Source organism: Citrobacter sp. S-77 (assembly GCF_963864895.1).
In the GTDB taxonomy this organism is placed as follows: domain Bacteria; phylum Pseudomonadota; class Gammaproteobacteria; order Enterobacterales; family Enterobacteriaceae; genus Citrobacter; species Citrobacter murliniae.
Window position 1 is genome coordinate 3,710,740 of sequence record NZ_CAWLWU010000002.1, and the last position, 230,686, is coordinate 3,941,425.

General features: G+C 51.0%; 197 protein-coding genes, 8 tRNA genes and 2 pseudogenes. 77 read left to right on the forward strand and 130 right to left on the reverse strand.

Annotated features, from left to right (window positions below; translation table 11 throughout):
* Positions 1–172: 172 nt before the first annotated feature.
* From AACS05_RS18255 to mltB, 10 genes are all read right to left on the reverse strand, one after another.
* Positions 173–249: transfer RNA gene (locus tag AACS05_RS18255), tRNA-Arg, on the reverse strand.
* A 194-nt stretch (positions 250–443) separates the two neighbouring features.
* A tRNA-Arg gene (locus tag AACS05_RS18260) sits at positions 444–520 on the reverse strand.
* Positions 521–712: 192 nt separating this feature from the next.
* Positions 713–789: transfer RNA gene (locus tag AACS05_RS18265), tRNA-Arg, on the reverse strand.
* A 3-nt stretch (positions 790–792) separates the two neighbouring features.
* A tRNA-Ser gene (locus tag AACS05_RS18270) sits at positions 793–885 on the reverse strand.
* Between the two features lie 337 nt (positions 886–1,222).
* Positions 1,223–1,408, reverse strand: coding sequence for a carbon storage regulator CsrA (gene csrA / locus AACS05_RS18275; RefSeq protein WP_000906486.1), 186 nt, complete (start codon positions 1,406–1,408; stop codon positions 1,223–1,225).
* A gap of 237 nt (positions 1,409–1,645) precedes the next feature.
* The gene (gene alaS, locus AACS05_RS18280) at positions 1,646–4,273 is read right to left on the reverse strand and encodes an alanine--tRNA ligase (protein WP_045446613.1); all 2,628 of its coding nucleotides are present in this window, start codon (positions 4,271–4,273) and stop codon (positions 1,646–1,648) included.
* A gap of 128 nt (positions 4,274–4,401) precedes the next feature.
* The gene (gene recX, locus AACS05_RS18285; RefSeq protein WP_045446616.1) at positions 4,402–4,902 is read right to left on the reverse strand and encodes a recombination regulator RecX; all 501 of its coding nucleotides are present in this window, start codon (positions 4,900–4,902) and stop codon (positions 4,402–4,404) included.
* 69 nt (positions 4,903–4,971) lie between these two features.
* A complete protein-coding gene (gene recA / locus AACS05_RS18290; RefSeq protein ID WP_016154166.1) occupies positions 4,972–6,036 on the reverse strand; it encodes a recombinase RecA in 1,065 nt (354 codons plus the stop codon).
* A 92-nt stretch (positions 6,037–6,128) separates the two neighbouring features.
* Positions 6,129–6,626: a nicotinamide-nucleotide amidase gene (gene pncC, locus AACS05_RS18295; RefSeq protein WP_045446621.1), complete on the reverse strand. Its 498-nt coding sequence runs from the start codon at positions 6,624–6,626 to the stop codon at positions 6,129–6,131.
* Positions 6,627–6,788: 162 nt separating this feature from the next.
* Positions 6,789–7,868 (reverse strand): lytic murein transglycosylase B, encoded by a 1,080-nt coding sequence (mltB, locus tag AACS05_RS18300; RefSeq protein ID WP_045446624.1) that lies wholly within the window; start codon positions 7,866–7,868, stop codon positions 6,789–6,791.
* Positions 7,869–8,110: 242 nt separating this feature from the next.
* Between mltB and srlA the strand changes: the two genes are divergently transcribed.
* The 7 genes from srlA (at position 8,111) to gutQ (ending at position 13,073) form a co-directional block, all read left to right on the forward strand.
* Positions 8,111–8,674 carry a PTS glucitol/sorbitol transporter subunit IIC gene (gene srlA / locus AACS05_RS18305; protein ID WP_045446627.1) on the forward strand — a complete coding sequence of 188 codons (564 nt, stop codon included), beginning with the start codon at positions 8,111–8,113 and terminating at the stop codon, positions 8,672–8,674.
* Positions 8,671–9,642, forward strand: a complete 972-nt coding sequence (srlE, locus tag AACS05_RS18310; protein WP_045446629.1) for a PTS glucitol/sorbitol transporter subunit IIB — start codon at positions 8,671–8,673, stop codon at positions 9,640–9,642. Before srlA ends, srlE begins: the two co-directional genes overlap by 4 nt.
* 12 nt (positions 9,643–9,654) lie before the next feature.
* Complete coding sequence (srlB, locus tag AACS05_RS18315) at positions 9,655–10,017, forward strand: PTS glucitol/sorbitol transporter subunit IIA (protein WP_045446632.1); 363 nt, start codon at positions 9,655–9,657, stop codon at positions 10,015–10,017.
* A gap of 17 nt (positions 10,018–10,034) precedes the next feature.
* Positions 10,035–10,814, forward strand: coding sequence for a sorbitol-6-phosphate dehydrogenase (gene srlD / locus AACS05_RS18320; RefSeq protein ID WP_045446635.1), 780 nt, complete (start codon positions 10,035–10,037; stop codon positions 10,812–10,814).
* Positions 10,815–10,915: 101 nt separating this feature from the next.
* On the forward strand, positions 10,916–11,275 hold the full coding sequence (gutM, locus tag AACS05_RS18325; protein WP_045446638.1) for a transcriptional regulator GutM: 360 nt from the start codon (positions 10,916–10,918) through the stop codon (positions 11,273–11,275).
* A gap of 66 nt (positions 11,276–11,341) precedes the next feature.
* Positions 11,342–12,115 carry a glucitol operon DNA-binding transcriptional repressor SrlR gene (gene srlR / locus AACS05_RS18330; RefSeq protein ID WP_045449764.1) on the forward strand — a complete coding sequence of 258 codons (774 nt, stop codon included), beginning with the start codon at positions 11,342–11,344 and terminating at the stop codon, positions 12,113–12,115.
* A complete protein-coding gene (gene gutQ / locus AACS05_RS18335) occupies positions 12,108–13,073 on the forward strand; it encodes an arabinose-5-phosphate isomerase GutQ (protein ID WP_045446641.1) in 966 nt (321 codons plus the stop codon). The genes srlR and gutQ overlap by 8 nt, the downstream gene beginning before the upstream one ends.
* Here the strand turns inward: gutQ and norR are convergent.
* On the reverse strand, positions 13,070–14,587 hold the full coding sequence (norR, locus tag AACS05_RS18340) for a nitric oxide reductase transcriptional regulator NorR (protein WP_045446644.1): 1,518 nt from the start codon (positions 14,585–14,587) through the stop codon (positions 13,070–13,072). The two genes, gutQ and norR, sit on opposite strands and share 4 nt — an antisense overlap.
* Positions 14,588–14,773: 186 nt before the next feature.
* Between norR and norV the strand changes: the two genes are divergently transcribed.
* Both norV and norW read left to right on the forward strand, forming a co-directional pair.
* Positions 14,774–16,222, forward strand: a complete 1,449-nt coding sequence (gene norV, locus AACS05_RS18345) for an anaerobic nitric oxide reductase flavorubredoxin (protein WP_045449765.1) — start codon at positions 14,774–14,776, stop codon at positions 16,220–16,222.
* Positions 16,219–17,352 carry an NADH:flavorubredoxin reductase NorW gene (norW, locus tag AACS05_RS18350; protein WP_045446645.1) on the forward strand — a complete coding sequence of 378 codons (1,134 nt, stop codon included), beginning with the start codon at positions 16,219–16,221 and terminating at the stop codon, positions 17,350–17,352. Before norV ends, norW begins: the two co-directional genes overlap by 4 nt.
* 111 nt (positions 17,353–17,463) lie before the next feature.
* Here norW and hypF read toward each other — a convergent pair whose 3' ends face one another.
* The 3 genes from hypF to AACS05_RS18365 form a co-directional block, all read right to left on the reverse strand.
* Positions 17,464–19,704 carry a carbamoyltransferase HypF gene (gene hypF / locus AACS05_RS18355; RefSeq protein ID WP_045446648.1) on the reverse strand — a complete coding sequence of 747 codons (2,241 nt, stop codon included), beginning with the start codon at positions 19,702–19,704 and terminating at the stop codon, positions 17,464–17,466.
* A gap of 102 nt (positions 19,705–19,806) precedes the next feature.
* Positions 19,807–20,352, reverse strand: a complete 546-nt coding sequence (hydN, locus tag AACS05_RS18360) for an electron transport protein HydN (RefSeq protein WP_003037366.1) — start codon at positions 20,350–20,352, stop codon at positions 19,807–19,809.
* A 145-nt stretch (positions 20,353–20,497) separates the two neighbouring features.
* Positions 20,498–21,511, reverse strand: coding sequence for a LacI family DNA-binding transcriptional regulator (locus AACS05_RS18365; protein WP_045446651.1), 1,014 nt, complete (start codon positions 21,509–21,511; stop codon positions 20,498–20,500).
* Positions 21,512–21,774: 263 nt separating this feature from the next.
* Here AACS05_RS18365 and ascF point away from each other — a divergent pair, with 263 nt between their 5' ends.
* The 3 genes from ascF (at position 21,775) to AACS05_RS18380 (ending at position 25,088) form a co-directional block, all read left to right on the forward strand.
* Complete coding sequence (gene ascF / locus AACS05_RS18370) at positions 21,775–23,229, forward strand: PTS cellobiose/arbutin/salicin transporter subunit IIBC (protein ID WP_045446653.1); 1,455 nt, start codon at positions 21,775–21,777, stop codon at positions 23,227–23,229.
* Between the two features lie 22 nt (positions 23,230–23,251).
* Positions 23,252–24,676, forward strand: coding sequence for a 6-phospho-beta-glucosidase (locus tag AACS05_RS18375; protein WP_045446656.1), 1,425 nt, complete (start codon positions 23,252–23,254; stop codon positions 24,674–24,676).
* A 172-nt stretch (positions 24,677–24,848) separates the two neighbouring features.
* The gene (locus AACS05_RS18380) at positions 24,849–25,088 is read left to right on the forward strand and encodes a SymE family type I addiction module toxin (protein ID WP_045446659.1); all 240 of its coding nucleotides are present in this window, start codon (positions 24,849–24,851) and stop codon (positions 25,086–25,088) included.
* A 59-nt stretch (positions 25,089–25,147) separates the two neighbouring features.
* Here the strand turns inward: AACS05_RS18380 and hycI are convergent, their stop codons facing one another.
* The 9 genes from hycI to hycA form a co-directional block, all read right to left on the reverse strand.
* Positions 25,148–25,618 carry a hydrogenase maturation peptidase HycI gene (gene hycI / locus AACS05_RS18385; protein WP_045446662.1) on the reverse strand — a complete coding sequence of 157 codons (471 nt, stop codon included), beginning with the start codon at positions 25,616–25,618 and terminating at the stop codon, positions 25,148–25,150.
* Positions 25,611–26,021, reverse strand: a complete 411-nt coding sequence (locus AACS05_RS18390) for a formate hydrogenlyase maturation HycH family protein (RefSeq protein ID WP_003037385.1) — start codon at positions 26,019–26,021, stop codon at positions 25,611–25,613. Before AACS05_RS18390 ends, hycI begins: the two co-directional genes overlap by 8 nt.
* Positions 26,018–26,785: a formate hydrogenlyase subunit HycG gene (gene hycG, locus AACS05_RS18395; RefSeq protein WP_045446665.1), complete on the reverse strand. Its 768-nt coding sequence runs from the start codon at positions 26,783–26,785 to the stop codon at positions 26,018–26,020. The genes AACS05_RS18390 and hycG overlap by 4 nt, the downstream gene beginning before the upstream one ends.
* Positions 26,785–27,327, reverse strand: a complete 543-nt coding sequence (gene hycF / locus AACS05_RS18400) for a formate hydrogenlyase subunit HycF (protein WP_045446668.1) — start codon at positions 27,325–27,327, stop codon at positions 26,785–26,787. Before hycF ends, hycG begins: the two co-directional genes overlap by 1 nt.
* Before the next feature lie 9 nt (positions 27,328–27,336).
* Positions 27,337–29,046: a formate hydrogenlyase subunit HycE gene (gene hycE / locus AACS05_RS18405; protein ID WP_045446672.1), complete on the reverse strand. Its 1,710-nt coding sequence runs from the start codon at positions 29,044–29,046 to the stop codon at positions 27,337–27,339.
* A gap of 17 nt (positions 29,047–29,063) precedes the next feature.
* A complete protein-coding gene (locus AACS05_RS18410; protein ID WP_045446675.1) occupies positions 29,064–29,987 on the reverse strand; it encodes a respiratory chain complex I subunit 1 family protein in 924 nt (307 codons plus the stop codon).
* A 2-nt stretch (positions 29,988–29,989) separates the two neighbouring features.
* Positions 29,990–31,816 carry a formate hydrogenlyase subunit 3 gene (gene hycC / locus AACS05_RS18415; protein WP_045446678.1) on the reverse strand — a complete coding sequence of 609 codons (1,827 nt, stop codon included), beginning with the start codon at positions 31,814–31,816 and terminating at the stop codon, positions 29,990–29,992.
* Positions 31,813–32,424 carry a formate hydrogenlyase subunit HycB gene (hycB, locus tag AACS05_RS18420; protein ID WP_045446680.1) on the reverse strand — a complete coding sequence of 204 codons (612 nt, stop codon included), beginning with the start codon at positions 32,422–32,424 and terminating at the stop codon, positions 31,813–31,815. Before hycB ends, hycC begins: the two co-directional genes overlap by 4 nt.
* 145 nt (positions 32,425–32,569) lie before the next feature.
* Positions 32,570–33,028 (reverse strand): formate hydrogenlyase regulator HycA, encoded by a 459-nt coding sequence (gene hycA / locus AACS05_RS18425; RefSeq protein ID WP_045446683.1) that lies wholly within the window; start codon positions 33,026–33,028, stop codon positions 32,570–32,572.
* 198 nt (positions 33,029–33,226) lie between these two features.
* Between hycA and hypA the strand changes: the two genes are divergently transcribed.
* From hypA to AACS05_RS18460, 7 genes are all read left to right on the forward strand, one after another.
* Complete coding sequence (gene hypA / locus AACS05_RS18430) at positions 33,227–33,598, forward strand: hydrogenase maturation nickel metallochaperone HypA (protein ID WP_045446686.1); 372 nt, start codon at positions 33,227–33,229, stop codon at positions 33,596–33,598.
* 102 nt (positions 33,599–33,700) lie between these two features.
* The gene (gene hypB / locus AACS05_RS18435) at positions 33,701–34,573 is read left to right on the forward strand and encodes a hydrogenase nickel incorporation protein HypB (RefSeq protein ID WP_045446689.1); all 873 of its coding nucleotides are present in this window, start codon (positions 33,701–33,703) and stop codon (positions 34,571–34,573) included.
* The gene (gene hypC, locus AACS05_RS18440; RefSeq protein WP_045446692.1) at positions 34,564–34,836 is read left to right on the forward strand and encodes a hydrogenase 3 maturation protein HypC; all 273 of its coding nucleotides are present in this window, start codon (positions 34,564–34,566) and stop codon (positions 34,834–34,836) included. The genes hypB and hypC overlap by 10 nt, the downstream gene beginning before the upstream one ends.
* Positions 34,836–35,957 (forward strand): hydrogenase formation protein HypD, encoded by a 1,122-nt coding sequence (gene hypD, locus AACS05_RS18445; RefSeq protein ID WP_045446696.1) that lies wholly within the window; start codon positions 34,836–34,838, stop codon positions 35,955–35,957. The genes hypC and hypD overlap by 1 nt, the downstream gene beginning before the upstream one ends.
* Positions 35,954–36,964, forward strand: coding sequence for a hydrogenase maturation carbamoyl dehydratase HypE (gene hypE / locus AACS05_RS18450; protein WP_045446699.1), 1,011 nt, complete (start codon positions 35,954–35,956; stop codon positions 36,962–36,964). Before hypD ends, hypE begins: the two co-directional genes overlap by 4 nt.
* A 157-nt stretch (positions 36,965–37,121) precedes the next feature.
* Positions 37,122–39,200: a formate hydrogenlyase transcriptional activator FlhA gene (gene flhA / locus AACS05_RS18455; protein ID WP_045446702.1), complete on the forward strand. Its 2,079-nt coding sequence runs from the start codon at positions 37,122–37,124 to the stop codon at positions 39,198–39,200.
* Between the two features lie 44 nt (positions 39,201–39,244).
* Positions 39,245–39,673 (forward strand): TOBE domain-containing protein, encoded by a 429-nt coding sequence (locus AACS05_RS18460; protein ID WP_003037421.1) that lies wholly within the window; start codon positions 39,245–39,247, stop codon positions 39,671–39,673.
* Between the two features lie 62 nt (positions 39,674–39,735).
* Here AACS05_RS18460 and AACS05_RS18465 read toward each other — a convergent pair whose 3' ends face one another.
* Positions 39,736–40,080 carry a nitrous oxide-stimulated promoter family protein gene (locus AACS05_RS18465; protein ID WP_045446705.1) on the reverse strand — a complete coding sequence of 115 codons (345 nt, stop codon included), beginning with the start codon at positions 40,078–40,080 and terminating at the stop codon, positions 39,736–39,738.
* Between the two features lie 187 nt (positions 40,081–40,267).
* Between AACS05_RS18465 and sitA the strand changes: the two genes are divergently transcribed.
* The 4 genes from sitA to sitD are packed head-to-tail and all read left to right on the forward strand — an operon-like array spanning position 40,268 to position 43,705.
* Positions 40,268–41,185, forward strand: coding sequence for an iron/manganese ABC transporter substrate-binding protein SitA (sitA, locus tag AACS05_RS18470; protein WP_045446707.1), 918 nt, complete (start codon positions 40,268–40,270; stop codon positions 41,183–41,185).
* Positions 41,182–41,997 (forward strand): iron/manganese ABC transporter ATP-binding protein SitB, encoded by an 816-nt coding sequence (gene sitB, locus AACS05_RS18475; RefSeq protein WP_045446710.1) that lies wholly within the window; start codon positions 41,182–41,184, stop codon positions 41,995–41,997. Before sitA ends, sitB begins: the two co-directional genes overlap by 4 nt.
* A 2-nt stretch (positions 41,998–41,999) precedes the next feature.
* Complete coding sequence (gene sitC / locus AACS05_RS18480) at positions 42,000–42,863, forward strand: iron/manganese ABC transporter permease subunit SitC (RefSeq protein WP_045446713.1); 864 nt, start codon at positions 42,000–42,002, stop codon at positions 42,861–42,863.
* Positions 42,854–43,705 carry an iron/manganese ABC transporter permease subunit SitD gene (gene sitD / locus AACS05_RS18485; RefSeq protein ID WP_045446715.1) on the forward strand — a complete coding sequence of 284 codons (852 nt, stop codon included), beginning with the start codon at positions 42,854–42,856 and terminating at the stop codon, positions 43,703–43,705. The genes sitC and sitD overlap by 10 nt, the downstream gene beginning before the upstream one ends.
* A 49-nt stretch (positions 43,706–43,754) precedes the next feature.
* On the opposite strand, the gene AACS05_RS18490 is transcribed toward sitD, so the two are convergent.
* The 12 genes from AACS05_RS18490 to AACS05_RS18545 form a co-directional block, all read right to left on the reverse strand.
* Entirely contained in the window at positions 43,755–44,867 is a 1,113-nt protein-coding gene (locus AACS05_RS18490) for a M20 family metallopeptidase (RefSeq protein WP_045446719.1), read from the reverse strand.
* Between the two features lie 12 nt (positions 44,868–44,879).
* Positions 44,880–45,344, reverse strand: a complete 465-nt coding sequence (locus tag AACS05_RS18495; protein WP_045446722.1) for a YjiG family protein — start codon at positions 45,342–45,344, stop codon at positions 44,880–44,882.
* The gene (locus tag AACS05_RS18500; RefSeq protein WP_045446725.1) at positions 45,341–46,060 is read right to left on the reverse strand and encodes a nucleoside recognition domain-containing protein; all 720 of its coding nucleotides are present in this window, start codon (positions 46,058–46,060) and stop codon (positions 45,341–45,343) included. Before AACS05_RS18500 ends, AACS05_RS18495 begins: the two co-directional genes overlap by 4 nt.
* A 291-nt stretch (positions 46,061–46,351) precedes the next feature.
* The gene (locus tag AACS05_RS18505; protein WP_045446728.1) at positions 46,352–46,711 is read right to left on the reverse strand and encodes a hypothetical protein; all 360 of its coding nucleotides are present in this window, start codon (positions 46,709–46,711) and stop codon (positions 46,352–46,354) included.
* Complete coding sequence (locus AACS05_RS18510; protein WP_045446731.1) at positions 46,695–47,219, reverse strand: chemotaxis protein CheW; 525 nt, start codon at positions 47,217–47,219, stop codon at positions 46,695–46,697. Before AACS05_RS18510 ends, AACS05_RS18505 begins: the two co-directional genes overlap by 17 nt.
* Positions 47,216–48,907 carry a diguanylate cyclase gene (locus AACS05_RS18515; protein WP_045446734.1) on the reverse strand — a complete coding sequence of 564 codons (1,692 nt, stop codon included), beginning with the start codon at positions 48,905–48,907 and terminating at the stop codon, positions 47,216–47,218. The genes AACS05_RS18510 and AACS05_RS18515 overlap by 4 nt, the downstream gene beginning before the upstream one ends.
* Before the next feature lie 14 nt (positions 48,908–48,921).
* A complete protein-coding gene (locus AACS05_RS18520) occupies positions 48,922–49,284 on the reverse strand; it encodes a response regulator (RefSeq protein WP_045446737.1) in 363 nt (120 codons plus the stop codon).
* A gap of 22 nt (positions 49,285–49,306) precedes the next feature.
* Positions 49,307–51,433 (reverse strand): hybrid sensor histidine kinase/response regulator, encoded by a 2,127-nt coding sequence (locus AACS05_RS18525; protein ID WP_045446740.1) that lies wholly within the window; start codon positions 51,431–51,433, stop codon positions 49,307–49,309.
* A gap of 11 nt (positions 51,434–51,444) precedes the next feature.
* Positions 51,445–52,857, reverse strand: coding sequence for a CheR family methyltransferase (locus AACS05_RS18530; protein WP_045446743.1), 1,413 nt, complete (start codon positions 52,855–52,857; stop codon positions 51,445–51,447).
* Positions 52,854–53,921, reverse strand: a complete 1,068-nt coding sequence (locus tag AACS05_RS18535; RefSeq protein ID WP_045446745.1) for a chemotaxis protein CheB — start codon at positions 53,919–53,921, stop codon at positions 52,854–52,856. Before AACS05_RS18535 ends, AACS05_RS18530 begins: the two co-directional genes overlap by 4 nt.
* Positions 53,918–56,008 carry a methyl-accepting chemotaxis protein gene (locus tag AACS05_RS18540; RefSeq protein ID WP_045446748.1) on the reverse strand — a complete coding sequence of 697 codons (2,091 nt, stop codon included), beginning with the start codon at positions 56,006–56,008 and terminating at the stop codon, positions 53,918–53,920. Before AACS05_RS18540 ends, AACS05_RS18535 begins: the two co-directional genes overlap by 4 nt.
* A 64-nt stretch (positions 56,009–56,072) precedes the next feature.
* Positions 56,073–58,040: a sensor domain-containing phosphodiesterase gene (locus AACS05_RS18545; protein WP_339374226.1), complete on the reverse strand. Its 1,968-nt coding sequence runs from the start codon at positions 58,038–58,040 to the stop codon at positions 56,073–56,075.
* A gap of 1,027 nt (positions 58,041–59,067) precedes the next feature.
* On the opposite strand from AACS05_RS18545, the gene AACS05_RS18550 reads away from it, so the two are divergent.
* Genes AACS05_RS18550 through lapD form a run of 5 tightly spaced genes read left to right on the forward strand, consistent with a single transcriptional unit; the run spans position 59,068 to position 65,701 of the window.
* Positions 59,068–61,260 carry a putative bifunctional diguanylate cyclase/phosphodiesterase gene (locus tag AACS05_RS18550; protein ID WP_045446754.1) on the forward strand — a complete coding sequence of 731 codons (2,193 nt, stop codon included), beginning with the start codon at positions 59,068–59,070 and terminating at the stop codon, positions 61,258–61,260.
* Entirely contained in the window at positions 61,226–62,185 is a 960-nt protein-coding gene (locus AACS05_RS18555; RefSeq protein WP_223307007.1) for a transporter substrate-binding domain-containing protein, read from the forward strand. Before AACS05_RS18550 ends, AACS05_RS18555 begins: the two co-directional genes overlap by 35 nt.
* A complete protein-coding gene (locus tag AACS05_RS18560) occupies positions 62,169–63,062 on the forward strand; it encodes a transporter substrate-binding domain-containing protein (RefSeq protein ID WP_045446760.1) in 894 nt (297 codons plus the stop codon). The genes AACS05_RS18555 and AACS05_RS18560 overlap by 17 nt, the downstream gene beginning before the upstream one ends.
* A gap of 32 nt (positions 63,063–63,094) precedes the next feature.
* Positions 63,095–63,757 (forward strand): cysteine protease LapG, encoded by a 663-nt coding sequence (gene lapG, locus AACS05_RS18565; protein WP_339374227.1) that lies wholly within the window; start codon positions 63,095–63,097, stop codon positions 63,755–63,757.
* Between the two features lie 9 nt (positions 63,758–63,766).
* On the forward strand, positions 63,767–65,701 hold the full coding sequence (lapD, locus tag AACS05_RS18570) for a cyclic di-GMP receptor LapD (protein ID WP_045446762.1): 1,935 nt from the start codon (positions 63,767–63,769) through the stop codon (positions 65,699–65,701).
* A gap of 38 nt (positions 65,702–65,739) precedes the next feature.
* Here lapD and AACS05_RS18575 read toward each other — a convergent pair whose 3' ends face one another.
* On the reverse strand, positions 65,740–66,021 hold the full coding sequence (locus tag AACS05_RS18575; RefSeq protein ID WP_045446764.1) for a hypothetical protein: 282 nt from the start codon (positions 66,019–66,021) through the stop codon (positions 65,740–65,742).
* Between the two features lie 478 nt (positions 66,022–66,499).
* Between AACS05_RS18575 and AACS05_RS18580 the strand changes: the two genes are divergently transcribed.
* The 3 genes from AACS05_RS18580 to AACS05_RS18590 all read left to right on the forward strand — a co-directional run bounded on the left by AACS05_RS18580 (position 66,500) and on the right by AACS05_RS18590 (position 71,482).
* The gene (locus AACS05_RS18580; RefSeq protein WP_045446766.1) at positions 66,500–67,843 is read left to right on the forward strand and encodes a TolC family outer membrane protein; all 1,344 of its coding nucleotides are present in this window, start codon (positions 66,500–66,502) and stop codon (positions 67,841–67,843) included.
* A gap of 86 nt (positions 67,844–67,929) precedes the next feature.
* Positions 67,930–70,122 (forward strand): type I secretion system permease/ATPase, encoded by a 2,193-nt coding sequence (locus AACS05_RS18585; protein ID WP_223307008.1) that lies wholly within the window; start codon positions 67,930–67,932, stop codon positions 70,120–70,122.
* The gene (locus tag AACS05_RS18590; protein WP_045446770.1) at positions 70,109–71,482 is read left to right on the forward strand and encodes an HlyD family type I secretion periplasmic adaptor subunit; all 1,374 of its coding nucleotides are present in this window, start codon (positions 70,109–70,111) and stop codon (positions 71,480–71,482) included. Before AACS05_RS18585 ends, AACS05_RS18590 begins: the two co-directional genes overlap by 14 nt.
* A gap of 42 nt (positions 71,483–71,524) precedes the next feature.
* Here AACS05_RS18590 and AACS05_RS18595 read toward each other — a convergent pair whose 3' ends face one another.
* Positions 71,525–72,130 (reverse strand): helix-turn-helix domain-containing protein, encoded by a 606-nt coding sequence (locus AACS05_RS18595; protein WP_045449769.1) that lies wholly within the window; start codon positions 72,128–72,130, stop codon positions 71,525–71,527.
* 502 nt (positions 72,131–72,632) lie between these two features.
* Here AACS05_RS18595 and AACS05_RS18600 point away from each other — a divergent pair.
* The 3 genes from AACS05_RS18600 to mutS all read left to right on the forward strand — a co-directional run bounded on the left by AACS05_RS18600 (position 72,633) and on the right by mutS (position 76,777).
* Entirely contained in the window at positions 72,633–73,418 is a 786-nt protein-coding gene (locus tag AACS05_RS18600; RefSeq protein ID WP_045446772.1) for a winged helix-turn-helix domain-containing protein, read from the forward strand.
* Positions 73,418–73,936, forward strand: a complete 519-nt coding sequence (locus tag AACS05_RS18605) for a hypothetical protein (RefSeq protein ID WP_045446774.1) — start codon at positions 73,418–73,420, stop codon at positions 73,934–73,936. The genes AACS05_RS18600 and AACS05_RS18605 overlap by 1 nt, the downstream gene beginning before the upstream one ends.
* A 273-nt stretch (positions 73,937–74,209) precedes the next feature.
* The gene (gene mutS / locus AACS05_RS18610; protein WP_045446776.1) at positions 74,210–76,777 is read left to right on the forward strand and encodes a DNA mismatch repair protein MutS; all 2,568 of its coding nucleotides are present in this window, start codon (positions 74,210–74,212) and stop codon (positions 76,775–76,777) included.
* A gap of 125 nt (positions 76,778–76,902) precedes the next feature.
* On the opposite strand, the pseudogene rpoS reads toward mutS, so the two are convergent.
* From rpoS to cysD, 12 genes and pseudogenes are all read right to left on the reverse strand, one after another.
* Positions 76,903–77,894 (reverse strand): annotated as a pseudogene (gene rpoS, locus AACS05_RS18615) (RNA polymerase sigma factor RpoS).
* Positions 77,895–77,955: 61 nt separating this feature from the next.
* Positions 77,956–79,038 (reverse strand): murein hydrolase activator NlpD, encoded by a 1,083-nt coding sequence (nlpD, locus tag AACS05_RS18620; protein WP_223307009.1) that lies wholly within the window; start codon positions 79,036–79,038, stop codon positions 77,956–77,958.
* A gap of 185 nt (positions 79,039–79,223) precedes the next feature.
* Complete coding sequence (pcm, locus tag AACS05_RS18625; protein WP_045446783.1) at positions 79,224–79,850, reverse strand: protein-L-isoaspartate O-methyltransferase; 627 nt, start codon at positions 79,848–79,850, stop codon at positions 79,224–79,226.
* A complete protein-coding gene (gene surE / locus AACS05_RS18630; protein WP_045446786.1) occupies positions 79,844–80,605 on the reverse strand; it encodes a 5'/3'-nucleotidase SurE in 762 nt (253 codons plus the stop codon). The genes pcm and surE overlap by 7 nt, the downstream gene beginning before the upstream one ends.
* A complete protein-coding gene (gene truD, locus AACS05_RS18635; protein WP_045446790.1) occupies positions 80,586–81,635 on the reverse strand; it encodes a tRNA pseudouridine(13) synthase TruD in 1,050 nt (349 codons plus the stop codon). The genes surE and truD overlap by 20 nt, the downstream gene beginning before the upstream one ends.
* Positions 81,632–82,111 carry a 2-C-methyl-D-erythritol 2,4-cyclodiphosphate synthase gene (gene ispF, locus AACS05_RS18640; protein ID WP_003034167.1) on the reverse strand — a complete coding sequence of 160 codons (480 nt, stop codon included), beginning with the start codon at positions 82,109–82,111 and terminating at the stop codon, positions 81,632–81,634. Before ispF ends, truD begins: the two co-directional genes overlap by 4 nt.
* Entirely contained in the window at positions 82,111–82,821 is a 711-nt protein-coding gene (gene ispD, locus AACS05_RS18645; protein WP_045446793.1) for a 2-C-methyl-D-erythritol 4-phosphate cytidylyltransferase, read from the reverse strand. The genes ispF and ispD overlap by 1 nt, the downstream gene beginning before the upstream one ends.
* Positions 82,822–82,839: 18 nt before the next feature.
* Positions 82,840–83,151 (reverse strand): cell division protein FtsB, encoded by a 312-nt coding sequence (gene ftsB, locus AACS05_RS18650; protein WP_003034163.1) that lies wholly within the window; start codon positions 83,149–83,151, stop codon positions 82,840–82,842.
* Positions 83,152–83,369: 218 nt separating this feature from the next.
* The gene (locus AACS05_RS18655) at positions 83,370–83,693 is read right to left on the reverse strand and encodes a DUF3561 family protein (RefSeq protein WP_045446796.1); all 324 of its coding nucleotides are present in this window, start codon (positions 83,691–83,693) and stop codon (positions 83,370–83,372) included.
* Positions 83,694–83,742: 49 nt separating this feature from the next.
* On the reverse strand, positions 83,743–84,348 hold the full coding sequence (gene cysC / locus AACS05_RS18660; RefSeq protein WP_045446799.1) for an adenylyl-sulfate kinase: 606 nt from the start codon (positions 84,346–84,348) through the stop codon (positions 83,743–83,745).
* Positions 84,348–85,775, reverse strand: a complete 1,428-nt coding sequence (gene cysN / locus AACS05_RS18665) for a sulfate adenylyltransferase subunit CysN (RefSeq protein ID WP_045446802.1) — start codon at positions 85,773–85,775, stop codon at positions 84,348–84,350. Before cysN ends, cysC begins: the two co-directional genes overlap by 1 nt.
* 9 nt (positions 85,776–85,784) lie before the next feature.
* Positions 85,785–86,693: a sulfate adenylyltransferase subunit CysD gene (gene cysD, locus AACS05_RS18670; RefSeq protein WP_003034152.1), complete on the reverse strand. Its 909-nt coding sequence runs from the start codon at positions 86,691–86,693 to the stop codon at positions 85,785–85,787.
* A gap of 254 nt (positions 86,694–86,947) precedes the next feature.
* On the opposite strand from cysD, the gene AACS05_RS18675 reads away from it, so the two are divergent.
* On the forward strand, positions 86,948–87,985 hold the full coding sequence (locus AACS05_RS18675; RefSeq protein ID WP_045446805.1) for an aminopeptidase: 1,038 nt from the start codon (positions 86,948–86,950) through the stop codon (positions 87,983–87,985).
* Between the two features lie 53 nt (positions 87,986–88,038).
* Here the strand turns inward: AACS05_RS18675 and cysH are convergent, their stop codons facing one another.
* The 3 genes from cysH to cysJ all read right to left on the reverse strand — a co-directional run bounded on the left by cysH (position 88,039) and on the right by cysJ (position 92,384).
* A complete protein-coding gene (gene cysH / locus AACS05_RS18680; RefSeq protein WP_045446808.1) occupies positions 88,039–88,773 on the reverse strand; it encodes a phosphoadenosine phosphosulfate reductase in 735 nt (244 codons plus the stop codon).
* Between the two features lie 99 nt (positions 88,774–88,872).
* A complete protein-coding gene (cysI, locus tag AACS05_RS18685) occupies positions 88,873–90,585 on the reverse strand; it encodes an assimilatory sulfite reductase (NADPH) hemoprotein subunit (protein WP_045446812.1) in 1,713 nt (570 codons plus the stop codon).
* Positions 90,585–92,384, reverse strand: a complete 1,800-nt coding sequence (gene cysJ / locus AACS05_RS18690) for an NADPH-dependent assimilatory sulfite reductase flavoprotein subunit (protein WP_045446815.1) — start codon at positions 92,382–92,384, stop codon at positions 90,585–90,587. The genes cysI and cysJ overlap by 1 nt, the downstream gene beginning before the upstream one ends.
* A 305-nt stretch (positions 92,385–92,689) precedes the next feature.
* Between cysJ and queD the strand changes: the two genes are divergently transcribed.
* The 4 genes from queD to AACS05_RS18710 all read left to right on the forward strand — a co-directional run bounded on the left by queD (position 92,690) and on the right by AACS05_RS18710 (position 95,248).
* The gene (gene queD, locus AACS05_RS18695; RefSeq protein ID WP_045446818.1) at positions 92,690–93,052 is read left to right on the forward strand and encodes a 6-carboxytetrahydropterin synthase QueD; all 363 of its coding nucleotides are present in this window, start codon (positions 92,690–92,692) and stop codon (positions 93,050–93,052) included.
* An 81-nt stretch (positions 93,053–93,133) separates the two neighbouring features.
* Complete coding sequence (locus AACS05_RS18700) at positions 93,134–94,405, forward strand: FAD-dependent oxidoreductase (RefSeq protein ID WP_045446820.1); 1,272 nt, start codon at positions 93,134–93,136, stop codon at positions 94,403–94,405.
* Entirely contained in the window at positions 94,396–94,656 is a 261-nt protein-coding gene (locus AACS05_RS18705; protein ID WP_045446823.1) for a ferredoxin, read from the forward strand. The genes AACS05_RS18700 and AACS05_RS18705 overlap by 10 nt, the downstream gene beginning before the upstream one ends.
* 16 nt (positions 94,657–94,672) lie before the next feature.
* A complete protein-coding gene (locus tag AACS05_RS18710) occupies positions 94,673–95,248 on the forward strand; it encodes a glycerol-3-phosphate responsive antiterminator (RefSeq protein ID WP_045446827.1) in 576 nt (191 codons plus the stop codon).
* Here the strand turns inward: AACS05_RS18710 and AACS05_RS18715 are convergent.
* The 5 genes and pseudogenes from AACS05_RS18715 to AACS05_RS18735 form a co-directional block, all read right to left on the reverse strand.
* Complete coding sequence (locus AACS05_RS18715; RefSeq protein WP_045446830.1) at positions 95,245–96,099, reverse strand: electron transfer flavoprotein subunit alpha/FixB family protein; 855 nt, start codon at positions 96,097–96,099, stop codon at positions 95,245–95,247. The genes AACS05_RS18710 and AACS05_RS18715 overlap by 4 nt on opposite strands.
* On the reverse strand, positions 96,096–96,878 hold the full coding sequence (locus tag AACS05_RS18720; RefSeq protein WP_045446833.1) for an electron transfer flavoprotein subunit beta/FixA family protein: 783 nt from the start codon (positions 96,876–96,878) through the stop codon (positions 96,096–96,098). The genes AACS05_RS18715 and AACS05_RS18720 overlap by 4 nt, the downstream gene beginning before the upstream one ends.
* Positions 96,856–98,255 (reverse strand): annotated as a pseudogene (locus AACS05_RS18725) (MFS transporter); the annotation flags it as partial. The pseudogene AACS05_RS18725 and the gene AACS05_RS18720, both read right to left, overlap by 23 nt.
* Positions 98,256–98,264: 9 nt before the next feature.
* Positions 98,265–99,719, reverse strand: a complete 1,455-nt coding sequence (locus tag AACS05_RS18730) for an FAD-binding oxidoreductase (protein ID WP_045446839.1) — start codon at positions 99,717–99,719, stop codon at positions 98,265–98,267.
* A 63-nt stretch (positions 99,720–99,782) separates the two neighbouring features.
* A complete protein-coding gene (locus AACS05_RS18735) occupies positions 99,783–100,568 on the reverse strand; it encodes an SDR family oxidoreductase (RefSeq protein WP_016154226.1) in 786 nt (261 codons plus the stop codon).
* A gap of 318 nt (positions 100,569–100,886) precedes the next feature.
* Here AACS05_RS18735 and AACS05_RS18740 point away from each other — a divergent pair, with 318 nt between their 5' ends.
* Positions 100,887–102,185: an MFS transporter gene (locus tag AACS05_RS18740; protein ID WP_045446842.1), complete on the forward strand. Its 1,299-nt coding sequence runs from the start codon at positions 100,887–100,889 to the stop codon at positions 102,183–102,185.
* Between the two features lie 26 nt (positions 102,186–102,211).
* Positions 102,212–103,690 carry an FGGY-family carbohydrate kinase gene (locus AACS05_RS18745; RefSeq protein ID WP_045446846.1) on the forward strand — a complete coding sequence of 493 codons (1,479 nt, stop codon included), beginning with the start codon at positions 102,212–102,214 and terminating at the stop codon, positions 103,688–103,690.
* Positions 103,691–103,777: 87 nt separating this feature from the next.
* Here AACS05_RS18745 and queE read toward each other — a convergent pair whose 3' ends face one another.
* The 3 genes from queE to AACS05_RS18760 form a co-directional block, all read right to left on the reverse strand.
* A complete protein-coding gene (queE, locus tag AACS05_RS18750; protein WP_045446849.1) occupies positions 103,778–104,449 on the reverse strand; it encodes a 7-carboxy-7-deazaguanine synthase QueE in 672 nt (223 codons plus the stop codon).
* A gap of 71 nt (positions 104,450–104,520) precedes the next feature.
* A complete protein-coding gene (locus AACS05_RS18755; protein ID WP_045446852.1) occupies positions 104,521–105,210 on the reverse strand; it encodes an N-acetylmannosamine-6-phosphate 2-epimerase in 690 nt (229 codons plus the stop codon).
* Complete coding sequence (locus tag AACS05_RS18760; RefSeq protein ID WP_045446856.1) at positions 105,210–106,766, reverse strand: PTS transporter subunit EIIC; 1,557 nt, start codon at positions 106,764–106,766, stop codon at positions 105,210–105,212. The genes AACS05_RS18755 and AACS05_RS18760 overlap by 1 nt, the downstream gene beginning before the upstream one ends.
* Positions 106,767–106,930: 164 nt before the next feature.
* On the opposite strand from AACS05_RS18760, the gene AACS05_RS18765 reads away from it, so the two are divergent.
* Positions 106,931–107,755 carry a MurR/RpiR family transcriptional regulator gene (locus tag AACS05_RS18765; protein ID WP_045446859.1) on the forward strand — a complete coding sequence of 275 codons (825 nt, stop codon included), beginning with the start codon at positions 106,931–106,933 and terminating at the stop codon, positions 107,753–107,755.
* Between the two features lie 54 nt (positions 107,756–107,809).
* Here AACS05_RS18765 and eno read toward each other — a convergent pair whose 3' ends face one another.
* From eno to rlmD, 5 genes are all read right to left on the reverse strand, one after another.
* A complete protein-coding gene (eno, locus tag AACS05_RS18770; protein ID WP_045446862.1) occupies positions 107,810–109,108 on the reverse strand; it encodes a phosphopyruvate hydratase in 1,299 nt (432 codons plus the stop codon).
* 87 nt (positions 109,109–109,195) lie between these two features.
* Positions 109,196–110,833: a glutamine hydrolyzing CTP synthase gene (gene pyrG, locus AACS05_RS18775; RefSeq protein WP_045446865.1), complete on the reverse strand. Its 1,638-nt coding sequence runs from the start codon at positions 110,831–110,833 to the stop codon at positions 109,196–109,198.
* Positions 110,834–111,057: 224 nt separating this feature from the next.
* A complete protein-coding gene (gene mazG / locus AACS05_RS18780) occupies positions 111,058–111,849 on the reverse strand; it encodes a nucleoside triphosphate pyrophosphohydrolase (protein WP_045446868.1) in 792 nt (263 codons plus the stop codon).
* Between the two features lie 117 nt (positions 111,850–111,966).
* The gene (gene relA / locus AACS05_RS18785) at positions 111,967–114,201 is read right to left on the reverse strand and encodes a GTP diphosphokinase (protein WP_045446871.1); all 2,235 of its coding nucleotides are present in this window, start codon (positions 114,199–114,201) and stop codon (positions 111,967–111,969) included.
* Between the two features lie 125 nt (positions 114,202–114,326).
* Positions 114,327–115,625, reverse strand: coding sequence for a 23S rRNA (uracil(1939)-C(5))-methyltransferase RlmD (gene rlmD / locus AACS05_RS18790; protein WP_045446874.1), 1,299 nt, complete (start codon positions 115,623–115,625; stop codon positions 114,327–114,329).
* A gap of 57 nt (positions 115,626–115,682) precedes the next feature.
* Here rlmD and barA point away from each other — a divergent pair, with 57 nt between their 5' ends.
* Complete coding sequence (gene barA / locus AACS05_RS18795) at positions 115,683–118,439, forward strand: two-component sensor histidine kinase BarA (RefSeq protein ID WP_045446877.1); 2,757 nt, start codon at positions 115,683–115,685, stop codon at positions 118,437–118,439.
* Between the two features lie 80 nt (positions 118,440–118,519).
* Here barA and AACS05_RS18800 read toward each other — a convergent pair whose 3' ends face one another.
* The 8 genes from AACS05_RS18800 to syd all read right to left on the reverse strand — a co-directional run bounded on the left by AACS05_RS18800 (position 118,520) and on the right by syd (position 127,035).
* Entirely contained in the window at positions 118,520–119,662 is a 1,143-nt protein-coding gene (locus AACS05_RS18800) for a glycerate kinase (protein ID WP_045446880.1), read from the reverse strand.
* A gap of 78 nt (positions 119,663–119,740) precedes the next feature.
* A complete protein-coding gene (gene gudD, locus AACS05_RS18805) occupies positions 119,741–121,081 on the reverse strand; it encodes a glucarate dehydratase (RefSeq protein WP_045446883.1) in 1,341 nt (446 codons plus the stop codon).
* Positions 121,082–121,101: 20 nt separating this feature from the next.
* A complete protein-coding gene (locus AACS05_RS18810; protein ID WP_045446886.1) occupies positions 121,102–122,442 on the reverse strand; it encodes an enolase C-terminal domain-like protein in 1,341 nt (446 codons plus the stop codon).
* A gap of 2 nt (positions 122,443–122,444) precedes the next feature.
* Positions 122,445–123,797, reverse strand: coding sequence for a galactarate/glucarate/glycerate transporter GudP (gene gudP, locus AACS05_RS18815; protein WP_045446889.1), 1,353 nt, complete (start codon positions 123,795–123,797; stop codon positions 122,445–122,447).
* A 480-nt stretch (positions 123,798–124,277) separates the two neighbouring features.
* Positions 124,278–124,727, reverse strand: a complete 450-nt coding sequence (locus tag AACS05_RS18820) for a flavodoxin (protein WP_045446892.1) — start codon at positions 124,725–124,727, stop codon at positions 124,278–124,280.
* A gap of 18 nt (positions 124,728–124,745) precedes the next feature.
* The gene (truC, locus tag AACS05_RS18825) at positions 124,746–125,528 is read right to left on the reverse strand and encodes a tRNA pseudouridine(65) synthase TruC (protein WP_045446895.1); all 783 of its coding nucleotides are present in this window, start codon (positions 125,526–125,528) and stop codon (positions 124,746–124,748) included.
* A complete protein-coding gene (locus tag AACS05_RS18830; protein WP_045446898.1) occupies positions 125,528–125,857 on the reverse strand; it encodes a YqcC family protein in 330 nt (109 codons plus the stop codon). The genes truC and AACS05_RS18830 overlap by 1 nt, the downstream gene beginning before the upstream one ends.
* Before the next feature lie 632 nt (positions 125,858–126,489).
* Complete coding sequence (gene syd / locus AACS05_RS18835; RefSeq protein ID WP_045446901.1) at positions 126,490–127,035, reverse strand: SecY-interacting protein; 546 nt, start codon at positions 127,033–127,035, stop codon at positions 126,490–126,492.
* A 68-nt stretch (positions 127,036–127,103) separates the two neighbouring features.
* Between syd and queF the strand changes: the two genes are divergently transcribed.
* The 5 genes from queF (at position 127,104) to xni (ending at position 133,573) form a co-directional block, all read left to right on the forward strand.
* Entirely contained in the window at positions 127,104–127,952 is an 849-nt protein-coding gene (queF, locus tag AACS05_RS18840) for an NADPH-dependent 7-cyano-7-deazaguanine reductase QueF (RefSeq protein WP_045446904.1), read from the forward strand.
* Between the two features lie 113 nt (positions 127,953–128,065).
* Positions 128,066–129,430: a nucleotide 5'-monophosphate nucleosidase PpnN gene (gene ppnN, locus AACS05_RS18845; RefSeq protein ID WP_045446906.1), complete on the forward strand. Its 1,365-nt coding sequence runs from the start codon at positions 128,066–128,068 to the stop codon at positions 129,428–129,430.
* 562 nt (positions 129,431–129,992) lie between these two features.
* Positions 129,993–131,282 (forward strand): HAAAP family serine/threonine permease, encoded by a 1,290-nt coding sequence (locus AACS05_RS18850; protein WP_045446909.1) that lies wholly within the window; start codon positions 129,993–129,995, stop codon positions 131,280–131,282.
* 50 nt (positions 131,283–131,332) lie between these two features.
* Positions 131,333–132,700, forward strand: coding sequence for an L-serine ammonia-lyase (locus AACS05_RS18855; RefSeq protein ID WP_045446912.1), 1,368 nt, complete (start codon positions 131,333–131,335; stop codon positions 132,698–132,700).
* A 117-nt stretch (positions 132,701–132,817) separates the two neighbouring features.
* Positions 132,818–133,573, forward strand: a complete 756-nt coding sequence (gene xni / locus AACS05_RS18860; protein ID WP_045446915.1) for a flap endonuclease Xni — start codon at positions 132,818–132,820, stop codon at positions 133,571–133,573.
* 76 nt (positions 133,574–133,649) lie between these two features.
* Here the strand turns inward: xni and fucO are convergent, their stop codons facing one another.
* The 7 genes from fucO to AACS05_RS18895 all read right to left on the reverse strand — a co-directional run bounded on the left by fucO (position 133,650) and on the right by AACS05_RS18895 (position 141,913).
* Positions 133,650–134,798: a lactaldehyde reductase gene (gene fucO / locus AACS05_RS18865; protein WP_045446918.1), complete on the reverse strand. Its 1,149-nt coding sequence runs from the start codon at positions 134,796–134,798 to the stop codon at positions 133,650–133,652.
* A 26-nt stretch (positions 134,799–134,824) separates the two neighbouring features.
* Positions 134,825–135,472 carry an L-fuculose-phosphate aldolase gene (fucA, locus tag AACS05_RS18870; RefSeq protein WP_045446921.1) on the reverse strand — a complete coding sequence of 216 codons (648 nt, stop codon included), beginning with the start codon at positions 135,470–135,472 and terminating at the stop codon, positions 134,825–134,827.
* A 232-nt stretch (positions 135,473–135,704) separates the two neighbouring features.
* Positions 135,705–136,703, reverse strand: a complete 999-nt coding sequence (locus tag AACS05_RS18875) for a LacI family DNA-binding transcriptional regulator (protein WP_045446924.1) — start codon at positions 136,701–136,703, stop codon at positions 135,705–135,707.
* Between the two features lie 65 nt (positions 136,704–136,768).
* On the reverse strand, positions 136,769–138,349 hold the full coding sequence (locus tag AACS05_RS18880; RefSeq protein WP_045446927.1) for an FGGY-family carbohydrate kinase: 1,581 nt from the start codon (positions 138,347–138,349) through the stop codon (positions 136,769–136,771).
* A gap of 53 nt (positions 138,350–138,402) precedes the next feature.
* Entirely contained in the window at positions 138,403–139,353 is a 951-nt protein-coding gene (locus tag AACS05_RS18885) for an ABC transporter substrate-binding protein (protein WP_045446930.1), read from the reverse strand.
* Between the two features lie 73 nt (positions 139,354–139,426).
* Positions 139,427–140,410: an ABC transporter permease gene (locus AACS05_RS18890; protein WP_045446933.1), complete on the reverse strand. Its 984-nt coding sequence runs from the start codon at positions 140,408–140,410 to the stop codon at positions 139,427–139,429.
* 3 nt (positions 140,411–140,413) lie between these two features.
* A complete protein-coding gene (locus AACS05_RS18895; RefSeq protein WP_045446936.1) occupies positions 140,414–141,913 on the reverse strand; it encodes a sugar ABC transporter ATP-binding protein in 1,500 nt (499 codons plus the stop codon).
* Between the two features lie 464 nt (positions 141,914–142,377).
* On the opposite strand from AACS05_RS18895, the gene fucI reads away from it, so the two are divergent.
* From fucI to fucR, 4 genes are all read left to right on the forward strand, one after another.
* Positions 142,378–144,153, forward strand: a complete 1,776-nt coding sequence (gene fucI / locus AACS05_RS18900) for an L-fucose isomerase (RefSeq protein ID WP_045446939.1) — start codon at positions 142,378–142,380, stop codon at positions 144,151–144,153.
* Positions 144,154–144,271: 118 nt separating this feature from the next.
* Complete coding sequence (fucK, locus tag AACS05_RS18905; protein WP_045446941.1) at positions 144,272–145,690, forward strand: L-fuculokinase; 1,419 nt, start codon at positions 144,272–144,274, stop codon at positions 145,688–145,690.
* A 1-nt stretch (position 145,691) separates the two neighbouring features.
* Entirely contained in the window at positions 145,692–146,114 is a 423-nt protein-coding gene (gene fucU / locus AACS05_RS18910; RefSeq protein ID WP_045446943.1) for an L-fucose mutarotase, read from the forward strand.
* Between the two features lie 58 nt (positions 146,115–146,172).
* Positions 146,173–146,904: an L-fucose operon activator gene (gene fucR, locus AACS05_RS18915; protein WP_045446944.1), complete on the forward strand. Its 732-nt coding sequence runs from the start codon at positions 146,173–146,175 to the stop codon at positions 146,902–146,904.
* Positions 146,905–146,939: 35 nt separating this feature from the next.
* Here the strand turns inward: fucR and rlmM are convergent, their stop codons facing one another.
* The 4 genes from rlmM to AACS05_RS18935 form a co-directional block, all read right to left on the reverse strand.
* Positions 146,940–148,040, reverse strand: coding sequence for a 23S rRNA (cytidine(2498)-2'-O)-methyltransferase RlmM (gene rlmM, locus AACS05_RS18920; protein ID WP_045446948.1), 1,101 nt, complete (start codon positions 148,038–148,040; stop codon positions 146,940–146,942).
* Positions 148,033–148,428, reverse strand: a complete 396-nt coding sequence (locus tag AACS05_RS18925; protein WP_045446951.1) for a DUF423 domain-containing protein — start codon at positions 148,426–148,428, stop codon at positions 148,033–148,035. Before AACS05_RS18925 ends, rlmM begins: the two co-directional genes overlap by 8 nt.
* A gap of 18 nt (positions 148,429–148,446) precedes the next feature.
* Positions 148,447–149,364 carry a glycine cleavage system transcriptional regulator GcvA gene (gene gcvA / locus AACS05_RS18930; RefSeq protein WP_005130970.1) on the reverse strand — a complete coding sequence of 306 codons (918 nt, stop codon included), beginning with the start codon at positions 149,362–149,364 and terminating at the stop codon, positions 148,447–148,449.
* A gap of 363 nt (positions 149,365–149,727) precedes the next feature.
* Positions 149,728–149,955, reverse strand: coding sequence for a YgdI/YgdR family lipoprotein (locus AACS05_RS18935; protein WP_045446955.1), 228 nt, complete (start codon positions 149,953–149,955; stop codon positions 149,728–149,730).
* Between the two features lie 191 nt (positions 149,956–150,146).
* Here AACS05_RS18935 and csdA point away from each other — a divergent pair, with 191 nt between their 5' ends.
* Both csdA and csdE read left to right on the forward strand, forming a co-directional pair.
* The gene (csdA, locus tag AACS05_RS18940; RefSeq protein WP_045446958.1) at positions 150,147–151,352 is read left to right on the forward strand and encodes a cysteine desulfurase CsdA; all 1,206 of its coding nucleotides are present in this window, start codon (positions 150,147–150,149) and stop codon (positions 151,350–151,352) included.
* Positions 151,352–151,798 (forward strand): cysteine desulfurase sulfur acceptor subunit CsdE, encoded by a 447-nt coding sequence (csdE, locus tag AACS05_RS18945; RefSeq protein ID WP_045446961.1) that lies wholly within the window; start codon positions 151,352–151,354, stop codon positions 151,796–151,798. Before csdA ends, csdE begins: the two co-directional genes overlap by 1 nt.
* A gap of 45 nt (positions 151,799–151,843) precedes the next feature.
* Here csdE and tcdA read toward each other — a convergent pair whose 3' ends face one another.
* Both tcdA and mltA read right to left on the reverse strand, forming a co-directional pair.
* Entirely contained in the window at positions 151,844–152,650 is an 807-nt protein-coding gene (gene tcdA, locus AACS05_RS18950) for a tRNA cyclic N6-threonylcarbamoyladenosine(37) synthase TcdA (protein ID WP_045446964.1), read from the reverse strand.
* A 129-nt stretch (positions 152,651–152,779) separates the two neighbouring features.
* Positions 152,780–153,877: a murein transglycosylase A gene (mltA, locus tag AACS05_RS18955; protein ID WP_045446967.1), complete on the reverse strand. Its 1,098-nt coding sequence runs from the start codon at positions 153,875–153,877 to the stop codon at positions 152,780–152,782.
* A 205-nt stretch (positions 153,878–154,082) separates the two neighbouring features.
* Between mltA and AACS05_RS18960 the strand changes: the two genes are divergently transcribed.
* The 3 genes from AACS05_RS18960 (at position 154,083) to AACS05_RS18970 (ending at position 154,484) form a co-directional block, all read left to right on the forward strand.
* Positions 154,083–154,159, forward strand: a tRNA-Met gene (locus tag AACS05_RS18960).
* Positions 154,160–154,239: 80 nt separating this feature from the next.
* A tRNA-Met gene (locus AACS05_RS18965) sits at positions 154,240–154,316 on the forward strand.
* 91 nt (positions 154,317–154,407) lie between these two features.
* Positions 154,408–154,484 (forward strand) — tRNA-Met (locus tag AACS05_RS18970).
* Positions 154,485–154,558: 74 nt separating this feature from the next.
* Here AACS05_RS18970 and amiC read toward each other — a convergent pair.
* On the reverse strand, positions 154,559–155,812 hold the full coding sequence (gene amiC, locus AACS05_RS18975; RefSeq protein ID WP_045446970.1) for an N-acetylmuramoyl-L-alanine amidase AmiC: 1,254 nt from the start codon (positions 155,810–155,812) through the stop codon (positions 154,559–154,561).
* Between the two features lie 234 nt (positions 155,813–156,046).
* On the opposite strand from amiC, the gene argA reads away from it, so the two are divergent.
* Complete coding sequence (argA, locus tag AACS05_RS18980; RefSeq protein WP_045446973.1) at positions 156,047–157,378, forward strand: amino-acid N-acetyltransferase; 1,332 nt, start codon at positions 156,047–156,049, stop codon at positions 157,376–157,378.
* Positions 157,379–157,422: 44 nt separating this feature from the next.
* Here argA and recD read toward each other — a convergent pair whose 3' ends face one another.
* The 12 genes from recD to rppH all read right to left on the reverse strand — a co-directional run bounded on the left by recD (position 157,423) and on the right by rppH (position 175,925).
* Positions 157,423–159,255 carry an exodeoxyribonuclease V subunit alpha gene (recD, locus tag AACS05_RS18985; protein WP_045446976.1) on the reverse strand — a complete coding sequence of 611 codons (1,833 nt, stop codon included), beginning with the start codon at positions 159,253–159,255 and terminating at the stop codon, positions 157,423–157,425.
* A complete protein-coding gene (gene recB / locus AACS05_RS18990; RefSeq protein ID WP_045446979.1) occupies positions 159,252–162,797 on the reverse strand; it encodes an exodeoxyribonuclease V subunit beta in 3,546 nt (1,181 codons plus the stop codon). Before recB ends, recD begins: the two co-directional genes overlap by 4 nt.
* Positions 162,790–165,678: a pitrilysin gene (ptrA, locus tag AACS05_RS18995; RefSeq protein ID WP_045446982.1), complete on the reverse strand. Its 2,889-nt coding sequence runs from the start codon at positions 165,676–165,678 to the stop codon at positions 162,790–162,792. Before ptrA ends, recB begins: the two co-directional genes overlap by 8 nt.
* Positions 165,679–165,854: 176 nt before the next feature.
* Positions 165,855–169,223 carry an exodeoxyribonuclease V subunit gamma gene (recC, locus tag AACS05_RS19000; protein WP_045446985.1) on the reverse strand — a complete coding sequence of 1,123 codons (3,369 nt, stop codon included), beginning with the start codon at positions 169,221–169,223 and terminating at the stop codon, positions 165,855–165,857.
* Between the two features lie 12 nt (positions 169,224–169,235).
* The gene (locus AACS05_RS19005) at positions 169,236–169,559 is read right to left on the reverse strand and encodes a prepilin-type N-terminal cleavage/methylation domain-containing protein (protein WP_045446988.1); all 324 of its coding nucleotides are present in this window, start codon (positions 169,557–169,559) and stop codon (positions 169,236–169,238) included.
* On the reverse strand, positions 169,544–169,951 hold the full coding sequence (locus AACS05_RS19010) for a DUF2509 family protein (protein ID WP_045446992.1): 408 nt from the start codon (positions 169,949–169,951) through the stop codon (positions 169,544–169,546). The genes AACS05_RS19005 and AACS05_RS19010 overlap by 16 nt, the downstream gene beginning before the upstream one ends.
* Complete coding sequence (locus tag AACS05_RS19015; RefSeq protein WP_045446995.1) at positions 169,948–170,511, reverse strand: prepilin peptidase-dependent protein; 564 nt, start codon at positions 170,509–170,511, stop codon at positions 169,948–169,950. Before AACS05_RS19015 ends, AACS05_RS19010 begins: the two co-directional genes overlap by 4 nt.
* Entirely contained in the window at positions 170,502–170,972 is a 471-nt protein-coding gene (locus AACS05_RS19020) for a prepilin peptidase-dependent protein (RefSeq protein ID WP_045446998.1), read from the reverse strand. Before AACS05_RS19020 ends, AACS05_RS19015 begins: the two co-directional genes overlap by 10 nt.
* 188 nt (positions 170,973–171,160) lie before the next feature.
* Positions 171,161–171,955, reverse strand: coding sequence for a thymidylate synthase (gene thyA, locus AACS05_RS19025; RefSeq protein WP_045447002.1), 795 nt, complete (start codon positions 171,953–171,955; stop codon positions 171,161–171,163).
* Between the two features lie 6 nt (positions 171,956–171,961).
* On the reverse strand, positions 171,962–172,837 hold the full coding sequence (gene lgt, locus AACS05_RS19030) for a prolipoprotein diacylglyceryl transferase (protein WP_045447005.1): 876 nt from the start codon (positions 172,835–172,837) through the stop codon (positions 171,962–171,964).
* Between the two features lie 298 nt (positions 172,838–173,135).
* Positions 173,136–175,382 carry a phosphoenolpyruvate--protein phosphotransferase gene (gene ptsP / locus AACS05_RS19035; protein WP_045447008.1) on the reverse strand — a complete coding sequence of 749 codons (2,247 nt, stop codon included), beginning with the start codon at positions 175,380–175,382 and terminating at the stop codon, positions 173,136–173,138.
* Between the two features lie 12 nt (positions 175,383–175,394).
* On the reverse strand, positions 175,395–175,925 hold the full coding sequence (gene rppH / locus AACS05_RS19040; RefSeq protein ID WP_045447012.1) for an RNA pyrophosphohydrolase: 531 nt from the start codon (positions 175,923–175,925) through the stop codon (positions 175,395–175,397).
* Between the two features lie 684 nt (positions 175,926–176,609).
* On the opposite strand from rppH, the gene mutH reads away from it, so the two are divergent.
* The 4 genes from mutH (at position 176,610) to AACS05_RS19060 (ending at position 179,606) form a co-directional block, all read left to right on the forward strand.
* Positions 176,610–177,302: a DNA mismatch repair endonuclease MutH gene (mutH, locus tag AACS05_RS19045; protein WP_045447015.1), complete on the forward strand. Its 693-nt coding sequence runs from the start codon at positions 176,610–176,612 to the stop codon at positions 177,300–177,302.
* Positions 177,303–177,380: 78 nt separating this feature from the next.
* The gene (locus tag AACS05_RS19050) at positions 177,381–178,094 is read left to right on the forward strand and encodes a TerC family protein (protein WP_045447018.1); all 714 of its coding nucleotides are present in this window, start codon (positions 177,381–177,383) and stop codon (positions 178,092–178,094) included.
* Positions 178,095–178,238: 144 nt separating this feature from the next.
* Positions 178,239–178,457, forward strand: a complete 219-nt coding sequence (gene ygdR / locus AACS05_RS19055) for a lipoprotein YgdR (RefSeq protein WP_000758660.1) — start codon at positions 178,239–178,241, stop codon at positions 178,455–178,457.
* A 108-nt stretch (positions 178,458–178,565) separates the two neighbouring features.
* The gene (locus AACS05_RS19060; RefSeq protein WP_045447022.1) at positions 178,566–179,606 is read left to right on the forward strand and encodes an NADP(H)-dependent aldo-keto reductase; all 1,041 of its coding nucleotides are present in this window, start codon (positions 178,566–178,568) and stop codon (positions 179,604–179,606) included.
* 50 nt (positions 179,607–179,656) lie between these two features.
* Here AACS05_RS19060 and lplT read toward each other — a convergent pair whose 3' ends face one another.
* Entirely contained in the window at positions 179,657–180,850 is a 1,194-nt protein-coding gene (lplT, locus tag AACS05_RS19065; RefSeq protein ID WP_045447032.1) for a lysophospholipid transporter LplT, read from the reverse strand.
* Complete coding sequence (aas, locus tag AACS05_RS19070) at positions 180,843–183,002, reverse strand: bifunctional acyl-ACP--phospholipid O-acyltransferase/long-chain-fatty-acid--ACP ligase (RefSeq protein WP_045447034.1); 2,160 nt, start codon at positions 183,000–183,002, stop codon at positions 180,843–180,845. Before aas ends, lplT begins: the two co-directional genes overlap by 8 nt.
* Positions 183,003–183,394: 392 nt before the next feature.
* Between aas and galR the strand changes: the two genes are divergently transcribed.
* Positions 183,395–184,423 (forward strand): HTH-type transcriptional regulator GalR, encoded by a 1,029-nt coding sequence (gene galR / locus AACS05_RS19075; protein WP_045447037.1) that lies wholly within the window; start codon positions 183,395–183,397, stop codon positions 184,421–184,423.
* Positions 184,424–184,434: 11 nt separating this feature from the next.
* Here the strand turns inward: galR and lysA are convergent, their stop codons facing one another.
* Positions 184,435–185,688: a diaminopimelate decarboxylase gene (gene lysA / locus AACS05_RS19080; RefSeq protein WP_045447040.1), complete on the reverse strand. Its 1,254-nt coding sequence runs from the start codon at positions 185,686–185,688 to the stop codon at positions 184,435–184,437.
* Between the two features lie 118 nt (positions 185,689–185,806).
* On the opposite strand from lysA, the gene AACS05_RS19085 reads away from it, so the two are divergent.
* On the forward strand, positions 185,807–186,742 hold the full coding sequence (locus AACS05_RS19085) for a LysR family transcriptional regulator (protein WP_045447042.1): 936 nt from the start codon (positions 185,807–185,809) through the stop codon (positions 186,740–186,742).
* Here AACS05_RS19085 and AACS05_RS19090 read toward each other — a convergent pair.
* Complete coding sequence (locus tag AACS05_RS19090) at positions 186,729–187,421, reverse strand: aspartate/glutamate racemase (RefSeq protein WP_045447045.1); 693 nt, start codon at positions 187,419–187,421, stop codon at positions 186,729–186,731. The two genes, AACS05_RS19085 and AACS05_RS19090, sit on opposite strands and share 14 nt — an antisense overlap.
* A 142-nt stretch (positions 187,422–187,563) precedes the next feature.
* Between AACS05_RS19090 and AACS05_RS19095 the strand changes: the two genes are divergently transcribed.
* Entirely contained in the window at positions 187,564–187,890 is a 327-nt protein-coding gene (locus tag AACS05_RS19095) for a cupin domain-containing protein (RefSeq protein ID WP_045447048.1), read from the forward strand.
* 114 nt (positions 187,891–188,004) lie between these two features.
* On the opposite strand, the gene kduD is transcribed toward AACS05_RS19095, so the two are convergent.
* The 4 genes from kduD to AACS05_RS19115 all read right to left on the reverse strand — a co-directional run bounded on the left by kduD (position 188,005) and on the right by AACS05_RS19115 (position 192,516).
* Positions 188,005–188,766: a 2-dehydro-3-deoxy-D-gluconate 5-dehydrogenase KduD gene (gene kduD, locus AACS05_RS19100; protein WP_045447052.1), complete on the reverse strand. Its 762-nt coding sequence runs from the start codon at positions 188,764–188,766 to the stop codon at positions 188,005–188,007.
* 57 nt (positions 188,767–188,823) lie between these two features.
* Positions 188,824–189,660, reverse strand: coding sequence for a 5-dehydro-4-deoxy-D-glucuronate isomerase (gene kduI, locus AACS05_RS19105; RefSeq protein ID WP_045447055.1), 837 nt, complete (start codon positions 189,658–189,660; stop codon positions 188,824–188,826).
* 690 nt (positions 189,661–190,350) lie between these two features.
* Positions 190,351–191,529, reverse strand: a complete 1,179-nt coding sequence (locus AACS05_RS19110) for an acetyl-CoA C-acetyltransferase (RefSeq protein ID WP_045447057.1) — start codon at positions 191,527–191,529, stop codon at positions 190,351–190,353.
* Positions 191,530–191,631: 102 nt separating this feature from the next.
* Positions 191,632–192,516, reverse strand: coding sequence for a LysR family transcriptional regulator (locus AACS05_RS19115; protein ID WP_045447059.1), 885 nt, complete (start codon positions 192,514–192,516; stop codon positions 191,632–191,634).
* A gap of 101 nt (positions 192,517–192,617) precedes the next feature.
* Between AACS05_RS19115 and AACS05_RS19120 the strand changes: the two genes are divergently transcribed.
* On the forward strand, positions 192,618–193,073 hold the full coding sequence (locus tag AACS05_RS19120) for a multidrug/biocide efflux PACE transporter (RefSeq protein ID WP_045447061.1): 456 nt from the start codon (positions 192,618–192,620) through the stop codon (positions 193,071–193,073).
* Between the two features lie 142 nt (positions 193,074–193,215).
* Entirely contained in the window at positions 193,216–194,445 is a 1,230-nt protein-coding gene (locus AACS05_RS19125) for an amino acid permease (protein ID WP_045447063.1), read from the forward strand.
* A gap of 52 nt (positions 194,446–194,497) precedes the next feature.
* On the opposite strand, the gene rcnR is transcribed toward AACS05_RS19125, so the two are convergent.
* Complete coding sequence (gene rcnR, locus AACS05_RS19130; protein ID WP_045447065.1) at positions 194,498–194,770, reverse strand: Ni(II)/Co(II)-binding transcriptional repressor RcnR; 273 nt, start codon at positions 194,768–194,770, stop codon at positions 194,498–194,500.
* A gap of 119 nt (positions 194,771–194,889) precedes the next feature.
* Here rcnR and AACS05_RS19135 point away from each other — a divergent pair, with 119 nt between their 5' ends.
* The gene (locus tag AACS05_RS19135) at positions 194,890–195,780 is read left to right on the forward strand and encodes a nickel/cobalt efflux protein RcnA (RefSeq protein WP_045447067.1); all 891 of its coding nucleotides are present in this window, start codon (positions 194,890–194,892) and stop codon (positions 195,778–195,780) included.
* A 55-nt stretch (positions 195,781–195,835) separates the two neighbouring features.
* Here AACS05_RS19135 and AACS05_RS19140 read toward each other — a convergent pair whose 3' ends face one another.
* The 7 genes from AACS05_RS19140 to AACS05_RS19170 form a co-directional block, all read right to left on the reverse strand.
* A complete protein-coding gene (locus AACS05_RS19140; RefSeq protein WP_045447070.1) occupies positions 195,836–197,218 on the reverse strand; it encodes an amidohydrolase family protein in 1,383 nt (460 codons plus the stop codon).
* Between the two features lie 12 nt (positions 197,219–197,230).
* Complete coding sequence (locus tag AACS05_RS19145) at positions 197,231–198,181, reverse strand: carbamate kinase family protein (RefSeq protein ID WP_045447073.1); 951 nt, start codon at positions 198,179–198,181, stop codon at positions 197,231–197,233.
* A gap of 26 nt (positions 198,182–198,207) precedes the next feature.
* Positions 198,208–199,758, reverse strand: a complete 1,551-nt coding sequence (locus tag AACS05_RS19150; protein ID WP_045447075.1) for a hypothetical protein — start codon at positions 199,756–199,758, stop codon at positions 198,208–198,210.
* A gap of 120 nt (positions 199,759–199,878) precedes the next feature.
* Positions 199,879–201,294: a YlbE family protein gene (locus AACS05_RS19155; protein ID WP_045447077.1), complete on the reverse strand. Its 1,416-nt coding sequence runs from the start codon at positions 201,292–201,294 to the stop codon at positions 199,879–199,881.
* Complete coding sequence (gene fdrA, locus AACS05_RS19160) at positions 201,294–202,841, reverse strand: acyl-CoA synthetase FdrA (RefSeq protein WP_045447080.1); 1,548 nt, start codon at positions 202,839–202,841, stop codon at positions 201,294–201,296. Before fdrA ends, AACS05_RS19155 begins: the two co-directional genes overlap by 1 nt.
* Positions 202,819–203,694 (reverse strand): DUF2877 domain-containing protein, encoded by an 876-nt coding sequence (locus AACS05_RS19165; RefSeq protein ID WP_045447083.1) that lies wholly within the window; start codon positions 203,692–203,694, stop codon positions 202,819–202,821. The genes fdrA and AACS05_RS19165 overlap by 23 nt, the downstream gene beginning before the upstream one ends.
* Positions 203,695–203,733: 39 nt before the next feature.
* Positions 203,734–204,339, reverse strand: a complete 606-nt coding sequence (locus tag AACS05_RS19170; RefSeq protein WP_045447086.1) for an ankyrin repeat domain-containing protein — start codon at positions 204,337–204,339, stop codon at positions 203,734–203,736.
* A 385-nt stretch (positions 204,340–204,724) separates the two neighbouring features.
* Here AACS05_RS19170 and AACS05_RS19175 point away from each other — a divergent pair, with 385 nt between their 5' ends.
* Positions 204,725–205,654, forward strand: a complete 930-nt coding sequence (locus AACS05_RS19175; protein ID WP_045447089.1) for a LysR substrate-binding domain-containing protein — start codon at positions 204,725–204,727, stop codon at positions 205,652–205,654.
* A gap of 69 nt (positions 205,655–205,723) precedes the next feature.
* On the opposite strand, the gene AACS05_RS19180 is transcribed toward AACS05_RS19175, so the two are convergent.
* The 6 genes from AACS05_RS19180 to pgaA form a co-directional block, all read right to left on the reverse strand.
* On the reverse strand, positions 205,724–205,996 hold the full coding sequence (locus AACS05_RS19180; RefSeq protein ID WP_045447092.1) for a GNAT family N-acetyltransferase: 273 nt from the start codon (positions 205,994–205,996) through the stop codon (positions 205,724–205,726).
* Between the two features lie 11 nt (positions 205,997–206,007).
* A complete protein-coding gene (yjdI, locus tag AACS05_RS19185) occupies positions 206,008–206,238 on the reverse strand; it encodes a 4Fe-4S mono-cluster protein YjdI (protein WP_045447095.1) in 231 nt (76 codons plus the stop codon).
* 190 nt (positions 206,239–206,428) lie between these two features.
* Positions 206,429–206,935: a poly-beta-1,6-N-acetyl-D-glucosamine biosynthesis protein PgaD gene (gene pgaD, locus AACS05_RS19190; protein ID WP_045447097.1), complete on the reverse strand. Its 507-nt coding sequence runs from the start codon at positions 206,933–206,935 to the stop codon at positions 206,429–206,431.
* Entirely contained in the window at positions 206,932–208,266 is a 1,335-nt protein-coding gene (pgaC, locus tag AACS05_RS19195) for a poly-beta-1,6-N-acetyl-D-glucosamine synthase (RefSeq protein ID WP_045447099.1), read from the reverse strand. The genes pgaD and pgaC overlap by 4 nt, the downstream gene beginning before the upstream one ends.
* Complete coding sequence (gene pgaB, locus AACS05_RS19200) at positions 208,263–210,284, reverse strand: poly-beta-1,6-N-acetyl-D-glucosamine N-deacetylase PgaB (protein ID WP_045447101.1); 2,022 nt, start codon at positions 210,282–210,284, stop codon at positions 208,263–208,265. Before pgaB ends, pgaC begins: the two co-directional genes overlap by 4 nt.
* 9 nt (positions 210,285–210,293) lie before the next feature.
* A complete protein-coding gene (pgaA, locus tag AACS05_RS19205) occupies positions 210,294–212,756 on the reverse strand; it encodes a poly-beta-1,6 N-acetyl-D-glucosamine export porin PgaA (RefSeq protein ID WP_045447104.1) in 2,463 nt (820 codons plus the stop codon).
* 1,126 nt (positions 212,757–213,882) lie between these two features.
* Here pgaA and AACS05_RS19210 point away from each other — a divergent pair.
* The 5 genes from AACS05_RS19210 (at position 213,883) to AACS05_RS19230 (ending at position 218,870) form a co-directional block, all read left to right on the forward strand.
* The gene (locus AACS05_RS19210) at positions 213,883–215,367 is read left to right on the forward strand and encodes an EAL domain-containing protein (RefSeq protein WP_223307010.1); all 1,485 of its coding nucleotides are present in this window, start codon (positions 213,883–213,885) and stop codon (positions 215,365–215,367) included.
* 89 nt (positions 215,368–215,456) lie between these two features.
* A complete protein-coding gene (locus tag AACS05_RS19215) occupies positions 215,457–215,819 on the forward strand; it encodes a helix-turn-helix transcriptional regulator (RefSeq protein WP_045447111.1) in 363 nt (120 codons plus the stop codon).
* A gap of 558 nt (positions 215,820–216,377) precedes the next feature.
* Positions 216,378–216,719, forward strand: coding sequence for a DUF3302 domain-containing protein (locus AACS05_RS19220; RefSeq protein ID WP_045447114.1), 342 nt, complete (start codon positions 216,378–216,380; stop codon positions 216,717–216,719).
* Positions 216,720–216,721: 2 nt separating this feature from the next.
* Entirely contained in the window at positions 216,722–217,858 is a 1,137-nt protein-coding gene (locus AACS05_RS19225; RefSeq protein WP_045447118.1) for an HlyD family secretion protein, read from the forward strand.
* Positions 217,859–217,949: 91 nt separating this feature from the next.
* Complete coding sequence (locus AACS05_RS19230; RefSeq protein WP_045447121.1) at positions 217,950–218,870, forward strand: LysR family transcriptional regulator; 921 nt, start codon at positions 217,950–217,952, stop codon at positions 218,868–218,870.
* 41 nt (positions 218,871–218,911) lie between these two features.
* Here AACS05_RS19230 and AACS05_RS19235 read toward each other — a convergent pair whose 3' ends face one another.
* From AACS05_RS19235 to actS, 7 genes are all read right to left on the reverse strand, one after another.
* Entirely contained in the window at positions 218,912–219,220 is a 309-nt protein-coding gene (locus AACS05_RS19235; RefSeq protein ID WP_045447124.1) for a LysR family transcriptional regulator, read from the reverse strand.
* A gap of 455 nt (positions 219,221–219,675) precedes the next feature.
* Complete coding sequence (locus AACS05_RS19240; RefSeq protein WP_081918222.1) at positions 219,676–220,200, reverse strand: SphA family protein; 525 nt, start codon at positions 220,198–220,200, stop codon at positions 219,676–219,678.
* A gap of 96 nt (positions 220,201–220,296) precedes the next feature.
* Positions 220,297–221,547: a low affinity tryptophan permease TnaB gene (tnaB, locus tag AACS05_RS19245; protein ID WP_045447127.1), complete on the reverse strand. Its 1,251-nt coding sequence runs from the start codon at positions 221,545–221,547 to the stop codon at positions 220,297–220,299.
* A 110-nt stretch (positions 221,548–221,657) separates the two neighbouring features.
* Positions 221,658–223,073, reverse strand: coding sequence for a tryptophanase (tnaA, locus tag AACS05_RS19250; RefSeq protein WP_045447130.1), 1,416 nt, complete (start codon positions 223,071–223,073; stop codon positions 221,658–221,660).
* A gap of 272 nt (positions 223,074–223,345) precedes the next feature.
* Positions 223,346–223,423, reverse strand: a complete 78-nt coding sequence (gene tnaC / locus AACS05_RS25025; protein WP_197086135.1) for a tryptophanase leader peptide — start codon at positions 223,421–223,423, stop codon at positions 223,346–223,348.
* 422 nt (positions 223,424–223,845) lie between these two features.
* Positions 223,846–223,919: transfer RNA gene (locus AACS05_RS19255), tRNA-Gly, on the reverse strand.
* Between the two features lie 79 nt (positions 223,920–223,998).
* The gene (actS, locus tag AACS05_RS19260) at positions 223,999–224,757 is read right to left on the reverse strand and encodes an amidase activator ActS (protein ID WP_045447133.1); all 759 of its coding nucleotides are present in this window, start codon (positions 224,755–224,757) and stop codon (positions 223,999–224,001) included.
* Between the two features lie 382 nt (positions 224,758–225,139).
* Here actS and xdhA point away from each other — a divergent pair, with 382 nt between their 5' ends.
* The 3 genes from xdhA to xdhC are packed head-to-tail and all read left to right on the forward strand — an operon-like array spanning position 225,140 to position 228,802.
* Entirely contained in the window at positions 225,140–227,437 is a 2,298-nt protein-coding gene (gene xdhA / locus AACS05_RS19265; protein ID WP_045447135.1) for a xanthine dehydrogenase molybdenum-binding subunit XdhA, read from the forward strand.
* Between the two features lie 10 nt (positions 227,438–227,447).
* Entirely contained in the window at positions 227,448–228,323 is an 876-nt protein-coding gene (xdhB, locus tag AACS05_RS19270) for a xanthine dehydrogenase FAD-binding subunit XdhB (protein ID WP_045447138.1), read from the forward strand.
* Positions 228,323–228,802: a xanthine dehydrogenase iron sulfur-binding subunit XdhC gene (gene xdhC / locus AACS05_RS19275; RefSeq protein ID WP_045447167.1), complete on the forward strand. Its 480-nt coding sequence runs from the start codon at positions 228,323–228,325 to the stop codon at positions 228,800–228,802. Before xdhB ends, xdhC begins: the two co-directional genes overlap by 1 nt.
* Positions 228,803–228,841: 39 nt before the next feature.
* Here the strand turns inward: xdhC and AACS05_RS19280 are convergent, their stop codons facing one another.
* Positions 228,842–230,620 (reverse strand): sigma-54 interaction domain-containing protein, encoded by a 1,779-nt coding sequence (locus AACS05_RS19280; RefSeq protein ID WP_045447170.1) that lies wholly within the window; start codon positions 230,618–230,620, stop codon positions 228,842–228,844.
* Positions 230,621–230,686 lie beyond the last annotated feature (66 nt).

Consider the following 230,686-nt stretch of genomic DNA (forward strand, 5'->3'; position numbering starts at 1 on the left):
CAGATGATGAAACAACAGAATCGCTGTTATCTCGGAGAAGATGGTGCATCCGGGAGGATGACTCACTGACGTTCGCCCTACGGGCCGTTGCTGAAGCAACGTTATCCTCCCTGGTTCTAGCGACTATCTCGCAGACCATGAAACAACAATCCAGCTGTTATTTTGGAGAAGATGGTGCATCCGGGAGGATTCGAACCTCCGACCGCTCGGTTCGTAGCCGAGTACTCTATCCAGCTGAGCTACGGATGCATCAGGGAACTTATTTTACTGCTGATACTGAAATCGCTATAAAAACGGTTTCAAGTAAGAGATGGTGCATCCGGGAGGATTACTCGGCTGCGCCTTGCCCTACGGGTCGTTGCTGAAGCAACGCTATCCTCCCTGGTGCTCGCGATCATTTCGCAGACCATGAAACAACAGCTTAGCTGTTATCTCGGAGAAGATGGTGCATCCGGGAGGATTCGAACCTCCGACCGCTCGGTTCGTAGCCGAGTACTCTATCCAGCTGAGCTACGGATGCATCAGGGAAACTTACTTTACTGCAGATTTGACATCGCTGCTAAAGCAACATCAGATAATATGGTGCATCCGGGAGGATTACTCGGCTGCGCCTTGCCCTACGGGTCGTTGCTGAAGCAACGCTATCCTCCCTGGCACTCGCGATTAACTCGCTGACCATGAAACAACAGCTTAGCTGTTATCTCGGAGAATATGGTGCATCCGGGAGGATTCGAACCTCCGACCGCTCGGTTCGTAGCCGAGTACTCTATCCAGCTGAGCTACGGATGCAAATGGCGGTGAGGCGGGGATTCGAACCCCGGATGCAGCTTTTGACCGCATACTCCCTTAGCAGGGGAGCGCCTTCAGCCTCTCGGCCACCTCACCAACAACGCCTCTTGCGAGTGCTTCGAAGAACTTGTTTCTGCTCATCGTCGCTGCGTGGCGCACATATTACTTTCTGGGACTTATAAGTCAAACAATTTTTCCAGTGCTTTTATCGTTTGCACATTTCACGCGCAATTAGTCTGCAAAAACGGCAAAAAGAGTGTTTTATCAACAGATAAATTGGCATTTTCTCCAGACGATGAACAAACAGAAAAATCGTAGAGAAAGGGAATAAGAGGATAGAAGTAGAGAAACAGGAGAGAAATGAACAACAGGAGAGAAAAAGAAACCAACTAAATCAGGTTGCGCCTCACCTGAAAGGTGAGACGCGAAAACCTTAGTAACTGGACTGCTGGGATTTTTCAGCCTGGATACGCTGGTAGATCTCTTCACGATGGACAGATACTTCTTTCGGGGCGTTGACGCCAATGCGCACCTGGTTGCCCTTCACCCCTAAAACTGTCACGGTGACCTCATCGCCTATCATGAGGGTCTCACCAACTCGACGAGTCAGAATCAGCATTCTTTGCTCCTTGAAAGATTAAAAGAGTCGGGTCTCTCTGTATCCCGGCATTATCCATCATATAACGCCAAAAAGTAAGCGATGACAAACACCTAAGTGTAAGCAGTCACGGCATCACATTCTGTTAAACCTAAGTTTAGCCGATATACACAACTTCAACCTGACTTTATCATTGTCGATAGCATTGATTCGCATGCCGTAACCCAAGGCTACAGCATGCGCTAATGCTTATAGTTATTACAGTTTCGCGCTGACCCAGCCTTTCACACTGGCTAACGCTGCAGGCAGAGCCGCGGCATCCGTACCACCGGCTTGCGCCATGTCCGGACGACCACCACCCTTGCCGCCTACCTGCTGAGCGACCATCCCAATCAGCTCCCCTGCTTTCACGCGGTCTGTCACATCCTTAGACACGCCCGCAATCAGAGAAACCTTACCTTCTACTACCGTTGCCAGAACGACAACCGTAGATCCCAGTTGATTTTTCAGATCATCAACCATAGTACGCAACATTTTAGGTTCAACGTCCGTCAGCTCACTAACCAGCAGCTTCACGCCGTTGATATCAATCGCTTTACTGGAGAGATTTGCACTTTCCTGCGCCGCGGCCTGTTCCTTCAATTGCTGCAATTCTTTCTCGAGTTGACGTGTACGCTCCAGTACCGAACGCACTTTGTCACCCAGATTCTGGCTATCACCTTTTAGCAGCTGTGCAATATCGCTTAAGCGATCGCTCTCAGCATGCACGGTATTGATAGCGCCTTCACCGGTTACGGCTTCGATACGACGAACGCCCGCAGCAGTGCCGGATTCAGACACAATACGGAACAGACCGATATCACCGGTACGACTGGCGTGAGTACCGCCACACAATTCGGTTGAGAAATCGCCCATGCTCAGAACGCGTACATGGTCATCATACTTCTCACCAAACAGCGCCATTGCTCCTTTGGCTTTTGCCGCCTCAAGATCCATGACATTCGTTTCAATCGGCAGGTTGCGACGAATTTGCGCATTCACCAGATCTTCAACAGCACGAATTTCCGCCGGTTTCATCGCTTCAGTGTGAGAGAAGTCGAAACGCAGAACTTTATCGTTAACCAGTGAGCCTTTCTGTGACACGTGCGTGCCCAGGATCTGGCGTAACGCCGCATGCATCAGGTGTGTTGCGGAGTGGTTCAGACGAATACGCGCACGACGCGCTTCATCCACATCAGCCTGTACCGCATCGCCCACTTTCAGTGAACCCGCTGACAGCTTGCCAATGTGACCAATTGCCTGGCCATACTTTTGCGTGTCGCCCACTGCGAACGTAAAGCCAGCGCCTTTCAGCTCGCCTTTATCGCCAACCTGGCCACCGGATTCCGCATAGAACGGCGTCTGGTCCAGAACAACGACGGCATCCTGACCTGCGTTAATCGCATCTACCGCTTTACCATCCACAAACAGGGCGGTCACTTTGCCGTTCAGTTCCAGATGATCGTAGCCTTTAAATTCAGATGCACCATCAACGCGAATCATCGCGTTGTAATCTGCACCAAAACCGCTGGCTTCACGTGCACGACGGCGCTGCTCTTCCATCGCGGCTTCAAAACCAGCTTCGTCAACTTTGATGTTGCGCTCACGGCAAACGTCCGCCGTCAGGTCAACCGGGAAGCCGTAGGTGTCATACAGGCGGAATGCGGTTTCACCATCCAGCGTATCACCAGACAGTTTAGCCAGTTCTTCATCCAGCAGTGCCAGACCACGCTCCAGCGTACGAGCAAACTGCTCTTCTTCCGTCTTCAGAACCTGCTCAACCAGCGCCTGCTGACGTTTCAGCTCTTCACCCGCAGAGCCCATCACCTCTACCAGCGGACCAACCAGCTTGTAGAAGAAGGTATCTTTCGCACCGAGCATGTTGCCATGGCGTACCGCGCGACGAATGATACGACGCAGCACATAACCACGGTTTTCATTCGACGGAACAACGCCATCGGCGATCAGGAATGCGCAGGAACGGATATGGTCGGCTATTACGCGCAGTGATTTGTTGCTCAGATCGGTTGCACCGGTCACTTTCGCCACGGACTCAATCAGCGAGCGGAACAGGTCAATCTCGTAGTTGGAGTTAACATGTTGCAGCACTGCCGCAATACGCTCCAGACCCATCCCCGTATCCACGGACGGTTTAGGCAGCGGTTCCATAGTACCGTCAGCCTGACGGTTGAACTGCATGAAGACGATGTTCCAGATCTCAATATAGCGATCGCCATCTTCTTCAGCACTTCCCGGAGGGCCACCCCAAATGTGGTCGCCGTGATCGTAGAAAATTTCGGTACACGGACCACACGGACCGGTGTCGCCCATCTGCCAGAAGTTATCGGAAGCATATGCCGCACCTTTGTTATCACCAATACGGATGATACGTTCGCGCGGAATCCCGACTTCTTTTTCCCAGATTTCATAGGCTTCATCGTCAGTTTCATAGACGGTTACCCACAGACGCTCTTTCGGCAGGGCAAACCAGTTTTCACCGGTCAGCAGTTCCCATGCATATTGAATAGCATCGTGTTTAAAGTAGTCGCCGAAGCTGAAGTTACCCAGCATTTCGAAGAAGGTATGGTGACGTGCAGTGTAACCGACGTTTTCCAGGTCATTGTGTTTACCGCCCGCGCGTACGCAACGCTGCGAGGTGGTTGCGCGGGAATAATTACGCTTATCGAGGCCAAGGAATACATCCTTGAACTGGTTCATCCCGGCGTTGGTAAACAACAAAGTAGGGTCATTGTTTGGTACCAGGGAGCTGCTGGCAACTACCTGATGTCCTTTACTATGGAAAAAATCGAGAAACGCCTGACGGATCTCAGCGGTGCTCTTGCTCATAATTATCCTGAAGAAATCAAGCTAACGAAATATCATTACCAGCATCGGCACGCGATCTGCGCCTCTGGCAATCGAAAAGTGGGAATAAGATAAGTTTTCTTTACTGGGAAGTAAAATCCCGTATGCGCTCAATCGTCAAAATTTCGCCATATCGCCTGAATATCTTCCATCAGATAACCACGATAGAGCAAAAAACGCTGAACCTTTACCTTTTCTGAAAAAGCCACAGGCAAAGGCTCACCGTATTTTCTGATTGCCTGTTCTCGCGCAAGCTGCGCCCAGTCAATTTCACATTCACGCATTGCGCGCTCAATGGATTCACGTTGGATCCCTTTTTGCCCCAGCTCCTGGCGCACACGCGCGGGGCCATAGCCTTTGCGGCTGCGGCTGGCGATAAACTGCCGAACGAATCGGTCATCATCCAGGTAGCGACTTTCAATACACCAGGCAATAACCTTGTCGTAATCCTCAGGCGTAGCATCAATTTCTTCCGGTCCATTTTTCCCCATGACCGGAGCAGCCAGTTTTCGTCTTAGCTCCTGCTCACTGTGATCGCGCATGGCAAGAATACGAACAGCGCGGTCAAGTAGTCGGGACCAGGCGGAACGGCGAGGAGTTGAATCTGTCATAGTGAGCCTTCAGAAATGGAAAAGGGCTGCATGATATGCAGCCCTTCTATGTGCGATAACGTCAGATTATCAGAAATCTTCGTTCGTTTCTTTTACATCTTCACCGCTGTCATCAACAGAGAAGTCTGGTTTTGAATCCGGGTTATTGAGCAGTAACTCGCGTACTTTCTTCTCAATTTCCTTCGCAGTTGCCGGGTTTTCCTTCAGCCAGTTAGTGGCATTCGCTTTACCCTGACCAATTTTCTCACCGTTGTAGCTGTACCATGCACCGGCTTTTTCAATCAGCTTCTCTTTAACGCCCAGATCAACCAGTTCGCCGTAGAAGTTGATACCCTCACCGTACAGGATCTGGAATTCAGCTTGTTTAAATGGCGCTGCAATTTTGTTTTTCACGACCTTAACGCGGGTTTCACTACCCACCACGTTATCGCCCTCTTTTACCGCGCCAATACGACGGATATCCAGACGGACAGAGGCGTAGAATTTCAGTGCGTTACCACCGGTGGTAGTTTCCGGGTTACCGAACATGACGCCAATTTTCATACGGATCTGGTTGATAAAAATCAGCAGCGTATTGGACTGTTTCAGGTTACCTGCCAGCTTACGCATTGCCTGGCTCATCATACGCGCCGCGAGGCCCATGTGAGAGTCACCGATCTCGCCTTCGATTTCAGCTTTTGGTGTCAGTGCAGCAACGGAATCGACAACGATAACATCGACTGCACCGGAACGCGCCAGCGCGTCACAGATTTCCAGCGCTTGTTCACCGGTATCCGGCTGAGAACAAAGCAGGTTGTCGATATCAACACCAAGTTTACGAGCATAGACAGGATCAAGCGCGTGCTCTGCATCGATGAACGCACAAGTTTTACCTTCACGCTGTGCGGCAGCAATAACCTGCAGTGTCAGGGTCGTTTTACCGGAGGATTCTGGCCCGTAGATTTCGACGATACGCCCCATCGGCAAACCGCCCGCACCCAATGCGATATCCAGAGAAAGCGAACCGGTGGAGATGGTTTCTACGTCCATAGAACGGTCTTCACCCAGGCGCATGATGGAGCCTTTACCGAATTGCTTTTCGATCTGGCCCAGCGCTGCCGCCAACGCTTTCTGTTTGTTTTCGTCGATAGCCATTAATTACTCCTGTCATGCCGCTTTCGGGTTAAACCGCGAAACGTGAAAGATGATGTTCTGTTGTCGCAATTATACTGTATGCTCATACAGTATCAAGTATTTTGTAGAAATTGTTGCCACAGGGTCTGTAACGCATAGGCGGTCGCCTGCCGACGTACTGCATCGCGGTTACCACTGAAGCATTCCCGACGGGTAACCCCCTCGCCGCTTGCGCTGGCAAAAGCAAACCACACGGTGCCGACGGGCTTATCTTCACTCCCGCCATCTGGCCCTGCAATACCGCTGATCGAGACAGCGAAATGCGCACGAGCAGCTTTCAGCGCACCAATCGCCATTTCGACGACTACCGGTTCACTCACCGCGCCATGCTGTACCAGCGTTTCTTCTCGCACACCGATCATCTGTGATTTAGCTTCATTACTGTAAGTCACAAACCCGCGTTCAAACCAGGCAGAGCTTCCGGCAATATCGGTAATGGCTTTCGCTACCCAACCGCCGGTACAGGATTCTGCGGTAGTCACCGTCGCACCGCGCGCTTTCAACGCCAGCCCAACCCGCTCACTTAACTGCATCAGTTCACTGTCAGTCATTTCAGCCTCTGTCAGTAAAAAAAATATGCCGGACAAGATAGCACTTTCATAACAAAGATGGGGATGAAGAGAGTAATTTACGAGGGGGATTCAGAAAATAGATAAGCTGACTTAAAAATAGAGCCGGATACGATGCCTGCACATCGTATCCGGCAAGAATGATTATTGCACCCGTGCCAGCGCCACCGCCTGACCTAACTGCCAGACAGCCATCGCGTAATGCGTGCTGTGGTTATAGCGGGTAATGGTGTAGAAGTTCGGCAGTCCATACCAGTACTGATAACCGGTGCCGATATCCAGACGCAGCAAGCTGACCTGCTGGTGATTCCCTAACGGCTGCTGCGGCGTCAGACCTGCAGCAGCAAGCTGAGAAATGCTGTACTGGGTTTTAAAACCGTTCGCCAGCCCCGGTGCCTGGCCGTTTGCCGGGACAGCCACCATATCTCCTTTCACCCAGCCGTGGCCTTTGAAGTAATTTGCCACGCTACCGATGGCATCAACCGGATCCCACAGATTGATATGCCCATCGCCATTAAAATCGACAGCATATTCTTTGTAAGAGGACGGCATGAACTGCCCGTACCCCATTGCACCAGCGAAGGAACCTTTCAGATCCAGCGGGTCATCGCTTTCATCCCGTGCCATCAGCAGGAAAGTTTCCAGTTCACCGGAAAAGTATTCTGCCCGGCGCGGATAGTTAAATGACAGGGTCGCCAGCGCATCCAGAATACGCGTTTTACCCATCACGCGGCCCCAGCGAGTTTCCACCCCAATAATACCTACGATAATTTCCGGCGGCACGCCGTAAACCTGCCATGCACGCTTCAGAGCATCTTCATGCTGATTCCAGAATGCCACGCCGTTTTGCACGTTATCCGGGGTAATGAACTGCTTGCGATAGCGCAGCCAGGCTCCGTTAGGTCCGGCTGGCGGCTGGGTAGTCGGTGCCTGACGGTCCATCAGACGCAGAACATAATCCAGACGCTTGGCCTGCGACAGGATCTCCTGCAACTGTTGACGGTCAAAACCGTGCTTGCTCACCATCTTCTCGATGAACTGCTGTGCGTTCGGATTATTGGCAAAGTCACCACCCGACAGCATGACATTGTGTTGCGGCTCAAGCAGGAAGCCGCCGGATGGCGTTCCCGTGGTCGTTTGAGTCTCTGAAGGTTTCGGTTTGCTGCTACAGGCAGCAAGCAACACACAAAGGGGAAGTAATGCTACATAACGACGCTTGAACATGGGACATCCATTAAACAGATTCAGCCTGGGAGAAGTATGGTAAAGCATCCCCCGCCAAACAAGGAAGCAGTCCTCACAGAATAAATACCATTCCCACTCATCTCATCAATCCCCTTCCCACAAACTTTCAAAATAAAATATTTATCTTTCATTTTGCGATCAAAATAACACTTTAAATTCTTTCATTGTGATTAAAATGAATCACCTTTTGGAAAGGTAACTAACCCCTACAGGAGAGAATAATGATCGAAACCATCACCCTGGGCGCAGAGTGGTTCATTGGGCTGTTCCAGAAAGGCGGAGAAGTATTCACCAGTATGGTGACCGGTATTCTTCCGCTCTTGATTAGTCTACTGGTCATCATGAACGCGCTGATTAACTTCATTGGCCAGCAGCGCATTGAGCGATTTGCTCAGCGCTGTGCCGGAAATCCGTTATCCCGCTATCTGCTGCTACCTTGCATCGGTACTTTTGTATTTTGTAACCCTATGACCCTGAGCCTGGGTCGTTTTATGCCTGAAAGATACAAACCCAGCTACTACGCTGCAGCTTCTTATAGCTGCCACTCAATGAACGGATTATTCCCTCATATCAACCCCGGTGAGCTGTTTGTCTATCTGGGCATTGCCAGCGGCCTGACGACGCTTGGTCTCCCCCTCGGCCCGCTCGCGGTGAGCTATTTGCTGGTCGGTCTGGTCACGAACTTTTTCCGCGGCTGGGTAACCGACCTCACCACCTCCATCTTTGAGAAAAAAATGGGCATCCAACTTGAACAGAAAGTCCGTCTGTCTGGAGCGACATCATGATGCGTATTCGTATTGAAAAAGGTACTGGCGGTTGGGGGGGCCCGCTCGAACTGGAGGCGACGCCTGGGAAGAAAATTGTCTATATCACTGCCGGAACACGCCCCGCGATTGTCGACAAATTGGCACAGTTAACCGGCTGGCAGGCGGTAGATGGGTTTAAAGAAGGCGAGCCACCTGAAGAGGAAATTGGTGCCGCGATCATTGACTGCGGCGGCACACTGCGCTGCGGGATCTATCCGAAGCGGCGCATACCAACGCTGAACATTCATGCCACGGGTAAATCCGGTCCGCTGGCCCAGTACATTGTCGAAGATATCTATGTCTCTGGCGTAAAAGAAGAAAACATTACCGTTGTCGGTGAAACATCTGCCGCACCTCAGTCCACAAACACCACTGCGGGCCGCGATTACGACACCAGCAAAAAGATTACCGAGCAGAGCGATGGCCTGCTGGCGAAAGTGGGTATGGGAATGGGATCCGCCGTAGCAGTGCTGTTCCAGTCCGGACGAGACACGATTGATACCGTGTTGAAAACCATTCTGCCCTTTATGGCATTCGTCTCGGCGCTGATCGGCATCATCATGGCTTCCGGTCTGGGCGACTGGATAGCTCACGGCCTCGCACCGCTGGCCAGCCATCCGTTAGGGCTGGTAACACTGGCGCTGATCTGTTCTTTCCCACTGTTGTCCCCTTTCCTCGGCCCTGGCGCCGTAATCGCCCAGGTTATCGGAGTACTGATAGGTGTACAGATTGGTCTGGGTAACATCCCGCCGCATCTGGCACTGCCTGCCTTATTCGCAATTAACGCCCAGGCGGCCTGCGACTTTATCCCGGTGGGTTTATCGCTGGCGGAAGCCCGTCAGGATACCGTGCGCGTTGGCGTGCCATCGGTGCTGGTGAGCCGCTTCCTGACCGGCGCACCAACCGTTCTCATTGCCTGGTTTGTTTCCGGCTTTATTTACCAATAAGAGGTTCCGAAGATGACCGTGATTTATCAGACCACCATCACCCGTATTGGCCAGAGCGCGCCGGATGCACTTTGCGATCAAATGCTGATTACCTTTCGTGAAGGCGCACCTGCGGATATCGAAGAATTTTGCTTCATTCATTGCCATGGAGAGCTGAACGGCTCTCTGCAAGCCGGCGTCCAGTTCGAGCTGGGACAGCATCACTATCCGGTCACGGCCGTTGGCAGCGTTGCGGAACAAAACTTACGTGAGCTGGGGCATATCACCCTGCGTTTTGACGGACTGAGTGAAGCGGAATTCCCCGGCACTGTACACGTTGCGGGACCAGTACCAGACGGTATCGCACCGGGCTGTATTTTGAAGTTTGTTGCTTAAGATTGAAGGAGATAAAAATGAATCAAGTTGCCGTTGTCATTGGTGGAGGCCAGACTCTGGGTGCATTCCTTTGCCGTGGGCTTGCTACAGAAGGATACCGCGTTGCGGTGGTGGATATTCAAAGCGATAAAGCAGCGAATGTGGCACAGGAGATTAATGCGGAGTTTGGTGAGGGTACCGCTTACGGCTTTGGTGCCGACGCCACCAGCGAACAGAGCGTACTGGCGTTATCACGCGGAGTGGATGAAATATTCGGCCGCGCTGATCTGCTGGTTTACAGCGCGGGCATCGCCAAAGCAGCGTTCATCAGTGACTTTGAGCTTGGAGATTTTGATCGCTCTTTACAGGTGAACCTGGTCGGTTACTTCCTTTGTGCACGTGAATTCTCACGTCTGATGATCCGTGACGGCATTCAGGGCCGCATTATCCAGATCAACTCGAAATCAGGCAAAGTAGGCAGTAAACACAACTCCGGTTACAGCGCCGCTAAATTTGGCGGCGTGGGTTTAACCCAGTCGCTGGCGCTGGATCTGGCGGAATATGGTATTACCGTACATTCACTGATGCTTGGTAACTTGTTGAAATCACCGATGTTCCAGTCTTTATTACCGCAATATGCGACCAAACTCGGCCTCAAGCCGGATGAAGTGGAACAGTATTACATTGATAAGGTTCCCCTCAAGCGCGGCTGCGATTATCAGGATGTGCTGAATATGCTGCTGTTTTATGCCAGCCCGAAAGCGTCTTACTGCACCGGGCAGTCCATTAATGTGACCGGTGGCCAGGTGATGTTTTAATGTTGAATTGCCGGATGGCGGTTCCACCTTATCCGGCCTACGCCCTCCCTGTAGGCCGGGTAAGCCCAGCGCCTCCCGGCACATAAGCAAGGAGCAATAACATGGTTTCTGCACTGATAACCGTCGCCGCCATCGCCTGGTGCCTGCAGCTGGCGCTAGGGGGTTGGCAAATATCCCGTTTTAATCGCGCGTTCGATAAGCTCTGTCAGCAGGGACGAGTCGGCGTAGGTCGTTCCGGCGGGCGCTTTAAACCGCGTGTAGTTGTCGCCATTGCGCTGGATGAGCAACAACGGGTAACCGATACTTTATTTATGAAAGGACTTACCGTATTCGCTAAGCCAATAAAAATTGCCACGATAATGGGTAAACATCTTGATGAATTACAGCCTGATGTGATCTTTCCCCATGATCCGCTCTCGCAGAATGCACTATCATTGGCGCTTAAACTGAAACATGGATAATTTCGTTGTGAATGCTAATAGCTTGCGAAATTATCATTTCGCAACCTATACAGGGTGATCATGCCTATGAAACCTCGTCAGCGTCAGGCTGCAATACTGGAGCATCTGCAAAAACAGGGGAAATGCTCGGTTGAAGAACTGGCACAATACTTTGACACTACCGGCACGACCATTCGCAAAGACCTGGTCATTCTGGAAAATGCCGGAACCGTCATTCGTACCTATGGCGGTGTAGTATTAAACAAAGACGAATCCGACCCGCCTATCGATCACAAAACGCTAATCAACACGCATAAGAAAGAGCAAATTGCCGAAGCCGCCGTACGATATATTCACGATGGCGACTCTATCATTCTTGATGCAGGCAGCACCGTTTTACAGATGGTGCCAATGCTCACCCGCTTTAGCAATATCACCGTCATGACCAACAGTCTGCACATTGTTAACGCCCTTTCGGAGCTGGACAATGAGCAAACCATCCTGATGCCAGGCGGTACGTTTCGCAAAAAATCTGCGTCATTTCACGGTCAGTTGGCAGAAAACGCCTTTGAGCAGTTCAGCTTTGATAAACTCTTCATGGGTACCGATGGCATTGACCTTAATGCCGGAGTGACCACCTTTAATGAGGTCTACACCGTCAGTAAAGCGATGTGCAATGCCGCTCGCGAAGTGATTCTGATGGCGGACTCATCAAAATTCGGGCGTAAAAGCCCCAATGTTGTGTGCAGTCTGGAAAGCGTCGACAAGCTGATTACCGATGCAGGCATCGATCCTGTATTTCGTCAGGCGCTGGAAGCAAAAGGGATTGAAGTGATCATAACCGGAGAAACCAATGAGTGATGCACTACTGAACGCGGGCCGTCAGACGTTAATGCTGGAACTACAGGAAGCCAGCCGACTGCCAGAACGTCTGGGCGATGATTTTGTCCGCGCCGCCAATACCATTATCCACTGCGAAGGCAAAGTCATTGTTTCCGGTATTGGCAAGTCTGGTCATATTGGCAAAAAAATCGCGGCGACTCTCGCCAGCACCGGCACCCCGGCCTTTTTTGTGCATCCTGCGGAAGCGCTGCACGGCGACTTAGGGATGATTGAAAGTCGCGATGTGATGCTGTTCATCTCTTACTCCGGTGGTGCAAAAGAGTTGGATCTCATTATTCCGCGCCTGGAGGACAAATCCGTCGCCCTGCTGGCGATGACAGGAAAACCGACCTCACCGTTGGGCCTGGCGGCAAAAGCCGTACTGGATATTTCGGTGGAGCGCGAAGCCTGCCCGATGCGCCTGGCGCCGACATCCAGCACCGTCAACACCCTGATGATGGGCGATGCGCTGGCAATTGCCGTGATGCAGGCGCGTGGTTTTAACGAAGAAGATTTTGCCCGTTCCCATCCGGCCGGTGCGTTGGGTGCACGTTTGTTAAATAAGGTGCACCACCTGATGCGTCGCGACGATGCCGTACCACAGGTCACGCTCACCACCAGCGTCATGGATGCCATGCTGGAACTGAGCCGTACCGGTCTGGGCCTGGTGGCGGTCTGCGACGAACAAGCGTTAGTGAAAGGCGTATTTACCGACGGTGACCTGCGCCGCTGGCTGGTCGGTGGCGGCGCGCTCACTACTCAGGTTAGCGAAGCGATGACCCCCAATGGCATTACGCTGCAGGCGCAAAGCCGCGCAATTGATGCCAAAGAGATCCTGATGAAGCGCAAAATTACCGCCGCACCGGTGGTGGACGAAAACGGCAAACTCACCGGCGCTATCAACCTGCAGGATTTCTACCAGGCAGGAATTATCTAATCCTTCAGTCCCAGACGTTTCGCCAACCGGTGCAGGTTGGCGACGTCGGTTTCCAGCGCTCGCGCGCTTGCCGCCCAGCTGTGGTTATTCTGCGCCAGTGCCCGGCGGATCATCTCCCGCTGAAATGATTCTGTTGCCTCACGCAGGTTATGAGCCTGCGGCATCTCTGCGATGACTTCGGCCTGCGGCGAAGGAACATCTTCCTGTAAAGCAAAATGCTGTGCTTCCAGTACCACTTCATCCCCTGCCCTTGTCGCCCTTGCCAGCACCACTGCACGATGAATAGCATGCTCGAGTTCACGGACGTTTCCGGGCCAGCCGTAGTTCAGCAGATGAGTTCGTGCCCCAGGGCTGAGCACCACACGAGAAAGCCCCAGTCTTAGCCGACACTGTTCGCAAAAATACCCTGCCAGCAACACGACATCGTCACCGCGCTCACGCAGCGGCGGTACGGAAAGCGGGAAGACGCTCAGGCGATGGAACAAATCGGCACGGAAATTTCCGGCCAGTACTTCTTCACGTAAATCACGGTTAGTGGCCGCCAGCACACGGACATCCACACGCAGACTGCGATCGTCCCCGACGCGTTGAATATCCCCATACTGCAACACGCGTAGCAGCTTGGCCTGTAGCGCCAGTGACAGCTCGCCAATCTCATCCAGAAATAGCGTGCCGTTGTCTGCCATTTCAAACTTGCCGCTACGATTGCTGATGGCTCCGGTAAATGCCCCCTTCACGTGACCAAACAGCTCGCTTTCCGCCACACTTTCCGGCAACGCGGCACAGTTCAGATACACCAGCGGATTCACCGCGCGCGGTGAGCCTTCATGGATGGCTTTCGCCACCAGCTCTTTGCCTGTCCCTGTTTCACCGCTGATAAGCACGTTGAGATCAGAGCCTGCCACAATCTCAATTTCTTTTTTCAACTGCATCATATTGGGTGACAGGCCAATCATCTGCGTTTCAGTGACCTGCTCAAAGGCAGTTGACGAACCCGGCAGCATATTCTGGCTTTCCAGTTGTTCAATCAACAATGCATTGCTCAGCGCGCCCGCCGCCAGAGCGGCAATCAGGCGTAGTTCTTCATCGCTGAACACATCGAACTGGTCAGGTTCCATACCATCAAGCGTCAGCGCGCCTATCAGATTTTGTCCGGCAAACAGCGGCAACCCGATGCAGGCATGAACCTTCAGGCTTTCCTGACCCGGAATCAGCCCGTCGTATGGGTCGGGTAAATCGCTGTCGGCAGGAAAGCGCACGACATCGCCTGCACGGGCGATCGCTTCCAGGCGCGGATGGCCCTCCAGCGTAAAACGCCTGCCGAGGACATCCTGTGCCAGCCCGTCAATTGCCAGGGGAATGAACTGTCGGGACTCGTAGCGCAGCAGCGCCGAAGCATCACACTCCAACACCTGGCGCAGGGTGGTAATCAGACGTTGAAAACGATCCTGATGCCCAATACCGCTTTGTAATTCAATGGCGATGCCCGCCAGGACATCAACTGAAAAGCTCATGACTACCTCATTGTCATTTTGACAATTCATATTGTCATATTGACAATAAATTAAATAGTCATTTTGACTACAATTTTTGGGGTATAAAAATTAAAACCTTATAAATCAAATAAATAAAAAACTGGCACGCAATCTGCAATAAGCAAAACATCTTTTTTGAAAAACGCTGAATTAATTGAGGTTGCTATGTCTATTCTGGTTAAAAATAACATTCATTGGGTTGGCCAACGTGACTGGGAAGTTCGTGATTTCCACGGAACCGAATACAAAACGCTGCGCGGCAGCAGCTACAACAGCTATCTCATCCGTGAAGAAAAAAATGTCCTGATCGATACAGTAGACCACAAGTTTAGCCGTGAATTCGTGCAAAATCTGCGCAGTGAAATTGACCTGGCGGATATTGACTACATCATCATTAACCATGCAGAAGAAGATCATGCCGGTGCGCTGACCGAACTGATGTCCTGCATTCCGGATACCCCGATTTACTGCACCAATAACGCCATTGATTCCATTACCGGACATCATCATCACCCGGAATGGAACTTCAACGTGGTTAAAACCGGTGACTCACTGGATATTGGTAACGGTAAACAGTTGATCTTCGTAGAAACCCCGATGCTGCACTGGCCTGACAGCATGATGACCTACATGACCGGCGACGCCGTCCTGTTCAGTAACGACGCCTTCGGTCAGCATTACTGTGACGAACGTCTGTTTAACGACGAAGTGGACCAGACTGAACTGTTCGAACAGTGCCAACGCTACTACGCCAACATCCTGACGCCATTCAGCCGTCTGGTGACACCGAAAATCACCGAGATCCTCGGCTTTAATTTGCCGGTCGATATGATTGCCACCTCTCACGGTGTGGTATGGCGTGACAACCCAACACAGATCGTTGAACTGTATCTGAAATGGGCGGCAGATTATCAGGAAGATCGCATCACGATTTTCTACGACACCATGTCCAACAACACTCGCATGATGGCAGATGCTATTGCGCAAGGGATCAACGAAGTTGACCCGAATGTGGCGGTCAAAATCTTTAACGTCGCCCGTAGCGATAAGAACGAAATCCTGACCAACGTCTTCCGCTCCAAAGGCGTACTGGTCGGTACATCTACCATGAACAACGTGATGATGCCGAAAATCGCGGGTCTGGTTGAAGAGATGACAGGTCTGCGTTTTCGTAACAAACGCGCCAGCGCCTTTGGTTCACACGGCTGGAGCGGCGGCGCAGTAGACCGTCTGTCTACCCGTCTGCAGGACGCTGGTTTCGAAATGTCTCTGAGCCTGAAAGCGAAATGGCGTCCGGACCTGGATGCGCTGGAGCTGTGCCGTCAGCACGGTCGTGAAATTGCACGTCAGTGGGCGCTTGCTCCGCTGCCGGAAACCAATGTGAAAGCAACAACTAGAGAAGAAGAGTGCGCCTGTGCCGCCGCCGCTGCCGCCGATCTCGGACCTTGCATGCAGTGCAGCGTCTGCCAGTGGATCTACGATCCCGCTAAAGGCGAACCTTTACAAGATGTCGCACCGGGTACTCCGTGGAGCGACGTGCCGGATAACTTCCTGTGCCCGGAATGTTCATTAGGTAAAGATGTCTTCGACGTACTGGCAACGGAGGCAAAATGAGCCACGGAATTGTCATCATTGGTTCGGGCTTCGCCGCCCGTCAGTTAGTCAAAAATATCCGTAAACAGGATGCAACAGTCCCGCTGACGCTGATTGCCGCTGACAGCATGGACGAGTACAACAAACCCGATCTCAGCCACGTTATCAGCCAGGCACAGCGTGCCGATGACCTCACCCGCCAGTCGGCGGGGGAGTTCGCCGAACAGTTTACATTACGCTTATTCCCGCACACCTGGGTTACCGATATTGATGCCGACGCCCACGTAGTGAAAAGCCAGGACAAACAGTGGCACTATGACAAACTGGTGCTGGCAACCGGGGCGTCAGCCTTTGTACCTCCGGTTACCGGACGTGAGTTAATGCTTACTCTTAACAGCCAACAGGAGTATCGCGCCTGTGAAACACAACTTCGTGACGCCCGGCGTGTTCTGATTGTCGGCGGTGGCTTAATTGGCAGCGAACTGGCAATGGATTTCTGTCGCGCCGGTAAAGCGGTGACGCTTATCGATAACGCCGCCAGTATTCTGGCTTCGTTAATGCCGCCGGAAGTGAGCAGCCGCTTGCAGCATCGCCTGACCGACATGGGTGTGCATTTGCTGCTGAAATCGCAATTACTGGAGCTGGAAAAAACCAGCACCGGTATTCGCGCCACGCTCGATCGTCACCGTAGCGTAGAAGTTGATGCGGTGATTGCGGCAACAGGTTTACGTCCTGAAACGGCGCTGGCGCGACGTGCTGGATTAACCATCAACCGTGGTGTTTGCGTCGACAGCTACCTGCAAACCAGTCATCCGGATATTTACGCCCTTGGCGACTGTGCGGAAATCAATGGTCAGGTGTTGCCGTTCCTGCAACCCATTCAGCTTAGCGCGATGTATCTGGCGAAAAATCTGCTCGGCGGCAACGCCCCGCTGAAACTGCCAGCCATGCTGGTAAAAATCAAAACGCCGGAGCTGCCATTACATCTGGCAGGGGAAACCCAGCGCCGGGATCTGAACTGGCACATTGCAGCGGAAGCACAAGGTATGGTCGCCAGAGGAACTAACAGCGAAGGCCAGTTATGCGCCTTCGTGGTCAGTGAGGACAGAATGAAGGAGGCTTTCGCTCTGTTGAAAACGCTGCCCGTGTAAACAATGTAGTGCCATCGCTTGATTTATTAACCTCACGCACACGGATGTGCGCTGCCACTTGTCGGTATGCCCCGACCTGTTTTTCTTGCCCCGCCAGTCCCGGGGCTTTTTTTATTTTTGTGTAAGCACCCGCGCCGCAGCAATTACGCCTTGTCCCAGCGATAATCCCCCATCTCCTGCCGGTAAACGCTGCGGAAACAGTAACGTAAAATCGGCCAGATAAAATGCCAGCCGCGACGACAGTAACCGGTTATGCATCACACCACCGCTGAATGCCAGCGTATTAATACCGCGAGAGACCGCCTGCCCGCGCATCAGCGTGGCAAACCCACGCGCCAGTGCATCATGGAAGGCCCAGGCGCGTTCCGGCGCTGTCGCCTGCCAGTTCAGCCACTGCTGCCAAAAAACAGCCAAATCGAGTTGATTAGCACTTACTGGAATCCTCACCGGATGCTCAACGCCCGCGCATTGTGAGGCCAGCGCCTCCAGCGTACAGGCGGCCTCACCTTCATAACTCAGCGATTCCGGCGCGCAATAGAGCGCTGCCGCAACGGCATCAAACAACCGCCCGCATGATGACGCCAGCGGAGCATTAATTCCCCGCTCAATGGCACGTGCCAGCACGCTCCAGTTTTGTTGTTGAAGTAACGCCGTTTCCGGGTAACGTTGCCAGTCAGGAACAAAACGCAGACACTGCGCCAACAGATTACGCCACGGCTGTTTAGCCGCGAGATCGCCACCAACCAGCGCTACGGGAGGCAAACCGCCGAGGTGTTCGCACTCACGATAATTAACCCGCAGACACTCGCCTCCCCACAACGCACCGTTTTCGCCCATACCGATACCATCCAGCGTCAGGGCAATAACATCCCCTCCATCCAGCGGCCAGCCGTGCTCGGCAAGACTTGCAGCGGCGTGAGCATGATGATGCAGTACCGTTTCGGTTGGCAGGTTCATCTCACTGGCCCACTGGCTGGAAACGTAGCCAGGGTGCGCATCGCAGACGATACGCTGTGGCGTGAAATCATAAATGTTCTGGATCAGGTGCAGCGCATCACGCCACTGGTTTTGAATGCCATCGTCGCTGAGATCTCCCAGATGCTGGCTGATAACCGCCTGTTCGCCTCGCACCAGGCAGAAGGTATTTTTCAGATCAGCGCCTAAGCACAGTATGGGTGGCACATCGCGAAAACCTGGCGGTAGCGCCACAGCATCCGGTACGTAACCCCTGGAACGGCGCAGCATTTCCCCGCTATCACGCACGACGGAATCATCCATACGCTGGACGATTTCACGGTTATGCAGCAGAAAACCATCGGCAATCTCGCGCAAATCTTCCAGCGCTTGCGCATTGGTAATCGCAGGTGGTCTGCCGCTGAGGTTGCCGGAGGTCATCACCAGCGGGCCATTCATTTCCTGTAAAAGCAAATGCTGTAGCGGGTTGGCTGGCAGCATAACGCCGACTTCCATCAGCCCTGGCGCAATCCCCTCGCTCAGCGAAACCACATATTGCTTATTCACCAGCACTATTGGCGCTGCGGGGGTGGCCAGTAAACGACGCGCAGACTCTGGTAGTCCATCATCACCAGGCAGCATTACCGCCAGCGGTTTGGCCGGGCGGTGTTTGCGCGTCCTGAGCATCGCCACAGCCTTGTCGTTGCGCGCGTCGCAAACCAGATGGAATCCACCAATCCCTTTGACGGCCACAATGCCACCTGCTTTCAGCAGTGTCACTGCCGACTGCAACGCGTCTTCTTTTTCCGCCCGAACGCCTGCGCTCAACCACTCAAGATGTGGACCGCACGCCGGACAGGCAACCGGCTGTGCATGGAAGCGGCGGTCATAGGGATCGCGGTATTCTTTATCGCACTGGAGACAAAGCGGGAATGACGACATCACGGTAAATGGACGATCATATGGCATTGCACGAATAATCGTAAAACGCGGGCCGCAGTGGGTACAGTTGATAAAGGGGTAGCGATAGCGGCGTTCGCCGGGCGTATTCATTTCAACAAGACAGGCCGGACAAGTTGCGGCATCGGGCACGATTTGCGTATTCATCGTCCCGCCTGCGCTTTGACGTATCGAGAAATCAGCAGGCTGCTGCGGCCAGGCAAACGGCTCGCTCTCAACGCTGTCAATGCGAGCCAGCGGCGGGCAGTGTTGGTGCAGTTGGGCAATAAATACCGCCGGATCTTCCAGCATTCGCACCACCACACCATCACCGTCGTTACAGACGTCGCCATGCAATTCTAGCCGCTGCGCCAGTTGCCAGACAAAGGGACGAAATCCAACGCCCTGTACCTTACCGCGAATACGTAGCTGTACGCCGGAGTGGTGGTTTATTGTCATGATGAATTCCCGCGGTCATGTTTCCCTGAAATGCCCGTTTGCCGGATAAGCGAAACGCTATCCGGCAAAAATATCGCCTTATTTTACGCGGATTTTCGGGGATCAGAACAGCAAAGATGCGGTGGAATCCAGCGCCGCACGACGGCGTTTTTCTGCACTCAGTTGTTCAAGCTTATTGCGATCCACATAAATCAGGGCGTGAGTCGGGCAAACTTCCATACAGGCGGGGCCAGCTTCGCGATGGTGGCACAGGTCGCACTTGTTGGCTTCGGCTTTCTCTGCACGTACGTTCAGACCCGCGCCGCTGTTGCGAACAACGGGACGAACAACGACTTCCATTGCGCCGTAAGGACAGGCCACTACGCAAGTTTTGCAACCAATGCAGCGTTCCTGCATTACGTGGACAAAACCTTTATCGCGGCTGATTGCACCGTTCGGGCAGACGTTAGCGCACGGCGCATCTTCACACTGACGGCACAGCGTCGCAGTGGAGACGTTAACGCCTTTGATCACGTGAATACGCGGTAAAAAGGTTTCAGGGGTCAGCGATGCGCAGTCCTGGTTATCCTGATGGGATACCACGCAGGCCACTTCACAGGTACGGCAACCAATGCATTTATTGGCGTCTGCAATGATGAAACGGTTCATCAATTTCTCCAGCAATGACAGAATATCAGCCGAAGCATTCACAAATCGTGCCAGATTTTAATTCATTGTTATAAAAGGATTTTTATTTCCCAGTACGTGAAGGATATGTGTCATCGTCACTAGTGACGATGACTAACGACAGCGATCAACGCAAAACTGACGGCGCAACAGAGTCGCGAGGAATCAGCTCACCGGTGAAGGTTTTTGGTGGCGCAAAGTCCCCGCCGTCCAGCATAAAGATGAGGCGTCCAATCGTCTCCTGGATCATCTCAGTTACCGGTATTTTGACACTGGAAAGTGCCGGGATCGTGTATGGCGCAAGAGCGATATCATCAAAGCCGATAACCGACACCTGCGCAGGAACGTTAACACCCTGCTCGTGTAGTTGCTTCATGGCACCGATTGCCATGTCATCATTACTGGCCACCAGCGCGGTAAAATTCACGTTGCGTGAAAGCAAAGTATCTACCCCTGCAGCACCGCAAGCTGGAGTCCATTTTCCTTTAACAATCAGATCATTATTTAAGGAAATACCATGATGCGCCAGTGCGTCTTTGTAGCCTGAAAGACGCTCCACGCCAGTGGGAGAATCCATTGAACCAGTAATAAAACCAATTTCCTTATGCCCGGCGGCGATAAGCTGCGTTACGGCATTAAAGCTGGTTTGCTTTTGATCGCACCAGACACAGTGGCTGCTGTTTTTGCGCAGTCGTCGGTTAAGCACCATAATCGGCTGCGAGTGCGCATCAATAATATCGTCAATTTCATCGACGCTGAGAAAACGTGGGTAGATCATAATCGCATCACAACGCAGGTCGAGCAGGTACTGAATCGCCTGACGCTCTTCTTCAGCACTGTGTTTACCATCGGCAAGCAAAAGCTGGCGTCCCCTGTCCTCTGCCATCCGTGCGGTGTGAAACAACAATTCGCTAAAATAAACGCCATGATACAGGGTGTTGGTCACCACCAGCCCCAGCGTCTGAGTACTCTTCGCCGCCAGGTTTCGCGCCAGCAAATTGGGGCGATAACCGCTTTCTTCAATGGCCTGAAACACGCGATCTTTGGTCTCCTGGCTGACGTAGCCGTTCCCTGAAAGCACCCGGGAAACCGTCGCTTTCGACACGCCGGCACGCTTCGCCACCTCCAGCATCGTGGTCATATTACTCATCCCTTATCACTCAATGTGACGCAGTGTACTGCACCGTTTGGCTACTGTCCCCGCTGCTCAACCGCAGCACCCCATATCTGGTGATCGTAATCACATTTATAATAACCGATCAAAATTAAAGCTTGCTCATATTACAAAAAATAAACATGCTTTTATGAAATCGGTTTCCTAACACTGTTTCACCGACACAGAAATGAGACCAGAGTAAACGGCAAGACATAACGTACCCTACTGATAAAACAGGATTAAATTCGATGTCTAAGAATTATGCAGCGCTGGCGCGCTCCGTTGTGACGGCTCTGGGCGGCGTCGGGAATATCACCGCAGTGACGCACTGCATGACCCGATTACGTTTCGTTCTCAAAGATGACTCACTGGTCGACAGCGCCACACTGAAAACACTCCCTGGCGTACTCGGTGTGGTGCGTAACGACAATCAATGTCAGGTGATCATTGGTAACACCGTTTCGCAAGCGTACCGCGAAGTCGTCAACCTGCTGCCTGGTGATATGCAACCTGCCGAGTCGGAAGTAAAACCTAAGCTGAGCCTGAAGCGTATTGGCACAGGGATCCTCGATGCGCTGATCGGTACCATGTCGCCGCTGATCCCGGCGATTATTGGTGGATCGATGCTGAAATTGCTGGCGATGATCCTTGAGATGACCGGCATTCTGGAAAAAGGCTCCTCAACGCTGACCATCCTGACGGTGATAGGTGACGGCGCATTCTTCTTCCTGCCGCTGATGGTCGCTGCCTCGGCAGCCATTAAATTCAAAACCAATATGTCGCTGGCCATCGCCATTGCGGGCGTACTGGTGCATCCAAGCTTTATCGAGCTGATGGCGAAGGCCGCGCAGGGTGAACACGTTGAGTTTGCGCTGATCCCTGTCACTGCGGTGAAATATACGTATACGGTGATCCCGGCGCTGGTCATGACCTGGTGCCTGTCGTATATCGAGCGTTGGGTGGATCGCATCACTCCGGCGGTGACGAAAAACTTCCTTAAACCGATGCTGATCGTTCTGATCGCCGCCCCACTCGCCATCGTACTCATTGGCCCGATCGGGATCTGGATCGGCAGCGCGATTTCGGCTCTGGTTTATACCATTCACGGTTATCTGGGCTGGCTCTCAGTCGCCATTATGGGCGCGCTGTGGCCGTTGCTGGTAATGACCGGCATGCATCGCGTCTTTACACCAACCATCATTCAGACCATCGCCGAGACCGGCAAAGAAGGCATGGTCATGCCATCTGAAATCGGCGCCAACCTGTCGCTTGGCGGCTCATCTTTAGCTGTGGCATGGAAAACCAAAAACCCTGAGCTGCGCCAGACGGCGCTAGCAGCGGCAGCCTCCGCGATTATGGCGGGCATTTCCGAACCCGCACTGTACGGTGTGGCGGTACGCCTGAAACGTCCACTGATTGCGAGTCTTATCAGTGGTTTTATCTGTGGAGCCGTTGCCGGAATGGCCGGGCTGGCAAGCCACTCGATGGCAGCACCAGGGCTATTCACCAGTGTACAGTTTTTCGATCCGGCCAATCCAATGACTATCGTCTGGGTATTTGGCGTAATGGCGCTGGCAGTTGTGCTGTCCTTTGTATTAACGCTACTTCTCGGCTTTGAGGATATTCCCGTCGAAGATGCAGCCGCACAGGCCAGAAAAAACCAGGCTACGCAACCGGGCAATATCAATGGAGCCAGCATCTGACTGGCCATAACTGAGGTTTACTATGTCTGTTTTTCCGCAAGGATTTTTATGGGGCGGCGCACTGGCCGCCAACCAGTCTGAAGGGGCATATCGGGAAGGCGGCAAAGGGCTGACTACCGTGGATATGATCCCACACGGCGCGCACCGGATGCCCGTCAAACTGGGTCAGGAAAAGCGCTTTCAGCTGCGGGATGACGAGTTTTATCCCAGCCATGATGCGATAGATTTCTATCATCGTTATCAGGAAGATATCGCCCTGATGGCGGAAATGGGATTTACGGTTTTTCGCACCTCAATTGCATGGAGCCGCCTCTACCCGAATGGGGACGAACTCACGCCGAATGAAGAAGGTATCGCTTTTTATCGCGCGGTATTCGCTGAATGCAAAAAATACGGTATTGAACCATTAGTCACCCTGTGTCACTTCGATGTACCAATGCACCTGGTGACCGAGTACGGCTCCTGGCGTAACCGCAAAATGGTGGAGTTCTTTACCCGTTACGCCCGTACCTGCTTCGAAGCCTTCGACGGTCTGGTGAAATACTGGCTGACGTTTAATGAAATCAACATCATGTTACACAGCCCTTTCTCTGGCGCGGGACTGGTGTTTGAAGACGGTGAAAATCAGGATCAGGTGAAACACCAGTCCGCGCACCACGAACTGATTGCCAGTGCACTGGCAACCAAAATTGCTCATGAAATCAACCCACACAACCAGGTCGGTTGCATGCTGGCTGGCGGAAATTTTTATCCTTATTCATGCAAACCGGAAGATGTGTGGACCGCGCTGGAAAAAGACCGCGAAAACCTGTTTTTCATTGATGTCCAGGCGCGCGGAGCTTATCCCGCTTATTCGGCCCGGGTGTTTCGTGAAAAAGGCGTAGTGATAGAGAAAGCCCCGGAAGATGACGAGATCCTGAAAAATACCGTCGATTTTGTCTCTTTCAGCTATTACGCATCACGTTGCGCTTCGGCGGAAATGAATGCCGGCAATACCAGCGCCGCCAACGTAGTGAAATCGCTACGCAATCCCTACATTGAGGCCAGCGAATGGGGCTGGGGCATAGACCCGCTGGGCCTGCGTATCACCATGAACATGATGTATGACCGCTACCAGAAACCGCTATTTCTGGTGGAGAACGGGCTTGGGGCAAAAGATGAGATGGATGCCAGTGGCAACATCAATGATGACTATCGCATAAGCTATTTACGCGAACATATTCGCGCCATGTCTGACGCTATTGAAGATGGCGTACCGCTAATGGGTTATACCACCTGGGGGTGTATCGATCTGGTCTCCGCCTCAACCGGCGAGATGAGCAAACGCTACGGTTTTGTCTATGTGGACCGGGATGATGCAGGTAACGGGACGCTCGCACGGACACGTAAGAAGTCATTCTGGTGGTACAAAAAGGTCATAGCCAGCAATGGGGCAGACCTGGAGTAATCTACCTGCCGGAGGGTTCTGCCACCTTCCGGCATTGCTTTACATCTTCATTTCATTCATTGCATTTCAAATGTGGAATCATCCTTCCAGTTTCAGGTTTGCCCCCGCGCTTTTTTACTGTCATTTTATTCAGTAGTTTTTAATCTTAACCCTCCGCCACAAGGAATGGCTCATGTCTGATGAAAATGGCAAAACAGCAGTGGTTATCACCAAACCCGTACGTCGTTTAAAAGTAGGTTATGTCAGAAAGCGGTACGAGGATCGTCACACCGGGTTCACGCTACGTATCAGCAGGCATGCCTCATTAACGCTGAACGGTGACTGGCTTGAACAGGCAGGGTTCCCTACCGGCACAGCGGTGAATGTTTCGGTAATGCAGGGGAAATTAATTATTGAGCAGGCAACGGAGTAACAACCGGCGCAGGCGAGAAAAACAGGCCGGATGCGGCAAACATCCGGCACTGATACGGTTTACTCTTCAGGTGCTTCTAACTCCGAAAATCCACCATGGCCTTCCCACCCGGCTAATCGTTGATAGACGGTTTCAACCGCCTCTTTGATCGGCTGCGTCATCGGGTAATAAAAACCAACGATGTCCGGCTGAATACCGAGGAAAATCACCTCGCCGACATCCTCTTTCAGTTGATCAACCAGGTAGTTCAGCGGCATGTTGTGCGTGGTCATCATGAACATCTCGGCAATATCATCAGGATCGATAATGCGGATTTCACCAGGATTCAGCCCCATATCGGTAGCATCGACAATCAGCAAACGCGCCGGGCGCAGCTCGCGGATTGCCACAATATCATTCTCCGGGGCACTGCCACCGTCGATAACCACCCAGTTACCTTTAGGTTCCGCAGCACACATTTCCGCCAGCAGCGGACCCGCGCCATCATCCCCCATCATGCTATTACCGACACACAATAAAACGTCAGTCACGGTGTCTCCTCACCATCAGATAGATGGCGCTTTCCTGATGAATATCATGGAGCATACTGAGCATGAGCTTGCTCCATTCCTGCTGCTGTGGAGTTTGTACGGCGCGCGCGTCATCAAACGCACGCGCCAGCATCTGTACATGGTTAAAATCGATGACGATCTCGCCGTACTTCGGCACGCCTTCCATTTTGCGGCGGGCTTCGCTTCCTTCGGCAAGCGTCGCAATCCACGCCAGATACTCATCCCACGGACAGGTTAACGCCGCTTCCAGGCAATCGATGATGCCTAAGTGATGGCCAATCGCCAGGCTGTAATAGACAACCTGCTGCGCCTCGGCGGGCGTCGCATCGTTCTCATCAATAAACTTACGGCTCAGTTGACTGAACACCACCGTTTCACTCATCGGATACGCGCCTCTTCAACTACATGGTTAAGATGAGTAACGATCTCGGTCAGACGCGGATCGTTTTCCGCTTCCAGCCAGCGCGCCACCTGATTTTCGCCCTGCCCTAACTGCGTCATATAATCATCGGCAATCTGGCGACCATAGCGATAACCCGCCAGACGACGCGCTTCACGATCCACCTTCACACGCAGAGGCTGTATCATATCCGGGTGCAGAATTTCAGCTGGTTGTTCGTCCAGTTCACCCGGTGCACGCGCGTGAATTTTCTGCTCCAGCAGGCCCAGCGCCATCGCAAAGCCGTACAGCGTCGCCGCAGGCGTCGGCGGACAACCAGGGATGTAAACATCCACTGGTACGATTTTGTCGGTGCCGCCCCATACGCAGTATAAGTCGTGGAAGATGCCACCACTGTTACCGCAGGCTCCGTAGGAGATACAGATTTTCGGATCTGGCGCTGATTGCCAGGCACGCAGCGCCGGAGAGCGCATCGCGCGGGTTACCGCGCCGGTAAACAACAGGATATCCGCATGGCGCGGTGACGGAACAACTTTGATACCGAAACGTTCGGCATCAAACAGCGGGGACAAGGTAGCAAAAATTTCGATTTCGCAACCGTTGCAGCCACCGCAGTCAACACGATAGACGTAAGCAGAACGCTTGATGCTTTTCAGCAGCGACGCTTTCATGCTGGCAATAGATTCATCTACCGTCATCGGTACCGGAATACCGTTGGCATCACGTGGGCCTAATAAATTGCTCATCAGCTGGCCTCTTTCATATGGCGAGTCAGTTCAATACGGTCAGACGGCACCAGGCATTTCTGGCGTTTACAGTCCGGGCAGGTCTCAAAGCTTTCACGGTGATTTTCCGCACGGCTATCACCGTTATGCTTCAGCAGTGCAATGGCGTAATCAATCTCTTTTTGCACCGCAAAAGGACGGTTACATACGCGGCAATTGCACAGCGCAAAGCGAGACTGCTGCAGGAAATCTTCTTTCTTCCACACCGCCAGCTCATATTCCTGAGACAGTTTGATCGCCGCCGTCGGGCAGACTTCTTCACAACGGCCACAGAAGATGCAGCGACCAAGGTTGAATTGCCAGGCCAGTTCATTGGTGACCAGATCGGTTTCAACCGTCAGCGCGTTTGACGGGCACGCATTCACACAGGCTGCGCAGCCAATACACTGCTGCGGATTATGCTCCGGCTTACCACGGAAGTTTTTATCGACCGCGATCGGCTCCAGCGGATACGACGACGTCGGTGCACCGGTTTTGATGACTTTTTTGATAAAGGTAAACATGGCGATTCCTTATTTCAGCGGCGAGTTTTTACGCTCGATGCTGTAGCGCTCAAGTTCTTTGTACGGCACGACTTTGCTTTTCTTCTTACGCACATCAACCACGGTCATACGGTCAGTACAGGAGTAGCAAGGATCGAGGCTACCGATAATCAGCGGGGCATCGGAAACAGTGTTACCACGCAGCATATAACGCAGCGTCGGCCAGTTAGCGTAGGTGGCCGCACGGCAACGCCAGCGGTACAGTTTCTGGTTGTCGCCGGTCATGCTCCAGTGGATATCATCCCCACGCGGCGCTTCCGCAAAGCCCAGCGCGAAACGGTGTGGAATATAGGTAAAACCTTCCACCATTAGCGGCCCGCCAGGCAGGTTATCCAGACCAAAGTCGATCATATTCAGCGCGGTATAGACTTCATTGATGCGGACTTTCAGACGAGAAATGACGTCACAGCCCTGCTCGCTGTGAACTTCCATCGGCAGCAGGCCGTAACCCACAAACGGGTGATCTGCGCGGGTATCACGCGCGTGACCGCTGGCGCGAACCATCGGGCCAACGTTACTGAAGTCACGGGCAATTTCCGGATCCAGACGGCCAATCCCGACAGTACGCTGTTCCATGTTCGGCGTACTAAGCAGCATATCAACCAGTTCCTGCACGTCACGACGCATCTGTTGCGCCAGTTGACGAGTCTGGATCATGTCCTCTTTCAGCAGGTCGCGACGGATCCCTCCGATCAGGTTCAGACCGTAAGTTTTACGCGCACCGGTGAGGATCTCTGCCATTTTCATTGACGTTTCACGTACGCGGAAGAACTGCATAAAGCCGGAGTCGAAACCGGTGAAGTGGCACGCCAGCCCCAGGTTCAGCAGGTGAGAGTGCAGACGCTCAACTTCCAGCAGAATAGCGCGGATCATCTGCGCACGCTCCGGTACTACGATACCCATCGCATTCTCAACGGAGGTGGTGTACGCGGTGCTGTGGGCAAAACCACAGATGCCGCACACGCGATCCGACAGGAAAGTCACTTCGTTATAACCCATGCGGGTTTCTGCCAGTTTTTCCATGCCACGGTGGACATAGAACAAGCGGTAGTCGGCGTCGATAATGTTTTCGCCGTCAACGAACAGACGGAAGTGACCCGGTTCATCGGAGGTCACGTGCAGCGGGCCAATAGGCACTACATTATTTTTCTTGTCGCCCAGTTCGTTGATGAACTCATAGGTTTCAGCATCGGTAGTCGGCGCCGGACGTTGACGGTAATCCATGCTGTCTTTACGCAGCGGATAGAGTTCATCCGGCCAGTCATCCGGTAGCACCAGACGACGTTCGTCCGGCAGCCCCACCGGGATCAAACCGTACATGTCACGCACTTCACGTTCGCCCCAGACGGCAGCCGGTACGCGTGGCGTGACAGACGGGAATTCCAGTTTATTGGCGTCAACTTCTACGCGAACGGTTATCCAGCATTTAGTGCCCTGCTCCATCGACAAGACATAATACACAGCGTAATGGCCGCACAGCTGGCGTTCGTCGTTACCAAACAACACGGACAACCATCCGCCCTGTTTGTAATAAAGGAACTCCACCACTTCCGGCAGGTAGTTTACCTTCACGGTGATGGTCAGCTGATCTTTGGTCTGCCAGGCTTCGTCCAGTACGACGCCAGGGAAAGCCTGGTGCAGTGCAGCAAGGTATTGTTGACCTAATTTTTCTTCAGACATGCTCAAACTCTCTTAAATCACGCCACCAGCAAGGAGACGAACGCTAAAAACGCAAACCCAAAACCGGCCCAGGTCACGCGTGAAGTGGCGCAAAAACGCAGACGCGCCATGCTGTTTTCAAACAGGGCGATGACCAGCACGCCGAGGATCAGCTTGACGACGGCTATCACCAGTGCCAGCAGCAGTCCACCCGCAGTAAAGGTTTCCATCTGTCCCCACGGCAGGAACACGCCGACAAACATTTGCAAAACGACCAGTTGTTTGAGGCTGATACCCCATTTCAGCACCGCAAAACCGCTGCCGCTGTATTCAGTCAGCGGACCTTCCTGTAGCTCCTGCTCGGCTTCTGCCAGGTCGAACGGCAGTTTGCCCATTTCGATAAAGGTGGCGAAAGCACAGGCGCACAGAGCCAGAATCAGCGGGATGCTGCGCGCCGCAGGCCAGTGATAAACGGTGTCAGCGATATTGCTGATATGGGTTGAACCGGCAACCTGCGCTGCGACCCACAAACCCAGCAGCAGAATCGGCTCAACCAGTACGCCGAGCATCGCTTCACGGCTGGCGCCGATCGCGGTGAACGGGCTACCGGTATCCAGCCCCGCAATAGAGAAGAAGAAACGGGCGATGGCGAACAAGTAAATTAACGTGATCAAATCACCCAGTTGCGGCAGCGGAGAACCTACCGTCACTACCGGCAATGCGGTAGCGATAGTCAGCATGACGCCGACCATCACAAATGGTGTCAGGCGAAAGACCCAACTGGAATCCGCAGGCGCAATGCTCTGACGCCCCAGCAGTTTGATAATGTCACGGTACTCCTGCAAAACACCCGGACCACGGCGATTGTGCAAACGTGCACGCGCCACGCGGGTAATGCCGGACAGCAGCGGCGCAACGGCAAACAGCACCAGCGCCTGAATTAACGGATATAAAACACTCATTCTCAGGCTCCTCGTGAAACCACAATCACCACCAGCACCGCCAGCTCAATCAATGCCAGGCGACGGAACAGAACCGGTGCAGCCGCATTCTGCCAGCCCGGAACCAGTGACACCGGGTTAAGCCATTTACGCAGTTTCAGTACCGGAGCAAAGGCTTCTTTAACCGGCATAGCAAAGCCATGCGCGGTGATCACCATTGACTGCTCGTGATCGTAACCACATACCCAGGCGGAACCGCGCGAACGCGACGGCAGACGGTTGCCTTTGAAAATCGCCATGATAATGAACGGCAGCAGCGGACAGGCAATCAGCAACAGGGTGATCATTGGTTGGGAAACGGTCGTGTTCGCGGTTTCCAGCGGCAGTGGCACAGCTGAAGAGATAAGTGGCAGCAACCATGGTGCGGCAACGCCGCCAATCACACAGCAGACTGCCAGCGCAACCACGCTCACCCCCATCAGGATCGGTGCGCAACAGGCGTTTTCAGCTTCCTTCGTACGCGGTGCGCCAAGGAACGTTACGCCATAGACTTTCGCCATACACATCACAGCCAGCGCGCCGGTAATCGCCAGCCCGACCGCCAGCAACGGACCTAACAGACGGCCGATAAACGCTCCGCTGTTACCCAGCTTGAAGAAGGATTGATAGATGACCCATTCACCGGCAAACCCGTTCAGTGGCGGCAGCGCGGCCATCGCCATCAGACCAACCAGCATCGCCAGGGAAATCACCGGCATGCGCTTACCGATACCGCCCAGTTTTTCGATATCACGATGACCAGTACGGAACCAGATGCTGCCAGCCCCCAGGAACAGGACGCTTTTGAACAGACTGTGGTTCACCAGATGATACAAACCGCCGGTCAGACCAAGTGCAATCAGCGCCGGTTGATTAAGGGAAATGCCGGTCACGCCGGCACCCAGCCCCAGCAGAATAATGCCGATGTTTTCCAGCGTGTGGTACGCCAGCAGACGTTGAATGTTGTGCTCCATCAACGCATACAGACCGCCAACAAATGCAGTGATCATCCCCAGTACCAACAGGGTAATGCCCCACCACAGAGGTGCATTACCGCCCAGCAGCGACAGGGACAGAATGCCCAACAGGCCAACCTTCATTACCACGGTAGAGAACAGCGCCGCAGCAGGTGCGCTGGCGTTGGCATGTGCCTGTGGCACCCAACCGTGCAGCGGGATAATCCCGGCCAGCAAACCAAAACCGGCAACGCCCAGCAGCCAGATGTCAGAGCCGAGCGGCAATTCCTGGGTGCGAAGGTCGAGCAGACGCAGTTCGAGCGTGCCGTAGCGTTGCCATACCAGATAGCAAGCGACCGCCAGCAGCAGCGTACCGATACGGCCCAGAGCAAACCACAGCTTGCCCTCTTTGCTGCAACCGGTCAGGAACACCGCACACAACGCCATGATTTCAGCCATCACCACCAGCGTACCGAGGTTGCTGGCAACCACTGCACACACGGCCGCAGCCATCAGCAGATTCACCAACAAACCGTTGGCTTTAACCTGTGGATGACGATGCCAGTCGATGTTGTACAGGCTGACAAACAGGCCGCACAGACCCAGTGTGATAAGCCAGATTGCGTTCAGTGGAGTTATTTGCATGCTGTGACCGATAAACGGTATCACGCTGCTGACCGCCAGCGCATTGGTCAGCACGGTGAAACCCGCTGCCGCCGTACACAGGCTGCCGACTGCTCCACCAACGCCGGCAATCCAGCCGCTTAGCGCTTTATGAAATGAAAACAGAAATGCCAGAACCGCCGCAGCCGTAAACCAGGCCACGCCGCTGTTAATCAGTGAAATTGCGCTCATTTTGCATCCCCACTCTGAGCCTGCTGAAACAAGGTGAGATCGCCGAAATCGGTATTAAAAGTCAGCTCACGCTTACGTTTGCTGGCGCGAGCGATATCTGTATTGCTCACCAGGTGCAGGGCTTTCGTCGGGCACATACGTACACAAGCCGGACCTTGTTCATCAAAGCTACACAGGTCGCATTTCACCGCAATGGCACGAATACCTGGAACCCAGTCCAGCAGCGTGCTGACGCGAGCCGGTGCTGGTGGAGCCGGAGGGGCTTTTGAGGTATTCGCATTCGCCGGGATGTGCAGTGGACGACTGCCGGAAAACTCAATGGCGCCAAACGGACAGGCGATCCCACACAGTTTGCAGCTTACGCACAGGCTTTCATTTAGCTGTACGGCGCCGTCGACACGGTTAATCGCATTGACCGGGCAAACGGTGGCACAAGGTGCATCTTCACAATGGTGGCAAAGCTGCGGTGCAGATTCTTTTTCATTTAGCATCACTTTCAGGCGCGGCATTGACTGCAGGCCATGCTGGCGATGCGTCTCTGAGCAGGCGGCTTCACAGGTGTGGCAGCCAATACAAAGAGTGGAGTCAGCAATTACAAAACGATTCACCAGGCATTCCTCAGGTGATAGTCATTTTTGACGAAAACATGTTTATCAAATGTCATTTTCGACATTTTTCGACATGTCCATTCCCTAAAATGTCGTGATACAGCGTAAAAAACTCATCACGACTCAAGCGAGCATCACCCGAGGCTTATGCCGGGTTATGTCCTTCTACCAGTTGGCTTAAATTTACCGGCATATTGTTTTCAACCGCGGTGTACAGGCTGTCGTAGACTCTGGCGATTTTTTCGAGATAGTGCTCCAGCACCTGCTCGCGATCGCGGTTGCTAATGCGGTCATCAACTTTGCCGTCAATGGTCAACTGTGCCTGTGCAATCAGTTGCTTATCATCACCGTCTTTGGTTTCAACGTAGTACTCGATGGTATGGCTGTTAAAGCCGTCCGCCAGCGTGACGTAGATAGTGAAGTGTTCAAAAAGGACAAAGCACAGATCTTTGTCCGGCGCACAGCTCATTGCATGATGCAAACGCGCTTTCGACAGGGTGATCCCCTGTACCAGCGAGTTGCAGTAAATACGCCACTGGTCCTGTAGGCGACGGTGCCGTTCAGCGATGTAATCGGCTTTTTCGCTTATTTCCCAAATAGTCATGTCAGGTTACCCGTTTAGCAGAGACTAACTGCCTTAAGCATATTTCATGCCAACATTAAAAATCTTTATTTTCATTAAGATACAAAAACAAGCATGCATGACGACATGTCATTTCGTCATCGTCGTCATTGTCACGAGAGGAAAAATTCAACCTGGCATGTTTATTGCTTTTGAAACGACAACAACATGGGAGGCGATATGCACGAAATAACCCTCTGCCAACGGGCACTGGAATTGATTGAACAACAGGCCGCACAGCATGGTGCTCACCGGGTAACTGGGGTCTGGCTCAAAATTGGCGCATTTTCTTGCGTAGAAACCAGCGCTCTCGCCTTTTGTTTTGATCTGGTATGCCGTGGCACCCTTGCAGAAGGTTGTAAACTCCACCTCGAAGAACAAGAAGCCGAATGTTGGTGCGAGTCCTGTCAGCAATACGTCACGTTACTGACACAACGCGTTCGTCGCTGTCCACAATGCAATAGCGACATGCTGAGAATTGTGGCCGATGACGGGTTACAGATTCGGCGAATAGAAATAGACCAGACTCCAGCGCCGGATGGCGACGCTTAAGCCTCTTATCCAGTCTACAGAAAGAGCACGTTTGTAGGTCGGAAAAGGCGAGATGCTGTCCGGCAACAGATTTACCGAAAGTGAAAAGATCAGGAGTGAGCGATGTGTACGACATGTGGTTGCGCGGAAGGCAACCTTTATATAGAGGGTGATGAACATAACCCCCACTCAGCGTTTCGCAGCGCGCCATTTGCTCCGGCGGCTCGTCCGGCGCTAAACATTACCGGTGTGAAGACCTCCAGTTTCACGCCGAGCCAGACCGCAGAAGGCGATTTACATTACGGTCACGGCGAAGCAGGTACCCATGCTCCAGGCATGAGCCAGCGCCGTATGCTGGAAGTGGAAATTGACGTGCTGGACAAAAACAACCGTCTGGCCGAGCGCAATCGCGCCCGCTTCGCTGCCCGCCAGCATCTGGTACTCAATCTCGTATCAAGTCCAGGTTCCGGTAAAACGACGCTGCTGACCGAAACACTGATGAAGCTGAAAGACAGCGTGCCGTGCGCGGTCATTGAAGGCGACCAGCAGACGGTCAACGACGCAGCGCGTATTCGCGCCACCGGAACACCAGCAATCCAGGTTAATACGGGTAAAGGCTGCCACCTTGATGCGCAAATGATTGCCGATGCAGCACCACGCCTGCCTTTAGCCGATAACGGTATTTTGTTTATCGAAAACGTCGGTAACCTGGTTTGCCCGGCAAGCTTCGACCTCGGCGAACGTCATAAAGTGGCGGTGCTTTCCGTCACCGAAGGCGAAGACAAGCCGCTGAAATATCCCCATATGTTTGCTGCTGCATCGCTGATGCTGCTCAACAAAGTGGATCTGCTGCCGTATCTCAATTTTGATGTTGAAAAGTGCATCGCCAGCGCCCGGGAAGTGAACCCGGAAATTGAGATAATCCTGATTTCCGCCACCAGCGGCGAAGGGATGGATCAATGGCTGTCGTGGCTGGAGAATCAGCGATGTGCATAGGTGTTCCGGGTCAAATCCGCACCATTGATGGTAACCAGGCTAAGGTCGATGTTTGCGGTATTCAGCGCGACGTCGACCTGACGCTGGTCGGTAGCTGTGATGAAAATGGTCAACCGCGTCTGGGCCAGTGGGTACTGGTCCACGTAGGTTTTGCCATGAGCATCATTAACGAAGCCGAAGCGCGCGACACACTCGAGGCGCTGCAAAATATGTTTGACGTTGAGCCGGATGTCGGCGCGTTACTGTATGGCGAGGAGAAATAATGCGTTTTGTTGACGAATATCGGGCACCGGAACAGGTGATGCAGTTGATAGACCACCTGTGTGAACGTGCCGCTCACCTCCCCTACACCGCTGAACGCCCACTGCGCATTATGGAAGTTTGTGGAGGCCACACCCACGCGATCTTCAAATTCGGCCTTGACCAGTTGCTGCCCGAAAACGTGGAGTTTATTCACGGTCCAGGCTGCCCGGTTTGCGTTCTGCCGATGGGCAGAATTGACAGTTGTGTGGAAATTGCCAGCCATCCGGAAGTGATTTTTTGTACCTTTGGCGACGCCATGCGCGTGCCAGGTAAACAGGGTTCACTGCTGCAAGCCAAAGCACGCGGCGCGGATATCCGCATTGTCTATTCTCCGATGGATGCGCTGAAGCTGGCGCAGGAAAATCCAACCCGTAAGGTCGTGTTCTTTGGTCTGGGTTTTGAAACCACCATGCCGACGACCGCCATCACTCTCCAGCAGGCAAAACAACGCGATGTGCAGAATTTTTACTTTTTCTGCCAGCACATCACGCTTATCCCAACGCTGCGTAGCCTGTTGGAACAACCGGACAACGGTATCGACGCATTTTTGGCACCAGGCCATGTCAGTATGGTTATAGGCACCGATGCCTATAATTTTATCGCCTCTGATTTTCATCGCCCGCTGGTGGTCGCTGGTTTCGAACCGCTTGATCTACTGCAAGGCGTCGTGATGCTAATCGAGCAGAAAATAGCGGCCCACAGCCAGGTGGAGAACCAGTATCGCCGCGTAGTGCCGGATGCCGGTAACACACTGGCGCAACAGGCGATTGCCGACGTGTTCTGCGTCAATGGCGACAGTGAATGGCGCGGTCTGGGCGTTATCGAATCCTCCGGCGTTCACCTGACGCCTGAGTATCAGCGTTTTGATGCAGAAGCGCATTTCAAACCAGCGCCGCAGCAGGTGTATGACGATCCGCGCGCGCGCTGCGGAGAAGTACTGACCGGCAGATGTAAGCCGCATCAGTGCCCATTGTTTGGTAAAACCTGTAACCCGGAGACCGCATTTGGCGCCTTAATGGTCTCCTCCGAAGGCGCATGTGCCGCCTGGTATCAGTATCGTCAGCAGGAGTGTGAAGCATGAACAGCGTACAACTCGCCCACGGTAGCGGCGGTCAGGCTATGCAGCAGTTGATCAACAGTCTGTTTATGGAAGCTTTTGCTAATCCGTGGCTGGCAGAACAGGAAGATCAGGCCCGACTGGACCTGGCGCAACTGGTCGCCGAAGGCGATCGTCTGGCGTTTTCGACCGACAGCTACGTTATCGATCCGCTGTTTTTCCCCGGCGGTAATATTGGCAAGCTGGCAATCTGCGGCACGGCCAACGACGTTGCGGTCAGTGGCGCTATCCCTCGCTACCTCTCCTGCGGTTTTATCCTCGAAGAGGGCCTGCCGATGGAAACGCTGAAAAGCGTCGTCAACAGCATGGCAGCAACAGCTCGCGAAGCGGGAATTGCTATCGTGACCGGCGACACCAAGGTTGTACAGCGTGGCGCAGCGGACAAACTGTTCATTAACACCGCCGGAATGGGCGCGATCCCCGCCAATATTCACTGGGGCGCACAGACTCTGGGCGTGGGCGATGTGCTGCTGGTTAGCGGTACGCTTGGCGATCACGGTGCAACCATCCTTAACCTGCGTGAGCAACTGGGACTGGACGGTGAACTGATCAGCGACTGCGCAGTGTTAACACCGCTGATCCAGACGCTACGCGACATTCCTGGCGTGAAGGCGCTGCGCGATGCCACCCGTGGCGGCGTGAATGCGGTGACGCATGAGTTCGCCGCGGCATGTGGCTATGGCATTGAGTTATCTGAAGCAGCCCTGCCTGTGAAGCCCGCAGTGCGTGGTGTCTGTGAACTTCTGGGTCTGGATGCGCTCAATTTTGCCAACGAAGGAAAACTGGTCATTGCCGTTGAACGTCAGGCCGCTGAAGCCGTACTCGCCGCACTGCGCGCACATCCGTTAGGGTGCGATGCAGCGCTGATTGGCGAAGTGGTCGAACGTAAAGGCGTTCGCCTTGCCGGACTTTACGGCGTGAAACGAACTCTTGATTTACCACACGCAGAGCCGCTGCCGCGGATATGCTGATATATTGCCCGGTACGCTACGCTTACCGGGCCTACAGTCAATGAATTACCCGTAGACCGGATAAGGTGAAACCGCCATCCGGCAATAATTTACAACTTATACCTATAATTCATTTACCGTTTTTGCACCGCGCTACGGTGCTTCCTGGAAAAGCAATATGTCGTATACACCGATGAGCGACCTCGGACAGCAAGGCCTGTTCGATATCACTCGTACATTATTACAGCAGCCCGATCTTCAGTCTCTCAGTGAGGCGCTTTCGCAGTTGGTCAAGCGTTCGGCGCTGGCCGATTGCGCGGCTATTGTGTTATGGCAGGCGCAGACGCAGCGTGCGCGTTATTTCGCGACACGTGAAAATGGTAAACCCATCGATTATGAAGACGAAACGGTGCTGGCTCACGGACCGGTGCGCCGCATTTTGTCTCGTCCCGATGCGCTGCACTGTAACTACCATGAGTTCACAGAAACCTGGCCGCAGTTAGCATCCGGTGCGCTGTACTCAGAATTTGGACATTACTGCCTGCTGCCGCTGGCGGCTGATGGACGGATCTTTGGCGGTTGTGAATTTATCCGCAACGAAGACCGTCCGTGGAGTGAAAAAGAGTACAACCGCCTGCAGACCTTCACCCAGATAGTCGGCGTCGTCGCCGAGCAAATTCAGAGCCGGGTCAGCAATAATGTCGATTATGACCTCTTGTGTCGCGAGCGTGACAACTTCCGTATCCTTGTCGCCATCACCAATGCGGTGCTCTCCCGTCTGGATATTGATGAGCTGGTCAGCGAAGTCGCCAAAGAAATCCACCATTACTTCAATATCGATGACATCAGCATCGTACTGCGCAGCGATCGCAAAAATAAGCTGAGCATATACTCCACTCACTATCTGGATGAACACCATCCGGCGCACGAACAGAGTGAAGTGGATGAAGCAGGTACGCTCTCTGAACGGGTATTCAAAAGCAAAGAGATGCTGCTGATTAACCTGAACGAACGCGATGCCCTTGCACCTTATGAACGCATGCTGTTCGAGACCTGGGGCAACCAGATACAAACCCTGTGCCTGCTACCACTAATGTCAGGCAATACGATGCTTGGCGTCCTCAAACTGGCGCAGTGTGAAGAGAAAGTCTTCACGACCGCAAACCTCAAACTGTTACGCCAGATTGCCGAGCGCGTGGCGATTGCTGTTGATAACGCTCTCGCCTATCAGGAAATCCACCGCCTGAAAGAACGTCTGGTCGATGAGAACCTGGCACTGACCGAACAGCTCAACAATGTGGACAGCGAGTTTGGTGAAATCATTGGCCGCAGTGAAGCAATGTACAGCGTACTCAAGCAGGTCGAGATGGTGGCGCAAAGCGACAGCACTGTTCTGATTCTGGGTGAGACAGGTACGGGCAAAGAGTTGATCGCCAGAGCGATTCATAATCTGAGTGGACGCAATGCCCGCCGGATGGTGAAGATGAACTGCGCGGCAATGCCTGCCGGGTTGCTGGAAAGCGATCTGTTTGGTCATGAACGCGGTGCGTTTACCGGAGCCAGCACACAGCGCATTGGTCGCTTCGAACTGGCAGACAAAAGCTCGTTATTCCTCGACGAAGTCGGCGACATGCCGCTGGAGCTACAGCCGAAACTGCTGCGCGTCCTCCAGGAGCAGGAGTTTGAACGCCTGGGCAGTAATAAGCTGATCCAGACCGATGTCCGCCTGATCGCCGCCACCAACCGCGATCTAAAAAAAATGGTGGCCGATCGCGAGTTCCGTAACGATCTGTACTATCGACTGAATGTCTTCCCGATCCATCTCCCCCCACTGCGCGAGCGTCCGGAAGATATTCCGCTGCTGGTCAAGGCCTTCACCTTTAAAATTGCCCGTCGGATGGGGCGCAATATTGACAGTATCCCCGCTGAGGCGCTGCGCACTCTGAGCAACATGGAGTGGCCGGGCAACGTGCGTGAGCTGGAAAACGTGGTCGAACGCGCGGTTCTGCTGACCCGGGGCAATGTACTGCAACTGTCCCTGCCAGATGTCACTACGCTGCCCCCTTCCACACCGCCAGTGGCGACAGAAGTTGCGCAGGATGGAGAAGATGAATATCAGCTGATTATGCGCGTACTGAAAGAGACTAACGGCGTCGTAGCCGGTCCTAAGGGAGCTGCGCAACGGCTGGGTCTGAAACGCACCACCTTGCTCTCACGTATGAAGCGTTTAGGCATTGATAAGGATGCGTTGGTTTAGCCATTGTGGCTATACTGGGTGATAACTCAACGAAAGGAGGCAGTATGGCGGTATCAGCACGTAATCAATTAACCGGTACAGTAAGTGCAGTTGCAACTGGCGCCGTGAATGATGAAGTTGAACTGACGCTGGCAGGCGGCGCAAAGCTGGTCGCTATTGTGACTCATAGCAGCCAGCAGGCGCTGGGGCTGGCGAAAGGAAAAGAAGCAATTGCCCTGATCAAAGCCCCGTGGGTCACGCTGGCGACAGAAGACTGCGGCCTGAAATTCTCCGCCCGCAACCAGTTTGCCGGTAGCGTTTCACAGGTAACCGAAGGCGCAGTCAACGCCACGGTACATATCAAAACTGACGCTGGTTTTGACATAGTTGCCGTCGTGACTAACGAAAGTCAGCAAGAGATGAAGCTAAGCCAGGGAAGTCGTGTCATTGCGCTGATCAAGGCCTCAGCAATTCTGATTGCCACCAAAGCGTAATTTATTGCCCGACGGAGCTTTGCCTGTCGGGCCAGTATCGCCGCCGCTATCCGGCAAAAAATCTATTTCTTCCGCTGGTATTTTTCGGGTAATTCCGGGACCGGGCGTTTATCGTCAATCAGGTGGCGCACTGTCAGGATCGGGTGACGCCAGAGCATTCTTGGTCCAGCCCAGCGCATGATTTGCTTCATCTCTTCACACTTTGCGGGTTGATAACAGTGCACCGGACACTGTTTGCAAGCCGGTTTTTCCTCACCAAAGACGCACTTATCCAGCCGCTTTTGCGCATAGGCAAACAGCGCATCGTAATGCCCCTGTTCGTTCGAAGCCTGTGGACACTGGCTCTCGTACAGCGAGATCATTTTCTGGATCGTCATTTTTTCACGTGCAATACGCTTGCCGGACATAATGCCTCCGTATTTAAGGTGCATATATAATATACCTTAACCATACACAGGACTATTACCTGAAGGTGATACATCCTTAGCATCCTACGCAAATAAGAATTATTTTCATTTATCTATGCCATGTGCTATATAACATAGCAAAGGCTATATTCGACGATAAATTAACCACTTTCTTGTGAGGGATACTATGCCGCACCTGCCCCGTCTGAAGTCGTTTCTCCTTGCCAGCGTTCTTACGGCACTTACACTTTCGCCGGCCTGGGCAAAAGAGAAGTTTAAGGTGATTACCACCTTTACAGTTATTGCCGATATGGCGAGCAACGTGGCGGGTGACGCGGCGGAGGTCAGCTCAATAACTAAACCCGGCGCAGAAATTCATGAATACCAGCCCACTCCAGGGGATATTAAACGGGCGCAGGGCGCGCAGCTTATTCTCTCCAACGGCCTTAACCTGGAACTGTGGTTTGCCCGTTTCTACCAAAACTTATCCGGCGTACCTGAAGTAATGGTCTCAGACGGAGTAAAACCGATGGGCATCAGCGAAGGCCCCTATAACGGAAAACCGAATCCACATGCCTGGATGTCGGCAGAGAACGCGCTTATCTACGTAGATAATATTCGCGATGCATTGAGCAAGTACGATCCGGACAATGCCGCCACCTACCAGAAAAACGCCGAGAGCTATAAAACGAAAATTCGTCAGACTCTCGATCCCCTGCGCGCGGCGCTGGCCAAAATCCCTGCCGATAAACGCTGGCTGGTCACCAGTGAAGGCGCCTTCTCCTATCTGGCCCGCGATAACGATCTGAAAGAGCTGTATCTGTGGCCAATCAATGCCGATCAGCAGGGCACGCCGAAACAGGTGCGCAAAGTGATCGACGCGATAAGAGAACATCAGATCCCAACAGTATTCAGTGAAAGCACGGTTTCTGACAAACCTGCGCGACAGGTGGCACGTGAGTCCGGCGCACATTACGGCGGTGTATTGTACGTCGATTCCCTGAGTGCAGCCGACGGGCCGGTACCAACCTACCTGGATCTGCTGCGCGTCACGACCGAAACCATCGTCAGCGGTATCAACGACGGTCTGAGGAGCCAAAAATGAGTCAATCTGCGATTACCGTGAATCAGGTTACGGTGACGTATCGCAACGGTCACACCGCTCTGCGGGATGCCACTTTTCAGATCCCCGGCGGCTCTATTGCCGCCCTGGTGGGGGTGAATGGTTCAGGAAAATCAACGCTCTTTAAAGCACTTATGGGTTTTGTCCGCCTGGCGCAGGGAGACATATCCATCCTGCAACAGCCAGTCAGCAAAGCGCTGAAGCAGAATCTGATTTCTTATGTTCCGCAATCGGAAGAGGTGGACTGGTCATTTCCGGTGCTGGTGGAAGATGTAGTGATGATGGGGCGCTATGGTCATATGGGCTGGCTGCGTCGGCCAAAAGCACGTGACTATGAATGCGTCGATGCGGCGCTGGCGCGGGTCGACATGCTGGAATACCGCCACCGTCAGATCGGCGAACTCTCCGGTGGACAGAAAAAACGTGTCTTTCTGGCAAGGGCTATCGCCCAGGACGGACAGGTCATTTTACTGGATGAACCCTTCACAGGCGTAGACGTAAAAACCGAGGCCCGCATCATCGACCTGCTGCGCGAACTGCGCGATGAGGGGCGAACCATGCTGGTCTCCACTCATAATCTGGGTTCAGTCACCGAGTTTTGTGATTACACCGTGATGATTAAAGGCACCGTACTGGCGAGCGGTCCGACCGAAACGACATTTACCGCGGAGAATCTCGAGCTGGCCTTCAGCGGCGTCTTGCGCCATGTCGCGCTAAGCGGCGGTGAGCAGCATGTTATTACCGACGATGAGCGCCCATTTATTTCGCGACGCACGGTTAACGAGGGGGAATAATCATGAACTGGCTGACAGAACCGTTTGGCTACCAGTACATGCTCAACGCCATGTGGGTCTCCGCGATGGTCGGCGGGCTGTGTGCGTTCCTCTCATGCTATTTGATGCTCAAAGGCTGGTCGTTAATTGGTGATGCGCTGTCGCACTCCATCGTGCCGGGCGTTGCCGGTGCCTGGATGTTAGGGCTTCCTTTCGCGCTCGGCGCATTTCTTTCCGGGGGGCTGGCTGCGGGCAGTATGCTGTTTCTTAACCAGCGTTCGCGCCTGAAAGAAGATGCGATCATTGGACTGATTTTTTCTTCTTTCTTCGGTATCGGGCTGTTTATGGTGTCGCTTAACCCGATGTCAGTAAACATTCAAACCATTATTCTCGGTAACGTACTGGCGATTGCCCCGGAAGATATTCTGCAACTGGCGATTATTGGTGTGATCTCGCTGACCATTTTGCTGCTGAAGTGGAAAGATCTGATGGTGGTGTTTTTCGATGAAAATCACGCGCGCTCGATTGGTCTGAATCCGGGCCGTCTGAAGCTACTGTTCTTCACACTGCTCTCGGTTTCCACAGTTGCAGCGCTACAAACCGTTGGCGCATTTTTGGTTATTTGCCTGGTAGTAACACCTGGCGCTACCGCGTGGTTATTAACCGATCGCTTTCCCCGCCTGCTGACCATCGCCGTAGCCATCGGCAGCCTGACCAGCTTTTTTGGCGCCTGGCTAAGTTACTGGCTGGACGGTGCGACCGGCGGGATTATTGTCGTCCTGCAAACGCTGTTGTTCCTGCTGGCATTTGTCTTCGCTCCTAAGCACGGTCTGTTAGCGAATCGCCGCCGCGCCCGTCAGGTGAACAAGGAGTCCACATGCTCTTAACCACGTTGCTGGAACCCTTTCAGTTCAGCTTTATGGTCAATGCACTGACCATCTCCACTGTTGTCGCCGTACCCTGCGCGTTGCTGTCGGTGTTTTTGGTGCTTAAAGGCTGGGCGCTGATGGGCGACGCCATGAGTCATGCCGTGTTTCCGGGGATAGTACTGGCCTACATTGCGGGCATTCCTCTGGCGATTGGTGCGTTTGTCGCCGGGCTGTTCTGTGCGGTGGCTACCGGGTATCTCGATGATAACAGTCGTATCAAGCGCGACACCCTGATGGGCATTGTCTTCTCTGGGATGTTTGGCGCGGGGCTGGTGTTGTATGTTTCGATCCAGTCTGAAATCCATCTGGATCATATTTTGTTCGGTGACATGCTGGGCGTATCACATGGCGATATCGCGCAGACGGCAGCAATTGCGCTGGGGATCGCGCTTATCATCGGGTTAAAGTGGAAAGATCTTCTGCTGCATGCGTTTGATCCGCATCAGGCAAAAGCCAGCGGGCTGAACACCACGCTATTGCACTACGGTCTGCTATGTATGATCGCCCTGACCATTGTGGCCACGCTAAAATCGGTAGGCATTATTTTGTCGATCTCACTCTTAATTGCCCCCGGCGCTATTACGATATTAATTACGCGAAAGTTTTCCCATGCGTTGTTACTGGCTGTCGTCATGTCACTTGTGACCTCGTTTATGGGAGTGTACCTGTCATTTTTCATCGACAGTGCACCCGCGCCAACGATTGTTGTCTTATTTTCCTTGCTATTTGTTATCACTTTTATTTATTCAACGCTACGCGATCGCCGTTTAGAACGGCGACGTCAGCAATATGATATATAAGAGATACTAAATAATATAGCCTCGCACGCGAGGCTATATTAATTGATGATTACAACATGGTAATGATGCGTTTTAATAAACGAATCCGTGGTTCGATTGAGGCAATATCCAGCCATTCATCCGAACTGTGGAAGCCTGCGCCGATCGGACCCAATCCGTCCAGCGTAGGAATACCTAACGCTGCCGTATGGTTTGCGTCGCTTCCTCCTCCCACAGCCTGCCATGTCACCGTAATCCCCTCTTCCAGACCCGCGCGCTCGACCAGCGCCATCAGCCGTTGAGTCTCTTCGCTCGCCGCCATTGCAGGTTTATGGCTTACACGGGTGAGCGTGGTGGTCACACCATCCAGGAAACCTTGCTGGCAGAGCGACTCCAGCGCGTGATGAACACGTTCATATTCCTCGTTTTCCCAGAACCGTACATCCACTTCCGCGTGCAGCTTTGCCGCTACCACGTTCGCCGCACTTCCGCCCTGCACCACGCCGACATTAAGTGTGGTGCCGCGCGCCACGTCGGTTAACGCGTTAATCGCCAGTACGCTATTGGCAAATGCGGTAATAGCGGACCGCCCTTTTTCCGGCTCATTACCAGCATGTGCAGCAACACCGTCAAACGTCAGCTGATACCCGCCCACGCCTTTTCGCGCTTTTACCAGCGAGCCGTCAGCCCGGGCAGCCTCACATACCAGTACGTAGCGTGATTGCTTCGCCAGTTCCCCAATCCACTGGCTGGAGTGAACACTACCGGTCTCTTCATCCGGGTTCATTGCCACTGCGATAGATAAGCGATCCAGATGCTCCGCTGGCAATGTCCGCATTGCCCAGACAATATTCAGTAAGCCACTTTTCATATCGGAGACACCCGGTCCGTACAGACGACTGGTATCACGGCTCATCGGGCGTTCAGCCACCGTCCCCTGTGGAAATACCGTGTCCAGATGCCCAATCAGCAGCACATCGTAATGTGTCGCTGCAGGTTTATTGGTCGCCAGCAACGCCGGACCTACCGCACTGCCTAAATCGACCTGTTCCGTGTGCCAGCCTTCCTGCTGCCAGAGTTCGCGCATCACCTCAGCCACCCTGGCAACGCCATCTAACGTCTGCGTACCGCAATCCACGTTGACCAGCGTTTGCAGTTCATCAATATACTTTTCCAAATCCATGGTAATTCCTTATCAGAGAATAACGCGCATCAGCAGCATCGCTAAAAAAGCGTTCAGAACGGAGATAACAATCATCAGGGGAATACGTTTCGCACTGGTGCCAATAACCCCTAGAATGCGGCCAAGATACTGCACTTGAGAGCCCATCAGATAAATTGCCGGAGCGAGGATAGCCAGGTGCTCTCCCGTCAGGATGCCTTTGTCGAACAGGCCAATCGCCACGCCGATACCCCCACCCATCGACATCCAGCCGCCAATGAGTACTGCGGCAGCTTCGCCAGGCAAACCAAACAGCCCCATTAGCGGGGCAAATATCATGCCCAGCCCTTTCAGCGCACCGGTAATCTCCAGCGCTTTGATGATGACAAAAGCCATGACCACGTTTGGCAGAGTGCTGGTTGTCGCAATGTTCCAGCCTTTACGGGCACCTTCTACAAAGACATCGGTAATAACTGGATTAGAGGTTGGCGCGCTCATGATGCTTCTCCCGGTACAGTTGATTCGGCTTTTTTATTGGTAAAGGTCAGAATCAGGCGCATCACGTTGGCGCCAACAATTTTCATAATGAACATCACAGCAACGCATGCACCAATGGATGCAGGCACCGCCGGTGTGCCATCAACCGCCATCAGGGTGAACAAGATTGCACCAGAGGAGAAGAAATTGGTGATCATAGCCCCAGCGGAAAACTGGAACATGGCAAAGATATCTTTCTCATTTTCAGTGATTTCGCCCTCATCAGCCAGGTTACGCGTCAGAGATGCGCCGACGTCTGTACTCTGCAAACTGCCGATGAGCGCGAGGCCGGTATTCCCCGGGATCCCCATCAGCGGACGCAGCAAAGGCGTTAACAAACGACGCGCCGCACGCAGGGCACCGTAGTGCTCCAGCACGTTGATCATTCCCAACGCAAACATAACCGCGGGAATCAACCCTAACGCGAAGAGGAAACCATCCATCGCCCCGTGACCACCGGTACCGCGAAACGCGCTGGTCGCCGTTGTCAGCGTATCGCCGTCAAGGCTCGCTTTACTGACTACTTTGCCAAAAGCACCATTCAGGGTGGTGAAATCAAATACGCCGTACCACTCTTTTCCCCCGAGTAATCCGGAGAAAAATACGGCGGCGAATGCCAGGGCAAAATAAGCACCTGGCCCAACCTTATTATCCTGGGAAGGTAAACTCATATCCATTTCCTTGTTAACGTAGAGAGTCACCAAACCATTTTGAGTAAATAAAGAATAAATAAAGTGATTTAAATCATCCCGAAAGCGCTGACCACCCTGAAAAATTTAAAAATGTGACGCACCTGATATTACGACCGAAATAAAGTCATCATGTAGACATTTAAACTAATCATTATTTATGTAATGAACGGTAAATAAGACGCCAGGAAAGTGAGCGACTTTAAAAATAAAAAACAAAATGATTTACAGGTAAAATAAATCATGCACATGAAAACGTTCTTGCAACCATATATAAGATCAGCGCCAGCTTAACAGTGGGCTAAACGTTTCGCTGCCTACCAATGCACGAAGGGCAGGCAGGCGACAACCGCGAGCCAGAAGTGGGGGAACCGCAAATATCGTATCACTGGATAGCATTACGTTTTCCAGTTGCCCCCATAAGTACCACCCGCACTCCACACCACTATCCGGGACAAACAGATGTAAATGGCTTCCCTCTTGCGGTTCATCTGCAATACCAAGCCACTGGCTAAAACGCGGGATCTCCGGCAAAACTTGCTCTACCCGCGCACAGCGCTTTACCTGGTTTGCCGGAATGTAAAAATCCTGCACGCCCAGCGTCACGCGCACCGCATCCAGATTAATGAGAGACTTCATAGCCGCTGGTCTCCTGATAGCGGTCAAAGACCAGATCCAGATCGAGCAGGGTGAACCAGGTTTCTGCCACGTTGACCACCCCTGCCGCGATGGTTTGTAGCACCGGAGGAAGAGAATCACCTGGCTGATGAATCTGACTTTCTGCCACTTCAAGAACATCAATCAGCTTATCGATCAGGATGCCACTTTGCATTTTCTCACCGCAGCCGATCAGGATCGTACGTTTTCCCGCCGGGTTAGCTACGGGTTTATCAATGAGACTATCCAGCCTCATCACCGACTCGACCCGCCCGCGATAGTTGATCACCCCTTCCAGCATTGGCGCACAGCACGGTACCCAGGAGATAGGACGTTCCGCGAGGATCTCTTTGATCTGAGCGCCATAGAACGCAAAATTATTCTCTGCCAGTTGAAATAACACCAGCGTACGCTGCGGCTCATCAACACTTTCGCACTCAGGCTTTTCACCATGATTCAGCGCGAGAATTTGCTCCAGTTGTTGGCTCATACTCTCTCCTTTTCTTCTGCAATACAGTAGGTATTGCGACCCTTTTGCTTCGCGGCATACAGCGCCTGATCGGAACGTTCACGGAGTACTTCAATACGATCGCCAAATTGCCACTGCGCAATACCTGCGCTAAAGGTACTGTGAAAACGGGTGTCATTGACGGAGAAAACAACCTGCTCGTAATCCTTGCGTAATCGCTCCACCACCAGCGCGGCGGTTTCGCTTTTAGTATTAGGCATAATGATGGCGAACTCCTCTCCGCCATAGCGGCCCACAATATCTGTGCTGCGCAGGCGATGGGAAAACAGTTGCGAGATCCCCACAATGACCTGATCGCCGACTACATGACCGTAGGTATCGTTAATGCTTTTAAAGCGATCCAGATCGACCATCACCAGACAGAACGGTTTACCGCTGTAGTTTGCTTCAGCGATAGCGCTTTTAAGAAAATGGGTTGTCGTCGAGTGGTTATATAAACCGCTCAGGCTGTCCTGCGACATGCGGGCGCGCAAGGCGCGCATTCTTTCCGCCCGGATAGATACCGCGTGAATGAGCTCCTGAGGATCTGCCTGCTTGAGAATAAAATCCTCCGCACCGATGCGCATTGCGCCAAGCTGCGCCGTCTTGTTGGTCTCGCTGGAGAGATAGGCAATCGGCAGACCAATATGCTGCGGTATTTGGCGGATCAGCTTAGTCAGTTCCTCACCGCTAAACTCGGGCATATGGTAGTCCATCAGGACAAGGTCGACAGGATGGGAATTCAGAACATGCAGTAAATACTGGGGTTTCTCCAGAACATGCACTTCCATTCCCGCCATACGCAGCATTTCCGCATTGTATTCCGCGACCGCTGGCTCATCATCAATCAGCAACACCTGATAGGGCTTTTTCAGCGACGGCTGGGTCAAACGATGAAGCTCCTGCACTAAGTCAGTAATGGAAGCCGGTTTGACATAATAGCCGTCACAACCTGATTTAATGGCGTTAATCCGCGCCTTAAAGTCGCTATGGCACGAGAGGAACAGTACCGGAAAAGCCGTTCCAACCTTATTCTTCAGATCTGACATGGTCAGCGGACCACCGTAGGCGTTATCCGGAAAACTGACATCCATGATCACCACCGAAGGCGGCTGCGACAGCACGGCCTGAGTAAAATCATCTGTGTTGGCGAAAACATGGCAGGTAAAACCAAAACAGCGCAACTGAGTAGCAAGCAGTTCAACCTGGTCGACATCATCATCACACAGATAGATCGGTTTGCTGGTCCGACGGACGAATCCTTCATTTGTGCGTGATGAGGCGATCGGTAATTTGAAATCCGTATCGCTGATACGATGTTCAAGATTGAGTTGCTCTTGCGTCAGGGTATACAGCCACCTGATTATTCGACGTAGCTCGTCGGAATGCAGTTTGCTTTGCTCCAGCACCGGATCTGCAAGTAAACGCTCACCTTCAGCAGAGGCATTCGCCAGAGGGGTAAAACCAAACGAGCCAGCCGAACCATGGATACTGTGTAGTAGAATGTGCAACTGTTTCCGACAACCTTCACTGGGTTCTTCGACCAGTTGAATCAATAACCTTTCCGCTTGAGCCAGCATGTCGGGGATACGGCGCAAAAACCCCTGCCGCAGACGCGATATCTTTTCCTGTGCAGCCGCCATGGCAATGTGCTTATTATCTTGTTTCATCGTAAGGTTATGGCTTATTCAGTAACAGCAGCAGGCTGCAGTAACGCATTAACCGCAGCGCCCAGATTTTCCGCCAGGTTTTCATCTTTCTTCACCCAACGGTCATACGGTACGTCACTTCCAGTGACTTCATTTGCACTCAGCAAAATGAAGGGTTTAGGCCAATCCTGAGCGCGCAGAAGCGCCAGCAGATCCAGTCCGCTAATTTCAGGCATATGCAGATCGCTAATGACCAGATCGATATTTTTTTCTGAATCAAGACACGCTAAGGCGGAGATTGCACTTTCCACAATCACCACATCGTAGCCGTCCATTTCCAGGAAAACAGACGCCAGTTCAGCCGCAAAGAGATCATCATCAACTAATAAAATTCGCATCTTCTCTCTCGATTTTGCGCCATCAGCACAAAAGCATTTTTAATGTTTTTATCAGGCTGTCCTGCTCAAAATCGCCCTTCGCGATGTAAGCATCCGCCCCCACCTGAATTCCCCGACGACGGTCTTCTTCCTTCGCACGGGAGGTCACGATAATGATCGGTGTGTGTTGGTAGTTCTTCTCCCCACGCAACGATTTCGTGAAGGTAAAACCGTCCATAAACGGCATTTCAACATCGGTAAGCACGGCATCAAACTGGGTCAGCTTTGCTTTTTGCAACCCGGACAACCCATCCTCCGCCAGCGTGACCTGATAACCGTGAGCTTCCAGCACATTTTTCTCTATCTCTCGGGTATTCAGTGAGTCATCGACCACCAGCACATGCCATGCATTTTGTACGGCGTTAACCGGCTGAACGACCGGGCTGGTTTGTCGCGATTGTTGCGCCATCGCCATCAGAGCGGGGACTTGCAGAATGCTGACCAGTTGGTTATCCGGCGTCTGAACCATTCCGGACACCAGCGACTGCTGTTGCATATGTTTTGGTAACGGTTTGATCATCATCTTGCGTTCATCGAGCAGCTTATCTACCCGCAGCGCCATCTTGCTGTACTGGTTCTGCACGATGATTAAACGTTGCCCTGTCGATGGCAAACTCCCCTGGCGCTCCTGAATCCTCAGCAGAGCACCTGCGCAGACCACCGGAATAAACTCGTTATGCAAAATAATGGCCGGGCGTCCGGCAATATCGCTAATACCCTCGGGAGTACACTCCACCACCTCAACCACATACTGAGCCGCCAACCCGAACAGATGGCCTTGCTCTTCAAATTGCAGGATACGCATCATCGTCAGTGAGACCGGTAAACGCAGAGTGAAGCTCGTTCCTACCCCCTGTCGGCTATAAACCTGCAGATCCCCCTGCAGATCGGTGACCACTGTTTTACGCACGACATCAAGACCTACACCGCGACCTGAAAGCTCAGAAACAATCTGGCTGGTAGAAAATCCGGGATGAAAAATAAGCTCGTTACACTCCTGTTCCGAGAGCTGTCCGGCCATGGAGGCAGGCACCAATCCTTTACTCACCGCTTTTGCGCTGATTGCCGGGTAATTCAGACCACGACCATCATCCTCCACGCGCAATAATATTCCGCTGCCATCTTGCTGCGTGGTAATGGTAATCGTGCCGCGCGTGGATTTACCGAGCGCCAGTCGCTCATCGATTTCCCCAATGCCGTGATCGACCGCATTACGCAGTAAATGCGTCAGTGACTCTGACAGTCGGTCAATTAGCTGACGGTCAATTTCCACTTCGCCCCCGACAAAGCGGCAAACCACCTGCTTGTTCAGGGTGGAGGCCAGTTCACTGACCTGGAGGGAGATCGGCTCAAATAAGGTTGAAAGCGGGAGCATACGGATCCGTGCCGCCACGTCGTACAGTTCGAACATTTGCAAATGCTGGACCTGAACGCTCTCCTTCAACTGGGCACTGAAATCGCGGATTTGCTGACGAAGCTGCTCTGCGCTCAGTCCTAACAGTCGCGGAACAAGCTGACTCAGGTTTTGTATCTGCTGTTCGAGGCGGTCATGGCCAGCGACAACTTCCCCCAGAATATCTATCAGACTGTCCAGTTTATTCAGTTTTACACGAACAAAATCAGCTTGTTTAATGCCGCCGTCCACAGCGCTCGAGCCCGTCGAAGCCGCATTTTTTTCTGATTGCCCGCTTGCTTCCACCACCAACGAGACACTTTCTCCGCGACTCGCACAGGCAAGTCGTTCACACAACCCCGAATCTGCTGGCGGCAGTTGGTTATCCCCCTCACTGACAAAGAGCTGGGTCAGTTGGTTTGAAAGATACTCCACGGACTCATGAATCAGGTTGCCAAGCCCCCTGTCAGGCGTCAGTTTTTTATCCCGCAGCTCGCTCAGAACGTCCTCAAGATGATGGGTGACATCTGCGATGCTCTGCAGTTTCAACATCCGTGCGCCCCCCTTCAGGGTATGCGCGGCCCGAAACATCTCACCGATTAAAGCATCGGTATGTTCATCAGCAGAGAGCAGAAATGCCCCCTCACTGATCGTCTGCAAATGACCTCTCCCTTCATCAATAAAACGCAGCACGAATTTTTTCAGATCGATAGCCATAATCGTTCTTGTTACCCGCTTTGATGGGCGAATTGCGCCAGTTGATGTTCGCAAAGAAAACGAAACGTATTGCCAGGAAAGACCATAGGTAAACGCAGACGACAAACCGTAGAAGGATTCTTCATTTCATCGTTGAGCAATTGCATCACCACGCGATACGTGCGCTGTGCGGGTTGCCGCAGCTCGCTTTGTCGATACATTTCGGCCAGATAATAGTGGGCGGGCCAATATCCAGGCTCCTGATAGACGACCTGTTTGAACCATGCGATTGCCTGCTGTGTCTGGTGCTGCCACATCATTGCCAGGCCGAGCAGCATTTTGGCTTCCGCTGACCACTCATCCTGCGCGAGGATCTGTTGCGCATTACCGGCGGTCTGAGAAAACTCGCACTGCTCGAGGGCAATCACCCCCTGAATAATCAGCGCATCCTGATTACATGGATCATTACGCAATACGCAGGCAATACATTCCTCAGCCTCAGAAAAGCATTTTTCATCGAGGCAGACGCGTGCCTTTTTCAGCCAGTCATCAGACTTAAGAGCCGTTGGCGCAGGTGGTTCGATAACAACGGGAGGTGCTGTAAGGGGCGTTCGTACCGCAACCCTGGGCGTGGGTACGACCCGGAGAGATTCGCTATGGTGGCAAAAATAGAAGATACCGTCTTCTTGCTCCAGCTTAAGGATGTCGAAATTGTTGGCCAGCGTTTCCGCATTACCAAAGAACAACGCTCCCCGTGGCTGCAGCATCTTCAGCAAATTACCGTGCAGTTCGCGGCGTGTTGGCGTGTCGAAGTAGATAGACACATTGCGCAGCAAAATGATGTCAATCTCTGGCAGGAATTGCTCTTTTATAATGTTAGCGCGGTGAAACGTGACTTTTTCACGGATCGCATCATGCAGACGATACTGATTGCCTGTACGGGTAAAGTAGCGCTGCTGGATAAGCGGTTCGACGCCACGAAACGAGTAGCTGGAATAATTGCCATTTCTGGCTTTGGCCAGGATCGCCGGGTCAATGTCACAACCGTAGATTTCGACCCGCCCCGCCATGTCATCGTGGTATTTTTCATGCAACTTGATCGCCAGCGAGTAAGCTTCTTCCCCTGATGAACATCCTGCGCTCAGGATGCGTACCGGTCCGCTACGTTGCTGCAGGAGACGAGGCACCCATTTGTCACAGATTAAATCCAGCGTATCGCTTTCGCGAAAAAAATAGGTTTCGTTAATCGTAATCAGCGTAATGAAACTATCGAACTCATCCTGAGAAAGGCGGAGTTGCTCATAGTATTCATAATAATTACTGATAGCCCGCTCAGCCATTCGTCGACTCAGCGCCGATTTCAGCAGTGCTTCCATCGCATTATCAAAGTGCAAACCAACCCGGTCCTTTATCAACCGGGCATAATCAGGGAGATTGGGTATCATGGCAATTGGCTCTCGAAATGCCCGTGAAAAGCCATCGACAGCAGGACCTTTGCGAGACCATCCAGCGGGATCGTGCGATGTATCAGTTGCTTGTCGATAGCGTTCTTGTTCATACCAAAAACAACAGAACTTTCTTCATCCTGCGCCAGCGTTCTGCCTCCACGCTGGAAAATGAGTTCAATGCCACGACAGCCGTCGCTCCCCATCCCGGTCATAATCAACCCGACAGCTTTTTCACCGAACACTTCTGCGACCGACTCCAGTAGCAGATTACAGCTCGGGTGATAAACATCACTGTCCTGTCGCGGGATCGCTGCCAGACGTTGATCGCTTTTAACAATCAAATGTTGCTCAGGCGGTAATACATACACATACCCCGCTTCCACCCGATCATCTTCCTGCGCCAGTCGCACCTTCAGATCGGTCACGCTGTCCAGCCAGTGCACCATATTTTTCGCAAAACCATCGGCAATATGTTGGGCAATGAGTACCGGACAGGGGAACGTACCGGGTAAATCCTGCAGTAGCTTGCTTAGCGCCTGCGGCCCTCCGGTCGAGCAGGCTATCGCCAGCACAAAGGGCCAGTCTGCTGTAGTCTTTATCGCATCCATCACCGGGTGAATGACCGGGATTATCGGCTCTGTAGGATGGCGTAATCCCTTGATATGACGGATCACTTTCACCCCCACCAGCAGTTCCACTTTGCGATGTAGCGCGTTTGTCGATAAAGGCGCATCGCTGCGTTGGTGCAATACCGCCAGCGCCCCGCGGGAAATGTAATCCTCATCCCCGTTATTTTCAGCCCCAAAGCGCATGACCAGTATGGGAATAGCTCTGGTCGCCATAATGGTCTCAACAACCTCGACGTTATCGGCGGTCGAGTTTTCCAGCGTCAGGATCAACAGGTCAGGCATCAGTTGTTGCAACAGTCGAATCGCCTGTCGGCGATGGGCGGATTGCCCCACGACCTTAATATGCGGGTGATCTTCCAGTTGCTTAACCAGGTCATTGCGCGAGACGCTGCCCAGGTCGAGGATCAGTACCCGAATGTTGTCGCTGTTCATGCATCCATATCCGTCAAGGTAAATGACGTCGAGGCCTCTTTCAGCGCCTTCGACAACTGCGTCATATCCTGACTTACGATCAGAATGTCTTTGATGGACTGCGAGGTATAGTTACTGGCGACGACAATTTCGCGTAGCGCCATCACCACTTGATTACTTGCCGTTTTCTGCTGCTGTGTTGACAGTGAAATTTGCAGCGCAGCCGTAGACGTTTGTTCTGCGGTAACAACGATATCGTTCAGATGTTCAGCGCTCACTTTACAGGCTCTGGCTCCTGCTTTGATGCTCTCACCGCCTTTTTCCGCATTCAGCACCAGGCGGTTGATCGCATTTTGTATTTCGCTGATCTTATTCTCGATCTCAACTGTCGACTCGGTTACCGAATCGGCCAGGCGACGGATCTCAGCCGCCACAACTGAAAAACGTTTTCCAGCTTCTCCGGCACTGGCCGCTTCCAGCGCCGCATTGAAGGCAATCAGTTTAGTTTGATCCGCGACGCTATTAATAATCACCATTACGCGACTGATTTCCGTCGACTTGTTGCCGAGCATCATGATTTCTCGCATGTTTTGCTGATTATCGTTGTCGATATCCGTCATACGCATCAGCAATTGCGACATGGAATCTGAGCCTTTGTTGCAATCTTCCAGCGTCTGATTTGCAATATCGACGACCGCGCGCGAATGCTCGGCTATCTGGGTGGAGGAGGCTGACAGCTCCTCCATCGTAGAGGTGATTTCCGCTACCGAAGATGACGTCTCCACGCTGGTTGATGCCTGCCCATCTACCGCTTCAGTAATATGCAGCGATGCCTGATGTACCGAATTGGCGTGAGAGACCATATCCCCCACCAGCGAGTGCAGGCGCTGACGCATCATTTCTACCGCGCCAAGCAGTTCGCCAATCTCGTCATGGTGGTCAACCTGGACATCAACTGTTAAATCACCTTCCGCGATGGTCTGGGCAATTCTCAGCACCCGATTTAAACGGCGTGAAATAAGGAAACGGCTGGCAACGGCAATAAGCAGTAAAATGACTGGCAACAGCAGAGCGGTAAACAGCAATAAACCATTGCGAACAAGGTTGCTGCTCCTGGCAACATCATCCACATAGCTGGTCGTGGCAATGATCCAATTGATCCCTTCAATATATTCATAGACAGCGACTTTGGTCTTGGGAGCAGCACCATAACCGCTCACCCAGTTGTAATAGGTGAGCCCATTTTTATGTTCGAGGATATCGGCAAAGAGCTTATAACCATTGGCGTCAGTAATATTGATAGCCTGTTGGTTACTTAGCGAAGGATGCGCCAGCATAAGTCCCGGTTCGAATCCGGCATCCAGCACGTAGGCGTAACCATTTTTACCAATATGCACATCCAGCAGTTGCCTGATAATCGGTTGCAGGGTTTGTTTGACATCAAAACCCACCGCAACAGCGCCAACAACCTGACCGTATTTATCGGCAATTGGCTCATAGTGGCTAATAAACTGCTTTCCAAATAGCGTAACAACGCCAGAAAAAGGTTTGTTTTTCAGCAAGAGCGGTAATGCAGGGTTATCGTGTCCCAATGCTGTCGCCGTCGCCGTGTTACCAGAACTCGCCAGTAACGTACTGCTAACACGAACAAACTGTTCGCCTTGCAAAACAAAAGTACTGGCGAATACGCTGGTTAACTCGGTGAAATGCGCGTTGGTATTTGGGTTGCTCAGAACCGCTTTTAATTCAGCTGCATCCATATAGCGCAGCGGTTTTCCTGCGACGTTTTGGTAGTTGTTAATATAAACATTGCTGTAATGCTCAGCATCTCTGGTGACCCTCTGAAACTCATTAGAAATACTATTATGGAAAATGCGCGTATTGGTCTTAATCATTTCCAGCGCATTGACCTGCAATTCTTTGGACAGATAAGACGATAAAATAAAAGAGGCACCAATCAATAGCGTGGCGATGCACACAACCAGAATCATTCCGAGCTTCATCGCAACACCAGGATGAATATCGCGCAATGAGGATAATAAGCGTGTCCCCGGCCCACCTCGTGATACGGTAACCGAACGTTCTTTTACTTTAATAATGTCACTCATAATTTTTGTTCTCTACCTGAGAAGAAACTGCTCTTTTTTGAGTCATAATTGCGTTAGCGCTACGCTATTCCAGCGTGAGCAGCGGCGTCGGCTTGCCGATGTGATATCCCTGTAACCACCCCACATTCATTTTTTCCAGGCATGCCTGAATATTGGCGTTTTCAACAAACTCAGCCACCACCTGCATATTCTTCATTTCGGCGACGCGGCAGAATGACTCAACGATGTAGTAGCTGATTTCACTTTCAGTGATCCGTCGAATAAATGAGCCATCTATTTTCAAAATATCTGCTTCGATATTCATCAGACGTGCATGACTGGCGAACCCGGTACCGAAATCATCAATCGCTACGCGGCATCCCAGCTTGCGAATTAAACATAGCGTTTCAACGGTTTGTTCTTTATCTGACAGCGTATCGGCTTCGGTTATCTCAAAAATAACCCGCTGGGGATCCACCGCGTAATCCTGTAAGAGTTTTGTGATCTGCGAGACAATGTTTGAACGGCATACCGTCACCGGGGCCAGATTAATAGAGAAACAACGTTTGGGGTGGCTCGACATCGCTTTCAGAGTATTTTCTATTACCCATAAGTCGATTTCTGGTGCCAATCCAGCCTCATGCGCAACCGGCAGAAAACTATTTGGTGGAATAAATTCCCCCTTATCATTCAGCATGCGGATCAATATTTCATGATACGGATCTTCACCATTGGTACTGACTATTGGCTGAGCCATCAGTACAAATGCATTGTTATCCAGTGCATTTTGTAATGCCGTGCGAATATCCGTTTTATCGACAATGTGGTTACCGAGGATCCGACTATGCTGCGCTTCAAGATTTTCAGGTCGGCCATTGGTCAGCGATAAACCCGCAGCCATGCCCAGTTTGCCAACCAATTGATAGATGTCATCGCTAATATCATTAATCAGGCAATAACCCAGGCCACTACGAAACCCCAGCCGCTGGTTGTTATGAAAGAGGCGAAAACTGTTGGCGGCCTGATACAAATCGCATAATCGCTCGTACGTACAATTTTCAAGCCTGATCAGCAGATCATAACCGGCGTGATAATAAACTTTCTCACTTTCAACTAAATATCGCTGCAGATGTTCAGCCAGAATCTTCTGGTAGCGTGCGCGAAAATGAAAACCATAGCGGCGGGAAAAGAGTTCCAGCTCAGGCAACTGAATCAGGCAGACCGTTGCGTGATCGGTAGTAAATAACTCTGTCTTCAGCGCCCGTAAATTCGCCATTCCCGTCATCGGGTCAGTCAGCCCCAACAACAAGGCCTGGCTAAACCGCTGACGGGTAAATTTAGCCAATGCTCCCATGACAACAATAGTGAGAGAAAAGACAATGATAAGCGTTGAAACCAGCGCCTGATGCAGCATAAAACTTTCGTCGCTGGCGATATAAGTGTCGGTATGCTTACCTAAAATAATTAACACGATTGTCCACACCAGCATGGTAAACGAGTGGCCAATCTTTATGGCTCCCCACAGCATTAACGGGAACAGTAGAATCAGGCAATAGAACGAGAAAAAAATATTCGTAATATTCGGTGATGTTAAACATAACATCAGACAAACCAGCAGCGTCCACCATGTAATAACACCGTATGCGCTGACATCACTTTTACCCTGATAGCCAGGGGACTTCTTAAATGTAAACAGATACGACGGGCGACGCAGGATCCGAAAGACTTTGTAGAAAAAGGGAATTCCCGTCAGACAACCGCTGGTGATCCCCTGGATGCGCACCAGCATTTCCAGACTTAATACATGTAAATTAGCCACATCCGGGCGCAGGTTATGATGAAAAAATACGGCCAATATTTTACTTAAAACCAGGTACAGCAAAATATTGAAACCACATAGCCAGACTATGCGATTTAGGCTGATTTTGATGCGACCAAAGCTGGCGCGGCTACGCTTGCCCGTTATTTTGCGGTAAATTGCATAGCTCAATGTTGATGCCATCGTCAGGCATAGCGCATCCACCCGTCCATCTTGTGGACCAACCAGAAACATTACCGTCAAAAACAGAATAAATCCTGGTAGTCCCCGAAAACCAAAAAGTACCAACGCGGCGGAAAAAACGGCCAACTTGAGATCGTAAACTGTTAAAATATTATTATTGAAAATACAGTAACCGTTAAGATATTGTGCCAGCAGATAAAAAAGTCCAGGCAAGGCTAGTGGCAGGCACCATTCCTGAATACTTTTGACAGAATTTGTCTTTATTATTGCGTCCAAATCAATTTATCCGCTATACACCATGCTCTGGGTAATTCGAGTTGCAGGGCAAGAGTGGCTGCCGACGGGCTTACTGTAGTAAGTGATTCGGATGAATAAACGCAGCCAATGCTTATACAACTTAAAGTATGACGAGCATATACCAACAGGACTTTAATCCCGGCTTTAATGTTACAAACAAATCCATTTGGCTCAGTAGATTAACTATCGTGAAGTTTTTAACATTGAACGCGCACTGAGAAAATAAAGTAAGGTTCTGTAATGAAGAAACCATCTTATTCAGTTCGAATCAGAAAATAAACCATCAGTTATAGATAAAAATGGACATTGCATGAGAGAAGAAATGCTCTTTAGCCTCATAAAAAGGCGCCTAATTCATTGACGCGCCTCAAGTTATAAGTTTCACGCACACTCATTCCCGGCACATCTTACCAGTGCGCGCAAATTTAATTCTCAGACAGTATTAATGTCAACTTTAATATAATGAAGGAATTATGATAGAAAATGTATTTTAATGTACAGTTTTGCCTGTTGACGAAATGGACAGCGTTACCTATATTCGTAACCCGTTATTTTTTTCATTACCCTATCTGATCACCTGTAAATCACTTGTGGTGACAGAGGGATTTCATACCTTTCATCTATTGTAAACGGTTGAATACGGTTAGCGCGTAACAACCGGAGCACACATGTAGCGCTGCGCAGTTTCAATATAGTAAGCGAAATAGCCTAATGAGACAGGCTCTGAGCAGTAAAAAGTCTATTCAGCATATATTAGTATTATCAGGAATTAACGAAATCCGTGGCAAAGTCTCTGTTTTCCCTTAAAGCAGTTAACGGGTGGCAACATTCAATCACCGGCAAAATAACTCAGTTTTTGCTGGCGGGGATCATCATCGCTTTTAGCGCGGGGGCCTTTACCAGTTGGAGTTTGATAGACAACTTTTCCTATCAGCAGTGGGTGCAGAGAGCTGAGGCGAATGCCCAGATCATGACCTACATTATTCGCAGCGTATATACCAACGTTTCAGTTGAAACCAGCGACGCAGGGCAGATATCCCGTATCGTATCGGACAGGCAACTTGGTGATACTGACTCTATTCTCCAGACCGGTTATAACCCTGTAGATGTTCTGGCTCTGGCATCAGTACAAACACATAACCCTACCTGGCTGTTCCTCTATACGCCAGATAAGGGATTTGTAGGCATCAACAATAAATCAGAAGAGGGAGACGGGATAATCTCCTTCGCCGATCGTCGCCCCCATGACGTACTGGTCAATTACTATATCGGGTTCGCCCAAATTAACGGCGAAGAGTGCTTCATCAGTGCTGTGCCTATTCTGACGCCGTCAGGTGAAATCCTCGGTAGTCTGATCAGCAGCATCGGTAAGAAAAGCGATCTGTACGCTGCCTACGATGCGATGCTGAAAAAAAGCGGTGTCATTTTCGTATTAATTTTACTGGTGACGCTGGCGCTGGTAACAATGTTCATGCGTCGCTTATTCCGCCCGGTTCCGCTACTGATTAACTCCCTTACCCGCATTGCCAGGGAAGAAACCGACTGCGTAACCCCTTATCTCGATCAGGACGATGAGATTGGGCATCTGGCAGGCGCTATTGAAAAATTACGGGTTGCCATGAAAGAACGCGGCTATCTGCAGCGCATGCATGAAATGTCGCAAAAGATGGAACATATGGCCCATCATGACTCGCTGACTGGCTTACCAAACCGTGTCTCTTTTGGTCTGGCGCTGGATAAGCGTGTCAGTGAAATCCATCAGGAAGGAAAGCAGTTCAACCTGCTGTTGATTGACCTCGACAACTTCAAGCCAGTGAATGATACCTTCGGCCACAAAGCGGGCGATGAAGTGTTAGTCAGCGTTGCCCAGCGTCTGCAGTTACTGCTGGGACCGGATGATATGGCGGCCCGTCTGGGCGGCGATGAATTTGCTATTTTGCAACAGGTCAGCGATAACGCCGTCAAAGAAGCTAATCGCCTGTCAAAGCGCATCATCCGTGCGCTGAGCACACCATTTAGCTCAAGCTCCCACACCTTTTCTATTAGTTGCAGCATTGGCATCACCACCGCACCTTATCAGGGCAATAACACCTCGACATTGATGATCAACGCTGACCTTGCCATGTATGCGTCTAAACATCATGGCCGCGGTTGCTTCCATTTCTTCGAAGATGGCATGGTCATGAAGCAAACACACAGCCTGTTCATTAACCAGGAAATTATTGATGGAATTGATAACGAGGAGTTCGAACTGCACTATCAGCCCATCGTTAATCTGGAAGATGAAAGTATCTGCGGATATGAATCACTGATTCGCTGGAATCACCCGACCAAGGGACTGATTTATCCTGACTATTTTATCAATATTGCCGAAAGCTCTGGTCTGATTGTGCGTTTAGGCGAATGGATTATTCGCCAGTCCTGCGAAGCGGCCGCCAAATGGCCGGAACGAATCCGCATTGCTGTCAACGTATCAGCCTACCAGTTGCACAGCCCCGGGCTGGTCGACGTCATCAAAGATGCATTACGCACCAGCCATCTTTCGGCTGACCGCCTTGAAATAGAGATCACCGAATCCGAAAAACTGGATAAATCTATTGCGCTACCCGTTCTGCAAGAGATTCGCTCAATGGGGATCGACATCGCGATGGACGATCTGGGGACAGGATATGCGGCACTGGATTATTTGCTGATCTACCCTTTCACGCGGATCAAGATTGCCCGAACGCTTATCGATAAGCTCGAGCAGGATAATGCCAGTCAGTATTTGATTGTGATGCTGATCCAGTTTGCTCACAAATACAATATCTCAGTCACTGCGGAAGGCGTGGAAACACCGCTCCAGCGCGACATCCTGCGTGATATAAAGTGCAAAAATGTTCAGGGGTACTTCTTTAGCTATCCGCTTCGCGAACGCGAGGTACTGTCTGCTTTTGCCGATGTCCTTATCGAAGAAGAGCCAGCCCATGCCTGAGATATTACGTTTGACGAAGCAAATGCTGCTCGTCGTTTCTTTGTTAATCTCTCTCTCAGCGCACTGCGCAACGAGCCTTCCGCAGGGGGTGAACACACTTGAGCAGATTGCCAGTAAGAATACGATCAGCCTCGGTTACCAGGATGATGCGTTTCCGTTCTCTTATCTGGAGGGGAAATCTCCCACTGGCTATTCCATTGATATTTGCAAAAATATCGTCAGCGCACTCAAAACCAAGCTCCAGCTTAAAAAGCTGAGAATTGAGTGGGTAAAAGCAAATTCGGCATCACAGTTTGTGCTGATTAAAAAACACATGGCAGATATCATGTGCATTCCTGCTTTTTATTCAAAAAGTCGACACAACCTCAGTGAGTTCTCACTGCCGTTTTACTTTTCCAGTACCCGCTATATGATGCGGAAAAATGAATACAACAACGCTCTGGAAGAACTGTCCGGACACAGCGTCCTGGTAAAAAGCGGAACGGTATACGTAGACCAATTACAAAAAATCAATGCGGCAAATGCCCTGAATATTAACATTGAACTTGATACCAACAACACTATCGCCTTCCATGAGATCCAGAGCGGTGAATATTCTGCGCTTATTTCCAGCACCGTATTACTTAAGGGTATGATTGCACAAGCTGAAAATCCTGAGGACTATAAGTTATCCAATATTGCGCTCAGCGATCCTCTTCCCGCAGGGCTACTAATCCCTTTACACGATAAAGAATTTAAAGAGTTTGTTGATAGCACATTATCCTCACTGATAACCAGCAATGAGTTCACCGTCCTCTACACTAAATGGTTTCAGTCTCCGATACCACCAAAAGCCATCAATTTAAACATCCCCATGTCAGACAATCTGAAAGCATTAACGGCGGCTAAAAAGAAGATCAGTTTTGATTATGAAAAGTATAATTAATAATGAGATGACAATGGTGAAACGCGCCATGCACTGGTTGATCTTACTGGTTGGCATTATCGTGTCCCCTGTACTGATGGCACAGCAGGATGCCTCGACGCTTGAGCATATTCAGAACAACAGCGTACTGAACGTCGGTTATCGTCAGCTCCCTCCCTTCTCCTTTACCGACCACAACGGTAAAGTTACAGGTTATACTATTGCGGTATGTAACATCATTGCGGATAAATTACGCCTGTATTTGAAGCTCGATACCTTGACCATTCATTATATTCCGGTGAATTTTGCTGAGCGATTTTCAGCGTTAAAAAATCGTAAAATAGATATGGACTGTAGTGTAAATGCTAATGCGCCAGAACGTATTTCCAGTGTTTCATTTTCTGTCGATTACTATATCGCAAAAATGCGCATCATCTCTTTACGTAGAAATAATATACATACGATTGAAGATCTAAAAGGAAGAACGGTAAGTCTGCCAGGCAGCTCGAAAGATTTACTGGAATTCAATAAGACCAACAGAGAGAGACATCTCAATATTTCAACGATGACTTCCACAACGATAAACGGTGCATTTAATAAAATGGCGCAGAATGAATCCGCGGCATTCTTTATTGATGATATCCTGGCCTATCCTTTGATTAATCATAGTGAACATCCTGAAATATTCAGTATATCCGCAGAAACAATCGGCACTGATATGCACTATGCGATTATGATGAGGAAAAACGACCCACGGTTTGTGGCGTTTGTAGACAGTACCCTGAAGACTATTTTTGCCTCACAGACAGACGTACAGTTGCGCAAAAAATGGCTGATGCCCTATTCCTGCCAAAATATGAAAAATCAGCCACCAATCGGTTGTCCACAGCGCAATTGAACATTATCAGCGTCTGTTCACTCCCTCGATTATTGCGCCTCTGGAAGCTTCCCGGGGCGCTATTACTGCTATTAGCGGTCAATTCGTTACGTGCAGCATGGGATTTCGCCACGATCATGCAGAAGACCGATGCACTCTATGGACCAGCCAATGCAGTCGCTCAACAGCGTATCAACGCCTGGCAACAGCTTTTAATTCAATTACGTAATGCAGACGAAAAAACGCAATTACGCGAGGTAAACCGGTTTTTTAATATTCAATTACGCTACGCCGAAGATAGCGACATCTGGCATAGCGTGGACTATTGGGCAACACCCGTGGAGTCCCTGCGCAAAGGTGAAGCGGACTGTGAAGACTACGCCATCGCGAAGTATTTCACTCTCCGACAGTTGGGCGTTGCTGACGATAAACTGCGCATCACCTACGTTAAAGCCCTGCGCTATAACAGGGCGCACATGGTGTTGACCTGGTATGCCACGCCTGGCGCCACTCCTCTGGTACTCGATAGCCTGACAAACACCCTTTCACCTGCCACGCAGCGTATGGATTTATTACCTGTTTACTCCTTTAACGAGAGTGGTCTCTGGCTGCCTGGCAATCAGAACAATAAACGTATTGGGGACAGCAAGAGACTTTCTCGCTGGCAGCAAGTATTCACAAAAATGCGGGAAGAAGGCTTCCCAATGGATAAATAGGAATCGTCAGTGTCTCTTTTTAAACAGTTACTATTGGCAATATCTCTCTTTATGATGATTGTGTTCAGCGGCAGCTTTATCGTGACGCTGGAGAGTTCTCGCAATCAGTACAGCAACCAGCTTCTTGCACATGCCCAGGACGCGGCAACGGCTCTGGGCGTTTCGCTCACACCAAACATCGACGATCCGGCAATGATTGAGCTGATGGTAAGCTCAATTTTTGATAGCGGCTATTACCAAAAAATCCGCATTGTTGATCTGACAAACGGAACAACGATGCTTGAACGGCACGCTGCGGCGTCAATACCGAATGTTCCCGGCTGGTTTGTTGATCTGGTGGATGTGGCACCACAAACAGGCCACGCGACAATCATGCGGGGCTGGCAACAAGGCGCACGCGTGGACGTCACCAGCGATCCTATCTTTGCGGTTCAGCGTCTGTGGAGCAGCACATTAGGTAATCTTATCTGGATGCTTTCCTGCAGCCTCGCCTGCCTGCTCGCAGGCATTCTGCTGTTGCGTAAACTGCTGCGCCCGCTCAATTATCTGGCGAAACAATCGGAAGCCATTACACGTCGCGAATTTTTGACGTTGCAAGAACTGCCTAAAACACCGGAACTACGGCGCGTCGTCGGAGCCATGAATTTGATGGCCACTAAACTCAAATCATTATTTGAAGAACAAGCCATCAACAGCGAGCGCCTGCACAATGAAGCTTATCTCGACAGCCAGACCGGTATTGCAAATCGTCGGGCGTTCGATATGCAGTTACAGGCGCGCCTGAGTGATACCGATACCGCACCAGGATATTTGATGTTGATCCGCGTTCAGGATTTAGGGGGGCTGAACCAGCGGTTTGGTGGGCCACATACCGATAAACTGTTGCTCAACATTGCCAACCTGCTGAATACGCATAAAGCAAAGTATGCTCCCCTCGACAGTACACTCGCCCGTATTCGTGGTGGCGAGTTCGCCCTGATCTGCCCAGGTGTCACACAGGGTGAAATGCTGGAACTGCGCCATTCACTCACGCAAAAGCTGACCTCATTTTATGCCACTGGAATGTCAGACCAGCAGCCGGTCGCCTACTCAAGCATGGTGCCATTCAGCGCTGGAGATAACGCGCAATCGCTGTTGATTCAGGCCGACCGCCAGTTGGTGGAAGCAGAAACGCACACCGACCATCAGGGCGTTACCGCCATCGGGGTGGCAACGGTGAACGAAGATCAGCATTTGTGGTTTGTTCGCCTGGAACAGGCGCTGGAGAACCAGCAATTTCAGTTGGTTTATCAGCCCGTTGTGGATTGTCATCAGCCGGATAAGATCCTGCATTACAAGGTACTGTCGCGCATTGTTGATGAACAGGGTAATACCATTAATGCGGGTCGATTCCTGCCGTGGATCCACCGCTTTGGCTGGAGTCATCGCCTTGACAAGGTAATGTTAAAACTGACCTTAAATCAGCTAAAAATCGCCCCCGGAATGTTAGCATTGAGTATTTCTGGCAGCTCGCTAGCCAATGCCAGTGCTATTTCCGAGCTCTTAAATCCACTGAGATACTCCCCTAAGCTTGCCAGTCAGTTGATCCTTGAACTGGATGAAAGCCAGTTGCCAGGGCCGGGCCAGATGGCGATGTTTGTTAAAGCCGTGAGTCAGCTTCGCTGCTCGCTGGGCCTGCAACACTTCGGTAGCCGCTTCGATATGATTGGGCATCTTTCGCAATGGGGACTTGCCTGGCTGAAAATCGACAGCAGTTACATCCGCAATATCGATAAAGAAAAAGATAAGCAGTTGTTTATTGAAGTGTTGTGCAACGCCACACGCAGTATTGATTTACCGCTAATTGCTGAGCGTGTTGAAACAGAAGGTGAACTAAAAGTACTACAGGCATTGGGGGTTGACGGTGCAATGGGGCAGCTTTTGGGTGAACCCGCTCCACGTTGAAAAAACAGGCAGGCTGCGTAGTAGTCTGCCTGTTGAGATTAAAAAATGCGATCATCGCCGCCAAGCAATTGCTCTAACCCGCCAAGTTCCTGACGGGCATTCGCACGATTCATCAGTTTAACCTGCGCCTTCGGCGGGAGATCCGTAATGGCAATAACACCTTTACGGATCAACAGGTAAATCAGATCGTCCAGCACGCGTACCATTTCCAGGTCACTCTTTTGCAGCATGGCGAGGAACTGTTGGTTATCAATTTCAGCGCTTTTGCTGTCGTTTTCACTCGCGGACTGCATGTTTGTATCAGGTGGTAGCGAATTCATGTTATTGCCTTATATGTGATGTGACGCGGCTGCCCTGTCCCATAGAGAAGTAATTATTGTTTGGTGAATATGTTTTTTTGGCTATCGGTGAAAACGGCGTACCGTGAACAGCACTCGGCGTTAAGCACCTCGAGTAATTTCCTGACCATAACCTTACTCAACTCTCATCATTATTTTTATAACCCTATTAATAAACTCACAAACAAATATCACATTAAATTAATGTAAACATTAAGCACTCAATATGGAAAAATACACATTTTTAAAAACGTATTTATATGAGACTTGACTGACAAATGAATATAATAAAAAATAACTAAAATTAAAACACGATATGACAGAACATGTTTCTGAATAGCCGCATGCAATATTCGATCTGGATAATTCATGTTTGTTAATTAATATCACGCATTTGTAAAAATAGATGATGGTGAAGACATATGGATGTCATAACCGTGAGATACAGGGCATTCATGTTATGAAGATATTTTTAGTTTTTCTGCTTTCGTTGTTTTCAATAAATTCAGCCTCTGCAGAAGACTTACGCAACACCGTTAAAGATGCATTAGCTAATCATCCAGAAGTTAATGCGGCGATAAATAGTCGTTACTCTTCAGAACAAGATCTTCGTGCCGCACAAGGTGGGTATTTACCGTCGCTGAATTTGAATGCGGAGGCTGGACGCAAAAATATTGATGATGCAACAACCCGCGCCGCTGGCAGCGCTAACGGTATGACCCAGTCTCCCAATGAGGCAACGCTTAGCCTGGAGCAAAATGTGTTTAATGGTTTTGCAACCACCAGCGAAGTCGCCCGGCAAAAAGCCACCGTTGACTCACGCGCTTACAGCGTTATGAACACCAGCGAAAACACTGCATTCTCTGTGATTCAGGCCTACTTTGATGTGCTGCAACGTGAAGAATTTGTCCGCCTTGCCGAGGACGATCTGGCAAACCATGAACGCATTTACGATCAAATAAAACTTCGTACCGATCAGGGCGTTGGCCGTTCAGGCGACTTTATGCAAGCTGAAGCTCGCCTGGCGCAAGCACGTAACAATTTGCTGACCGAGCAAACCAATCTTGAAGATGCGAAAACCACCTTTTTCAGCGTAACAGGTATGGATCCGGAAGGTTTAAGCCAGCCGGAAAGCATCGATACACAGCTCCCGACCTCGCTTGAAGACGCCAAAAGTAGGATGGAGAAAAACAGTCCATTACTGAAGTCTGCCAATGCGGATATTGAAGCCGCACACCAGCAGTACGAAGCGACAAAATCAACCTTCTATCCACGTGTTGACGTTGAACTGTCACGCGGGATCAGCAACAACACGGATACCACCAGTGCGCACGCGGAACAGTGGGAGGCAATGGTAAAACTGCATTACAACCTGTACCAGGGCGGCAGCGACAAAGCGACTATGGATTCTCGCGCCTACCTGCATAAGCAGGCTCAGGATGTGCGCAATAACACATTACGACAGATGAATCAGGAATTGCGTCTGGCCTGGACTGCATTACAAAACGCACGTGCCCAGCTACCATCGGCAGAAGAATATGCCGACCGTAGCGTAAAAGTACGTACCGCTTATCAGGATCAATTCAGTCTTGGCGAACGTACACTACTGGATTTACTTGATAGTGAAAATGAAGTTTTCTCATCAAAACGTCGGCTTGTTGAATTGCGATATCTGGCTGTAACCAGCGGATATCGTATTAGCGAAAGAACGGGTGAATTAATGAATGTTCTAAAAATCACCCCGCCTCCATCAGGGCAACCAGTGGATTCTGAAGAAGAAACCAACTTGCCCGAACTGCATTAATAATAAATTAAAATAAATCTCTGACTCCGCGCACTTATCATTAGCTTGCTATTATTTTAAGTGTGCGTTCAGAAATGGTTGCTAAAATGAGTGCACAAGCCGAATTATTAAATGATGTCCCCGAGAATACTTATCGCAGCTCGTCTCAACAGCACGATCCCCGTAGCCATAATGATGACCCGCTATTAGATAGTTTGCTTATTCTCTGCTCTCTGCACGGTAAGCAGGCCAGCCGTTCAACATTAAGCAGCGGCCTGCCATTAGAAAACAATCAACTCACGCTGAATATTTTCCCACGTGCTGCGGCACGAGCTGGTTTAAAAGCGCGAGTGGTAACACGCTCACTCGATAAGATCCCGGCGATGTCTTTGCCTGCCATCCTGATACTGCGTTCCGGCGGAACAGGTGTGTTGCTGGCATGGAACGACGATGGCAGCGCCCGTTTTATGCCCAGTGAAAGTGAAGGCGGGGAAATATGTGTCGATTTAACAACGCTTGAACACAACTATGGCGGAAAGGCTATTTTTGCTCACCCGCGCCACGAATTCGATTTGCAGACAGAAGCTTTTCTGCCTCGTACTAAATCCTGGTTTAAAGACACGCTCAGGCTATCACGCTTTCTGTATCTGGATGCTGTGCTGGCCAGCCTGCTGATCAACCTGATCGCTCTCGGCACGCCGCTTTTTACCATGAACGTCTATGACCGCGTTGTACCGAATCAGGCTACAGTCACATTGTGGGTACTGGCAGTGGGAATCTGTCTGGCCTTTATATTTGATCTGATTTTGAAAATGCTGCGCGGCATCTGCCTTGATATTGCTGGCAAAAAGAGCGATCTCATTATTTCATCGACCTTGTTCGAACGCATTGTCGGCATGGAAATGAAAGAGCGCCCACCCCGGGTGGGTAGCTTCGCGCAAAACATCCATGAGTTTCAGTCTCTGCGTGACTTTCTCTCGTCACTCACATTGACGACGATTATTGACCTGCCTTTTACCCTGCTATTGCTGATTGTCATTGGCATCATCGGCGGCGCACTGGCATGGATCCCCGTACTCACGCTACCCATTGCCCTGCTGTGCAGTTGGGCACTGCAAAACCCGGTCAATGCTGCGGTGGCAAAAACCATGAGCCTGGCCAGCGAACGCCAGGCGCTGCTCATTGAGACACTCAGCAGTCTGGACGCCATAAAAGTGAATAATGCGCAGAGCGAACGCCAGTTTCAATGGGAACAAACGTTGGGTAGCCTGAGCCGCCTGGAACTCCGGGTAAAAACTTTATCCAGCCTGGCGAGCAACCTGACTGGCTGGTTCCAGCAAATTTCAGGCGTCGTGATGATCGTCGTCGGCGTGTACATGATTATCGGCGGTAAACTGAGTATGGGGGGGTTGATCGCCTGCTATATGCTTAACGGCCGCGCATTAATGCCGATGGGTCAGCTTACCGGCCTCATTGCACGTTATCAGCAGGCAAAGCTGACCATCAAAAATACTGACAAGATGATGTCGCTGGCACAGGAACGTCGTGCAGATGAAAGCCCGCTCAATCGGGAACAGTTACAGGGCAGCATTGAATTTCGCGATGTAGATTTCAGTTACCCGGAACAAAAAAACCTGACACTGCACAAAATAAATCTGACCATTCAGCCAGGTGAACGTATCGGTATTATCGGGCGTAGCGGTTCAGGTAAAAGCTCTCTCAGTAAACTTCTCGTCAATCTTTATCAGCCCTGCGCCGGAAACATTCTGATAGACGGTATCGATGCCCGCCAGTTAGACGTTAACGATCTGCGTCACAGCATCGGCTACGTGCCACAGGATATCCAGTTATTCAACGGAACACTGCGAGACAACCTGCTGTGCGGAGCACGATATGTTGATGATGAAACCATGCTGCGTGCAGCGGAACTGGCAGGGGTCAACGATTTTGCGCGCCTGCATCCTGATGGCTATAACCTGCAGGTCGGCGAACGCGGCTCCCAACTGTCCGGCGGGCAGCGCCAGGCGGTCGCATTAGCCCGCGCGCTGTTACTTGCTCCCCCTATTCTACTACTTGATGAACCCACCAGCTCAATGGATAACACCAGCGAGGAGAGGCTTAAACATGCTCTTGCACCCTGTATCGCGGGTAAAACATTATTACTGGTCACCCATCGCGCCTCTATGCTGTCGCTGGTTGAGCGCCTGATTATTGTTGATAAGGGACGTATCATCGCAGATGGTCCAAAAGCGGTGGTGATGGATGCGTTAAAAAAGGGGCAGATAAATGCTTCTCACTGAGATCCTGACTCGTGCTCGCCACTATATGCAGCGCTACTTTCGCGGCCGCGATGAAAATCAAACCGACAGTATCAATGAAGTCAGTTTGGCCATTATTGATGACGCCCCCAGGGTTATTCGGCTCACGCTGTGGGTGATCCTCACGTTGGTTGTCCTGTCTTTCGTGTGGGCTGGTTTTGCAAAAATTGATGAAGTGACGCGCGGTGAAGGCAAAGCCATCCCCTCATCCAAACTACAAAAAATACAGAATCTGGAAGGTGGGATCGTGACCCGGCTTTATGTCCACGAAGGGCAAATCGTCAATGCGGGTACCCCGTTACTGCATCTTGATGACACGCGCTTTGCCTCAAACGTTGGTGAAACAGAGGCCGATAAACTCGGTTTACGGGCGAAGGTAGAACGGCTGACAGCGGAAGTGGAGAACCGGGATTTTATTATCTCGCAAGACATTGCGTCTCAAGCGCCTGACGTCGCCAGGGGGGAAACCGAGCTGTATAACAGCCGTCGGGAACAGTTTCGCAACGAAATATCCGGGCTTGAAGAACAGCTGGTACAGAAAAAACAGGAGCTACGAGACGTTGAATCGAAGCAAGATCAGTTTAAGCACAGCCTGGACTTAATCCGCCAGGAGATCAAAATGTCGGAGCCTCTGCTCGCTTCAGGCGCAATTTCTAAAGTCGAGCTGCTGCGCCTGCGCCGTACTGAAGTGGAAACCGCCGGGCAGTTAAATTCGACGAACCTAACGCTTCCCAAAGCCTCGTCAGAGATTAAAGAGATTGAGAATAAAATCGGCGAAAACCGCGGTCGTTTTCAAAGCGATGCGCTCGCACAGTTGAACGAAGCCCGCACCAATCTGAGTAAAGCCCAGGCCAGCGTAAAAGCCCTCGAAGACAGAGTTAACCGAACCATGGTCACGTCACCGGTGCGTGGTATCGTCCAGCAGGTGATGGTGAATACAATCGGCGGAGTTATTCAGCCGGGAAGCGACCTGGTTGAAATCGTCCCACTGGATGACAAGCTCCTCATCGAAGCCAAAATACAGCCTCGTGATATCGCCTTCCTTCATCCAGGACAGCATGCAATGGTGAAATTTACCGCCTACGACTACACCATCTATGGCGGTCTGAAAGGTGAAGTGGTCCAGATAAGTCCTGACACTGTTACAGATAAACAAGGCCGAAGCTTCTACGTTGTTCGCCTGCAAACGGACAAAAACTACCTGGGGACAAAAGAGCATCCAATGTTGATCATTCCAGGCATGGTCGCGACTGTCGATATTCTAACCGGCAAGAAAACGATTTTAAGCTATCTGCTGAAACCGATTCTTCGGGCGCGCGCAGAAGCGCTCAGAGAGCGTTAATCACTTACTGTGCCCCTTTCATTGAGTCAGGGGCGCGTATATTCAGGAAGGGGTATAGGAAGAGAGTTTCCCGCGATTCAGGATGATTTTTCCGTCACTCACCAGCTCCTGTAACACCTTATGGATCGCGCTTCGGGAAATATGGTTTCGCGTCAAAATGAAGGTATACACAGATGTTTTTTCGCGCACATCCGGAGCCATCGCCCAAATGAACTTTACATGTTCGATAATCAGTTCGCGGATAGTGCGGTGAGACTGCAACGTTTCGCGCTGGAAATAGCGTTGCAGATGGTGCGTTAAAATATCAAACGCCTGCTTCCACAGATTTTTAGCGGTGAACAGCAGATCGGCATTCTGCACGCTCATTGCCCACATTTCGCAATCTGTATCGCAGCGTAAATAGTGTCCAGCTACCTCCGTTCGCATTTGCGGTAGCCCCAGAATCGCTGGTGCGGAAATACTCACTGTCACTAGATCATTTTCTACACGATAAACAGAGACCGTCCCTTTCTCCAGAAACAAGATATTTCCATCGACTTTCAGATCAATACGCTGGCGTTTTTTCCGTAAGGATAACCAGGCACTGTCTGATTTTTTGATTTCTTCACCGATAAGCACTACAGACTTTTCTATTTCGTTCTGGAACATGGGGCTCTCTAACGCAGTTTTATGTTTTACAAAAAAACAGAAATAAAAATAAATGTCAGCCTGAAAATATGCTGACATTTATTTCCATTTACATTAATCGTGTTAATCCGTATACATCGCACTACAGATACTGCAACAACTTAACTATTATAGTTTAACCACCATGCTTTCCCTGGTGCAGTGGCGCGTTAACGGCGTAAGCCATATTCTCGCGTGGTGGTGCCAAACAGTATATTGCGCTGTCCATAGAGAATTAATGCTTATCACCTTTGTAGCCATTATTTCTTCTTTCTCCTCTTTACGCAATAGCCAAAAAGATACAATTCATTGATTTTAATATGTTTTATTTTCATTAAAAAATTATCGTTGTTGTTATATTATGATACTAAAATGAAACACTTCATGGCTCTTGCTGCAAAACTGGCAGGCATTGGTGCCCTTTAGCCTCGAGTGTTTTCAATACTGACCAACCATTGGATGAATCATCAAGAGTAGAGACACCATGTCCGAGACTGGTACCGTCAGTTATCTGATTGAAAGAAAAATAATCTTTACACCAGCCACACAATACCTGGCGAGAGTGGACCAACCTGAGCAACAGATAAAGCTCAAGCAAACAGCATCTTTATGTCTTTTATTACTTATTGAAAATCAAGGAAAGGTTGTCTCACAGAACGAACTGCTGGAATTTGGCTGGGGTGAAAATCATCGTCAGGCGAGCTTCAATGCCTTCTACCAGAGCATTCTCTCGCTGCGTAAAAGTTTTCTTCAGTTAGAACTGGATCCGTCCTTTATCACAACAATAAAACGCAAGGGACTGATTATTAATGAAGAGATTAGGATTGAGGAGATAGAAACTCCGCAAATTCTCGCTTCAGTAGCAGAGGAGTCATGCGTACTAAACGCTGACCTGACTGAATTCTCCGATGAGACACCGCATAAGCCGCTGATAACCAAAACAGAAACGATGCTCATCGCACTCACTATTATCATCTGTGGTTTGATACTGTATCCACGAACTGCCAGTGATGATTATTTTTCAGGCTATATCACCGCACAAAATAACCCTACTAATTGTCAGTATTATTTTAACCATGATGCCAGCAATTTCACCCGGCATACCTCTTTTATCGACAGAAACCCTGGGTTATGTCAGAGCAATAAATATATTTATATAACAACCTATCCTGAATCCAAAAAGTTGTCGGTGATCCTTTGCCGCTCCCCAATGCAGAGAGAGCAGAAAAATACTTGTCAGTCTATCTATTACCCACGGTACGATAGTTAATGAATATAAATATTCGCACTCCCCGACTCCGAATACAAACAGGTATTATCCTGCTACTTTGTGTCGTGGTTATTATTCTCACTGCGTTTTATCAGCACGGTAAAAATCATAATCATCTGCATAATCTTGCCTGCCGGGCAACTATTGAAATAGTACGCAATACCGCCTCATTTCGTGGGGTCATTGATATCAAAACCGGGGATAGTAAAGGCATTGTGAATATTGATGGCATTATCAAAGATGCAACGAATAATGATCAAACCGTGCAACGAATGGTGCTCTTTACACACTCCAGTTATGGTTCAAGTCCGGTCTGGGTATCACAGGAAATCCATATCTCAAACCGTGAAACAGCTCCCACCAGTATTATTCAGGAGCTTCTCCCCGATTTATTCCTGACCAACACAAGCATCTCCAATGTCGATCTATTCGCCATGAATAGTGAAACATATCTGATTACTAAAGAGGGGATCCCTTATCTTTACTGCCAGAATTACGCGTTGCCAGGAAATGAATAATGGCTCAACTTTCTGACGCCAGCTCCCCGGATATCGGTTTTATCGTCCGGTTCACGATGACCGGTTGACTCATCCTCGCATTGCGCTAAATCCCACGGATGAATCTCTGGGGTGGTCGGTGATAAGATACCCCATTCAGGCTGAGCCTAAGCTCGCCGTTACTGCCTTCAGGCTGCTTTCGATATAAAAATTTATGGGTTTATGTGAGTTTACAGGGGTTCACATGAAACGACCCAGGTACCCAAAAAGATTAAAAAAACGAGCTGAATCAATATGAAAGAGTCACTTGATACGGACTTCACCAATCACACCCCCATGATGCAGCAGTATCTCAAGCTGAAGGCTCAGCACCCGGAGATACTGCTGTTTTACCGCATGGGCGACTTTTACGAGCTGTTCTACGACGATGCAAAACGTGCGTCGCAACTGCTTGATATCTCGCTAACAAAACGCGGAGCGTCTGCAGGCGAGCCGATCCCGATGGCGGGTATTCCTCATCACGCGGTGGAAAACTACCTCGCCAAGCTGGTCAATCAGGGCGAGTCAGTCGCCATTTGCGAACAGATTGGTGATCCGGCCACCAGTAAAGGGCCGGTTGAACGCAAAGTTGTACGCATCGTAACGCCTGGCACTATCAGCGATGAAGCGCTGTTGCAGGAACGTCAGGACAACCTGCTGGCCGCCATCTGGCAGGACAGTAAAGGCTACGGCTACGCCACGCTGGACATTAGTTCTGGTCGTTTTCGCGTCAGTGAACCCGCCGACCGCGAGACCATGGCAGCTGAACTGCAACGAACCAACCCGGCGGAACTGCTGTATGCCGAAGATTTTGCAGAAACATCACTGATCGAAGGTCGTCGCGGACTGCGTCGCCGTCCACTGTGGGAATTTGAGATAGACACCGCCCGCCAGCAGCTTAACTTGCAGTTTGGCACGCGGGATCTGATTGGCTTTGGCGTCGAGAACGCTCCGCGCGGGCTATGTGCCGCAGGCTGCCTGCTGCAATATGTAAAAGATACGCAGCGTACTTCTCTGCCGCATATTCGCTCCATCACCATGGAACGCCAGCAGGACAGCATCATTATGGATGCTGCTACTCGCCGTAATCTGGAGATTACCCAGAATCTGGCGGGAGGCGTAGAAAACACTCTGGCCTCAGTGCTCGACTGCACCGTCACCCCCATGGGCAGCCGTATGCTTAAACGCTGGCTGCATATGCCGGTACGCGACACTAACGTCCTGACTGAACGCCAGCAGACTATCGGTGCGCTCCAGGATGCCACAGCAGAGCTACAGCCAGTGCTGCGTCAGGTTGGTGACCTGGAACGTATTCTGGCCCGCCTGGCACTGCGCACCGCGCGTCCACGCGATCTCGCCCGTATGCGTCACGCCTTTCAACAATTACCGGAACTGCGCGCACAACTGGAGAGCGTTGATAGCGCTCCGGTACAGATGCTGCGCGAGAAAATGGGCGAATTCACCGAGCTGCGTGAACTGCTGGAACGCGCCGTGGTTGATGCACCGCCAGTGCTGGTCCGCGATGGCGGTGTCATCGCGCCAGGCTATAACGAAGAGCTGGACGAGTGGCGCGCACTGGCTGATGGGGCAACTGACTATCTGGACAGACTGGAGATCCGCGAGCGCGAACGAACCGGCCTGGACACGCTGAAGGTTGGATTTAATGCCGTACACGGTTACTACATTCAGATTAGCCGTGGGCAGAGCCATCTGGCCCCCATAAACTACGTGCGCCGCCAGACTCTGAAAAACGCCGAACGCTACATTATTCCTGAGCTCAAAGAGTATGAAGACAAAGTACTGACCTCAAAAGGCAAAGCACTGGCGCTGGAAAAACAGTTGTACGATGAACTGTTCGACATGCTGTTACCACATCTGGCTGATTTGCAGCAGAGCGCCAGCGCGCTGGCAGAGCTGGATGTTCTGGTCAACCTGGCCGAGCGTGCATATACGCTGAACTACACCTGCCCGACTTTCACCGATAAACCCGGAATTCGTATTACCGAAGGTCGTCATCCGGTGGTGGAACAGGTGCTGACAGAGCCGTTTATTGCCAACCCGTTAAGCCTTTCGCCTCAGCGTCGGATGTTGATCATCACCGGCCCGAATATGGGGGGTAAAAGTACCTATATGCGCCAGACTGCGCTGATTGCGTTGCTGGCCTATATCGGCAGCTATGTTCCGGCACAAAAGGTGGAGATCGGCCCAATCGACCGCATCTTTACCCGCGTGGGTGCTGCAGATGACCTGGCTTCCGGCCGTTCAACCTTTATGGTCGAGATGACTGAAACTGCCAACATCCTGCATAACGCCACCGAGAACAGCCTGGTTCTGATGGACGAGATTGGACGCGGAACGTCAACTTACGACGGCCTGTCGCTGGCATGGGCATGTGCAGAAAATCTCGCTAATAAAATCAAAGCATTAACGTTATTCGCAACGCACTACTTCGAGCTGACACAGTTACCGGAGAAAATGGAAGGCGTTGCCAACGTGCATCTGGACGCGTTAGAACACGGTGATACCATCGCCTTTATGCATAGCGTACAGGATGGTGCAGCAAGTAAGAGCTACGGCCTGGCAGTGGCTGCACTGGCAGGTGTACCGAAAGACGTTATCAAACGTGCGCGACAAAAACTTCGCGAGCTGGAAAGTATTACACCAAATGCAGCCGCTACTCAGGTAGATGGTACGCAAATGTCGCTGCTTTCCGCTCCTGAAGAAACCTCTCCAGCCATCGAAGCTCTGGAAAATCTCGACCCGGATTCCCTGACGCCACGCCAGGCGCTGGAGTGGATCTATCGGTTGAAAAGCCTGGTTTAACAGGACGATGCCCTTATCAACCGGATGAGGCATTTACTCCTCCATCCGGTAATTGAGACTTCATACCTGCGCAGGTAAAAGAAAAAGGCCAGTCTCTCGACTGGCCTTTCTTGATAGAACTTTGCTTACTCGCGGAACAGCGCTTCGATATTCAGCCCCTGAGTCTGCAGGATTTCACGCAGACGACGCAGACCTTCAACCTGAATCTGGCGAACACGTTCACGGGTGAGACCAATTTCACGGCCCACATCTTCCAGTGTCGCAGCTTCATATCCCAGCAAACCGAAACGACGTGCCAGCACTTCACGCTGTTTGGCGTTCAGTTCGAACAGCCATTTGACGATGCTCTGTTTCATATCATCGTCTTGCGTGGTGTCTTCCGGACCGTTTTCCTTTTCATCGGCCAGAATATCCAGCAACGCTTTTTCGGAATCGCCACCCAGCGGGGTGTCTACCGAGGTAATGCGCTCGTTGAGTCGGAGCATACGGCTAACGTCATCAACCGGTTTATCCAGTTGTTCTGCAATCTCTTCTGCGCTCGGTTCGTGGTCCAGTTTATGCGACAACTCACGCGCGGTACGCAGATAGACGTTCAGCTCTTTTACAATGTGGATTGGCAGTCTGATAGTACGGGTTTGGTTCATAATCGCCCGTTCTATCGTCTGGCGGATCCACCAGGTTGCGTATGTTGAGAAGCGGAACCCCGTTCCGGGTCAAACTTCTCGACGGCACGGATAAGCCCCAGATTGCCCTCTTCAATCAGATCCAGCAATGCCAGACCACGATTGCCATAACGACGGGCAATTTTAACCACCAGACGCAGGTTACTTTCAATCATGCGACGGCGAGAGGCAACATCTCCACGCAGTGCGCGACGCGCAAAATAAACTTCTTCTTCGGCTGTTAACAGTGGTGAATACCCAATCTCACCAAGGTAAAGCTGAGTCGCGTCCAACACACGCTGTGTGGCCCCTTGCGATAACAGCTCCTCTTCAGCCAGGTCGTTATCACTGGGTTCCTCTTCACTCAAGGCTTTTTCATCAAAAGCCTCTACTCCGTTCTCATCAAATTCCGCATCTTCATTTAAATCATGAACTTTCAGCGTATTCTGACTCATAAGGTGGCTCCTACCCGTGATCCCTAACGGAACTAGCAAGTGAAAGCCTGGTTCCGCCGAATTATCGCTGCGGTAAATAACGCAGCGGGTTTACGGATTTCCCCTTGTAACGAATTTCAAAATGCAATCGTGTTGAACTGGTTCCGGTACTACCCATGGTAGCTATTTTCTGCCCCGCCTTGATTTCTTGTTGTTCCCGGACCAGCATCGTATCGTTATGGGCGTAGGCGCTCAGGTAATCATCGTTATGTTTGATGATAATAAGATTACCGTAACCACGCAGTGCGTTACCGGCATATACGACGCGCCCATCTGCGGTCGCGACAATAGCCTGTCCCTTACTGCCTGCAATGTCGATCCCTTTATTGCCACCTTCGGTAGCCGCGAAGTTTTCGATCACTTTGCCATCAGTCGGCCAGCGCCAGGTAGAGATTGGCGCGCTGGTAGATGTTGAGCTTGCAGTCGATTCGGTTGTGCTAACTGCTGGAGCCGTTACTGGCGCTGTGACAACTGTCCCAGCAGGCTTGTTGTTCGGCAACATTTTGTTAGCACTTTGTTCACCTGAATCCTCAGAATACGTAATTGTTGGTTTCGAAGCAACAGCAACGGTGGAATTTTGTGCAGGGTTGGTCACAACTCCTTGCTGTGCTGCATCCGCCTGAGTGATTGCATTACCACCGGTAATCGGTGCACCCGACGCGTTGCCCACTTGCAGAGTCTGCCCCACATTCAGGCCATACGGGGCCGGAACGTTATTTCGTTGTGCGAGGTCACGGAAATCGTTCCCGGTAATCCAGGCAATATAGAAAAGCGTGTCACCTTTCTTAACCGTATAGGTACTGCCGCCGGTATAACTACCTTTCGGAATGTTCCCATACTTACGATTGTACACAATACGACCGTTTTCCATCTGGACCGGTTGTTCCGCAACGGGTTGGATCTGTCCGGACTGAGTGACCGGACGCTGCACCGGTTGGATCTGTGGCGTTTGCTGTGCTGTCGCCGTTGTGCCCATTTTTGGTGGAGGCGTAATTAGCATGCCGGAGCTGGTGTTCGTTGAGCCGCCACCGCCAACAGAACTGACCGGCGCTGGTGGATTCGAGGTGTTAGAACAACCTGCCAGCCATAACGAAACCAGTGACAATGCCGCAATGCGGCGAACGGTAAATTTGTGGCTTCCCGCGCTCATTTATCCCCCAGGAAAATTTGGTTAAAACCCGTGACGTAATCACCGTGCAAAGCATCGGGCTGGACACTGGAAAACGTGACCACGATACGCTTACTAATTCCAGAATATCCAGGAAAACTCCAGGTATTCAGAACCTGTATCTACGCTAATTCCCCTTTCACTAAGGGAACAAAACGTACGGCCTCCACGGTGTCGATAATAAATTCGCCCCCCCGACGACGCACCCTTTTCAAAAACTGGTGCTCATCACCCACGGGTAGGACGAGAATGCCGCCTTCATCCAACTGCGTCATTAATGCTGTTGGGATCTCCGGCGGAGCTGCCGTCACAATAATAGCGTCAAATGGGGCTCGCGCTTGCCAGCCTTGCCATCCATCACCATGACGAGTCGAAACATTGTGTAAATCGAGCTGCTTCAGTCGACGTCGCGCCTGCCATTGCAAACCTTTGATCCGCTCAACGGAACAAACATGCTGCACCAGATGCGCCAGAATTGCCGTCTGGTAACCAGAACCGGTACCAATTTCCAGCACCCGCGATTGTGGCGTTAACTCGAGAAGCTCGGTCATGCGGGCAACCATATAGGGCTGCGAAATCGTCTGCCCCTGGCCAATCGGCAGGGCGATGTTTTCCCAGGCCTTATGCTCAAACGCCTCATCAATGAATTTTTCACGCGGCACGGCAGCGAGCGCATCAAGGACATGCTCGTCTCTGATGCCCTGCGCACGTAATTGTTCAAGAAGAGTGTGTACGCGTCTGCTTACCATTGCGTGTTAACTCCCACGCTGTCTAACCAGTCAGAAACGACCTCATGCGCACCGTAAGCGGTTAAATCGACATGCAGCGGAGTGACCGAGACATAGCCTTCATCTACGGCAGCAAAGTCCGTATCCGGCCCGGCATCGCATTTTTCTCCCGGCGGTCCAATCCAGTACAGCGTGTTACCACGCGGATCCTGCTGTGGAATCACTTGATCCGCCGGATGACGACTACCACAGCGAGTGACGCGAATGCCTTTAATCTGATCCAGCGGCAAATCCGGTACATTAATATTCAGAATGCGCCCGGTTCGCAGCGGTTCACGGCTCAGCGCCCGCAAAATACGACAAGTTACCGCCGCGGCAGTATCGTAATGTTTATGACCGTCAAGGGAGACGGCCAGCGCAGGGAATCCCAGGTGTCGCCCTTCCATTGCCGCAGCGACAGTCCCTGAATAGATAACATCATCGCCCAGATTAGGGCCTGCGTTAATCCCGGAAACCACAATATCCGGGCGCGGACGCATTAACGCGTTTACGCCCAGATATACGCAGTCAGTAGGTGTTCCCATTTGCACAGCGATATCGCCGTTATCAAAGGTAAAGGTGCGAAGCGAGGATTCCAGCGTCAGCGAGTTAGACGCGCCACTGCGGTTACGATCCGGGGCAACTACCTGTACATCAGCAAACTCACGCAGCGCTTTCGCCAGCGTTTGTATACCGGGTGCATGAACCCCATCATCGTTACTCAGCAATATACGCATAATCACCCATTGTGTTAATAAGTTCCCTTACAACACTGGTGGCGAAGCTACCTGCCGGTAGCCAGAAGCGCAACTCAACGGTTACATCATCCCACCAGTTCCAGCTTAATTGTTGTGGATACAGCAGCATAGCGCGACGCGATGCTTCAACTTTTTCACGTAATAACAAAGACTGCAGCGTAGTTTCATCAGCAATAGCAGCCTCTTCAAACGCCAGCGCATCGCGCTGAGTTCCCCACTCACCGCTGCCCGGTAATGCTGCTGTAATCATTAATTCTTTTTCATCGACACGACGCTGTAATTCAGCCTGTTCTTCCGCTGTCGCGACAAACCAACTTCCTCGTCCCGACAATTGTAGCGCATCGCCGTCAACAACTTGATTAAAGTCTGTTTTTTTCAACCGTTCGTTGACTATCTGATTAAACAACGCGCTGCGGGCTGCCGACAACCAAAAACTGCGTTTATTGCGATCGCGCACCGGAGCATCACTTTGTGCCCAGCGTAGCGCCCCTTGCAGGTTACTGCCGCCAATGCCAAAACGCTGCGCGCCAAAATAGTTCGGCACGCCGCGCTCGCTAATTGCCTGCAAACGCGCTTCAACGTCATCACGTGCGCTGACTTCGCGCAGAACCAACGTAAATGCGTTACCTTTCAAAGCGCCTAAACGCAGCTTACGCTTGTGGCGGGAGTACTCCAGCACTTTACAGCCTTCAAGCTCAAACTTGCTTAAATCAGGCATCGTATTGCCCGGCACGCGCGCGCACAGCCACTGTTCCGTGACTGCATGCTTATCTTTCTGCCCGGCAAAGCTCACTTCACGGGCATGGATTTTCAGGAATTTAGCCAGCGCGTCAGCCACAAAACGCGTGTTACAACCATTTTTCAGGATGCGAACCAGAACGTGCTCCCCTTCACCGTCCGGTTCGAAGCCTAAATCTTCGACGACCACAAAGTCTTCCGGATTTGCTTTCAGCACGCCACTGCCTTGTGGTTTACCGTGGAGATACGTCAGAGCGTCAAATTCAGTCATTTCGTTGCCTTTATGAGTAAGGCCACCGCTTCACAGGCAATCCCTTCCCCACGTCCGGTAAATCCGAGTTTTTCCGTGGTGGTCGCTTTCACGTTAACATCATCCATATGGCAGCCGAGATCTTCGGCAATAAATACACGCATTTGCGGAATGTGCGGCAGCATCTTTGGCGCCTGAGCAATGATAGTCACATCCACATTACCAAGGGTATATCCTTTGGCCTGAATACGGCGCCAGGCTTCACGCAATAATTCGCGGCTATCCGCCCCTTTAAAGGCCGGATCGGTATCCGGAAAGAGTTTACCAATATCACCTAACGCCGCTGCCCCTAAAAGGGCATCGGTCAGTGCATGGAGTGCAACATCCCCATCAGAATGCGCCAGCAACCCCTTTTCATACGGGATGCGCACACCACCAATGATAATTGGGCCTACGCCTCCAAAGGCGTGTACGTCAAAACCGTGTCCAATTCGCATTATGCATTCTCCAGATGGGTTGTTCGGGTCAGATAAAATTCGGCAAGCGCCAGATCTTCCGGGCGGGTGACTTTAATATTGTCAGCGCGCCCTTCGACCAGTTGCGGATGAAAACCACAATATTCCAGCGCCGAGGCCTCATCTGTAATGGTCGCGCCTTCATTTAGCGCCCGGATAAGGCAGTCGTGTAACAGCTCGCGAGGAAAAAACTGCGGCGTCAACGCATGCCATAAATCAGTGCGATCTACCGTATGGGCGATGTCTGTTTTGCCCGGCTCCGCACGTTTCATCGTATCTCGCACCGGTGCGGCAAGGATACCGCCAGTACGGCTGGTTTCACTTATCGCCAGCAAACGGGATAAATCGTCCTGATGCAGACACGGCCTGGCAGCATCATGCACCAGTACCCATCGGGCTTCCCCGGCGGCTTGCAAACCGGCAAGAACCGAATCGGCGCGTTCATTACCGCCATCGACAACGGTGATTTGCGGATGTTGGGCCAGAAGAAGTTGGGCAAAGCGGCTGTCGCCAGGGCTGATGGCAATGACGACTCGCGTCACCCGGGGATGCGCGAGTAGCGCATGGACCGAGTGCTCAAGAATGGTTTTATTACCAATTGAAAGGTACTGCTTAGGACACTCTGTTTGCATTCGGCGGCCAAACCCGGCAGCCGGCACCACGGCGCAAACGTCCAATAAAGTGGCTGCCATGTTAGATCCCTGGATGGTTTATCGATTGTTTTGTCCTGCAGTCTGCGCGCGTTTAGACGCGTCAGGCACCAGACGATAAAACGTTTCGCCCGGCTTAGTCATACTGAGTTCGTTGCGTGCACGCTCTTCAATCGCTTCCTGACCGCCATTGAGATCGTCAATTTCGGCAAAGAGCTGATCGTTACGCGCCTTAAGTTTCGCGTTTGTAGCTTGTTGCGCAGCCACATCATCGTTGACGCGGCTATAGTCATGTATGCCGTTCTTACCGAACCACAGCGAATACTGCAGCCAGACTAATAAAGCCAGCAACAGCAGCGTTAGTTTACCCATCCTGCCCCCTGAAAAACGGCATCAACATCCCATAATATCCGCAGACGACTTTACGTCCGCAGGTGGGAACGCCGCGACAACGCGGGCAAATGTACCACATTTGCCCGTTGTTACGTATACCCCGTGTAAGGAGAACATAATCTCATTGTTGGTTACGGTTTGAATTATGACCAATCCGGCATATAGCCCCGGACGTCATTAAAAAGAAGGGAACCAGCCTAACCCAGTAGCCACATGAACAGCGCTCCGAACATCAGCCCAACCGCCAGCAGCGTAAAAGTGATACTCAGCAGCAGTTTGCCCTTCACTAAAGAGTGTAGGGCAATACCCGCCACAATCGCGACGGGCAGCAGCGCCAGGAAAAAAGGCCAGGTATAAATAAAGAAAAACAGCGTGTTAGGACCATAAATTAGACAAGGGATCCCCAGAGCCATCATCCATGCCACAAAACCAACCACGGCCCCCGGTAATGACCAGGTGGTCTCGTCGTCGGTTTTGAAGGTATCTGACTCTGTAAAAGTAATGTTATGGCTATTACGCATATCTAATCCTGTGACCTTGACTGCCCGGGCATACAAGTCCGGTGGTGTCTCAGGATCTGATAATATCTTGCTGCTTCAGCAGGTCTAATAATTGAGAGACCAAATTTGTTACCAATTGTTCACCATCCAGATGAATTTCAGGCGATTCAGGCGCTTCGTACACCGAGTCAATTCCGGTGAAATTGTGTAACTCCCCTGCACGCGCTTTTTTATACAGTCCTTTTGGATCGCGTAATTCACATATTTCCAGTGGCGTATCGACGAATACTTCAATAAAACGCCCATCGCCCACACGTTCACGCACCATGTGTCGCTCAGCACGGTGCGGGGAAATAAATGCGGTCAGCACCACCAGACCGGCGTCCACCATCAGATTAGCCACTTCCCCAACCCGGCGAATGTTTTCCTTACGATCGGCATCGCTAAAACCGAGATCGCTGCACAGACCGTGACGTACGTTATCGCCATCCAACAAATACGTGCTGACGCCTTGTTTATGCAAAGCCTCTTCCAGCGCCCCCGCCACCGTCGATTTACCGGAACCAGAGAGTCCGGTAAACCACAGCACAACACCACGATGTCCGTGGCGTTGCTCCCGCTGTTGCGGCGTAACAGGATGGGCATGCCAGACGACGTTTTCGTCATGCAGCGCCATTAGTTGCCTCCCAGCAAATCGCGCGCACCCCAGTGTGGGAAGTGACGGCGTACCAGTGCATTAAGTTCCAGTTCAAAGGCGCTAAACTGGGATGCAGTGACATGCTCCTGTTCGACAGGCTCACGTACCAGCCCGGCCCCAACGGTGACGTTGGTCAGACGGTCAATGATAATCAGGCCCCCCGTAACCGGGTTCTGCTGATAGGTATCCAGCACCAGCGGTTCATCAAAGGTCAGATCAACCAGACCAATGCCGTTGAGCGGTAACGCATCAACTTCGCGTTGAGTCAGATTGTTGATGTCGACCTGATACTGCACGTTATCAACACGCGCACGCGTCTTTTTGCCCGCAACTTTGATGTCATAGCTCTGCCCAGGCGACAGCGGTTGTTCCGCCATCCACACGACATCCACAGCCGCACTTTGCACTGCCGGCAATGTTTCGCTGGCATCAAGCAGCAGATCGCCACGACTGATGTCGATCTCATCTTTCAGCACCAGAGTGATCGCTTCACCCGCATGAGCTTCCTGTAAGTCTCCATCGAACGTGACTATCCGCGCCACACTCGACTCAACGCCAGACGGCAGCACTTTAATCCGTTGTCCAACTTTTACGCTACCAGAGGCCAGCGTTCCGGCGTAGCCACGAAAATCGAGATTCGGTCGATTCACATACTGCACCGGGAAGCGCATCGGCTGGGTATCGACCACACGCTGGATTTCAACCGTTTCCAGAACTTCCAGCAACGTTGGGCCGCTGTACCATGGCATGCTGGCACTTTGCGAAGCCACGTTATCGCCTTCAAGCGCGGAAAGCGGCACGAAGCGGATATCCAGATTGCCCGGTAGCTGTTCAGCAAAAGTCAGATAGTCTTCGCGAATCCGGTTAAATGTCTCTTCGCGAAAGCCCACCAGATCCATTTTGTTGATTGCCACGACCAGATGCTTAATGCCAAGCAGCGTGGAGATAAAGCTGTGACGGCGAGTCTGATCCAGCACGCCTTTGCGCGCATCAATCAGCAAGATCGCCAGATCACAGGTAGACGCACCGGTCGCCATGTTGCGAGTGTATTGTTCGTGACCAGGGGTATCGGCAATGATAAATTTGCGCTTCTCGGTAGAAAAATAGCGGTAGGCCACATCGATAGTGATCCCCTGCTCACGCTCGGCTTGTAGGCCATCGACCAGCAGCGCCAGATCGAGCTTCTCGCCCTGAGTGCCATGACGTTTGCTGTCATTATGCAGCGACGAAAGCTGATCTTCGTAAATCTGACGCGTGTCATGTAGCAGACGCCCGATCAACGTACTTTTCCCATCATCCACGCTACCGCAGGTTAAAAAACGCAACAGACTTTTGTGTTGTTGGGCGACCATCCAGGCTTCAACGCCGCCTTCATTGGCAATTTGTTGTGCAAGTGTAGTGTTCATGGCGGCTCCTTAGAAATACCCCTGACGTTTCTTCAGCTCCATGGAGCCCGCCTGGTCGCGATCTATTACGCGCCCCTGACGTTCACTGGTGGTTGAGACCAGCATCTCTTCAATAATTTCCGGCAGCGTTTGCGCATTCGACTCCACGGCACCGGTTAGCGGCCAGCAGCCGAGCGTGCGAAAACGCACCATACGTTTTTTGATAACTTCGCCCGGCTGCAAATCGATCCTGTCGTCGTCAATCATCATCAGCATACCGTCACGTTCAAGGACCGGACGCTCCGCTGCCAGGTACAGCGGAACAATGTCGATATTCTCCAGCCAGATGTACTGCCAGATATCCTGCTCGGTCCAGTTAGAGAGCGGAAACACGCGAATACTCTCGCCTTTGTTTATCTGCCCGTTATAGTTGTGCCACAGTTCCGGACGCTGGTTTTTTGGGTCCCAGCGATGAAAACGGTCACGAAAGGAGTAAATACGCTCTTTAGCGCGCGATTTCTCTTCATCACGACGAGCACCACCGAACGCGGCATCAAAACCGTATTTATTCAGAGCTTGCTTCAGCCCTTCGGTTTTCATGATGTCAGTATGCTTGGCGCTACCATGGACAAACGGGTTGATCCCCATTGCCACCCCTTCCGGGTTTTTATGCACCAGCAGTTCGCAACCATAAGCTTTCGCCGTACGGTCACGAAATTCATACATCTCGCTAAATTTCCAGCCGGTATCAACGTGAAGCAAAGGGAATGGCAGCGTGCCTGGATAAAACGCTTTGCGCGCCAGATGCAGCATTACGCTGGAGTCTTTGCCGATGGAATACATCATCACCGGATTAGAAAACTCGGCGGCCACCTCACGAATGATATGGATGCTTTCCGCTTCCAGTTGCCGCAGGTGGGTAAGTCGTTTTTGATCCATAACCGTTCCTATGTAATGCCGCTATTTTGCTAACGATACTCAGATAACTCGACTATAGGGAGCGCAGGGGAGCGAATGAAATTACGAATTGGAATGAGTAGTTCCTCAAAGGAATAACGATCTGGAAAAGCAAATATCAAAAAGTGCTTAAGCTACCGAATTTCGGGCATTTAGGAGCAAATGAAATTGTTTTACCGCGATCACGGTTTCATACTAGCGGTTAAAAATTTATGCTTGGTATTTAAGGACTCATTATGTTTTCCGCATTGCGCCACCTTCCTGCTGCCCTGGCGCTCGGCGTATGCTTTATCCTTCCCGCACAGGCAACATCCGAGAAACCCGGAGTTATCGCTAATACTCAGGCTCGATATATAGCAACGTTCTTTCCTGGGCGCATGACTGGTTCTCCCGCCGAAATGTTGTCCGCTGATTATTTGCGTCAGCAATTTGAACAGATGGGATACCGCAGTGATATTCGGACATTTAATAGCCGCTATGTTTATACCGCCAAAAATAATCGTAAAAACTGGCATAACATAACGGGAAGCACCGTAATAGCAGCGCATGAAGGCAAAGCGCCACAGCAGATTATTATTATGGCGCACCTCGATACCTATGCCCCACAAAGCGATGCCGATTCCGATGCCAATCTGGGTGGTTTAACCTTGCAGGGAATCGACGACAACGCCGCAGGTCTGGGCGTCATGCTGGAGCTGGCAGAAAAACTAAAAAATGTACCGACGCAATACGGCATTCGCTTTATCGCCACCAGCGGTGAGGAAGAAGGCAAGCTCGGTGCGGAGAACGTGCTCAAACGCATGAGCGCAGCAGAAAAGAAAAATACGCTGTTGGTCATTAACCTCGATAACCTTATCGTCGGCGATAAGCTCTATTTCAACAGTGGACAAAAAACCCCCGAAGCGGTACGAAAACTCACACGCGATCGGGCGCTGGCTATCGCCCACAGCCGGGGCATTACCGCCAGCACCAATCCGGGTATGAACAAGGACTATCCGAAGGGAACAGGATGTTGTAACGATGCGGAGGTTTTCGACAAAGCGGGAATTTCTGTGCTCTCCGTTGAAGCAACAAACTGGAATCTGGGCAAAAAAGACGGCTATCAGCAGCGGGCCAAAAGCGCCTCATTCCCCGCCGGCAACAGCTGGCATGATATACGGCTGGATAACCAACAGCATATCGATAAAGTGCTACCTGGCCGTATTGAACACCGTAGCCGCGACGTAGTACGCATTATGTTGCCGTTGGTGAAAGAACTGGCGAAAGCGGGTTAATACACAAAATTAATGCCCGGTAGCGGATAGAGCTTACCGGGCCTTTTACCACTTCAACCTTCGTGCAGGCCACACTCGCGTTTAAGCCCGAAGAAGCGCGTCTCTTCTTCTGCCATGCCCGGTTCCCATTTACGGGTAGTATGGGTATCGCCCACCGAGAGGTAGCCCTGATCCCACAACGGATGATATTTCAGCCCGTGTTGCTGCAAGTACTGGTACACCGTCCGGTTGTCCCAGTCGATAATCGGTAGCAGTTTAAATACCCCGCGCTGAATGGCCAGCACCGGTAAATGCGCGCGGCTTCCGGACTGTTCACGACGCAGACCTGCAAACCAGGTTTGCGCATTCAGCTCTTTCAGCGCACGGTTCATCGGTTCAACTTTGTTGATGTCATTGTATTTCTCAATGCCCTCAACGCCCTGCTCCCACAGTTTGCCGTAGCGCGCCTCCTGCCAGGCAGCGCTCTCCTTAGCCCGATAGACCTGCAAATTAAGCTTGAGCTTGTCTGTTAACTCGTCAATGAATTGATAGGTTTCCGGGAACAGATAACCGGTATCGGTGAGGATCACCGGAATATCCGGACGGATCTGATTCACCAGATGCAAGCTGACCGCCGCCTGAATACCAAAGCTTGATGAAAGCACATACTCGCCAGGCAGGTTTTCCAGCGCCCACTCCACTCGCTCTTGCGCGCTTAGTTTTTCCAGTTGGCTGTTGGTTTCCGCCAACGCCATGACACGCTCAACTTTTGGTAGCACGTTCAATGCGTTTAGATCGAGTTCAGACATCGTTACCTCACTTATTGCCTGATGGTGCTGCGCATCTCAGGCCTACAATCGTGCAGCAGGCCAGATAAGACATTCATGCCGCCATCCGGCAATTTCACATTATTCCCAGAGATCCCGAGCGGGATCGAGCACCGGGCGAATAATGCCCGCACGCACCGTAAAGTCTCCGAAGCCTTCACCCGCTTTGCGTTCTTTCACCCAGCGCCCAATCAGTTCATCCATCGATGCCAGAATTTCCGGCTCGGTGATATTCTCTTTGAACATGCGTGGAATGCGCGTACCGATACGGTTTCCGCCCAGATGCAGGTTGTAACGCCCAGGCGCTTTCCCCACCAGCCCAACTTCCGCCAGCATCGCGCGTCCGCAACCGTTCGGGCAGCCTGTTACACGCATTACAATATGTTCATCACTCACGCCATGCTTCGCCATCAGCGTGTCGATGTTATCAATAAACGTCGGCAGGAAGCGTTCAGCTTCAGCCATCGCCAGCGGGCAGGTCGGGAACGACACGCAAGCCATCGAGTTTTCACGTTGCGGGGTAACAGCATTCATCAGGCCGCTGTCACGCGCTATCTTTTCAATCTTCGCTTTCTGATTGTCCGGCACACCGGCAATGATCAGGTTCTGGTTCGCCGTAATACGGAACTCACCTTTGTGGATCTTCGAGATTTCCAGCAGTCCCGTTTTCAGCGGACGTCCAGGATAATCCAGAATACGACCATTCTCGATAAACAGCGTCAGGTGCCATTTATTATCGATACCCTTCACCCATCCAATACGATCGCCGCGCCCCGTAAATTCATACGGGCGAATCGGTTCGAATTTGATACCTGCACGACGCTCGACTTCCGCTTTGAAGGTCTCCACGCCCACGCGTTCCAGCGTGTATTTCGTTTTGGCATTTTTACGGTCGGTACGGTTGCCCCAGTCGCGCTGAGTCGTGACCACCGCTTCCGCCACCGCTAAAGTATGTTCCAGCGGCAGATAGCCAAATTCACTGGCTGTACGCGCATAGGTTTTCTTGTTGCCGTGCTCAATAGAAAGCCCGCCACCGACCAGAAGGTTAAAGCCCACCAGTTTGCCGTTTTCTGCGACCGCCACAAAGTTCATATCGTTAGCATGCAGATCGATATCGTTTTGCGGTGGGATCACCACCGTGGTTTTGAACTTACGCGGCAGATAGGTTTGCCCCAAAATCGGCTCTTCATCGGTCGTTGCGACTTTTTCCTGATCGAGCCAGATCTCCGCATAAGCGCGAGTGCGCGGTAGCAAATGTTCAGAGATCTTTTTCGCCCACTCGTAAGCTTCCGCGTGTAGCTCAGACTCATACGGGTTGGAGGTGCACAACACGTTACGGTTCATGTCGTTGGCGGTCGCCAGTGCGTCCAGCCCGACCGAATGCAGCATCTGATGCACCGGTTTGACGTTCTTTTTCAGAATACCGTGGAACTGGAAGGTCTGGCGGTTAGTCAGACGAATGCTGCCGTAAATGGTGTTGTCGTGGGCAAACTTATCGATCGCCTGCCACTGTTTGGTGGTGATAACACCGCCCGGCAGGCGGCAGCGCAGCAGCATCGCGTGACGCGGCTCCAGCTTCTGCTCGGCGCGTTCGGCGCGAATATCGCGGTCATCCTGCTGGTACATCCCATGAAAACGGATCAGCAGAAAGTTATCACCTTTGAAACCACCGGTGAGACCGTCATTTAAATCTTCGGCAATGGTGCCACGCAGATAGTTGCTTTCCAGCTTCATACGTTCAGCGTCGGACAGCTTACCTTCGACCACCAGTGGCCCTGGATGTTTTTCACTCATTAGTAGACATCTCGCTGATAACGGCGCTCAACGCGCAGCTCACTTAAAAATTCATCCGCCGCTTCGGTATCCATACCACCGAATTCGGCAATCACTTCCAGCAAAGCCTGCTCAACATCTTTCGCCATGCGATTGGCGTCGCCGCAGACATAAATGTGCGCACCGTCATTAATCCAGCGCCACAGTTCCGCACCTTGTTGGCGCAGTTTATCTTGTACGTAGACTTTTTCTTTTTGGTCACGGGACCAGGCGAGATCGATACGGCTCAGCACACCCTCTTTGACGTAGCGCTGCCATTCCACCTGATACAGGAAATCTTCAGTAAAGTGCGGGTTGCCAAAGAACAACCAGTTTTTGCCCGACGCTTCATCAGCAGCGCGTTGCTGCATAAAAGCGCGGAACGGCGCAATGCCAGTGCCAGGACCAATCATAATCACCGGCGTTTCAGGGTTAGCTGGCAGACGGAAGTTGTCGTTATGTTCAATGAACACACGCACTTCACCTTCTTCTTCAACGCGATCGGCGAGGAAGCTGGAAGCACCACCAGCACGCGCGCGGCCTTCAACTTCAAAACGCACAACACCAACGGTGACATGCACTTCGCTTTCCACCTCTGCCTGTGAGGACGCAATGGAGTACAACCGAGGTGTCAGCGGACGCAACAGACCCGTTAACGCGTTAGCGTCCAGTTGTGCCGGAGAGAAGCGCAGCATATCGACAATCGGAGTCGTCGCCGCGTAATGTTGTAATTGCGCTTTATCGCCTACCAGCGGCAGTAATGTTTCACTGCGCGTTAAGCTGGCGTAATTCTCCACGATATTGGCTGTGTTAACCGTCAGTTCGAAATGCCACTGTAAGGCTTCAGTGAGCGGTACTAATTTCCCATCAACCGTGACAGGTTCATCACCTTTCAGCCATAACAGTTCTACGATCTCTTTCACTAAGGCTGGATCGTTTTGATACCAGACTCCTAAGGCATCGCCCGGCTGATAACGCAGACCCGAATCGCCAAGATCGATTTCAATATGGCGTACATCTTTTTCAGAGTCACGCCCGGTAATTTTCTGGTTCACAGAAAGGGAAGCACTGAGCGGCGCCTCTTTGGTATACGGACTGGTATGCACCTCGTTCACGGCACCACTTGCTGCGGTCTGGACAGAAGATGCAGCGGGGGCACGAGCCTTCAGCACATCAACCAGACGAGCACGCCATTCTGCCGCCGCGGTCTGGTATTCAACATCCGCATCCACACGATCGAGCAAACGTTCACCGCCAAGCTCCGCCAGTTTGCTATCGAAGTCTTTTCCAGACTGGCAGAAAAACTCGTAAGAGGTATCTCCGAGACCAAAAACAGCAAAGGCGGTGTTTTCAAGCTTCGGCGCTTTTTTAGAGAACAGGAACTTATGCAGCGCCACCGCTTCTTCCGCTGGTTCACCTTCCCCCTGAGTCGATGCCACCACAACCAGCAATTTTTCGTTAGCGATTTGTTTGAACTTATAGTCGCCGGCATTGATCAGGGTGACATTGAGTTTCGCGGCGAGCAGATCGTCGCGCAGAGCTTCCGCCACACGGCGGGCATTGCCGGTCTGTGAAGCGGAAATAAGCGTGATCCCCGGAACGTCAGCGACAGGCGCAGGTGAAGCAACATTTGCGCCCGGCTGCTGATTCAGCACGCCCCAGAAATAGCCAGAAACCCACGCAAGCTGCGAGGGCGAGAGATCGTTCGTGGCCGCCTGAAGGCGTGCCAGTTGCTCCGGGTTTAGCGGAAGCAAAGCGGAAGGTGGGGCCTGTGTCGTCATGCGTTGTCATGTTCCAGTAAGCAAAGCGGATTTCAGCAATAAAACCCAAACTGAAGATAAGGTTAACGGCGGTGATAGTCACAACTAAAGAAGTGATGGAAATAACAAATAACCAAATGGACTAACTTGTTTTAGCTATAGTTATTAACAGCAAAAACGATTATCTAATCGCATGAAATTAAAGAAAATAAAAAAGTTAACATCGATAAATAGTGCAATCAGGTGCTGAACGCCGTTTTAGTTAATGATAAAAAACGTACTTTCCGGTACCCTACGGCGGTTTTTCGTATCATTGAGAGCTAATCATGACCACCACCCTGTTTAAAGATTTCACCTTCGAAGCCGCCCACCGCCTGCCGCATGTACCGGAAGGACATAAATGTGGCCGCCTGCATGGTCACTCATTTATGGTGCGTCTTGAAATTACCGGTGAAGTCGATCCGCATACCGGTTGGATCATGGATTTTTCTGAGCTGAAAGCAGCGTTTAAGCCGACATACGATCGTCTGGATCACTACTACCTGAACGATATTCCGGGTCTGTCCAATCCTACCAGCGAAGTGCTGGCAAAATGGATTTGGGATGAGGTAAAACCTGTCGTCCCTCTGCTGAGCGCAGTGATGGTGAAAGAGACCTGCACGGCGGGTTGCGTCTATCGCGGCGAGTGATTTAATCGGATGTGTCAGCGGTCAACATTCCTTGTCTGACAGTCTGTTAGGGTTATGTGCTCTGGATATCTGGAGCACAACATGGCTGACGATTTCGATATTATTATCATCGGTGCAGGGATAGCAGGCACCGCTTGTGCTTTACGCTGTGCACGTGCAGGACTGACAGTCCTGTTACTCGAACGCGGCGAAATTCCTGGCAGTAAAAACCTTTCCGGCGGACGTCTGTACTGTCATGCACTAAGCGAACTCCTGCCCTACTTCCAACAATCTGCGCCACTTGAGCGCCGCATTACCCAGGAAAACCTCACATTATTAACGCATAGTGGTGCAACGACATACTCCAGCCTGCAACCTGATGGAGACTCATGGACCCTGCTGCGCTCCCGTTTCGATCCGTGGTTTGTCGCTCAAGCACAGGCCGAAGGTGTGCAGTTTATCAGCGGTGTTACGGTTGAAGCACTCCATGTTGAAGATGGCAAAGTCTGCGGCATCATTGCCGATAATGAGAGTCTACGCGCCCACTATGTGGTACTGGCTGAAGGGGCCAACAGCGTGCTGGCAGAACGGTATGGTTTTCTGCCGCGCCCTGCGACAAGTACGATGGCGCTCGGGATTAAAGAGACGCTGGCGCTGGATACACAGACGATCCAGGAACGCTTTCGACTGAACGGCAATGAAGGCGCAGCTATGCTGTTTAGCGGAGAGGTCTGCGGGGATCTGCCCGGCGGCGCGTTTCTTTATACCAATCAGCAAACGCTTTCATTCGGCGTCGTTTGTCCGCTATCTTCCATTGCACAGAGTGACATTCCAACAGCCGACATACTGACGCGGCTCAAAACGCACCCAGCGCTCCATCCCCTGCTAAGAGACAGCGAAACACTGGAGTATGGCGCACATCTGGTGCCGGAAGGTGGTCTGCACAGTATGCCGGAGCGATACGCTGGAGAAGGTTGGCTACTGGTGGGCGATGCGCTGCGCAGCTGCGTCAATACTGGTTTTTCCGTACGTGGTATGGATATGGCGCTCATCGGTGCTAAGGCGGCAGCACAAACGCTAATCAACGCCTGTCGGAAACCAGAGCAGCAAAACCTGTTCCCTGCCTATCATCAGGAAATTCAACACAGCCTGCTTTGGGATGTTCTGCAACGCTACCAGCATGTTCCCGCATTGCTGCAACGCCCCGGCTGGTATCACCAGTGGCCTGCGCTTATGCAGGCCATTTCTCATGAAATCTGGGAACAAGGGAATCATCCTGTTCCCCCTCTGCGTCAGATCGTCTGGCGTCAGTTTCGTCGTCACGGCCTGCGTCATCTGGCTGGCGATATTATCAGGAGTTTACGATGTCTGTAGCCCGTAATATCTGGCGTCCCACCGACGTTGCACATATCGTTCCAGCTCCCGCCGTCGACAGAGACATGGCGGAACTGCTGATCAAAACATGTCCCGCTGGACTGTTTTCCCTTACGCCAGAAGGTGAACTGCGTGTCGATTTTCGCGGCTGCCTGGAGTGTGGGACCTGTCGACTGTTATGCGATGAAAAAACGCTGCAACAGTGGCGCTACCCTGCATCTTCATTTGGCATCACTTACCGCTTTGGTTAATTTATAAGGATAATCTATGCCTCTGTTACATCTGCTCCGCCAGAATCCGGTGATCGCCGCCGTGAAAGATAACGCCAGTCTGCAATTAGCCATCGATTCCGATTGCCAGTTCATCTCCGTTCTCTACGGTAATATTTGCACCATTAGCAACATCGTAAAGAAGATAAAAAATGCCGGTAAATACGCCTTTATCCACGTAGATCTGCTGGAGGGAGCATCGAATAAGGAGGTCGTGATCCAGTTTCTGAAGCTGGTCACCGAAGCGGATGGCATCATTAGTACTAAAGCGCCAATGCTGAAAGCGGCGCGGGCGGAAGGTTTTTTCTGCATCCATCGCTTGTTTATTGTCGATTCCATCTCTTTTCACAACATTGATAAGCAGGTGGCACAGTCGAATCCGGACTGTATTGAGATCCTGCCTGGTTGTATGCCAAAAGTGCTGGGCTGGGTGACAGAAAAAATACGCCAGCCGCTGATTGCCGGAGGTCTGGTATGTGATGAAGAGGACGCTCGCAACGTGATGAAAGCCGGTGTGGCGGCGCTTTCGACCACCAACACCGACGTCTGGACGCTGGCAAAAAAACTGAATTAAGTTTCTGCGCAGGCTGCCAGCGCCTCAAGCACCGGTAGCCAGTCGTCAATAATCCCTACATCCGCCTGTGAGAAAACAGGCGCACTGGAGTCATTATTTATCGCCACAACAAAACGACTCTGCCTTACTCCAGCCATCAACGCCGCCGCGCCGGATGCGCCAGCCACAATACAGACATCCGGCGAAAGCAGATGCCCCGATATGCCAATCACGCGCTCTGCATCAAAACCGCCGTTCATCACCCGCGCGCGGCTGTACCCCACCTCGGCACGAATTCCCTGCCCCAGCGCGGTAATTTTATCCGCACCAACCTCACTTCCACCCTGCCCGACCACCAGCACACGATCGGCCTGCAGCAGAGGATGCGTGCTGACGTCATTTACGCTCTCCACCTCATCCAGCCAGTCAGGCAGCACTGTAGGCATAATGTGATGTTCTACCATCAAAGGAAGGGAATGACCTGAATTGTTCATCTCTGCTTGTCGTGCCAGCGACAGGCACAAGGGACGCTTGTTGATTTGCAATGTTGCCGTCAATGCATTCCCCCAGTGCGATTTGATCACTAGTCCTTGTTGTGCATCCAGAGTCTGTACCTGGCAAACGCAGCCGCCGTGCAGGCGCCAGGCCAGTCGTGTCGCCAGCTCGTCGCCCAATGGCCCTGCCGGAAAAACCAGGATCTCGACAGGCGTCAGCAGCCACTGTGCCGCCAGTGCGTCCAGCACCTGTTCCGCCACATCCGCAATTGGCTCGATAATCCAGCGTTCCAGCTCCTCCACACTGAGGTCATTCGCCGCCAACCATCCAGCCAGAGCATCACTCTCAAGAGAGTTCGTAATAATCGCTATCTTCATGGCTGCATCCTCTGACACAAATAGTCCTGCCATAATATGCGGGCTTTTTCCTGCGTTGTTGCGCCGTCGATAATGGTGGCGTTACGCCGTTGTTCTGGGCGCGCCAGCTTCTGGCACTGAACTATTGGGGTTTTATCGGGGACGGCGGGCTGGCGAACAATCTCAGCTTTTGACGCCGCCAGACGCTGACGCATCCCCGGTACGGGTAGTGCCATTTCCCCACACTGCCTGACGGCAATCACCGCCGGAAGCCGCACCCGACAACGGCGAAGCCCGGTTACGGTTCGCTGGTCAATCACAATAAAAGGCTGTTCGAGCGTAAAACGTTCTACCTGAGTGAAGCAGGGCCACGCCAGCATTTCAGCCACCAGAAACGGCGTCTGCCCGTTTTGCCCTTCGCTACTCTGACAACCAGTAATAATCAAATCCGCACCGTGATCGCGCTGCCAGCCAGCGATCTGTCGGGCAATGAATTCCGCAGCAAAGCGCAGATCCCCAGAGGCCTCCAGCAGCACTGACGTATCAAAACCCAACGCAGCAAAATAACGTAGCCAGTGGATCACCCGTTCATCACCAATGCTTAACGCAGTCAACGCCATATTGCAGCCATCACGACGCTGCGCCAGCAGCAGCGAAGCTGCCGCCTGCTCATCTGCGCCGGGTGAACAGCGCAGCATGGCGGTATCGGGACCAGATACCCCTGCCGTCGCGGCCAACCAGTCTTTTTCCGCCAGCATCCCCTGATCCGGTTCCGCCTTAAATGCTAACAGTATGTTCATTCGCGCCTCCCTGTCTTTTGTCCACGTTCCCGGCAACCGCCAGCGACAAAGCCTTCGTTTCTGGGGCCCAGAGCCAGCTCACGCCAAACCCAATCAGTAATACGCCTGTCAACAGTAACAATGTTGTCTCCATTCCCCATTGTGCAAGCGTCCAGGGTAACAGGCCGGTACTGATAGCTGCGCCAAGTCGGCTCATCGCGGTGGCGAACCCAACCCCCAGCGAACGGATATCCGTCGGAAAACTTTCAGCAGGCAGAATTCCCACTAAATTACTGACAGCGGATATCATTGTGCTGAACAGCACAAATAACATCAGCGTAAAAGAGCTACCTGAGGGTAAAAAAGCCATCGTGAAAAGCGTTGCCGCCAGCAGCAAAAAGCTCCAGAGCAGGAACTTTCGGTGAGTCAGCAGATGCGTCAATAGCAGCCCTAACAAAGAACCAGCAATCAGCAACGTATTCAACAGCAGACTGGCAGTCAGCGCATCTTCAAGACCGATAGTCTGAGCAATCGTGGGCAGCCAGGTGTAGATAACAAACCACGGGATCACCAGACAGACAAAGAACACGCTGTTAAAAACAGTTCGCCGCCAGTAGCGGGCAGAAAACAGCGTTTTGATATGCTTACCAGACGGCGTCGCCACTTCATCACCCAGCAGCACGTGCGGGCCAAAGTAGCGACTCACGATAGCATGAGCTTCGGCGAAACGCCCCTGGCGCAGTAACCATCGTGGCGATTCCGGCGTTCCCCAACGTAACAGTGTAATCAGCAATGCAGGCAATGCCGCCGATGCCAACAACCAGCGCCAGGCCTCGGGGCTTTCCAGAATAAAGTGGTGACCAACCAGGCTTGCCAGCACGTAGCCAATGGTCCATACCACACTGAATGCACCCAGCAATACCCCACGATGTCGACGCGGCGAAAACTCAGCTAACAAGGTATGACCTACAGAGTAATCGCCCCCCAGCCCGATACCAACCAGGATCCGCAGGGTAATAAGCTGTTCCGGCGAGGTCACGAAAAATTGTAAAAAAGAAGCGATAGTGATCAGCACAAAGCTAAAAGTGAATATCTTCTGGCGGCCTAAGTGATCGGACACCCATCCCAACACCAGACTGCCAAGAAACAGCCCGAGCAGCGCCGAACCGCCAATCATCCCGGTCATAAACGGCGTCAGTTGCATCGCGGGTGTTAACTGAATAATGGCGTAACCGACGACGCCAAGCACATAGCCGTCGGTAAGGTGAGCACCAAAGGTCAACGCGGCAATACGACAGTGAAAACCGTTAAGCGGTAAATCGTCCATTCGCACCGGTGAAGTGTTCATTTCCACTCCTTCATCGTCCGGTATAAAAACGGCTTCCCGGTTGAGAAGCCGTTTGGTGCCTATTTTTCAATCGGATAGATCGTTCCCATGTTCATAATACCATTCGGATCAAACTGACGTTTGAGACCTTCCATCAGCGGCCACGCGCTACCATGTTCCAGTTTGCTCCAGTGAACGCGGTGCTTACCAATACCGTGATGATGCACCATTGAACCGCCCAGACGGATCGTCTCTTCGCAGATGATCTTATTGAGCGGGTTATGGTACTTATCAATCTCCTCTTCAGGCTTACAGTCCACTACGTTGTAGTCATAAACAAAGTACATGTTGGTACCGTTAATATAACTGTGAGAAGAGTGACCACCCAGCATGGTGATATCGTCCGCATGCGGAAACTCATTACGGATACGATTGAGTACATTTTCATAGATTTGATGGATGCAACTCCAGCAACCGGAGACTTCCGTGGTGAACCCCATGTTTCCGGTTTTCAGGATCTGCACACGTTCGGCGGCCACTTTCTCTGGCCCCCAGTTCAGATGATTAAACCAGTTTTCAATAAGCTTACTGTCCACACGCTTGCACTGCGGGTAACGCGCCACGATCTCTGCAATACCTTCGCCAGTCGCGCGCGCCAGCCGCGGATTACCCTCCGCCATAAAGATCAACACGCATTTTCCATCAGCAAAATGGGTAAAGTGCTGGGTACCATCCTCTGCATCGTACAGGCGCGCAATGGAGGGACGGTATCCTTCCACCATCACTTCACGCAGTATGTCGAAGCCGGTTTTCATATCATCCAGTACGTAGCCGTAGTACAGGTTGTTCTCTGGAGTAAATTTGAAGATTTTCACCGTCACTTCAGTGATGTAGCACAGCGCCCCTTCATTACCGATAATAATGTGACGAATATCAGGCCCAGCAGCACGACGCGGTACGTTCTTTATACGGGTTACTGTACCGTCCGCCAACACAGCTTCCAGCCCCACCACCATATCTTCAATCGCGCCGTACAGCGTGGAGAACTGCCCGATGCTACGAGTAGCAACCAACCCCCCCATTTGCGCCAACGGCTTAGACTGCGGAGAGTGCCCGGTGGTATACCCCTTTTCACGCAGCGCATTTTCCAGAATCTCAAGAGGTACGCCGCATTGTGCAGTAGCCTGCATGTTCTCAATATCAATATTCAGGATCTGGTTCATCCCGGCACCATCCAGCACCACGGAATCTTTAACAACAGTTTCCAGGCCCCCCTCAGTTGCGGATGCGCCGGTGCGCGGCACCCCATTGATTTTATGCTGATTCATAAACTGCAGAACGCGAGAAACTTGCTCCGTCGAACCGAGTTTTACAACTGCTGCCGGAATAGGTAGTGTGTAAACGCCGTGGATATCCGCATATTTACGAAAACGGTCAATACTGTTTTTCTTTAATACGGTTTCATCGGTAATTACACTATCAGCCCCAACAATTTCCTTTAACTGGTCAACAATCGCATCGCGAGATAAAGACATAGCCATTCCTTCCTGATAATTAATACGGAATAATTAATAAAGACAGAAACCACCTGCCAGGTATCAGCGAACTAAATAACCACCATCAACGACCAGTAAATGACCGTTAACATAATTAGAAGCCTGGCTGGCCAAAAATATTGCCGCCCCCATTAAATCCTGGGTGTCACCCCAACGATTGGCCGGGATGTGATCCAGTACACGCTGATTCGTTTCCGGATTACTGCGTGTAGCCAATGTAATATCTGTTGCATAATAACCTGGAGCAATACCGTTCACCTGAATATTATACTGACCTAATTCATCGCAATACGCTTTGGTAAAACCAGCAAGCGCATGTTTAGTAGCCGAATAAGCCGGAGACCATTGTCCACCAAGGTAAGAAAACAAGGAGCAAATATTGATAATTTTACCGCTATTTTGTGGAATCATAATTTTTGCGGCTTCGTAGCTCAATTCAAATGCTGCTGTCAGGTTGACATCAATCATCGGGTCCCAGTCCGCACGCCCAAAGTCCAGAACCTTATTCAACTTACAAATCCCGGCATTATTCACCAGAATATCGACAGTCCCAAAACGCTCGCAGCAGGCGGCGATTATCTTCTGTGGCGCACCTTTTTCGGTGATATCCACCTGCATAAATTCAACTTCAACACCCTGTTTTTCAATAATTTCTTTTGTCTCACCATTATCTTTTACAAAGCTTGGAATAAACAGGTTAGCCCCGGCTTTTGCCAGTGCCATCGCAAAGGCCTGGCCCAGCCCGCTGTTCCCCCCTGTCACAATTGCCGTTTTCCCTTTCAGGGAGAAAAAATTCATTGAGAATGCGTTGAGAGATTCGATCGACATAGTTAGCTCCAAATTCTTTTAGGCAAAAAAAAAGAAAGGCAACTTCCCCTGCAAGAGGGAAGTCACCTTTCTCATTATCTCTGGTAACATGGATAAGGTTTTATCACAGGGATAAAATATCAAACGTGATCAATGTCACAGATGTTTAGTTCATTTTTCCATTATAGCAAAAAACAAGAATCGTGATTATTCTCACACTATAATAACTTCTTCCATGTTATTTCTAAACGCAATTACTAGAGACCTGAGAAAAGTAATCCTCCTGAAAAGGCGGCTTACTTTTCTCTTTTTTTTGTCTATTGAAGATAGGGATTCGATATGCAACAAAATTCATATCGCCGTTGGATAACTCTCGCTATTATTAGTTTTAGCGGAGGTGTCAGTTTTGATTTGGCTTATTTACGTTATATATATCAAATCCCAATGGCAAAATTTATGGGATTTAGCAATACCGAAATTGGGCTAATAATGAGTACCTTCGGCATTGCCGCTATTATTCTATATGCTCCCAGCGGCATTATTGCTGATAAGTTCTCTCATCGCAAAATGATTACCTCAGCAATGATCATTACCGGATTACTTGGACTGGTAATGGCAACTTTTCCTCCGCTATGGGTCATGCTCTGTATTCAGGTAGCGTTCGCAATAACAACCATTTTAATGCTGTGGTCAGTCTCGATTAAAGCCGCTTCTCTGCTGGGTGACCACAGTGAACAAGGGAAAATAATGGGCTGGATGGAAGGACTGCGCGGCGTCGGCGTGATGTCACTGGCAGTCTTTACCATGTGGATCTTTTCTCGATTTGCGCCGAACGACAGCGACAGTCTGAAAGCTGTGATCCTGATTTACAGCGTTGTTTATATCCTGCTGGGCATTTTGTGCTGGTTCTTCGTTAGCGACGGTAACAATCACATCAACGCCGCTAAAGAAGAAAAACAAGCATTCCAGCTCAGCGATATTCTGGCGGTGTTACGAATTAGTACCACCTGGTATTGCAGCATGGTGATTTTTGGCGTGTTTACCATCTACGCCATCCTCAGTTATTCCACCAACTATCTGACCGAAATGTATGGCATGTCTCTGGTCGCTGCGAGTTACATGGGGATTGTGATCAACAAAATTTTTCGTGCTATCTGTGGTCCTTTGGGCGGCATCATTACTACTTACAGCAGAATTAAATCTCCCATACGCGTGATTCGACTGCTCTCTATTGTCGGGGCTGTGACGCTGATTGCATTGCTGGCAACCAACTCAAATCCACAGTCCGTCGTCATGGGGATTGGCCTGATCCTGCTGTTAGGTTTCACCTGTTATGCCTCACGAGGACTTTACTGGGCCTGTCCTGGCGAAGCCAGAACGCCGACTTACATTATGGGTACCACCGTGGGTATCTGCTCGGTTATCGGTTTCCTGCCAGACGTTTTTGTTTATCCGATCGTGGGTCACTGGCAGGACACTCTCCCTGCAGCAGAAGCCTATCGCAACATGTGGCTGATGGGACTGACGGCGCTTTGCATCGTCATATTCTTTACCTTTTTACTGTCTCGCAAAATCCGTATTACCAACAGCACACCGGAAAAGATGACATCACTGGCCGCAGAAACCTCCGGCGAGTGAGGATGGAAAATTAAAGGAGAATGACAATGTCGAAGAAATACATCATTGGAATTGATGGTGGAAGTCAGAGTACGAAGGTTGTGATGTACGATCTGCAAGGGAATGTCATTTGCGAGGGCAAAGGGCTGTTGCAGCCTATGTATACTCCGGATGCTGATACGGCAGAGCATCCCGATGACGATCTGTGGACCTCTTTATGCTTCGCTGGGCGAGAGTTGATGAGTCAGTTTTCGGGAGACAAAAATGACATTATCGGGATTGGACTGGGATCTATTCGCTGCTGTCGTGCGCTACTGAAAGCAGACGGAACACCTGCCGCACCGCTGATTAGCTGGCAAGATGCGCGTGTAACCCGTCCCTATGAGCACATCAATCCCGATGTGGCGTATGTCACCTCATTTTCAGGTTATCTCTCACATCGTTTAACAGGCGAATTTAAAGATAATATCGCTAACTATTTTGGTCAGTGGCCGGTGGATTACAAAACATGGGCATGGAGCGACGATCATGAGGTGCTGAAGAAGTTTAATATCCCGCGCAAGATGCTGTTTGATGTTCAAATGCCGGGAACAATACTTGGGCATCTTACTGAAGAAGCCGCACAGGCAACAAACTTCCCTGCCGGGTTGCCCGTGGTTTGCACTACCAGCGATAAGCCGGTAGAGGCTCTCGGTGCCGGACTGCAGGACGACGATACTGCAGTTATCTCATTAGGAACCTATATTGCTCTGATGATGAATGGCAAAACGCTGCCAAAAGATCCTGTTGCGTACTGGCCTATTATGTCTTCAATTCCAGAAATCCTGATTTATGAAGGCTATGGCATCCGCAAAGGCATGTGGACGGTCAGTTGGCTGCGCGATATGTTGGGTGAATCACTGATTCAGGATGCCAAAGCGCAGGATCTTTCACCAGAAGATTTGCTGAACAAAAAGGCCGCCTGTGTACCGCCAGGCTGTAATGGCCTGATGACCGTTCTGGACTGGCTTACCAACCCCTGGGAACCGTTTAAACGTGGAATTATGATCGGCTTTGATTCCAGCATGGATTACGCATGGATATACCGTTCTATTCTGGAGAGCGTTGCGCTGACGCTGAAAAACAATTACGACAACATGTGCAATGAAAGGGAGCACTTTGCGAAACATATCATCGTCACTGGCGGAGGTTCAAACAGCGATCTGTTTATGCAGATCTTTGCCGATGTTTTCAACCTCCCCACAAAACGTAATGCCATTAACGGCTGCGCGAGTCTGGGAGCAGCGATTAACACAGCGGTAGGATTGGGGTTGTACCCAAACTATGAGACGGCGATTGAAAAAATGGTACGGGTTAAAGATGTATTCATGCCGATAGAGAACAATGCCAGGCGCTATGAAGCACTGAACAAAGGGATCTTCCGCGATTTAACACAACACACTGATGTGATTTTGAAAAAATCGTATGAAGTACTGCATGGTAATCTGGGTAATATCGACTCAATTCAAAGTTGGTCAAACGCGTAATTTGCCCTTTCATGCCTGATGACGGCATAAACGCCTTATCCGACCTACAGGAGTCTGTTCGTTGTAGGCCGGATAAACGCAGTCCCATCAGGCAATATTCAAATACTTGTGCGTTTGCATCGACAAGCGCCAGTTGCGTGCAATACAGGTATCAATACACAGGCGCGTGGCGTCTTCCTTCTGACTGATTGGCTGTAAGGCAATGATTCGCGGTTTATCATCAGTCAACGTTGCCAACAGTTCATCCAACGCTTCAATATCGCGAACACGGCCAACCGGGTGCTTGATTTCATTGGCACGTTCCAGCGCCTGTGACAGCACGTCGTAGCCACCGCGCATATTCACCTTCGGCGATACTGTCACCCAGGTATTCGGCGTGCAGCGCACTTCATGTGTGCCACTGGTCTCAATCTGGCAACTGAAACCGTTCTTTTCCAGCAAATCAGTAAGTGGCATCAGGTCATGGATACAAGGTTCACCACCGGTAATCACCACATGACGGGCGGTATAGCCCTGACGCTGAATCACCGTCAGCAGATCTTCGCTGCTTGCCGCCCCCCACTTGTCACTTTCTTTAGTTTTCGCAAGGATGCTGTATAAGGAGACTTCCCGATCCTCAAGCTTATCCCAGGTGTGTTTGGTATCGCACCAGGCACAGCCAACCGGGCATCCCTGTAAACGAATGAAAATGGCGGGGACGCCGGTAAAGTAACCCTCACCTTGCAGGGTCTGGAACATCTCGTTAATCGGGTACTGCATAGTCTTCTCAATATGGGGATAAACGATAATTATCGCAGATCCCCACCAAAGTATCATGCCCGATCGTTGCTTTACGACGCGATTGCCGTGACAAAGCGCGCCGTTATTTGCTGTGGACGGGTGATAGCGCCCCCCACCACCACGGTGTATGCGCCCAATGCCAGGCATTGTACGGCCCGTTCAGGGGTATCGACATTCCCCTCCGCTACCACCGGCAGAGTAACCGCAGCCAGCACCTCACGTAAAAAACCACAGTTATTATCCGCAAGCACATGCCCGACAGTCTCTGCCGTATAGCCATAAAGAGTTGTACCCACGCAGTCAAAACCCAGTCGTTCGGCAGTGACGGCTTCGTCGACGTTGGAGATATCCGCCATCAACAACACGGATGGGTAGCGTGCGCGGATCTGCACAACCAGCTCTTCCAGCGTTTGCCCACCGGGACGTGGGCGCGCAGTTGCATCAAGGGCGATAATCTCTGGCTCAACGGTCATCAACTCATCCACCTCCTGCATGGTAGCGGTGATAAACACTTCGCTCCCCGGGTAATCGCGTTTGATGATCCCAATGATCGGCAGTGCGACGCTCTCTTTAATGGCGCGTATGTCCGCTACACTGTTTGCACGAATACCAGCCGCCCCACCCTGCGCTGCCGCCAGCGCCATACGTGACATGATAAACGGGCTGTGCAGAGGTTCATTTTCCAGCGCCTGGCAGGAGACAATTAACTTACCTTTCAGCGAATCCAATACAGTTTTCATTACGATAAGATCTCTTCAACTTCATTTTTGATAATGGTGACATGCGGGCCATAGATCACCTGAACACCATTGCCACGAATAATCACACCACGCGCCCCGGTTGCTTTCAGCGCCGCTTCATTAACTTTGCTGCCATCTTTCACCGTCACGCGTAAACGCGTAGCACAACAATCCACCTCTTCCAGATTCTCTTTGCCCCCAAGTCCGGCGACCACGGCTGCTGCTCGTTCACTTTGAGGCAGTGTGTTTTCTACGGATGTTGCGTTCTCGCGGCCCGGCGTCAGCCAGCCAAAGCGATTTATCAAATAGCGGAAGGTGAAGTAATACAGGAAGAACCACGGCACACCCACCATAGGCACGTACATCCAGTTGGTTTTCGCTTCGCCCTGCAACACACCAAAGAGGATGAAATCGATAAGTCCACCCGAGAAGGTTTGACCGATGGTGATATGTAAAATATGAGCAATCATAAACGCCAGTCCATCGAAGAAGGCGTGAATGACATATAAGACAGGAGCCACAAACAGGAAGGAGAACTCAATCGGCTCAGTGATGCCGGTCAGGAAAGAGGTCAAGGCGGCTGACAGCAGCAGACCGGCGACAACTTTTTTGTTCTCTGACTTAGCGGTGTGATACATCGCCAGACATGCTCCGAGCAGGCCGAACATCATGGTGATGAAGCGCCCGGACATAAAGCGTGAGGTACCCACATAGAACTGCTGGGTGTTCGGATCGGCAAGCTGAGCAAAGAAAATACGCTGCGTGCCTTCGACCAGTTGGCCGTTAACGATTTCACTGCCACCAAGCGCCGTCGTCCAGAACGGCAGATAAAAGATATGATGTAAGCCCAATGGGCCAAGCATACGCAGAATAAAGCCGTACAGCAGCGTCCCCAGGTAACCTGTTGCATCCACAAGGCCACCCAGTCCAAAAATAAGTTTCTGGAAATGAGGCCAGACAACCGTCATAGCGGCACCCACGGCAATCGCCGCGAGCGAGCTAATAATCGGCACAAAGCGTGAGCCGCTAAAGAAACCCAGAAACTGTGGTAGCGAGACTTTATTAAAGCGACTGTGCAGCGCACAAGTGACCAGACCAATCACCACACCACCAAATACTCCCGTTTCCAGCGTCTGGATACCAAGCGTCATCCCCTGACCAACAGCCCCCGGGTTTTCATGCGCCAGCGTCCCGTTCAGGATCAGCAAGGCGTTGATGGTGGCATTCATCACCAGAAACGCCAACAGCGCTGCAAGCCCCGCCGTGCCTTTATCCGTTTTCGCCAGGCCTACCGCCACCCCAACGGCAAAGAGCACCGACAGGTTGGCAAACACAATGGAACCCGCGCTGGTCATGATAGTGAAGATAGCCTGCAACCAGTCGACATCTAAAAACGGATAGGCCGTCAGCGTATTAGGGTTCGATAATGCACCACCAATGCCCAACAGCAGTCCCGCAGCGGGCAAGATCGCAATCGGCAGCATGAACGATTTACCGAACCGCTGCGCCTTTTCAAACCACGCCCCAGAGGAAGCGCCGCTAAACATTTTCATCATTTTTCATTTCTCCTGATTGTTGATGAAAATTTTTACCATAATTAATTTAATAAATGAAAATTACCATCAAAAACCAGGAAGTCGATCATACTTTTTAAAATGTCTGGCATCTCTCCCCAGCTTTCCGCCACACTATCGACAGAGAAACGTATTAAGGATTTTGCATGTCAGAAAATGAAAACCTGCTGCTGAGATTGCGCCAGGGTGTAGACGGATATAGCCGGACACAACAGAAGCTGGGTGAGTTTGTGCTGAGCGATCCGGCGAAAGTTGTCTATCTGACGATTACCGAGCTGGCTCGCGAAAGCGACACCAGCGAGGCAAGCGTCACGCGCCTGTGCCGCACGCTGGGATGTAAGGGATATAACGAATTTAAGATGGCGCTGGCACTTGATCTCCAGCACGGACAGCCCGTAGAACACAGCGGCGATGAGATTGACAACGTTGTCAATGAATCCGTTCAGGCGTTGCAGGACACAGCAAAATTACTCGACAGAACATTACTGGAAGCAGCAGCCCTCGCACTGCACCAGGCGCAGTCGGTACAGATTTATGGCGTGGCGGCCAGTGCGATTCTGGGGGAATATCTACATTATAAACTTTTGCGCCTTGGCAAGCCCGCACAACTGTTCAGCGACATGCATCGTGCCGCCATGAATGCCACAACGCTTTCCAAAAACTCGCTGGTGGTGGCAATTTCCAGTTCAGGTTCCACTCGCGATCTGCTGCATGTGGTTAAACTTGCGCGTACACACGGCGTCCCTGTACTGTCGCTGAGCAATACGCCGCGCAGTCCGCTGGCTTCTCTGAGTGATATCCAACTGGTTGCAGCCAAACCCGAAGGACCGCTGAGCGCCGGGGCGCTGAATGCAAAAGTGGGCGTAATGCTATTAATTGAATTGCTCACCACATCACTTATTGCGTTGGATGAACAGTACAGTGATGTCAGTCAGCAAACCGCCAGTGCGACTCTGCCACTGCTACTTTAAAGACATAAAAAAACCCGCCGAAGCGGGTTTTACGTTAAGAGCTAAAGAACAGGATTAAGCCTGGCCTTTGATCTCTTTACGACCGTTGTACGGCGCTTGCTCACCCAGAGCTTCTTCGATACGAATCAGCTGGTTGTATTTAGCAACGCGGTCAGAACGGCTCATAGAACCGGTTTTGATCTGGCCTGCAGCGGTACCAACAGCCAGGTCAGCGATGGTAGCGTCTTCAGTTTCGCCAGAACGGTGAGAGATGACAGCAGTGTAGCCAGCGTCTTTCGCCATTTTGATCGCAGCCAGAGTTTCGGTCAGAGAACCGATCTGGTTGAATTTGATCAGGATGGAGTTAACGATGCCTTTTTCGATGCCTTCTTTCAGGATCTTGGTGTTAGTTACGAACAGATCGTCACCAACCAGCTGGATTTTGTCGCCCAGAACTTTGGTCTGGTATGCGAAACCGTCCCAGTCAGACTCGTCCAGACCATCTTCGATGGACACGATCGGGTACTGTTTGGTCAGTTCTTCCAGGAAGTGAGTGAATTCTTCGGAGGTGAATGCTTTGTTGCCTTCGCCAGCCAGAACGTATTTACCGTCTTTGTAGAATTCAGATGCTGCGCAGTCCATCGCCAGGGTGATGTCTTTACCCAGCTCGTAACCAGCGGCTTTAACAGCTTCAGCGATTACAGCCAGAGCTTCAGCGTTGGAACCCAGGTTCGGCGCGTAGCCGCCTTCGTCGCCAACTGCAGTGTTCATGCCTTTCGCTTTCAGAACTTTAGCCAGGTTGTGGAACACTTCAGAGCCCATACGTACGGCTTCTTTCAGAGTTTTTGCGCCAACCGGCTGAATCATGAATTCCTGGATGTCGACGTTGTTGTCAGCGTGCTCACCACCGTTGATGATGTTCATCATCGGAACCGGCATGGAGTATTTGCCCGGAGTACCGTTCAGTTCAGCGATATGTGCATACAGCGGCAGGCCTTTAGCAGCAGCTGCTGCTTTGGCGTTAGCCAGGGACACAGCCAGGATGGCGTTTGCACCGAAGTTAGATTTGTTTTCAGTACCGTCCAGATCGATCATGATCTTGTCGATGCCAGCCTGATCTTTAGCATCTTTACCCAGCAGAGCCTGAGCAATCGGGCCGTTAACCGCTGCAACAGCTTTGGTTACGCCTTTACCCATGAAACGGGATTTGTCGCCATCGCGCAGTTCCAGTGCTTCGCGGGAACCAGTAGAAGCACCTGACGGAGCTGCTGCCATACCAACGAAACCACCTTCCAGGTGTACTTCGGCTTCAACAGTCGGGTTACCACGGGAGTCGATGATTTCACGACCGATGATTTTAACGATTTTGGACATTAGATTTTCCTCAGTACAAGTTAAACTAAAACTCCAGACAAACAATGCACCCGTGTGGGTGCATTGCCGTTCTAACTTTTCTACTTCTTACTTCGCCTGACGCTTCTGATGTTCACTAGCGGCTTTCACAAAGCCTGCGAACAGCGGGTGTCCATCACGCGGCGTGGAAGTAAATTCCGGGTGGAACTGACAGGCCACGAACCACGGATGATTCGGTACCTCAATGATCTCGACCAACTGATCATCACCGGAACGGCCTGCAACACGCAGACCCGCAGCTTCAATTTGTTTCAACAGCATATTGTTGACTTCGTAGCGGTGACGATGGCGTTCAACAATTGTCGGCGTGCCGTACAGTTGACGTACCAGACTCTCGTCGTCCAACTGACACTGCTGCGCGCCAAGGCGCATAGTGCCACCCAGATCGCTCTTCTCGGAACGGACCTCGACGTTGCCGTCTTCATCACGCCATTCGGTAATCAGGGCCACCACCGGGTACTTACAGTCTGGCACAAATTCCGTAGAGTTGGCGTTGTCCATCCCCGCTACGTTACGTGCAAACTCAATCAACGCAACCTGCATACCCAGGCAAATTCCCAGATAAGGAATATTGTTCTCACGCGCAAAGCGCGCTGTCGCGATTTTACCTTCAACACCACGGTAGCCGAAGCCGCCAGGGATCAGGATTGCATCGAGACCTTTCAGGATCTCAACACCACGTGTTTCGACATCCTGCGAATCAATCAGCTTGATGTTAACGGTGACACGATTCTTCAAACCACCGTGCTTCAGCGCTTCGATCACTGACTTATAGGCATCCGGCAGTTCAATATACTTGCCAACCATACCGATAGTCACTTCACCTGCCGGATTAGCTTCTTCGTAGATAACCTGTTCCCATTCTGACAGATTTGCTTCCGGACAGTTCAAGCTGAATCGTTTACAAATATAATCGTCCAGCCCCTGAGATTTCAACAGGCCTGGAATTTTATAAATAGAATCGACATCTTTCATTGAAATAACGGCTTTTTCTGGCACATTACAGAACAATGCAATTTTTGCACGTTCGTTGGCCGGAACCGCGCGATCTGAACGACAGATCAGAATATCTGGCTGAATACCGATGGAAAGCAGTTCTTTTACGGAGTGCTGAGTCGGTTTAGTTTTGACTTCACCTGCCGCCGCCAAATAAGGAACCAGGGTCAGGTGCATGAACAGCGCGTGCTCACGACCAATATCCACCGCCAACTGACGAATCGCTTCCAGGAACGGCAGAGATTCGATATCACCGACCGTACCACCGATTTCAACCAGCACCACATCATGACCTTCGCCACCGGCAAGGACGCGCTCTTTAATCGCGTTAGTGATGTGTGGAATAACCTGTACGGTTGCGCCCAGATAGTCGCCACGGCGCTCTTTGCGCAGGACATCGGAGTAGATACGCCCGGTAGTGAAGTTATTGCGGCGAGTCATTTTGGTACGAATGAAACGCTCGTAGTGACCCAGGTCCAGGTCGGTTTCAGCGCCGTCTTCAGTAACGAACACTTCCCCGTGTTGGATTGGACTCATAGTACCTGGATCAACGTTGATATACGGATCCAGTTTCATCATGGTCACGTTGAGGCCACGTGCCTCAAGAATAGCTGCCAGGGAGGCTGCGGCAATGCCTTTACCCAGAGAGGATACGACCCCGCCGGTCACAAAAATATAGTTCGTTGTCATGCTGGACCTGAGAAGTTAGGGTGAAACGATGGAATAACCAAGACGGGAAAGTAGTATACCCGAACATGACGAGCGCCACAAACTTTCATTATTCCTCCTCTTCACCAGGCTCACATTAACATCGGGAGTGAGAAAATAGCCCCTTTGGGGTAAATGTTTTTGACGTAAATCAATCGCTTGTTATTTAAAAAATCACACAAATCGCCCTTGACCGACGAAATCCTTTAGAGATCAATTTCCTGGCGTTTTACCTGTTGCCAGACTTCTTCCATAGTTTCCAGATCAACTCCAGTCATTTCCAGACCTCGTTCAGCAACAATTCGTTCAACTTCACGAAAACGTCGTTCAAATTTCTCGTTGGCTTTTTGTAATGCAGTCTCTGCTTTAGTGCCTAAATGACGCGCCATATTGACCGTCGCAAACAGCAAATCCCCCATTTCCTCCTCCAGTTTAGCCTGGTCGACAACGGCCTGCTTCGCTTCGAACATCACTTCGTCGATCTCTTCGTAAACCTTATCGACAACCGGTCCTAGCGTCTTCCAGTCGAAACCAACATTTGAGCAACGTTTCTGGATTTTTTGCGCGCGCATTAATGCTGGTAAGCTGCGAGGAATATCATCAAGCGCGGAATGCTGCGCTTTCCCTGCACGCTCTTCGCTTTTTATTTGCTCCCAGCGAGTTAGTACCTCTGTACTGTTGCTGGCAGAAACATCGGCAAATACATGCGGATGACGACGCTCGAGCTTATCGCTGATAGCAGCACAGATATCATCAAAATTGAAACGTCCTTCTTCCTGCGCCATTTGGGCGTAAAACACCACCTGAAACAGCAGATCGCCCAGTTCTCCGCGCAGATCGTCGAAGTCTTCACGCGCAATGGCATCGAGAACTTCATAAGTTTCTTCGAGAGTGTAAGGGGCAATAGTGGCGAAAGTCTGCTCTTTATCCCACGGACAGCCGTTTTCCGGGTCGCGCAGGCGCTGCATAATACCGAGCAGTCGGTCGATTTGATTCATGTGAAGATCCTGAAAACGATTCAATAGACAGGCCGGATAAGACTTACGTCGCCATCCGGCGCTTTCATGATGCCTGATAGTGACGCCATTGCGTCTTATCAGGCCTACGAAGAAAAATTATCCACCGTGTAAACGACGCGCGTCGATCACATCGGGTACCTGATTGAGCTTGCCGAGTACGCGCCCGAGCACCTGCAGGTTATAAATTTCGATGGTCATATCGATAGTAGCAAGCTGCTGTTTAGTATCACTACGGCTGGCAACACCCAGCACGTTCACCTTCTCGTTAGCCAGAATGGTAGTGATATCGCGCAATAAGCCGCTACGATCGTTGGCCTGAACACGGACAACCAGCGAATACCCGGCAGAATAACTCTCGCCCCACACCGCGTCGACAATTCGTTCCGGCGCATGTGAGCGCAGCTCCACCAGTTGTTCGCAATCGGCCCGGTGTACGGAAATACCACGCCCCTGGGTGATAAATCCAACGATCTCATCGCCAGGGATCGGCTGGCAGCAGCGAGCGATGTGATGCATCAGGTTTCCAACCCCTTCAACCACGACTCGACCATCATCTTTACGACGGCTTTGCGGCGCATGCGTTTTCTGCTGAAGCTGTTTCAGCGCCGCCGCATCTTGTTCGGCTGCACTCGGCTTATTAAACTGCGATTGCAGGAAGTTCACCATCTGGTTGAGGCGGATATCTCCCCCACCAATCGCGGCCAGCAGTTCCTCAAGTTCGTTGAAGTTGTAACGCGGAAGCAGGTGTTTTTCAGCCTCTTTCAGACTAATGCCCAAATGCGCCAGTTCGTCATCGAGGATCTGTCTTCCCGCCAGAATATTCTTGTCCCTGTCTTGTTTACGGAACCAGGCATGAATTTTCGAGCGGCCACGACTGGTAGTCACATAACCCAGGTTAGGGTTCAGCCAGTCACGACTTGGGTTTGGCTGCTTCTGGGTGATAATTTCAATTTGATCACCCATTTGTAGCTGGTAGGTAAACGGCACGATGCGTCCACCAATTTTGGCACCAATACAACGGTGTCCCACATCACTGTGAATGTGATAGGCAAAATCAAGCGGCGTGGAGCCAGCGGGTAAGTCCACGACATCGCCTTTTGGCGTAAAGACATAAACCCGATCGTCAAAGACCTGGCTGCGCACTTCGTCCAGCATTTCGCCGGAATCCGCCATCTCTTCCTGCCAGGCGATCAGCTTACGTAGCCACGCAATCCGATCTTCATGACCGGAGCGAGCCGCACCTGACGCGGTGCCCTCTTTGTACTTCCAGTGCGCCGCGACGCCCAGCTCCGCATCTTCGTGCATCTGTTTAGTACGGATCTGGATTTCAATGGTTTTACCGCCTGGCCCCAGCACAACCGTATGGATTGACTGGTAACCGTTAGGTTTCGGATTCGCGACGTAGTCATCAAACTCATCAGGCAGATGGCGATAGTGGGTATGTACAATCCCGAGCGCGGCATAGCAGTCCTGCAGACGTTCCGCCACGATACGCACGGCGCGCACATCGAACAGTTCATCAAAGGCCAACTGCTTTTTCTGCATTTTGCGCCAGATGCTGTAAATATGTTTCGGGCGACCGTACACTTCCGCTTTAACGCCTTCAATTTTCATTTCAGAGCGCAAATGTCCGACGAACTCATCAATGTAGTGTTCGCGATCGATGCGGCGCTCATGCAGCAATTTGGCAATGCGCTTGTATTCTTCCGGATGCAGATAGCGGAAGCAGTAATCTTCCAGCTCCCATTTTAACTGCCCGATCCCTAAACGGTTGGCCAGCGGAGCATAGATATTGGTGCACTCTTTTGCCGCCAGTACACGTTCATCTTCCGGTGCGTCTTTCACTTCACGCAGGTGCGCAATACGTTCTGCCAGTTTGATGACCACACAGCGGAAGTCGTCCACCATTGCCAACAACATGCGACGGACGTTATCGACCTGTTCTGATGAGACTGAGTCGGTATGCGTTGCTTTAAGCTGGCGGATCGCCGCCATATCGCGTACACCGTGGATAAGATTGACGATAGACGTGCCTACGCTTTCACGCAGAGTATCTTCGCTAACCACGCTGGCATCCGCCAGAGGAAACAGCATTGCAGCCCGCAGTGTGTCGATATCCATACTCAACATAGAGAGTATTTCCACCATTTCCACACCACGCCACAGCAGCAGATCCGCATCCGGATGCCCCTGTGTTTGCTGCAGGCAGTACGCCCAGGTTTCGGCTAAGCGTTCACACGACTGCTGGCTGGAGATCCCGAGACTCGCGATCCATTTCTTTGGATCAAACTCACCAGCTTTATTTATATGTGCACTTCTTACCGCAACCATCGTCCTCTCCTTAAGGGGCCAGGCCTGTCGAAGTCGACAAGCCATACCCACTGTCTTTCAGGCTGCATTTTTGTTGGCTTCTGACAGACTCAATGCAACCCGAAATTCATCGGGTAAAATATTTATTACAAACGCTCAAACAGGACCATTGATTCCAGATGTCCAGTGTGCGGGAACATATCGAGCATCGCCAGTCGTTGAATGGCATATCCCGCGTTAAGCAACGCTTCGCTGTCACGAGCCAGCGTAGCAGGATTACAGGATACATAAACAACGCGACCAGGTTTTAATTTTATAATATGTTGCATCACGCCTGCAGCCCCCGCACGCGCAGGATCGAGAAGGACTTTATCGAACCCATTTTTCGCCCACGGCTGCCTGGTGACATCTTCCTCAAGGTTTTCATGAAAGAATGTCACATTGTGTAATCCATTATTCAGTGCATTTTCCCGGCCTTTTTCCACCAGCGCAGGCACACCTTCAACCCCCACCACACTTGCAGCTCGTGCAGCCAGCGGCAGCGTAAAATTCCCCATACCGCAGAACAGATCGAGCACGCGATCCTCAGGCTGCACATCCAGCCATTCCAGTGCCCGGGCCACCATTTGTTGGTTCACCCCTTCATTGACCTGGATAAAATCACGCGGGCTGAAGGTTAAACGTAGTCCATTTGAGTCGTACCAGGGCGATTCCCCTGAGATTGATTCAAGTATCTCGCTTTGTGGAGCCAGAAACAAAGACAGTCCCTGGGAATGCGAAAAGCATTCCAGTTTTTCTTTATCGGCTGCACTTAGTGGTGCCGTATGCCGCAAAATCATCAGGGTGCCGTTACCCGCCTGCACCAGTTCAACATGACCAAGATGCCGAAGCCCCTGCAAACTCTCCAGGCACGCCCTGATGTCGGGCAGCAGCGCCTCAAGTTGGGGCACCAAAACAGGGCATTGCTTCACATCGATAATGTCGCTGGAGCCGGATTGACGAAATCCCATCTGCAACTGCTGTTCTTTGGGTCGATAGTTCAGACTTAAACGCGCCCGACGACGATAACCCCACGGAGTGCCAGAAATGATTTCTGAAACCTCACATTTCATCAAACGTGACAGCGCCGCACTTTTACTTCGCTGCTGCAGATGAATGCTTGCATGCTGCTGCTGGCAGCCGCCACACACACCGAAATGTGGGCAACGTGGCACTTCACGATCCGAACTGTCGTTTAAGCGACGTTTGACTTGCGCTCGGGCAAACTGTTTTTTATCTTCGGTTATTACGACCTCGGCGCTTTCCTGGGGCAATAATTCCGGTATAAACAGGGCCTTCCCGTTATGGCGAGCTACGCCCTGACCAAAAGGATCGAGGTCATTGACAGTAACGGTTATGATCTGACGCGTCGTCACGCGTCGCTTTGCAGAGTAGAATTGCGCCATCGACGAGATATTTCTCTATTTAACAGTGTGACCCTAATTGTCCCATAACGGAACTCCATGACCAACTACAGCCTGCGCGCTCGCATGATGATTCTGATCCTGGCCCCGACCGTCCTGATTGGTTTGCTGCTAAGTATCTTTTTTGTTGTGCACCGCTATAACGACTTGCAGCGTCAACTGGAAGACGCGGGTGCCAGCATCATTGAGCCACTTGCTGTCTCCAGCGAATATGGCATGAACTTGCAAAATCGGGAATCCATCGGCCAGCTTATCAGCGTGCTGCACCGCCGCCATTCCGATATCGTGCGGGCAATTTCTGTCTATGACGAAAATAACCGATTGTTCGTCACATCAAACTTTCATCTCGATCCATCGGAAATGCAGCTTGCTACCGGCGAGCCGTTTCCCCGCAAGCTGAGCGTTACCCGGCTCGGGGATATCATGATCCTGCGTACCCCTATTATATCGGAAAGCTATTCTCCGGATGAATCTGCCATTAGCGATGCGAAAAATACGAAAAACATGCTGGGATACGTGGCACTTGAGTTAGACCTCAAATCAGTGCGGCTACAACAGTACAAAGAGATCTTCATCTCCAGCGTTATGATGCTGTTTTGTATTGGTATTGCGTTAATTTTCGGCTGGCGTCTGATGCGTGACGTCACCGGGCCTATCCGCAACATGGTGAATACCGTCGACCGTATACGAAGAGGGCAACTCGACAGCCGGGTAGAAGGATTCATGTTGGGTGAGCTGGATATGCTGAAGAATGGCATCAACTCAATGGCGATGTCTCTCGCCGCCTATCATGAAGAGATGCAGCACAATATTGATCAGGCCACCTCCGACCTGCGTGAAACTCTGGAGCAAATGGAGATTCAGAACGTCGAACTGGATCTGGCGAAGAAGCGCGCCCAGGAAGCTGCGCGCATTAAATCTGAGTTTCTGGCAAACATGTCGCATGAACTGCGTACGCCGCTTAATGGCGTCATTGGTTTTACACGCCTGACGTTAAAAACTGAGTTAAACACCACGCAACGGGATCACCTGAATACGATTGAGCGCTCTGCCAACAATCTGTTGGCTATCATCAATGACGTACTCGACTTCTCCAAACTGGAAGCAGGTAAGCTGATCCTGGAAAGTATCCCCTTTCCTCTGCGCAGTACGCTGGATGATGTCGTAACACTTCTGGCACACTCATCCCATGATAAAGGGCTTGAGCTGACGCTTAATATTAAGAATGATGTGCCAGACAATGTAATCGGCGATCCGCTGCGCTTACAGCAGGTCATTACCAATCTGGTCGGGAATGCCATCAAATTTACCGAGAGCGGTAATATCGACATTCTGGTCGAGAAACGCTCCCTCAGTAATACCAAGGTACAAATCGAAGTACAAATCCGCGATACCGGCATTGGTATTCCGGAACGAGATCAGTCCCGTCTGTTCCAGGCCTTCCGCCAGGCGGATGCCAGTATTTCACGACGCCACGGTGGCACCGGGCTGGGGCTGGTGATTACACAAAAACTGGTTAACGAAATGGGTGGGGATATTTCGTTCCATAGCCAGCCGAATCGCGGCTCCACTTTCTGGTTTCATATCAGTCTCGATCTCAATCCTAACGTTCTCAGTGAACGCTCACCAACCCGTTGCCTGGTCGGTAAACGGCTGGCCTACGTTGAACCCAATGCCACTGCAGCACAATGCACATTGGATATATTAAGTGAAACACCGCTGGAGGTGATTTACAGCCCGTCATTCTCCGCGCTGCCAGCGGATCATTACGATATTTTGCTACTCGGCGTACCCGTTACTTTCCGTGAACCGCTCACAATGCAGCATGAGCGACTGGCAAGCGCTGCGGCGATGTCAGATTTCCTGTTACTGGCGCTTCCTTGCCATGCGCAAATTAACGCGGAGAAATTAAAACAAGGCGGCGCTGCGGCGTGTCTTTTAAAACCACTTACCTCAACCCGCTTGCTGCCTGCACTCACGGAGTATTGTCATCTGAATCAAAGCGCAGAGCTGCTGCTGATGGATGAGAGTAAAATTGCCATGACCGTCATGGCTGTGGATGACAATCCGGCGAACCTCAAACTGATCGGCGCATTGCTGGAAGATAAGGTGCAGCACGTCGAACTGTGTGACAGCGGACATCAGGCAGTAGATCGCGCCAAGCAGATGCAGTTTGATCTGATTCTGATGGATATTCAGATGCCGGATATGGACGGTATACGCGCTTGTGAACTGATCCATCAACTTCCTCATCAGCAACAGACGCCAGTTATTGCCGTAACGGCACACGCCATGGCCGGTCAAAAAGAGAAGCTACTCAGTGCCGGAATGAACGATTATCTGGCGAAGCCAATCGAAGAAGATAAGCTGCATAATCTGCTGTTACGCTACAAGCCCGGAGCAGTTGCGTTGACCCGGGCGATTGCCGTTGAACCCCTTGAGCCAGTCGTCAACCCGAACACCACGCTCGACTGGCAACTGGCATTAAGACAAGCCGCAGGGAAAAACGATCTGGCGCGCGATATGCTGCAAATGTTGATCGATTTCCTGCCTGAGGTTCGTAACAAAATTGAAGAACAACTGGTAGGTGAAAATCCCGAAGGCCTGGTGGATTTGATTCACAAACTGCACGGCAGCTGCGGCTATAGCGGCGTTCCCCGTATGAAGAATCTGTGCCAGCTCATTGAGCAGCAGTTGCGCAGTGGCACCAAAGAAGAAGATCTGGAACCTGAATTTTTAGAGCTTCTTGATGAAATGGATAACGTCGCGCGAGAAGCGAAGAAGATGTTGGGATAACGGTTTAACTACCCGGTGAGCTTAGTGCCGCCGGGTAAATCGCCGGATTGCGGCGTAAACACCTTATCCGGCCCAATAATTCAACGTAATTGTTGCCCCACTTTAAGCGTCGCAGCCACATTTCGCGCCGTCATCCGTACATTTTCGCTCGCATTATCCAGCGCCTCGTCCAGCGTACAAATGGTAAAAATCACGCTAAAAACAGCATCGATACCATGCTCATGCACCACACCAACATCCGGTGTCAGACTACCCGCAATACCAATGACGGGCTTATTGTAACGCTTTGCAACGTTTGCCACACCGACCGGCACTTTGCCATGAATCGTCTGGCTGTCGATACGCCCTTCGCCGGTCACCACTAAATCCGCATCTGCGACGCAGTCATCAAGGTGTAACGCATCGGTTACGATCTCTATGCCACAACGTAACTGAGCGCCACAAAACGCATACAGCGCAGCCCCCATGCCACCGGCAGCGCCGCCGCCAGCCAGCTCGAGCACCTCAACATTCAGATCGCGGTCAATCAAATGCGCATAGTGCGTTAGCGCCTGATCCAAACGCGCAATCACTTCGGGTGTAGCCCCTTTTTGCGGACCAAATACCGCAGAGGCCCCCTCTTTACCAGTAAGCGGGTTGGTCACATCACATGCCACTTCGATGCGACACTCGGCAAGACGTGCGTCTAACTGAGAGATATCAATCCTGGCGAGCGCTTCCAGGCCCATACCGCCCTGTGCAATGTCGTTATTCTGCTCATCCAGTAATCTTGCCCCCAGTGCCTGCACCATACCGGCACCACCATCGTTTGTTGCACTACCACCAATCCCGATGATGATATGCTCAACCCCCGCATCCAGCGCATGACGTATCAGCTCTCCGGTACCCCAGGAGGTCGTTTTTAGCGGGTCACGTGAACCCGGTGGCACCAGCTCCAGCCCACTGGCTGCTGCCATCTCAATAAACGCGGAACGTGCATCCCCCGATAAGCCATAAAATGCCTGAACATTGCTTCCCAGAGGACCAGTAACATCAACATGAACAAGGCGACCTGCCGTTGCAGCAACCATTGCTTCAACCGTTCCCTCGCCACCATCAGCAAGCGGGATCTTTACGTAATCAGCATCAGGCCAAATTTCACGAAACCCCTGCTCAATGGCAGTTGCCACCTCAAGCGCACTCAAACTTTCCTTATAGGAGTCCGGTGCGATCACTATTTTCATAAAGCATCCTTACGCATGTTGACGGTGTTAAGCATACAACAGGAGAAGTGCCGGTTCCTGTCAGAACCGGCATAACGCTTAGCGCACCATGCATGGGCGTTTATTATCAAAGGTCCAGTTCGGGATCAGATACTGCATTCCCATCGCATCGTCACGCGCCCCCAGTCCATGTTTCTGGTACAGTTCGTGCGCTTTCATTACTTGATCCATATCGAGTTCCACGCCCAGCCCCGGTTTCGCAGGTACCTGCACCATGCCACCTTTAATTTCAAACGGCTCTTTGGTCAGACGCTGGTTGCCTTCCTGCCAGATCCAGTGAGTGTCGATAGCCGTAATTTTACCCGGTGCCGCCGCTGCTACATGGGTAAACATCGCCAGCGAAATATCAAAGTGGTTATTGGAGTGAGAGCCCCATGTCAGGCCAAACTCATGGCACATCTGCGCCACGCGTACGGAACCCTGCATAGTCCAAAAATGCGGATCCGCCAGCGGAATATCAACGGATTGCAGAGACAGCGTATGCCCCATTTGACGCCAGTCGGTCGCGATCATATTGGTCGCCGTCGGCAGTCCGGTAGCGCGACGGAATTCTGCCATCACTTCACGCCCGGAGAAGCCCTGCTCTGCCCCACACGGATCTTCGGCATAGGCCAGCGAGCCTTTCAGGTATTTACCGATTTTGATCGCTTCATTGAGCGACCAGGCACCGTTTGGATCCAGCGTCACGCGCGCCTGTGGGAAGCGTTTCGCCAACGCAACAATAGATTCAGCCTCTTCTTCCCCTGCCAGCACGCCGCCTTTCAGTTTGAAGTCATTGAAGCCATATTTTTCATACGCCGCTTCTGCCAGTCTTACCACTGCATCCGGAGTCATCGCCTCTTCATGACGCAGACGATACCAGTCACATTGCTCATCCTGCTGGCTCTGATACGGCAACGGCGTCGCTTTACGGTTGCCAACAAAGAACAGATAACCAAGCATTTCGACTTCGCTACGCTGCTGACCATCGCCCAGCAAAGAGGCCACGTTTACCCCCAGATGCTGACCCAGCAGATCCAGCATTGCTGCTTCGATCCCGGTAACAACGTGAATAGTGGTACGTAGATCGAAGGTCTGCAAACCACGCCCACCGGCATCGCGATCGGCAAATGTATTGCGTACGGCATTCAGCACATTTTTATATTCGCCAAGCGCTTTGCCGACTACCAGCGGGATCGCATCTTCCAGGGTTTTGCGAATTTTCTCGCCACCGGGAATTTCACCGACGCCAGTATGGCCGGAGTTATCTTTGATAATCACAATATTACGCGTGAAGAATGGGGCATGCGCGCCGCTCAGATTCATCAGCATGCTGTCGTGACCCGCAACCGGAATAACCTGCATAGCGGTAACGACTGGGGTAGTAAATTGTGTACTCATCATTGTGTCCTTATTCAAAATCAGTGACGGCCGAAAACGGGACGTTTACGGTCAAAAGTCCATCCGGGGATCAAATACTGCATCGGGCCTGCGTCATTACGCGCGCCACCGGGCAACGCCTTATACGCTTCATGTGCTTTTTGTACCTGATCCCAGTCCAGTTCCACACCCAGTCCGGGGGCGTCCGGAACAGCAATTTTTCCGTTCTTAATTTCCAGTGGATTTTTCGTCAGGCGGCAATCACCCTCCTGCCAGATCCAGTGCGTGTCGATAGCCGTCGGATTGCCCGGTGCAGCAGCACCAACATGGGTAAACATCGCCAGCGATATATCGAAGTGGTTATTCGAGTGGCAACCCCAGGTCAGGCCCCAGTCATCGCACAACTGTGCCACGCGCACCGCGCCAGAAAGCGTCCAGAAGTGCGGATCGGCCAGCGGAATATCCACAGAGTTGAGCATCACTGCATGACCCATTTCACGCCAGTTGGTGGCGATCATATTAGTCGCGACAGGCAGTCCCGTCGCACGACGGAACTCCGCCATCACTTCGCGACCAGAGAACCCTTGTTCCGCACCACATGGGTCTTCCGCGTAGGTCAGAACATCATTCAACCCTTTACACAGCGAGATAGCTTCATCCAGTAGCCAGGCACCGTTGGGATCGACCGTAATACGTGCGTCTGGGAAGCGTTTTTTCAGCGCACGTGCGGTTTCAATTTCCTGCTCACCTGGCAGCACACCGCCTTTGAGTTTGAAATCTTTAAAACCGTAGCGATCCTGCGACGCTTCTGCCAGACGTACTACCGCATCGCTGTTCATCGCTTGCTGGTGGCGCAGGTGATACCATTCATGATTACCCGGAGTACTTTCCAGATACGGTAAATCGGTCTTTGTGCGATCGCCGACATAGAACAAATAGCCAAGTACGGTCACCGCGTCGCGCTGTTTACCCGGCCCTAACAGTTCGCAGACCGGTACATTGAGCGCTTTGCCCAGCAGATCCAACAGCGCAGCTTCCAGCGCCGCCACCGCGTTGACTCGCAGCTCAAAGGTCCAGGCGCCTTTACCAAAGGTGTCAAAGTCAGCCGCCTGATTTCCTTTATGTACCTGCTGGACCACTTTATTCAGCCGGGCGACCTCCTTGCCCAATACCATCGGGATGGCGTCTACCAGCGTCTGATAAATCACTTCCCCGCCCGGCGCTTCACCGACGCCGGTATTCCCAGCGTTGTCGGTGAGAACGACGATGTTGCGGGTAAAATGTGCGTTGTGCGCGCCGCCAATATTAAGCAGCATGCTGTCATGCCCGGCCACCGGGATGACCTTCATGTCGGTAATTACGGGACTCGATTGTGTTGTCATGATCATTGCCCTGCTACAGGTTTCAGTTCGATACGCTTAATATCGCCCACCAGCACCAGATAGCTCAGTACGGCAATCAGCGCGTGAACACCCACGTAAATCAATGCGCCGTTGAACGAGCCAGTGGTGCCAACGATGTAGCCGATGGCAATAGGCGTCACGATGCCGGAGATGTTACCGAACATATTGAACAGGCCACCGCTCAGGCCGCTGATCTCTTTTGGTGCGGTATCAGCCATCACCGCCCAACCCAGCGCCCCAATACCTTTGCCAAAGAAGGCCAGTGCCATAAAGCCGATGATCATCCATTCAACGTTGACGTAGTTACAGAACACCATCACCATCGATAACAGCATCCCCATAACAATTGGCGTTTTACGGGCGATATTCAGCGAACCAGTACGGCGCATCAGCCAGTCGGAAATAATGCCGCCGAGCACGCCACCAGCGAAGCCGCAAATCGCCGGCACCGAGGCGACAAACCCCGCTTTCAGAATCGACATGCCGCGTGCCTGCACCAAATAAACTGGGAACCAGGTAATGAAAAAGTAGGTCAGGGCGTTAATACAGTACTGACCGATATAGATACCTACCATCATACGAGAGCCAATCAGTTGCTTAATTTGCCCCCACTTCACGCTGAACGGAACTTTGGCTTTGGCTGCGGCCTGATCCATGTTGATCAGCGCGCCACCTGCGGCAATATACTCAAGCTCTTTTTGGTTCACGCCAGGATGCTGGTTCGGTTCGTGGATAACCTTCAACCAGATAAAGCTAATCACGATCCCGAGGCCCCCCATAAAGAAGAACACGTGTGACCAACCCACTTCATGAGTCAGCCAGCCCATAATCGGAGCGAAGATAACGGTGGCAAAGTACTGTGCAGAGTTGAAGATAGCGACCGCCGTTCCCCTTTCCTGTGCCGGGAACCAGGCCGCGACGATTCGACTGTTACCGGGGAATGAAGGCGCTTCAGCGAGACCAACCAGGAATCGCAGAGTGAACAGCGCAACGATGATGCCGAAGCCGCTAAAGATGTCGACGAAGCCCTGCAACAGGGTAAACATGGACCAGATAAAGATGGACCAGAAATAGACACGTTTTGAACCGAAGCGGTCGAGCAGCCAGCCGCCGGGGATCTGGCCGATAACATAAGCCCATGAGAAGGCAGAGAAAACATATCCCATGCCAACCGCATCCAGGCCAATGTCTTTGGCCATTTCTGAACCAGCAATCGATAAGGTAGCGCGATCGCCGTAGTTGAAGGATGTGACGATAAACAGCATCACCACTATCCAGTAGCGAGCATTTGTGCGTTTTTCCGCACTGCTCGCTGCCTGACTTAATGAACTCATTGTTGCACTCCTGAATTTTCGTGTTAGCCACGCTCACTCTGAACTGCACAACCGGTAGGGAATCAGAGGTGACGTTTCATATATATGCAGCTTTTTATGAGGTCGTTCGCCTTGCATGCTGCGTTTTTATTTACTGGCATAAGCAGTATAAAAAGCGTCCCGCGCGCTCTCACCGTGCAACAACACAACATTTTGGCAGCGTATCACGTATGTTTGTGGCAAAAGCCCAGGGTACTGGAAGCAACTTCACGGAAATGAAATCCGATGGGTTGAAAAGGAGAATGTCAGGCGTGAAAAGAGAGGAGTGTGAAACAGGTCGCTTGACCCTATGAAAACGCCAGTAAAACCCCTTTCAAATGAAAGGCTTTTACTGGCATTTGCCCGAAGCTAACACGATTCAGTTTTATTAGGATAGAAACGGGTCGTTCTTTTGCTTGCTGGCACAGGCAAGGCACCCTCCCGGTAGGGGGAGGGTGAACCTTAAGACAGGAGGGTTCCCCAGTTTTCTACCCAGGGATTGGATTCACTTTCCGGCTCAGGGTGCTCACTGGCATCAATCAGCAGCATCTCACCCACGCGCTGGGCGCTCTGCTCCTGTAGCAAAGCGTCAAACTGTTTTCCGCCATTGCAGAAATTAACGTAGCTACTGTCACCCAGTGCAATCACGCCGTAACGCAGATTTGGCTGGAAACCAAGATTATCTTTAATCCCCTGAAACAGCGGCACAATGCTGTCGGGAAGATCCCCTTGTCCGGTTGTTGAGGTTACTACCAGTACATATTTTTCCTGATACGCCTGCCAGTCAGTCAGCTCAGGATCTTCAAACACCGTGGCTTTATGACCCTGCGCAGTAAGGATCGCTTCGGCCTCTTCGGCTACCAGCAGCGCGTTTCCGTACATCGTGCCGACAAAAATACCAATTTCCGCCATACCCTTTGTCTCCCTGAATTAAGAATCTATCTGCTCATCCTGACCCGACGGCTCGCTTAACTCAACCCTTTCATTCTCAGGGAGAAGTCCACGCCAGCCAAACTGTGATAACGCCTGCATCCAGACCTCGTCAAGTCCGGCGCGAATAACCAGCGGCTCCCCGGTAAACGGATGAATAAGTTCAAGCTGGCTGGCATGCAGCATTAATCGCTGGCAACCGAAATGCTCTGCAGCACTGCGATTTTGCCGCAAATCTCCATGCTTACTGTCGCCAATTATAGGATGGCGCAAGTGAGCAAGATGGCGTCTGAGTTGATGCTTACGCCCTGTTTGAGGATCAAGCTCCACCAGCCCGTATCGGGTTGTCGGATAGCGCCCGGTTGCCACCGGCATTTCAACCGTCGCCAGACCTCGATAATGTGTGACCGCTGGCTGCGGCTCTTTGTCCACGCGGGCAAATTTATCGGCGATTTTATCCAACTCCTCCACCAGTGGATAATCCAGCACCGCATCATCCATCAGCCAGCCGCGCACAATCGCATGGTAACGTTTCTGGATTTGATGCTGCTCAAACTGCTGCGACAACAGACGCCCGGCTTCACTGGATAACCCCATCAGCAGCACACCAGATGTCGGTCTGTCGAGGCGATGAACGGTAAAAACATGCTGACCAATCTGGTCGCGCACCGTTTGCATCACCACCACTTTCTCGTCACGGTCGAGCCAACTACGGTGGACCAGCCAGCCAGAAGGTTTATTTACAGCAACCAGCCATTCATCCTGATAGAGTATTTCCAGCATCAGATGTTATCGCTTGTAAACAGCGCATCCAGATCCTGCAATGCCATCAGAATAACCTCACGCTGCGGATGATCGGCTGCCAGCGCCATTTCGTAATACGGCGAGATGGCAAATGCCTCCGGAAGCGGCTGAGCATTATCCAGCAGGGCATGCATGCGGGGAATCAACACCCATTGCAGCCATTCAACTGGTTCCATGGTATCCATACAAAAAGGCTGCGTGCTGGTAAACAGATGCTCCTCTGGCTCATCCATCCGCCAGTGATTATGTTCACGCAGCAACGCTTCTAGCGCATGTAACTGCTCGCGCACACGGTCATGAGTCGTCATGAAATTAACCTCAATGATGAAAAATCTGGCGCGAAGAATAGCACTTGTGAGAAGGAAATAAAAAAAGGGAGCACTGTAAAAACAGTGCTCCCGGTTCGTTTCGCAGCATTCCAGCTACTTTTAGTGCTCCCTGCTCATCCGTGACAACTTTTCCTGTGGTCTTTCGACCTGTTCGTCCTGAACGTTTGCATCCTGCTCACACCACCCCGATGTGAAAACTTCATCCTGAAGTGTCCCTGGCCATCCTGACCCACCGGCTATCCTGACCGGCTCTCGTTCTCCTTCCTGGAGGTGTCCTTTAACGCATCCAGCGTTTTCCTCTTTGCTTCATCCTGAAGCCTGTCCTTGCAACACCATCCTGGTGTGTCCTGCAGAAGTGTCATCATCCTGATGTTCACTTCGTTGTGCGACTCCTTGTCGACAGAGATAGAATCGCCTGTTTCGCCTTATCTTACAAGACACTTACAGACAACCCCTTAAGCTTTTTTTCATATGAAAGCGGGTAGTAAGATAGTAATACGTTGATTTACATAAAATTAGTGTTAAATGGAACAACTAAACCTTTACTTATTACCTGGCAATCTCCTACAGGGTTTGTAAGAGATCTCTCACACGGTTCAGGGCAAACTGGACTACAGAACAGGCTTAAGTTGAGTGAGAAATTCCGCAAGCGAAGCCGCCAGTACCGTTCTGTTACGGGTACCCAGCGTTTCTTTGCACACTTCTCCTGACAGGTTGCACACGGAAATGACATCAAGTTCATTTTCTTGTGTGGCAATAAAAAGCGTAGGCGATAACTTGAGTCGCTTTTGCGTAACCAGATGGCCGATCAGGTTTTCCTGAACACGCCTGAAGTCATCTTCACTCCAGGTTTGCAGCAATGTCAGCTTTTCATCTGCAAACTGCGCGTGCATATCCCCGGCAAACTGGGTGGTATAAAAAGCATGAATAGCGGGTTGTATCACAATATCAAAGGCGCGTTCAACCGCATTTACGTTGGCGTCTCCCACAAAGGGTTGGGGTTGCCAGTACACCGCATCATTGGTGGAAGAAATAATGCACGGAGAAGGAACGCCGTACAGCTCTTCGCTCAACGGCCAACTGTTATTTTGTTCATGCCATGCGTCGCAATAACGTGTCGTAAAGGCTGTCAACGCCTGCGCAGTCAATTCGTCCACTGATTTCTCTCTTCACAAAAGCCAGGATACACTTGTCGCATAGTGTATCTGGTTTATGACGGTGAAACATGTCTTCTTATGAAAACCATCAGGCGCTTGATGGCCTGACTCTCGGAAAATCAACAGATTACCGGGATAATTACGATGCCAGTCTGTTGCAGGGCGTTCCGCGCAGCCTGAACCGCGACCCGCTGGATTTAAAGGCCGATAACCTGCCTTTTCACGGTGCCGATATCTGGACGCTGTATGAACTGTCCTGGCTGAATGCTAACGGCTTGCCGCAGGTTGCCGTCGGTCATGTTGAACTGGATTACACCAGCGTTAATCTGATTGAATCGAAAAGCTTTAAGCTCTATCTGAACAGCTACAACCAAACCCGGTTTGACTCCTGGGATGCGGTTCGCCAGACGCTGGAAAACGATCTGCGCGCCTGCGCTCAGGGTGATGTCAGCGTGGCACTCTATCGTATTGACGAACTGGAAGGGCAACCTATTGCCCATTTCAACGGTACCTGCATCGATGACCAGGACATCGTTATCGACAACTACGAATTCAGTACAGAGTATCTGGAAAATGCCGTTAGCGGTGAGAAAGCGGTGGAAGAAACCCTGGTCAGCCACTTGCTGAAATCCAACTGTCTGATCACTCATCAGCCGGACTGGGGCTCCATACAGATTCAGTACCGTGGACGGAAAATCGATCGCGAGAAGCTGTTGCGTTATCTGGTCTCTTTCCGCCATCACAATGAATTCCACGAGCAGTGCGTGGAACGCATTTTCAATGACATTCTGCGCTTCTGCCAGCCGGAAAAACTGAGCGTCTACGCGCGCTACACTCGACGTGGCGGCCTGGACATTAATCCGTGGCGAACTAACACCAATTTTGTCCCCGCCATCGGCAGACTGGTACGTCAGTAATCTTTTTTCTCAATTTTGCGTGTCGGATTCCGCACGCAAGGTTGTGAAAGATCATAAGCCAGGGCTATTGTAATCAATAGAGGATGATGTCTCTCGTCCCGTAAGGAGTTTACTTGATTACACATATTAGCCCCCTTGGCTCAATGGACATGTTGTCGCAGCTGGAAGTCGATATGCTTAAACGCACGGCCAGCAGCGACCTGTATCAACTGTTTCGTAACTGTTCTCTTGCCGTCCTGAACTCCGGCAGTTTGACTGACAACAGCAAAGAGCTGCTGTCACGTTTTGAAAGTTTCGACATTAACGTGCTACGCCGCGAACGTGGCGTGAAGCTGGAGCTGATTAACCCACCTGAAGATGCGTTTGTTGATGGACGTATTATTCGCGCGCTACAGGCCAACCTGTTTGCCGTGCTGCGCGATATTCTTTTTGTCAACGGACAGATCAGTAACGCCGGTCGCTTTCAACATCTGGATCTTGAAAGCTCAGTGCACATCACTAACCTGGTCTTCTCAATCCTGCGTAACGCCCGAGCGCTGCACGTCGGTGAAGCGCCGAATATGGTCGTCTGCTGGGGCGGTCACTCGATTAACGAAAATGAGTACCTTTATGCCCGCCGCGTCGGCACTCAACTGGGTCTGCGTGAACTGAACATCTGTACCGGTTGTGGTCCAGGAGCGATGGAAGCCCCGATGAAAGGTGCTGCGGTCGGCCACGCCCAACAGCGCTACAGAGACAGCCGCTTTATCGGTATGACTGAGCCATCAATCATTGCCGCTGAGCCGCCTAACCCGCTGGTTAACGAACTCATTATCATGCCGGACATTGAAAAACGTCTGGAAGCGTTTGTACGTATTGCGCACGGTATTATCATTTTCCCTGGTGGCGTAGGTACAGCGGAAGAGCTGCTGTATCTGTTGGGGATCCTGATGAATCCGGCCAACAAAGATCAGGTTCTGCCACTGATCCTGACCGGTCCTAAAGAGAGTGCGGATTACTTCCGGGTCCTGGATGAGTTTATCGTGCACACGCTGGGAGAAAATGCTCGTCGTCACTACCGCATCATCATTGATGATGCTTCGGAAGTAGCGCGCTTGATGAAAAAAGCGATGCCGCTGGTGAAAGAGAATCGCCGCGACACCGGAGATGCCTACAGTTTCAACTGGTCGATTCGTATCGCACCTGACTTGCAGATGCCGTTCGAGCCGTCCCATGAAAACATGGCCAATCTGAAACTGTATCCTGACCAGCCCGTTGAAGTGCTGGCGGCTGACCTGCGTCGTGCGTTCTCCGGTATTGTTGCGGGTAACGTGAAAGAAGTTGGCATCCGTGCCATTGAAGAGTTTGGCCCGTACAAAATCCACGGTGACCGCGAGATGATGCGGCGCATGGACGATCTCCTGCAGGGCTTTGTTGCGCAACATCGTATGAAGCTACCTGGTACTGCGTATATCCCTTGCTACGAGATCTGCGCTTAACCTCCAACGACAGATTGACGCTGCTATCGCGGTGACAGATTTGTCCATATACAAGCCGGGATTGGCACCTCTGCCTCCCGGCTTTTTTAGTGATACCAGTCACATAGCACAACTCCAACACATAAATACCAATAATATCTCCTCAAAAAAGCCTCAACACGCAAACGTTTACCTTACGAAGCCGACCGTGATTTATCGCCGCAAATTATTATTAGTCGCCAGAATTCACTAAAAATGACAGTTTTTACAGCGCAACGCTCGTATCTTCTCGCCTTACCTTTCATGGCATATGTCGTTAATGGTAGCCTTCGCGCCCGTAAATTCGCTTTGACTATTTTTTAACAGATTAATGGTCCAAATTTATCCACATAAAAGGTGGATTATTGCATTTGAGATCGCGATCACTGATACATTCATAACTAAAATGTATCTTTCCGCCCGAAAATTATTACGGCGAAAAATTATATAAAAAATCGCTAAACGAATTTCGTTTTACAGTCGGGTCTTTTTTCATTGGATTGAACCCAAACCTGACTTTTTAAGCTTCCTCCAGGAGAAATAGATGGAAAACACGCAAACCAGCACTATCGTTACGGGCCAGACCCGCAGCGCATGGCGCAAGACAGACACCATGTGGATGTTGGGCCTTTACGGCACGGCGATTGGCGCGGGTGTATTATTCCTGCCAATTAACGCAGGCGTTGGCGGTATGATCCCGCTGATTATCATGGCCATTCTTGCCTTCCCGATGACCTTCTTTGCTCACCGTGGCCTGACTCGCTTCGTGTTATCCGGTAAAAATCCGGGTGAAGACATTACCGAAGTTGTAGAAGAACACTTTGGCATTGGCGCGGGTAAGCTGATCACTCTGCTCTACTTCTTCGCTATTTACCCAATTCTGTTGGTGTACAGCGTTGCTATCACTAACACAGTAGAAAGCTTCCTGACCCATCAGCTAGCAATTACCCCACCGCCGCGCGCGATCCTTTCTCTGATCCTGATTGTCGGCATGATGACCATTGTTCGCTTCGGTGAGCAGATGATCGTGAAAGCGATGAGCATCCTGGTGTTCCCGTTCGTTGCTGCATTGATGCTGCTGGCTCTGTACCTGATCCCTCAGTGGAGCGGTGCGGTTCTGGAAACTCTGTCTTTTGACTCTGCTGCAACCACCGGCAATGGCCTGTTGTTGACCCTGTGGCTGGCAATCCCGGTAATGGTGTTCTCCTTCAACCACTCCCCGATCATCTCCTCCTTCGCCGTAGCGAAGCGTGAAGAGTACGGTGATGAAGCTGAGAAGAAATGTTCTAAGATCCTGGCATTCGCTCACATCATGATGGTATTGACCGTTATGTTCTTCGTCTTCAGCTGCGTATTTAGCCTGACCCCGGCGGATCTGGCTGCGGCGAAAGAGCAGAACATCTCCATCCTGTCTTACCTGGCGAACCACTTTAACGCGCCGATCATTGCCTGGATGGCACCGATCATCGCGATTATTGCTATCACCAAATCCTTCCTCGGCCACTACCTGGGCGCACGTGAAGGTTTCAACGGTATGGTAATTAAGTCTCTGCGTAGCAAAGGCAAATCCATCGAAATCAACAAACTGAACAAAATCACTGCGCTGTTCATGCTGGTAACCACCTGGATTGTGGCAACGCTGAACCCGAGCATCCTCGGTATGATTGAGACCCTGGGTGGCCCAATCATCGCGATGATTCTGTTCCTGATGCCGATGTATGCGATTCAGAAAGTACCGGCAATGCGTAAGTACAGCGGTCATATCAGCAACGTCTTCGTTGTGATTATGGGCCTGATTGCAATCTCCGCTATTTTCTACTCGCTGTTTAGTTAATCCCCTGCGCCGCCCTCGTGCGGCGCACCTCGTTACACAATGGACGCCTAATGATTAGCGTATTCGATATCTTCAAAATCGGCATTGGCCCTTCCAGTTCCCATACTGTAGGCCCAATGAAAGCAGGCAAACAATTCACGGACGACCTGATTGCACGCGGAATACTCACTGACGTAACCCGCGTAGTGGTTGATGTTTATGGTTCTCTGTCTCTGACGGGGAAAGGCCACCACACCGACATCGCGATTATTATGGGCCTGGCGGGTAATCTGCCGGATACCGTAGACATCGACTCCATCCCGGGATTCATCCAGGATGTTAATACTCATGGACGTTTGCTGCTGGCAGACGGTCAGCATGAAGTTGAGTTCCCGGTCGATAAGTGCATGAATTTCCATACAGATAATCTGTCTCTGCACGAAAACGGGATGCGAATTACTGCGCTGGCGGGTGAAAAGGCCATATACAGCCAGACCTACTATTCCATTGGCGGTGGATTTATCGTTGATGAAGAACACTTTGGTTTACCGAATAACTCGCCGGTAAATGTGCCGTACCCGTATAAATCCGCAGCCGATCTGCAAAGACATTGCCAGGAAACTGGCCTGTCACTTTCCGGTCTGATGATGCAAAACGAACTGGCGTTACACAGCAAAGAAGAGCTGGAACAGCACTTTGCCAACGTCTGGGAAGTCATGCGTAGCGGAATTGAACGTGGCATCACCACAGAAGGCGTGTTGCCGGGCAAACTGCGCGTTCCACGTCGAGCGGCAGCGCTGCGTCGTATGCTGGTTAGCAGCGATAAAACCACCACCGATCCGATGGCGGTTGTTGACTGGATCAACATGTTCGCGCTGGCGGTTAATGAAGAAAATGCTGCCGGTGGACGCGTGGTCACTGCACCGACTAACGGTGCGTGCGGGATTGTTCCGGCTGTGCTGGCGTATTACGACAAGTTCATCCGCGAAGTGAACGCTAACTCACTGGCACGCTATATGCTGGTCGCAAGCGCCATTGGTTCACTATACAAGATGAACGCCTCTATCTCAGGTGCTGAAGTCGGTTGCCAGGGTGAAGTCGGCGTAGCATGTTCAATGGCGGCGGCGGGTCTGGCTGAACTGCTGGGCGGTAGCCCAACGCAGGTATGTATCGCCGCGGAAATCGGTATGGAACACAACCTCGGTTTAACCTGCGATCCGGTTGCCGGTCAGGTTCAGGTACCGTGCATTGAACGTAATGCCATTGCCTCCGTGAAAGCGGTTAATGCTGCACGTATGGCGCTGCGCCGTACCAGCGAGCCGCGCGTGTGCCTCGATAAAGTTATCGAGACCATGTACGAAACGGGTAAAGACATGAACGCCAAGTACCGCGAAACTTCTCGCGGCGGCCTGGCAATGAAGATTGTTACCTGCGATTAATTCTCTTCAGATTGCCGGACTGGCGTTAACCGCCATCCGGCAAAATGTTGATTTCTGATATTAGCCTCGCTTCGCCGTGAATGTTACCCTACACCCTGATTTGTAAGGGAGAACATTGTGGCCGTCCATCTGCTTATCGTTGATGCACTGAATCTCATCCGCCGCATTCATGCGGTTCAGGGTTCACCCTGTGTGGAGACATGCCAGCACGCGCTCGATCAATTAATTGTGCACAGCCAGCCCACGCATGCTGTTGCAGTATTTGATGATGAAGCACGTAACAGCGGCTGGCGTCACCAACGACTGCCCGACTACAAAGCGGGCCGTCCACCGATGCCCGACGAATTACATAATGAAATGTCCGCCTTACGCACCGCTTTTGAGCAGCGTGGGGTCTGCTGCTGGGTCTCAAGTGGTAATGAGGCTGACGATTTGGCCGCAACCCTGGCAGTAAAAGTCACCCAGGCCGGGCATCAGGCTACCATTGTCTCGACCGATAAAGGCTACTGTCAGTTGCTCTCCCCGACGCTGCGTATACGCGATTATTTTCAAAAGCGCTGGCTGGATGCACCGTTCATTGAGAAAGAGTTTGGCGTACTGCCTCAGCAGTTACCGGATTACTGGGGACTGGCGGGGATAAGCAGTTCAAAAGTACCTGGCGTCGCAGGCATTGGTCCTAAAAGCGCAACCCAGTTGTTAGTTCAGTTTCAACATCTGGAAGGGATTTACGCCCATCTCGATAATGTGCCTGAAAAATGGCGTAAGAAACTGGAGGCGCACAAAGAGATGGCATTTCTTTGCCGCGATATCGCCCGGTTGCAAACGGATTTACATATCGACGGGAATTTGCAGCAACTTCGGCTGATACGATGATAAATGAATTGCCGTGTGGCTGCGCTCATCCGGCTTACAGAACCAACAAACTGTAAGCCGGATACGTACATAAGAACTACCAGGCCATATGGTACAACTCGACAATATCGGCAAGGCTCGCTTCACGCGGATTTCCACCGGTACAAACATCATCGAATGCCGCCTGCGCCAGCGCCGATATATCGTCTTTACGCACGCCAACGTCACGTAAGTGCAGCGGGATCCCCACGTCACGGTTAAGCCCAAACACCGCATCAACGGCGGCTTTGCGTGCCTCTTCCAGAGTCAGATTTTCCACCTTCACACCCATCGCCCGGGCGATATCACGGAATTTTTCTCCAGTAAATTCAGCGTTGTACTGCATTACATGCGGCAACAAAATAGCATTGGCGACGCCGTGCGGTGTGTTATAAAACGCCCCCAACGGGTGCGCCATACCATGCACCAGCCCCAGACCGACGTTTGAGAACCCCATTCCCGCAACGTACTGGCCCAGCGCCATCGCTTCACCCGCCTGAAGGTCTCCGGCAACTGAACCGCGTAACGCACTGGCAATAATCTCAATAGCTTTAATGTGCAGCGCATCCGTTAACGCCCATGCTGCACGCGTGATGTAGCCTTCAATGGCGTGGGTCAGCGCATCAACGCCGGTCGCAGCCTTTAATGCGGCAGGCATGCCATCCATCATATCCGCATCAATAAACGCCACCTGCGGGATATCATGCGGATCGACACAAACAAACTTACGCCTGTTCTCCTCATCCGTGATCACGTAGTTAATGGTCACTTCTGCTGCCGTCCCCGCCGTAGTGGGGATTGCCATAACCGGTACGCTCGGGAAGCGCGTTGGCGATAACCCTTCCAGACTGCGTACATCGGCAAACTCAGGGTTATTATGGATAATGCCAATAGCCTTACAGGTATCCTGCGGCGAACCGCCACCAATGGCTATCAGATAGTCTGCACCACTTTTCTGGAAGACACTCAGCCCTTCTTGTACCACCGCAATGGTTGGATTGGGCATTACGCCGGAAAAAATGTCCCATTCCAGACCAGCTGCGTCCATCCGCGATGTTACCTTATCGACAACACCACACTGCACCAGATTAGCATCTGTCACAATCAGCGCTTTATGGTAACCACGGCGGATGACCTCATCGGTTAACGCCCCAACAGCTCCCCGGCCAAACCATGCCGTTTCGTTCAGAATCATTCTGTTCGCCATCGTTTTTCTCCTTTCGCTATGCGAAATTACTCTTCAATACGTAATCCATAGGATTTGAATTTCTCCAGCACAATAGCGATTTCTTCATCATCCAGTACCGGAACGGGATCGACAATCGCCAGCGTGCTCAGATAAAGACGGGCCAGAACTTCCACTTCTTGTGCCAGCCACAAGGCTTTTTCCAGATTCGCCTCGCAGGCAATCAGCCCATGATGCTGCAACAGTGTGGCTTTACGGTTTTGCAGGGCAACAACCACATGCTCTGACAGTTCGCGAGTACCAAATGTCGCATACGGCGCACATGGAATGGAGTTACCTCCGGCAGCCGCAATCATGTAGTGAATGGCAGGGATTGGACGGTTCAGAATCGACACCGCAGTGCAATGAATCGCATGATTATGCACGACCGCATTAGCATCTGGCCGTGTCTGGTAGGCAGCCAGATGAAAACGCCATTCGCTGGAAGGTAATTGTCCTTTATCATAATTACCGTCGTTATCGACATACACGATCATATTTTCTGTGAGTCTTTCATAAGGAATACCGCTGGGCGTGATCAACATTCCGTTCTCATAACGTGCACTCACATTTCCCGCCGTTCCCTGATTCAGTCCAAGGCTGGTCATTTCAAGGCAGGTTTCAATAATTTCTCGAGATAAACGCATTCTTTCCATAATGAATCTCCGGGTACAGTTTCCCCTCGTCTTTATTGCGAAATAATGCACCCGCAGAATAAGACGCGGTCAGGTTTCAGATATGAGCAACCACTGAATATTATTATTCAGATTCAGTAGGCTGAATTATTTTTGGTACATACACAAAATCATTCAAATTGCGTCAAGACGGCAAGTGAGCGAACGCAGCCAACGCGGAGGCAGCTTGAAGGATGACGTGTAGAGCTACGTGTTATTTCTGTCTGACACGCTTAATAAGTTTCATCTCAACTTTTACCGTTTCTTTAATTGGCTGATCGTCAATTGCACTCATCATCATATCGAATGCTTTTTCTGCCCAGACATTTTCGTCCTGCTGCATTGACCAGACATTATTGGCCAGGAATCCCAACATCGGATGTTCATCGAATGTCCCAATATTGATATCAGGTGGAATAACACCAAAACGGTTGCGAATCGCGATAACTGCACCTTCCAGCACGGGTAACGACGAGGCGATAAACGCCTGAGGGCAGCCCTGCTCGTTGATCAGTTTGTCCATGAGTCGATAGCCACCATCCGGGGTATTGTCCGGGCCTTCACGCACCCAATCCTGATGAGAAATACCATTTTTACTCAACGCATTTAGGTAACCTTTCAAACGATCGCCGATACTGGGCAGACCGGTATCCCCCACTAAAAACCAGATTGGCGATTTCCCCGCGTCAAACAAACTTTGCGTCAGCTTTTCACCACCCAAAATATTATGACTTTCAACCAGCGCGTTATCGGTGTACTTAAAATCACGGTCAAGTAACACCATTGGTTTTCTGACCTGGCGTAAATGGTGTTGCTGATTTTCTAATGTCGAAGGAACAATAAAGAGACCGTCAACATTGCGTGCAATTAACGCTTTGGTTAATTTGTTTTCGTAATCCACATCATCGTAGGTACAGCTAATCGTTAGCTGATATCCAGAGCGACGACAGCGTTGCTCGAGTTTTTCTGCGAGCGTGGCAAAAAAGACGTTGGAAATATTGGGCACAATCAGACCCAGCGTATCCGTTTTATTGAGTTTCAGGCTACGGGCCGAATGGTTTATCACGTAACCATATCGCTCAACGTATTCATTAATGCGAGTCTGGGTTTTGACGCTGATCCGATATTGCTCAGCTTTCCCATTCAGCACCAGTCGCACGGTCGTAACCGATAAATTCAGATCGCTGGCTATCTGTTCTACTGTTTTAGCCATCTATATGCCCCAGTCCACATCCAAAACGTCCATTCACAATCATAAAAGTATTTTAAACTTTTGTCTTACTGCATCAGTTGGTTAAGCGCCTGCTGTTGATCCCACATTGTAAGATAAGCCTGATATTTGCGGGTATAAAAGTCCTGCCGCTGTGGATTTGCCTTAATCACTTCACCTGGCGTAACCATCGCCTGGCACGCTGCTGGAAAATTCGACCACGCGCCGCTTGCGACCGCGCCGGTAATCGCCGCGCCTAATGTCACGGCATCTTCTTCCTGCATCAGATGGATATCGCATCCGGTAGCATCGGCATACTCTCGCAGCCACAAAGGATTATGCGTAGCGCCGCCACACAGCGTCAGTCGAGAAATGGTATGGCCGTTTTCGCGCATCACTTCCATAATATGCCGCGTACCGCAGGCGATCGCCTGTAATGTCGCCAGATACAAGCGGGCAAGCTGTCCCTCTCCTCGCTCAAGAGTCAAACCGCAGACGCTGCCCCTGGCATCGGGTCTTGCTCGCGGTGAACGGTTTCCGTGGTGATCGGCCAATACATGCAGATAGCGCCCCGGCTCCGATTCATTTTCTTCCAGCGCAGCAACCCATTCATTCACTAAAACGATCGGATGACAGCCCCGCGCTTCGGCTTTACGAAACAGCTCGGCGCTGGCTCCTGACTCCTGAAGTGTCCAGTCAACTAACGCACCGGCAGCACTCTGCCCACCTTCCGTCAGCCAGTAGCCTGGCAACATGGCGGACCAATACGGCCCCCATACACCCGGCGTATGAATTTCCTGTGCGCTGCATAACATATGGCAATTTGACGTTCCGCTAATCAGCGCCAGCGTTCCCGCAGGCTGAGCACCAGCAAGTGCAACTCCGCCAGCATGGGCATCAATCATTCCACTAGCGACCACTACTGCTGTCGTCAGCCCCAACGCCTGTGCAGCTTCTGGGCTAAGCGTACCAACAGCAGCTCCCGGCGGCAGGATCCGAGACGGAATTTTGCCCAGTAGATCGGTTAATTCAACAGCGTCGAGCAGGGAATGGCTAAAGCGTTGCTCATGTGCCAGATAGTTCCATTTGCAGGTCAGGGTACACAGTCCCGCCACATCATTATCGGTGGCTTTCCAGACCAGAAAATCCGCCAGATCGTAGAGGCGATGCGCACTCTGCCAGGTAGCGGGAAAATGATTCTTCAGCCAGAGTGCTTTAGGAAGCTCCATTTCTACACTGACTTCACCACCTACGTAGCGCAGAGCCGGATCCTTTGTCGCATTGATACACTGGGTCTCTTGCGCTGCACGGTGATCCATCCACATGATGATGTTATGGTCCGGCGATTCCCCAGGTGAAACCGCCAGCCCCTGCCCTTGCTTATCCAGCGCGACCAGAGAACAGGTGGCATCAAAACCCAGTGAACGGATCTCCTCTGCAGGAACGCCGGCTGACGACACAGCCCCTTTCACCGCACTGCAAACCTGCAGCCAGATTTCAGCAGAAGATTGCTCCACTCGCTCCGGGCCTGGTCGAAACTGCGAGATAGGGAAAGTCGCAAAGGCCAGGCGCTTGCCGCTGGCATCAAATACACCGGCCCTGACGCTTGCGGAACCGACATCCACACCGAGGAAATATCCACTGCTCATAGTAACTCCCTGACGCTGGCTAAAAATGGGGCGAGAGTTTCGCCCCAACGGGCTTATTTCTTACCGAATGGGTGCAATAACTTCTCGATTTCCGGCGTGTTAATGTTCTTCGCGTTAACAAATTTCACGGGAATATCGATCTCTTTCGGTACGGACTGACCCGACACTGCGGCATTCAGCGTTTTGATACCCTGATAGCCAATCTGATAGGCATCCTGTACCACAAAGCCCTGGATAACTCCGGACTTCAGGAAGGCAATAATCGCCTCGGTACTGTCAAAGCCAATCACCTTCACTTTGCCTTTCAGGTTTTGACTATCAATAGCGTTAGCAACCCCCAAAGTTGAACCTTCATTGGTACCATAGATCCCTGCGATGTCAGGGTTCGCCTGAATCATATCGATGGTCTTATCCATCGCTTTTTGCGGATCGCCATCGCTGTACTGGACAGGGAGAACCTGGATATCCGGATACTTTTCCTTCATGCGGGCAATAAATCCTTCCGAGCGTTCAATCGCTGAAGAGGTGCCTGCCACATGCGCAATAATGCCGACTTTTCCTTTGTTACCCACCTCAGCAGCAAGCGCATCTGCCGCTTCTGCCCCCGCTTTACGGTTATTGGTTGCCACAAAGCTGGCAGGAATATCGGAATTCACGCCAGAGTCAAACGTCACGACCTTAATGCCACGTGAGTTGGCCGTTTCCACCAGCGGTGCGAGTGCATTGGCATCTAACGCCGCCAGCAACAGTCCATTAGGTTTTTGCGCCATTGCATTTTCAACTAACTGAATCTGCTCAGCAATTTGGGTTTCATCCGCCGGTCCGACATAGCTGGTTTTATCACCCAGCTCTTTCGCTGCCGCTTCTGTACCCATTTTCACGGTTTGCCAGAATTCATGCTGGAAACCTTTACTGACCACCGGAAGATTCATATCTTTAGCCAATGCGCTGGAGGTCATGCAGGCCAGCAGAGATAACGCATAGACAAAATGCCTGGTTTTCATTGTTGTACTCCGTTCTGAGTGAGTCACCCTAAACGTCAGGGTTATGATGCCCCGTGACTACCGGGAGCGTTAATCAACGAATTTTCTTGCGTAATGTATCGAGGTAAACCGCAGCGATAACCACGACACCCATTGCTACCATTTGCCAGAACTGAGAGACACCCATCAGGTTCAGACCATTTTTCAGTACACTCATAATGAATGCGCCGATGATAGTGCCACCGATAGTCCCAATCCCGCCCATCAGGCTCGTACCGCCAATCACAACCGCAGCTATCGCTTCCAGCTCATAACCCACACCGACCGTAGGTTGTCCTGAGTTCAGACGAGAAGCCAGAATGACCCCGGCAATCCCGGTCAGCAGACCGCAAAAGGCGTAGACGAAAATTTTGACGCGCTGGACTTTGATCCCGGAAAGATGTGCTGCAACTTCGTTACTGCCCACAGCGTAAACATAACGACCAATGACCGTTTTCTTCAGGATATAAGCGGCAATCAGCGCGACAACAACAAGGTAAAAAACAGGATAAGGCAGCACATCGAACAGGCGTCCCTGCGCCAGCATTTTGAACGTAGGGTAATCAGCAAAGTAAATCGCGCGACCGTCAGTCATCACCATGTTGATGCCCCTGACAGACATCATCAGTCCCAGCGTGGCGATAAATGGCGGTATCGTCATTTTGGTTACCAGTATCCCGTTGATATAACCGCATAATCCTCCGGCCAGAACACCTGCCAGGATACACACTGGCAACGGCAGGCCCAGCGTTGCGCATATCCCTACCGCTACCCCGGAAAAGGCGACGACAGACCCGAGAGAAAGATCGATCCCTGAGGTGATAATGACGAAGGTAACGCCAATTGCCATGATGCCAATCACCGAGGTTTGCAGGGCAATTGTCATAATGTTTTCAGTATTAAAGAAAAAAGGTGAGCCAAAGCTAAAAAATATCACCAGGATAATCAGGCTAAAAAGCGGCGCAAGGCGCATTAAAAGTTCTTTGTTAATTTTTATTTTCTTATTATTGCTGTCTGAAGAGGTTACAGAGATAGTCATAAATTAGTCCTCTAACGTCGCGTATTGCATGATTTTTTCTTGTGTGGCGTCATCAGAAGCTAACTCACCGGTAATACGGCCATTGCGCATAACTAAAATGCGATCGCACATACCCAGCACTTCCGGTAATTCAGAAGAAATCATGATAATTGATTTTCCTTTTGCCACCAGACGATTCATTAATTCATAAATTTCAAGTTTAGCCCCTACATCAATACCACGCGTGGGCTCATCAAAGATGAGAATATCAGTATCCTTACATACCCATCTGGCAATAATAATTTTCTGCTGATTACCGCCACTTAAATTCAACGCAGCCTGCTCAAGATGCGGCGTTTTAATTCGCAGAGTTTTTACCTGTTCCTGACTTATTTTCTGACAGCGTTTACTATCAACATTGCCATAGCGATCGGAATACTCCGGGTAATTGCCGAGCATAATATTACGCTCAACAGACAAGCCTAATGCCAGTCCTTCTTTTTTTCTGTCCTCGGTTAAATAGCTGATACCTTGCCTGATGGCGTCAGGGATATCTTTTACCACCGTCTCTTTGCCGCGCAGCTTAATCGTTCCACTATCTATTGGGTCAGCGCCGAAAATCGCACGCGCCAGTTCAGTACGACCTGCGCCCATCAGACCGGCAAAGCCTAAAATCTCCCCCTGGTGAAGGGTAAAGTTGATGTCGTTCAGTACACCTTTTCGTGTCAGGCCGCTCACCTCCAGCACTGGTTTGCGCTGGGGTTGTGGTTCGCGACGAGGATAGATATTGCCGAGATCACGGCCAACCATCATCGCGATCAGATCGCTGATTTTTACCGCATCATAATCAACGGTGGCGATAAACTGTCCATCCCGCATGACGGTGGCACGATCGGCAATCAGCGCCAGTTCCTCAAGCCGGTGAGAGATATAAACGATGCCAGTACCCTGTTCTTTAAGTAAACGGGTAACCTGAAATAAACTGTCGATCTCCGTTTCGGTTAGTGCAGCGGTCGGTTCATCCATAATTAGAACTTTGGCATTCACCGATATCGCTTTTGCAATCTCAACCATTTGTTGTTGCGCGACAGTGAGGTCGGCAACCAGAGTCTCTGGCGAGATATTCAGGTTTAATTTTTGCAAAATATCGATAGCAGCCTGGCGCTGTTGTTTTTCATCAAGGCGCCAACGGTTATTTTTGCAAAACTCCCTGCCAATAAATATATTCTCTTCAACCGTGAGTTCAGGAAAAAGATTAAATTCCTGGTGAATAATCGTGATCCCGGCTTTCTGGGCGCTCAATGGGTTCGCGAATGCAACGGGTTGGTCCTCGAAAACAATATCTCCCTCATCAGGTTGATAAACACCGGATAAAATTTTCATCAGGGTAGACTTTCCCGCGCCATTTTCCCCCAGCAGCGCATGAACCTCACCTTTGCGTAAAGCAAAATCCACATTACTCAACGCTAATACTCCGGGAAAACGTTTCGTAATATGACTCATCTGTAAAAATGTTTCGGACATTGCTGCTTTCCTCAATATACAGAAACTGCAGTCAGTGAATCAGGCGAAAACAGCGTTGTCAGGGAGCCATCGTCACCGTTGATGCGAATACTTCCTAAAGATCATATACGTTTTATCAAAAATGCTAACTCGAGTTAGCGATTTGCCTTTTAAAGCTATTTTAGCTGCCAAAAATAACCAAATCATTTGGTTTAAAATTGTGATGCCGGGCAGACAATTTATTCTATACCTCTGATTACAAATAAAATTATCTTAAATCAGTGATTTTGTTTATTTGACGCAGATCGAATTTTAACCACTTCTCGTGAAGCTTCTCACAGTTCCACAACAAAAAAGTTGTGCAAAAAACTCTCTAATACCTAAGCTAACTCGAGTTAGCAAAAATGAAAAATTCAGCCAACTGCGGCAGTGGTATCCAATATCCACTTCAGCTGCACGGCATAAAGTGAGATGAGGAACCTCGAATGAACAAAATCAGTTTACCGAAAATCGGTATTCGTCCGGTGATTGATGGGCGTCGCATGGGTGTACGTGAATCGCTCGAAGAACAAACCATGAACATGGCGAAAGCCACTGCCGCGCTTATCACAGAGAAACTTCGTCACGCCTGTGGCGCACAGATTGAATGTGTGATCGCAGACACCTGCATTGCCGGAATGGCTGAATCCGCCGCCTGTGAAGAAAAATTCAGCGGTCTGAACGTTGGTGTGACGATTACCGTTACCCCATGCTGGTGCTACGGTAGCGAAACCATCGACATGGATCCTATGCGTCCGAAAGCCATCTGGGGCTTCAACGGAACAGAACGTCCTGGCGCCGTTTACCTGGCGGCAGCTCTGGCTGCGCATAACCAAAAAGGTCTCCCCGCCTTCTCTATTTACGGCCATGATGTGCAGGATGCTGGTGACACCACTATCCCCACCGATGTAGAAGAAAAACTGCTACGTTTCACGCGGGCGGGCTTAGCCGTTGCCAGCATGAAGGGCAAAAGTTATCTGTCCGTAGGGGGTGTTTCGATGGGGATCGCAGGATCTATCGTCGATCATAACTTCTTCGAATCCTGGCTGGGAATGAAGGTTCAGCCTGTTGATATGACCGAATTACGTCGTCGCATTGACAAAAAAATCTATGACGAAGCTGAACTGGAAATCGCACTGACGTGGGCGGACAAAAACTTCCGCTACGGCGAAGATCAGAATGCGCAGCAATACAAGCGTAACGAGGAACAAAGCCGTGCGGTACTGAAAGAGAGTCTGCTGATGGCAATGTGCATCCGTGACATGATGCAAGGGAATAAGAAACTGGCAGAAAAAGGCCTTGTAGAAGAATCTCTGGGCTACAACGCTATTGCTGCTGGTTTCCAGGGGCAGCGCCACTGGACGGATCAATATCCAAACGGCGACACCGCCGAAGCGTTGCTGAACAGCTCATTCGACTGGAATGGTTTACGCCAGCCGTATGTTGTCGCCACCGAAAACGACAGTCTGAACGGTGTGGCGATGCTGTTTGGTCACCAACTCACCGGAACGGCGCAAGTCTTTGCCGATGTGCGCACCTACTGGTCACCCGAGGCGGTAGAGCGCGTAACTGGTAAACCGCTGACCGGTCTTGCTGAACACGGCATCATCCATCTGATTAACTCTGGATCTGCGGCACTGGACGGCTCCTGCAAACAGCGCGACAGCGAAGGCAAGCCAACCATGAAACCGCACTGGGAGATCTCGCAGCAAGAAGCAGATGATTGTCTGGCGGCTACCGAATGGTGTCCGGCAATCCACGAATACTTCCGTGGCGGCGGCTACTCTTCGCGCTTCCTGACCGAAGGCGGCGTGCCGTTCACCATGACTCGCATCAATATCATCAAAGGTCTGGGTCCGGTACTGCAAATCGCTGAAGGCTGGAGCGTGGAGTTGCCGAAGGATGTGCACGCGCAGCTTGATGAGCGCACCAACTCCACATGGCCGACAACCTGGTTTGCACCGCGCTTAACCGGAAAAGGCCCATTCACCGATGTCTATTCAGTGATGGCTAACTGGGGCGCTAACCATGGCGTACTGACGATTGGGCATGTTGGCGCAGACTTTATTACGCTTGCCGCCATGCTGCGTATCCCGGTTTGTATGCACAACGTGGAAGAAGAGAAAATTTACCGTCCTTCAGCCTGGGCAGCCCACGGTATGGATAGCGAAGGCCAGGACTATCGTGCCTGCCAAAACTACGGGCCGCTGTATAAGCGTTAAGAGTTCCATCCCCATAACGACAGGGTTCTCATACCCTAAGTCATTCAAGCGCAGGACAAAAACGCATTAGCATTTTTGTCCTGCAGTTTGAGGTATGACGGGTATGCCAGGAGCGATTATGAAACAAGACGTTATTTTGGTCCTCGACTGTGGTGCGACGAACGTGCGAGCCATAGCCGTTGACCGTCAGGGACAAATTATCGCCCGCGCCTCCACCCCCAATGCCAGTGATATTGCCGCTGAAAACAGTGTCTGGCATCAGTGGTCCCTTGATGCCATTCTGCAGCGCTTTGCCGACTGCTGCCAGCGACTCGCAACTGAACTCGCCTCCTGCCAGATCCGCGGGATTACGGTCACTACATTTGGTGTTGACGGCGCGCTGGTTGATGAGCATGGTGAGTTGCTTTATCCGGTGATCAGCTGGAAATGTCCGCGTACCGCCGCCGTCATGGCCAGTATCGATCGCCTGATATCACCACAGCAGTTGCAGGACATCTCCGGTGTCGGCGCTTTCAGCTTCAACACGCTGTACAAACTGGTGTGGCTCAAAGAGAACCACCCACGATTGCTGGAGCAGGCGCACGCCTGGCTTTTTATTTCATCGCTTATCAACCACCGCTTAACCGGCGAATTCACCACAGATATCACGATGGCGGGAACCAGCCAGATGTTGGAGATCCATCAGCGAGATTTCAGCCATGACATTCTGCAGGCAACTGGTATACCCCGCCGGCTTTTCCCACGCTTAGTCGAGGCAGGGGAACAGATCGGAACGCTGCAAAACGAAGCCGCAAAGCAGCTTGGGCTTCCGCCAGGTATTCCGGTTATTTCCGCCGGGCACGACACGCAGTTTGCGCTGTTTGGCGCAGGCGCGCAGCCGGATGAACCGGTGCTCTCTTCCGGCACATGGGAAATTCTGATGGTGCGCAGCGCACAAGTGAATACTCCCCTGCTCAGCCATTATTCAGGTTCCACCTGCGAGCTGGACAGTCAGAACGGACTGTACAACCCCGGTATGCAATGGTTGGCTTCCGGCGTGCTCGAGTGGGTGCGTAAACTGCTGTGGACGGCAGAAACGCCCTGGCAAACGCTGATAAGTGAGGCGCAAGCTATTCCAACAGGTGCTGAAGGCGTAAAGATGCAGTGCGATTTGCTCACCAACGCTAACGCAGGCTGGCAGGGTGTCACATTGAACAGCACTCGCGGACATTTTTACCGTGCAGCACTGGAGGGATTAACGGTACAGCTCCAGCAAAATCTACACACGCTGGAAACTATCAGCCACTTCAAGGCGACGGAGCTGCTGTTAGTTGGCGGAGGAAGTCGCAACGCGCTGTGGAATCAGATAAAAGCCAACGTACTCGGGATCCCCGTCAAGGTACTGGATGACGCCGAAACTACCGTCGCCGGAGCTGCAATGTTTGGCTGGTCAGGTATTGGTGAGTTTGCTACCCCGGAACAGGCCCGCGCACAGGTGCGCTACCGATATCGCTACTTCTATCCCCAAACCGAATCCGAACTCACAGGAGTCGAGTGAAATGCTTAAAACGATTTCCCCCTTAATTTCCCCTGACCTGCTGAAAGTGCTGGCGGAAATGGGACATGGCGATGAGATAATTTTCTCCGATGCCCACTTTCCGGCACACAGCATGGGACCACAGGTTATCCGTGCCGATGGTTTGCAGGTCAGCGATCTGTTGCAGGCCATTATTCCGTTGTTTGAGCTGGACAGCTACGCCCCACCGTTGGTGATGATGGCCGCCGTAGAAGGAGATTCTCTCGATCCGAACGTTGAAAGGCGTTACCGCGATGCGCTCTCTTTAACGACTTCCGGACCGGATATTACCCGCATCGATCGCTATGCATTCTATGAACGGGCGCAAAAAGCGTTTGCGATCGTCATTACCGGAGAGCAGGCAAAATACGGAAATATTCTTTTGAAAAAAGGGGTAACGCCGTAATCTCTGGTCAGAATGCCCGTCAGATACGGGCATTCATCAAATGATGAGGATCAGAACAGTGAAAGCGGCACGCCAGCAAGCAATAACAGACCTGCTAATTACCCATAAAAACCTGACAACCGAAGCCTTATCTTTACAACTTAACGTCAGCAAAGAGACTATTCGCCGCGATCTCAATGAACTACAAATGCAAGGGAAAGTGCTGCGCAACCACGGACGTGCCAGGATAATTCATCAGGAAAATCAGGACAGCGGCGAACCGTTTCATATTCGACGTAAAAGCCATTATGCGCATAAAGCGGATGTTGCCAGGGACGCATTGGCATGGATAGAGGAAGGAATGGTAATCGCTTTAGATGCCAGTTCCACCTGCTGGTATCTTGCCCGCCAGTTACCGGACATCAACATACATGTGTTTACTAATAGCCAGCCAATTTGTCAGGAACTGGGCAAACGTGAACATATTCAGCTCATCTGCTCAGGTGGACGACTCGAGCGCAAAGATGGCTGCTACATTAATCCGTCGCTCATCTCGCAGTTGAAACCTCTCGACATCGATCTGTTTATTTTTTCCTGCGCGGGGATCGACAGTAACGGCACTCTCTGGGACTCGACGGCTACTAACGCTGAATTTAAATCCATTCTGCTCAAACGGGCATCACAGTCATTGTTGTTGATCGATAAAAGTAAGTTGCATCGTTCTGGCAAGGCCCGGATCGGGCATCTGGAGGAGGTGACGCATGTGATTTCGGATGAACAGCAAACTGACGGTGTTCTGCCACAGGCCTGATAAGCGCATGCGCCATCAGGCCTGCAGGGAGATCTTTATCGCTCGTCGCGACGACCGCCGACAGCGGCCCACAGACGACGCACGTGCACGGTCACTTCTTCGCGGTCATGATACAGCTGACGTGCCTGAATCTGCGCATTGATGTTATGTTCATCCAACTGCGCCTGGATATAGGCCAGGTTTTGCGACACTTCTTCGTAGCGCTTTTTCATCGGCAACTTGAGATTGAAAATCGTCTCACGGCACCAGCCATTAACCAACCATTGCGCCATCAACGCGGCAACTTTCGCAGGCTTCTCCACCATATCGCAGACCATCCACGAGATGTTGTTGCGATTCGGACGGTATTTAAATCCGTCTTCACGCAACCAGGTCACCTGTCCGGTATCCATCAGGCTTTGCGCCATCGGACCGTTATCCACGGAGTAAACCCACATATTGCGTTTGACCAGCTGATAGGTCCAACCGCCGGGGCAAGCCCCTAAATCCACCGCATACATTCCATTTGCCAGACGCTCATCCCACTCATCGGCAGGAATAAAAACATGCAGCGCTTCTTCGAGCTTCAGTGTTGAACGGCTCGGGGCATCGGCCGGGAACTTCAAACGCGGGATGCCCATGTAAAACGGTGAATTATTGTCAGGCCAGGAATAACCGGTGTAACAACAACCTGGTGCGATAAAGAAAACATGGACTACCGGGCGCTTTGGCGTCTCGTATTTTGCCAGCACGCCCGCTTCACGCAGCGCCGCGCGCAGCGGCACGGTAAATTTGCGGCAAAACTTAACCAGCTCTTTGCTTTCATTAGTGTCTGCGACTTCGACGCGCAGGTCACCACCTTTCTCTACAACGCCCTGCAACATACCGACAATCGGCGTAATGCGATCTTCCGGCGGCAAATATTGCAGCAATTCACCGACGACAAACATTTGACGGGCAAAAATCAGCGAACTGAACGGCAGCTCTTTGACCAACTTTTCAGCATCACCCTGCTGATAGCACTCATAAATGACGTAACCCGCATTGTCTTTCACGCGAGCAAAGCCAAACACTTCCCGACGAGTTGCTTTATCCGTAATTTCTGCGGCGCACTCTTTTTCAAAACCTGGGCGACACAACAATACAACCTTATTCATGGCTAACGCCCTTACGTTTCAATCGAATAGCACCAACTAACATCAGAACCCAACCTGCCAGGAAGCTGAAGCCACCAACAGGGGTAACAAACGCCCACAGGCGTAGATGAGACAGCGCGAGGCAATACAGGCTGCCGCTGAACAGCACCGTGCCTAATGCCATAAACACGCTACTCCAGTAAAACCAAATGCTAATACGTCGCTGCATAGCGACCGCCAAGCCAAAGATGGCCAGCGTATGGAACGCCTGATACTCAAGGCCCGTCTGGATCCACCCCATTTCAACGACGCCAAGGGTTTTACTCAGAACATGTGCCCCAAAGGCGCCCAGTGCCACAAAAATAAAGCCACTTACGGCGGCAAAAATCAGCATAAAACGGCTGGTCATGTTAATACCCTAAGTAAATTATTGTTCATAACGAAAGCGGAATTTTTCTTGTTCAGTGGCCGCTTTTGCCAGTATCCACTGACGGAAGGCGGCTATTTTACCCAGTTCTGCCTGACTGTCATGACAAACCAGATAAAATGCGTTCTTGCTGACCAGAACATCATTAAAGGGACAGACCAAACGCCCGGCTTCAATTTCAGACTGCGCCATAACGTTATTGGCCAGCGCCACTCCCTGTCCATGAATAGCAGCCTGAAGCACCATGGCACTATGGCTGAAGATAGGTCCCTGCTGTACGTTGATATGATTCAGGCCAAGCTGGCGCGTATAGGCTTGCCAGTCACGCCGCGAAGCATCGTGCAATAAAGTGTGTTTTGCCAAATCCTCTGGCGTCTTCAACGGTTTATCGCCAGTGAGCAACAGAGGCGAACAGACTGGCAATAAATATTCTGCGTACAATTTTTCCACACGCAGGCCAGGCCAGTTACCGCGCCCATAAAAAATAGCGACATCAACATCGTCAGCCAGTTTGTCTTCCTGGCGGTCTACCGCCTGGATCCTGACATCGATTCCCGGATAAGCTGAGTTAAAGCTAGAGAGTCTTGGCACCAGCCATTGAATTGCAAAACTGGGCAATAAACTCACGGTGAGCGCGCCTTTTGCACTGCGTGCCTGAAGTTTACGCGTCGCATCGGTTAATTGCGAAAAAATCTCTTTGATGTCGAGGAAATAGCTTTGACCTTCTTCCGTCAACAAGAGAGATCGATTGCGTCGACGAAACAGCTTAAGGCCCAAGAAATCCTCAAGTGACTTGATTTGATGACTTACTGCGGCCTGCGTCACAAAAAGCTCTTCGGCTGCGCGAGTAAAACTCAAATGACGCGCCGCAGCATCAAAAACACGTAACGCATTTAAGGGTGGTAATCGTTTTGACATGACTTTTTAGGCTTTGATGTTAAAAGAATTTAACAGTTACATAACAGCCTGTAACCTATTAGTTTTTTTAATCTGAGCCATTATAAATTGTCCGTTGAGGTTCTACCAGCAAATACCTATAGTGGCGGCACTTCCTGAAGCCGGAACGAAAAGTTTTATCGGAATGCGTGTTCTGGTGGGCTTTTGGCTTACGGTTGTGATGTTGTGTTGTTGTGTTTGCAATTGGTCTGCGATTCAGACCATGGTAGCAAAGCTACCCTTTTTCACTTCCTGTACATTTACCCTGTCTGTCCATAGTGATTAATGTAGCACCGCCAAATTGCGGTGCTTTTTTTTGTCCGAGTTTCTGTCGATGACGACCGGCTATTTCTCCAGTTCCACCATCTCTTTCACATCGGTACGGTTAATCTGCTGTTTGTTGCCATTAGCGTCCTTGTAGGAAATCATTCCCGTCTCATTATCGGTCTTTGGCTTACCGTCAGACACGATCGACCGACCATCATTGGTGTGCATCACGTAATTCGAACCAGAACAGGCGCTCAGGGCAAAAGTCAGCATACATGCAGAGATAATTGCGGCAGTCTTTTTCATATTCTTCTCCTTAAAGCGATTTATGCTAAATAAAACGAATTCCATAACAGGCAAAAATACTCACCTAACACTATTTAGCATAAGCCACTGTTCTGACTTTACCAGGATATCCAGAGGATTCTGATAGTTAGCCTCCCCTTGTGTCTGCGCTCTTTTTGCGCCACGATCGGTTTATTGAACTGAGGAATACCATGAACGCTTTTAACCCCGCGCAGTTTCGCGCACAGTTTCCCGCTCTCAGCGATGCTGGCGTCTATCTCGATAGCGCCGCAACAGCGTTGAAACCACAGGCTGTGATTGATGCCACTCACCAGTTTTATAGCCTGAGCGCCGGTAATGTCCATCGCAGCCAATTTGCCGAAGCCCAGCGGCTGACCGCCCGCTATGAAGCCGCACGGGAGAAGGCCGCCCGCCTGATCAATGCACCGGATGATAAATCCATCGTCTGGACCCGCGGTACGACAGAGGCTATCAACATGGTGGCCCAAAGCTACGCACGCCCGTGCTTACAAAGAGGCGATGAGATTATCGTCAGCGTGGCGGAACACCATGCCAACCTCGTTCCCTGGCTGATGGTGGCGGAACAAACGGGGGCAAAAGTCATCAGACTCCCTCTCAACGCCCATTTACTGCCGGACGTGGAACGCTTACCAGAACTCATCACACCACGCAGCCGCATACTGGCGCTCGGGCAGATGTCTAACGTAACTGGCGGCTGTCCGGACCTGGTTCGCGCCATTTCGCTCGCCCACGCTGCGGGTATGGTGGTGATGGTTGATGGCGCCCAGGGCGTTGTACATTTCCCCGCAGACGTGCAGCAGTTGGATATTGATTTCTATGCTTTTTCTGGTCACAAGCTGTACGGGCCGACCGGGATCGGCGTTTTGTATGGTAAGCCAGAGTTGCTGGATGCCATGTCTCCCTGGCTCGGCGGCGGCAAGATGATTAATGAAGTCAGTTTTGCGGGGTTTACCACCCAGGCGGTTCCCTGGAAACTGGAGGCAGGTACGCCTAACGTTGCGGGTGTTATTGGCCTGAGCGCTGCGCTGGAATGGCTGGCGGATGTCGACATCGTGCAAGCAGAAAGCTGGAGCCGTGGTCTGGCTACACTGGCAGAAGAGGCACTGGCGAAGCGCCCGGGATTCCGTTCTTTCCGCTGCCAGGACTCCAGCCTGTTGGCCTTCGATTTTGCCGGTGTTCACCACAGCGACATGGTGACACTGCTGGCCGAATATGGCATCGCGCTTCGCGCAGGACAACACTGTGCGCAACCGCTGCTGGCAGAACTTGGTGTATCAGGGACGCTGCGCGCCTCATTTGCACCTTATAATAGCCAAAGTGATGTGGATGCGTTGGTGACGGCGGTTGACCGCGCGCTGGAAATATTGGTGGATTAATGACAAACCCTCTGTTCGCCGAACATCCGTTTGGCACAACCGTGACCGAAGAGACTTTACGAGCTATCTTTGTCCCACTTACTCAGTGGGAAGATAAATATCGCCAGCTTATCCTGCTGGGGAAGCAACTACCGCCACTCCCGGAGCCATTAAAGGCCCAGGCAAAAGAGATCGCGGGATGCGAAAACCGCGTCTGGCTGGGGTATGCCGTACATGAGAATGGCACTATGCACTTTTTCGGCGACAGCGAAGGCCGTATCGTGCGCGGTTTGCTGGCAGTGCTGCTCACCGCGGTAGAAGGTAAAACCGCCGCCGAATTACTGACACGTTCGCCAATGGATTTTTTTGATGAATTAGGTTTACGCGCCCAGCTCAGCGCTTCGCGTAGCCAGGGACTGAATGCCCTTAACGCGGCGATTCTTGCAGCAGCGCAGCTGGTTGTATAGCTGTTTTGCCGGATAAGCGCTGGTGCCCCATCCGGCAAACAATCATTAAGTCTGACGCGCCGCCTTCGCCATCATCTTCTTCAACGCATGTGACACCGCGACAAAGCCAAATGTCGCTGTCACCATCGTCGCAGCGCCAAAACCAGATGCACAATCCATACGCTTCGGCCCTTCTGCCGTCGCCTTCATCGCACACACTGAACCATCAGCCTGCGGATAGACCAGCGCCTCGGTCGAGAACACACAGTCCACACCCAGCTTGCCTTTGCTGTTTTTAACCACGCCAAAGTCACTTTTTAGCCGCTCACGTAGCTTCGCCGCCAACGGATCCTGAATAGTTTTGGCTAAATCAACGACCTGAATCTGCGTAGGGTCAATCTGCCCACCCGCACCACCGGTGGTGACCAGCGGAATTTTATTGCGACGGCAGTACGCGATCAGCGCTGCCTTCGGGCGTACACTGTCGATAGCATCAATAACATACGAAAAGCCCGCGTTCATATACTCTGCAACGTTATCCGGCGTGACAAAGTCATCGACCACACTGACCCGACACTCGGGATTAATCTGCCGTATACGTTCAGCCATCACCTCAGCCTTCGCCTGGCCCACGTTATCACGCAGAGCATGGATCTGCCGGTTAGTATTGGTAACGCACACATCATCCATATCGATGAGCGTAATTGCGCCAATTCCGGTACGCGCCAGCGCTTCCGCCGCCCACGATCCCACGCCGCCAATCCCGACCACACACACGTGCGATCCGGCGAACAGGTGCAGCGCATTTTCGCCATACAGACGCGCTGTGCCGCCAAAACGCTGACGCCAGGCATCACTTATCACAACAGACATACGACCTCAGAACAGAAAATTCAAAGAGCGGTGATCGCCACTCACTATAGTGGCGACAACACCGTTCTTGCGCCGAATGGCGCTTCGCTTATCCAGCCTGCTCGAAAAATGGCAGGTCTGATAAGGCTATTAACCGCTAAATACGTTACCCGCTCCGGCGCCACTTTTCAGCACCCAAACACGACCGTAGTGATTATACCAGCCCGCACGATGCCCTGCGTCTGCACCAATACCCTGATAGATATCGAAGTGCTGGCCTTTGATCGCTCCACCGACATCTAATGCCACCATCAGACGCAGTTCATACTGACCGGTAAATTTCCCGTTATTGTCCAGCAGCGGCACTTCTGCCAGTAACGTCGTGCCCGCAGGAATAATACTACGGTCAGAAGCAACGGAGGCCCTGCCAATCAGCGGCACTGCGCTAGCCCCTTTTACCGGGGCAAAAGATTGTGGTTTAAAGAAGACGAACGACGGATTCTGTTCCAGCAGTTCACGCACTTCAGCTTCGCTGTGCGTTTCACCCCAGTGACGGATCGCCTGCATCGACATATCTTCTTTCTTCACTTCGCCACGATCGATCAGCACTTTACCAATACTGCGATAAGCATGGCCGTTTTTGCCGGCATAGCTAAAGAAGTTAAGCGGGCTGCCATCACCGAAGTCGATGTAGCCACTGCCCTGAACATCCATAATGAAGTTATCCATCAGGGAGTTGCTGTATGCCAGGATATAGTTTTCACTCAACGCACCTGCGTAGATTTCAGCGCGGGAAGGTAAACGCCCACGCTTTGGCGGCATACGATAGATAGGGTATTGAAATTCCCCCTGACGCGTGTGCCGCGCCTGGATTACCGGCGTGTAATAACCAGTGAACTGAACGTTGCCATAGTTATCAGCCCCTTCCATCTGCCAGGCATCAATACCAAACTGGCGCATATTGCGCGTATCGCCACCTGCACGCAGCCACTCCTGGATAGCGTTGTAGACATTGCTTTGGTTGCCATACAAACGCGGAGAGGCGTTGCGGATCTGATTTACCTGCTCGGCGAAATCACCGGCATTGATTGGCGCGCCAACCGCATCAGGTTGGTTCACCAGTGAGAAAGGCTGGGTAAATTTCCCGTCTTTATACTGCTGTCCACGATCGGTGGGTTTAGAGGAACACGCAGCGAGCATCGCGACTACGGCCCCCGCCAGAAGATATTTTGCCCAACGTCCTTTCATTATTCTCGTCTTAAGTTGCCTGAATGCGAGATGAAGATAACAAACCCCCGAACCTAATGAAATGCGAATGCATACCCCATCGCAAATTTTGCGCAAAAAATAAACCGAAATGCTTTGTTTTTGTTCATTTTCATCCTTAAACCGTGATCAAGGTGAAAAAAGGGTTGCATGAAAACGTTAGCAGAGTATAGTGCGCATCCACGGACGCGGGGTGGAGCAGCCTGGTAGCTCGTCGGGCTCATAACCCGAAGGTCGTCAGTTCAAATCTGGCCCCCGCAACCAATTAAAATCAGAAGCAGTAATATTTCTGTTAAGCAGTTCGAATCACACATGTGATTTGAAATACGCAGCAGAAAGACGGACGCGGGGTGGAGCAGCCTGGTAGCTCGTCGGGCTCATAACCCGAAGGTCGTCGGTTCAAATCCGGCCCCCGCAACCAATTAAAATCTGATGTGTGATATTTTTGCAAGGTAGTTCGAATCACAACAAAGCCAACGCAGATGTGGTTTGAATACTAAGCAAAAGACGGACGCGGGGTGGAGCAGCTTGGTAGCTCGTCGGGCTCATAACCCGAAGGTCGTCGGTTCAAATCCGGCCCCCGCAACCAATACATTGAACACCCTGACGGGTGTTTTTTTGTTTCTGCGGTCCGTAAAAAAAGCGCTTCTCAGCGCTTTTTTATTATCCCCTTCTCGCCAGCGTTGCCCCATCGGCAAAATACGCTTTGATCCCAGCCAGAATCGACTCAGCAACTTCCTGCTGGAAGGTCGCGGTTTTGAGCTTTCGCTCCTCTTCAACGTTACTGATAAACGCCGTTTCCACGAGGATCGAGGGAATATCCGGCGCTTTCAACACCGCAAATCCTGCCTGCTCAACCTGATTCTTATGCAGATTATTAATCTTACCGAGCTTATTCAGTACCGCTTTACCAAACTTCAGACTGTCAGCAATCGTCAGCGATTGCACCATGTCGAACATGGTGTGGTCGACGTAGCGGTCACCACTCTTACTGACACCACCAATTAAATCCGAGGCGTTCTGGGTTTGCGCCAGATATTTTGCTGCAGTACTGGTCGCACCTTTAGTGGAAAGTGCAAACACCGACGAACCACTGGGCTGTCGACTGGTAAAAGCATCCGCATGAATGGAGACAAACAGGTCAGCGCGCTGCTTCTGGGCTTTCGCCACGCGGACTTTCAACGGAATGAAGATATCCTCATTACGCGTCATATAGACCTTCATATTGCCTTCTTTTTCGATCAGCGCGCGCAGGCGACGGGCTATCTGCAACACCACATCTTTTTCGCGCGTCTTGTATTTCCCCACGGCACCGGAATCTTCGCCACCATGGCCGGGATCGAGCATAATGACAATTGGACGGTCACGCCCCGCTTTACCGGGCTGCGGGCCACTTTGTGCAGGTGGCACCTGTTTATCGAGATCGCCCTTGTTGTAGTCTTCAAGTAACGCCAGCAGAGGATCCTGCACATCCTGGGCATTCGCGGGATAAAGATCCATCACCAGACGTTCTTTAAATCCTGCAACGGGTGCCAGGGCGAACAGCTGCGGCTTCACATCTTGTTTCAGCTCAAACACCATGCGCACGGTCTGTGGGTCAAATTGGCCTACTCTTGCTGACTTAATGTACGGATCGTCAGGGCGGATCTGCGTCCCGATCCCCTTGAGCACCGAGTTCAAATTAACGCCTTCAATATCCACAACCACACGCTCAGGATTACTCAGGGCAAACTGTTTGTATTTCAGCAGACGGTTGGATTCCACCGTGACGCGGGTATAACTGGAGGCAGGCCAGATGCGCACTGCAACGACCTGACTGACGGCGGCCAGACCGACCTGGCTGACGCTCAAAAGCCACATAGCACCCGCACCTTTCAGTAAACGGCGGCGACTGATTGCTGAATTGGATCCCGACATGCTTCTCCCGAGCAAAAGAAATCTTTATTTAGGTAATAGGTAAAACGTCCTAATTGACCGGAAACTTTAGCGAATGACGCATAATCTGTCATCTACAAAAGGGTAAACATTCTTTTTATATTCACGGCATTACTGAGAAAAATCTTCAGGAAGGGTAAAAATTACGCTTGCGCATGGAGCAAAAACAGAATAAAAATACACAAATTACGAATAATCATGCAATGAGGGTGTGCCGTGGTGAAGGAGCGTAGAACCGAACTGGTACAGGGATTCCGCCATTCTGTTCCCTATATCAATACCCATCGGGGAAAAACGTTTGTCATTATGCTGGGCGGCGAAGCCATCGAGCATGAAAACTTTTCCAGTATCGTCAATGACATTGGCCTCCTGCATAGCCTGGGCATCCGCCTCGTTGTGGTGTATGGCGCCCGGCCACAGATTGATGCCAATCTTGCTGCTCATCATCATGAGCCGGTGTACCACAAAAATACGCGCGTGACTGATGCCAAAACGCTGGAGCTGGTGAAGCAGGCTGCAGGGCTACTCCAGCTTGATATCACCGCCCGCCTGTCGATGAGCCTGAACAATACGCCATTGCAGGGCGCGCACATCAATGTGGTCAGCGGTAACTTTATTATCTCCCAACCTCTTGGCGTCGATGACGGCGTAGATTACTGCCATAGCGGACGCATCCGTCGTATTGATGAAGAGGCGATTCACCGCCAGTTGGACAGTGGCGCCATTGTATTGATGGGCCCGGTAGCCGTTTCCGTCACCGGAGAGAGCTTTAATCTGACTTCAGAAGAGGTCGCCACCCAGTTGGCTATCAAGCTGAAAGCAGAAAAGATGATCGGTTTTTGCTCCTCCCAGGGAGTTATTAACGATGATGGCGATATTGTTTCCGAACTTTTCCCCAACGAAGCCCAGGCTCGCGTTGAGTCACAGGAAGAGAAAGGCGACTACAGCTCCGGCACCGTGCGCTTCCTGCGTGGTGCCGTAAAAGCCTGTCGCAGTGGCGTACGCCGCTGCCACCTGATTAGCTATCAGGAAGATGGCGCATTGTTACAGGAGCTGTTCTCACGCGATGGGATCGGGACGCAAATCGTGATGGAGAGCGCCGAACAGATCCGTCGCGCCACCATTAACGATATCGGCGGTATTCTGGAACTGATTCGCCCACTCGAGCAGCAAGGTATTCTGGTCCGTCGCTCACGTGAACAACTGGAAATGGAAATCGACAAATTCACCATTATTCAGCGTGATAACCTGACCATCGCCTGTGCCGCCCTGTACCCTTTCCCGGAAGAACGAATTGGCGAAATGGCGTGTGTGGCAGTACATCCGGACTATCGAAGTTCTTCACGCGGAGAAGTTTTGCTGGAAAGGATCGCCGTGCAGGCCAGACAAATGGGGCTTAGCAAACTGTTCGTGCTGACAACACGCAGTATTCACTGGTTTCAGGAGCGCGGCTTCACGCCCGTGGATATTGACCTGCTGCCAGAGAGTAAGAAACAGATGTACAACTATCAGCGGCGTTCAAAAGTGCTAATGGCAGATCTGGGGTAACCACAGTTGCCGGATAGCGTTAACGCTTATCCGGCCAACAAATCCTACTGTGCAATACCATCATTAAACAACGCCGACAGCCCACTGCGACGTTCAGTGCGAGTGGCAATGGCCCCACTCAATATCCGCTCATCGGCATACAGCGACAAGCGACGGCGCGCGCGGGTCACCGCCGTATAAACCAGCTCGCGGGTAACAACGGGCGAATGCTGGCTGGGTAAAATCAACGCCGCATGATCAAACTCGGATCCTTGTGATTTATGCACCGTCATCGCCCAGGTTGTTTCATGTTCCGGTAAACGGCTGGGCTGTACCGACTTGATATTGCCATCCGGCAACGCAAACCACACCCTTAAGCCCTGACCACGATCGAGCGCGATCCCGATATCACCGTTAAACAGACCCAGCGAACTGTCATTTCGCGCAATCATCACCGGTCGCCCCTCGTACCAACGGGTATGTGCGAGACGGGAAATCTTACGTTTTTGCACCATCACCTGTTCGATGCGCTCATTCAACCCACTCACGCCGAACGGACCTTCACGCAGTGCGCACAATAGCTGATATTCATTAAATGACTGAATAATAGCATCCGGCTCTGCACGCTCATGGAGCAACTCAAGGTAGTGCCCATAGCCCGCTAGCGCTTCATCAAGCATAGCTGCGTAATCTTCACTACTTTGCAGCGTGCGTTTTTCGATATCACTAAAACCTTGCTGGAAGACCGTTTTGATCGCGGCTTTATCACCCCGATTTATCGCAGAAGCCAGTTGGCCGATACCGGAATTACTGCCAAAACGGTAACTCTTTTGCAGCAGGCATAAGCTGTCACGTAATGATGCCGCCTGTGTTCCTGAACCCGCAGGAATGGTGCTACCGGTCAGGCGGCTCAGTTGTTTTGCGCGTTCCGCAGTAAATCCGGCATTCACAAAAGCACAGATATCCCCCAGCACAGCCCCCGCCTCAACGGAAGCAAGCTGGTCACGATCGCCAAGAAAAATCACCCGACCATGGGGAGGTAATGCCTCAATAAGGCGCGACATCATAGGCAAATCAATCATCGAGGCTTCATCAACCACCAGCACATCAAGATGGAGAGGATTGCCTGCATGATGGCGCAGTCGCTGGCTACCCGGCTGTGCGCCTAATAATCGGTGCAGCGTACTGGCGTCATCAGGAATACGTTTCTTTTGTTCATCGGTCAACGGCAACTCACGTAATGCAGCGCCCAGCGACGCAGTCAGTCGCGCCGCCGCTTTTCCCGTTGGAGCGGCCAGTCGGATACGACAGCGTTCACCATCCGCCATCTGAATCAACGCCGCCAACAGCCTGGCGACCGTTGTCGTTTTTCCCGTTCCCGGCCCACCAGAGATCACTGATATACGACGCGTCAGCGCTACAGCCGCTGCAACTTTCTGCCAGTTAATTCCTTCCGTATGCGGAAAAAGCGTCCCCAGCGTGTGGGTCAACCGCGATTCATCCACCTCGATTGCCTGGTTAACCTCACTAAAGAAGCGAGCCACCGTGCGTTCGTTATTCCACATTCGGTTCAGATACAGGCGATCGCAATACAGCACCAGCGGCGTCGGGCGCTCGCCGCGACTTACCGCATCAGAGGCAAGCAGACATTCAGCCCAGTCTTCAGGCTCCCCTTTTTCACTCATCCAAGAGGTAAGCAAAGGGTGGGCGTCTTCGCTTAAAGATAAACGCGAAAGCGGTAAACAGACGTGGCCTTCTCCCGCTTCGCGGCTAAGCAATGCCGCAGCCAGCGTGACGACCGGGTTGTCGTTTCCGGCAACCGCCAGCGCAAACTGGGCATCTAACGGCCGTAGCTGTTTCTGCTCCACAGCCTCCAGTAATCGCTTCTGGATTGTCATTGCATTTCCTCCAGTGCTGCGCCCGCAAACATCTCGTCCATCATCGCAATCAGCTCTCCGTCTGGTCGGGTCGCATAAATTCCCTGCTGAGGTTCCTCGCTATCAACACCGCGCAAAAAGAGATAGATAACGCCGCCAAAATGGCGTTCATAATCGTAGTCTGTAATGCGGTGACGTAAATAGCGGTGCAGCGCCAGAGTATAAAGTTGATATTGCAGGTCATAACGGTGTGCCTGCATTGCTGAGGCCATCGCCTGCTGGGTATAAGCGCTGCTGTCTTCTCCCAGCCAGTTAGATTTGTAGTCAAGCAGGTAATAACGCCCCTGGTGGCGGAACACGAGGTCAATAAAACCTTTCAGCATGCCACGAACCTGCATGAAATCCAGCGGTGGACAGCCCGCCGAGAGAGGATCGTACTTGCGGATCAGCGCGTCCAGTTGGCTGGCTATCAGCGGCTGCGAAATGGGCAGATAAAACTCCATCTCCACCTGTTTTTCCCGTGCAGACAGAACGCTCAGACTCACGCCCGATTCGTTAAGCGGCGCACGCAAAATGGCCTCCAGCCAGTGGGTCAAAACCGGCGCCCAGTGTGCCTCATACCCACCCAACGCCAGTTTTTCCTGTACCCATTGCGTTTCAACCGGTTGGGTAAAATCCAGGTCCTCAAACAAGCTATGTAAAAATGTTCCCGGCGATGCACCTCGTGGAAACTGATGCGGTGTTAGTCCTGATTCCACAACCGCCTCACCCACGCCTGATGCATCAATGTCCAGCCGGGGGATCAGATCCTGCGCGATGCCATGTCCACGTTGTTGCAGGCCGGAATAGCTGGTCACGCGCCAGCTGTCACCGGGAGCGCGTTGCAGCGTTCTTGCACTCAATACCGAACTGGCGGGTTGCGAAACCAGCCAACGCTCACCGTCTGGCTCATTCGGCGTCAGGCAGGCAATATCTTCACTGCAAAGCGCTTCAATAGCAGCGCGAAGCCCTGCGGCATCCTTCGGCTCGCCTTTTTGCAACAAGCGTCCCAGAGCACTCTGATGCACATCGGTATCACCTTTCTTATCACCCCGACGGCGCACCAGCGGCGCAACGCCGAGACTGCAATGCCATACCGAACGCGTCAGCGCAACATAAAGCAATCGCAGGTCTTCCGCCAGACGTTCAGCTTCTGCCAGCTCAATACTCTCATCCGCTTCGCTGAGATCCAGCACAGCTTCAAAAGAGCTACGATCATGGTAGAACGCCTGATCCTGAACGCGAAAATTAGTGATAAAAGGCAGCCAGACCAGTGGATATTCCAGCCCTTTCGATTTGTGGATGGTGACGATTTTAACCAGATGCTTATCGCTCTCCAGCCTCAACTGCTGACTGGAAGCATTGCTGTCAGGTTCCAGAATATGCTGGGAAAGCCAGCGCACCAGCGCATGCTCACTTTCCAGTTGCGATCCCGCTTCCTGCAACAGTTCACTGATATGCAAAATGTCGGTCAGACGGCGTTCGCCACCCGCCGTTGCCAGCAGGTTTTCTGCAATTTGACGCGCTGACATCAGCGCGCGCAGCATCGGCATGACGCCACGCTTATGCCAGAGCTGGCGATAACCGTCGAATTCCTCTACTACGGCATCCCAGGCATTCTCGTCATTGTTCAGCGCTTCAATATCCTGCGCATTAAGTCCCATCATGGACGTCGCCAGCGCGCTACGCAGTGTGTTTTCACGTTCCGGCGTCATCACCGCCTGCAGGACCCATAGCAGTTCCTGCGCCTCCAGCGTTTCAAATACACTGTCACGGTTGGAGAGATAGACCGACGGGATAGCCAGTTGCGTTAGCGCGTCGCGTACCAGCGCCGCCTCCTGGCGACTGCGGACCAACACGCTGATATCCGATGCGCGTACCGGGTTGGACGCTTTACCGCTGACCAGCAACGCCTCACCAGACTGCCCGGCTTTAAGCCAGTCACGAATTTGCGTTGCGCACACCTGGGCCATATAGTTCTGGTAATCGCCCACGCCACAGCTTTCTCCTTCCATTAGCCACATGCTCATCGCAGGTTGCTTTTCACCGTGAAGTACAAACCGCAGCGATTGATTCTTCTCTGCGGATTTCACCGGGCTAAAGGGGATTTCGCGGAACATGAAGGCGTCGTTCATCTGGCTGAAGAGCGTATTGACGCCATTGACCATCCCAGGCGCAGAACGCCAGTTGGTATCGAGCGTGTAATGTGCGCTAACTTCACTACGCGCTTTCATATAGGTGAAGATATCCGCACCGCGAAACGCATAAATAGCCTGTTTGGGATCGCCAATCAACAGCAGCGCGGTTTCCGGCTGATGCTGCCAGATACGACGGAAAATACGGTACTGCTGCGGGTCGGTGTCCTGGAATTCATCGATCATCGCCACCGGAAAACGGGTTCGAATGGCAGTAGCCAGCGCATCGCCGCTTTCACTACCTAGTGCCGCGTCCAGCCGACTGAGCATATCGTCAAAGCCTAACTCTCCGCGTCGACGTTTCTCCTGCGCAACCGCTTCGCGGATTTCCGCCAGCGCCCGGGTAATCACCAGATCGCGGATCGTCAGCGGTTCGCTAATCAGTTCATCAATGGCGACAAATAGCGGATGCCGGGGCGTTACGCCGCCCGCTTTGGTGCGATCTTCTAAAAAGCGTTGAGAGAATTTCTCCAGCGCATCAGGGAGCTGGTAGCTTTGTGTCTCTTCCTGCGCCCAGGCACTGATCTTTTCGATCCACTTACCCTGATTACCACGATTAAATTTACGCCTGTCGATTCCGGAATCTTCAAGCAGACCTTCCAGCTCATCGACCGAATCGCGCCATTGCTGCTTAATCTGGTTGATACGCGCCAGAATTTTTTCGTGTCGGGATGCCAGCGTTTCATCCGTTGGCGGCGGCGCTTTAATGACCGGGGCTTCACCCTGCAGGTAGCGGTCGATATCTCGTAGCAGCGCTTGTGGGCCTTTCCACGTTTCGAAGATCACCTGCGCAATATCGCGAGAGAGCGGGTAACAATGTCGACGCCAGAAGTCCGCGCAGGCCTGGTAACGCAGCAGCGATTCATCTTCTATCAGTTGCTGTTCAAACAGCATGCCTGACTCAAAGGCGTTCAAACTAAGCATACGCTGGCAGAAACCGTGAATGGTAAACACCGCCGCTTCATCCATCTGTCTTTCAGCCAATAACAGCCAATGCGCGGCCTGTTTTTTATCGGCAATTTCATCTAACAAGCGGGCATAGAGCGGATTGTCGGTAGTTTCACGCAGGCAGGCAATTCGCAGCTCATGAATGTTGCTACGAATACGACCGCGCAGCTCTTCAGTGGCAGCCTCGGTAAAGGTAACCACTAACAGCTCTTCGACGGTCAGAGGGCGAGGAAAGGCGGCAGAGCCGCCCAGTCCAAGCAGTAAACGTAAATAAAGGGCGGCGATGGTAAAGGTTTTACCGGTGCCCGCAGAGGCTTCAATCAGTCGCTCGCCCGTCAGGGGCAAGCGCAGTGGATCAAGGGACTCAGCGGCATCATTCATTCTTTTCACTCATCAGGGGTAAGGTTTGCTGCAACGCGCTGACGGTCGGCCACACTTTCCAGCCTTCCGGGTGCACATACTCTGCTTTCCCGTTCTGACTGCCGGAAACCTGTGACAGTATCGCCATGCCTTGCGGCTCAACCACCGCCTGATGGAAGAAATCGGCAAGCTTTTGCGGCGTCAGCAGTTTAATCTGAGCCACGATTTTATCACGTGAATCGAAGCGCATATTACCTCGATCGAAATCTTTGCTTAACTGCGAAGCTTCTGCCCCCAACGTTTGGGGCGCCTGCAGCATTTGCGCAATGATGGCCTGCTGAATTTGTACGAATTCATCAGCTTTCATTGCCCGCAGTTTCGCTTCCGCCGTCGGGAAAAACGCTTTATACCGTTCCCACAGGTAAGACGGTTGCTTATCGCTGCTTTGCAGCAGGAAGCCCATTCCCCACTGACGGCCAACGCTCATTGGGAAAGCAAATACGGCGTAGCCTAATTGCTCTTCAGTACGCAGTTGATTGTAGAACCACGGCTGAACAATTTGCCCTAACATCGCGCTGTAGGCCGAACTGGTGTACTCGTCATAACCGGTAGGCACAAATACCGCTGCCAGCGCGGAGTCCGTGCTGCTGCCCGCTTTTTCAAAAATGACGGACTGCTTTTTATCGACTACAACATCTTTGTTCCGGCACCATTCCGACCCGTTCGCACCAAGCTGTTTCTGAATATCACGTGCCATGGTTTTCGCCTGAGCTTCGCTCATGTTACCAATCACCAGAAATTCAGGACGCGCACCGGCTTTTAAGGTGTCACGGTAAGTCATCACTTCTTGCAAAGTAATGGATGGCAACAGTTTACGGCGTTCATCGCGTGAGAAGTACGGCACCTGAGAAAGCATCTGTACCGGCATAATTGCCTGATCATAGGCTTTGCCTTTCTCTGCAGAGTCCATCATCTGGGCGTACCAGGATTTCGCCTGCTCCAGCTGTTCGTCCGTAGCGGTGTAGCTGAAATAGCCTGTCAGCAGCGCCTGAAAAAGCTGCGGTAAACGTTGGGTATAGCCGTTTGCGTTAAGCATCAGACCATTGTTAGCATTCGTTGAGAAACCAATCCCCCCCACCGCAGCCTGATTGCTTAACTGGTCGAGCGCAATACCGGCCAGATAATCGTTCAGTGCGAATAACACCTGATTTTTGGCGCTATCCATCGCTTTCGGGTTGCGCAGAATCACGCTGACATCGGCCTTTGGCTCACTGGCAAAATACTGACTCGGCGCATATACCACGCGTAAATCAGGCTCATCAACGATCAAATCCGGATGGGCGTATTTTTTATCCGTCTTAATCAGCGTGAAATCATCAGGGATATAGGGGTTCAACTCCGGCAGAGAGAGCGCAATGCCCTGGGCTTTTTGCTGCCAGTCGGCGAAGGTTTTTTCGCTGATTTTATCCACTTGATAAGGGGCATCGACAAAATAAGCGGTTTTATTATGTGGCTCTTTCGGACTGATATACCAGATACGCGCATTTTGCGGTGTCATCATCGCCAGACGTTCCTGAACCGCCTTAGCATCATATTGATCGGCAATATTCACCGCATCCAGCGTATGTTCGACGGGAACGCGGATCATGGTATCAGCCAGCCATTCCACGTAGTCCATATCACGCGTGATAGAGGGATAACGGAAGTCGAGATCCAGTACGTGTGCCAGTTCGTCAAAATAGCGTTTATCAACGCCTTTTTCACGCAACAGATTGAGATAGCTAAAGATGGCAGCGACTACTTCATCGCGATTCGCGAGGCCTTTATCGGTCAAGGTCGCGGAAATGGCTAATACGCCGCTGTTACCGTTGACCACCGGGTCGGAGTCTGCACGGATGCCTTCCACCAACCCCTGCTTTTGCAGCCAGTCAGACAAGGTTCCAGGACTGCGATTGCCAATCAGGTAAGTCACCAGTTCATCGGTTTTACTACGAAACTGTGCGCTGTTGTTATCGATACGAAACTCTACGCGCAGCACTTTACGCGGCATTGCAGGGACATAGTGGATGACGACGCCCTTTTGCGCGTCAGTCACGACCGGTACGGTAATTTCCGGTTTTTCGACATTTTTATTCGGTACTCGCCCGAAGGTATCAGCCGCGATCCGCGCCAGCTCTGGCAGGGGTTTATTACTGTAAATCACCGCTTTCATCAGGTTCGCGGAGTAGTACTTTTCATGGAATGTCTGCAAGGCTTGCAGTACCGGGTTACCCGGTTTGTCGCTTAATGTCTGCAGATTTCCGCCGGAGAAGCGCGAACCAGGGTGTGCCGGGTTTATTGTTTCTGCGCTCACCTGTGCCATACGCATACCGTCCCGGGTACGCGCCAGCGTCAGCTCAGAATTAACGGCATTTCGCTCGCGATCGGCATATTTTTTATCGAGCAGCGGCGAGGCAATAGCGTCAGCCAGACGATCGACGGCCCCCGCCAGCGCATCGTTTTCAACTTCGAGATAGAAAGCCGTGCGATAGGGCGCAGTGCTGGCGTTGTGGCTGCCGCCGTGCATTTTGAGGAATTCAGCTAAGCTGTCCGGCTGTGGGTATTTTTTAGATCCCATCAGGCACATATGTTCAAGGTAATGCGCCAACCCCTGGTGATCGTCGGGATCTTCCAGAGACCCCACCGGGACCACCAGTGCAGAGAGAGACTTAACGGCCTGAGGGTCGGATACCAGCAACACGACCATGCCGTTATCAAGGCGCACGGCCTGATACTGGCGAGTGTCTTTATCGCTTTTACGGATGGTTTCAGCTAAAGGCTGCCAACCAGTATCTGCCTGACTTACGGGTACCCAAAGGGCAACGAACAACAGTAATGCGCTGAACCAGGTGCTGCGGGGCATTCACAAACCTCATCATTAACGTATTCACCTGTTCACTACAAACCACGCATTAAGCGTGGTCTGAACAGGGCAAGACTCTGTGCTGAACGAGTCAGCATCTTATGTGTAAGAATCAGTCCGTGACAGAAAGCGCATCATAGTAGAAGTCATCAATCTGTGCAATTTTTATACAATCATCATGACTGATTAAAGCGAAATAACGGTAACAAATAGCGCTGAGACTGCGACACAATGGTCTCCAGAGTTTCAGGAGCCAGCTGACGCCACAGGCGTTGATACCAGATATCATCGCCTTCACCACGCACCATCATGTTGCCTTCATAAGCCTGCAAAAACTTATTTCGTGCTTTTTGCAGCGTATCATCGTCATCTAACATGGCATCATTTACGGCGTCATAACAGGTTTTTATCCACGCCCCACCACTTTCCGGTAGCACCAGCAAAGGCGATGACATGCCTTCCCGATACCCCTCAATAAGTTGTGACAGATACAGTAACGCCTGCTCTGCCTCCAGTGGAGGGAAACGCCATTCTCCGTCTTTACGCAGGAACAAACGACTCTCTCCCGCTCCGCCACTGGCACAATAGACAAGATGTTCCAGCCAAAGTTGCACCCCCTGGGACACACTTATCAAAGATGGGCGCCAGCGCAACAAACCATCTTCCTGGACCTGTGGTAACCAACCCGTGATTTGCACACCGTTGCAGCTCAGATCAATTTCCATGCTCTGGCAAGGCTGGCGAGAGGCAATAATGCGATCGGCAAGCGACTGCATCTCCTGACGTTGGGTATCCCAAAGAATCTCACCAAATGCCCCATAAGGAAGCGAGCCAGCCGCACGGAAGCGACGGAACAAACGCTCGGCGTCGTTCTCTTCCACCAGCGTGTTAAGCAACTGCTGGTTAAGCTGATAGCGGGTTAACCCCTCAAGGGTAAAAGGCTCCGTTTCCGGGATCTCACTCTCTTCAGAACGGAAATTCACTCGTAGCCGCATCTGGAAGAAGGCCCGAACCGGATGAGCCCAAAATCGTTGTAGCGTTTCCAGCGTCAGGGTTTCAGGCATCGTAAAGTGGAGTGGCTGAACAAAATCAGCGTGTGCCTTACCTGACATGTTCGCCGCTGGCAGCCATTCACGCGCATAACTTTGCTGTTCGCCTGGCTGAAAGTTTTGTACATCAAAAGGCATACGGGTGTGCAAACGGGTAATGTGGGCTTTTACTTTGGTTTCGCTTTCATCGCTGGTGAGCAATTCATCACCCGGTAAGTAGTGGCTTTGCCCAATATAGTCCATTAACTCCTGCACCAGTACCGACGGAAAGCGTTCACTGTTGTCCTGAATTGAACGCCCAATGTAGCTGATATAGAGCGTTTGCTGCGCCGAGATCAGTGCTTCCAGAAACAGATAGCGATCATCATCACGACGACTTCGGTCACCCCGCATCGGCTTTTGACTCATCAGGTCAAAACCCAACGGCGCAAGCTGGCGCGGATAAACACCGTCGTTCATGCCTAACAAACACACCACTTTGAAAGGAATGGAACGCATTGGCATCAGCGTACAAATATTCACCGGGCCAGCAAGGAAGCGCTGACTGATACGTTCCTGGTCTAGCCGCAGGGCTAGCTCATCGCGTAACAGTGAAAGTGGAATAGCATCGCGATACTCGGCCCCCAAACCTTCGCCAATAATAGCCTGCCACTGTTGTTCAATGAGCGTCATCGCCGCTTCGGTTTCTGCATCCGGCAGGAAGAAATCATTGAGCATGTCACGACAGACGGGTAGCCATTCCTCCAGCGGACGCTCCTGGGCCAACCCCCGGCGCCAGAGATTTAGCTGCATCAATAGCGAAGCCAGATGCCCCACCAGCTCGGCAATCAAACCGCTGGATTCATCATACGGCAATACCGATTGCCACTCGCCCTGCGTGCTTTCCATCGCATAGCCCAGCAGCATACGCGTCAGACCAAATTGCCAGGTGTGCTGGCCTGTCGGTGGTAGTTCCAGTTCGCGAACGTTGTCGTCGTCAATTCCCCAACGAATACCTGACTCATTAACCCACAGGCGAAGATAGCGTAATCCCTCTTCGTTGATGTTGAAGCGCGCCGCCAGTACTGGGACGTCCAGTAATGCCAACACATCTTCTGAGACAAAACGGCTGTCCGGCAACGACAGCAGGCTGATAAAGGCCTGTAAAACGGGATGGGACTGACGTGCACGGCGGTCAGAAATGGCAAACGGTAAATATCTATCAGCTGGCGCGCTGCCAAAAACGGCCTGAATGAATGGGCTGTAGCTGTCGATATCCGCTACCATCACAATGATGTCACGCGGCGTCAGCGTAGGGTCCGCTTCCAGCATCGCCAGCAAACGGTCATGGAGGATTTCCACCTCACGCTGTGGGCTATGGCAGACATGGAAACTCACACTGGTGTCATTCGGCTCAAGCAACCGTTTATTGTCGCTACGCGAATACTCCTCCAGATTGACGCCTGCCACAGCCCGGCTTTCCAGCTCAAGGATGTCCGACTGAATGTTACGCAAAAGATTGTCGGGCGTGATATCGACAAACGCATCCAGTTCCTGGCTGTTTTCCAGCTCAGACAGCAGGTAAATATAGTCACGCCCCAGTTTTCCCCACGAGGCCAGCAGCGGATTGCTGACATCCTGCTCGCCATCACTGTTAAACAACCCCTCGGCATTTTGGCTATCACGAAACAACGGCAGCTCTCTTTCTTCAAAGCTGTGCCGACGCTGGCGCGCCAGCAGCTTAGCCAGATACGCAGGATCTTTAATGTCACCCCAGTAGTAACGACACGGATTAGTGAATAACAGGTGAATTTCGATATGCTTACCCAACGCCTGCAACGCCTGAAGATAAACAGGCGGCAACGCCGAAATACCGCAAATAAAAACGCGCGAAGGTAGCCCTTCCGGGCAGCTTGTTGCACTTTCCAGGGTCTGAATAAACCGTTGATATAAATTAGCGCGATGCCAGCGTGGTTGTCCCAGTTCAGCGGTATATTCCACCAGCGCTTTCCACAGTGGTGCCTGCCAGGCCTGAGACTCTCCTAAACCTTCAACCAGCCTTCCCTCCTCCCACTGCGTTAACCAGTCCGGACGGTAGACTAAATATTGGTCAAAAAGGTCGGCTGCGCGTGAAGAAAGCTGAAACAGCTTACGCTTGTCGGTATCGTCAGTCAGATAGTGACGCAGCAGCGTGAAGTCATCTTTTTCCAGTAATTGCGGCAGCAACGTCATCAGCTTCCAGCTCATACTCTGTTTACTGAACGCACTCTCTTTCGGGATCTCCGGCAATACGCGCACAAACATATCCCAGATAAAACTCGCAGGTAGCGGAAAATCAATGTTGGCGGCAATACCAAACTTCTGTGCCAGGGTCATTTGTAACCATTGCGCCATACCGGTACTTTGAACCAGGATCATCTCCGGTTCAAAAGGGTCGTCCAGTCGCTCCCGCTCGACGATATATTCCATTAACGCTTCCAGCACATCCAGGCGATTGGAGTGGTAGACCCTTAACATAGCGACTCCTGACTACTGACGATTTGAGCAGTGCAGACGTGTCATTTGACCCTGCCTGCCCATAGGGGACGTAATTTTAACATTGATGCTGACACATCCCGCCTGCGTTGTCTGCATTCGGTTTACCTGCCAGTTCAAAGGCGGCGAAAACACATGCAGTTGGCTTTGATGCCACGCGTAACGCCAAAGCTGCTGGTACTGATTTCTGCCCAAGAAACTGTTCATCAATGCCCGTTGATACCCCGACAGTGTGGTCACAATCATGATCATCAACACCATTGCCAACATGACTTCCGGCAGGCTAAATCCACGTTGCCGGTTCAGGGGATCTGGCATAATGCCAGCGTCTTTAACGGGCAGAAATCGCTCCAGCCATGTGCAGAAAACTTGATATTGCCGTCTACAACCTCGCCCTGACGCCATAGAGATATCCCTTCGTATTGAGCAATAAGCAACACATTATTATTAGCAAGCAGTCGCAGACAAACGTCTGCATTCTGCATTGCATAGGACCGACACTGAACATCGGGTTGCAAAAGCCAGCGTTGCATACGCCCCCATTCCATCGCAGATTGCGCCACGGCCTGGCGTTGCAAAGACTGGCTTTCCATTGCAACGCGAGAGGCAAAACTGGCTTCCTGTCTGCTAACGCCCTGCAACAACAGACTACCGAGCACCAGAAGTAAAAGTACCAGCGCAAGGGACGATACACCTCGTTCCCGGTTCACAGATTAAATCCTGTCACGCTGTACAGCGCTTCGATCACTCTTTGTGGTTCGACTTTACTGGAGCCACGCAGACGCAGAATGAGGACGGGCGCAAACCCGCTAACATTCTGGCGTTCCACCTGAAATGACTCAATCTGAATGGTTACAGGATCGGTCATGCTATCCCAGCCCTTTCCTGCGCACGACGTCGCACCGCGCAATGTCTCCAGCGCCTTGTTTTGTAGGCGAAATCCAATCTGCTCGGCTTCTTTCGCCGGATTCGTCTCCCAGATACCGTTACTGTTTGCATCCCACTGCACAATAACGCAATCGCGCTGACCCGATATTTCCAGCCCTTCACCGTGACAGCGTCCGCGGCAGTAACCCGCCCGCTGGAGATGCTTCGCTACGGTATAAACACGTTGCCAGATCTCATCTTCAAGCACTAACTGGTGTGTATTGTGCAAAATACCGCGCTGCAGGGCAGGTAAAAATCGCGCTGAACCCAGAAGTAAAACACTGCTTATCGCCATCGCAATCAGCACCTCCAGCAGTGAAAAACCGCGTTCGTTTAGCGACATAGATTTGCCTCATCACGCTCGCAAAGTCTGATTCTCCCCCAACCTGATACCACCAGATTTAATTCACCAGCCGCATTTTTCAGGCGAATATGCCCGGCCCATGCCGTGTTCCGTAGGCCAAAAAAAGCCAGCGAAGGCGTTATCTCCACCATCTCAATATCGTCCCAGAGCGGCATAAACAGCCACGGCGAGGAAGGCTTACATGACTCATGAGCATCGGCAGAGCTAACAAAACACCATGACGCTCCCTCTCTGATAACGCTGATAACGTGGTCGCGGTTATGCCAGTTGGCATCTTCACGAAGTTGCAGCAAATAATCCCGTACCTGACAGGCGGTTTGCCACAACCGTTGTTGCTGCTGCCAGCGTTGCCAGCCATAAAGTCCTGTGGCACTTAGGGCGACAATAATGAGCATCGCAACCAGAGTTTCAATTAGCGTATAGCCTTGTTGTTTTTTCATGTCGCCAGTATGGCGTGAGGGAATGAAATAACGAGCAGTGAATTCGGGTTATTCGGCGGGCTGAGAGGAATATTTTCCATGTTGCAGCGTATTACAACTTTTGCAGGAATCAGCATCGAAAAACTGACGCGAAGGCAAAAAAAAAAACCGACGCGCTATGGCGTCGGTCGTGGCAGCATGACGTTCGATCAGATGGCGACCGGCGCTTTGATGCCTGGGTGCGGATCGTAGCCTTCAATTTCGAAATCGTCGAAACGATAGTCGAAGATAGACTCAGGTTTACGCTTGATAACCAGCTTCGGCAGCGCGCGGGGTTCACGGCTAAGCTGCAGGTGAGTTTGTTCCATATGGTTGCTGTACAGGTGCGTGTCGCCGCCAGTCCAGACAAAGTCACCGACTTCAAGATCGCACTGCTGCGCCATCATGTGGACCAGCAAAGCGTAGCTGGCAATGTTAAACGGCAGGCCGAGGAACACATCGCACGAACGCTGGTACAGTTGGCAGGAGAGCTTGCCGTCAGCCACGTAAAACTGGAAGAATGCGTGGCACGGCGCCAGCGCCATCTTATCCAACTCACCCACGTTCCACGCGGAAACGATGATACGGCGAGAGTCCGGGTCGTTTTTCAGCTGGTTTAAAACTGTCGTAATCTGGTCAATATGGCGGCCATCCGGCGTTGGCCACGCGCGCCACTGTTTGCCATAAACCGGGCCTAAATTGCCATTTTCATCGGCCCATTCATCCCAGATTGAGACATTATTTTCATGCAGATAAGCAACGTTGGTGTCGCCCTGCAAAAACCACAGTAGTTCATGAATAATGGAGCGCAAGTGGCAGCGTTTAGTTGTAACCAGCGGGAACCCTTCCTGCAGGTTAAAACGCATCTGATGGCCAAAAATGGAAAGCGTTCCGGTTCCGGTACGATCGTTTTTCTGTGTGCCTTCATCCAGCACTTTTTGCATCAGTTCTAAATACTGTTTCATGGTTCCTCAGGAAACGTGTTGCTGTGGGCTGCGACGATACGCCCAAACCATCATGATAATACCGGCGACAATCATCGGGATAGACAGGATCTGCCCCATGCTGATGTATTGTACCCATGCGCCGGTAAACTGCTGATCCGGTTGGCGGAAAAATTCAACGATGATACGAAACGCACCATAGCCAATCAGGAACAACCCGGAGACCGACCCCATCGGGCGCGGTTTACGAATAAACAGATTAAGTATGATAAACAGCACAACCCCTTCCAGCGCCATCTCATAGAGCTGGGAAGCGTGGCGTGGCAGTGAGCCGTAAGTATCGAAAATAGACTGCCATTGCGGATTAGTTTGCAGCAGTAAGATATCTTCTGTACGCGAACCAGGGAACAGCATGGCATAGGAGAAGTTCGGGTCGACACGTCCCCACAACTCGCCATTAATAAAGTTGCCCAGACGACCGGCACCCAGGCCAAACGGAATCAACGGTGCGATGAAATCAGAAACCTGGAAGAACGAGCGCTTGGTACGTTTGGCGAAGATAATCATCACCAGAATCACACCGATAAGACCGCCGTGGAAGGACATACCGCCATCCCAGACGCGGAACAGATACAGCGGATTATCAAGGAAGAGAGGGAAGTTGTAGAACAGTACGTAGCCGATACGCCCACCGAGGAAAACCCCGAGGAAGCCTGCATAGAGTAAGTTTTCTACTTCGTTTTTGGTCCAGCCACTCCCTGGGCGATTAGCACGGCGAGTCGCCAGCCACATCGCAAAAATAAACCCCACCAAATACATCATGCCGTACCAGTGAAGTGCGACGGGTCCAATTGAGAAAATGACCGGATCGAAATCCGGAAAATGCAGATAGCTACTGGTCATCTGTCACCACAAGTTCTTGTTATTTCGCTGAAGTCAGACAGCAATTGATAAGCGCGCCTGCATAATGCAGGCGCTCCGAAGTTGCGAATGATAGCACAAGGGGATCACAGCGGATGCCGATTACAGTTAAAAGATATGTATACGCCCTCGTCTTTCAAGCTGCATCTTTGTTGGTTGCGTTCACTCACCGGAGGCAGCCTCCGGCTGTTCAAATTCGTTCCTGACGAATTTGTCACGGACTTACCTGTTCAATACACTCAAAATACATTGGGTGTAGCTACTGTTTCCCGCCCTGGCTTCATAATCCCCCGCGAATTAAACCGCCCATGCCACGACGCTCCATAAATGCCGCCACCTGATGGCGTACTTCTGTCGCTAGCTGCGCTTCCAGGCTGCGCTGAGCCAGCGTTTGCGCTTCATCAAAATCGATATGTCGCAGCAGATATTTTACTCGCGCCACGGAACGACCGTTCATCGACAAATGACGGAAGCCCAAACCGATTAGAATAGTTACACACATCGGATCGCCCGCCATTTCACCACACAGGCGCAAATCGATACCACTTCGCTCAGCTTCCTGCGCAATCATCGCCAGGGCACGTAACATTCCCGGATGCAGGCTGTCATAAATGCTGGCGACACGTGTGTTGTTGCGATCGACCGCCAGAATATATTGAGTAAGATCGTTAGTCCCGACCGATATAAAATCGATCCTGTTCGCCAGATGCGGCAACATAAATACCATCGACGGGACCTCCAGCATAATGCCGATGCGTGGTTTCGGGATCGCATAGCCGATCATCTCTTCCACTTCGCGTCCGGCACGTTCAATCAGACGTCGTGCTTCGTCCACCTCATCAATACTGGTTACCATCGGCAGCAAAATACTTAGATTGCCGGTTGCTGCATTTGCCCGCAGCATCGCTCGTACCTGGATCAGAAAGATCTCCGGCTGATCGAGTGTAATGCGGATCCCACGCCACCCGAGGCACGGATTCTCTTCACTGATTGGCATGTAAGGCAGCTGCTTATCCGCCCCGACATCCAGCGTGCGCAGCGTCACAGGCTTGTCGTTAAACATTTGCAGCATCCCTTGATACTGCGCAACCTGCTCTTCTTCCGATGGAAAGCCACTTTGCAGCATGAACGGGATTTCGGTGCGATACAGGCCAATACCGTCGATCCGACTACCCAGCTTCTGCTCATGCTCGGGACTAAGTCCGGCATTGAGCATCACCTTAACGCGCTCGCCGCTTTTTAATTGTGCAGGTTGATTAACGTCATCTTCTGCCAGGCGACTCAGCTCATTCTCTTCACTGATGAGGCGCTGATATTCCTGTATCAATACAGGTTCCGGATCGACCAACACCTCGCCGCGATAACCATCCACCACCAGCGTGCGACGATGCAATACCGATGGCTGGATATCAGCCCCCATCACGGTGGGGATACCCAACGCACGAACCATTATCGCCGCATGGGAGTTGGCGGCACCGTCCCTGACCACAACACCCACAAGCCGATCCTGTGGAAGTTCCGCCAGAGTGGTAGCTGAGAGTTCATCGGCTACCAGCACAAAACGCTCAGGCCAGGCATTCGGCCCCTGGATGGAGTCATCAAGATGGAACAGCAAGCGCTGACCGAGCGCACGTAAATCCCCGGATCGCTCTTTAAGATAGCTATCACTCAGGGCAGCAAACTGTTCGGCAAACTTCTCGATGATCGTTTTAACGGCCCACTCTGCCACTGAACCGTTATCCACTTCAGCAAACAGCTCACGGCGTAAACGGGTATCAGAAAGCAGGTGCGAGTAGAGATCAAAGATCGCCGCCGTTTCTTTCTGCGCCCCGGCAGCAAAACGCTTACTGTAGCGGCGGAATTCGTTAGCAGCTTCTTCAAGCGCTCCGGTCAGTCGTTCTCGTTCCAGCGCAGGATCCAACGTTGACGCCTGATACACCTGCTCCATCAACGGCAGCGTGGCATCCTGCCAGCCTTCAGCAATTGCCACACCGGGCGCTGCGGGCAGCGCACGAATGCGCGTTTGGCGGTATTGACCGAACAGCGCGGTAAGCTGCGACTGAGAAAGAATGGCTGCCATTTGCGTGGCAAGCGTGACCAGGAAGGACTCTTCACTTTCATCGTACTGGCGCAACTCGCGCTGCTGTACGACCAGCACACCTAATAGCTGGCGGCGCTGGATGATCGGGACGCCTAAGAACGCACGAAAACGCTCTTCTTTCACTGAAGGAATATATTTGAAGCTCGGATGTTTTTGCGCATCGGCAAGGTTGATAGGTTCCGCCAGCCTGCCAACCAGGCCAACGATCCCTTCATCAAACGCGAGTGCAACAGTGCGACCGCGTGGTTTTTTGAGTCCCCGGGTCGCCATGAGGTAATAACAACGTCGGTCGTGGTCGGCCAGATAGACCGAGCAGACCTCTGTATCCATCGCAAGACAGATGTCAGTAACCAGAATATTCAGCGCCTCATTAAGGCGTGGAGCACTGGCTACCTTTTCGACTATTTCGCGCAGGCGGGTGAGCATAATTTGCGTAGCTTAACCTCTTTTACGTCTGTACGCAGGCGGGCTTTGCGGCTTAGGAGTACTTTCCTGAAGCGCCATCACAACACTTGCGAATTCTTTCATCACCCTGCGATAAACATCGCGTTTAAATGACACCACCTGTCGAACCGGATACCAGTAACTCACCCAGCGCCAGCCATCAAACTCAGGTGTACTACTGGTTTGCATATTGATTTCAGCATCGCTACTGATCAATTGCAGAAGAAACCATTTTTGTTTCTGGCCGATACAAACCGGCTTCGTGTCCCAACGCACCAAACGTTTCGGTAACTTGTAACGCAACCAGTTACGAGTAGAAGCGAGGATCCGTACATCTTTACGGCTGAGCCCCACTTCTTCAAAGAGTTCCCGGTACATCGCCTGCTCTGCTGTCTCTCCTGCGTTTATCCCACCTTGTGGAAATTGCCAGGAGTGCTGACCAAATCGCCGGGCCCACATGACCTGCCCCTGGCGGTTACAAATTACTATCCCTACATTCGGGCGGTAGCCATCGTCATCAATCACCGGACTACCTCAACATAAACCTTATATACAAACGATTGTTTCACACTCCTGGGAGGCGGTAAACCACTCTGTTAAGGACACGATACTCTAATAACAATTGAATAACTCACAGCAAAGGCCCGAGTTATAAACAGAGGGAGCACTGCCAGGACGATTTTATTCACCTTTTCTGTGGATATAGTTGTGAAGAAGTACGGAATTACTATGGGAAAACCCGGAACAGTCTGAATAAGACCTTCGTCACACATAAAAAATAGTCTTATATATTCATTAAGTTAAACTCGGGATCAGGAGATAATCACACAGAAACGTGACGATCATCACGCATACGATCTTCGAGCTGATGAAAGATCAACCAGCGTTGGTTTTATCCACAGATTATGCCAATAAGTTAGGCACAATTTGTGTAAAAATTCGATTTTCGTCGCACGTCAAGGCTGTAAATTGAAACAGTAGTAGGGATTTTTCACAGTTATCCCATCTTTCTGTGGATAACATGGTGTAAGATCCTGTTCATTGTCAGTGACCAGAATTGGAAAACCTGAATTGCTGTTGCGCAACTCCGCGAATTGAAATCTAAAAACCAATATAAATCATATAATTGAATATAGCATGTGGAAAAAGATAAACTCTGTCCACACGGTATAAAATCATTGCTCATTTTTTCGCCTAAGGTATAACCCAATGCCAGAACTCCATCCGTTACTTTTACCTCCTGAATCTGAGACTCAGTTGCTTACCCAGGCACGACAACTCTCAGGCTACGCTTTGGGAGAGTTGGCGACGATGGCGGGTCTTGTTACGCCAAAGGATTTAAAGCGGGACAAAGGCTGGATTGGCGTGCTGCTGGAGATATGGCTTGGCGCCAGTGCGGGCAGTAAGCCAGAACAGGATTTTGCCGCGCTCGGCGTGGAGCTGAAAACAATCCCTGTGGACAGTCTTGGCAGACCGCTGGAAACCACCTTTGTTTGCGTAGCGCCACTGACCGGCAATACAGGCGTAACGTGGGAAACCAGCCATGTCCGGCACAAACTCAAACGCGTACTGTGGATCCCCGTTGAAGGTGAACGCAATATACCGCTGGCTGAACGGCGCGTCGGCTCTCCGCTACTGTGGAGCCCAAATGAAGAAGAGGACCGACAATTGCGTCTGGACTGGGAAGAGTTAATGGACATGATTGTGTTGGGTCACGTCGAGCGCATTACCGCTCGCCATGGGGAAGTCCTACAACTACGCCCAAAAGCCGCCAATGCCAGAGCGCTTACCGAGGCTATTGGTGCCAATGGCGAACCAATCCTGACCTTGCCACGCGGGTTTTACCTTAAAAAGAACTTCACTCGTGCCTTACTGGAGCGACATTTTTTATTCCAGCCCTAATAGGCACTGCCCGGCCTTTCACCCGCCGCGTTACGGGCCTATAATTAGCGCTTCTTTTTTTTGGCAGGACTTTGTTCGATGTTATTTGCATGGATAACCGATCCTAACGCCTGGCTTGCGCTCGGTACGCTGACGCTGCTGGAGATCGTTCTCGGGATCGACAATATTATTTTCCTCTCTCTGGTAGTTGCCAAACTTCCGACCGCGCAACGCAGTCACGCCCGACGTATTGGGCTGGCGGCAGCGATGCTCATGCGTCTGGCTTTGCTGGCCTCTATCGCCTGGGTAACTCGTTTGACAAACCCGTTATTCGAGGTGTTTGGCGAGGCGATATCCGCACGAGATCTCATACTTCTGCTTGGTGGATTATTCCTGATCTGGAAAGCCAGCAAAGAGATCCACGAGTCGATTGAAGGTGAAGAGGAGGGGCTGAAAACTCGCGTATCCTCTTTCCTGGGTGCGATTGTGCAGATCATGTTGTTAGACATTATTTTCAGTCTGGACTCCGTCATCACCGCGGTAGGCTTGTCCGATCATCTGTTTATCATGATGGCGGCGGTGGTCATCGCCGTGGGTGTGATGATGTTTGCAGCACGCCCAATAGGCGAGTTTGTGGATCGTCACCCTTCGGTAAAAATGCTGGCACTCTCTTTCCTGATTCTGGTTGGTTTCACGCTGATTCTGGAAAGTTTCGATGTCCATGTACCGAAAGGATACATTTATTTCGCCATGTTCTTCTCTATCGCGGTAGAGACCCTGAACCTGTTGCGCAATAAAAAAAATCCGCTCTGATAAAATCTGTCGCTCCCCGCAAGGGGAGCGAATAGCCTCATCATCTTCCCCTTCTCACAGATTAAGATTTTCCCTCTTTCGTCCTGCATAACTTCGCGTTATTACTAAACTATTGTCAGACGCAGGCCATGTGAGGATAAACAGATGAAAAAATGGGCAGTTTTAATTTCCGCCGTAGGATTGGCTTTTGCAGTTTCCGGATGCAGCAGTGATTATGTGATGGCGACAAAAGACGGTCGTATGATCCTGACCGACGGTAAACCGGAAATTGATGACGATACCGGTCTGGTGAGCTATCACGATCAGCAAGGCAACGCGATGCAAATTAACCGTGACGATGTGTCTCAAATTATTGAACGTTGATGGTTGAGGTCAGCAATGCTGCTGGCCTTAACAATTTTTGCTTCCCTTTTTCCCTTCCCTCAGCCATTTTTATAATCCTTATGTCGTGATTATAAAAAGGAAACGGCTATGCAATATCACCGTATACCCCACAGCTCGCTTGAAGTCAGTACACTGGGGCTGGGCACAATGACGTTTGGTGAACAAAATAGCGAAGCCGACGCACATGCACAGCTCGACTATGCCGTTGCACAAGGCATAAATTTAATCGACGTTGCCGAGATGTATCCGGTACCGCCTCGCCCTGAAACTCAGGGGCTCACAGAAACTTACGTCGGCAACTGGCTCGCCAAACATGGTAGCCGTGAAAAACTGATCGTGGCCTCGAAGGTCAGCGGTCCGTCACGTAACAATGACAGCGGTATTCGCCCCGATCAGGCGCTGGATCGTAAAAACATTCGCCAGGCGCTGAATGACAGCCTTAAACGCCTGCAAACCGATTATCTGGATCTGTATCAGGTACACTGGCCTCAGCGCCCTACCAATTGTTTTGGCAAACTTGGCTACAACTGGACGGATTCCACACCGGTAATTACTCTGCTGGAAACACTGGAAGCTCTGACTGAATTTCAGCGTGCGGGGAAAATTCGCTATATCGGCGTTTCCAACGAAACCGCATTCGGCGTGATGCGCTATCTGCACCTTGCTGACAAACACGACCTGCCACGCATCGTCACCATCCAGAACCCATACAGCCTGCTGAACCGCAGCTTCGAGGTTGGGCTCGCGGAAGTCAGCCAATATGAAGGGGTTGAACTGCTGGCCTACTCTTGCCTGGGTTTTGGTACCTTAAGCGGTAAATATCTGAATGGCGCTAAACCTGCCGGAGCACGTAATACACTGTTTAGCCGTTTCACGCGCTACAGCGGTGAACAGACGCAAAAGGCTGTCGCCGCTTACGTAGATATCGCGAAACGTCATAATCTGGATCCAGCCCAGATGGCGCTGGCGTTTGTTCGTCGCCAGCCGTTTGTCGCCAGCACTCTGCTGGGAGCTACGACGATGGAACAGTTAAAAACCAATGTCGAAAGCCTGCATCTGGAATTAAGCGAAGAGGTACTGGCGGAGATTGAAGCGGTGCATCAGGTTTATACCTACCCGGCACCGTGATAATGCGCATTGTGTGCCGGGTAAAGCCAAACCGCTACCCGACACACAAATTAATGACGGCGTTGCCAGACCCACAGCGCCGTAATCGCCAGCGCAAATAAGCCGCCAAACCCGATGCCAATCGCGACCGCCGGAAGCCCCACCAGAACCGCTAACGAGTAGATGCCGAGCATTAGCAGCATAGCGCTGTTTTCGCCCAGGTTTTGCACCGCAATAGCATTACCCGCACCAACGCTTTTTTTGCCCCGCTCCTGCAGCAACGCATTCAGAGGCACAACAAAAAAGCCGCCCAGTACACCGATAAGCATCAGCAACGCATAGGATGGAAGCAGCGCATGTTGCAGAGACAAAAACAGCACCCCCACGCCAATCAGGATCCCCGCCGGCATGCAGCGAGACACCGTTTCCAGCGTTACCAGCTTAGCTGCCGCTCCGGCACCAACCACAATCCCGATAGCCACCATAGCATTGAGATAGGTTGGCGTGGCGTTATCAGTGATGCCCAGAGCCACCGGTACCCATAACACCAGCAGAAAACGCAACGTCACACCTGCGCCCCAAAAAAGGCTAGTACCTACTAACGAAAAACGTGTTTCACCGTCACGCCATAACGAAGACGCTGCGCAGAAAAAACTACGCGTCATTTTCCCCAGATGCCACGATTGCCCGGGACGAGCAGCGGCCAGTTTTGGAATATACAGGTTAGCCAGGACGGCTCCGGCGTATGCCAGCGCGCAAACAGAGAGTGCGGCAATGACATGCCAGTCTGCCAGAACGCCGCCAGCGACAGATCCCAGCAAAATAGCTGCGATGGTTGAAGCTTCCATCAGTCCGTTGGCTTTCACCAGTTTGTCGCCAGTGGTCAGCTCGCCGAGAATGCCATATTTGGCCGGTGAATAAGCCGCAGCGCCAATACCCACCAGCGTATACCCCAGAAAAGGGTTAAAACCGAAGCAAATACTCGCCGCACCCAATAGCTTGAGGCCGTTGGCGAACATCATCACTCTGCCCTTGGCAAAGCTATCCGCCACCTGTCCGACAAAAGGCGCAAAAAGAATGTAAGCGCCCACAAACACCATTTGCAGGATCGGTTGGCTCCAGTCCGGGTAGAATTGCGCCTTCAGCAACGCCAGCGTGGCGAACAGCAACGCATTATCGCCAAACGCCGACAGAAACTGCGCGGCGATAACGGACAACATCCCTTTAGACCAGATTGAAGTGTTAGTGTGAACTGACTCAGGCATGTTGTTCTTCCGGTTCATCAACCCAGCTTTTCAGCGTGACAAAATCAGGCTTACCGCTGCCAAGTAGAGGGAGTTGTTTCAGGTGGCGGATATCACGTGGCACGGCAAGTTCCGGAACGCCATGGGCGCGCGCATACTGCAGCAATTTATCTCGCGTCAGCTCTCCATCCGTGGTGAACAGCACCAGCGCCTCGCCTTTACTGGCATCACTCTTGATAGCCGTAGCATGCATTTTATCGGCGGATACCGCCAACGCCAGTTGCTCGACCATTTCAAGTGAGACCATCTCGCCGGCAATTTTGGCAAAACGTTTAGCACGCCCCTGAATTTGCACGAAGCCGTTCTCATCAAAGCGCACGATATCACCGGTGTCATACCAGCCGCGTTCAAGCTCGCCTTGCGCATTCTCTGCTGTCGGCACTTCCAGTACACCGGGTTTTTCGACGCGCAAATAGCCGTTCATAATATTAGGGCCTTTCAGCTGTAAACGCCCACCCTCCTCAATCCCGGGAACAGCCAGCAGTCGGGCATCCATCCCCGGTAGAATACGCCCTACCGTGCCCGATTTTGCCGCCATCGGCACGTTAATCGAGACGACTGGCGCACATTCCGTCACCCCATAGCCTTCGAGGACACGCAGACCAAACTTCTCCTGCCACAACTGCCTGGTACTGTCTTGCAGCTTTTCTGCTCCCGCCACAACATAGCGCAGGCGGTGGAAATCATAAGGATGTGCGAAGCGTGCGTAGTTACCGAGGAACGTTGAGGTACCAAACAACACGGTGCAGTTCCGGTCGTATACCAGTTCTGGCACGATGCGATAATGCAGAGGACTGGGATAAAGAAACACTTCAGCACCAGTAAGTAACGGTGTGAACAGCCCCACAGTCAGACCAAAAGAGTGAAACAGCGGTAGCGCTGACATAAAGCGATCGTCAGCGGTAAAATCGGCAATAGTTTTAATTTGCTCGACGTTAGCCAGGATACTTTTGTGGCTGTGCACTACGCCTTTCGGGTGACCCTCAGAGCCAGAGGTAAAGAGGATCACTGCAGCCTCTTCAGGTTGCTGCTTGACCTGCGCCAGATGCGGCATCAGCAAATGAGAAAAAATCCACAGCTTGTCACCCAGGGTAACATCGGCTTTTAAATCTTCCAGATAAACCCAGCGTACCTGAGTAATCTGCTCCGGCAGATGCCAGAGTTTGCCTTTATCGAGAAACTGTCGGGAGGTAAAAATGGTTTTGATTTCAGAAGCGGTAATTGCACTGGTTAACCCTTTTACGCCCGCCGTGTAGTTCATCATTGCCGGGATGCGTCGGCGAGCCATAGCGCCAAAGATAACGGCTGCGCTGATACCCGCGTTTGGCAGCATCAGGCCGATTTTCTCGCCTTCCGCGCTGTACTTTTCCAGAATGCGGGCAACAAACAGCGTTTTAGTCAGCAGTTTGCGATAGCTATCCGGAGTAAAGTTAACGTCTTCAATGCAGTTTTTACCTGCGCCAAAGCGGTATTTCGCCGCCAGAAGGGATTCATACAACGTTTCGCGAGGGCGCACCGCCATGCGCGCTTCCATCATAATCTGATGCAACATTTCACCGGCAATCTTGCGACGATCGCGGGCGCGCGGCGCTTCAGGCATTGGCAGTGCCGTTGGCGGCAAAATGTGTAGCCGGATACGTGGGAAGAATCGCTGCTTAACCAGACCCTTCAGCCGGCTGAAGTGACTCAGTTCTGCCCCTTCAATGCGCACAGGTACCACCGTCGCCCCTGATTTTGCCGCGACAAAACCGGCACCGTCATAGATTTTCATCAATGATCCGGTCGTTGAAATACGGCCTTCCGGGAAGATAACCACCGGGCGTCCCTGCTCAACCAGGCGAACCAGATGTTTAATCGACATCGGTTTAGTTGGGTCCAACGGAACGAAATCAATCAATGGGGTTAACCAGCGCATATACCATTGCTGGCTGATAGAAGTATAAACGGCAAAGACAGGGCGAATGGGCAGGAACAGCGCCAGAAGAATACCATCTATAAATGAGACATGATTGGGAGTGATTAGGATGCGTTCTCCCTGTAGCGCACTAACATCGCCCATGACGCGAACACGAAAAAGTACGCGAAACAGAATACGAAATAACCCAAATAGCATCTCAACTCCCTGTACCATCAATTATCTAAAGATGAATGGTGGCAGATTATACGAGTTGGGGATTGCGTGCGACAGGTAAATAGAAGACGAAAAAAAACCTGCGCATCCGCGCAGGTTGGTGCAAGAGACAGGTACGAAGTGCGTACCGAATAATCTCACCAATCAATACCTCTGGGATCTCAACTTTAGCAATGTGGCCAGTTCCCTCACCAGCGAACAATCGCAACAGCCCATCGCAAAGTGTAAGCAAAGGTTTTCATTTTCCCCTTTCTGTCTTACTTCGCTCGTGCGCGCTCACATTTGCGACGTTCTGGCGGGCAATCTGCTTGAACAGCCAGCCATTTTCCGTAACACTGGCGGAATGTAAGCGTTTACCCACAACAGGTACTATCATGGCGACCATAAAGGACGTAGCCCGACTAGCTGGTGTATCAGTCGCCACCGTTTCTCGAGTGATCAATGATTCCCCTAAAGCCAGTGAAGCCTCGCGCCTGGCTGTAATGAGTGCCATGGAATCACTCAGCTACCACCCCAACGCCAATGCGCGTGCGCTGGCACAACAATCCACTGAAACCATCGGACTGGTGGTAGGTGATGTGTCAGATCCTTTCTTTGGGGCAATGGTAAAAGCTGTCGAGCAGGTGGCCTATAATACCGGAAACTTTTTACTGATTGGCAACGGCTATCATAACGAACATAAAGAGCGTCAGGCGATTGAGCAGCTTATTCGTCACCGTTGCGCCGCTCTCGTTGTACACGCGAAAATCATTCCGGATGCTGAACTTGCGTCGTTAATGCAGCAGATCCCCGGCATGGTGCTCATCAACCGAATCCTGCCCGGCTTCGAGCAACGCTGCGTTGCCCTGGATGACCGTTACGGGGCATGGCTTGCCACCCGGCACCTTATCCAGCAAGGCCATACACGCATCGGTTATCTGTGCTCCAATCACACCATTTCGGATGCAGAAGATCGTCTGAAAGGCTATTACGATGCATTGGCAGAAAGCAATATACCGGTGAACGAACGGCTGGTGACCTTTGGTGAACCGGATGAAAGCGGCGGGGAACAGGCCATGACCGAGCTGCTTGGTCGTGGAAAAAGCTTCACTGCGGTAGCCTGTTATAACGACTCAATGGCAGCCGGTGCCATGGGCGTATTAAATGATAATGGTATTGATGTACCGGGCGAAATATCACTGATTGGCTTTGATGATGTGCTGGTTTCACGCTACGTGCGCCCACGGCTGACAACGGTGCGTTATCCTATCGTGACGATGGCAACGCAGGCCGCTGAACTGGCGCTGGCGCTGGCGGAAAAACGCCCGGTGCCCGAAATTACCAATGTATTTAACCCAACTCTGGTACGCCGACATTCCGTTTCAACGCTGACAGAGCCAGGGAATTCATCGTCAAACGATTAAACAGGATTGCGTCATAGTTCCAGCGCTAAGAGTTCGTTAATGGTCTGGCGACGGCGAATCAGCCGCGCCACTCCGTTATCAAACAGGACTTCCGGCAGTAGCGGGCGGCTATTATAGTTCGACGACATCGACGCACCGTACGCCCCGGTATCATGCAGTACCAGATAATCACCCGGTGCCACCGCAGGCAGCAGACGGGTCTCAACTTTACCGCCCTCCTGCTGGGTAAACACGTCGCCGGACTCGCACAACGGACCCGCAACAACGGTTTCTCGTTGAGGCTCCAGCTCCAGCGAACGGCCATCCCCCGCCAGCGCGGAGATATGATGATAACTGCCATACATCGCCGGGCGCATCAGATCGTTAAAACCTGCATCGATCAACACGAAGTGGCGGCTCCCCATCTCTTTTACGCTGCGCACCTGCGCTACCAGTACGCCCGCTTCCGCGACCAGGAAACGTCCCGGCTCAATCTCAAGCTTCACCGGATGCCCAAGATGTCTGGCGATCTGCTCACGCGCGGCGTTCCACAAACCGAAATAGTGATCGGTATTGATCGCCTCTTCTCCTTCGCGGTACGGGATCGACAAACCACCGCCTGCAGAGATCGCCTCGAGATCCTGGCCAAACTCCATCACCTGGCGCACCATCGCGCCACATACCTGCTCCAGGTGTCCGTAGTCCACGCCAGAGCCGATATGCATATGAATACCGACCAGATTCAGTTTATAACGCTGAATGACGTCCAGCGCTGCTGGCAGATCGCTGTACCAGATTCCGTGCTTGCTGTTTTCTCCACCAGTATTGGTTTTCTGACTGTGCCCGTGACCAAATCCAGGATTGACGCGCAGCCATACGCGGTGACCCGGCGATACCTGACCAAGCTGTTCCAGCATATCCACTGACCCGGCATTAACCGGAATTTGTAACTCATGCACCCGTGCCAGCGTCGCTTCATCAATCATATCGGCAGTAAAAACGATCTCATCTTTACCCGCGACATAGCCTGCAGCCAGCGCACGTTCAATCTCACCTAACGATACCGAGTCCACCTTCACGCCCTGCTCGCGCATCAGACGCAGAATATGAATGTTCGAACATGCCTTCTGGGCAAAGCGCACCACGTCGAACTGATTCAGTTTAGCGATCTGCGCACGGATAATCTGCGCATCGTAGACCCATACCGGGCAGCCAAATTCGGCAGGCAGACGCAGCAGGTTGTCGGCGGTCAGGTCAGTATCGGTGTTATTAAGCGAGCGTGGCATAGCGGACTCCGGTATTCATTTTTTTATGATTACGCCACAAGCTAAAGAGAATAAAAAATATCGTTTTATCGCGAGTCTATGCAAAAATGATATGTACTACCTGATTCGAGGAACGCCCATGCCTGCCGTTAACCTGCGACACATTGAAATCTTTCACGCCATCATGACAGCGGGCAACCTGACGGAAGCCGCACGGATGCTACACACTTCGCAACCCACAGTCAGTCGGGAACTGGCGCGATTTGAGAAAGTATTGGGGTTAACGCTGTTTGAACGTACTCGTGGTCGACTGCAGCCAACGGTACAGGGCCTACGGTTATTTGAGGAGGTACAACGCTCCTGGTATGGTCTGGATCGCATTGTTAATGCCGCAGAAAGCCTGCGAGAATTCCGCCAGGGCGAGCTGTCAATTGTTTGCCTGCCGGTGTTTTCACAATCGTTTTTACCTACCCTACTGCAACCGTTTCTGGCTCGCTATCCGGACGTGAGTCTGAACATCGTTCCGCAAGAGTCACCGCTGCTTGAGGAGTGGCTTTCAGCCCAGCGCCACGATCTGGGATTGACAGAGACCTTGCACACGCCCGCAGGCACTGAACGTACTGCACTGCTGACGCTTAACGAAGTGTGTGTCCTGCCTTCAGGACACCCGCTAAGTGCGAAAGCCATACTAACGCCAGAAGACTTTCAGGGTGAAAATTACATCAGCCTGTCACGCACAGACAGTTACCGTCAGTTGCTGGATGCTCTGTTTAATGACCATCAGGTTAAACGTCGAATGGTCCTGGAAACGCACAGCGCCGCGTCCGTTTGCGCGATGGTTCGTGCCGGCGCAGGGATCTCGGTCGTAAACCCACTCACTGCGCTGGATTATGCCGCCAGCGGCGTTGTCGTTCGACGTTTCAGTATCGACGTACCGTTTACCGTTAGCCTGATTCGCCCGTTACACCGACCGGCATCCGCACTGGTCGATGCATTTACGGCACATTTGCAAGCCCATCTTCCTGCTCTGATCGATCCGCTGGATGCTATTTTGGATCCGCTTACGACAGCATAAACTCCACCGCATCAGCCGCGTGAATCGCAGCCGTATCAAACACCGGCAGCGGACTCATCTGCGCCGGAACCAGTAGGCCAATCTCGGTACAGCCAAAAATGACGCCTTGCGCGCCCTGACGAGCCAGGCCATCAATCACATTAAGGTAATAATCTCGCGAAGTGTCACTGAATTCACCCAGGCACAGCTCTTCGAAGATTATCTGGTTAATCTTCTGCCGGTCATCCTGTTCGGGGATCAACGTGTTAATACCAAACTCTTGCTGTAGGCGTCCACGATAAAACTCCTGCTCCATGGTGTAGCGCGTACCGAGTAGCGCCACGTTAGACATTTTCTGCTGGCTGATGGCCCTGCCCGTTGCATCAGCAATATGCAGGAACGGCACCTCGCAGGCCGTTTCAATCGCCCCGGCGACCTTATGCATCGTGTTGGTACACAGAACGATCCCTTGAGCCCCCGCCTGCTGAAGCCCCATGGCGGCCTGCGCCAGAATCTCACCAGCCTGCTGCCAGTCGCCACTTGACTGGCAAGCTTCAATCTCGTGGAAATCTACGCTATGCAGCAGGATCTGCGCCGAATGCAGGCCTCCCAGACGTTTCTTCACACCTTCATTAATGAGTCGATAATAAGGAATAGTGGATTCCCAGCTCATACCGCCTAACAGACCGATAGTTTTCATCTTTTTTTCCTTGTTCGTTGTTGTCGCTCCAGTGAACCAAAGATGTGATCAACTTTCCACATCTGTGAGCCTGCGTTTCCTTTTAATTATTTATGATATAAATTTAATGAAACATTGTTTCAACATAATACAGGACCGCCGGATGTTTATTTTTCATAAAGAAACCACCCTCGAAGATCTGGGCAACGGCGTTACCCGCCGCATCCTGGCTCACGACGGCAAAATGATGGCTGTTGAAGTGAATTTCGAGCAAGGCGCAATTGGTCCGATGCACAACCACCCGCACGAACAGCTCACTTATGTGTTATCCGGCGAGTTTGAATTTACCATTGGCGAAGAAAAGCATGTTGTCCGCGCAGGCGACACGCTGTACAAGCGACCCAATATTATGCATGGCTGCGTTTGTTTAAAACCAGGCACATTACTGGATACTTTCACCCCCGTACGCGAAGATTTCCTGAAAGCATAATTCCACCGTTCTCAGGTCACCCTTTTAGCTTCTTATCTGAAATGTAAGGGATAAAAGATAAAAAACCCTGCTGTTTTGCAGGGTTTTTGTTTGTCGATACAGGAAGAAGGCCCGTTAGCGTGCCAGCCAGCCGCCATCTACTGCAACGGTATAGCCGTTGATGTAGTCAGATGCACTGGACGCCAGGAATACAATTGGCCCTTTCAGATCGTCTGGTAATCCCCAACGTCCCGCCGGGATGCGATCGAGAATTTCTGCACTACGTTGCTCATCAGCACGCAGCTGTTGCGTGTTGTTGGTTGCCATATAGCCCGGAGCAATCGCATTAACGTTGATGTTGTGTTTTGCCCACTCGTTCGCCATCAGACGAGTTACGCCCATTACACCACTTTTTGATGCGGTATAAGACGGAACGCGGATGCCGCCCTGGAAAGAAAGCATAGAGGCGATGTTAATAATTTTGCCGCCCTTGCCCTGCGCGATGAAGTGCTTAGCCGCAGCCTGAGACATAAAGAACACGCTCTTAATGTTCAGATTCATCACGTCGTCCCAGTCTTTTTCGCTGAAATCGATCGCGTCGTCACGACGAATAAGACCTGCGTTATTGACCAGAATGTCGATATGACCGAATTCTGCAACTGCACGCTCCAGCAGCGCCGGGATACCGTCGATTTGACGCAGGTCTGCAGTCAGACTTAAAAAGCGGCGGCCCAGTGCGGTAACACGTTCGATAGTTTCAGTCGGCTCAACAATATTGATACCCACGATATCGCAACCCGCTTCAGCCAGGCCCAGCGCCATACCCTGCCCCAGACCAGTGTCACAACCTGTCACAACGGCGACTTTACCTTCAAGAGAGAATGCATTCAAAATCATTATTAATCCTTACTTTTTATAATGCCTGTCACAGACAGGCAGGGTTGCCGCCCGCAACTAGCGCAGATCTTTTACTGCAACGTGGTCCATATCATCGAAGACCTGGTTTTCACCGACCATGCCCCAAATGAACGTATAAGCTTTTGTACCGACGCCAGAGTGAATAGACCAGCTTGGAGAAATTACTGCCTGCTCGTTATGCATCACAATGTGACGCGTTTCCTGAGGCTGCCCCATCATATGGAAAACGCAGGTGTCTTCTTCCATGTTGAAGTAGAAATAAACTTCCATGCGGCGTTCATGGGTATGGCACGGCATGGTATTCCACAGATTACCAGGTGCCAGTTCCGTCAGACCCATGCTCAACTGGCAGGTTTCCAGTACGTCTGGTACAAAATATTTATTGATGGTACGACGGTTACTGGTGAGATCATCACCCAGAGTCACTGGAGCAACATCGGCTGGGGTCACTTTTTTGGTTGGATAGGCTGTATGTGCCGGTGCGCAGTTATAGTAGAACTTGGCTGGTTTTGTCGCATCGATGCTTGCAAACACAACTTCTTTCGCCCCTTTTCCCACATACAACGCATCGCGGTGACCGATTTCATAGCACTGGCCGTCAACGGTAATTGTGCCCGGACCACCGATGTTGATCACACCGAGTTCGCGACGTTCCAGGAAGTAGGTTACGCCCAACTGTTTGCCCACTTCGCCACCCACGGATACGGTTTTTGCCACTGGCATAATGCCGCCAACAATAATGCGGTCGATGTGGCTGTAAACCATGGTGTATTCGTCAGCGACAAACACTTCTTCTACCAAAAACTCATTGCGCAGCGCCTGAGTGTCCAGGGTTTTAGCATGCGCACTATGGATGCTTTGTCTTACGTCCACATTTACCTCCAGTGATAAATTGACCGTGAATTCTTGAACGGATAACAAAACACCGTTCCGTTTTTAACTAATGGGTTAATGATATCCCTCCCGGAACACGTTTTCAATTACAAATAAAACGATGTTTCACTTTTTCTGCATCTTATTATCAAAAGTGTAGTTGCGATCACGTTAGGGTCTCAAAAATAGCGGAAAAAATGATAGCAAAGGCATATAAAAACCATATAAAACAATAAAATAGATTATTAATTAAATAGTGATTCAGCAGTGGTTGAGATAATGCACTGAAAATACAGAGTTAACCAGGACGGCTACCGAAGAAGGAGATATTGCAGGTTAGAAAGACGACGGTAGCGTACGCGCCAAGTCAAAGCCCATGCGGAAGGTAAAACTATACCCAAAATAATTCGGGTGGCCTGTAGGTGGCAACAGAGCGAAGCCCCGGGAGCTTACACAAGTAAGTGACTAGGGCCAGGAGCCGTTTTGAACACTGCGGAGCGGCGGTCCGTAAGGGCGAGACTCATGGTAAGCCAAGTAACGCACAGCTAACATCCAGGCAACTTGAAGTATGACGGTATTCAGGCATGAATTCTTGTGTGCTTGTATTAAAGATATCACTCACCGACGCTGTCACATTTGCATGGGACAGCGCAGCAGAAGAGCGTGTTTGAAAGGGGAGTATAAAGCGCTTCAGTCTCGTTCAATGGCGAGCGCGACGCCCTGGCCGCCACCGATACACAGCGTAGCCAGGCCTTTTCGCGCCTGACGTTTGACCATCTCATGTACCAACGACACCAGAATACGACAGCCGGATGCGCCAATAGGATGGCCAAGCGCGATGGCTCCACCATTGACATTGACCCGCCTCTCATCCCATTCCAGCACTTTTCCCACCGATAACGCCTGGGCAGCAAATGCTTCGTTAGCTTCGATAAGATCAACATCAGCCAGCTGCCAGCCGACTCGTTCAAGACAGCGACGGGTAGCATACACTGGCGCAATCCCCATTAGCGCAGGATCGACCCCGACGCTGGCAAAGGCTCGAATACGCGCCAGTATGGGCAAATTCAGCTCCTGCGCCTTGGCTTCGCTCATCATCATCACGGCTGCGGCGCCATCATTTATCGACGACGCATTGCCCGCCGTGACAGAGCCTGAACGATCAAATGTGGGATCCAGTCGCGCCAGCCCTTCAGCACTGGCATCCGTTCTCGGCTGTTCATCGGTATCAACAACGATCGATTGTCCGTTACGTTGGGTCACGACCGGCACAATCTCATCTTTAAAACGCCCGGCGTCGATCGCCATACGCGCTTTATGCTGAGAGCGAAGCGCGTAGTCATCCTGCAATTCGCGGCTAATTCCGTATTCCCGCGCCAGGTTTTCGGCGGTGACGCCCATATGGTAATCGTTGAAAGCGTCCCACAAACCGTCATGCACCAGGCTGTCCACCAGTTGGCTATTGCCCAATTGCGCGCCGGTGCGGCTGTCGGTGAGAACATGCGGTGCGCGGCTCATATTCTCTTGTCCACCAGCAATCACAATATCGGCTTCACCACACTGGATAGCCTGCGTTGCCAGATGCAGCGCTTTGAGGCCCGAACCACAAACATCGTTAATAGTGATAGCAGAAACGGTATTGGGTAATCCCCCATTGATAGCAGACTGGCGCGCGGGATTCTGCCCGGCTCCTGCGGTGAGCACCTGCCCGAGGATCACTTCGTCAACAGCATGGACATCCACGCCTGTGCGTTCCAGTAACGCCCTGACCACCATGCTGCCTAGCTCAACGGCAGAATGACGCGCCAGCGTCCCCTGGAAGCAGCCAATTGGTGTCCTTAACGCCCCCACTATCACAACCTCTTTCATCACCACCTCAGCGCAAAATAACATCGCAATAGTAGATGATTGTTAAAGATAGTTATCACAGTTGTTTAAAAATGGTGATTTTTATCACAAAGGAATTTCGTATCATTTATTGGTCATCTGAACGCCACTCTGCTGTAAATGGTCGCGTAACCAGCTTCCCGCCACGCCAGGAGGCGATTTCTTATTCCACAGCAGGTCGATAGAGATAGCCTTTGGCCAGCCGGGCATCTTCAACTGTACCAGCGGTTTTTGTGCCGCAAATTCTTCCACCAGCGCGCAAGGTAGCGCGCACCAGCCAAACCCCTGAACCGCCATACTCAGCAATAACAGATAGTTAGGAGCAGACCATACGGGACCACGCGCCACGTTAGTGCCGCTTTCCAGATAGGTATTCAACCGCAGTTCGCGCCAGGTGTGGAGCTGCTCCCATTGCAGGTTGTTTTGCGTAGCCAGCGGATGCGAGGCCGCCACATATAACCCCATCCAGGTTTGCATTGGCAGACGAGTGACGCCCATATCCGTTGGATAGTCCTCGCGCGCCTCAATAAGCCCAACCTGAGCACGTCCCTTTTGCAGCAGATCGATCACATCTTCATCTTCGCCAATCAGACATTCAAACTCGGTATGGGGGAACAGGCGGTCAAACTGCACCATCAATTCTTCCAGCACATCCGGATGCAGCGTGTCAGAAAGCACAAACGTCAAACGCGCTTCCGTTGCGCCTGAAAGTGAAATAGCAGCTTCATCCAGACGATCGCTCGCTGACAAAATCGCCTGAACGTAGCCAAGTACCCGTTTACCTTGTTCAGTGAGCGTCGGCTGGCGCGAGGAACGATCAAATAGCGCAAAACCGAGATCGGCTTCCAGATGCGCAATCGCCGTACTGATAGTGGACTGACTTTTACGCAGCCGCCGCGCTGCCGCAGAAAATGAACCGCAGGAAACGGTCTCAACAAATGCTGTTAATGCTTCGGGAGAGTAACGCATAACCTATCTACTTTATCGATGGATTCTATCTTTTAGATATCACATAAAACGATAAAATTTCCACCATTCCGTTATCCGGGCATCAAAGAAGGTTTTACGTTATGCAACACGATACAGTCCAACGCCGTTCGTTACTGGAACGTATTTTTCACGCCGTCTGTTTTGAGGGCATTGCCACCGCTATTCTCGCACCAACCACCGCATGGTTGATGCAACGTTCGGTGCTGGAAATGGGCGGATTGACCGTACTCCTGGCTACCACAGCGATGATCTGGAATATCATTTATAACGCCCTGTTTGATCGCTTGTGGCCGTCACACCTGGTGAAACGTACGGCGAAAGTACGGGCATTTCACGCCTTAGGTTTCGAAAGTGGTTTTATCGTTATCGGGGTAACCATCGTGTCGTATGTGCTGAGCGTCAGTCTGCTGCAGGCATTCACGCTAGAAATAGGTTTCTTCCTGTTCTTCCTGCCGTACACCATGTTTTATAACTGGGCATACGACACGGTGCGTGAACGCGTGATGAAGCGCCGTCAGCAGCGCGTTACTGCCTGATAATTCAACGAATAGTCGGAATTATCCCGATTCCGGCTATTCATCCATTCACCAGCCCACTTGTTCACACCTCCCCCAGCACCTCTCATTTGTGGTAAATTGCGCTTCTTTTTGTTTATTTTATAGTTGATACGTTCAAATAATGTCGAAAATTTGGTCAAAAGAAGAGACTCTCTGGAGCTTCGCGTTATATGGGACTGCCGTCGGCGCAGGAACCCTATTTCTCCCCATACAGCTGGGTTCTGCTGGGGCGGTCGTATTGTTTATCACCGCACTTGTTGCCTGGCCTTTAACTTACTGGCCACACAAGGCTCTGTGCCAGTTTATCCTGTCATCGAAAACATCAGCTGGTGAAGGGATCACCGGTGCGGTAACGCACTACTACGGCAAAAAGATTGGTAGCTTAATCACCACTCTCTATTTTGTTGCCTTCTTTGTGGTCGTGCTGATCTACGCCGTGGCAATCACCAACTCCCTCACAGAACAGCTGGCAAAACATATCACCGTGGATCTACGCATCCGCATGCTCGTCAGCCTTGGCGTGGTGCTGGTACTGAATCTCATTTTTCTGATGGGGCGACAAGCCACTATTCGGGTGATGGGATTTCTGGTGTTCCCACTCATCGCTTACTTTTTGTTCCTTTCGCTCTATCTGACCGGAAGCTGGCAGCCTACGTTACTCACCGGCCAGATGTCTTTCGATCAACACACGCTTCATCAGGTATGGATATCAATCCCCGTGATGGTTTTTGCTTTTAGCCATACGCCAATCATCTCCACGTTTGCCATCGACAGACGCGAGAAATACGGCGAGCAGGCCATGGGTAAATGCAAAAAAATCATGAAAGTAGCCTACGTAATCATCTGTCTGAGCGTGCTGTTTTTCGTCTTCAGCTGCTTACTTTCTATTCCAGTAAATTATATTGAAGACGCAAGAAATGAAGGCGTGACGATTTTGTCAGCGCTCTCAATGATGCCGAACGCCCCTGCATGGCTGTCGATTTCAGGGATTATCGTAGCCATTGTGGCGATGTCAAAATCGTTTCTGGGTACGTACTTTGGCGTGATTGAAGGAGCAACCGAAGTCGTAAAAACGTCGTTGCATCAGGTGGGAGTGAAGAAAAGCCGGGCCTTTAACCGCGCCTTGTCGATCATGCTGGTCTCGACGATCACGTTTATCATTTGCTGCATTAACCCGAATGCCATCTCAATGATTTACGCCATCAGCGGGCCGCTCATCGCCATGATTCTTTTCATCATGCCGACGCTGTCGACCTATTTGATCCCGGCTCTGAAGCCGTACCGTTCAGTGGGCAATTTGATTACCCTGATTGTGGGTCTGCTGTGTGTTTCGGTGATGTTTTTCGGCTAAAAATGTTATGCAACGGCTCGTTCATCAGTGGGTGAATGAGCCGCATATCGCCTTACTTGATGTAGGAATCCAGTACCTTCAGCACCACACCCAAATCTTCTTCGCGTTTTATTTCATCGCCCTGATGCACAATATGCTCAGTCAGGTGACCTTTAATCACTTCTCGCATTAACCCGTTTACCGCCCCGCGGATCGCCGCAATCTGTTGTAACACCGCCGCGCATTCATGCGGTTCATCAAGCATGGTTTTCAGCGCCGCCACCTGCCCCTGAATCTTACTGGCACGGGCCTTGAGCTTTTGTTTGTCGCGGATCGTATGTGACATCGTCCTGTCCCCGTTGCATAAATCACGGCTCACTATACCGCGCCGATCTACTGGGGGGTAGTATTCTGTACTGGGGGGGAGTAGAATCTGGCGAAACAAAACAACTAAGAATCATTCTCATGGGTGAGTTTTCTACGCTTCTTCAGCAAGGTAATGCCTGGTTCTTTATTCCCAGCGCGATTTTATTGGGCGTGTTACACGGTCTGGAACCGGGACATTCCAAGACGATGATGGCGGCATTTATTATCGCCATTAAAGGAACCATCAAACAGGCGGTGATGCTGGGGCTGGCGGCTACGCTGTCACATACCGCTGTGGTGTGGTTGATTGCGCTCGGCGGGATGTATATCAGCAAAGCGTTTACCGCCCAGGCCGTCGAACCCTGGCTGCAGTTTGTCTCTGCCATCATCATTCTGGGCACGGCATTGTGGATGTTCTGGCGGACATGGCAAGGCGAACAGAACTGGCTGACCCAGACGCATCACGAGCACGACCATGATCACGAACATCACCACCATGAGCACCATGAGCACCATGAGCATCATAACCATGATGACGATCACCACCATCATCACGACCACGATCATGACCATGCCGTGCTGGCAGAACTCACCGAAGGTTCGAAAGAGTATCAGGACGCTCACGAACGGGCACATGCCACCGACATCCAGCGTCGCTTTCAGGGTAAAGAGGTCACTAACGGGCAAATTTTACTTTTTGGCCTGACCGGGGGGCTGATCCCGTGCCCAGCCGCGATTACGGTCTTGCTGATCTGCATCCAGCTCAAAGCCTTCACGCTGGGAGCAACAATGGTGCTGTGCTTTAGCCTCGGGCTGGCGCTGACGCTGGTGACGGTAGGTGTCGGTGCGGCAATCAGCGTGCAGCAGGCGGCAAAACGCTGGAGCGGATTTAACACACTGGCACGTAAAGCCCCCTATTTTTCCAGCGCACTCATCGGCATGGTCGGATTGTATATGGGGATCCACGGCTATATGGGCATCATGGGTTAGGAACGAAAAAGAGAGGAAACGCGCAGCAACCTGTACCACTGCGCGTGGAATGACGCTAGCTGGCGACATTTCCCCACACCAGTTGCCCTTTATGGAAGGTCGCTGTACGTGGAGAGATCCTTGCAACCGCTTCTGCTGAGCAGGAGGCATCAACCAGTACAAAACTGGCCTCATCCTGCGCTTTTGGCCAGACGCGCTCACCTTTATCATTCAACGGCAGCACATCGCCGGTGGCGAGGAACAGCGCCCGTGACAGATTCAGCTCATTAGGACGAATATAGAGCTGCGCGTATAGATTCGCCTTCTCCAGCATGTCCCCCAGCCCATACGGTGACCAGTGGTCGATCACGCTGTCGGTACCGGTAATCACCACCACACCTTTGTCACGCAGTTGTTTCAACGGCATGTGCATCGTGCCAATCGGCACCGTCGAGGCAATAGTAATTTGCTGAGCCACCATGCGAGTCGCCAGTTCATCCACCTGCTGCTCATTAAGCGTAGACAATGCAAAAGCGTGGCTGATGGTCAGTTTACCCTTCAGCTGTGGCGTTTTCTCCACGGTCTCCACCATGTAATTCACCGCCGCAACGCCAGCCGGGCTGGTTTCATGCAGATGGATATCCACGCCTTTATCGTAATCCAGCGCAATCTGGAACATGGTATCGAGGGATTTCTCCATCGCCCCATCCACGCTGGTCGGATCCAGCCCGCCAACGTAGTGTGCTCCCGCCTGCATCGCTTCACGCATCAGCGGTTCAGACTTTGATAACAGCAGACCATGCTGGGGAAACGCCACGATCTCACAGGCAAAACCGGGCTGACGACGCGCCAGCACCGCCTGTAAGTTTTCCAGATTTTTCAGTCCGGAAACCGGCTCAATATTGCAGTGGCTGCGCGCAATCGATGTACCTTTTGACTGCAGCAGGTCAATAAGCTTTTCCGCGCGCTCCTGGGTGTACGGTTGTAGCTCGGGCAGCAGCTTTTGCTCCAGGCGGATCATATCCTGAATGGTAGTGCCCGCAGGACGATTAAGTGAGCGCCACGGGCCACCATAAAAAGTTTTATCCAGATGGATGTGCATATCTCGCATGGCAGGAAGCATCAGCTTTCCGCCTGCATCGTAGTGTGGCAACGTCGCATCCGGATGCTGCTTATTCTCACGCAGCGCAACAATCTTTCCGTCCTGAATTTCGACAGTTTGTAGCGCAGTACGGGTATGTACCACCACGGCGTTTTCGTAATCAAACCCCGCTTCCAGCAGAACGTTATCCAGATAATAGTGTTTATCGTTAATCGTCATTGTGCTTTTCGCGCCACTGGTTGTCCCGACAGGATTAGCAGCATACGCGACCGGGGCCACCGCGCCAAACAACGCGGCAGCGGTCACCATTTTTCCGCTCTGGCTTAAAAACTCACGGCGGCTGTTACTTTCCTTCATTCGCATCTCCTCTCAGGAATGGACAATATGGGTACCCGTTTCACCACGCAGCGCGGCAGGAAGACATTCTGGCGTGGTGATAATCACCCGCTTACCGCCACGCGCCAGGAATGTCAGGCTGGCAACAATTTTGGGTAACATGCTGCCCGGCGGGAAATGCCCTTCCTGCATGTAACGGGTCATCGTCGCGATATCGACCGTGTCCAGCGCCTGCTGGTTAGGTTTGCCGAAGTGAATACACACTTTCTCTACACCGGTGGTGATCACCAGGATGTCAGCGCGGATCTCCTGCGCCAACAGCGCGGTAGAGAGATCTTTATCAATCACCGCGTCCACGCTGTGATAATCCCCCTGCTCGCTACGCACTACCGGGATCCCACCGCCCCCCGCGCCAATCACCACAAAGCCCTGCTGGGTCAGCGTTTTAATCGCCTCCGCTTCGACAATGCGCTTTGGCTCCGGAGACGCAACAACACGACGGTAACCGCGCCCGGAATCCTCCACAAAACGCCAGCCCGGATTGACCCGCTGTAGCTCATCACGCTGCGCTTCGCTAAAGAACGCCCCGATAGGCTTGGTCGGATTAGCAAAACCGGGATCGTTCTTGTCGACCTCCACCTGCGTCACCACGGTCACCGCTTTCTGCTCCCCGCGACGCGCCAGACGGTTATTTAACGCCTGCTGGATCAGGTAGCCGATGCCCCCCTGGGTATCGGCTACGCAGTTGGCCAGCGGGGTGAGTGGTAAACCTTCACGCTCATGCGCGATTTCCGCACGCCGCAGATCGAGTCCAACCTGTGGCCCGTTACCGTGCGTCAGCACAATGTTGTAGTCCGATGCCAACATCTCCAGCACCGTATCTGCGACCGCTTTCACCGCTTCAGCCTGGTGCTCAATCGACTGGCTGGCGTTATCTTTGATAATGCTGTTGCCGCCAATGGCAACGACCACAAGTTCTTTCATAGTGTCATCTTCCGCTTGCAGGCGATTCAGGTAGTTTTCGTTGGTTCCTGCTCAGGCGCAGTTACCGCTTCACGGCTGTCGAGAACATGTTTGATGACAAACATGCCGCTCATCATCAGGTAGGCCAGAACAAACATCATCGAACTGCCTTCCGCAAAGCCAACCGCCGGGGAGTGGATCACACCAAACAGCGACAGCAGTGCGCCGAAGGCTGCGGCAACCGCACCGCGCAGTGGCTTGTTCATAATGGCGAAGATAGCGACACAGCCCCACAACATACTGGCCAACGGCGCGCCGCTTCCCAGATGAACCAGCCCGTCGTAATACACGCCTTTGCTGTGCAACAGATTGCTACCCAGTTTCGCCGCTGACGTTCCGGCCGCGCCCATCACGCTGTTGACGATGGTCAGCGCCCAGTTGGCAATCCATGGGAACAGACAGATGAAGATGACGGGGACCTCGACTTTGGGCGTTTCTCGTACCACCTGATTGGCGGTCACTACGCCGATAAACACCAGGATCGGCACTATCGCGGTCATCGGAATAATGGCGAGCATAAACGCCCCCAGACCAAACAACGGCACCAGGAACATGGTGATACCCGATGCGAGGGTATAACCAATACTGGCTCCCATCGCTTTCCAGCCCGCATGTCCAACGTAGACTGTGACCGGGAACGGGTTCCCCAACATACAGCCAAGCATGGATGCAAAACCGTTCGCCATCATGACCTTACGGGTGTTGTACTCATCTCCCGCAGCGTGCGCACTTTCAATATTCTCAAGGTCAAAAATATAGTTCGCCAGACCCAGAGGAACCGCAGAAGCCAGATACGGCAGCGCGTGCGGCAGGCCTTGCAGGAAGCTGTCGACATGGACTTCCGGCGGGTTAAAGCCAAAAGAGGACATTGAGGCTTTGATCGCTTCAGGGCTTTGCAAGCCGGAGATCCACGCCAATGCCGTACCGGCAATCAGCAGCAGCAAACCGGTAGGAATGCGGGCAAAAATCGGTTTCTTACCAAACCAGTTAATGAAGATCAGCAGCAGGACGATGAAAGAGACAGTTGGCGCTTCAAATGCCTGCAACATCGGGTTCATTGCCAACAGCAACAGACCCAGGCCAGATAAACAGGAAAGCAGCACTGTGCGCGGTATCATTTTGCGGATGGTCTCACCGAGGAATGAACCACCGACCAGGATCAACGCTTCAACAAAGCACCATACCAGCGCTATCTGAATAGCGAAGTTGGCGTCTTTCGTTTGCTGATACACCGGCATTAGTACCAGGAAGGTCACAGTAAAGATCGACGGTGCGCTTGGCCCGGACGGCAGCGCCGTCACGTCGTTACGCCCGGTATGTTTCGCCATCTGCAAGCCAAACCAGGCATAACAGATGCTGGCCACCAGCACCGCCAGACCAAAGGCGGGTGCAATTCGGCCGTAGACAATTTCAGTAGGGATCCCGACAACAAAAATGAGTAGCCCCATCATTGTCAGCAGGTTAGTCAGGTTGTTGGTCATCAGCCCGAAGTAAGCCGCCCAGTCACCACGTTTCCATTCTAGTTTTATGTTGTTCATGGAATATCCTTTACAGGTTAAGCATCGTTTGCGATCACGGAGATCGCCCAGCCCTGCAGGTAAGCAACGTTTTTCTCTTCGCTACCGTGGGGCTAACGGTGTTAGCCCCTGTGGTTGTTATTAGCAGTAGTGGTCACGCCAGTTGAGGATCGCCTTTTCAAAGCAGGCGAACGGCGGGTGTACTATTCCGGCGCCGATCATGCCGATCCCCGCATCTTTGTGCGCAATGGCGGTGTTGATCACCGGCAGAATACCGGTGCTGCCCACACGCGTAATGTCGATCGCGGTTGGCACGCCCATAAAACCGAGCAGCGGAATGGTGACGTTTGGGTTTTCACCGAGGGTGATTTCACGCATCTGGCGGGAGAAGTCGACGGCTTCTTCAACCGTACCACCCACCAGCGCCACGATGGCTGGTGCGGTGGCCATCGCGAAGCCGCCAATACCGTAGGTTTCGGTAATGGCGCTGTCGCCGATATCACGCCCGGAGTCTTCCGGCTTATAGCCCGCGAACATCGGGCCAATCACCTGCTGTGCCGGACCGGTAAACCACTGGCCCGGTAAGCCGCTGATACGCAGGCCGAACTCAACGCCATTACGCGCCATCGTCGTCACCACCGTGCTGTATTCAATGCCGTGCGCAGCATCCATGGCGGTTTTACACATCGCCATCCACGTTGGACCGGAGAAATAGTCGCTGCTGAGCACAAATTCGAACACTTCACGTTGTTGCTCAACCGGATAGCCGGTCTGGATAATCCACGGAGTCAGTGCCTGAATTAACAGTGCCGTACCGGCGTTGTTGCGGTTATGGCACTCATCGCCCATGTGCAGCGCCTGTGCCAGCATCAGGCGTAAATCGATTTCACCCGCCAGTTTCATCGCATCACGCAGCATCGGTCCCATCACATCACGCATCCAGTTAAGGCGATCGATAACGCTTTGATCGTTCGCTCCCATGCGCAGGATCTTTGCCATCTGCTCGCTCATATTGGTATATGCGCGGTTGCCGTAAGTTTTGTTCTCCACGATGTGCATGAACATCGACGCGGACGTTACGCCCGCCATCGATCCCACGCAGTCATGTTCGTGGCACGGCGAGAAGTTAATTTCGCCCGAAGCGGCAAGCTCGGCGGCTTCATCCAGATCTTTCGCCAACCCTTCAAATACCAGCGCGCCGGTGACTGCACCTTTCATCGCACCGCACATTTTTTCCCAGCGGATCGGCGGTCCGGCATGCAGAATCGTGTTACGGGTCATTCCAGGTACCACATTGATGGCCTGGTCATAGCCAATCAGCGCCGGATGCGACTTAATAATACGTTCCAGCGCCTGCTGGTTAGCGGCGGCAATCTTGTCTGCCAGCGGTGAATCAGCAATCTGATCCAGTGCCGCAACCACCTGCATATTGCCCTGGCCTGGCGGTGTCCAGTCGAGTTGAGTAACGGGCACGTTCTGCTTTTTAAGGTCATCGCTGAACATCGCGATACCGACGTTAATCACATTCAGCGGCTGGTTAAACAGTGTCTGGCTCATCAGGCTTCCTCCCCTTTACAGATAAATTCACGCGCCAGCAATCCGGTGTTGGTGCTACTGCTCGCCCAGATAACGCCGGCATCAGTCAGCATCTGGCACTGTTTTTCCAGCGATGGCGTATCCAGGTCGGTCCCCAGAACATAGCCGAGAATTTCCAGAGGACGACCGTCAGCGGCAGCGATGGCTTTCGCTTCATTGATCGCGTCGATCATCACGCCAACCGGATCTTCATGCGATCCAAATCCAAGGACGAAATCCATCACGATCACGCCGACTTCAGGATCTCTCGCTTCCTGCAACAAACGACTGATGCGGTTGGTCGGATCGATCATTGGATGGGGCTTGCCGTTGGTGAAATCATCATCACCAAAATCAAGGAAGGTATGCGCCACACTACGGTTGAGATCCTGCAGGCGGAACGCCGGGTCCGGATGAATGTTGCTGTACACCTCGGCATGTTTTTCCATGGCGGCAAACATCGCTTCATCACACAGCGTGCCGCCACAGAACAGTCCGCGAATATACTTTTGCTGCGGCGTCAGACGGGCGCGAACTTCTTCAATCAGCGGCCAGTTGAGCGGATGCAGATCAAGACTCTCTTTTTTCACGCCACCCAGCAGCACTGCTTTCAATGCCGCTTCTTTAGTGCCGCGAGCGAACTGCAGACCCTCTTCGTCCGCAGGCGCAGCTTCACGTCCGAGGAAACAGACCACCACCGGTTTAAAGCAGGCGCGCGCACGTTCCAGCACCTTACGGGCTACCGCAGGTGCTGGCGGTTTAGAGATCAGCGCAATGATCTCAGTTTGTGGATCGGCCTCCAGCATACCTATCGCATCGAGCATCATCAGGCCGCCAATCTTCTCGCTCAGATCGCGTCCACCGGTGCCGATCAACTGGGAAATGCCACCGCCAAATTCGTGAATGCGCACACTGAGCTCCTGACTACCGGTGCCAGATGCCCCAATAATGCCGATATTGCCGCGACGCACCGCGTTCCCAAAACAGAGCGCCGCGCCGTTAATAATGGCGGTACCGCAATCAGGCCCCATCATCAACAACCCTTTTTCATGCGCCAGCTGTTTAAGAGCCAGTTCGTCATCAAGGGAAACGTTGTCAGAAAACAACATTACGTTGAGGTTGTTTTGCAGCGCCTGACGCGCCTCGCGGGCCGCGAACAGACCATTTACCGATATCACCGCGAGGTTGCTGTCGGGGACATGTTTTTTAGCACTGGCGAGCGTGGCATAACGTGCTTCGTGCTGCCCACCTTGTTCCTTATGCGTGAACAGTTCCTCTATCGCCACCAACGTTTGCTCGTTCGCGGCCTCACTCGCACCTTTAATGACAATCATTAGATCGCCACTCTTTGCCTCTTCCAGCTCAGGCGTAAGCAGACCGAGATTCTTCAGCACGCCCTTGTTCATTTCCGTTGCCATCGCCACGAACGCCTGCTCCACACCATCAAGCTTATTAGCGCGCGTAGAGATAGACATCAGTGAGACAGAATCAAAATACGTGTTCTTTTTAACAACTATCCTGATCGACATAATTCCCTCCGGACCGTTGGCTCAGGGCGCAGGCATCCGCCATGCCGTACAGCATGTCGCAGCCAGAACTTGAGCCGATATTTTTAATGTCAGTAATAATTTTCGTAGCAACGTGTGGTTGCTCAGTAATAATATGGGTCACCAACCGCGTGACACTTTCCCGATAACGTTGATGAAACGCCTCTTCCAGCGTTATTTTGCTGAGTAAGGTTGTGTTATTTCCGGCAATCTGTAATGCCGTTAAAAAATCTTGTCGATACTTATTCAGCGGATGCCCACTAATAAATAAAATTGTACTCAGGCCTACTAAATAATCATCAGACGATGGCGTCAGCCCTATTCCAAGACCAATTAAATCGCTGACCGCAACACAGATATTTTCTCCCGTACTCAGCGCCGTTATTAAACTTTGGCGGCGCAGTTGTAATTCACGAGTAATTTCCTGGTAAAACGGATTATCCCCCTGGTACAGAAATAATGTGTCGTCGCGATTAAGCTGTTGGCGGATAACCTCTGCCCAGTGGCGCCAGGATATTGTGGTGAAGCGCTCTGCATCTGGCGACCCACGAGGCATTTGCCACATCAGGCAACCAGAGGTCTCTATCCATTTATCATAACCAACAGCGATCCCTGACTGCGTAAAACTCACCGGCTCACCGGGTTGAAACAGATCTTCGCAATGCGTCAGCGCCAGCCGACAGCTGTTAGGCGCGTTATCGCAGCACTCACTCAATAACGTAAACAATCGCTGCTGTTCCGGTATGAACAGGTTCACCGCGCGGGAAAAAACCTGTTCAACTCGCCCCGTTCCCCGATACGCAAGAAACGCGCCGTCTGCAGTTAGCGCCCGCACGCATCGCCGTGATGGCGTGGCGATAGTGGCGCTCCTCTGTCAGGCTCCGGCGGCAATCAGCAGCTCGGCGATTTCATGGAACCCTTTCTCCCGCGCCAGCTCCAGCGGGGTTTTACCGTATTTATCCGTCATGTGCGGGTTGGCGCCATTGTCGAGCAGCAGCTTGACGATTTCCTGCTGCTTCGCGCCGCCATCATTAAGTACGATGGCTTCCAGCAACGGCGTCCAGCCGACAAAGTTGGTATGGTTTACATTGATATCGGTACGCTGCAGTAATTCACGTACGATCTCAACGTGACCTTTTTCGCTGGCTGGCGTAATACCAACGCCGCCAAAACGGCTCAGTCGTTCGAGATCGGGATTGGCAGGTAATACCGTACGCAGCAGCGTTAAATCATTAGTCAGGCAGCTAATCAGGAAGGGGTTAAAACAAGTTTGATCTTGTTTATTAATATCGGCACCGGCGTCAATCAATAAAGAAACGCAGTCATAATGCTTATTCAGGCTGGCAATAATTATGGCGGTACGGCCCTGGCGGTTAGTGGCATTAATATCCACATTATTTGCCAGACAGGATTTTAATCCTTCGGCATTGCCCTGTTCTGCCGCCAGCAGAAATTCAGTAATGAGTTCTTTCTCTGACATAATCGCTCTCCTGCAGTTTTTTAGACTTTTTAAATATCCGATAACCTGAGAATAGCAACAGAGTACGGAGAATAACATCCGCTTAAATTTCATTCATCGTAAGTGAGTCGATTGTTGAAACAAATTTAATAATGAGAACAAAATGTGCTGTAGTGCAATCTTTCTCTTATGACTAACGGTCTTTCAGCTATTAATCAGTCATAGGGGAAATAAAGCGGTATGCTGCACGGATAGCGGCCTGCAACTAAAACACAGAAGTGTGATTGCCTTCAAATCAAATGTAACCCTAGTGTTAAATTCTGTTCAAAACTGATTGCTCTCCATAAGGATTACAAATACATTCAACAATCATCGTATCGCGGGTTGTGGACTCAGGGGAGAAGGAATGAATTCAATATTTACCGAGGAAAACCTGCTGGCGTTTACGATGGCTGCCCGCTACAGCAGCTTCAGCAAGGCCGCCGAGGAGCTGGGTTTAACCACCTCCGCCATCAGTTATACCATCAAGCGCATGGAAATGGGGCTGGATGTGGTGCTGTTTACCCGCAGTACCCGCAGCATTGAGCTGACCGAGTCCGGGCGCTATTTCTTTCGCAAAGCGACAGACCTGCTCAACGACTTTCACGCCATCAAGCGCAGCATTGATACGATCTCCCAGGGCATTGAGGCTCGGGTGCGCATTTGTATTAATCAACTGCTGTATACCCCGAAGCATACCGCGCGACTGTTACAGGTACTTAAGAAACAGTTTCCAACCTGCCAGATAACCGTGACCACGGAGGTCTATAACGGCGTCTGGGATTCCATCATCAATAACCAGGCCAATATCGCCATTGGCGCGCCAGACACGCTACTGGACGGTGGCGGGATCGATTACACCGAGATTGGCGCGATCCGCTGGTCGTTCGCCATCGCACCTGATCACCCGCTGGCCTTTATGCCTGAGCCGATTTCAGAGAGTCAGCTGCGTTTGTATCCGAACATCATGGTAGAAGATACCGCGCACACTATTAACAAGAAGGTCGGCTGGCTGCTGCACGGGCAGGAATCAATCCTGGTGCCCGATTTTAATACCAAGTGCCAGTGTCAGATCCTCGGCGAAGGCATCGGTTTTCTACCCGACTATATGGTGCGCGAAGCAATGGAAAAATCGCTGCTGGTGACGCGACAGATCCATAACCCACGCCAGGATTCGCGCATGCTACTGGCGACCCAGCACTCGGCAACCGGGCGGGTGACACAGTGGATTAAAAAGGAGTTTGGCCCACAAGGGGTACTGACGGGGATTTATCAGGATCTGCTGCATCGGGAGTAATATGCCCGATGAGGGGAACTATTGTGGACGCACCGGATGCGCGTTGCGTCATCCGGTGAAAAGTAAAACTCAGGCACGAATGTCGTCGTACTCGCGAGTTTTATCAAACTCATGTTTGGCAAACGGACAGAGCGGGATCACTTTACGGTTTTCGCGGCGCATTTTTTCCACCACTTTCTCCACCAGCAGCTTGCCGACTCCCTGACCTTTCAGGCTGGGGTCAACATCAGTATGTTCAATGATGCTCAGATGTTCGCCCGTCGGCACGAAGACAATCTCAGCAACCTGATTGCCCTCGGCATCGTTAACATAAAACTTGTTGTGCCCTTCAAGAATATCCATGGTCTTCTCACTCATTTCTGGCGATATTTAAGCGCACCGCTCGGACAGGTATCGATAACCTTAATGACCGTCGCGACATCAACTTCATCCGGGATGATCCACGGTTTACGTTTCAGGTTAAAAAGCGTCGCGCTTCCCCGCACACAATTACCCGAATGCTGGCATATCGCCGTATTGAAATAGACATCAACCTTCTCGCCGGTATAGGCCCGGTAACCTGCTTCCAGTAACTCTTTATCCACGACATTACCTCAGTTATTTTTATTGTCCTGGGAGTAATCATAGACCCAGGCGAGTCTGAAGGCTGCTGCTGGCGGCAGAAATTGTCGCAGATTAGCTCCGGCACACGGTTACGTTCACCTCATGCTCTTCACTTCTGTGGAACGATACAACCCGTGAACGTAATCCAGTCCAAGGGTCAAAGGTTCTCTGTCACCGGTTCATTTCTTCGTGCAACCGTTCCCTGGCTGACGGTAGCATCTCAAGCATTGCAGGTGTTGGCGGCGGCAAGCGGTTATCGGCAATATGCCTGTCCACTTCCACATAGTCGATTTCACCATTCTCATGGTGATGAACCGTAAGCACCCTCGCCTTATTCAGCTCGGTAACCAGTTCTCGGGTAATTCGCAAACTTTCTGCCAGCTCATGATCTTCAAGCCCAGGCCTGCGACTGCGTCGTTCCACACGAAAGCGATACTGGTTGTACTTCGCCCAGCCAATGAGCACCAGACCGTTTATCAATGCGATCAGGATGTAAAAAGTGACCGTATCCAGAGTTGTGAAAAACGGCCTCACGCCCATAAAGGGTGAATGAGCCAGTGCCGTAATCAGCCCTTTATAGATCAGGTACAGAAATCCAACCCAGGCAAAAAACGTTAACAGAACGTCTATTACACGTGGCAGAAGTCGCTGTTCGGTAAAGATGAGTGGCTGGCTCATGATTCTATCCTCCCAATTCCACGGTCAGGGCTTACCCAACGCGCTCTGCCGCGTTTGCGTTTAAGCATCACTTTGGGGAAAGCGACCAGCGTGGTGAACAGACTCAGCATCCAGTACACCACCGGGAACCAGATGATCCAGAACAACGAAGCGCCGATACCTTTTTCATAGCGCCGTTCAATCATCAGACTCACCGCAAACTGCAGCAAGCAAACCACGCCGAGTATTAGCCCGGTAAATGCTGGCGGGAACAGGTTTTGCACGTATAGCGAGTCTGGCATTGGGAAAAATAACCCGCAAAGGAACAGCACAATGCTGACCGCATAGGCAAATGACCAGGCGGTAGAAAAACAGAACTCAAGGAACAGCGGCCACATGCGGCGAAATTCCCAAGACCACAGGCGACGCATGTTAACAATAAATACTTCCGCACCACCTTGAGCCCAGCGCAGACGCTGTTTCCACAATCCTCTTAACGTTTCAGGCATCAGGATCCAGCACAGTGCTCGTGGTTCAAAGAATACTGACCAGTGGCGCAATTGCAGCTTCCAACTGATATCGATATCTTCAGTGATCATGTCCGGGCTCCAGTACCCCACCTCAGCCAGAGCACGACGACGAAATGCCGCAATGACGCCAGAAACGGTAAAGATCTGCCCATAGACTCGCTGAGTGCGCTTAATCAAGCCGATAATCGAGGAGAATTCACCGACCTGTACACGACCAATTAACGTGGAACGGGTACGAATGCGCGGGTTTCCGGTCACCGCCCCGACACGCGGGAACTGTATCAACGGGGCGACAATATAGGCGACGGCATCGCGATCCAGTAAAGCATCACCATCAATGCAGACAAGATAATCACTGCGGGCCGCCGCTGCGCCGGTCCTGAGCGCCAGGGCTTTCCCCTGGTTCTCGGCTAAATGAATCACCCGCAGGCTCGGGTATTCCGTTGCCAGTTGTTCAAGCACGTCGTGCGTGTCATCTGTCGAACCGTCGTTAATGGCAATAACTTCAATATTTGTATAACGCTGCGCCAGCGCTGCACCGATCGTTTCACGCGCATTGATCCCTTCGTTATAACAAGGGATCAAGATCGAAATCAGCGGATTTCCTTCAAGCGTCGGCGGCGGTGTTTCCTCTCCCCATTTCCAGTGGCGTTCACGGTAAAACCAGAAGTAAACCCCACCGCTTATCCACAAAGCCGACATGAACAAGGGCCAGAAGAAGACGAAGTTCAGCATCACTTCACCTGTAAAAACGACAGCCACGCCAAACGGCAGACTGAACATCAGGCAAAGAATCAGGAAAGCAATAATGCGATCGGTCATTTTTGCGGGTACCAGTATGATGAGAACGTCGAGCGAATCTCTGACATCTCGGGTTTGTCGCTGATGAAATCATCCGGGTAATAACCATAGTTACCCGCACCGCTTAACTTAAGCTGGCGCATCCACTCGGCTATTTGTTTACCGCTGATTTCGGCCTGTTCCCCGGACTTACGCCAGTCTCGTGCTTGCAGTTCAAACACGGTCTTATCCAGCGCTCCGGGCGTTTGTGCAACGGCATTCACCAGTCTGTCCAGCCAGGCGTTGGCATCATTGGCCGGAATATTCTCCATCAATGGCATTGCCATCGGTGCTGTCCAGTCATAGGTATTGAGGAAATCATTCAGGTTCTGCGCGAACCAGGCTTCACTTTCTGGTTCCAGCACCGGCATGGCGTAAATATTGCGTGCGGTTTGTACCTGTGGGCCGCGAATATTACGTACCGCGCGGGTCAGTTCCTTTGTAAAGTCGGTCAGCATCTTACTTTTCAGGCGAGTCCAACGTTCGAATGCCTGAGGATCGTTACGAATTTGCTCAATACTGCCCGGAAGGCCTGCGGCACGGTATGCGGCTAAAGCCTCCGGCGACGCATCTTCAAAATCCGTCAGGAAAGCATCATCATGGAACAGAATCCCTTTGAAACTGGCATGCTTCGCCAGATCTTCATAAATCTCGGTGATACGCTTACGCGCTTCGCTATCCCAGGGAGAAAGACGAACATACTGCTCACGATTAATCGCGCTACGTCCGGTTTTCGGATCCCATGCCGTCACGCGTGGAATAGCGTCGTCGAGACCAAAAGCCAGCACCGGCATCCAGGCATAAACGGTAACCCCTGCCCGCGTTTGTAATTGCCAGGAGATATAGTTAAAGAGATCGGCACGCATCGGCAGCCAGCGGTTAGGGAAATAAAGCTCGTGAATATTTCCGTCACCTTTTGGATCGGCATACGCCTGCAGGAAAACATGAGAAATACGCATGTCATAGACACGCTGGATCAGCTTGTCGATATTTCTACGTTGTTGGGCAGGATCTTTGTCATACACATAATCCAGATCGATATGCATAACGCGCATCGTCTGAGGTTCACGCACCTGGCCGACCTGGCTGGCAAAGCGCTTAAGGGATGGGTTATCAGATATCAGAACACGGGGGATATCATCCAGAAACGCGGCATTTGCCAGCCCTTCGTTGAGCGTAAACGCCATCTTGTAACCGTGCTCTTTGGCCAGACTTAATGTCGTGCCATTGGCTGCGCCATAAGGCCAGACCCATGCGCGTGGCGATTTCCCGGTTACAGATTTTATTTTGTTTGTGATTAAAGAGATATCAGTGTTAATACGGCGATTGTACTGTTCGTCCGTTTCGTAAGTGCCGGTCTTTTTATCGTACAGACGGTTTGCCACAGCAGGTTCTTTACTTCCCTGCGGGTTCGCTTCACCACCGAAATGCGATGCCCATGTATGCGCACCAATTTCAACCAGCGGCGACTTCCCCATTTCCTCGACCATTTTCCAGGTGGCAAATTTGTCTCGCGCCGTCATCAGCCCACCAAAATCAACTTTTTTATTGGCGGGAGAATCAACCCAGCTGCCCACCGGTGCCCACAGTGCTGGCCAGTTATAGGCTTTCAGCAGCGGCCACACGCGGGTATAAAAACTGCTATAACCATCATCAAAGGTGAGTAATACCGCTTTTTCCGGCAGCACGATTTTCCCGTCATGCGCATCCAGAATTTGCTGCACGCTGATCGGGTTATAACCGTTGTCACGTAGCCATCCCATCTGATCGCTCAGCGCACTGGTACGCACAGAGAGGTATCGCTGATCTGCCGCGCCGTCCTCTACATCGTGATAGCCCAGCACCAGGAAGCTATTTTTCGGCCATGGATGATCAGCAGCAAGCGGAGATCGCTCCGCCGGAGGAACGTAGCGCGGGGTCGTATTGTGCGCGCTACTGCACGCAGTGATCATCAACCAGCCAGCGATTAATGCGCTAACCCATAGGCATCTTTTAAACATGTACAGTCCTTAAAACCTGACATTCAAATCGAAAGCGAGGGAGATATTCCGCTCACGTTTACCGTCGTAGGGGCGTTTATCCCACACCAACATCACCCCGCCATCCACGACGTTGTTCCATTTAAGCCGCTGTCCGTATCCCACCTGAACGATGGCGCCCACGTCTTCACCTTGCTGCCAGTAGCCACCTACGCCAGCCACGCCTTGCTGCGTCCACACAGTGTCATAGTGGCGGTAAAGAACCTGCTCTGCGGCAAGCCCTGGTACAACGGAAAAATCACTCTTAGGGTTGTAATACGGCACATTCTCTTTGGTGTTGGTACTTCCGCCGATGCCCGGTGTGAAGTCCAGCGTGAAGCGCGGCGTCGTCCACATGCGCTCTTTTCCGCTCAGCCCGTACTCGATACGATCGTTACCATCCGAGAAATGTGAAGCGGCAAACGACAACTGATACTCTCGTCGTTCATTTTGATACCAGCGGACAAACATATCCCCGCCGTTTGCATACACTCCGCTACGCAGCGCGCGCAGCGGGGTATTACGAGAAAGACGCTCCGCCGAACCGCCGACGCGCCAGTTATCATTAAAATCATGCCAGGCTGAAAGACGCCCACCAATTTTCTGACCATCACCATAGTTACGGCCCGAAACTTCCATTTCCGCCCAATAATCGCGTGAGGTCCATTCCGCACCGGCAGCCAGGTCACGGTTGATACCCTTTCCTTCTTCAAATTCCCCGGTGGCAAAGTTAAACCCGGTAAACAGTCGCCAGTTGTCATTAATCGGCGGACTGTAAATTGCGGTATTGATGTTGAAGTCATTCTTACCACTGACCGGGCTATCGGAGGAAATCCCCTGCGTGCCGCTGATCCGCAGCTCTGACATTTTGTGAACATCGCGTATGCGGGCCAGGCGCAGCGTTGCTTCATCATCCGGGCTACGGGCAATGACGTCATCGGTAAGTTCATCGGCCTGCCGCCATTCCTGAAGATCCAGCGCTACATAGGCCTGCTGGCGTTCCAGCTCCAGGTTGCTTGGCTCAATAACTTCGGCCAGTTTAAGCTCTTTCTCTGCAGCTCGAGGCAGACCACGGGCTTCAAGCACTGAAGAATAGGTTATACGCAGCCCCTGGTTACCAGATCCCGTGCGCGCCAGATGTTCCGCGAGTTTTTCTGCCTCAGGCAATTCATTAGCAGCAATGTGATATTGCGTGAGCAACGTCTGACCAAGCAGCCAGTTATCGTTAGGCTGTGGCGTAGGTGAACCATAAATCCGTCGCAGATACGGACTCTCTTTGATTAAATTGTCGACCTGCTTTTTGGCTGCAGCAAAGTTTTCATTATCAATATGCGCATAAAAAAGATCCTGCTGATCTTCAGGACTGAGAGGAGTGACTGGAAGCGGTCCATGCGGATAGTAGATGCTCATCAGCATCGCTTCGGTTTTTTCCGGCTGACGTTCGCTTAGCCACGCCGAAGCGACCCAACGTTTCGCATAGTTAGGCACCTCCCCGCTCGCTTCAAGTGACTCATATTCTTGAATCACTTCGGCAGTACGCTTGCGCACCAGCAAAGCGCCCATACGGTCAATCCTTGCCCGGCGAACATCATCCTGAGCGGACGGTTCATCTTTCCAGGCCGCGAGCAGTTGGGCATATCGGGCAAGCGCTTTATCTGCCACGATAAAACGTTCTTCTTCATTACGCGCGGAAGTATATGAGGAGCGAACGATTTCTGCTGCCGCATCAAGTTCAAGACGACGTTTAACAGGATCTGACGTCGGAACCACCTCCGTTAGCCCTAACGCAGGCCCGGATACACGGTTAGCTGACAGGGCAGATAACAACGTAGATTTTGCATTTTTGTTGCTCGGATCGATATCATTGGCCTGGCTGGCGACTAACAATGCATCCCAGTTTTTCCCCTGCGAATGGTATACATAGGCCACCAATGCATCGGAGTCAGCTCCCGGGTGCGCCTGCGCCCATTTATTCGCTTCGGTGAGCGCCTGCTGATTGTAGCGAGCATCTGCAAGCGTCATTATCCAGCCGGTACGTACATCCACGTTATCAGGATCTTCCTGCAAAACGTTTTCCCAGATGGCTAACGAATCATTCCATTTTTTCTGATTGCGAAAAGCCCGTGCAGCGGCGATTTGCCCACGCGCAGGCACAGCCATCTGCCCACGATATCGCAGCCAAATATCAATCGTTTCTTTATCGCTGTTATTAGCCCAACTGGAGACTTGCAACCAGTCAGCGACCTGATTTGGCGTTAGTGAGGATTTCTTTTCCTGTTCCTGAAGGTAGCGCATGAGCGGCGCACTATTACCTTCACGAGCTTCAATAATCAAACCGTCATAATCAGATGCTGCCGCAGAAGTTTGAACAGGAAAAAGAACGCAGGCCGTAAATAAACAGGTTACAGACTTAAAGCTTTTAATGAAGTTGGTATGTCGACGCATACTGAACATATCTGCCCTTATGTCTTACATCAGAGTAAAAATAAGCGTTTTCAATAAGTTAACTTAATTTCTTAACGATTGTCGACCATCTTATATGCACTACCGCTTATTTCGTAATAGGGTTGCAAACCATTTTAATTCTTTCGTCTTATTGACTACCTGCGCCTCATCCTCTAGTTACCGGAATGGGGCAAAAACTCATAAATTTTAACACTCAGCGTACACCGTGGCTACATGATAAGAAAACCCTTAGGCAAAAAAAGTATTTTAGACCAGAATATCCTAATACTCTTGGGATCGAATTCTGAACTCGCTTTAAGACCAGGCGGAAAAGTTATGTAACTCAGTTTACTATTACTTTAAAATATAAAAACACAACGTAATTGTATGCCTGTTAACTATTAAAAGAGTTTATCCCTTTCAGGGGGCCCGGCGCCTTCATCTATACCATTATCCAGCAGTGTACCCATCATGACAGCGCTCATGACGTTACATGGAGTGGTAACCAGTATGAGTCAGCGAGGAAACATCCATAATAATGAAATAACGAAAAGTATTTTCTCGCCATTGAGACGAAAGTGAATAATAAATGCCTACAAAATGCAAAAACAGGCCCTTAGAATATCTGTATTAATATTATCAACAGCTGTTCCGGAAGCATCCTGGCTATCAATACCGATTAATAATTGCAAACCACAAAAATCAATAATGATTTATATTATTTAAACTTTAATATTATTTAAAACAATTATAATAATGAGATATTTTTTAGCATGTAAAATTCATCTCATTGATAAATATGGGTATTTTACAAACAAATTTATATATAAAAAAGAATGCGCCAGTGCATATAATACTGATGCTTTTACCTGCTTAAAAATTATAGTAGCGTATTAAGCCCGAAATAAAATATTCTACAGGAAATTGAATATAATATTCTTCGCTGACCGTTCTTATAACCGCAGCTAAACCAGTATCACTGAATAGCAAGGGTCGTCATGTACTTCTAAACGACACTAAAATCTGGCACCACCTTCTGGTGACGTAACAGTAAAGCTAAAGCGCAGTTCATGTAGGGTATAGAGGTAATGTCATGCCATTTGGTCTGTTAAAGAAGCGTCAACTCAGGTACCGAATGGTTCGCACCATACTTGTGAGCCTGCTTTGCATCCTGTTGGGACTCATCAGCACCTTCTGGCAGGCGGCAGCAAATCTCAAACGAACCACTAATATCCGGATGACAAATGCCCGGCAACTGGTGGAAGGAACGCTGGACAGTGCCAGGCATGCTGCTTACGCCGTAAAAGACAATCTTGGTCGGCCCTGCCTTGAGTCTGTCGCGATGAAGCTCAGGACGCAGGTAGCGTACTCGCAGAATGTGCGCAGCGTAAACCTGGTACAGGGGAATAAAATCTATTGTTCATCTCTGTACGGTAGCAATGAAGAAAATATTAACTTTGATAGTTATACCAACGGGATGCTCTACCTGATGAGCGACATGCTGGTCAGGAAAGGACAGCCACTGATTATCTACCGAATGGTTGTCGGTAATAACAGTATTGTGGTCCGACTCTATGGCGAGAGGATCCTTTCCGAACTGAGTGTCATGAGCATCAATTTACCCCTGGGCCTGGTTGTTGGACAACAGCAATGGCAGACTCCAGAGATTCCTTCGTTCTCCCCCGGTACGTCTGGTTATCTGGAACAAGCCTCGACCAGATATCCATTCCGGATAGTTACGGTGATTTCCGCTGCCGATTATGCCCATTACTTCTGGATGTTCTCACGATTCTCTCTTGTTTCCTGGGCCTTGCTGGCCGCTATTCTTGGTTTCAGCGCATTTCGCTGGACAGGGCGACAGATAACTGCAGAACATGAATTACATGAGGCTCTGGAATTGCAGGAATTTATTCCTTACTTCCAGCCAGTGGTATCCGCAGAGCATACTCACTGGGTCGGTTGCGAGGTTCTAATGCGCTGGTCACATCCAACGCTCGGTATCATCCCTCCAGACAATTTCATTCCTCTGGCAGAAAGCTGTAACCTTATTATGCCGATGACTCAGGCGTTGATGGTTCAGGTACGTCAACAGTTTTTACCATTAATACATTTACTGCCGAAGGATTTTCATTTCGCTTTCAATATCAGCGCCAGTCACTTAAGAAATTTCAATCTGGTGGAAGACTGCCGGGTATTCATCCAGGCATTCAGGGCTAATCCTGTTAAGCTGGTTCTGGAGTTAACTGAGCGGGAATTACTTGTTACAGATGGTGTGACAGAAAGGTTGGTGGCAGAACTGCACAAACTGGGTGTGCTTATCGCTATCGATGATTTCGGCACCGGCAATTCCAGCCTTAAATACCTGCAAAACTTCGAGGTCGATATTCTTAAAATCGACAAAAGCTTTGTCAGCAATATAGGTATTGATTCGCATTCTGTTCATATCATCGACAATATTATTGACCTCGCCCGCCGATTACACCTGCAAACGGTGGCGGAAGGAGTAGAAAATGAAATTCAGGCAGCTTATTTGAAAGCACACAACGTTACTTTTCTGCAAGGATATTTATATGGTAAGCCCATCCCCATGGAGGATTTCACCAGACAATTTTATTCCTGATGTTGAATAGTAACATCAAAACGTAGTCATCATACCGTGCAGAGACACTCGCCAGTATATAAACATCTCGATGATAGAGGTAAAAACATATGGAATGTTCAAAAAATAATTTATTTACCAAAGAAGTATCTAACCAACTGATTATATTTATTAATGAAAGACGGAAAGACAAGTTACAGATTGACGATCTGGCTGCTATTTCTGGCTTTTCAAAATTTTATCTGCAATCTTTTTTTAAAGCTCATACCGGGATACCACTTGGCCGTTTCATCAAGGATACCTACCTTAATCATGCAGCTCATGAACTCATCAACTCCCAGAGCACTATTCTGACTATTGCTTTAAATGCCGGATATGGTTCTCAGCAGTCATTTTGCCGGGCGTTTCGTAAAAAATACAAAATAACGCCCAATGAGTTAAGGAAATCAGGTGCGACACATAAGATTTTATAATATGAAGAGTAAATATATCACTGATTATTTACAGCGTATGACGCTGGTGTCTTTAATAATTTCAAAACAATACATAAAAAAAGACCGCACGGGTGGCGGTCAAAATGACACTTCAAAAATATAATTTTATTTCTTAGACACATTCATGCTTGTTTCATAAATATCATCAATGTAATTTTTCTCCTCACTTGAGATACCTTATAAAACATTTTCAATATAAAACCAAAAAGTTCACCATGCAATTTATTTATAAAAATTAAGTTCCATTTAATGGAATCATTCCATAAATCTAAACGATTAATGCTAGCGAGACTAAGTGAATAAGGTATCCTACATTCATTAATGTATGTACAAGGCATTTTTAAACAACCAAAAGTCACTAAAACAGCCACTAAAACAACACAAAATAAAAACGACGCATCAGGTTCATTGCCTTAAGAAGCACAAGCACGCTGTCCTCAGCGTACTATTCCCTGGAGACGCCACGAAGGGGGAATACGTCAATAACCAGAGAGGCGAGCTTAGTTTTACCCAACCGACGAAGGGAGGAGGAATAGTATGTTCCTTAATTACTTTGCACTTGGAGTGCTAATCCTGGTATTCCTGGTAATTTTTTACGGTGTCATCATCATCCATGATATTCCTTACGAGATCGCCAAAAAGCGAAATCACCCGCATGCCGATGCCATACATGTCGCTGGATGGGTAAGCCTGTTCACTTTACATGTCCTGTGGCCATTCCTATGGATATGGGCCACGTTGTATCGCCCCGATCGTGGATGGGGAATGCAGAACGCACAGCAACCACAGTATGAAAATTTGCAATTACGTATTGCTGAACTTGAACGGCAATTCAAAAAACAACAACACGCTGACTCAGATAACACTCAAGGTAATTAATTGTGGATTTATTAATTATTCTGACTTACGTAGCCCTGGCATGGCTGGTCTTTAAAATATTCAAAATACCGGTCAATAAATGGAGTATCCCAACAGCCGCTCTGGGCGGGATCTTTCTGGTTGGGGCACTGATTTTGTTAATGAACTATAACCACCCATATACCTTTAAGGCACAAAAAGCGGTGGTCTCCATTCCTGTTACGCCACAAGTGACAGGTATTGTTCGTACCATCACGAATAAGTCAAACCAGCTAATTAAAAAAGGTGAAGTCCTTTTTGAACTGGATCCAACGCGTTATCAGGCTCGTGTTGCGCGACTTGAGGCCGATCTTGTCACCGCGATCCATAGTGCCGACTCGCTGCAATCACAACTGGATGAAGCCATCGCCAATACGTTAACAGCAACTGCACAACGTGACCGGTTATACAAAGATTACCAACGATATTTACAGGGCAGTAAGGCAAAGGTGAATCCGTTCTCAGAAAGTGATATTGATCATGCCCGGCAAAACTACCTCGCTCAGGATGCAGCAGTAAAATCATCGGTTGCCGAACAAGCACAAATCAAAAGCCAGCTTGATAGCATCCTCAACGGCGAACAATCACAAGTTGCCAGCCTGCGCGCTCAACTGGCAGAAGCAAAATACGATTTGGAGCAAACCGTTGTCCGTGCGCCCAGCGACGGCTACGCCACTCAGGTATTGATCCGTCCCGGTACTTTTGCGGCAGCGCTGCCGCTGCGCCCGGTTATGGTATTTATTCCCAAACAAAAGCGACAGATTGTGGCGCAATTCCGTCAGAATTCATTGTTGCGCCTGAAAGCTGGTGATGAAGCAGAAATCGTTTTTAATTCGTTGCCCGGCCAGGTCTTTACAGGAAAACTGGCTGGAGTCCTTCCCGTGATCCCTGGCGGTTCTTATCAGGCCCAGGGGACGCTTCAATCCTTGACTGCTACCCCAGGGAGCGAGGGGGTTCTCGCTCTTATCGATCTGAATCCAGATGAGAATATTGATGCATTACCAGATGGCATATATGCGCAAGTTGCGGTCTATTCGGATCATTTTTCTCATGTGGCCATTATGCGTAAAGTTTTACTACGCATGACCAGTTGGATGCACTACCTCTATCTGGACCATTAAGCCGTTCATTGTGCCTTGTTGATATCGGGTAATTATATCAGGACGTAGATCATCTACACTGAAAGCAAGGCACTATCCTCACAGAACAGCCATGATGAAACAATTAAAAATCAGAGATTTAAAAATACTCCTGGACCTTGTTGAAACGAAAAGTTTCAGTCTGTCTGCTAAAAATGTCGGCCTGACCCAGGCCAGCATCAGTAAAAGTATTGCGGCAGTAGAAGAAACGTTAGGAATCAAAATAATTGATCGAGAGAGTCGTCCGGTCAGGCTGACTGCATTCGGGGAAACTCTTCTGCCTAACATTAGAAAGTACATTATTGAAAATGATGGACTCTTTGAACTAGTCGACCATTATAAGAAAGCGCCATCTGGTGAAGTTAATATTTTTTCTCCTTCCGGTATGCAGGCTTATCTTGCAGAGAATATTCTGCCGCCATTGTTTCAACGATTCCCCGATTTGAACGTGACAATAACAACATCCAATCACTATAACGCGGACTACTTTAAGGGCGTGAGCTTTAATAACTCCTGTGACATGCTCATATCCTATTCCCCACCACATAATCAGAATCTGATTGCCCGAAAAGTAAAGCGGATACGGATGGATGTTTTTGCTACCCCAGCGTTTTTTGAACATCACCCTTTCACGACGCCAGAAGAGTTATCTCGCCATCCTTTCATTTTATTAAGTTCGATGGCCAATAACAGCTATGAAAATGCGCTGGAGTTCACCCATGAAAAAACGGCTGAAGTGAAATCAGTCAACGTCACGGGGAAACTAAAATTTGACAATATCTATACAGCCATCAACTGCTGCAGAAATGGAATGGGATATATGGTGACATCCCATCTACTTCTCAAAGACACAAGCGGAATAATGTCTGTACTTCCTCCAGAATGGGGAGTTTTTATTGATTGCTACGTTATTTACAGAAACCGGAAAAATCTTCCGCTACGAGTACAACTATCGTTGGATTATATAATTGAACTAATGACAAAAGAAAAATGAGATGCCTGTAGATTTACTCTGAGTGATAATTAAGACAATGCTCATTTAAAAATCGTAACTTTTCGAGGATCATTGCTCATAGCCACAGAAAATTTCAAAAATGTTTCTCCGATCATTTTATCCAGTTCTACCGCATATTTCGTCGGGCTCAGGCAACGACCTTCTCTCTCAAACAATGGAACGGGAAAGTAAGAACAAAAGCGTTTGAGCATGATGCTAACTGTTGGCGCAGAACAGTTTAATACCACACTAGCATTAAAAATTGTCTTATAACTCATCACCGCAGAAAAGTAGAGTGCTGAATTTAAATCAATGTTCTTTATACATTCAAAATCATGTTTTTCAAGCATACTTATACTCTCAACGCTATCAATATTCACTTGATCAGTGTCTCATATAACAATACAAAAAATAAGTATTTTAAATTATTAATCAAATAATCACTAACACTATAAGTGTTAGTGATTAGAGCCATATAGTTCTGGAAAAGGTTAAGTGACCAGGTGACTTATTTCAGATAAACCAGTGATTTTAAACAATAACTCCAACTCATCAGATTAATTAAACTATTTGATAGACTACAATAGTTTTCATATTGCTATCTTTATTTAGAAAAAGGCCGAATCCAAGAACAGTTCACAAAGATTACCAAAACCACAAAAAAGATAAACAATTAAAAGATACAAAACAGTGAATACTATTATTCCAAAATTAGTATGGCTCTGGGCTTGCTAGCATGCAGGCTCTTTTTCAACGAACCGAAGAACGACTCAGACACCACGTACTATTTTTGAGAATATGGTTTTCAGAACGGAATAGTCGCTTTTAGATATAGCTGGGAGCCGACTGGCCGATTGCGAACATTCGTTTCCTTCTGCCATTTCAATATAGGTAACCAGTTCTTATCGTTGGCGTCACGGACAGAAGGACCAACTGAAAATGCCCGCACCTTTGCCTGCGCTGCATTAGGCCCGTCATCATCCGTTGTTTGAATGAAGTTATAGCCACCAAGACCAATCACCCAACCATTGCCAAAAGCCCATTCCAGGGCATAATCGGCATGAAACGCCTGACCTGAACGCGTACGGGTCTTACCATTGCGGAAATTAAAGTCGTACATCATTTTGATATCAGCATTGACGCCTTTTTGAGGGATATAGCTGATCGCCCATACCGGTTGAACCACCCAGTAATTTCGCCCCAGGCTGGAAAGATCAAACTGGTTATAGTCGCCTGTTGGCACATACATATCAAAGCTCAAAACATAGTGAAGATCCCGGGTGGGATGAAAGCCCAATGCAGTACCCAGCGTGATATCCCCTAACCCCATTGATTCTATTTATCTGTAGGAAATTTGAAGCAATGATTGTGTGTAATAGTAAAATCAGGACAGGTTTCATAAAAACCTGTCCGTCACGAACTCAAATTACACCAGTTTTGGTAAAATATTCAGTACGTTACCAAACCAGCAAAAGATAACGACAATGCCAAAGATAATCACTACGGCTGGAATAATGCGCCCACCCCATACTGTAAACATCTGATTGGGAAATTTTTTACGTGACTTCAATGCGAGTACCGCAGGAATAATAACAGCCCATATCGTTGCACATAACCCTGCGCCACCTATCCCATAGATAAAACCGTTAGGAAATAGCAGATAAAGCAGTGTTGGTGGCAGGAAGGTAAGAAGGATTGTTTTAAAACGACCAGTATGTGAGTTGTCAAATTTGAATAAATCAGCAAGAAAATCGAATAATCCCAGCGTCACACCAAAGAAAGAACTCGCCACTGCTAAATTAGAGAAAACGAGTAAGCAGAACTCAATCATGCCACTCTGATTTGTCCCAAGAAATGATCCTACCAGAGCATCAACATTTCCACCGGAAGCAATGATACCTTTGAAACTCTCGCGCGGAATATTCCCCATTGTGCAATACAGCCAAAACAAATAGATAACCAACGCCAGAAAAGACCCCAATACAACACTTTTTATTAATTTATCTTTTCTCTTCCCATAACAAATGATAAGACTGGGAATATTACCATGAAAACCAAAGGATGCCAGACATACTGGAACCGCCATAAATATATAGAGGAAGTAGGAATGACTAGTTTCATTTACGCCACTGATACCACTTAAAATTGAGTAATCGACCTGAAAGAAAAGTGAACCAAAAACAATAACGAAGGCAATGATTTTTATACCGAGAAAAAGCGAAGTAATCCGACTCGCAGCTAGCGAACTAAACCATAACACCCCGGCCACGAACAGAGCGGTACAAACACCTATAATTCTGGGGTTAACATGTTCTCCTGAATGCATAGATATCGTTTCACTAATAATAGCTCCGTTTGCTGAAATATATGCATACGTTAATATGTATAAAACAAAGGCAACCGTAGCGCCACTAATGATATTCCATTTGTTACCAATTAGATCTTTAGTAATAGTATTAAAACTGGAACCCACTGGATAGTTTAAGTTTGCTTCCAGTAGTAACAATCCTGAGTGTAACATTGAAAACCAGGAGATTATTAATATAAACGCGCCCCAAAAAAACCAGGCACCTGCAAGATCAACGGGTAAAGCAAACATCCCTCCACCAATTACGGTTCCGGCAATAACCATAATTCCCCAAAAGGATGAATGCTTTGAACTGGAATTTTCTTCCATGCGAGCCTCTTATCTTGAGTTATATATCTTCATTGTCATGTCATTTTTATAGAGCGAGATAGAACATGAATGGCCATTAAATATGGCCATTCATATTCGGTTGCTAATTATCAGATTTCTTTCAGTCGGGCAGTAAAGTGACGCAGAACTTTAGGTTCGTAGGTGAATGTTAATCCTTTAATATTATTGGCATTTTCTTTCACATGACCAAACGCCTCAATAATAAAGTCCATATGTGATTGCGTATATGTAGCGCGTGGAATGGTTAAACGGAGCAATTCTGCCGGACAAGGTAATTGAATCCCTGTTTTAGGATCTCTTCCCAATAAGAACGAGCCAATTTCAACAGCCCGAATCCCAGCAACTTTGTAAAGCTCACACGCCAGGGCCTGTGCAGGAAACTGTTCGGCAGGGATATGAGGTAACAACTTTCCTGCATCCACGAAAGCGGCATGTCCGCCCGCCTGCTGACAGATGACACCAATGGCTTCAAGGCCATCAACCAGGTACTGGATCTGTGCGATGCGATATGCCAGCCAGTCCTGATTCATACCATCATAAAGACCAACGGCCAGACGCTCCATTGCCCCGCCTTCCAGACCACCATAGGTTGGAAAACCCTCCTGGACCACGCAAAGTGTTCTGCATTCGGTGTAGACATCAAAATAACTGTCATCTTTAATGCATAACAATCCGCCCATTGGCACCATTGCATCTTTCTTCGCCGACATAGCTAACATATCAGCATATTTATATGTTTCGCGGGTTATGTCTTCAATGCTCCAGTCTTTATAAGCGGCTTCTCTTTGTTGGATAAAATATGCGTTTTCAGCGAATCGCGCTGAGTCCATTACTACCGGAATGTCGTACTTTTTCGCTAACTGGTACGTTGCTTTCAAATTTGCCAAAGATACCGGCTGACCGCCTGCTGAGTTGCATGTAATAGTGGCAACAATATAGGGGACATTATTTGGACCTACTTCCTGGATTCCTTTCTCCAGTTTATCAAGGTCAAAGTCTCCTTTAAAATCACAACGAACTGAAGTATCAAATGCTTCTTTGATATAAACATTACGAACGGTACAGCCATTTATTTGACTATGCCCTTGGGTGGTATCGAAGAAATAATTTGAAAAAACAACCATTTTGCTTCTGTCGAGTCCTTTTTCCTGCTCACGTTTACGAATTAATACAGGAATATAAATCTGCTCGGCCCCCCTTCCCTGGTGCGTTGGAATAGTATAATGATATCCAAAAATATTCTTCACTGCCTCAGCAAGTGCATAGTAACTTCGACTTCCGCTGTATGCCTCGTCTCCCCGTAGCATTGCGGCTTGCATATTTTGGGTAACTGCGCCTGTACCACTATCTGTCAGCAAATCGATAAATACATCTTCACTGTCAAGCAGGAACGGGTTCATCCCTGATTTGAGAATGGCATTTTCACGATGATCCCGTGTTGTACGTTTTACGGGTTCAATAACACGAATACGGAATGGCTCTGGCAAATGTTTGAAGTTATTCATGGAATAGTCCTATATTAGATAAAAGACATGTCAGCCTGCAGCAACTCATTAAACATGAATTACCGATATAATTTATTTAAAACCCGCAAAATTAGTCCATGGAGATATTATTAGCACACCAAGCATTCCCTTATCGCAGGCCTTTTTCAGGCATACAGACAGAGAAACGTGATTGTGCAGACAATAATTTATGGATTATTCAGGGCATGCAAAACAGACAGATTTTTTAATCTGCTTCTGTCCTTCATTGCATTTATAAAGAGGAAGGGAACTTATGGGCGATGATTGACAATGATGGTATCAATGTTGAACCATTTGGAAGTCGTGTATGTATTAATTAAGCTAATCATTATATGTCAACCCTTATTAAACATGCTGACATCATTATAGTGTGGAGAAAATTTGTCTATTAGCAGATAAACTTAATGTGATAAAAGTCACTATAAATTTATTATACACAATAAGGAATTAATTAACAGATACAGGTTTACAGCTGATTGACATTACCTCAGTAAGACCTGGTCAACATACAGGAATTTGTACATTCGACCCGAAAATTGTCCAGGTTTTAGTTTTGCGTTAACGAGCATTTCACCCAACGAATGCTATTGCAACACTTGTACTGTTATTGCTGAGTTAAGCAACGGGTGAAAGCCACAGTCACCGACCAGTTAGCAGGAAGAAAAATAGAGCTCAACTGACGAACAGAATGCAATAACTGCTTATTTATCAAGGGTAAATTGAGTTCGGTAGATTTCAGGAGAAATGAATTTGGAGCGGGCGAAGGGAATCGAACCCTCGTATAGAGCTTGGGAAGCTCTCGTTCTACCATTGAACTACGCCCGCATTGAAGTGCGTAAGGGATTATAAACCTTACACTCTTCTTGGCAAGGTGCTAACCGACCGACTGGCGATTAATTCACCGTCAACATTTAGGTTTACTCCCCTGTGGCGGTAAATAACGCAGCGGATCGATAGCGGTTGCACGATAGCGGATCTGAAAATGCAAACGCACAGACGCCGCATCTGAGCTGCCCATGGTGGCAATTTTCTGCCCGGCCTTCACGCTTTGTCCGTTGTTCACCAGCAACGTGTCGTTATGGGCATAGGCGGTGATGTAATCCTCACTGTGCTTAATCATGATGAGGTTACCATAGCCCCGTAGCTGATTACCGACGTAGACCACCTTCCCTGCTCCGGCCGCATAAATCGGTGTACCACGCGCAGCAGAGATATCAATCCCTTTGTTGCCGCCGTCCGCTGTTGAATAAGGCAATATCACCTTACCACTGGCTGGCCACTGCCAGCAGCGTTGCCCTACCGGCGGCCAGGATGACTGAGGCACGGATGAAGACGGTCTGACCGCTGCGGTTTTCGTGGAGGATTTGTTTTTTGTTTTACCAGACGTCGTAGTGGATTTCGCGCCACCGCTGACCTTCAACCTTTGCCCCACTTCAATGGTATAAGGAGGAGAAATGTTGTTCAGGCGGGCAATTTCTTTTACGCTTGTTCCGGTAGCGCGCGAAATACGATATAGCGTATCTCCCCGTTTCACGGTGTAAACGGAGCCGGAATACGTTCCTGTTTCTGATGATTTGCTACCTGAACAGCCCGCCAAAAGCAGCCCTATCGATAACAACATCACGATACCCAGAGTGTGTTTATTCGGGCGTCCTGCGCTCAAAATCTTTCCTCGCTCAAAAAACAAGACGCTATATCATAGCAGTCCCCCGCCGGATCCCCAATCCATTGCTCTGGAAAACGCCTGTACAATACAAGTTTTGTTAATGAATCTCTTTCCGATTAACCTCCGACCAACAAAAACGATAAATACAATTTTTCAGATAATCCCAAAGGCTTATTTATCACAATGATTTTTTATCACGCTCATATTGATACACTGCCCCTCTTTCATTACTGATAAAGTCGCATCACCTCTGTCATTTTTTAAACGACATCACACTTCCCTCCTCCCCTCACGCTTATAGTCGTTTCTGGCGTAATTCTTGCCTGCATTGACTTAACCATTGCCATAAGAACTAAATGTTCAAATCAAGGGGATTTAAATGGAAGCGCGGGAAGCAACTGCTACAGGTGAATCATGCATGCGCGTAGATGCCATTGCCAAGGTCACCGGGCGGGCACGATATACTGATGATTATGTTATGGCAGGCATGTGCTACGCGAAATATGTACGTAGCCCAATTGCACATGGTTATGCCGTGAGTATTAATGATGAAGAAGCCCGAAGCTTGCCTGGCGTGCTGGCCATTTTCACCTGGGAAGATGTGCCCGACATTCCCTTTGCTACAGCTGGACACGCCTGGACACTGGATGAGAATAAACGTGATACCGCCGATCGCGGTCTGTTAACACGCCACGTTCGCCATCACGGTGATGCGGTTGCCATCGTTGTTGCCCGGGATGAACTTACGGCAGAAAACGCGGCGCAGCTAGTCAATATTGAATGGCAAGAATTACCGGTTATCACCTCACCGGAAGCGGCACTGGCAGAAGACGCTACACAAATTCATAACGGCGGCAATTTGCTTAAACAAAGTGCTATGTCGACAGGCAATGTCCAGCAAGCGATCGATGCGGCGGATTACCAAATCCAGGGACACTACCAGACACCAGTCATCCAACATTGCCATATGGAAAGCGTGACATCGCTGGCGTGGATGGAAGATGACACCCGGATTACGATCGTCTCCAGCACCCAGATCCCGCATATTGTCCGCCGGGTTGTCGGTCAGGCGCTGGATATTCCCTGGTCATGCGTGCGGGTAATTAAACCCTTCGTCGGCGGCGGTTTTGGTAACAAACAAGATGTGCTGGAAGAACCTATGGCGGCATTCCTGACCAGCAAACTTGGCGGTATCCCGGTGAAAGTTTCCCTAAGTCGTGAGGAGTGTTTCCTGGCGACACGTACCCGCCACGCCTTCACCATTGACGGACAAATGGGTATAAACCGTGACGGTACGTTGAAAGGCTATAGCCTGGATGTTCTTTCCAACACCGGTGCTTATGCCTCTCACGGCCATTCCATTGCTTCTGCGGGCGGTAACAAAGTCGCTTATCTTTATCCTCGCAGCGCCTACGCTTACAGTTCAAAAACCTGCTATACCAATTTCCCCTCGGCTGGCGCGATGCGTGGCTATGGTGCGCCGCAAGTGGTTTTCGCCGTAGAATCACTGCTTGATGACGCAGCCGAAGCATTAGGTATTGATCCGGTAGAAATTCGTTTACGCAATGCTGCCCGTGAAGGTGATGCAAATCCGCTCACTGGCAAACGTATCTACAGCGCAGGATTACCTGAGTGCCTGGAAAAAGGGCGTGAAATCTTTGAATGGGATAAACGTCGCGCGGAGTGCCAGAACCAGCAAGGTAATTTGCGGCACGGCATCGGCGTTGCCTGCTTTAGTTACACCTCAAACACATGGCCCGTCGGTGTTGAAATTGCTGGCGCGCGCCTGTTGATGAACCAGGATGGAACGATCAACGTACAAAGCGGCGCAACGGAAATCGGCCAGGGTGCCGACACCGTATTCTCGCAAATGGTAGCTGAAACAGTGGGGGTTCCGGTTAGTGATGTACGCGTAATTTCGACACAAGATACCGATGTTACTCCTTTCGATCCCGGTGCATTTGCCTCACGTCAAAGCTACGTTGCCGCGCCGGCGCTGCGCAGTGCGGCACTGCTATTAAAAGAGAAAATCATTGCTCACGCAGCGGTGATGTTGCATCAGTCAGCGATGAATCTGACTCTGATGAAAGGCAATATCGTGCTGGTTGAAAGACCAGAAGAACCGTTGCTGTCGTTAAAAGATCTGGCGATGGATGCTTTTTACCATCCCGAGCGCGGCGGGCAGCTTTCTGCCGAAAGCTCGATCAAAACCACCACCAACCCGCCCGCATTTGGCTGTACTTTTGTTGATCTGACCGTCGATATCGCGCTGTGTAAGGTCACCATTAATCGAATCCTCAACGTCCACGACTCGGGTCACATCCTTAATCCACTGCTGGCAGAAGGCCAGGTTCACGGCGGAATGGGAATGGGTATCGGCTGGGCATTATTTGAAGAGATGATCATCGATGCAAAAAGCGGCGTGGTACGTAACCCAAATCTACTGGATTACAAAATGCCGACCATGCCAGATTTACCACAACTGGAAAGCGCGTTTGTCGAAATCAATGAGCCGCAATCCGCATATGGACATAAGTCACTGGGTGAGCCGCCAATTATTCCTGTTGCCGCAGCAATTCGTAATGCGGTGAAAATGGCCACCGGTGTTGCAATCAATACTCTGCCGCTAACACCAAAACGTTTGTACGAAGAGTTCCATCTGGCAGGATTGATTTGAGGAAAACATCATGTTTGATTTTGCTTCTTACCATCGCGCGACCACGATTGCCGATGCTATCAACCTGCTGACCAACAATCCGCAGACAAAACTGCTCGCGGGTGGCACAGATGTGCTTATTCAGCTCCACCACCACAATAGCCGTTATCGCCATATTGTTGATATCCACAATATGGAAGAACTGCGGGGAATTACGCTGACTGAAGATGGCGGACTGCGAATTGGCTCTGCGACAACATTCACACAGTTAATTGAAGATCCGTTAACCCAACGCCATCTCCCTGCCCTGTGTGCCGCAGCTTCATCCATCGCTGGTCCGCAAATCCGTAATGTCGCCACCTATGGTGGTAATATTTGCAACGGCGCAACCAGCGCAGACTCTGCCACACCGACGCTCATTTATGATGCCAAACTGGAGATCCATTCATCGCGCGGGGTACGTTTCGTCCCCATAAATGGCTTTCATACCGGGCCAGGTAAGGTTTCCCTTGAGCATGATGAAATCCTGGTCGCTTTTCATTTTCCTCCACAGCCGAGAGCATATGCTGGTAGCGCGCATTTTAAGTATGCCATGCGTGATGCGATGGATATTTCAACGATCGGTTGTGCCGCCCATTGTCGGCTGGATAACGGCAACTTCAGTGAGTTGCGTCTGGCGTTTGGGGTTGCAGCCCCTACGCCGATCCGCTGCCAGCATGCCGAACAGACTGCGCAAAATGCGCCATTAAACCCGCAAACGCTTGAAGCTATCAGCGAATCCGTCCTGCAAGATGTTGCCCCACGTTCTTCCTGGCGTGCGAGTAAAGAGTTTCGTCTACATCTCATTCAGACGATGACCAAAAAAGTGATTAGCGAAGCCGTCGCCGCGGCGGGGGGAAAATTGTAATGAATTACAGCGAAACGATTACCATTGAATGCATTATTAACGGCATGCCTTTTCAGCTTCACGCAGCGCCGGGCATGCCGCTTTCTGAACTGCTCCGCGAACAAGGGCTGCTTAGTGTCAAACAAGGGTGCTGCGTTGGTGAATGCGGTGCTTGTACAGTAATAGTTGACGGAACGGCAGTCGACAGTTGTTTATTTCTGGCCGCATGGGCTGAAGGTAAAGAGATCCGCACGCTGGAAGGCGAAGCAAAAGGCGGCAAACTTTCGCGAGTTCAACAAGCTTATGCGAAATCAGGCGCGGTGCAATGCGGGTTTTGTACGCCAGGGCTTATTATGGCCACTACAGCAATGCTGGCTAAACCACGCGAAAAACCGTTAACCATTACGGAAATTCGTCGCGGTCTGGCGGGTAACCTCTGTCGCTGTACCGGATATCAGATGATTGTAAATACAGTACTGGACTGCGAGGAAACGAAATAAAACAATCTCCGGCCTGAATTCAGGTCGGATTTTTTACAATTACGTATCCAACAACTCATATTTTTTAATTTTGCGATAGAGCGTGGCAATTCCAATACCCAGCTCATCAGCGACTTGCTTCTTGCTGTTATGACGTGAAAGCGCATCGCGGATCATCTGTTTTTCCATCTCCTCCAGCGCCGTACCGCCAGCATCATCCAGAGCCAGATGCCCCTCGCTGGTTTCAGTCACTACACTTTGTTCCATCGTGGCATTATTTAGCAGATTTGGCGGCAGAAGCGTGTTGTCGATAACTTCACCAGAAGGAACAACGTTAACCAGATACTCCATCAAATTGCTTAACTCACGTAGATTTCCCGGCCAACGATGCTTACGCAATAATTCAACAACATCAGGAGCAATGCCAGGATAAACCGATCCCAGGCGACGCGTATGCAGATGTAAAAAGTAATGGACCAGCAGTTCAATATCTTCCTGACGTTCGCGCAGCGGCGGTAAAGTTAACGGAATGACATTCAAGCGATAGAACAGGTCTTCGCGGAATTTACCTTCGGTAATAAACTGGGCCAAATTCTGGTTAGTTGCAGAAATGATACGAATATCGACTTGTATTGGACTACTGGCACCAATAGGTAGGATCTCGCGTGCCTCAATAGCCCGCAGCAATTTTGCTTGCAGCATTAACGGCATATCGCCAATTTCATCAAGAAATAGCGTGCCCGTGTTTGCCGCCTGAATCAACCCTGTTTTGCCATTGGCTGAAGCGCCAGTAAATGCGCCTTTGACATAACCAAATAATTCACTTTCCAGCAATTGCTCCGGAATCGCCGCACAGTTAATCGCGATAAACGGTTTGTTACGCCGTCCACTCAATTTATGGATAGCACGAGCCACCACTTCTTTCCCGGTCCCACTTTCACCAACGACCATAATGCTGGATGGGCTGGGTGCGATGCGGCTAATGAGTCGTTTTAATTGCCGCATAACCCGACACTCACCCACCAGTTGCTCAATATGCGGCTCGTCTGTGGTGTTTGCTACGGAAAAACTGGTATGGGACTGGTGAAATGCCATTAAAAATAGCTGTCGCCCCTGAATGTTATGTAACTGACCAATAATCAATTCACTTTTATCATCCCACGAGACAATATGTTGCATATGACCATGGGTAAAATTGCTCTCATATGTTAATGGCCTAAAACGAATAGATTTCCCTATTATATTATTTTGAACAACACCGAGAGTTTTTAACACCGTCTGGTTAGCAAACTGAACATGGTTTTCTTCATCTATAACTAATACACCCTGATCCATATTATCAATCATGGTAGCGAATATTTTACTGATGCTATCTCCCGGCCCTTGATCCTCCAGAAGTTTCGAGACAAAAATAGTCGATATATGGCGAACATAATCAGAAAACTCGCGTAAATTATCACTGATATGTTCTTGTTGCTCATGGGTCACAGCAATCAAACTTATCACACCGACACAACGATCTTGCAGAATGACGGGCGTGCCGAGAAATGCTTTTTCGCGACAACTTTCTTTACTGTCACAGCCTTCACACAGAGGATCGAAACGGGACTGTGTCACGACCTTTTCGGTTTTGGTTTCGAGGACATAACGGAGCAAGCGGGAGTTGCTGCTCAACTGGCGGCCAAGAAATTTCCCATACGCGCCAGTTCCCGCGACGCGACACAAGTTTTCATCAACGATCTCAACCTCAAGTTGCAAAACGCTGGCAAGCATTCTGGCAAAACGCTGAATTGTTGGTTGAATTTGCATCAATACTGACTGCGTAGTAGCAAGCTCCATAACCTTACCTTCCAGAATCGCTTATAGGTTGATCGTTGAAGACGTTGATGATTCACGGATCATGAT

Coding starts and splice junctions, on each gene's coding strand:
- csrA (WP_000906486.1), bottom strand. CDS start 1,408: ATGCTGATTCTGACTCGTCGAGTTGGTGAGACCCTCATGATAGGCGAT.
- alaS (WP_045446613.1), bottom strand. CDS start 4,273: ATGAGCAAGAGCACCGCTGAGATCCGTCAGGCGTTTCTCGATTTTTTC.
- recX (WP_045446616.1), bottom strand. CDS start 4,902: ATGACAGATTCAACTCCTCGCCGTTCCGCCTGGTCCCGACTACTTGAC.
- recA (WP_016154166.1), bottom strand. CDS start 6,036: ATGGCTATCGACGAAAACAAACAGAAAGCGTTGGCGGCAGCGCTGGGC.
- pncC (WP_045446621.1), bottom strand. CDS start 6,626: ATGACTGACAGTGAACTGATGCAGTTAAGTGAGCGGGTTGGGCTGGCG.
- mltB (WP_045446624.1), bottom strand. CDS start 7,868: ATGTTCAAGCGTCGTTATGTAGCATTACTTCCCCTTTGTGTGTTGCTT.
- srlA (WP_045446627.1), top strand. CDS start 8,111: ATGATCGAAACCATCACCCTGGGCGCAGAGTGGTTCATTGGGCTGTTC.
- srlE (WP_045446629.1), top strand. CDS start 8,671: ATGATGCGTATTCGTATTGAAAAAGGTACTGGCGGTTGGGGGGGCCCG.
- srlB (WP_045446632.1), top strand. CDS start 9,655: ATGACCGTGATTTATCAGACCACCATCACCCGTATTGGCCAGAGCGCG.
- srlD (WP_045446635.1), top strand. CDS start 10,035: ATGAATCAAGTTGCCGTTGTCATTGGTGGAGGCCAGACTCTGGGTGCA.
- gutM (WP_045446638.1), top strand. CDS start 10,916: ATGGTTTCTGCACTGATAACCGTCGCCGCCATCGCCTGGTGCCTGCAG.
- srlR (WP_045449764.1), top strand. CDS start 11,342: ATGAAACCTCGTCAGCGTCAGGCTGCAATACTGGAGCATCTGCAAAAA.
- gutQ (WP_045446641.1), top strand. CDS start 12,108: ATGAGTGATGCACTACTGAACGCGGGCCGTCAGACGTTAATGCTGGAA.
- norR (WP_045446644.1), bottom strand. CDS start 14,587: ATGAGCTTTTCAGTTGATGTCCTGGCGGGCATCGCCATTGAATTACAA.
- norV (WP_045449765.1), top strand. CDS start 14,774: ATGTCTATTCTGGTTAAAAATAACATTCATTGGGTTGGCCAACGTGAC.
- norW (WP_045446645.1), top strand. CDS start 16,219: ATGAGCCACGGAATTGTCATCATTGGTTCGGGCTTCGCCGCCCGTCAG.
- hypF (WP_045446648.1), bottom strand. CDS start 19,704: ATGACAATAAACCACCACTCCGGCGTACAGCTACGTATTCGCGGTAAG.
- hydN (WP_003037366.1), bottom strand. CDS start 20,352: ATGAACCGTTTCATCATTGCAGACGCCAATAAATGCATTGGTTGCCGT.
- AACS05_RS18365 (WP_045446651.1), bottom strand. CDS start 21,511: ATGACCACGATGCTGGAGGTGGCGAAGCGTGCCGGCGTGTCGAAAGCG.
- ascF (WP_045446653.1), top strand. CDS start 21,775: ATGTCTAAGAATTATGCAGCGCTGGCGCGCTCCGTTGTGACGGCTCTG.
- AACS05_RS18375 (WP_045446656.1), top strand. CDS start 23,252: ATGTCTGTTTTTCCGCAAGGATTTTTATGGGGCGGCGCACTGGCCGCC.
- AACS05_RS18380 (WP_045446659.1), top strand. CDS start 24,849: ATGTCTGATGAAAATGGCAAAACAGCAGTGGTTATCACCAAACCCGTA.
- AACS05_RS18390 (WP_003037385.1), bottom strand. CDS start 26,021: ATGAGTGAAACGGTGGTGTTCAGTCAACTGAGCCGTAAGTTTATTGAT.
- hycG (WP_045446665.1), bottom strand. CDS start 26,785: ATGAGCAATTTATTAGGCCCACGTGATGCCAACGGTATTCCGGTACCG.
- hycF (WP_045446668.1), bottom strand. CDS start 27,327: ATGTTTACCTTTATCAAAAAAGTCATCAAAACCGGTGCACCGACGTCG.
- hycE (WP_045446672.1), bottom strand. CDS start 29,046: ATGTCTGAAGAAAAATTAGGTCAACAATACCTTGCTGCACTGCACCAG.
- AACS05_RS18410 (WP_045446675.1), bottom strand. CDS start 29,987: ATGAGTGTTTTATATCCGTTAATTCAGGCGCTGGTGCTGTTTGCCGTT.
- hycC (WP_045446678.1), bottom strand. CDS start 31,816: ATGAGCGCAATTTCACTGATTAACAGCGGCGTGGCCTGGTTTACGGCT.
- hycA (WP_045446683.1), bottom strand. CDS start 33,028: ATGACTATTTGGGAAATAAGCGAAAAAGCCGATTACATCGCTGAACGG.
- hypA (WP_045446686.1), top strand. CDS start 33,227: ATGCACGAAATAACCCTCTGCCAACGGGCACTGGAATTGATTGAACAA.
- hypB (WP_045446689.1), top strand. CDS start 33,701: ATGTGTACGACATGTGGTTGCGCGGAAGGCAACCTTTATATAGAGGGT.
- hypC (WP_045446692.1), top strand. CDS start 34,564: ATGTGCATAGGTGTTCCGGGTCAAATCCGCACCATTGATGGTAACCAG.
- hypD (WP_045446696.1), top strand. CDS start 34,836: ATGCGTTTTGTTGACGAATATCGGGCACCGGAACAGGTGATGCAGTTG.
- hypE (WP_045446699.1), top strand. CDS start 35,954: ATGAACAGCGTACAACTCGCCCACGGTAGCGGCGGTCAGGCTATGCAG.
- flhA (WP_045446702.1), top strand. CDS start 37,122: ATGTCGTATACACCGATGAGCGACCTCGGACAGCAAGGCCTGTTCGAT.
- AACS05_RS18460 (WP_003037421.1), top strand. CDS start 39,245: ATGGCGGTATCAGCACGTAATCAATTAACCGGTACAGTAAGTGCAGTT.
- AACS05_RS18465 (WP_045446705.1), bottom strand. CDS start 40,080: ATGTCCGGCAAGCGTATTGCACGTGAAAAAATGACGATCCAGAAAATG.
- sitA (WP_045446707.1), top strand. CDS start 40,268: ATGCCGCACCTGCCCCGTCTGAAGTCGTTTCTCCTTGCCAGCGTTCTT.
- sitB (WP_045446710.1), top strand. CDS start 41,182: ATGAGTCAATCTGCGATTACCGTGAATCAGGTTACGGTGACGTATCGC.
- sitC (WP_045446713.1), top strand. CDS start 42,000: ATGAACTGGCTGACAGAACCGTTTGGCTACCAGTACATGCTCAACGCC.
- sitD (WP_045446715.1), top strand. CDS start 42,854: ATGCTCTTAACCACGTTGCTGGAACCCTTTCAGTTCAGCTTTATGGTC.
- AACS05_RS18490 (WP_045446719.1), bottom strand. CDS start 44,867: ATGGATTTGGAAAAGTATATTGATGAACTGCAAACGCTGGTCAACGTG.
- AACS05_RS18495 (WP_045446722.1), bottom strand. CDS start 45,344: ATGAGCGCGCCAACCTCTAATCCAGTTATTACCGATGTCTTTGTAGAA.
- AACS05_RS18500 (WP_045446725.1), bottom strand. CDS start 46,060: ATGGATATGAGTTTACCTTCCCAGGATAATAAGGTTGGGCCAGGTGCT.
- AACS05_RS18505 (WP_045446728.1), bottom strand. CDS start 46,711: ATGAAGTCTCTCATTAATCTGGATGCGGTGCGCGTGACGCTGGGCGTG.
- AACS05_RS18510 (WP_045446731.1), bottom strand. CDS start 47,219: ATGAGCCAACAACTGGAGCAAATTCTCGCGCTGAATCATGGTGAAAAG.
- AACS05_RS18515 (WP_045446734.1), bottom strand. CDS start 48,907: ATGAAACAAGATAATAAGCACATTGCCATGGCGGCTGCACAGGAAAAG.
- AACS05_RS18520 (WP_045446737.1), bottom strand. CDS start 49,284: ATGCGAATTTTATTAGTTGATGATGATCTCTTTGCGGCTGAACTGGCG.
- AACS05_RS18525 (WP_045446740.1), bottom strand. CDS start 51,433: ATGGCTATCGATCTGAAAAAATTCGTGCTGCGTTTTATTGATGAAGGG.
- AACS05_RS18530 (WP_045446743.1), bottom strand. CDS start 52,857: ATGATACCCAATCTCCCTGATTATGCCCGGTTGATAAAGGACCGGGTT.
- AACS05_RS18535 (WP_045446745.1), bottom strand. CDS start 53,921: ATGAACAGCGACAACATTCGGGTACTGATCCTCGACCTGGGCAGCGTC.
- AACS05_RS18540 (WP_045446748.1), bottom strand. CDS start 56,008: ATGAGTGACATTATTAAAGTAAAAGAACGTTCGGTTACCGTATCACGA.
- AACS05_RS18545 (WP_339374226.1), bottom strand. CDS start 58,040: ATGTTTCTGGTTGGTCCACAAGATGGACGGGTGGATGCGCTATGCCTG.
- AACS05_RS18555 (WP_223307007.1), top strand. CDS start 61,226: ATGTCCTTATCGAAGAAGAGCCAGCCCATGCCTGAGATATTACGTTTG.
- AACS05_RS18560 (WP_045446760.1), top strand. CDS start 62,169: ATGAAAAGTATAATTAATAATGAGATGACAATGGTGAAACGCGCCATG.
- AACS05_RS18575 (WP_045446764.1), bottom strand. CDS start 66,021: ATGAATTCGCTACCACCTGATACAAACATGCAGTCCGCGAGTGAAAAC.
- AACS05_RS18580 (WP_045446766.1), top strand. CDS start 66,500: ATGAAGATATTTTTAGTTTTTCTGCTTTCGTTGTTTTCAATAAATTCA.
- AACS05_RS18585 (WP_223307008.1), top strand. CDS start 67,930: ATGAGTGCACAAGCCGAATTATTAAATGATGTCCCCGAGAATACTTAT.
- AACS05_RS18590 (WP_045446770.1), top strand. CDS start 70,109: ATGCTTCTCACTGAGATCCTGACTCGTGCTCGCCACTATATGCAGCGC.
- AACS05_RS18595 (WP_045449769.1), bottom strand. CDS start 72,130: ATGTTCCAGAACGAAATAGAAAAGTCTGTAGTGCTTATCGGTGAAGAA.
- AACS05_RS18600 (WP_045446772.1), top strand. CDS start 72,633: ATGTCCGAGACTGGTACCGTCAGTTATCTGATTGAAAGAAAAATAATC.
- AACS05_RS18605 (WP_045446774.1), top strand. CDS start 73,418: ATGAATATAAATATTCGCACTCCCCGACTCCGAATACAAACAGGTATT.
- mutS (WP_045446776.1), top strand. CDS start 74,210: ATGAAAGAGTCACTTGATACGGACTTCACCAATCACACCCCCATGATG.
- pcm (WP_045446783.1), bottom strand. CDS start 79,850: ATGGTAAGCAGACGCGTACACACTCTTCTTGAACAATTACGTGCGCAG.
- surE (WP_045446786.1), bottom strand. CDS start 80,605: ATGCGTATATTGCTGAGTAACGATGATGGGGTTCATGCACCCGGTATA.
- truD (WP_045446790.1), bottom strand. CDS start 81,635: ATGACTGAATTTGACGCTCTGACGTATCTCCACGGTAAACCACAAGGC.
- ispF (WP_003034167.1), bottom strand. CDS start 82,111: ATGCGAATTGGACACGGTTTTGACGTACACGCCTTTGGAGGCGTAGGC.
- ispD (WP_045446793.1), bottom strand. CDS start 82,821: ATGGCAGCCACTTTATTGGACGTTTGCGCCGTGGTGCCGGCTGCCGGG.
- ftsB (WP_003034163.1), bottom strand. CDS start 83,151: ATGGGTAAACTAACGCTGCTGTTGCTGGCTTTATTAGTCTGGCTGCAG.
- AACS05_RS18655 (WP_045446796.1), bottom strand. CDS start 83,693: ATGCGTAATAGCCATAACATTACTTTTACAGAGTCAGATACCTTCAAA.
- cysC (WP_045446799.1), bottom strand. CDS start 84,348: ATGGCGCTGCATGACGAAAACGTCGTCTGGCATGCCCATCCTGTTACG.
- cysN (WP_045446802.1), bottom strand. CDS start 85,775: ATGAACACTACACTTGCACAACAAATTGCCAATGAAGGCGGCGTTGAA.
- cysD (WP_003034152.1), bottom strand. CDS start 86,693: ATGGATCAAAAACGACTTACCCACCTGCGGCAACTGGAAGCGGAAAGC.
- AACS05_RS18675 (WP_045446805.1), top strand. CDS start 86,948: ATGTTTTCCGCATTGCGCCACCTTCCTGCTGCCCTGGCGCTCGGCGTA.
- cysH (WP_045446808.1), bottom strand. CDS start 88,773: ATGTCTGAACTCGATCTAAACGCATTGAACGTGCTACCAAAAGTTGAG.
- cysI (WP_045446812.1), bottom strand. CDS start 90,585: ATGAGTGAAAAACATCCAGGGCCACTGGTGGTCGAAGGTAAGCTGTCC.
- cysJ (WP_045446815.1), bottom strand. CDS start 92,384: ATGACGACACAGGCCCCACCTTCCGCTTTGCTTCCGCTAAACCCGGAG.
- queD (WP_045446818.1), top strand. CDS start 92,690: ATGACCACCACCCTGTTTAAAGATTTCACCTTCGAAGCCGCCCACCGC.
- AACS05_RS18700 (WP_045446820.1), top strand. CDS start 93,134: ATGGCTGACGATTTCGATATTATTATCATCGGTGCAGGGATAGCAGGC.
- AACS05_RS18705 (WP_045446823.1), top strand. CDS start 94,396: ATGTCTGTAGCCCGTAATATCTGGCGTCCCACCGACGTTGCACATATC.
- AACS05_RS18710 (WP_045446827.1), top strand. CDS start 94,673: ATGCCTCTGTTACATCTGCTCCGCCAGAATCCGGTGATCGCCGCCGTG.
- AACS05_RS18715 (WP_045446830.1), bottom strand. CDS start 96,099: ATGAAGATAGCGATTATTACGAACTCTCTTGAGAGTGATGCTCTGGCT.
- AACS05_RS18720 (WP_045446833.1), bottom strand. CDS start 96,878: ATGAACATACTGTTAGCATTTAAGGCGGAACCGGATCAGGGGATGCTG.
- AACS05_RS18730 (WP_045446839.1), bottom strand. CDS start 99,719: ATGTCTTTATCTCGCGATGCGATTGTTGACCAGTTAAAGGAAATTGTT.
- AACS05_RS18735 (WP_016154226.1), bottom strand. CDS start 100,568: ATGTCGATCGAATCTCTCAACGCATTCTCAATGAATTTTTTCTCCCTG.
- AACS05_RS18740 (WP_045446842.1), top strand. CDS start 100,887: ATGCAACAAAATTCATATCGCCGTTGGATAACTCTCGCTATTATTAGT.
- AACS05_RS18745 (WP_045446846.1), top strand. CDS start 102,212: ATGTCGAAGAAATACATCATTGGAATTGATGGTGGAAGTCAGAGTACG.
- queE (WP_045446849.1), bottom strand. CDS start 104,449: ATGCAGTACCCGATTAACGAGATGTTCCAGACCCTGCAAGGTGAGGGT.
- AACS05_RS18755 (WP_045446852.1), bottom strand. CDS start 105,210: ATGAAAACTGTATTGGATTCGCTGAAAGGTAAGTTAATTGTCTCCTGC.
- AACS05_RS18760 (WP_045446856.1), bottom strand. CDS start 106,766: ATGATGAAAATGTTTAGCGGCGCTTCCTCTGGGGCGTGGTTTGAAAAG.
- AACS05_RS18765 (WP_045446859.1), top strand. CDS start 106,931: ATGTCAGAAAATGAAAACCTGCTGCTGAGATTGCGCCAGGGTGTAGAC.
- eno (WP_045446862.1), bottom strand. CDS start 109,108: ATGTCCAAAATCGTTAAAATCATCGGTCGTGAAATCATCGACTCCCGT.
- pyrG (WP_045446865.1), bottom strand. CDS start 110,833: ATGACAACGAACTATATTTTTGTGACCGGCGGGGTCGTATCCTCTCTG.
- mazG (WP_045446868.1), bottom strand. CDS start 111,849: ATGAATCAAATCGACCGACTGCTCGGTATTATGCAGCGCCTGCGCGAC.
- relA (WP_045446871.1), bottom strand. CDS start 114,201: ATGGTTGCGGTAAGAAGTGCACATATAAATAAAGCTGGTGAGTTTGAT.
- rlmD (WP_045446874.1), bottom strand. CDS start 115,625: ATGGCGCAATTCTACTCTGCAAAGCGACGCGTGACGACGCGTCAGATC.
- barA (WP_045446877.1), top strand. CDS start 115,683: ATGACCAACTACAGCCTGCGCGCTCGCATGATGATTCTGATCCTGGCC.
- AACS05_RS18800 (WP_045446880.1), bottom strand. CDS start 119,662: ATGAAAATAGTGATCGCACCGGACTCCTATAAGGAAAGTTTGAGTGCG.
- gudD (WP_045446883.1), bottom strand. CDS start 121,081: ATGAGTACACAATTTACTACCCCAGTCGTTACCGCTATGCAGGTTATT.
- AACS05_RS18810 (WP_045446886.1), bottom strand. CDS start 122,442: ATGACAACACAATCGAGTCCCGTAATTACCGACATGAAGGTCATCCCG.
- gudP (WP_045446889.1), bottom strand. CDS start 123,797: ATGAGTTCATTAAGTCAGGCAGCGAGCAGTGCGGAAAAACGCACAAAT.
- AACS05_RS18820 (WP_045446892.1), bottom strand. CDS start 124,727: ATGGCGGAAATTGGTATTTTTGTCGGCACGATGTACGGAAACGCGCTG.
- truC (WP_045446895.1), bottom strand. CDS start 125,528: ATGCTGGAAATACTCTATCAGGATGAATGGCTGGTTGCTGTAAATAAA.
- AACS05_RS18830 (WP_045446898.1), bottom strand. CDS start 125,857: ATGACGACTCATGACCGTGTGCGCGAGCAGTTACATGCGCTAGAAGCG.
- queF (WP_045446904.1), top strand. CDS start 127,104: ATGTCTTCTTATGAAAACCATCAGGCGCTTGATGGCCTGACTCTCGGA.
- AACS05_RS18850 (WP_045446909.1), top strand. CDS start 129,993: ATGGAAAACACGCAAACCAGCACTATCGTTACGGGCCAGACCCGCAGC.
- AACS05_RS18855 (WP_045446912.1), top strand. CDS start 131,333: ATGATTAGCGTATTCGATATCTTCAAAATCGGCATTGGCCCTTCCAGT.
- fucO (WP_045446918.1), bottom strand. CDS start 134,798: ATGGCGAACAGAATGATTCTGAACGAAACGGCATGGTTTGGCCGGGGA.
- fucA (WP_045446921.1), bottom strand. CDS start 135,472: ATGGAAAGAATGCGTTTATCTCGAGAAATTATTGAAACCTGCCTTGAA.
- AACS05_RS18875 (WP_045446924.1), bottom strand. CDS start 136,703: ATGGCTAAAACAGTAGAACAGATAGCCAGCGATCTGAATTTATCGGTT.
- AACS05_RS18880 (WP_045446927.1), bottom strand. CDS start 138,349: ATGAGCAGTGGATATTTCCTCGGTGTGGATGTCGGTTCCGCAAGCGTC.
- AACS05_RS18885 (WP_045446930.1), bottom strand. CDS start 139,353: ATGAAAACCAGGCATTTTGTCTATGCGTTATCTCTGCTGGCCTGCATG.
- AACS05_RS18890 (WP_045446933.1), bottom strand. CDS start 140,410: ATGACTATCTCTGTAACCTCTTCAGACAGCAATAATAAGAAAATAAAA.
- AACS05_RS18895 (WP_045446936.1), bottom strand. CDS start 141,913: ATGTCCGAAACATTTTTACAGATGAGTCATATTACGAAACGTTTTCCC.
- fucI (WP_045446939.1), top strand. CDS start 142,378: ATGAACAAAATCAGTTTACCGAAAATCGGTATTCGTCCGGTGATTGAT.
- fucK (WP_045446941.1), top strand. CDS start 144,272: ATGAAACAAGACGTTATTTTGGTCCTCGACTGTGGTGCGACGAACGTG.
- fucU (WP_045446943.1), top strand. CDS start 145,692: ATGCTTAAAACGATTTCCCCCTTAATTTCCCCTGACCTGCTGAAAGTG.
- rlmM (WP_045446948.1), bottom strand. CDS start 148,040: ATGAATAAGGTTGTATTGTTGTGTCGCCCAGGTTTTGAAAAAGAGTGC.
- AACS05_RS18925 (WP_045446951.1), bottom strand. CDS start 148,428: ATGACCAGCCGTTTTATGCTGATTTTTGCCGCCGTAAGTGGCTTTATT.
- gcvA (WP_005130970.1), bottom strand. CDS start 149,364: ATGTCAAAACGATTACCACCCTTAAATGCGTTACGTGTTTTTGATGCT.
- AACS05_RS18935 (WP_045446955.1), bottom strand. CDS start 149,955: ATGAAAAAGACTGCCGCAATTATCTCTGCATGTATGCTGACTTTTGCC.
- csdA (WP_045446958.1), top strand. CDS start 150,147: ATGAACGCTTTTAACCCCGCGCAGTTTCGCGCACAGTTTCCCGCTCTC.
- csdE (WP_045446961.1), top strand. CDS start 151,352: ATGACAAACCCTCTGTTCGCCGAACATCCGTTTGGCACAACCGTGACC.
- tcdA (WP_045446964.1), bottom strand. CDS start 152,650: ATGTCTGTTGTGATAAGTGATGCCTGGCGTCAGCGTTTTGGCGGCACA.
- mltA (WP_045446967.1), bottom strand. CDS start 153,877: ATGAAAGGACGTTGGGCAAAATATCTTCTGGCGGGGGCCGTAGTCGCG.
- amiC (WP_045446970.1), bottom strand. CDS start 155,812: ATGTCGGGATCCAATTCAGCAATCAGTCGCCGCCGTTTACTGAAAGGT.
- recD (WP_045446976.1), bottom strand. CDS start 159,255: ATGACAATCCAGAAGCGATTACTGGAGGCTGTGGAGCAGAAACAGCTA.
- recB (WP_045446979.1), bottom strand. CDS start 162,797: ATGAATGATGCCGCTGAGTCCCTTGATCCACTGCGCTTGCCCCTGACG.
- ptrA (WP_045446982.1), bottom strand. CDS start 165,678: ATGCCCCGCAGCACCTGGTTCAGCGCATTACTGTTGTTCGTTGCCCTT.
- recC (WP_045446985.1), bottom strand. CDS start 169,223: ATGTTAAGGGTCTACCACTCCAATCGCCTGGATGTGCTGGAAGCGTTA.
- AACS05_RS19005 (WP_045446988.1), bottom strand. CDS start 169,559: ATGCCAGATCCCCTGAACCGGCAACGTGGATTTAGCCTGCCGGAAGTC.
- AACS05_RS19015 (WP_045446995.1), bottom strand. CDS start 170,511: ATGTCGCTAAACGAACGCGGTTTTTCACTGCTGGAGGTGCTGATTGCG.
- AACS05_RS19020 (WP_045446998.1), bottom strand. CDS start 170,972: ATGAAAAAACAACAAGGCTATACGCTAATTGAAACTCTGGTTGCGATG.
- thyA (WP_045447002.1), bottom strand. CDS start 171,955: ATGAAACAGTATTTAGAACTGATGCAAAAAGTGCTGGATGAAGGCACA.
- lgt (WP_045447005.1), bottom strand. CDS start 172,837: ATGACCAGTAGCTATCTGCATTTTCCGGATTTCGATCCGGTCATTTTC.
- ptsP (WP_045447008.1), bottom strand. CDS start 175,382: ATGCTCACCCGCCTGCGCGAAATAGTCGAAAAGGTAGCCAGTGCTCCA.
- mutH (WP_045447015.1), top strand. CDS start 176,610: ATGCCAGAACTCCATCCGTTACTTTTACCTCCTGAATCTGAGACTCAG.
- AACS05_RS19050 (WP_045447018.1), top strand. CDS start 177,381: ATGTTATTTGCATGGATAACCGATCCTAACGCCTGGCTTGCGCTCGGT.
- ygdR (WP_000758660.1), top strand. CDS start 178,239: ATGAAAAAATGGGCAGTTTTAATTTCCGCCGTAGGATTGGCTTTTGCA.
- AACS05_RS19060 (WP_045447022.1), top strand. CDS start 178,566: ATGCAATATCACCGTATACCCCACAGCTCGCTTGAAGTCAGTACACTG.
- lplT (WP_045447032.1), bottom strand. CDS start 180,850: ATGCCTGAGTCAGTTCACACTAACACTTCAATCTGGTCTAAAGGGATG.
- aas (WP_045447034.1), bottom strand. CDS start 183,002: ATGCTATTTGGGTTATTTCGTATTCTGTTTCGCGTACTTTTTCGTGTT.
- galR (WP_045447037.1), top strand. CDS start 183,395: ATGGCGACCATAAAGGACGTAGCCCGACTAGCTGGTGTATCAGTCGCC.
- lysA (WP_045447040.1), bottom strand. CDS start 185,688: ATGCCACGCTCGCTTAATAACACCGATACTGACCTGACCGCCGACAAC.
- AACS05_RS19085 (WP_045447042.1), top strand. CDS start 185,807: ATGCCTGCCGTTAACCTGCGACACATTGAAATCTTTCACGCCATCATG.
- AACS05_RS19090 (WP_045447045.1), bottom strand. CDS start 187,421: ATGAAAACTATCGGTCTGTTAGGCGGTATGAGCTGGGAATCCACTATT.
- AACS05_RS19095 (WP_045447048.1), top strand. CDS start 187,564: ATGTTTATTTTTCATAAAGAAACCACCCTCGAAGATCTGGGCAACGGC.
- kduD (WP_045447052.1), bottom strand. CDS start 188,766: ATGATTTTGAATGCATTCTCTCTTGAAGGTAAAGTCGCCGTTGTGACA.
- AACS05_RS19110 (WP_045447057.1), bottom strand. CDS start 191,529: ATGAAAGAGGTTGTGATAGTGGGGGCGTTAAGGACACCAATTGGCTGC.
- AACS05_RS19115 (WP_045447059.1), bottom strand. CDS start 192,516: ATGCGTTACTCTCCCGAAGCATTAACAGCATTTGTTGAGACCGTTTCC.
- AACS05_RS19120 (WP_045447061.1), top strand. CDS start 192,618: ATGCAACACGATACAGTCCAACGCCGTTCGTTACTGGAACGTATTTTT.
- AACS05_RS19125 (WP_045447063.1), top strand. CDS start 193,216: ATGTCGAAAATTTGGTCAAAAGAAGAGACTCTCTGGAGCTTCGCGTTA.
- rcnR (WP_045447065.1), bottom strand. CDS start 194,770: ATGTCACATACGATCCGCGACAAACAAAAGCTCAAGGCCCGTGCCAGT.
- AACS05_RS19135 (WP_045447067.1), top strand. CDS start 194,890: ATGGGTGAGTTTTCTACGCTTCTTCAGCAAGGTAATGCCTGGTTCTTT.
- AACS05_RS19140 (WP_045447070.1), bottom strand. CDS start 197,218: ATGAAGGAAAGTAACAGCCGCCGTGAGTTTTTAAGCCAGAGCGGAAAA.
- AACS05_RS19145 (WP_045447073.1), bottom strand. CDS start 198,181: ATGAAAGAACTTGTGGTCGTTGCCATTGGCGGCAACAGCATTATCAAA.
- AACS05_RS19150 (WP_045447075.1), bottom strand. CDS start 199,758: ATGAACAACATAAAACTAGAATGGAAACGTGGTGACTGGGCGGCTTAC.
- AACS05_RS19155 (WP_045447077.1), bottom strand. CDS start 201,294: ATGAGCCAGACACTGTTTAACCAGCCGCTGAATGTGATTAACGTCGGT.
- fdrA (WP_045447080.1), bottom strand. CDS start 202,841: ATGTCGATCAGGATAGTTGTTAAAAAGAACACGTATTTTGATTCTGTC.
- AACS05_RS19170 (WP_045447086.1), bottom strand. CDS start 204,339: ATGTCAGAGAAAGAACTCATTACTGAATTTCTGCTGGCGGCAGAACAG.
- AACS05_RS19175 (WP_045447089.1), top strand. CDS start 204,725: ATGAATTCAATATTTACCGAGGAAAACCTGCTGGCGTTTACGATGGCT.
- AACS05_RS19180 (WP_045447092.1), bottom strand. CDS start 205,996: ATGGATATTCTTGAAGGGCACAACAAGTTTTATGTTAACGATGCCGAG.
- pgaD (WP_045447097.1), bottom strand. CDS start 206,935: ATGAGCCAGCCACTCATCTTTACCGAACAGCGACTTCTGCCACGTGTA.
- pgaC (WP_045447099.1), bottom strand. CDS start 208,266: ATGACCGATCGCATTATTGCTTTCCTGATTCTTTGCCTGATGTTCAGT.
- pgaB (WP_045447101.1), bottom strand. CDS start 210,284: ATGTTTAAAAGATGCCTATGGGTTAGCGCATTAATCGCTGGCTGGTTG.
- pgaA (WP_045447104.1), bottom strand. CDS start 212,756: ATGTTCAGTATGCGTCGACATACCAACTTCATTAAAAGCTTTAAGTCT.
- AACS05_RS19210 (WP_223307010.1), top strand. CDS start 213,883: ATGGTTCGCACCATACTTGTGAGCCTGCTTTGCATCCTGTTGGGACTC.
- AACS05_RS19215 (WP_045447111.1), top strand. CDS start 215,457: ATGGAATGTTCAAAAAATAATTTATTTACCAAAGAAGTATCTAACCAA.
- AACS05_RS19220 (WP_045447114.1), top strand. CDS start 216,378: ATGTTCCTTAATTACTTTGCACTTGGAGTGCTAATCCTGGTATTCCTG.
- AACS05_RS19230 (WP_045447121.1), top strand. CDS start 217,950: ATGATGAAACAATTAAAAATCAGAGATTTAAAAATACTCCTGGACCTT.
- AACS05_RS19235 (WP_045447124.1), bottom strand. CDS start 219,220: ATGCTTGAAAAACATGATTTTGAATGTATAAAGAACATTGATTTAAAT.
- AACS05_RS19240 (WP_081918222.1), bottom strand. CDS start 220,200: ATGGGGTTAGGGGATATCACGCTGGGTACTGCATTGGGCTTTCATCCC.
- tnaB (WP_045447127.1), bottom strand. CDS start 221,547: ATGGAAGAAAATTCCAGTTCAAAGCATTCATCCTTTTGGGGAATTATG.
- tnaA (WP_045447130.1), bottom strand. CDS start 223,073: ATGAATAACTTCAAACATTTGCCAGAGCCATTCCGTATTCGTGTTATT.
- tnaC (WP_197086135.1), bottom strand. CDS start 223,423: ATGATTAGCTTAATTAATACATACACGACTTCCAAATGGTTCAACATT.
- xdhA (WP_045447135.1), top strand. CDS start 225,140: ATGGAAGCGCGGGAAGCAACTGCTACAGGTGAATCATGCATGCGCGTA.
- xdhB (WP_045447138.1), top strand. CDS start 227,448: ATGTTTGATTTTGCTTCTTACCATCGCGCGACCACGATTGCCGATGCT.
- xdhC (WP_045447167.1), top strand. CDS start 228,323: ATGAATTACAGCGAAACGATTACCATTGAATGCATTATTAACGGCATG.
- AACS05_RS19280 (WP_045447170.1), bottom strand. CDS start 230,620: ATGGAGCTTGCTACTACGCAGTCAGTATTGATGCAAATTCAACCAACA.